Below are 230,686 nucleotides of genomic sequence, written 5' to 3'. Positions count from 1 at the left end.
AGAAACATGCATAACACCCCCGTTGCCGCCACACCAAAAACGTTTGATTTGACGTCTTCGGCATTCCTGCTCGTCGCATTTCTGACGGGTATCGCCGGTGCGTTACAGACGCCGACGCTCAGTCTTTTTCTGACGGATGAAGTACACGCTCGTCCGGGGATGGTTGGCTTCTTTTTTACCGGCAGCGCCGTTATCGGCATTCTGGTGAGCCAGTTTCTGGCCGGGCGCTCCGACAAAAAAGGCGATCGCAAAAGCCTGATCGTTTTTTGCTGTGTGCTGGGCATGTTGGCCTGCGTGCTGTTTGCCTGGAACCGCAACTATTTTATTTTGCTGTTCGTCGGCGTTTTCCTGAGTAGTTTTGGTTCGACCGCGAACCCGCAAATGTTCGCCCTTGCCCGCGAACATGCCGATCGCACCGGTCGCGAAGCCGTGATGTTCAGCTCGATATTGCGCGCCCAGGTTTCGCTGGCGTGGGTGATCGGGCCGCCGCTGGCCTATGCGCTGGCGATGGGGTTCAGCTTTACCGTGATGTACCTGAGCGCGGCGGCGGCGTTTGTCGTCTGTGGCGTAATGGTCTGGCTGTTTTTACCGTCAATGCGTAAAGATGCGCCGCTTGCTGCCGGAACCCTTGAAGCGCCGCGCCGTAATCGCCGCGATACGCTGCTGCTCTTTGTTATCTGCACATTAATGTGGGGAACCAACAGCCTCTATATCATTAATATGCCGCTGTTTATCATTAACGAACTGCATCTGCCGGAAAAACTTGCCGGCGTCATGATGGGGACTGCCGCCGGGCTGGAAATTCCCACCATGTTGATTGCAGGCTATTTTGCTAAACGGCTGGGGAAACGCCTGCTGATGCGGATCGCCATCGTGGCGGGGTTCTGCTTTTACGCGGGTATGCTGCTGGCGCACTCGCCTGTCGTTCTGCTCGGCTTGCAGTTGCTGAACGCAATTTACATCGGCATTCTCGGCGGCATCGGGATGCTCTATTTTCAGGATCTGATGCCCGGCCAGGCGGGTTCAGCAACCACGCTGTATACCAATACCATCCGCGTAGGCTGGATTATCGCCGGATCGCTGGCGGGGATTGCGGCGGAAATCTGGAATTACCACGCCGTATTCTGGTTTGCGCTGGTGATGGCCCTCGCGACGATGGTTTGTCTGGCACGCATTAAAGACGTTTAAGGCGCAGTAAGCGTTTCCAGTTCAATGAGGTAGATCATTGCCTGCGCCCTTGTCTGACCGCACATATCGGCGCTGGGTTGCAGGCCTGCGCAGACCTTTGGACGCAGCGGCGAACCGAAGATCTTACAGCGTTGATGTTCATCAAGCTGGACACACGGCGTGTTTGCGGGTTTACCGTCAGGCATACCCGGAATGGGGCTGGAGATTGAAGGCGCGGTGCAACATGCTCCGCAATCCGGGCGGCATTCCATACAGTATTCTCTATTCGTAAGCCACCGGACTGAAAGTGGGCGAACAGTATACACAAAATCATCCGGGATATGTGAATTCCACTTGCCTGAATCGCCCGGCGCGAGTAGTTTGACGCGATATTTTAGACATTCTCTACAACAGGATTTTTTCGATGCCAAGAGCGAACGAAATTAAAAAAGGTATGGTACTGAACTACAACGGCAAGCTGCTGATTGTAAAAGATATTGATATTCAGTCACCGACCGCCCGCGGTGCCGCGACGCTGTACAAAATGCGTTTTTCCGACGTCCGTACGGGTCTGAAAGTCGAAGAGCGTTTCAAAGGCGACGACATCGTTGATACCGTCACCCTGAGCCGCCGTGGCGTCGATTTCTCTTATATCGACGGCAACGAATATGTGTTCATGGATAAAGAAGACTATACCCCGTATACCTTCACCAAAGATCAGATTGAAGAAGAGCTGCTGTTTATTCCTGAAGGCGGAATGCCGGATATGCAGGTGCTGACCTGGGACGGTCAGTTGCTGGCGCTCGAACTGCCGCAGACGGTTGATCTGGAAATCGTGGAAACCGCACCGGGCATTAAAGGCGCGTCAGCCAGCGCCCGCAACAAACCCGCAACGCTGAGCACCGGTCTGGTGATTCAGGTGCCGGAATACCTGAGCGCCGGTGAAAAAATCCGTATTCACATTGAAGAACGTCGCTACATGGGCCGCGCGGACTAAGCGCCCGTTGCCGACGCACCAACAAAAAAGGACAGCCAGGGCTGTCCTTTTTTATGACCAACAGGTGTTACAGCAAATCGCGGAACTGGGTCTTTTTCAGCGCCAGTTCAACGCCACGAATTTCCGCCAGCCCTTTCAGACGACCAATAGCGGAGTAGCCGGGGTTGGTTTTCTTATGCAGATCGTCAAGCATCTGATGACCGTGATCCGGGCGCATTGGGATCGGACGCAGATCGCCTGCCAGCTTACGACGCTGTTCTTCCGTAAGAATTGCGGTAATCACCGCGACCATATCGACATCCCCTTGCAAATGCGCGCCTTCGTGGAAGGTTTTCGGGTTATCTTCACGGCAGGTTGAGCGTAAATGGGTAAAGTGAATGCGGTCGCCAAACGTCTCGATCATTTTCACCAGGTCGTTATCCGCGCGTACGCCGTACGAACCGGTACACATGGTGAACCCGTTGTTAATGCTGTCTACGGTTTCTTTCAGCCACTGCATATCTTCAATGGTAGAAACGATGCGCGGCAGGCCGAGGATGGGGCGCGGCGGATCGTCAGGATGCACCGCCAGGCGCACGCCGACTTCTTCTGCCACCGGCACAATCGCACGCAGGAATACCGCCATATTTTCGCGTAAATCCTCTTTGCTGATACCGTTATATTCCGCCAGACGCGCACGGAACTGATCCAGCGTATAACCCTCTTCAGCGCCAGGCAGCCCGGCGATAATATTCCGGGTCAGTTTTTCGATATCCGCAGCGCTCATGGCGTTGAAGTAGTCCAGCGCCTGGCGCTGTTCTTCTTCGCTGTAGTCCGCTTGCGCGCCGTCACGCTTCAGGATGTGCAGTTCGAAAGCCGCAAAGGCAATCTGATCGAAACGCAGCGCTCTGGAACCATCGGGCAACGGATATTCAAGGTCGGTACGCGTCCAGTCGAGAATCGGCATAAAGTTGTAGCACACGGTATCAATACCGCAGGCGGCCAGATTACGGATGCTTTGCTGATAGTTTGCAATCCAGGTCTGGTACTGCCCGGAGCGGGTTTTAATCTCTTCATGCACCGGAATACTTTCGACAACAGACCAGGTCAGCCCTTTCTCAGCCAGAATGGCCTGGCGCTTTTTAATCTCTTCAACCGGCCACACATCACCGTTCGGAATGTGGTGCAATGCCGTCACAACCCCCGTTGCGCCAGCCTGACGCACATCATCAAGCGATACCGGATCGTTAGGCCCGTACCAACGCCAGGTTTGTTCCATTGCTTCACCTCACAAGTTGTTATACCAAATTAGTTTACCTGAGTGATGACTACCATACAGGTATCGCGTAAATGGTCAACGCAGGGCGCATGATTGATTGATCCAGCTCACAATCCCCGGATAAATGCGGCATACCAATTCAATTTGGTGTCATATAACTTTACACTGCTATTGTTAATTAATGGTTAATCAGGTGTGTTCTTAATGAAGACTATTGCCTCTGCCCCACTCCCGGAAGGCGTACTGACGCCCCGCTACGATCGACAACAACTACAAACCCGGATTGTGCACTTCGGTTTTGGTGCGTTTCACCGCGCCCATCAGGCATTATTGACCGACAGAGTGCTGAATGCGCAAGGCGGAGACTGGGGGATCTGCGAGATCAGCCTGTTCAGCGGCGATCGCCTGATGAGCCAGCTTCGCGAGCAGAATCACTTGTACACCGTGCTGGAAAAAGGCGCGAACGGCAATCAGGCGATTATCGTCGGCGCGGTCAAGGAGTGTCTGAACGCAAAGCTGGATTCGCTTGCCGCTATTATCGAAAAGTTTTGCGAGCCGCAGGTGGCGATAGTGTCACTCACTATCACCGAAAAAGGATATTGCATCGATCCGGCAACCGGTTCGCTCGACGTGTCAAACCCGCGCATTATTCACGATATGCAACACCCCACGGAGCCGCACTCGGCGCCGGGGATTCTTGTGGAGGCCCTGCATCGTCGGCGTGAGCGCGGGTTGTCGCCTTTCACGGTTCTCTCCTGCGATAACATCCCGGATAACGGCCATGTGGTTAAAAACGCCGTTCTGGGCATGGCGGAAAAACGCGCGGCGGAGCTGGCGGCGTGGATTCAGCAGCACGTCAGCTTCCCGGGAACGATGGTAGACAGAATCGTGCCTGCCGCCACAGAGGAGTCGCTGGACGAAATTACCCGCGAGCTGGGCGTCGCCGATCCCTGCGCCATCAGTTGCGAACCGTTTATACAGTGGGTCATTGAAGATAACTTTGTGGCAGGCCGCCCGCAGTGGGAAGTCGCTGGCGTGCAGATGGTTGATGACGTGCTGCCCTGGGAGCAAATGAAACTACGCATGCTCAACGGCAGCCATTCGTTCCTTGCGTATCTCGGCTATCTGGCCGGGTTCCAGCACATCAGCGATTGTATGCAGGACAGCGCGTTTCGCGAGGCCGCTTACCACCTGATGATGAATGAACAGGCGCCGACATTGCGCATCACCAACGTCGATTTATCCCGCTATGCCGCCAGCCTGATTGAACGCTTCGCCAATCCGGCGCTGAAGCACCGGACCTGGCAAATCGCGATGGACGGCAGCCAGAAATTACCGCAGCGGATGCTGGAAGGCATTCGCGAACATCTGGCGCGTGGGAGTGACTGGCCGCTGCTGGCGCTGGGCGTCGCAGGCTGGATGCGCTACGTCAGCGGCGTGGACGACGCTGGTGCAACGATTGATATTCGGGACCCGCTCAGTGAAAAAATTCGCCTGCTTGTTGAAAGCAGCAGTGACGCGGAGCGGGTTAGCGCGCTGCTGTCGTTGCAGGAGGTTTTCGGCACGGATCTCGTGAAAAATCCCCTGTTTGTGCAGGCCATTGAGCAAGCCTGGCGGCGCATTGCGCAACATGGCGCGCATCAGGCGGTCATTGATACGTTAAAAAATTAACAATTTCTGTCTTTCCAGCGGACGAAAAAATTCTTCGTCCGCTCTGCCCTTCTCTTTTTCGTTTTTTTTCGCCAGGATTAGCATGAGCCGTTACGGCATATCATTATTCTGGAGCAGACGTGACCAAAACCAACCTCATTACCGGCTTTCTCGGCAGTGGAAAAACAACCTCTATTCTTCATCTGTTAGCCAACAAAGATCCTGCGGAAAAATGGGCCGTGCTGGTCAACGAATTTGGCGAAGTGGGCATTGACGGCGCACTGCTTGCGGACAGCGGCGCATTGCTGAAAGAGATCCCCGGTGGTTGCATGTGTTGCGTGAACGGACTACCAATGCAGGTGGGGCTAAATACCCTGCTGCGCCAGGGCAAGCCGGACCGCTTACTGATCGAACCGACAGGACTTGGCCATCCGAAACAGATCCTCGATTTGTTAACCGCGCCGGTTTACGAGCCGTGGATCGACCTGCGCGCCACGCTGTGCATCCTTGATCCGCGTTTACTGCTGGATGAAAAGAGCGTCGCCAACGAAAACTTCCGCGACCAGCTGGCTGCCGCCGATGTCATCGTCGCGAATAAAACCGATCGCGCTACGCCGGAAAGCGAAAGCGCCCTGCAAACCTGGTGGCAACAGTACGGCGACAATCGTCAACTGGTTCATGCCGACCACGGGCAAATCAACGAACAGCTGCTGGATTTACCGCGCCAGAATCTGGCGGAACTGCCCGCCAGCGCCGCCCACGCGCACCAGCATGCCGAAAGAAAAGGGCTCGCCGCGCTTAGCCTGCCGGCGCAACAGCGCTGGCGTCGCAGCCTGAACAGCGGCCAGGGACATCAGGCCTGCGGCTGGATTTTTGATGCAGATACCGTGTTCGACACCATCGGCCTGCTCGAATGGGCGCGCCTCGCGCCGGTTGGACGAGTGAAAGGCGTTATGCGCATTAAGGAGGGGCTGGTGCGTATTAATCGTCAGGGTGACGATCTTCATATTGAGACCCAAAACGTCGCGCCGCCGGACAGCCGCATCGAACTCATCTCAGACCGCGAAACAGACTGGAATACATTACAGACCGCATTGTTGAAGCTTCGTTTAGCCGAGGACGCGTAAGGTTGCCTCCGTTTTACTGAATGGCGAGATGATAATGAAAACCCGGTATCCCCTCATACTGCTGATTAACGCTGCGGGTCTGGCGTTGTTTTTGTCGTGGTATATTCCAGTCAATCACGGATTCTGGTCTCCTCTCGACGCGAACATTTTTCACTTCTTTAACCAGAAGCTGGTTGAAAGCCGCGCATTTCTCTGGCTGGTGGCGATCACCAATAACCGGGCGTTTGATGGTTGCGCGCTGCTGGCGATGGGCTGCCTGATGCTGAGCTTCTGGTTAAAAGAGACCCCGGCGGGCCGTCGACGTATTATCATCATCGGCCTGGTGATGCTTTTATCTGCGGTTGTGGTGAATCAGTTAGGTCAGGCGTTTATTCCGGTCAAACGCGCCAGCCCTACGCTGACGCTTGAAAATATTCACCGCGTCAGCGATCTCCTGCATATTCCCACCAAGGATGCGTCAAAAGACAGTTTCCCTGGCGATCACGGAATGATGCTGCTTATTTTTTCCGCATTTATGCTGCGTTATTTCGGAAAAGTCGCAGGTTTCATCGCCCTTATTATATTTGTGGTTTTTGCCTTTCCGCGCGTAATGATCGGCGCCCACTGGTTCACGGATATTGCGGTCGGTTCGCTGACAACGGTGCTGATTGGATTGCCCTGGCTGTTAATGACGTCGTTCAGCGATCGCGTGATACGGTTTTTCGATAATTATCTGCCCGGTAAAAACAAACAAAATTTAAACAAATAAATCACATCAATTAACATCGCCATCAGAGAGCGTTCTCACTCCTGATGGCGATCGTCGATTATTTCCCGCCCCGCCGTCATCTTCCTGTCATCTTCTTCCCGTTGAAAATGAACGCATTGCCTGTTATTCGCCTCATTTGCGTTTAATTTAGCCAATGCCACTAATTCACTTTCAGTATCATAATTTCTTATAAAAAATCCCGCCAAACTGCTCGCAATGGCAGCAACGATCGGGTAATCTTGAACTCGTTTTGCCTCGCTGGATAATTATTCTCTTTGCGAATAAATTTGTGCGTTCCGCCACAGATTTGACCTTAAAGAATTGTCTCATTGTGCGCAGGTAATTAGTCTCGTCACGTTTGGCATTTTTATAACGATATTTGTCGTTAAGGACTTCAAGGGAAAACAAACAACATGGTCAGGTCTCAACCGATTTTGAGATATATCCTGCGGGGAATTCCCGCGATTGCAGTGGCGGTTCTGCTTTCTGCATGTAGCACTACAAATACCGCAAAGAACGTGCATTCTGAGACGCATGCTGTGGGCAATGGAGATAACTCTTCACTGCAAGCCTCTCAGGATGAATTTGAAAATATGGTGCGTAACCTCGATGTTAAATCGCGGATTATGGATCAGTATGCTGACTGGAAAGGCGTGCGTTACCGCCTTGGCGGCAGCACCAAAAAAGGTGTCGATTGTTCCAGCTTTGTACAGCGTACATTCCGTGAACAATTTGGTTTAGAACTGCCTCGCTCAACCTATGAGCAGCAGGAAATGGGCAAATCCGTTTCGCGCAATAACCTGCGCACGGGCGATCTGGTTCTGTTCCGCGCCGGTTCGACGGGCCGTCATGTAGGCATCTACATCGGCAACAACCAGTTTGTTCATGCGTCTACCAGTAGCGGCGTTATTATTTCCAGCATGAACGAGCCTTACTGGAAAAAACGTTACAACGAAGGGCGCCGGGTTCTGAGCCGCAGTTAATTTTTCGTCTGACCGCTATCCCTTGGCAATCCTGACGAGACACATAAAAAGCACTGCTTCGGCGGTGCTTTTTTTGCGTTCTATCGCATCCCTGTAGAAAAGTATGACGATGCGGTTTAATCCAGGTTATAGTCTTTTAAATCAAGCATTTTAATCGCATTCGGTTACCTCAGGTAGAACCAGTAACTATGTTCACACGCGCCTCCTCGTCCTCGCGAAAAATCCTGCTCACCTGCATTCTCACAGGGGTCATCGTCGCGTTACTTATCAGTAGCCTGCAATTTTTAATGTCATGGCATAAACGTGAAGTCAAATACGACACGCTGATATCCGACGTACAACATTATCTGGTGAGCTACTTCGCCGACCTTAAAGCCACGACGGATGTGTTACAGCCCCTGACGCTTAATGACTGCCAGCAAGTCTCTTCCGAGCTGACCTCCCGCGCCGCTTTTAGCCTGAATGTGCGCGCCTTTTTGCTCGTCAAAGACAAAATCGCCTTCTGCTCGTCGGCAACCGGGCCGATGGACACGCCGCTTACCGACCTGGTATCCAATATCGACATCCGCAAAGAGATTGATATGGCGATACTTCCCGGCACGCCGATGATGCCGGATAAACCGGCGATGGCGATTTGGTATCGCAACCCGTTATTAAAAGAGAGCGGCGTATTTACCTCACTGAATATCAACCTGACGCCCTACCTTATTTACACCGCCCGACAGGAAGATTTTGATGGCATCGCATTAATTATTGGCGATACCGTGCTCTCGACGTTTTCTTCGCATTTAATGACCGTGAAAGAGCTGTCGGGCACGCCTTCGCGCCAGGCGACAATAAAAGGGCTGCCGCTGAAGATACAGTTATACGCCGACAGCTGGACCTATAACGACGTGGGCTATGCCCTGCTGCTGGGCAGTATGAGCGGTATCATCGCCGCCCTGCTCTGCTACTACATCAGCTCTATCCGCCTGAAGCCGGGACGAGAGATCCTGGTGGCTATCAAGCGCGAACAATTTTATGTGGTCTATCAACCGGTCGTTGATACCCAAACGCTCAGGGTCACGGGTCTGGAAGTGCTGTTACGCTGGCGTCACCCTACGGCAGGCGAAATCCCGCCTGACGCGTTTATTCATTACGCAGAAGCCCAGCAGCTTATTGTGCCGCTCACCCAGCATCTGTTTAAACTCGTGGCGCGCGACGCCCCCGCGTTGCAGAAGGTACTGCCTGTCGGGGCAAAGTTTGGCATCAATATCGCGCCTGACCACCTGCACAGCAACAGCTTTAAAGAGGACATCCGTCTCCTGGCGGAATCCTTACCGCCGCATCATTTTCAGATCGTACTGGAAATTACCGAACGCGATATGCTCAATCAACATGAAGCGGCTAAATTATTTGAGTGGCTGCACTGCGCTGGATTCGAAATCGCAATTGATGATTTTGGCACCGGCCATAGCGCCCTCATCTATCTGGAACGCTTTACGCTGGACTACCTGAAAATCGACCGGGGCTTTATTAATGCGATTGGTACGGAAACCGTGACCTCTCCAGTTCTGGATGCGGTTTTGATGCTCTCTAAGCGCCTGCATATGCTGACCGTTGCGGAAGGAGTGGAAACCCCGGAGCAGGCCCGATGGCTACGCGATCATGGCGTCAACTTCCTCCAGGGGTACTGGATTAGCCGCCCCTTAGCGCTTGAGGACTTCGTTCACTGGATGAATACCCGGCCCGCGCCGAAATGGTGACGGCACTCTTCTGCCCGAATGGATTCACAACAGAGGCTGCGTCACTTATTATTCAGGATTGACGCTTGCCTGACGGTGGCAGGTGATAAGAAAAGGAAACCATTTTCCGATGATTGCTCGCGTAATGCTTCTGTTTGTCGCCCTGGCCAGCTTTGGCGTACAGGCTCAGGCCATCAAAGAAAGTTACGCCTTTTCCGTGCTTGGCGAACCCAAATACGCCTTCAATTTTAATCATTTCGATTATGTCAATCCGGCGGCGCCAAAAGGGGGGCGGATAACGCTTTCCGCGACCGGGACATTCGATAATTTCAACCGCTATTCCATGCGCGGTAATCCTGGCGCACGTACCGAGCAGCTTTACGACACGCTTTTTACCACCTCTGACGATGAACCCGGCAGCTACTACCCGCTCATTGCCGACAACGCGCGATATGCGGAGGATTACTCCTGGGTGGAAGTGACCATCAACCCACGCGCCCGTTTTCATGATGGTTCGCCCATCACTGCCCGCGACGTCGCCTTCACCTTCCATAAATTTATGACTGAGGGCGTGCCGCAATTTCGTCTGGTGTACAAAGGCACGACCGTCAAAGCCATCGCTCCGCTTACCGTCCGCATTGAATTAGCCAAACCCGGTAAAGAGGATATGCTCAGCCTGTTTTCTTTACCGGTCATGCCGGAAAAATTCTGGAAGGATCATAAGCTCAGCGACCCACTCTCTAAGCCTCCTCTTGCCAGCGGCCCGTACCGCATAACCCAGTGGAAAATGGGCCAGTATATTGTCTATTCCCGGGTAAAAAACTATTGGGCTGCTAACCTGCCGGTAAACCGGGGGCGCTGGAACTTTGATACCATCCGCTACGACTATTACCTTGATGACAACGTTGCGTTTGAAGCCTTTAAGGCCGGGGCGTTTGACCTGCGTCTGGAGAATGACGCGAAAAACTGGGCAACGCGCTACACCGGTAAAAACTTTGATAACCATTACATCGTTAAAGACGAACAGAAAAATGAATCCGCACAGGATACGCGCTGGCTGGCCTTTAATATTCAGCGTCCGGTATTTAACGATCGTCGCGTGCGTGAAGCGATAACCCTGGCATTTGATTTCGAATGGATGAACAAGGCATTGTTTTATAATGCCTGGAGCCGGGCAAACAGCTATTTCCAGAATACCGAGTATGCCGCCAGAAACTACCCCAGTGCAGACGAACTGGTCTTACTCGCACCCATGAAAAAGGATCTGCCGCCGGAGGTCTTTACCCGGATTTATCAGCCGCCAGTCTCAAACGGCGATGGCTACGATCGGGAAAACCTGCTGAAGGCCGATAAATTACTCACAGAGGTGGGATGGGTACTGAAAGGCCAGCAACGCGTTAACAGCGCGACCGGCAAAACGCTGAGCTTTGAACTGCTGCTTCCGGCAGGCGGCAACAGCCAGTGGGTTCTTCCCTTCCAGCATAATTTGCAGCGTCTTGGCATCACGATGAACATCCGCCAGGTTGATAACTCGCAAATCACCAACCGTATGCGCAGTCGCGACTACGACATGATGCCGCGACTGTGGCGCGCCATGCCGTGGCCCAGCTCCGATCTACAAATATCCTGGGCGTCTGAATACATTGACTCCAGCTATAACGCGCCAGGCGTGCAAAGCCCGGTCATTGATAAACTGATTGCCCAAATCATTGCCGCCCAGGGCGATAAAACGAAGCTGATTCCCCTCGGGCGGGCGCTGGATCGGGTATTAACCTGGAATTACTACATGCTGCCAATGTGGTATATGGCGGAAGACAGGCTCGCCTGGTGGGATAAATTTTCCCATCCGGCCATTCGGCCGATCTACACCATTGGACTGGATACCTGGTGGTATGACGTCAACAAAGCGGCAAAACTTCCCGCCGCCAGACGACAGGGAGAATAAATGGGCGCCTACCTGATTCGACGTCTGTTACTGGTGATCCCGACGCTGTGGGCCATCATTACAATCAACTTTTTTATTGTCCAGATCGCACCGGGCGGCCCGGTTGACCAGGCGATCGCGGCCATTGAATTCGGCCAGTCTGGCGCCCTGCCCGGCGCCGGTAGCGAAGGCGTTCGCGCCAGCCACGCCCAGACCGGCGTAGGGAATATTAGCGACAGCCACTATCGCGGCGGACGTGGGTTAGATCCCGAGGTGATCGCGGAGATCACGCATCGCTACGGCTTTGATAAGCCTGTTCATGAGCGCTACTTTAAAATGCTCTGGGACTATGTTCGTTTTGATTTCGGCGACAGCCTGTTTCGCAGCGCATCCGTACTGACGTTAATCAAAGACAGTCTGCCCGTGTCCATTACGCTCGGATTGTGGAGTACGCTCATCATTTATCTGGTGTCGATCCCGCTGGGCATCCGCAAAGCGGTATATAACGGCAGCCGTTTCGACATCTGGAGCAGCGCTTTTATCATCGTTGGCTACGCTATCCCCGCCTTCCTGTTCGCCATCTTATTGATCGTTTTCTTTGCTGGCGGTAGCTATTACGACCTCTTCCCGCTGCGCGGCCTGGTATCCGCCAATTTTGATTCCCTGCCCTGGTATCAGAAAATTACCGACTACCTCTGGCATATCACGTTACCGGTACTGGCGACGGTGATCGGCGGGTTCGCCGCGCTGACCATGTTGACCAAAAACTCTTTTCTGGATGAAGTCCGCAAACAGTACGTTGTCACCGCGCGCGCAAAAGGGGTGAGCGAAAAAAACATTCTGTGGAAGCACGTTTTCCGCAACGCCATGCTGCTGGTGATCGCCGGTTTTCCGGCCACCTTTATCAGCATGTTTTTCACCGGTTCGCTGCTCATTGAAGTGATGTTTTCCTTAAACGGGCTGGGGTTGCTGGGCTACGAAGCGACCGTGTCACGCGACTACCCGGTAATGTTTGGCACGTTATACATTTTCACCCTGATCGGCTTACTGCTGAATATCCTGAGCGATATCAGCTATACGCTGGTTGATCCACGCATTGATTTTGAGGGACGCTGATGCCGCGATTAAGCCCTGCAAACCAGGCCCGCTGGGCGCGTTTTCGTCATAATCGCCGGGGCTACTGGTCACTGTGGATTTTCCTGGTGCTGTTTGGCCTGAGTCTGTGCGCCGAACTGGTCGCCAACGATAAACCGCTGCTGGTGCGCTATGAGGGAAGCTGGTACTTTCCGCTGGTCAAAAACTACAGCGAAAGCGAGTTCGGCGGGCCGTTCGCAACGCAGGCGGATTATCAGGACCCCTGGCTGCAAAAGCAGCTTGAAAACCACGGATGGGTGCTGTGGGCGCCCGTGCGTTTTGGCGCCACCAGCATCAACTTTGCCACTGATAAACCCTTCCCCTCTCCGCCATCCACACAAAACTGGCTGGGAACCGACGCGAATGGCGGCGACGTGCTGGCGCGCATCCTCTACGGCACGCGAATCTCTATCCTGTTTGGTTTGATGCTTACCCTCTGTTCCAGCGTAATGGGCGTGCTGGCAGGCGCGTTGCAGGGGTATTACGGCGGAAAAATCGACCTGTGGGGGCAACGGTTCATCGAAGTGTGGTCAGGAATGCCGACGCTGTTTCTGATTATTCTGCTCTCAAGCGTAGTGCAACCCAATTTCTGGTGGCTGCTGGCTATTACCGTCCTGTTTGGCTGGATGAGCCTGGTCGGGGTGGTTCGCGCGGAATTCCTGCGCACGCGCAATTTCGACTACATCCGCGCCGCACAGGCGCTGGGCGTCAGCGATCGCAGCATTATCCTGCGTCACATGCTGCCCAACGCGATGGTCGCCACGCTGACCTTTTTACCGTTCATTTTGTGCAGCTCGATTACCACATTGACGTCACTGGATTTTCTCGGATTTGGCCTGCCGCTCGGCTCCCCTTCCCTCGGCGAATTACTCCTGCAAGGTAAAAATAATTTGCAGGCGCCGTGGCTTGGGATCACCGCGTTCCTGTCCGTCGCGGTGTTATTGTCGCTGCTGATTTTTATTGGCGAAGCAGTACGCGACGCGTTTGATCCCAACAAGGCGGTATAAGATGACGCATCCTCTGTTAACTATTGAGAATTTATCGGTAGGTTTTCGCCATCAGGAGAACGTGCGCACGGTTGTTAACGACATCTCTCTACAGGTTGACGCAGGCGAAACGCTGGCGCTGGTGGGCGAATCCGGCTCCGGTAAAAGCGTCACCGCGCTGTCGATTCTGCGGTTACTGCCCTCTCCGCCTGCGGTGTATCTCGCGGGCGATATCCGTTTTCATGGCGAGTCATTGCTCCACGCCAGCGAGCAGACGCTGCGCGGCGTGCGGGGCAATAAAATCGCCATGATTTTTCAGGAACCGATGGTATCGCTAAACCCGTTGCATACGCTGGAAAAACAGCTCTACGAAGTGCTGTCCCTGCACCGGGGAATGCGCCGTGAGGCCGCCAGGGCCGAAATCCTGAGCTGCCTGGATCGCGTAGGGATTCGTCAGGCCGCGAAACGGCTGAGCGATTATCCCCATCAGCTCTCAGGCGGCGAACGCCAGCGCGTGATGATCGCAATGGCGTTGCTCACGCATCCTGAACTGTTAATCGCCGATGAACCCACGACCGCTCTGGATGTCTCCGTACAGGCGCAAATCCTGCAACTGCTGCGTGAACTGCAACGCGAACTGAATATGGGTATGCTGTTTATCACCCATAATCTCAGCATCGTGAAAAAACTGGCGGACGCCGTGGCGGTGATGCAAAACGGACGATGCGTGGAGCAAAACCGTGCGTTGCCGTTGCTTAGCGCGCCTGAGCATCCCTATACGCAGAAGTTGCTGAACAGCGAACCCACCGGCTCCCCGGTTCCATTGCCCGGTGAGTCGTCGCCGCTGCTGGAAGTGAGCCAGCTTCGCGTCGCATTCCCGATTCGAAAAGGGGTTCTGAAACGCGTGGTGGATCATAACGTCGTGGTTAACGAGGTGAGTTTCGCGCTTCGACCCGGTGAAACGCTGGGGTTGGTCGGTGAATCCGGGTCAGGGAAAAGCACCACCGGTCTGGCCTTGCTGCGGTTGATTCGCTCGCAGGGCAGCATCACTTTTGACGGCCAGCCGTTGCAAAATTTAACCCGCCGTCAGTTGCTGCCGGTTCGTCACCGTATTCAGGTGGTATTTCAGGACCCGAACTCATCGCTGAACCCCCGCCTCAACGTACTGCAAATTATTGAAGAAGGCTTACGCGTTCATCAACCGGCCCTTTCCGCCGGGCAGCGCGAAGAACAGGTTATCGCCGTCATGAAGGAAGTGGGTCTGGATGCTGAGACGCGCCATCGTTACCCGGCGGAATTTTCCGGCGGCCAGCGCCAGCGTATCGCTATCGCCAGGGCGCTAATACTGAAACCGTCGCTGATTATTCTGGATGAACCGACATCATCGCTGGACAGAACGGTTCAGGCACAAATCCTGGCGCTGTTGAAATCTTTACAACAAAAGCATCGCCTGGCTTACATTTTCATCAGCCACGATCTGCATGTTGTGCGCGCATTATGCCATCAGGTCATTGTACTGCGACAAGGAGAAGTGGTGGAACAGGGGCAATGTGAGCGTGTCTTTACCGCTCCGCAACAGGAGTATACGCGTCAGTTGCTCGCGCTAAGCTGACGCTCAAAAAGGATTGTTGTTCGAAAAGGGTTCCGCTATCGCTACGCCGAAATTTTTCAGGCGGCAGGTCGCGGCAAATTCGTCCTGACGATTAACAAACAGGCACGGCTCGCCTTCGCACTCCAGAACGGAGCAAGGCACTTCGATGTCGCTAAGCGCCTGGCTAAGTGTATGCATCACCGGCCATGCGCTGTCACCATCGGGGCTCAGGAGTTTGAGCGCCACCAGACTGTTTTCTGTGTTCTGCCCGTTTTGCGGAATCGGTTCAACTTTTGAACCTGCAAAACCCGTTGACCACCGATAGTTCTGCGGTAAACGATGAATGATTGAGAGTTGTAATGTAGTCACTTTCTTTCCCCGGAAGCACATTCACTTCACAATTTATTTACATCCATATTAACACATCATTGACAACCCGTCCTTAAACAGATCGAAAACGCTTACATCCCTGGTCTGAGCGGCCTGTACAGCCCGTTATTAAAATATTTTTTGCCAGTGCCGGACGTATTTGCGGGCTATATGTACCCGTTTCTGCGATCTAACTCAACCTTTTTAACTACAATGATGTGACTTTTTACATAAATTGATTTTACATAAAATAAACATAAATGGAAAAAATGATGGATTTGACGTTGATGTACGTCAACAAAGGAAGCCTTCCAGCTTCCATGTTGTGTATTAGATCACCGTTTTTTCGGGCGGCTGGCGTAGAGATAGAAGAGAATGGAGCAGGTTGCGCAGAAAGCAATCGACCAAATCATCGGCCAGGCGGAGGTAAAGGTTGCCAGCGACAGCAGCGCCCCAACAATCGCTCCAATGCCAAACCGGAACGTACCGGCCAGCGACGAGGCGGTGCCCGCCATATGCGGAAATTCATCCAGAATAACGGCCATCGCGTTTGAAGAGACCATAGAAACACATCCGACAAACGCCGCGACGCCAACCACCAGCGCCCAAAAGCCCACGCCAAACAGCGCGCTGAATACCATCCAGGCAGCCATCACAAACTGAATCCATAGCCCGGTACGGAACATATTCAACGCCCCAACCCGGCGCACGAAGCGGCTGTTGATAATGGTCATCACAAACAAGAACACAATGTTCAGCGCAAAGTAATAGCCAAAATGCTGCGGCGACACATGGTTAATCTCGATATACACAAACGGGCCGGCGCTGAGGAACGAGAACATTCCCGCAAAGCTAAATCCGCTGGCCAGCATATAGCTCAGTACGCGTTTGTGTCGGAACAGCGAGGCAAAGTTCCCTATCGTGGTACGAATATGGAACGGCTGACGGCGTTCAACGGGAAGCGTCTCGTTAATCAACAAGAAAATCATCACCGATGCCAGAATCGCCGCCACCGCCAGAATCCAGAAGATGTAATGCCAGCTCAACCACACCAGAACCCACCCACCAATAATCGGCGCCATCAGCGGCGCGATTGTCGTCACCAGCATGACGAATGACATCATGCGGGAGAACTCTTCTTTCGGGTAGATATCGCGCATCAGGGCATTGATCACCACGCTCGCCGCAGCGGCGGCAAGACCGTGGAAGAAACGCATGATGATCAACTGGTCGATAGTCTGCGCCAGCGCGCATGCCACCGCCGCCGCCGCAAACACCAGCGTCCCGCCGAGGATCACCGGCTTGCGCCCGAGACTATCCGCCATCGGGCCGTAAATAAGCTGCCCCACGGCGAACCCCAGAATATAGGTACTGAGGGTCATCTGCGCGCTGCCCGCCGGTACGCCAAACTGGGCAGAAATCACCGGCAGCGCCGGAAGATACATATCAATCGACAGCGGCATCAGCATGGCTAACAGGCCAAGGATAAAAACAATGGCAAAGGATGAGTGCTGCCGGGTGGTCACAAATGAACTCCTGAATTTAGCGGGACGTAAAGCGCCTGGCTCACCGGGTCTATAAACCGACGCTGGCGATTTCTTCTTCGGTCAACGGGCGATACTCGCCAGGTTCGAGGTCGTCATCCAGCACAATTGCGCCGATGCGTTCGCGGTGCAGTTCGACAACATGGTTCCCCACGGCGGCGAACATCCGCTTCACCTGGTGGTAGCGCCCTTCGCTAATGGTCAGACGCACCTGCGTCGGAGTGATCACCTCCAGCACGGCCGGTTTGGTGAGGTCTTTCTCATTATGCAGTTGCACGCCTTTGGCAAACTGTTCGGCGGTATCCGCAGCTACCGGCGATTCCAGTGTGACCAGATAGGTTTTCTCACAATGATGGCGCGGAGAGGTGATCCGGTGCGACCACTGGCCATCATCCGTCATCAACACCAGTCCCGTGGTGTCGATATCCAGCCGCCCGGCGGCATGCAGCTTGTACGCGACAGGTTCATCAAGGAAATAGAGTACCGTGGGATGATCCGGGTCGTCCGTTGAACAGACATAGCCCTGAGGCTTATTAAGCATAAAGTAGCGCGGACCATTTTGCTGAACCAGCGTGTTGCCATCGTACTCGACATTATGTTCTGGCAGGAGTTTAAACGCCGCGTTTCGGATGATTTCGCCATCGACGATAACACGGTTACTACGAATCTCACGCCCGGCAATAGCACGGCTGACGCCGAGTTGCTGAGCGATAAATTTATCAAGTCGCATGAGTTTGATTTTGCCTGTAATAATACGGAAATCGGGCATAACGCCCGAAAAATGAAGCCGTTGTCCATCCAGTATAACGGGCTCTAACCATCGCTCAAGGGAAATGATTCATGGCATACTATTCCCTGTACCGTTCATCGTAGTGAGACCATGATTTTTACACTTCGCCCTTACCAGCAAGAAGCCGTGGATGCCACGCTCAACCATTTTCGCCGCCACCGCACGCCTGCCGTGATTGTCCTGCCAACCGGCGCAGGCAAAAGTCTGGTGATTGCCGAGCTGGCGCGAGTGGCGCGTGGGCGCGTGCTGGTGCTGGCGCATGTAAAAGAGCTGGTCGCGCAAAACCATGCCAAATATTGCGCGCTGGGGCTGGAGGCCGACATTTTCTCCGCCGGTCTGAAGCGTAAAGAGAGCCACGGCAAGGTGGTGTTTGGCAGCGTGCAGTCGGTCGCCCGTAACCTTGACGCCTTCCAGGGCGAGTTTTCGCTGTTGATTGTCGATGAATGTCACCGCATCGGCGACGATGAAGAGAGTCAGTATCAGCAAATCCTGGCGCACCTGAGTAAAGTGAATCCCCACTTACGCCTGCTCGGCCTGACGGCCACCCCTTTCCGGCTAGGCAAAGGCTGGATTTATCATTTTCATTACCACGGCATGGTGCGCGGCGACGAAAAAGCGCTCTTTCGCGACTGCATTTATGAGTTACCGCTGCGCTACATGATTAAGCATGGTTATCTGACGCCGCCGGAGCGTCTGGATATGCCCGTGGTGCAGTATGATTTTAGCCGCCTGCAGGCACAGAGTAACGGCCTGTTCAGCGAAGCTGACCTCAATCGCGAGCTGAAAAAGCAGCAGCGCGTGACCCCGCACATCATCAGTCAGATTGTTGAATTTGCCCAAACCCGCAAAGGGGTGATGATTTTCGCCGCCACCGTCGAACATGCCAAAGAGATTGTGGGTTTGCTGCCCACCGATGATGCGGCGCTGATTACCGGGGACACGCCGGGCGCAGAGCGCGACGTGATGATTAACGATTTCAAAGCCCAGTGCTTTCGTTATCTGGTGAACGTCGCCGTGCTGACGACCGGGTTTGACGCGCCGCATGTCGATCTTATCGCTATCCTGCGCCCGACAGAGTCAGTCAGTCTTTACCAACAAATCGTGGGGCGTGGTCTGCGGCTTGCGCCTGGAAAAACCGACTGTCTGATCCTCGACTATGCCGGAAACCCGCACGATCTGTATGCGCCGGAAGTGGGCACGCCAAAAGGCAAAAGTGACAACGTTCCCGTGCAGGTGTTCTGCCCTGCCTGCGGGTTCGCCAATACCTTCTGGGGGAAAACCACCGCTGACGGCACGCTGATTGAGCATTTCGGTCGCCGCTGCCAGGGCTGGTTTGAAGATGATGACGGGCATCGCGAACAGTGCGATTTTCGCTTCCGCTTTAAAAACTGCCCGCAGTGCAACGCGGAAAACGATATCGCCGCCCGGCGCTGCCGGGAGTGCGACACGATTCTGGTCGACCCGGACGATATGCTGAAAGCGGCGCTAAAACTCAAAGATGCGCTGGTATTGCGCTGTAGCGGGATGGCGTTACAACACGGGCATGATGAGAAAGGCGAATGGCTGAAAATCACCTACTACGATGAGGACGGCGCCGATGTGAGTGAGCGCTTCCGATTGCAGACGCCCGCTCAACGCACCGCCTTTGAACAGTTGTTTATTCGCCCGCATACCCGCACGCCGGGTATTCCGTTACGCTGGATCGCTGCGGCGGATATCCTGGCGCAGCAGGCGCTGCTTCGCCACCCTGATTTTGTCGTCGCCCGCATGAAAGGTCAGTACTGGCAGGTGCGCGAAAAAGTCTTCGATTATGAAGGCCGCTTCCGGCGGGCACATGAATTGCGCGGTTAATCGTACTTTTGATTGATGTGATAGCCATTTGAGTATAGAATCTCGCCCGCTTTTGCATACGCAAAGCAGATCACTTACCTGTTGCTGGGTCGCCTGTAACAGGAATTATTTAAGAGAGATTTTAAATGTTTACTATCAACGCAGAAGTACGTAAAGAGCAGGGTAAGGGTGCGAGCCGCCGCCTGCGCGCCGCTAACAAGTTCCCGGCAATCATCTACGGTGGCGCTGAAGCCCCGATTGCTATCGAACTGGACCACGACCAGGTTATGAACATGCAAGCTAAAGCTGAGTTCTACAGCGAAGTTCTGACCATCGTTGTTGACGGTAAAGAAGTAAAAGTTAAAGCTCAGGCTGTACAGCGTCACGCGTTCAAGCCGAAGCTGACTCACATCGACTTCGTTCGCGCGTAATCGCCAACAAGTTGAAGAAAAACCCCGCCACGGCGGGGTTTTTTTATGGTGCGCGACAAGGCGATGAACCGTAAGCCGAATAAGGTGCCTGCACCGCTATCCGGCGTTACAACACATAACGTCAAAACCGTTAATTACCGCCGGACGTCCGACGCTGGAGCTGATCGCGCAGGTTTGGCGGCGTTCCCTTGATCGTCAGCGTATCGGTCGCCGGGTCCCAGAAAATCCGCTCACCTAACAGCATGGCGTCGAAGTTGATGGTTAACCCACCGCCGCTCCCGGCATATTTCGTCAGCTGACGCAGCGTGCTGCGGTCCGCCGGGAAACTCTCTTCCAGCTCATAGCCTTTGTCAGCGGTAAATTCTCTGAAGCTGACTTCGCTGACGCCGGATAACTCTTTCGACAGCGATTCAAGCTCAATCTCTTCACCAGACTGTAATTGCTCATTGCAGTAGCTGTACACCTGCTGACGGACATTCTGACGTTCAGCTTTGTCCAGCTGCGCTTCTGCGGTGAAATCGTCCACCGCCTGCAACAGCCCCCGGTTTTGCACTTTCGCGTTCAGCCCTTCGCTGGCGCCCAGGAAATCCATAAAGAAATCGGCCACTTTGCGCCCTACCCGGCCTTTCAGGAAGGTCAGATAACGGGTGGATTCCGGGTTCGTTTCCCATTCGGTCAAATCGATACGCGCCACAATATCCGCATGGTTAATATCCAGATAGTGCGTCGGGTTGATATCCAGGTTCTCATTCACGCGCATGCTGCTTAAGTTGTTCAGCACCGCCACCAGCAGATACTCCACCGCCAGATAACGGTAATGGCAGAACAGGACAATACCGCCGTCCGCAAACGGGTATTTCGCCAGTTCGTCGCGTAAACGGCCGGTCGCCGCACGGCTAAAGGCAAGAAAATCCTCCTCGCCCTGACGCTGCAACCGCAGCGTTTGCGCCAGTTCACTCTCTTCGCTGAACAGGCCGTACGCTTTGTTCTTGGCGCTATAGACCCGGTGCAGTTCAGCCACCATATCGACAACGGTGGTTGTCGGCTCCAGTAATGAATCGCGCAAGACCAGCTCAAGATTTTGCTCATCACGTTTGATAAGCTGGTGCAGGGCAATCTGGTTGATATCCAGACTCATGATAAACTCTCCTTTATGACCGGGCGGTATTCAATCACCTGACGGGCGGTGACGCAACAGGAGATAAAAAAGCAGAAAAAAAACTGTTGCTACGGTAATATGTTGCCCTTTCATGAACAAACTGATTGCGATTTATGCCACAACACTCCCGCTATAGTGACGAACACGTTGAACAATTACTGAGTGACCTGCTCAACGTACTGGAAAAACATAAGGCACCGACCGACCTTTCCCTGATGGTGCTGGGAAATATGGTCACCAACCTTATCAACACCAGCATCGCACCGGCTCAACGCCAGGCGATTGCGAACTCTTTTGCCCGCGCATTACAGTCTTCAATTAACGACGACAAAGCGCATTAAGGGAAACGAACGGCTATTTATGGTAACTCATCGTCAGCGCTACCGTGAAAAAGTCTCCCAGATGGTTAGCTGGGGGCACTGGTTTGCACTGTTCAACATTCTGCTGGCCATGGTGCTCGGTAGCCGTTACCTGTTTGTCGCAGACTGGCCGACAACGCTTGCAGGGCGTATTTACTCGTACCTGAGCATTGTCGGGCACTTCAGCTTTCTGGTGTTCGCCGCCTACCTGCTGATCCTGTTTCCTCTGACATTTATTGTCATGTCCCAGCGGCTGATGCGTTTTTTGTCAGCCATCCTGGCGACAGCGGGCATGACGCTGTTGCTGATCGACAGCGAAGTTTTTACCCGCTTCCACCTGCACCTGAATCCCATTGTCTGGGAACTGGTCATTAACCCCGATCAGAACGAGATGGCGCGCGACTGGCAGCTGATGTTTATTAGCGTGCCGGTCATCCTGTTAATCGAAATGCTGTTTGCGACCTGGAGCTGGCAAAAGCTGCGCAGCCTGACGCGACGTCGCCATTTCGCCAAACCGCTTGCCGCGTTCTTTTTCGTCTCATTTATCGCTTCGCATGTGGTGTATATCTGGGCAGACGCCAACTTCTATCGCCCGATCACCATGCAGCGCGCGAATTTACCGCTGTCATACCCGATGACGGCGCGCCGTTTTCTGGAAAAACACGGCCTGCTGGATGCGCAGGAGTATCAGCGCCGTCTGGTGGAACAAGGCAACCCGGAAGCCGTTTCCGTTCAGTATCCGCTGAGCGATTTGCAATATCGCGACATGGGTACCGGCCAGAACGTACTGTTAATTACGGTCGACGCGCTGAACTACTCCCGCTATGAAAAACAGATGCCCGCGTTGGCCGCATTCGCCGAACAGAATACGTCGTTCACGCGCCACATGAGTTCAGGCAACACATCTGACAATGGGATATTTGGTCTGTTCTATGGCGTATCGCCCAGCTATATGGACGGTATTCTGTCGACCAGAACGCCTGCCGCGCTGATCTCGGCGCTGAACCAGCAAGGCTATCAGTTAGGGCTATTCTCTTCTGACGGCTTCACCAGCCCGCTCTACCGCCAGGCGCTGCTGTCAGACTTCTCCATGCCAACCGTGCAAACGCAGTCCGACGAGCAGACGGCGAGCCAGTGGATTAACTGGTTAGGACGTTACGCCCAGGAAGATAACCGCTGGTTCTCATGGGTTTCCTTCAACGGCACAAACGTTGACGACAGCAACCAGAAAGACTTTGCGAAACGGTATGCCCGCGCCGCAGAGAACGTGGATGCCCAGATTAACCGGGTGCTCAGCGCACTGCGTGACGCAGGGAAACTCAACAACACCGTGGTGATCATTACGGGCGGTCGCGGCGTACCGTTAGCGCAGGAAGAGAGCCATTTCGCCTGGTCTCGCGGCCATCTGCAAGTACCGTTGATCATTCACTGGCCGGGCACGCCAGCGCAGCGAATCAACACTCTGACCGACCATACGGATTTGATGACGACGCTGATGCAGCGACTGTTGCACGTCAGTACGCCAGCCAATGAGTACTCGCAGGGACAGGATCTGTTCAACGCCACGCGCCGCCATTACTGGGTGACCGCGGCGGACGGCAGTACGCTGGCGATTACCACGCCGGAAATGACGCTGGTACTGAACAATAACGGCACCTATCAGACATACGATCTACACGGCGAGAAGATCAAAGACCAGAAGCCGCAGCTGAGCCTGTTGTTGCAGGTACTGACCGACGAGAAACGATTCATTGCTAACTGATTAATTATAAATCAGTTAGCAAGACATCCCCTTGCATTCGTGGTGGAAAGCGGTAGTATTGGCATCCACAAGTCGGCACGTAGCGCAGCCTGGTAGCGCACCGTCATGGGGTGTCGGGGGTCGGAGGTTCAAATCCTCTCGTGCCGACCAAAATCCCTTAGAAAAACCAACCTCTTACGGTTGGTTTTTTTATGCCTGCCGTTCTCTTCCAGTACCGTGCTAACACCGCATAATCAAAAGGTTTTACTACTTACCCATGCCCAAAATAGGGTAAAATTTATTCTCTCATCAACGCGATGAATCTGGACGATTTTCGCGCTAAAAACAATAATGATACGAGTATGTACTCAGGAGAATAGTATGCCTGAAGCAACGCCTTTTCAGGTGCTTATTGTGGACGATCATCCACTTATGCGACGAGGTATTCGTCAATTACTGGAACTGGATACCGCATTTAATGTCGTTGCCGAAGCTGGCGATGGGGCGAGTGCTATCGATCTGGCAAGCCGTCTCGATCTTGATCTGATCCTGCTTGACCTGAATATGAAAGGCCTGAGCGGGCTTGATACGTTGAATGCGCTGCGTCGGGATGGCGTCACCGCACAGATCATTATCCTGACGGTTTCCGACTCTGCCAGTGACGTGTACGCGCTGATTGATGCCGGGGCGGACGGCTATTTACTGAAAGACAGCGACCCGGAAGTGCTGCTGGAAGCGATTCGTGCTGGCGCCAACGGCGGCAAGGTATTCAGCGATCGCGTCAGCGAATACCTGCGCGAACGGGAACTGTTTGGCGCAGAGGAAGATCCCTTTAGCGTGCTCACTGAACGCGAACTGGACGTGCTGCACGAACTGGCTCAGGGGCTGTCGAACAAACAGATTGCCTCCGTGCTGAATATTTCTGAGCAGACGGTTAAGGTGCATATTCGTAATTTACTGCGAAAGCTGAACGTGCGCTCGCGCGTCGCGGCGACCATTCTCTTTTTACAAACACGCGGAATGCAGTAACAAGATATGCCCGATGGCGCTACGCTTATCGGGCCTACAAGCCGCGTGGCAAGTACCATCCGGCCTTGCCACACTTTATTTATTCCGCCTGCGGCGAAAGCTGCGCTAATGCCTGCTTAATACTGCGTTCAATCACTGCCCGGCGGGAATCATTGGCGGGCAGCAATTTCAGCATCATCTCCCAGGCTGCGACCGCCTCGCCGAAACGCTGCTGCTCGAAGGCATTAAACGCATACATACTCAACGTCCGAATATTGGCATGATCGCTTCTCACCAGCTGGCGCAACAGCTCCCCTCCCCGACGATTATCATCAGGATCGGAAGAACGGGTCAGCGCTTCCGCATACCCTAATGCAGCATCGCTATTTTTGGGGTCCAGTCTGTACGCATTGGCATACGCTTCCGTCGCCGTGCTGGCGTTCCCCAGCACCATGCCGATACGCCCAAGCATAATCCAGCCTTCCACATTGCCAGCATCGCTTTGCAGTCGGGTACGCAAACCAAGCGCCAGGCGTGTCATCTCTTCTTCATTCAGCGGCTGCGCGTCAGGGTTCAGCGCACGCTCCAGCAGCGCTGGCGTCTGCGCCGTAGCCTGTTGCCAGATTTTTACCTGCTGATAGTTACCGGTCTGGTAGTAACTTACCGCCCCGACAATCAGCGCGATCACAACCCCGGGAGCAAACAGCCATAATCCGGCCTGGCGTCCCTTCGGCGTCACCTCATCAGAAAAGGTTTCCTGTTTTACACGTACGCGCCGCCGCGAACGGGCGAAGATAATCCAGCCGCCAGCGCCAATAGCGGCGATCGGCAAGATCCACAACAGCACGGTAAGCGGCGTCAGCGGCGGATCGTAGGTGACGAAGTTACCATAGCGCGCCACCATGTAATCAACGATCTCCTGCTTGCTTTTACCTTCCTGCATCAGTTCATAAACCTTCTGACGCAGGTCGGTGGCAATCATCGAGTTAGAGTCCGCGATGCTGTTGTTCTGGCATTTCGGGCAGCGCAGCTGCTCGGTGAGCTGGCGGAACTGCTGCTCCTGCGCTTCATCTTTGAACTGCATAACATCAATGGCAGCCAGCGACGAGCCGGAGATCACCAGCATCAGCACGCCCAGTAAGAATCTCATTGCGCGGCCTCCTTGCTGTACTGCTCCCAGAGCGGTTTTATTTCACTTTCCCATACCCTGGCGTTCAGATCGCCTGCATGGCGATAACGAATGATCCCTTTACCGTCGATCAGGAAGGTTTCCGGCGCGCCGTAAACGCCCAGATCCAGCCCAAGCATACCGTCGCCATCAAACAGGCTTAACGCATAAGGATTCCCTAACTCTTTCAGCCAGGTAATCGCTTTCTGGCGATCGTCTTTGTAATTCAGGCCAACCACGCGAATTCCCTGCACAGACAGCTGATTCAGATACTGATGTTCAGCGCGGCAGGTCGGGCACCAGGTCGCCCACACGTTGAGCAGCACCGGTTTCCCCTGCGTTAGCACGTCTGCCTGATAATGCTGACCAGGATTTTCCAGCGATTCGAGACGGAAGGTCGGCACCGGTTTGCCAATCAGCGCCGATTCCAGATTCGTCGGATCGTCCCCTTCCGCATTACGCGCCAGCTGCCACAGCAACGCCGCCGCAATAACCAGAAAAATGACGAAAGGTATTAACAGTACGTTGCGCTTCATACAGCCTCCGGCGCGGTTTTTTGCGGGCATGAACGCTGGCGATAGCGCGGATCAAACAGGCAGAACAACCCGCCAAGCGCCATCAACAGCCCTCCCGCCCAGATCCAGCGGATAAACGGTTTGTAATACAGGCGCACCGCCCATGCGCCATTGTCCAGCTCTTCGCCAAGAGCGGCATACAGATCGCGGGTGATCCCGCCATCGATCGCCGCTTCCGTCATCATTGAGCTGGTGCTGTTATAAAAACGTTTTTCCGCATGCAGCGTCGCTTCTGCTTTACCTTCCCGCGTCACGCCAATAATCGCCACCCCGCCGCGATAGTTTGGGCCGGTAATCTCCTTCACTTCACGGAAGGTGAATTGATAGTCGTGGATGCTGACGCTGTCGCCCGCTTTCATGCGGACATCACGTTCCACGCTGTAGTTTTGGCTAAACGCGATGCCGACAATCGTCACCGCCAGCCCAACGTGCCCGGCGACCATTCCCCAGTAGCTGAGCGTCATTTTCGTACCGCGCGAAATGCGCTGCGCGACTTCCGCTACCGCCAGCACAAATACCCAGCACGCCATCGCCAGCCCGACCACCGTCATGGCGACAATCTTGTCTTCAAACAGCCACGGCAGCAGCATCGACAGCACTAACGTGCTCACCAGCGCGATAACCAACAACCGCTGCAACTTGCGCGGTCTGTCACGTCCCCAGCGAACCAGCGGCCCGATGCCCAGCAGCAGCGCGAACGGCGCCATCAGCCAGGTGAACATGGTATTAAAGAACGGTTCGCCGATTGAAATACTGCCCAGACCGAGCTGTTTATGCACCAGCGGCAGCAATGTTCCCAGCAACACCACCAGCATGGCGGCGATAAGCAGGACGTTATTGGCTAACAGCAGTGACTCACGCGACCAGAGCGCGTTATTCACCCGCGAGCGAACCTTGTGTCCGCGCGTCGCGAACAGCAGCAGCGAACCGCCGATCACCAGTACCATAAAGGCGAGAATAAACATCCCGCGCGATGGATCGGAGGCAAAAGCATGCACCGACACCAGCACGCCAGAACGCACCAGGAAAGTACCGAGCAGGCAGAGTGAGAAGGCGCATATTGAAAGCAGGAGCGTCCAGGCTTTGAAGCTGGCGCGCTGTTCAGTCACCGCCAGGGAGTGCATCAACGCGGTGCCCACCAGCCACGGCATAAATGAGGCGTTTTCCACCGGGTCCCAGAACCACCAGCCGCCCCAGCCCAGCTCGTAATAGGCCCAGGCAGAGCCAAGCACGATACCCAGCGTTAAGAATACCCATGCGGCCAGCGTCCAGGGACGGGAAAAGCGGGCAAAGGTGCTGTCCAGACGCCCACTCATCAGCGCGGCGATCGCGAACGCAAACGCCACCGAGAAACCGACATAGCCCATATAGAGCAGCGGCGGGTGGAAGATCAGCCCCGGGTCCTGCAACAGCGGATTCAGGTCGCGCCCTTCAATCGGAAAGTTGGGCAACGTACGGGAAAACGGGTTGGAGGTGAACAGAATAAACAGCAGAAAACCGACGCTGACCATTCCCATCACCGCCAGTACGCGGGCGACGATATCCAGCGGCATCCGCTGACTGAACACGGCCACGGCAAACGTCCAGCCGCTCATCAGCAATACCCATAGCAGAAGCGACCCTTCGTGCGCTCCCCAGGTCGCGGCGACGCGATACCAGACCGGCAGTTGCGTGTTGGAGTTGCTGGCGACATAGGTAACAGTAAAATCATTCACCACGAAGGCATTGATCAGCACCAGAAACGCGCCCATCACCAGGATAAACAGCAGCCAGGAGAATGGCCTCGCCGAGGCCATCATGCGCACATCGCCGCGCCCCACGCCCCACAGCGGATAAACGGACAGCAACAGCGCCACGCCGAGTGCGAGACACAGCAGCGCGTTGCCAATTTCAGGCATCATGATGCTTTATCCTTATAAACGCTTTCCGGGCGACGATGGTTTTCCTGCATCGCTTTTTCAACTTCCGGCGGGGTATAGTTTTCATCATGTTTGGCGAGCACCTCTTTCGCCTGCACATGGTTTTTCTCGCCCAGCTCCCCCTGCACCACCACGCCCTGCCCTTCGCGGAACAGGTCCGGCAGAATGCCTTCGTACGTCACATCCACCACGCCTTCGGCGTCGTAGATGCTGAAATTCACTTTCAGCGAATCCGGGTCGCGCTTCACGCTTCCGGGCATGACCATGCCGCCGACGCGCAGGCGTTGCCCCACTTCAGGCAGTTGGTGCGTTTCGCGTTTACCGTAGAGAATTTCGCCTGGCGTATAGAACAGGTCGATATTGGAACGCAGCGCATAAAGTACCAGCGTGATAGTCAGAGCCAAACCGGCCAGCACCGCGCAGGCTATCCACAAACGATTTTTTCGACGGATATTCATGCCGCCTCCCGCTGCGCCTGCGCCGCACGCATCCGCGCTTCACGCGCTCGCTGCTGCGCCACACCGCGCAAAATCACGCGGTGCTGCATGGCGGTATGCACCACCAGCGCCGCCAGCGGGATCACCGTCATCACAACCGCCAGCCAGACATAAAAGGCGTAACCGCCCATAGCAAAGAAATCACTCCAGGATGCAAATGCGCTGGTCATTGGCGGCCTCTTTTTAAAATCAGTTCACTCACCCACGGGCGACGTTTTTCCATTAACAAAATCAGGTTACGCATCCGCATCAGCGCCAGCGTGATAAACAGCAGCAGATAACCGATAATCGCCAGGCGCAGCGGCGCTCGCATCGCCGGGTCAATGCTCTGCTGCATACGAGTTGATCCCTGATGTAGCGTATTCCACCACTCCACCGAGTAGTGGATGATCGGCAGATTAACGACGCCAATCAGCACCAGAATGCCCGCCGCGCGCCCCGCCAGGCGGCGATCGTCAAAGGCGTGCCACAACGCTATCGCCCCGACGTACAGGAACAGCAGCACCAGTTCAGAGGTCAATCGCGCGTCCCATACCCACCAGGTTCCCCACATCGGTTTGCCCCAGGCGGAACCGGTAACCAGCGCGATAAAGGTAAACACCGCGCCAACAGGCGCCATCGCCGCCACCGCCAGGTTAGCCATTTTCATTTGCCAGACCAGACCGATGAATGCGGCGACCGCCATCGAGGCGTAAATCCCCATCGACCAGATCGCCGCCGGGACATGCAGGTAGATGATGCGGTAGCTTTGCCCCTGCTGATAATCCGCAGGCGCGAAGCCAAACCCCCAGACCCAGCCCGCCGCCAGCACCACCACGCTGGCTATCGCCAGCCACGGGATGAACCAGCCACAGATCTGATAAAGCCGTGGGGGAATCGCCAGTTGATGAAGTGTTTTCCACATAGTTCAGTCACCAGATTCAATCAAAACGAATGAAACTTCAGTTATGCCGGATGATGGCAAAGACGCCTTATCAGACCTACAGACTTTCCTGATAAGCGTAACGTCATCCGGCATCCTACAGTTTGTCGCCAGTCAAAGACCGCGCTACTGCATGCTGATACGTAACGCTGCCGCCGTAGCAAAAGGGCTTAACGTTGCGCTGCCCGCCAGCAACGCGCCCAAAATCGCCATGTATCCCTCAACGGGCAAATGCATGGAGGCCGCATCCATCGCCGCAGTGGCGAAAATCAGTAACGGAATGGTCAGCGGCAGCACCAGCACGCTCAGCAATACGCCGCCGCGCTTCAGGCCCACCGTCAACCCCACGCCCGGCGCGCCAAGAAAACTCAGGGTCGGCGTGCCAAGCAGCAGAGTCAGCGCCATGATTTGCCAGCCGTACATATCCATTCCCAGCAATAACGCCACCAGCGGAGAGAGGATCAGCAACGGCAGGCCGGTCACCACCCAGTGCGCCATCACTTTCGCCAGCACCACCGCCGGTAACGGCAGCGGCAGGAGCATCAGTTGCTCCAGGCTGCCGTCCTGTAAGTCATCGCGAAACAGACGTTCCAGCGCCAGCAGCGAAGAGAGCAACGCCGCCACCCAGATAATGCCGGGAACAATGCGCGCCAGCAGCTGCGGCTCCGGGCCAATGCTCAGCGGGAAAAGCGTGATAACAATCAGAAAGAACCACAGCGGGTTAGCGATTTCCGCGCTATGACGAAACGCCACGCGCAGCTCAAGACGAAAGATTTGCCACATCATCGCGCTACCCTCTCGCCGGTCAGCGCGATACGCCGTATTTTGTCAGTCGCGACATTCAGCGGCTGGTGCGTGGTGAGGATGACGATCCCGCCCTGCTGTGTATGTTCAGCCATGCGCTGCGTCAGACGCTCAACGCCATTGACATCAATGGCGGTAAACGGCTCGTCGAGGATCCAGAGCGTCGCGCGGGTCAGCCACAGACGCGCCAGTGCCACGCGCCGTTGCTGTCCAGCGGAAAGCTGGTTGACGGGGATGTCTTCGTATCCGGCCAGCCCCGCCTGCGCCAGCGCGGCCAGACACTGCGCCGTATCGCCGTCATGGTGGAAAAAGCGCAGGTTCTCCAACGCCGAAAGCCGGGTTTTAATCCCCGGCTGATGTCCAATCCACAACAGATTTTGATGGTAGCTGTCGCGCACGCGGTGCAACGCCTGCTCTTGCCAGCACACTTCCCCTGCGTCGGGGCGCGCCAGCCCGGTGAGCAACCGCAAAAGGGTGGTTTTCCCCGCGCCGTTGCCCCCGGTAATTTGTACCCATTCCCCTGCGTTCACGCGAAATGACAGCCCACTGAACAGTATTCTGTCATCCCGCTCGCAGAGCAGTTCTCTGGCTTCAAGCATACCCACTCATTATTAAAAGCCCGGTTTCACTTCGCGCATATCCGGGAGTTTATGCGCAATCCCTTTGTGGCAGTCGATACAGGTTTGCCCCTCTTTCACTGCCTGGTCGTGCATTTTGGCGGCAACGCCTTTCTGAGCGGTGAGATCCATAAATTCGAAGTTGTGGCAGTTACGGCACTCCCGCGAATTGGTGTCTTTCATCCGTCGCCACTCGCTCTGCGCCATTGTCAGGCGGTGATCTTCAAACTTCTGCGGAGTATCGATAATGCCGAACACCTTCCCGTACAGCTCTTTACTGGCCTTGATCTTACGGATCATTTTCGGGCCCCACTCGTGCGGAACGTGACAGTCAGGACAGGTGGCGCGAACACCGCTGCGGTTGTTGTAGTGCACGGTTTCCATGTATTCCTGATAGACGGTGTTGCGCATTTCGTGGCAGCTGATACAGAACTCTTCGGTGTTGGCCTTTTCCATCCCGGTGTTGAAACCGCCCCAGAAAATAATGCCGCCGACAAAACCGATTAACAGCAACGTGCCAATCGCCAGGCGGCTGGGGCGACGCCACCATTGCCAGACCCGCTTAATCACGCCAGGTTTACGGTTAGAATTTTCCATAATGACCTCTTATTTCCCGTAACCTTTCGACGGAGTAAAGGTATTACCCACGATCGGCGCGGCATCCGCCTGCGGCACATGGCACTGCAAACAGAAGTAACGACGCGGCGCGACTTCGCCTAAAACTTTGCCGTCGCTGTCCATAAAGTGCGTTGGGCTAATACGCGGCGCGCCGGTCGTACGGTAGCTTTCCACACCATGACATTGCAGGCAGCGGTTGGTATTGGTCGTTACCTGATAACCTTCAACGCTATGCGGGATCATCGGCGGCTGATTAACATAGTTCAGCGGCATACGTTCCTGCTCTTTCGGCATGCGAATCGCCCCTTCCTGCGTCCCCGAAACTTCCGGCGACTGGCTCAGATCCACTCCGTTTGCTGCCCAAACCGCACCACTCACCGCCAGGGCAAGCAGGGCCGTCCATTGACACAGCGCTTTCTTCAGGTCATGGCTTTTCATGATTTCGCTCCCGAACTCCATCGTGTTGTTATTGTAAATACGTCCTCAGAACAGACATCCACGCAGCGACCGCACGTCATGCAATCGCGGCTGGTGACCTGCACCGGACTTTGCTCATCCAGCACCGGCGCACGCAGGACGTGCGGTTCCGGGCAAACATGAAAACAATCCATACAGCGGTTACATTTCTCGCGATCTTTCGCCGCCACCGTTAGCGCGCCTTTACTTCCCAGCACGCCATACAACGCGCCCAAAGGGCAGATATGTCCGCACCAGCCGTGTTCAACGACCAGTAAATCAAATAAAAACAGAGCGATAATCAGCAGTGCACCGCTACCGAATCCAATCACCAGGCTACGCCCCAGCAGGGAAACCGGGTTTATCCATTCCCACAGTAGCGTTCCGGTTAGCGCCGATCCCACCAGCACGACAACCAGAAGGACGTACCGTATATGACGCGGAATCGTTGCGGACTGATTCAGGTCAAACCTTCTGCGTAGCCAGTTCGCAAAATCGGTAATTGGGTTCAGCGGACAGACCCAACTGCAAAATAATCGCTTTCCTGCCAGGGCATACAGCACCGTAATAATGGCGGCGCCGGTCAGCGCAACGGCGGCAGGTAAATGCCCGCTGGCAAGGCTTTGCAACGTTATCAGCGGGTCGGTTAAAGGAATGGTATCCAGCAACAAGCTACTGCTGTAGTTACCGTGCAGAATCCAGACGCCCGCCCACGGGCCACTGAGAAACATTCCCAGCACCAGAAACTGACTTATCCGCCGCAAAACCAGCCAGCGATGGCTGCGCCACCAGCCTTTTTTCGCTCGCGCTTCGCGCCCGGCATCGCGTTTACGATTTGCCATCTTTCCCCTCCAGCCAGCCGAAGCGGTAGTGGTGCCCCAACTCCCCTTTCGCCAGCGACAGCGGCAACACTTTTATCGCCGGTTGTTCCAGCACACAGACTTTTTCGCATTTACCGCAGCCGGTGCAGGCGTCGCTGTGAACGGTGGGAAGAAAGCGCGCATGTTTGCCGGTACGCATATTGCGATCCAGCTCCAGCGTGATCGCCTCATCGATTTTTGGGCACTCGCGATAACAAACGTCGCAGCGCAGTCCCTGAAAGTTAAGGCAGTTCTCCTGGTCCAGCAGTACCGCCAGCCCCATGCGCGCATCGTCAATAGATTCGATCTCTCGATCCAACGCCCCACTGGGGCAAACTTTGGCGCATGGAATGTCTTCACACATTTCGCAGGGAATATCGCGGGCGACAAAGTAAGGCGTACCGGCAGACAAACCCGAAGCCAGCGTCGCCAGCTTCAGGGTGTCATACGGACATGCCTGAACGCACTGCCCGCAGCGCACGCAGGCGCTGGCGAACGCGTCTTCACCCAATGCCCCCGGCGGGCGCAACCGCACGCCCGTTGCGCGAGCGGTTTGCTGCTGTAACCCCAGCGCTACGCCAACGGCAGCCAGCCCGCCTGCCGTGCGAACCATATCGCGCAAAAAGCGGCGGCGGCCATTTTGGGGTTTCGCTGACCGGGACATGGTGTGTTACACCTTCGCCAGTTTGACGGCGCACTTCTTGAAATCCGTCTCTTTAGAGAGCGGGTCCGTCGCATCCAGCGTCAGGTTGTTCACCAGCTGTGCGGCGTCGAAGAACGGCATGTACACCAGTCCCTGCGGCGGACGGTTACGCCCGCGCGTTTCAACAACCGAAATCACTTCCCCACGGCGGGAGATGACTTTGACCTTATCGCCACGGCGCAGGTCACGCATTTTCGCGTCCAGCGGATGAATAAAGAGCACCGCTTCCGGGAAGGCGCGATGCAGCTCAGGCACGCGGCGCGTCATGCTGCCGGTGTGCCAGTGCTCCAGTACGCGACCGGTAGAAAGCCACAGGTCATACTCTTTATCCGGCGCTTCCGCGGCGGGTTCAAACGGCAGGGCGAAAATCACCGCTTTGCCGTCCGGCTTACCGTAAAACTTGTAGCCTTCTCCCGCTTTGACATACGGGTCATGGCCTTCGCTGTAACGCCACTGGGTCTCTTTACCGTCAACCACCGGCCAGCGCAGACCGCGCGCTTTGTGATAATCATCGAACGGCGCGAGATCGTGGCCGTGTCCGCGACCAAACCAGGCGTACTCTTCAAACAGCCCTTTTTGCAGGTAGAAACCCAGCTCACGGGATTCATCGTTCAGCTGGTCTTCCGCCAGATCGGTCAGAGGGAATTTGCTGACCGCAGGCGTGGCAAACAGAACGTCGTAGAGGGTTTTACCGCGCAGTTCTGGTTTTTGCGCCAGCAGTTCTTCCGGCCAGACCTCTTCCGTTTTGAAACGACGAGCGAACTGCACCAGCTGCCACAGGTCTGATTTCGCTTCACCCGGCGCTTTAATTTGTTGACGCCAGAACTGGGTACGACGCTCAGCGTTACCGTAGGCCCCTTCTTTCTCCACCCACATCGCCGTTGGCAGAATCAGGTCAGCGGCCAGCGCGCTGACGGTCGGGTACGGATCGGAGACGATGACGAAGTTACGCGGATCGCGCCAGCCCGGCATACGCTCTTCATTGATGTTCGGCCCGGCCTGCATGTTGTTGTTGCACATCACCCAGTAGACGTTCAGCTTGCCGTCTTTCAGCGCACGATCCTGCGCTACGGCGTGCAGACCGATTTTCGCCGGGATGGTGCCCGTTGGGATCTGCCAGTGTTTTTCGCAGATATCACGGTGTTTTTCATTAGTGACCACCATGTCCGCAGGCAGGCGGTGGGAGAATGTCCCAACTTCACGCGCCGTACCGCAGGCGGAAGGCTGACCGGTCAGGGAGAACGGACCACAGCCTGGCTGGGAGATCTTGCCGGTCAACAGGTGCAGGTTATACACCAGGTTGTTGGCCCATACGCCACGCGTATGCTGGTTAAAGCCCATCGTCCAGTAGGAGATCACTTTTTTCTTCGGATCGGCATACAGCTGCGCCAGCTGCTCCAGCTGATCTTTCGGCACGCCGGTCATTTCTGCGGTTTTCTCCAGCGTGTACTCCGCGACAAACGCTTTGTACTCGTCGAAGCTCATCGGCTCAGAAGCGTCGGAGCCCGGATTCTTCGCCGCTTTTTCCAGCGGATGCGTTGGACGCAGGCCATAACCGATGTCGGTCGTCCCTTTACGCAGGTTGACGTATTTGCTGAAGAAATCCTGATTTATCGCATTGTTTTGAATGATGTAATTGGCGATATAGTTGAGGATTACCAGATCGCTTTGCGGCGTAAAGACGATGCCGTTATCCGCCAGCTCAAAGCTACGATGCTGGAAGGTTGAGAGAACCGCGACATTAACGTTCGGATCGGACAGACGGCGGTTGGTGATGCGCGACCACAGGATCGGGTGCATCTCCGCCATGTTAGAGCCCCATAGCACAAAGGCGTCGGCTTGTTCGATATCGTCGTAGCACCCCATCGGCTCATCCATACCGAAGGTACGCATGAAGCCCACCACCGCCGACGCCATGCAGTGGCGCGCGTTCGGGTCGATATTGTTGGAACGGAAACCGGCTTTGAACAGCTTCGCGGCGGCATAACCTTCCCAGACCGTCCACTGCCCGGAACCAAACATACCAATCGCTTCCGGCCCTTTTTCTTTCAGGGAGGCCTTAAATTTCTCTTCCATCACATCGAAGGCCTGATCCCAACTGATTGGGGTAAATTCGCCTTCTTTGTTGTACTGGCCGTCTTTCATGCGCAGCATCGGCTGCGTTAAACGATCTTTGCCATACATGATCTTGGGCAGGAAGTAGCCCTTAATGCAGTTAAGGCCACGGTTGACCGGCGCATCAGGATCGCCCTGACAGGCCACAATACGGCCCTGCTGAGTACCGACCAGCACGCCGCAACCCGTTCCGCAAAAACGGCACGGGGCTTTGTCCCATTTGATGGCTTCCTGCTGACCAACCACTGCGCGGGCGACGCCCGGCACGCTTAGCCCGGCAGCCGCCGCAGCGGCCGCAACGGCGTTAGCTTTCATAAAGCTACGACGACTGAGTTTCATGGTGTTTCCTCACCTTGCTCATCCTGCTGGTGATAAACCAGCGACACCGCCAGCACGCCCGCAACGTTGCGTACCGACTCAATTGTTTGCATCAGCGTTCCGCTGTGTTCTGCTTCCACCACCACGATCAACTGACCGCTGTCGACATCGCTCAGCGCGACTTCACAGCCCGGAAACTGGTGCAATTGCGTGCTGATGTCGGTGATGTGCTGACTTTTGGCCTGGACGACCAGGCTACAGACCTGCCAGTTACTGTGCTGCATGGTTGTACTCCGCATTGATCGCTGATGTCGGGCAAATGGCGACACACGCCCCGCATCCGCTGCATGCCTGATTGTCGAGTTGCGGCTGATAAATGCCTGACAGCGTGGGGCGAAACGTTATCGCCAGTGGTTCGCAGCTATCCTGGCAGCGATGACACTCAACGGACTGATACGCCAGACAATTCTGCCCAATCGTAAAGTTCAGATCCCAGGCCCTGGTGTGGCGCGGAAGGAAGAGTGATTCAGGACAGGCTTGCGCGCAGGCATAACAAAAGCTGCATTCACCCTGCTTAAAATTAACGCCCGGATAGCCGCCCTGCCCCCGCTGTAAAATGTCGGTTTCACATGCCTGAATGCAGGCGTCGCAACGGATGCAGTGCGTCAGGAAGTGTGATTCGTCCCCAGACCAGGGCGGACGGAGCCCGCTGTTGGCTTTGCGCCAACTGCCTGTCAGTATTCCTCGACGGGATAGATCAACCATGACATCGCCCTTCCATCACGACGCTCACACCGGAAGGTGAACGACTAAATAAACCGCACTACCACTAAGTCATTATTATGATCGGTAAGATATTTCAGGATGTGTTAGAGGTGCATACCCCGATTGGGGTAAATGCTGTCGCCGGATCAAAAGAGTGTGGGGTTAGCGTATCTGAATGTGCTTTTGTTCACATTTCAAAGGGTTATATCAATAAGTATATAACGAAAGGCTTAATTGGAGAATAATCCTATTTAACGCGTAAGAAATGGAATATATCGCTATCAAACAAGTAAACACTTAATTAACCATCTTAAAATATAAGTAAATTTAGATTAATAGCCAATATGAATGTGTTAACCTGCCGGGAATCGTTCAGAAGACAGAAGAAAGGAAACGCTGTGAACTCGAAAATGAAGACAATTGTACCTGCTGTACTGTTAGCAGCTTTCGCCAGTACCTCCGCATGGGCGGCGACCAGCGATGCCAATACGCAACCTCTGGAAAAAATCGCGCCGTATCCGAAAGCGGAAAAAGGGATGAAGCGCCAGGTTATCCAGCTTACTCCCCAGGAAGATGAGTCTACCCTGAAAGTGGAACTGCTGATCGGCCAGACGCTGGAAGTGGATTGCAACCATCACCGTCCTGGCGGCGAACTGGCGAGCAAAACGCTGGAAGGCTGGGGTTACGACTACTACGTTTTTGATAAAGTAACCTCCCCGGTTTCTACCATGATGGCCTGCCCGGATGGCAAGAAAGAGCAGAAGTTTGTGACGGCCTATCTGGGCGATGCCGGAATGGTGCGTTATAACAGCAAGCTGCCGATCGTGGTGTACACCCCGGCTAACGTAGAGGTGAAATACCGTATCTGGAAAGCGGAAGATAAAGTACAGGACGCAGTGGCGCGTTAAGGAACGTTTTGCCGGATGGCGGCGTACCGCCTATCTGGCCTACATATTGCTCGTTGTAGGCCGGATAAGTGCAGCGCCATCCGGCATGCCGCAATACGTTTTTACAGCGCGATATCCGCGACAGCTTTATGCGCCGGCTGCGGTTGAACCTGCGGCTTAAGCTGCGGTTTTGGCGCTTCGTCCACCACCTGCGGCTTGTCATATTTCAGCCCCAGAACGTCGCTGGTGTATTGCAGCTCTTGTTCCGTGGCCTCAATATTGCCGTTCAGCTTAGTCCCGTAAGACGGAACAATCGTTTTCAGCTTCGCCTGCCATTCCGGGCTGGCCACTTTCTCTTTAAACACTTTTTCCATCAGATGCAGCATGATCGGCGCAGCAGTGGATGCCCCCGGAGACGCGCCCAGCAGCGCGGCAATCGTACCGTCTTTGTCGCTGACCACTTCAGTGCCCAGACGCAGTACGCCGCCCTTGTCTTCATCACGCTTGATGATCTGCACGCGCTGGCCCGCCTGCCACAAACGCCAGTCTTCTTTCTTCGCCTGCGGATAGTACTCTTTCAGCGCTTCAAAGCGTTCATCATCGCTCAGCATCACCTGGCTAATCAGGTATTTCACCAGATCGAAGTTATCCATCCCTACGTTAACCATCGGCATAAAGTTAGAGGTCGTGGTCGAACTCAGCAGATCCCACAGCGAACCGTTTTTCAGGAACTTCGTGGAGAACGTCGCGAACGGCCCAAACAGCACGACGCGTTTGCCATCCAGGATACGGGTATCGATGTGCGGTACGGACATCGGCGGCGCGCCGACCGACGCCTGGCCGTATACCTTCGCCAGGTGGTTGTTAACCACATCCGGGTTCTCTGAAACCAGGAACTGGCCGCCAACCGGGAATCCCGCGTAATCTTTCGCTTCAGGAATGCCCGTCTCCTGCAACAACTTCAGCGCCGCGCCGCCCGCACCGATAAAGACAAATTTCGCCTTAATCGCATGTTCTGCTTCACCGTTTTTCAGATCGGCGACGGTCACGGTCCAGGAGTTATCCGCGTTACGTTTAAATCCACGGACTTCGGTATTCAGTTGCAGCGCAAAGTTCGGTTTTTTCTGCAACGATGCCACCAGCTGACGCGTAATTTCCCCGTAGTTCACGTCAGTACCGATTTCAGTGCGGGTCGCGGCAACCTTCTGTTTCGGGTCGCGACCTTCCATGACCAGCGGCGCCCACTCTTTAATTTGCGCATGATCTTCGGAGTAACGCATACCGCGGAACAGCGTGCTCTGCTGCAACGCGGTATAGCGGGCGCGCAGGAAATTGACGTTATCATCGCCCCAGACAAAGCTCATGTGCGGAACGGTATTAATAAACGAGTGTGGTTCGTGCAGAACGCCGCTCTGTACCTGATGCGCCCAGAACTGGCGGGAAACCTGGAAGGCTTCGTTAATGTCGACTGCCTTTTCGATGCTGACGGAACCATCGGCTTTTTTCGGCGTGTAGTTCAGTTCCATCAGCGCGGAGTGGCCTGTTCCGGCGTTGTTCCAGCCGTTGGAACTCTCCTGTGCAACCCCATCCAGTCGCTCAACCATGGTCATTGACCACTCCGGTTCCAGCTCCTGCAAATAGGTTCCCAACGTGGCGCTCATGATGCCGCCGCCAATCAACAGTACATCCGTTTCCTGCTCTTCGGTCGCTTTCGCTTTTGCCGCCATCGAGACAGCATTCAGCCCCACAGCCATGGTGAAGAGCATGGCAGTCACTTTTTTCATAATGTTAATGCCTTACTTTTAGTATCGTTTTTTTGCTTTTTGCAGGTGAAAATCGAGCGGCATCAACGTTAACACTTCAGGTAAAAGATTTAAATATTGTTTATAAATTATATTAAGATTTTAAAAACGTTAGTAATACGTTGAATACTTATAAGGTTATTGACAATTAACGAGACAACAGCATTCCCGCATCGCTAATCGCCATGCTTTTGCTGCTACGGATGATCAGGCGTAATCAGGCGGTTAAAGCAGAAATACCGTCGCCAGCCCCAGAAAAATAAAGAAACCGCCGGTATCAGTAATGGCGGTAATCATCACGCTTGAGCCGACCGCCGGGTCGCGCCCGAGCTTTACCATCGTCATCGGGATGATCACGCCCATCAGCGCCGCCACCAGTAAATTCAGCACCATCGCCAGCGTCATAACGCCGCCAAGGGCGATATCGTCGTAGAGCCACCAGGTCACGCCGCCCATGATGCCGCCCCAGACAAGGCCGTTGACCAGCGCCACGCCCATTTCACGCAAAATGAGAAAGGTCAGGTTGCCGGGCTGAATATTTTGCAGCGCCAGCGCGCGAACAATCATGGTAATGGTTTGATTCCCGGTATTGCCGCCAATCCCGGCGACAATCGGCATGAGAGAAGCCAGCGCCACCAGTTGCGAGATCGTGTGTTCAAAGCCGTCGATCACCCGGGAGGCGATAAACGCCGTGCACAGGTTTATCGCCAGCCATGCCCAACGGGTTTTTACCGCTTTGGCGACGGGCGCAAAGACATCTTCTTCGGCGCTCAGACCCCCCATGCGACGCAGATCGGTGTCAGTTTCTTCGTAGACCACATCAACGATCTCATCGATGGTCAGGCGTCCCATCAGTTTGCCGGAAGGATCGATCACGGCGGCGCTGACCAGGTTGTCACGTTCAAAGGTGCGCGCCGCATTCTCAGAGATATCTTCCGGGGCAAAGGTCAGCGGATCGTCATCCATCACGTCGCTGACTTTACGCTGCGCGTCACTGAGCAGAATACGCGTCAGAGACAGCTCGCCGACCAGTATTTTATTCCGGTTCGTTACAAAGAGTTTGTCGGTGTTTTCCGGCATTTTTCCCAGACGGCGTAAATAGCGCTGCACCACCTCCAGCGTCACGTCCGGCCGCACGGTGATGACCTCAAACTCCATGATCGCCCCGACGCGATTCTTCTCGTAGTGCATAACCTGACGGACGCGGGCGCGCTCCTCCGGCGGCAGCGTCGCCAGCAGTCGCCCGGTGAGGTTACGCGGCAGGTGCTGAACGAGATAAATCTGTTCGTCAATGTCGAGGTATTGCAGCGCGTCCAACAGCGCGCGGTCGGTCATTTCATCAATCAGGTCATCCCAGACGTTTTCGGACGCTTCCAGCAGCACTTTGCCTCGTTTTTCATTCTCGACCAGCCGCCATAAGGCATGACGTTCTTCGGAAGGCAGCGCTTCAAGGGTATCCGCCAGGTCCGGCGGCGGCAGGTGAGCCACCAGCGCCCCTACCTCAGCAATATCGTCGGCCAGCGTACCGACATCATATTGCTCAGCCAGGGTGAGCTTGCCTGACAGGGCGGAAATAATCGCTTTATCGGTGGTGAGCAGCCAGATAAGACGCGCACGCTCTTCATCGCGCAGTCTGGCGCTGTTTTTGGTCATTGCGGACATTAATCATAAATCCATGAAATGAGATGCCATTAAGCATGGCGCGAGGTTATGTAAATAACAATAAACGGCGCCGCGAGTGGATAAAAAATCAGCATCATGCAGGGAATGGCAGGCCCGATAAGCGTCGCGCCATCGGGCAACCAGGCCGGATGCGGCTACGCCTTATCCGGCCTACAGGATCAGGCAGTACGCGCAACCGCATCGCGGGAGGCGGCGTCGCGTTCATCGCCGACCAGTTCACTCAACTGTCCGTTACGCATCTCCAGCAGGCGATCGGCGTGAATAAAGTAATGATCGTCATGACTGATCGCAAAGATGGTTTTGCCCATCTCCTGCATCAGCGGCAGCAGCACCTGATAAAATTCACGGCGGAAATGCGGGTCCTGATCGGCGGCCCATTCATCCAGCAGAATGATGTCACGCTCCTCCGCCAGCGCCAGCAGCAACGCCACGCGCTTTTTCTGCCCTTTCGACAGCTTCAGGTTCAGAATCCGGCCATCGCGCAGCTCCAGCTTGTGCGCCATTTTCAGTTGCTCAAGCCACTTTTCCACCAGTTCCGCTCTGGCCGGTTTGCCTTCCGGCCCCAGCAGTTGATCAAACAGCCAGACATCGGTAAACACGGCAGAAAAGAGTTTCCGGTAGTCCTCAGGACGCTCTGCGGAAAGCGTTTTGCCATCCAGTAAAATTTCGCCTGACTGAGGCTGGTACAGCCCCGTCAGCAGCATCGCCAGCGTCGATTTCCCGCTGCCATTGCCGCCAATCAGAAACAGCAGTTCCCCGCGCTGGATGGTCAGGTTGATCGGCCCTACTGAAAACGCATTATCCTGATAATGGAAAACGACATTGCGTAACTCCAGCGTTTTCCAGTCAGGAAAGGCGTCAGGACGAGGAAATTCCGCTTTAAACGGCGCCAGCGAAAATTTATTCAGCTTGTTGAAAGCCACCTGCGCGGTGAGCAGCGTCGGCAACGCGCCAACCGCAGAGAGCAGCGGCGTGCGCAGGAACAGCAGCGTCAGCGAATAGATCGCCGCCACGTTGGTATCCGCCCAGCCCAGGCTGTTCGCCATCCAGAACACCAGACCAATCGCGCCCAGCATCATAATGTTTGACCAGTTAACGGCGCTCAGGTGGAACGTATCGGCGCGAATAATATGGTGGCGATACTCTTTCGCATCCGGGATATACGAATGGTTAAAGATATGTTCCGCGCGCTCACGGTTCAGGGTCAGCTCTTTGCGCCCTTCCAGCACCGTCTGAAAATCCTGATACAGCTTATCTTCCGTTTCGCGCAGCGTCGCCATGTGCTTATACACGCGCGCCACCAGCACAAACCCGCCCCAGATGGTGATTGCCATCCAGATTGCCGTCACCAGCAGCATTTTGGTGGATAACATCGCCAGATACGCGGCGGAACCCACCGTCAGGATGATCCCCTGTACCAGCTCCGGCAGGCGCACGAACGCGATCGTGATGTTGCGGATATCACTGGTTAACCCTGCCAGCAGCGAGGCGCTGCCCAGTTGTTCGATGCGCTCAACCTGCGTGTCCAGAATACGTTTGATAAATTCGCTGCGCAGGCGATAGACAAAATGGTGCCCTAACGCGGTTAAGGCCAGCTGGGAGCCCAGCGTCACCGCCATCAGTAAAAGCAGCAGCGCGAGAAATTCCGGCAGCACCATCAGCGTGGTATCCACCGTTTCGATGAGGCGCTGATTGATAAAGGCAATCAGACCAATCCCCAGCGCAGCGCTGGCGAGGCTGAGCGCCATCACGCTGATAAATGGCCAGCGATACTGCCGCCAGACAAGAAGAAGTAGTTCCATTCATACAACCCGGGCAAAGAATAACAGCCCGCAGTTTAAACATCTCAACGCCGACAGCAATAATAATTCTTATTTTTATTCTTTTTTACCCGCCTGGCGAAACGTCAGGTTGTAACGACAGTCCGCCGTCAGCGGATGAAAGCCCGCTTTAAGCGGTTGTATACCGTGGTAAAACAGTCGCGATTCACCGCCCCAGACCACCACATCGCCGTGCTCCAGCAAAAGGCGTTTTAACGGATCGTTACGACGCAGGCCGCCAAACTGAAAAATGGCCGGAAGGCCCAAAGAAACCGACACAATCGGCGCGCGCAGATCCGGTTCGTCTTTATCCTGATGCAACGACAACTTTGAGCCGGGCGCATAGCGATTGATAAGACAGGCATCCGGCTGAAAATCAGCATAGCCCGCCGCGATCGCCGCGCGATGGCACAGGCTGGTAAAGACCTCAGGCAGCAGCGGCCAACGCCGCCCGGTTAACGGATCGACGGGAGAATAGAGATATCCATGTTGATCCGTCGTCCAGCCGAGCTGACCGCAATTTGTCATCGCCACCGACATGGTATAGCCGCCGGGCGTCACCATCTGGCGAAATGGCGACTGCGCGGCGACCACCGCGATGGCCTCAATCAGCGATGGCGCCTCGCGAAAAGCGAAACGGCGCAAGATAACCGCGCCGGACGCCAGCGGCTCTTGCCAGGGTTCAGCATCCGCAAATAAGTCCAGCATCATTTATCCTCATGTCGCGCCTCACGTTGCAGAAGCTGCGCCTTGCGCGCTACGCCCCAACGATAACCCGATAGCGCGCCGTCGCCGCGCACCACCCGATGGCACGGGATCACAATCGCCAGTTTATTTGCCCCGCAGGCGCTGGCAACGGCACGAACCGCCTTCGGCTTGCCGATTGCGCTGGCGATCTGCTGATAGCTGACGGTTTCCCCACAGGGAATCGTGCGTAACGCCTGCCAGACCTGCTGCTGGAACGCGGTGCCCTGAATATCTAACGGCAGTGACAGCGGTATATCGCGTGCATTAATACTGGCGATAACCTGGCGCACGCGCTGCTGGAAAGGGCGATCAGCGGGTTCATCCTGCGCGGCGGGAAACAGTTCATGCAAGCTGGCGATAAGCCCGGCATCATCATCGCCCAGCAAAATCGCGCAGATTCCCCGCTCGCTCTCCGCAACCAGACAGCGTCCCAGCGCACAATCCGCGAGGGCATAGCGAACGGGGAGATTATCGCCGCCCTTACGAAACTGCTTCGCCGTCATGCCGAGCGTCTCATCCGCTTTGCGATAGTAACTGCCGCTGTCGGGAAAACCGGCGTTCAGGATCGCCTGCGTCACCGTCTCTCCTTTCGCCAGCGCATCGCGCAGACGGCGGGCGCGCCAGGATTGCTGCCAGGCTTTTGGCGTCATTCCCGTCGTGGCTTTGAACAACCGATGCAGATGAAATGGGCTCATTGCCACCTGCTGCGCCAGGGCGTCCAGCGTGATGGGGGCATCCTGTTCCAGTAAACGGCAGGCGTGCGTGATTTTATCCAGCTGATGCTGTCGGGCGTTGTCTTTGTCTGGCTGGCAGCGTTTGCAGGGGCGGAATCCTGCGGCCAGCGCCTGCTCCGCACTGGCAAAGAAACGAACGTTTTGCCGCAACGCGTGTTTTGCCCGACAGGACGGTCGGCAAAAGATGCCGGTGGTCTGTACCGCAAAAACAAACTGACCATCGGCGTCAGGATCGCGATCCAGCACCGACTGCCAGCGCGCATCGTCATTTATGCGTGAGAGATTTTTCATCATGGACTCCTTCATTAAGCATAGTGCTTAGTCTCAGTGTGTCCGTAAGTCAGCGCACGAAAACCCGAAATCTTGCTTTTTAATTTTTATCACTCACGAGGAAGCTTTTGAACTGCGGCGACATCCAGGTTTTAAAACCCTCGCCCTCTTTCATGATCATGTACACCGCCAGCCCTTCCCGGCGCACCACCTCTTTGGCCTTTTCCGTGCCGAGCACCATCAACCCGGTATCCCAGCCGTCCGCTTCCAGCGCCGTCGGGGCGATAACCGTCACGGAGACCAGATTGTGTTCTATGGGACGCCCGGTCTGCGGATCAATAACGTGAGACAGGCGCTTCCCGTCCAGTTCGTAATAGTTACGGTAGCTGCCGGAGGTACTGATGCCATGCCCGTTAATATCGACAATTGCCTGTACCGCGTTTTCTTGATCGGTCGGTTTTTGGATCGCCACACGCCAGGGTTGCCCCTGCGCATTCATGCCGCGACTGTTCAGGGCGCCGCCGACGGAGACCAGATAGCGGGCAATGCCTTCCTGTTCCATCAAGCGCGCCAGATGATCGGCCGCATACCCTTCCCCCACGGTTGAGAGATCGACGAACAGATCCGGCAGATCTTTTTGCAGATATTGCTGTCGCGCCTGATTGATGACCCGCAGATGTTGCAGCCCGGTCTTTGCTTTTGCGCTGTCAATCTGCGGCTGTGTGGGAACATGTAGCGGCTGTTGCTCCGGGCCGAACCCCCACAGATTCACCAGCGGCCCCACGGTAATATCCATCGCGCCATCGGTTTTCGCGCCAATGCGCAGCGCCGAGGTAATGATATCGGCCATTGCTTCGCTAACTGGCCAGGGAGAAAGACTTTGCGAATGGTTGAAGCGCATCAGCGCCGAGTCATTTTTGTACGTGGACAACAGCTGATCGTCGGCATCAAGCTGCGTCTGAATTCTGTTACGTAATTCCTCAGCACGGCTGGCGTCCACATCCACCACGCTGACCCGCCAGAAAGTGCCCATCGTTTTCCCTTCCAGTACGGTTGCAGCGGGTGACGCTGTATCAGCCGGTTTTGGGGCATCATCGCACCCCACAAAAAAGATCGTCGCGGCCAGCAGCGCTGCCCGACAAAAGGTCATTTCCATACGTGATTATCCTCATGCGAACGCGCGCAAGAGTACACCAAAAATCGCTATTTGTACGCCGTAAAAAACGCATTAAAAAAGGGCCCGCAGGCCCTTTAGTTGACATTGTCCGCAATCAGAACTGGTAAACCAGGCCCAGAGCAACGATGTCGTCAGTGCTGATACCCGCGTTACGGGTAAAGGTGTTGTCATCCAGCAGGTTGATTTTGTAATCAACGTAGGTAGACATGTTTTTGTTGAAGTAGTAGGTCGCGCCAACATCAACATATTTCAGGATATCCTGATCGCCGTAGTTGGTGGTGCCGTTGGAGATATCCTTACCTTTAGATTGCAGGTAAGCCACGGACGGACGCAGACCGAAGTCGAACTGGTACTGTGCAACCACTTCGAAGTTTTGTGCTTTATCAGCAAAGCCATAAGAGTCGCTACGGCTGTTCTGGGAAGAACCAAAGCGGGTTGCGTTGTAAGTCTGAGAGTACTGCGCTGCCAGGTAAACGTTGTTAGCGTCGTATTTCAGACCACCGGTATAAACGGTCGCACGATCGCCGCTGCCGTATACGCCAGCCGAATTCTGGTCAGCAGTACGTTTGGAAGAGGTGATTGCACCACCAACGCTGAAGCCTTCGCCGATATCATAGGTCAGAGATCCGCCGAAGCCGTCGCCGTTCTGTTTCAGCAGGCTACGACCATCCGCAACGTCGTTTTCACCGCTGGCGCTGCCGTTTTTACCCTGATACTGCAACGCAAAATTCAGACCTTCAACCAGACCGAAGAAGTCAGTATTACGGTAGGTTGCCAGGCCGTTAGCACGCTGCTGCATGAAGTTATCCGCGCCGTAGGTGTCGCCGCCGAATTCCGGCAGAACGTCGGTCCAGGCCGTTACATCGTAGATTACGCCGTAGTTACGACCGTAGTCGAAGGAACCTGCATCGCCAAATTTCACACCAGCAAACGCCACACGGGTCCAGGAGTTGTTAGTGGTTTCAGCGTCGTTACCCTGAATCTGATATTCCCACTGACCGTAGCCGGTGATCTGATCGTTAACCTGGGTTTCGCCTTTGAAGCCGAGACGCATATAGGTCTGATCGCCGTCGTTGCCATCGTCATCAGAGAAATAGTGCAGACCGTCGACTTTACCGAACAGGTCCAATTTGTTGCCGTCTTTGTTATAAACTTCAGCCGCATTTGCTGCGCCTGCTACCAGCAGAGCCGGTACCAGGAGGGACAGTACTTTAACTTTCATGTTATTAACCCTCTGTTATATGCCTTTATTTGCTTTTTTATTGCCACTGCATACTGATTAACCCTCTTAACCAGTCGGCAATTTCATTCTCCGCAAAAATGCAGAATAATCCAACACGGATATGATACTAAAATCTTTAAAATGTTTCATTTATCGCCATAGGTGTTTCAAATTATTAATGGCATGGAACTTTTTTAAAAGCAAAAAATGGGACAAATAAGCACGAATCATCAAAACATATTTATTTTTCATTATAATTCAATGCATTATATTCATGAAAATCATAGCACTGAATGATAAAACAAAATCTTCACTCGCAACTAAAATAGTCAGCGCTATCATCATTAACTTTATTTATTACCGTCATTCATTTCTGAATGTCTGTTTACCCCTATTTCAACCGGATGCCTCGCATTCGGTTTTTTTTTACCCTTCTTTACACAAATTTTATCTTCTTGTGCTACCGGATTTAAATAATCACAACGGTTTACTACCCCCCTCGTGATAATCACCAGTCATGCCAACAAATAATTTCTTGTTATTTAGTGCTAAATTTTATTTCATTGTGTTTATATTTATACATCTGCGCCAACGCTGTACACGTTTTGCTTAGGGAAACGCCTTCGCGGCGCGGGCGGAAAAATGCAGCGTGTCTGATGAGCGAGAGTATGGAAATTCACACAGTACCCTTTATACTGCCCTTTCCTCTTTAGCGTTGTTTTAACAGGTCATAAACACGAATGAGTCAGTCTGATACAACGGTTTCTACCCGATTCTCCCTTCTGCCGGGAAGCATTACCCGTTTCTTCTTATTACTGATCATTGTGTTACTTGTAACGATGGGCGTGATGGTGCAAAGCGCGGTCAACGCCTGGCTGAAAGACAAGAGCTATCAGATTGTCGATATCACCCATGCTATTCATAAGCGCGTAGACACCTGGCGCTACGTGACCTGGCAAATCTATGACAACATTGCCGCGACGGCTAACCCATCCACGAGCGAGGGTTTGCAGGAAACGCGTCTGAAACAAGACGTCTACTACCTTGAAAAACCGCGCCGTAAGACCGAAGCGCTTATTTTTGGCTCGCATGACAGCTCAACGCTGGAAATGACCCAGCGGATTTCCACCTATCTCGATACGCTGTGGGGCGCGGAGAACGTGCCCTGGTCGATGTATTATCTGAACGGGCAGGACAACAGCCTGATTCTCATCTCCACCCTGCCGCTCAAGGATCTCTCCTCCGGCTTTAAAGAGTCTGCGATTGGCAATATTGTCGATTCCCGTCGGGCGGAGATGCTGCAACAGGCGAATGCGCTGGATGAACGCGAAAGCTTCTCTTCGTTACGTCGTCTGGCGTGGCAAAACGGCCATTACTTTACGCTGCGCACCACTTTTAATCAGCCGGGGCATCTGGCAACGGTTGTGGCGTTCGATTTGCCGATCAACGACCTGATCCCGCCGGGAATGCCGCTGGACAGCTTCCGCCTGGAACCCGACTCCTCAACCACGACGGTACGTAATACGGAGAAAGAGTCTCCAGACAGCGTCAGCATCAGCTTCAACAGCGCCAAAATTGAGATTTCTTCCGCGCTGAACTCAACCGATATGCGGCTGGTCTGGCAGGTTCCTTTCGGCACGCTATTGCTTGATACGCTGCAAAATATCCTGCTGCCGTTACTGTTGAATATCGGCCTGCTTGCGCTGGCGCTGTTTGGCTACACCACCTTCCGCCACCAGCCTGGCCGTTCAACGGAAGTGGCGACAAGCAATACCGCAAATAATGAACTGCGTATTCTGCGCGCGATTAATGAAGAGATCGTCTCCCTGCTGCCGCTGGGGCTGCTGGTGCATGACCAGGAGGCCAATCGCACCGTCATCAGCAATAAAATCGCCGACCATTTGCTGCCGCATTTAAATCTGCAAAACATCACCAGCATGGCGGAGCAGCATCAGGGCATCATTCAGGCGACGATCAATAACGAGCTGTATGAAATTCGCCTGTTCCGCAGCCAGGTCGCCCCTCGCACGCAGATCTTTATTATTCGCGATCAGGACCGGGAAGTGCTGGTGAACAAGAAGCTCAGGCAGGCGCAGCGTCTGTATGAGAAAAACCAGCAGAGCCGCGCCGCGTTTATGCAAAATATTGGCAATGCCTTGAAAGAACCCGTGCGGATACTGGCGATCAACGCCGCTGCCGCAGACACGCCGGAAAGCCAGAAGCTGGCGAACCAGGCGGATGTTCTGGTGCGTATGATAGATGAAATTCAGTTGGCGAATATTCTGGAGAATGATACCTGGAAAAGTGAGCCGACGCTGTTCTCCATTCAGGATCTGATTGACGAAGTGGTGCCGGACGTTCTGCCTGCGATTAAGCGCAAGGGTCTGCAACTGCTGATCAAAAACCACCTTAGCGCCAACGATGAACGCCGTGGCGACCGTGACGCCCTGCGCCGCATTCTGCTGTTGCTGATCCAGTACGCGGTCACGACCACGCAGATTGGGAAAATCACGCTGGAAGTCGATCAGGATGAGTCGGCTGAAGAACGCCTGACCTTCCGCATTCTGGATACCGGTGAAGGCGTGACGCTCAATGAGATCGACAATCTCCATTTCCCGTATATCAATGAAACGCAAAGCGATCGCTACGGGAAAGCGAATCCGTTAACCTTCTGGTTGTGCGATCAGCTGGCGCGTAAGCTCGGCGGGCATCTGAATATTAAAGCACGCGATGCGCTGGGGACGCGCTATACCGTACATGTTAAAATGACCCCGCATGACCAACATGTAAATGATGAAGAGCGCTTGCTGGATGACGTTTGCGTAATGGTTGACGTCACCTCTAATGACGTGCGCAATATTGTGTTGCGTCAGCTGGAAAACTGGGGAGCCACCTGCATCACGCCGGATGATCGGCAAATAAGTCAAGAATATGATCTCTTTTTAACTGATAATCCGTCTAATCTTACTGCCTCCGGCTTGCTTTTAAGCGATGATGAGTCAGGCGTGCGGAAAATGGGTCCTGGCCAACTGCGCGTCAACTTTAATATGAGCAACGCTATGCAGGAAGCTGTACTACAACTGATAGAAGAGCAACTGGCGCAGGAAGAGATTCCAGAGTCGCCCCTCGGCGGAGATGAAAACGCCGAACTTCATGCCAGCGGTTATTACGCGCTCTTTGTAGACACAGTACCGGATGATGTTAAGAGGTTGTATACTGAGGCAGCGACCAGTGATTTCGCTGCGCTGGCGCAGACAGCCCACCGCCTGAAAGGCGTGTTTGCTATGCTTAATCTGGTACCCGGCAAGCAGTTATGTGAAACGCTGGAACATCTTATTCGTGAGAAAGATGCTCCAGGTATAGAAAAATACATCAGCGACATTGACAGCTACGTCAAGAGCTTGCTGTAGCAAGGTAGCCCAATACATGAACAATATGAACGTAATTATTGCCGATGACCATCCGATTGTACTGTTCGGTATTCGCAAATCACTTGAACAAATCGAGTGGGTGAATGTTGTCGGCGAGTTTGAAGATTCCACAGCACTGATCAACAACCTGCCTAAATTAGATGCGCATGTGTTGATTACCGACCTCTCCATGCCGGGAGATAAATACGGTGACGGGATTACCCTCATCAAATACATTAAACGTCATTTCCCGAGCCTGTCGATCATCGTTCTGACGATGAACAACAACCCGGCAATTCTGAGCGCGGTGCTGGATCTCGACATTGAGGGGATTGTGCTGAAACAAGGCGCGCCGACTGACTTGCCTAAAGCGCTGGCCGCGCTGCAAAAGGGCAAGAAGTTTACCCCGGAAAGCGTCTCCCGCCTGCTGGAGAAAATCAGCGCGGGCGGTTATGGCGACAAACGTCTGTCCCCGAAAGAGAGTGAAGTCCTGCGTCTGTTCGCAGAAGGTTTCCTGGTGACGGAAATCGCCAAGAAACTGAACCGCAGCATTAAGACCATCAGTAGCCAGAAAAAATCGGCGATGATGAAGCTGGGCGTCGAAAACGATATCGCGCTGCTGAATTACCTCTCTTCCGTCACGCTGAGCCCGGCGGACAAAGACTGATCAAACGTCAGGTGCCTGATGGCGTTGCGCTTATCAGGCCGACGTTGATGACCGCAGTAGGCCGGAGAAGGCGAAACCGCCATCCGGCCTTTTTTATGCCCGCGTCTTTCTCACCCGCTCCGCATACACCGCCAGCGTCTGCTTAAGCACATCTAACGTCACCGGCTTGGACAGGCAGCTATCCATACCGGACTCCAGACAACGCTGTTTCTCTTCCGCCAGCGCGTTAGCCGTGACGCCAACCACCGGCAACGTCAACCCTAGCTGGCGAATGCGCTGCGTCAGGCGGTAGCCGTCCATATTCGGCATGTTGACGTCGCTCAGCACGATATCAATATGGTTTTTACTCAGCACGTTCAACGCATCGACGCCGTCATTCGCGGTCTTGCATTGATACCCCAGCGATCCCAACTGATCGGCCAGCAAACGACGGTTGATCGGATGATCGTCCACCACGAGGATCATCATGTCGTCATTCGTCGCGTCGGTTTTATCCGGCGCAGGCAGCGCCGTTGCAAGCGCGTCGTTATCAAGCTCAATACTGTAAATCCGCGCCAGCAGCGCAGGCAATTCATGCGGCGACGCCACGCTGTGTACCCACTCGCCCGGCGCTCTTTCCTGCGGAATACCAATATGGCGGCGGCTGAAAACAACCGCCGCACGCCCCTGCCATGCCAGCTCCAGCACATCATCCGTAATCAGAATATCCTCCGGCGCCGGTTTTTGCCCTTCGTAACGAAGCACATCGACACCGCTTCGCGCCAGGCTGGACTCAATAAAATGACACAGCGACGCGTTGCGTACCGCCAGCCAGCAACGCGTTTGAGCCAGCCCTTCGACGCCTTTTTTCTGCGGGTACTGCGCGCCATAAAGTGGAATGCGTAACGTAAACTGGCTGCCCATCCCGGGTTCTGAATCGACGGAGATATCCCCATCCATCATGCTGATCAGTTTTTCACAAATCGCCAGCCCCAGGCCGGTTCCCTGGAAATTACGCTGCACGCCGGTTCCCACCTGGAAGAAAGGATCGAACAAACGCACAACCTCTTTCGCCGGAATCCCCACGCCGGTATCGCGTACCTGAATACTGAGATAATCGCCATCACACTGCACATGCAGCACAATACAACCGGTATCGGTAAATTTGATGGCGTTACTCAGCAGGTTAGAAATCACCTGTTGCAGACGCATCGGGTCGCCGTTCAGCGCAACCGGTACATCCGGTTCAATAAAGCAGTACAGGCCAAGCTGTTTTCTCACCACCAGCGGTAAATAGTTTGCCGTAATGTGGTTCATCACCTCACGCGGCGAGAACTCACGCGGTTCAATCTTCAACTGCTCGGATTCGATTTTTGAGAAGTCGAGAATATCGCTGATGATTTTCAGCAGCAGGCTGGAGGAGTTGTTCATCGCCGTAACCAGCCTGTCGACCCCCTTCGGCAGCGCTTTGGTTTGCAGCAGATCGAGGTTACCGATAATCCCGTACAGCGGCGTGCGCAGCTCGTGGCTCACGGTCGCAAGGAACATTGATTTGGACTGGCTCGCCTGCTCCGCCGCCTGCGCCATCTCCTGCAACGACTCTTCCATTTTGACGCGCGCGCTCACATCCACCAGCACGCAAATCGCCACGTTTTCATTACGATAGCGCGAATGGACAAAGCTGATTTGCAGATTGGTATTGTTGCTGGTCAACACATCGACGAAGTTAACCTGCTGACCACAGATAATTTGCGTCAGCCTTTGCCGGTCCTCATGGGTGAGCATATTGAGGTAGGTATGCGCCAGTTCATTACTGAGAATATTGACCCCGTCAATGGTACGCAGGATGCAAATCCCCACCGGCGCGGAAGCGACGATTTTCCGGTTAAACTGCTCATGCTCTTCCAGCCGCTGAGCATCGCTTTCCGCCGGAATAAAGATACGCCGTTCATACATGCGCGCCAGCGTGAACAAGGCGGCGCCCACCAGCACATTCAGCAGAATAGCATTCAGAATCAGCATTCGAATATGCTCCAGCACCAGATCGACCGGTACGGAGTAGACAATGCTGAGCGACGATGGCGGCAGGCTTTTCTTCAGAACCAGCTCACGGAACCCTGGCGTGTAGCCAAACCAGGAGCGCTCCTGCATCCAGCGGGGTTCCGGCCTGATGTTGCTTTCCGGCCCGGTTAGCGAAATCAGCGGATGACCATTTTCATCGAGGATCGTCACCCCCATAGGCAAACTTCCCGGCGTGAAAAAGTTCTCCATCCGAATGGACTGCTCGACGCCCAGCAGCGCCTGCAAGCGGTTGGCCAGATAAACCGGCGTCAGGGCATAAAAATAGCCGATGCCGGGGCGCGGCCCCTGGCTAATCCAGAAAAGGTTATTCCCGCTCTCTTCCTGCGGGGCATTGCGGTACTTAACAATGCGCTCATGCAGCGTTTTCAGCGCATTATCACGTTCGACCGGCATATCGCGCAGGCCGAAATTCGCCATACAGAGATTGTCGCTGCCAATCAGGAAAACACGATTCAGATCGTAGGCCGCAGAAAAATTGTCGCGCCAGTAGCGCATAAACCAGGCCAGCGACTCCAGCGACCCGCGCCAGGCATTCCCCATTGCCGCACAGTCGGAGTCGGCAAACAGCGGCTCAAAATTGGGCACCACGGTTTTATCGTCGCGCGCCCGGCTGGACATCACGCCGTTTTCCGCCGTTAAGCGATTCTCGGCAATGTATTTGAGTTCTTTCATTACGTCAGACGTGCGCTGAATATAGCGCTGCGCCTGGTCGGAACTGAGATTGAATTCCTGACGGATTTCAGACTCTCTCTGATGCAGCGCATTAACGATGTAAAACACCGAAGCAAAAGCGATCAGCAGCCAGATCAGTAACGCCAACGCTCTGAACAGGTAGCGCGAAACTTTCAGGGTTGTACGAAAGGAAGCAAGGTATTTCAAAGGGGCGAAGCTCCGCCTCAGGCGATAAATAGAGTGTGGTTAAGGTAGCGGTAAATGCCCGACGTCGCAATGCCCTCTCTTTGCGGGAATATGATATACCGCTGAGAAACCTGCGCCTCAACCCCCGATAATCGGCGTTTGCCTGATAAAGACCACACGGATGTCAGCATGCGCTACCTGAGACGGCTTTACCCGCGACGCTTACGCAATCAAATGATACTGATGGCTATCCTGATGGTCATCGTGCCGACGCTCTCTATTGGTTATATCGTAGAAACCGAAGGCCGATCAGCGGTCTTATCTGAAAAAGAGAAAAAATTATCGGCTGTCGTGCATCTGCTTGATGAAGCGCTGGGCGACAGCTTCAACCAGCATGAAAATCTGCCGCGCGATGAGCGTATCCGCGCGCTGAATGCGCAGTTATCACCGGTCACTGAGCGTATCACCCGCGCGTTTCCGGGAATTGGCGCGGGCTATTACAATAAGGCGCTGGACGCCATTATCACCTACGCTCCTTCGGCACTGTATCAGAACAACGTCGGGGTCACTATCGCTCCCGATCATCCTGGCCGGGAGGTCATGAGTACCAACGCCCCGGTGGTATTTTCAGGCCGGCAGGTGCGCGGCGATATCCTCAACTCAATGATTCCGATAGCGCGGCATGGCGAGGTCATTGGTTATATCTGGGCGAATGAGTTGACCGAAGATATTCGCCGACAGGCCTGGAAAATGGATGTTCGTATTATTGCCGTTCTGGCGGCGGGGCTTATCAGCAGCCTGTTACTGATCATTCTCTTCTCACGCCGTCTGAGCGCCAATATCGATATCATCACTGAAGGCTTGCCTACTCTTGCGCAGAAAACGCCGGCCCAGTTACCCGATCTCCCCGGTGAACTGGGGCAAATCAGCCGCAGCGTCAACGCTCTGGCGCAGACACTGCGGGAAACCAAGACGCTGAACGATCTGATTATTGAGAACGCCGCCGATGGGGTTATCGCGATCGACAGACAAGGTAATGTCACCACGATGAACCCTGCCGCAGAGACCATCACGGGTTATACGCTGCATGAACTGGCCGGGCGCCCCTACTCAACGCTGTTCGCCGATCCTCATTTCTCCAGCCCTGTGCTTGACACTCTGGAGAACGGCACCGAACATCTGGCTCAGGAAGTCAGCTTCCCCGCGCGTGACCGGACAATTGAACTCAGCGTCACCACCAGTCGTATTCATAACGCTGACGGTGAGTTGATTGGCGCGCTGGTGATGTTTTCCGATTTAACCGCCCGTAAAGAGGCGCAGCGCCGTCTGGCGCAAACGGAGAGACTCGCCACGCTGGGTGAACTGATGGCAGGCGTGGCGCATGAAGTGCGCAACCCGCTCACCGCCATCCGGGGTTATGTGCAGATTATTCGCCAGCAAATCAATCTGCCTGTACATCAGGAGTACCTGTCCGTCGTACTGAAAGAAATTGATTCTATTAATAAAGTCATCCAGCAACTATTGGACTTCTCCCGACCACGACAAAGTCAGTGGCAGCAGGTATCCATTAATACGCTGATCGAGGAGGCGTTGATCCTGGTGCAGACTTCCGGGGTGCAGGCGCGAATCAACTTCAACACGGAATTCAACGCCGCATTGCCCACGATCGTCGCCGATCGCGAACTGCTCAAACAGGTGCTCCTGAACATGCTTATCAACGCGGTGCAGGCGATAGGCGCGCGCGGCGAAATTCGTATCCGAACCTGGCGCTACACGACCACGCATCTGGCGATCGCCATTGAAGATAATGGCTGCGGTATTGACGTCGCTTTGCAGAAAAAAATCTTTGATCCGTTCTTCACCACCAAAGCGTCAGGAACCGGCCTCGGGCTGGCGTTAAGTCAGCGCATTATCAATGCGCATCAGGGCGACATATACGTTACCAGTATGCCCGGATGCGGCGCGACCTTTACCCTTATTTTACCGATTAACCCGCAGGAAACCTCGTCAGAATGAAAACTCGCTACCGTATTCTCATCGTTGATGACGAAGATAATGTTCGCCGTATGCTCGCCACCGCGTTTTCGCTGCAAGGGCATGAAACCCAGTGCGCCAGTAACGGTCAGACAGCACTGCAACATTTTGCCGACGCGCCGCCCGACGTGGTGCTGATGGACATCCGCATGCCGGAGATGAACGGCATTGAAGCGCTGAAAGTGATGCGCGCACAGCATCCACGGGTCCCCATTATTCTGATGACAGCCTACGCTGAAGTGGAAACCGCCGTAGAAGCACTGCGCAGCGGCGCATTTGATTATGTGATTAAACCGTTCGACCTCGATGAACTGAACTTATTGATTCAGCGGGCCTTGCAGCTCCAGGCCATGAAACAGGAGATCCGCAGCCTGCATCAGGCGCTGAGCACCAGCTGGCAATGGGGACATATCCTGACCAACAGTCCGGGGATGATGGATATCTGCAAAGATACCGCGAAAATCGCGCTTTCCCAGGCCAACGTGCTCATTAGCGGCGAAAGCGGCACTGGAAAAGAGTTGATCGCCCGCGCCATTCACTATAACTCACGCCGGGCAAACGGCCCCTTCATCAAGATTAACTGTGCGGCGCTGCCGGAATCACTGCTGGAAAGCGAACTGTTCGGCCACGAAAAAGGGGCGTTTACCGGCGCACAAACGCGACGCCAGGGACTGTTTGAGCGCGCTCATCAGGGAACGCTGCTGCTGGACGAAATAGGCGAAATGCCGCTGGTGTTACAGGCTAAGCTGCTGCGAATCCTCCAGGAGAGGGAGTTTGAACGCATTGGCGGGCATCAAACCATTCAGGTTGATATCCGCATTGTCGCCGCCACCAACCGGAATTTGCAGGAAATGGTGAAAGAAGGCACCTTCCGTGAAGATCTGTTTTATCGGCTAAATGTGATTCATCTGACGCTTCCTCCTTTGCGTGAGCGGCGGGAAGATATCCCCCTGTTGGCCAACCACTTTTTGCAGAAATTCAGCTCAGAAAACCAGCGGGATATTATTGAAATTGACCCTTCCGCTATGTCACTTCTCACCGCCTGGCCGTGGCCCGGTAATATCCGCGAATTATCCAATGTGATTGAGCGCGCGGTGGTGATGAACACCGGGGCGGTGATTTTTGCCGAAGACCTCCCTACCCAGTTCCGCCAGTCGGTGAGTCACGCCAGCGGAATAAAGCCAGCCCAACCCGGTGAACGGAACCTGAAAGAAGAGATTAAACGCGAAGAACGCCGAATCATTATGGAAGTTCTGGAGCAGCAGGAGGGAAACCGCACGCGCACCGCGTTAATGCTGGGCATCAGCCGACGCGCGTTGATGTACAAATTGCAGGAATACGGCATCGATCCGGCAGGCCTCTGATACCAGAAGTTGCTATGCAGAATTTTGCACAGTGCGCAAAATTCTGCATAGCGCCTCACGCCCTCTCATCCCCCTTCCGTGAAAATTAATTTTTATATTCATCAGGTTAAGCCTTCTCTTTTCGGTTTATTAATCCTGGCATCCCGCTTGCTATTCCCTTTGCGTACCCAAAATGGAGTATGCAAAAGGGAAACATAATGAAAACAAAACTGATTACCTTACAGAACGCCTCAGGCTTCTTTCGTGACGGCATGACCATCATGGTTGGCGGTTTTATGGGGGTAGGCACCCCGCCCCGCCTTGTTGAAGCCTTACTTGAATCCGGTGTCAGGGACCTGACGTTGATCGCCAACGATACCGCATTTGTCGATACCGGCATCGGCCCGCTCATCGTGAATGGCCGGGTGCGCAAGGTCATCGCCTCCCATATCGGCACCAACCCGGAAACGGGTCGGCGGATGATTGCCAAAGAGATGGAGGTTCAGCTGGTTCCGCAAGGCACCCTGATTGAACAAATCCGCTGCGGCGGCGCCGGGCTGGGCGGTTTTCTGACCCCGACTGGCGTCGGCACCGTGGTTGAAGAGGGAAAGCAAACGCTTCAGCTCGATGGCAAAACCTGGTTGCTGGAGCGTCCACTGCGTGCAGATCTGGCGCTTATTCGCGCCCACTGCGCCGACCCGCTTGGCAACCTGACCTACCAGCTCAGTGCCCGTAATTTTAACCCCCTCATTGCTCTCGCCGCAGACATCACCCTGGTTGAGCCTGACGAAATGGTTGAAACAGGCGAGCTACTGCCTGACCAGATTGTCACCCCTGGCGCCGTTATCGACCACATCGTTATTCCACAGGAGAGCAAATAATGGATGCTAAACAACGTATTGCGCGCCGCGTGGCGCAAGAGCTGCATGATGGCGACGTGGTTAACCTGGGAATTGGTTTGCCGACGATGGTCGCAAACTACCTGCCGGATGACATTCACATCACCCTGCAATCTGAGAACGGCTTTCTGGGACTGGGGCCGGTCACGACGGCCCACCCGGATCTGGTGAACGCTGGCGGTCAACCCTGCGGCATTTTGCCCGGCGCGGCAATGTTCGACAGCGCCATGTCGTTCGCATTGATTCGCGGGGGCCATGTTGACGCCTGCGTACTCGGCGGGCTACAGGTGGATGAGCAGGCAAACCTCGCCAACTGGGTGGTTCCCGGCAAAATGGTTCCCGGCATGGGGGGCGCAATGGATCTGGTCACCGGCGCGCGCAAAGTGATCATTGCAATGGAACATTGCGCGAAAGACGGCTCGGCGAAAATTCTGCGCCAGTGCACTATGCCGCTCACCGCCCAGCACGCGGTGCATATGCTGGTTACCGAACTGGCTGTATTCCGCTTTATCGACGGCAAGATGTGGCTGACAGAAATCGCCGAAGGGTGTGATTTGGAAACCCTGCGGGCAAAAACTGAAGCGCACTTTGAGGTTGCGGCCGATCTGGTCATTCAGAGAGGTGACGCATGATTGGGCGTATTTCACGCTTTATGACGCGGGTCGTCAGCCGCTGGCTTCCTGATCCGCTGATCTTCGCAATGCTGTTAACCCTGCTGACGTTCGGGATCGCTCTCTGGCTGACGCCGCAAACGCCGGTCAGTATGGTGAGGTTCTGGGGCGACGGCTTCTGGAACCTGCTGGCTTTCGGTATGCAAATGGCGCTGATTATCGTGACGGGCCACGCTCTGGCCAGTTCCGGCCCGGTTAAAAGTCTGCTGCGTACCGCCGCTTCAGCCGCTAAGACGCCCGCCCAGGGCGTCATGCTGGTGACCTTCTTTGGCTCGGTCGCCTGCGTGATCAACTGGGGCTTTGGTCTGGTGGTCGGCGCAATGTTTGCCCGTGAAGTGGCCCGTCGCGTGCCGGGTTCCGATTATCCGCTGCTTATCGCCTGCGCCTATATCGGTTTTCTCACCTGGGGCGGCGGCTTCTCTGGATCTATGCCCCTGCTGGCCGCAACGCCAGGCAACCCGGTAGAACACGTCGCGGGGTTGATTCCGGTTAGCGATACCCTGTTCACCGGGTTCAATATTTTCATCACGCTCGGCCTCATCGTGGTGATGCCGTTTATTACCCGAATGATGACGCCAAAACCCTCCGACGTGGTCAGCATCGATCCGAAACTGCTGCTGGAAGAAGCCGATTTTCAGAAGAAATTGCCGGCTGACGCGCCACCGTCGGAAAAACTGGAAGAGAGCCGCATTCTCGCGCTGATCATTGGCGCATTAGGGATTGCCTATCTGGGGCTCTACTTCGCCGAGAAGGGATTCAACATCACCATCAATACCGTCAATCTGATGTTTATGATCGCCGGTCTGCTGCTGCACAAAACGCCAATGGCCTACATGCGCGCCATCAGCGCCGCAGCGCGCAGTACCGCCGGTATTCTGGTGCAGTTCCCCTTCTACGCCGGGATCCAACTGATGATGGAACACTCCGGCCTCGGTGGCCTTATCACTGAATTCTTCATCAACGTCGCCAACAAAGACACCTTCCCGGTGATGACCTTTTTCAGCTCTGCGCTGATTAACTTTGCCGTGCCATCAGGCGGCGGCCACTGGGTTATCCAGGGACCATTCGTCATGCCTGCGGCTCAGGCGCTGGGGGCGGACCTCGGCAAGTCAGTCATGGCAATCGCCTACGGTGAGCAGTGGATGAATATGGCGCAGCCATTCTGGGCGCTGCCCGCCCTGGCAATCGCCGGACTCGGGGTACGCGACATTATGGGCTACTGCATCACCGCCCTGCTCTTCTCCGGGATCATTTTTGTCATCGGTTTGACCTTTTTCTGACGGCAACCACGCACTTTTAAGGAACAGAAGATGAAAAACTGTGTCATCGTCAGCGCGGCGCGTACCGCAATCGGCAGTTTTAACGGCGCACTGGCAACCACCAGCGCCATCGACCTTGGCGCCACCGTAATTAAGGCGGCGCTTGAACGCGCGCAGCTCGACCCGCAACGGGTGGATGAAGTGATTATGGGCAATGTGCTACAGGCTGGTCTTGGGCAAAACCCGGCGCGTCAGGCACTGCTCAAAAGCGGCCTCGCAGAGACGGTCTGCGGCTTTACCGTTAACAAAGTATGCGGCTCCGGCCTCAAAAGCGTGGCGCTTGCCGCGCAGGCGATTCAGGCCGGACAGGCACAGGCGATTGTCGCAGGCGGTATGGAAAATATGAGCCAGGCGCCGTATCTGCTGGATGCCAAAGCCCGCTGGGGCTATCGCCTTGGCGACGGACAGCTCTCCGATGTGATCCTGCGCGACGGTCTGATCTGCGCCACTCACGGCTACCATATGGGGATCACGGCAGAAAACGTCGCCCGGGAATACGGCATCAGCCGGGAGATGCAGGATGAGCTGGCGCTGCTCTCACAGCGCAAAGCCGTTGCCGCTATTGATTCCGGCGCATTCCAGGCCGAAATTGTGCCGGTTAGCGTCACATCCCGTAAGAAAACCGTGGTGTTTGAGCGCGACGAGTTTCCGAAAGCCGATTCAACGGCGGAAGGTCTTGCTGCATTACGCCCGGCCTTCGACAAGGCGGGTACGGTAACGGCAGGAAACGCCTCTGGGATCAATGACGGCGCGGCAGCGCTGGTAGTGATGGAAGAATCCGCAGCGCTGGCGGCGGGCCTGACCCCACTGGCTCGTATCAAAGCCTACGCCAGCGGCGGCGTCGCCCCGGCGTTAATGGGGATGGGGCCGGTTCCCGCCACGCAGAAGGCGCTGCAACTGAGCGGTTTAACGCTTTCGGATATCGATCTGATCGAAGCCAACGAGGCGTTTGCCGCACAGTTCCTTGCCGTGGGTAAGACGCTCGGTTTTGATCCGCATAAGGTGAACGTCAACGGTGGGGCTATCGCCCTGGGACACCCCATTGGCGCCAGCGGCGCGCGTATTCTGGTGACGCTGCTACACGCCCTCTCTGCGCACGATAAAACGCTCGGGCTGGCCACGCTCTGCATCGGCGGCGGTCAGGGTATTGCGATGATAGTAGAAAGGATGAATTAAGGATTTGCGCCTTTGCCGGGTGGCGGCCTGATAAGGCGTTTACGCCGCCATCCGGCAAAAAAAAAGGAGGCGCAATGGCCTCCTTTCACACACGATTTACAACGCCGAATTACTCGTCAGCGTCATCCGCTGCATCGTCATCGGTTTCCGCTTCCGGGGCGATATCCTCGTCCCCTTCCGCTACGCTGCCGTCGATGGAGTCGAGTTCCTCATCATCCACCGGCTCAGCAACACGTTGCAGACCCACCACGTTTTCATCTTCCGCCGTGCGGATGAGGATTACGCCCTGGGTGTTACGGCCAACGACGCTGATTTCCGATACGCGGGTACGAACCAGCGTACCGGCATCGGTGATCATCATGATCTGGTCGGCATCATCCACCTGTACCGCGCCAACAACGGAACCGTTACGCTCGGTGACTTTAATGGAGATAACGCCCTGCGTGCCACGAGACTTGGTTGGGTATTCGCCTTCCGCCGTACGTTTACCGTAACCATTCTGCGTCACGGTCAGGATAGCGCCTTCACCACGCGGAATAATCAGGGAAACGACGCTGTCTTCGCCCGCCAGTTTGATGCCACGTACGCCGGTCGCGGTACGACCCATCGCACGAACGGCATCTTCTTTAAAGCGCACCACTTTACCGGCAGCGGAGAACAGCATGACTTCGTCGGAACCGGAGGTCAGATCCACGCCGATCAGCTCGTCGCCTTCGTTCAGGTTCACCGCGATAATACCGGCGGAACGCGGACGGCTGAACTCGGTCAGCGCCGTTTTCTTCACCGTACCGCTGGCGGTCGCCATAAAGACGTTAACGCCCTCTTCGTACTCGCGTACCGGCAGAATGGCGGTGATACGTTCGTCGGCTTCCAGCGGCAGCAGGTTGACGATCGGACGGCCACGCGCGCCACGGCTCGCTTCCGGCAGCTGATAGACCTTCATCCAGTACAGACGGCCACGGCTGGAGAAGCAGAGAATCGTGTCGTGGGTGTTAGCCACCAGCAGACGGTCGATAAAGTCTTCTTCTTTTATACGCGCGGCAGATTTACCTTTCCCGCCACGACGTTGCGCTTCGTAATCGGTCAGCGGCTGATATTTGACGTAACCCTGGTGAGACAGCGTTACAACCACATCTTCCTGGCTGATCAGATCTTCGATATTAATATCGGCGCTGTTAGCGGTGATTTCAGTGCGACGCTCATCGCCAAACTGATCGCGGATCAGTTCCATCTCTTCGCGAATCACTTCCATCAGACGATCGGCGCTGCCCAGAATGTGCAGCAGTTCTGCGATCTGTTCCAGCAGCTCTTTGTACTCGTCGAGCAGTTTTTCATGCTCAAGGCCGGTCAGTTTCTGCAAGCGCAGATCCAGAATCGCCTGTGCCTGTTGTTCAGTCAGGTAATACTGACCATCACGCACGCCAAACTCCGGCTCCAGCCACTCAGGACGGGCAGCATCATCACCGGCGCGTTCCAGCATAGACGCCACGTTGCCCAGATCCCATGAACGGGAGATTAACGCCGCTTTTGCCTCTGCCGGCGTTGGCGCACGGCGGATCATCTCGATGATCGGATCGATGTTCGCCAGCGCAATCGCCAGCGCTTCAAGGATATGCGCGCGATCGCGGGCTTTACGCAGTTCGAAAATAGTACGACGCGTCACCACTTCGCGGCGGTGACGCACGAACGCGGAAATGATCTCTTTCAGGTTCATGATCTTCGGCTGGCCGTGGTGCAGCGCAACCATGTTGATACCGAAAGAAACCTGCAACTGGGTCTGGGAATAAAGGTTGTTAAGCACCACTTCCCCGACGGCATCGCGTTTCACTTCAATCACGATGCGCATTCCGTCTTTATCAGACTCGTCGCGCAGCGCGCTGATGCCTTCAACGCGTTTGTCTTTCACCAGTTCAGCGATTTTCTCGATCAGGCGCGCTTTGTTCACCTGGTACGGAATTTCATGAACGATGATGGTTTCGCGGCCGGTTTTCGCGTCAGCTTCCACTTCCGCGCGAGCGCGAATGTACACTTTTCCGCGACCGGTACGATAGGCTTCTTCAATACCGCGACGACCGTTGATGATCGCGGCGGTCGGGAAGTCCGGGCCAGGAATGTATTCCATCAGCCCTTCAATGCTGATGTCTTCATCATCGATATACGCCAGGCAACCGTTGATCACTTCCTTCAGGTTGTGCGGCGGGATGTTGGTGGCCATACCTACCGCGATACCGGACGAGCCGTTTACCAGCAGGTTAGGAATTTTGGTCGGCATGACGTCAGGAATTTTTTCCGTGCCGTCATAGTTGTCAACGAAATCCACCGTCTCTTTTTCGAGATCGGCCATCAGTTCATGGGCAATCTTCGCCAGACGGATTTCCGTATAACGCATTGCCGCGGCAGAGTCGCCGTCGATAGAACCAAAGTTGCCCTGACCATCCACCAGCATGTAACGCAGCGAGAAAGGCTGCGCCATACGGACGATAGTGTCGTACACCGCGGAATCACCATGAGGATGGTATTTACCGATTACGTCACCAACAACACGGGCAGATTTTTTATAGGCTTTATTCCAGTCATTGCCCAATACGTTCATGGCGTATAGTACGCGACGGTGTACCGGCTTCAGGCCATCTCGGACATCCGGCAGCGCACGGCCAACAATGACCGACATCGCATAATCCAGATAAGAGCTCTTCAACTCTTCCTCAATGTTGACCGGTGTAATTTCTCTCGCAAGGTCGCTCATCTAACCGCTATCCCTCTACTGTATCCCGGATTCAAAGGTCGCAAATTATAACACAATCGCAATGAGACAGGTAAATGGAATGGTCTTCTACGGAGGCTTTATTCATCCCGTCGTGCTGATATACTCAGGCGACTTGCCAAATAAGGAGTAAAAGCGCCAATGAATGCCGAAAAACCCCCGGTGACGCATAACGTTGATCACGAAGAAATCGCCAAATTTGAAGCTGTCGCGTCACGCTGGTGGGATCTTGAGGGTGAATTTAAGCCTCTGCACCGCATTAACCCGCTGCGCCTGGGCTACATTGCCGAGCGTTCCGGCGGCCTGTTCGGCAAAAAGGTGCTCGACGTTGGCTGCGGCGGCGGCATTCTGGCTGAGAGCATGGTGCGTGAAGGTGCGACGGTAACGGGCCTGGATATGGGCTTTGAGCCTTTGCAGGTCGCGAAACTGCACGCGCTGGAAAGCGGTATTCAGGTTGATTACGTGCAGGAGACGGTTGAAGAGCATGCGGCGAAACATGCGCACCAGTACGACGTCGTGACCTGTATGGAGATGCTGGAGCACGTACCGGACCCGCAATCGGTCGTCAGGGCCTGTGCGCAATTAGTTAAACCGGGCGGTGAAGTCTTTTTCTCGACCCTTAATCGCAACGGCAAGTCGTGGCTGATGGCCGTGGTGGGGGCGGAGTATATTTTACGCATGGTGCCGAAAGGCACGCACGATGTGAAAAAATTTATTAAGCCTGCGGAGTTGCTGAACTGGGTCGATCAGACCGTGTTGAAAGAGCGTCACATGACCGGGCTGCACTACAATCCGATTACCAACACCTTCAAACTCGGGCCGGGCGTTGATGTTAACTATATGGTTCACACTACCGCACAAGTTGACTAACTGCGTCTGTAGGCCGGGTAAGGCGTTTATGCCGCTATCCGGCAATTTTGCCCGGGGCGCTGCGCTTGCCGGGCCTACGCATCGCCTACCAATCCTGAGTAGGATCGTCAGGGCAATTTTTGCGCCAGATCATAGGAACTTTTCCTGCCTTAGATGAAGAAATCAGCACTCGATCAAATTTTCATTTTTTTTTATGAATTATTGACATGCCCTCCAGGCCTTATAAGACGCGCACTTAGCGATTATCACCCTTTTGCAACCTCAATTTAACCTCAAAATCAACTCTTGTACTGAAAAGAATCCCTACTAGAATACTCACCATATAGCGTTTCATTTATCAGTTACCCCCTATATATAGTATTTATCCACAGACTTAGTCACAACGTGGCATTGTGGATAAACGGGGGATATTTTTTCTTTCACGGACAGGTAAAACCCACATGAATCAGAGTCTGCTGGTGACAAAGCGTGATGGTCGTACTGAACGCATCAATCTCGACAAAATCCATCGAGTTCTGGATTGGGCGGCAGAAGGACTGAATAACGTATCCATCTCCCAGGTTGAACTGCGTTCTCATATCCAGTTCTACGACGGTATCAAGACGTCCGATATCCATGAGACCATCATTAAGGCCGCTGCCGACCTGATCTCCCGCGATGCGCCGGATTATCAGTACCTGGCCGCGCGCCTGGCGATTTTCCACCTGCGTAAAAAGGCTTACGGCGAGTTCGAACCGCCAGCGCTTTACGATCATGTGGTGAAAATGGTTGAGCTGGGTAAATACGACAATCATCTGCTGGAAGACTACACGGAAGAAGAGTTCAAGCAGATGGATTCGTTCATCGTACACGACCGTGATATGACCTTCTCCTACGCTGCCGTTAAGCAGCTGGAAGGTAAATACCTGGTACAGAACCGTGTAACCGGCGAGATTTATGAAAGCGCGCAGTTCCTTTATATTCTGGTTGCCGCTTGCCTGTTCTCTAACTATCCGCGTGAAACCCGTCTCGACTACGTGAAACGTTTCTACGATGCGGTTTCTACATTCAAAATTTCTCTGCCGACGCCAATCATGTCCGGCGTGCGCACCCCGACTCGTCAGTTCAGCTCCTGCGTGCTGATCGAGTGCGGCGACAGCCTGGACTCCATTAACGCCACCTCCAGCGCGATCGTGAAATATGTTTCTCAGCGTGCCGGTATCGGCATCAACGCCGGTCGTATTCGCGCGCTGGGTAGCCCGATTCGCGGCGGCGAAGCGTTCCACACCGGCTGTATTCCGTTCTACAAACACTTCCAGACGGCGGTGAAATCCTGCTCTCAGGGCGGCGTGCGCGGCGGTGCGGCGACGCTGTTCTACCCGATGTGGCATCTGGAAGTGGAAAGCCTGCTGGTACTGAAGAACAACCGCGGCGTGGAAGGCAACCGCGTGCGTCACATGGACTACGGCGTACAGATCAACAAGCTGATGTACACCCGCCTGCTGAAAGGTGAAGACATCACCCTGTTCAGCCCGTCCGACGTTCCGGGTCTGTACGACGCTTTCTTCGCCGATCAGGACGAGTTCGAGCGTCTGTACACCAAATACGAAAAAGACGACAGCATTCGTAAGCAGCGCGTGAAAGCCGTGGATCTGTTCTCGCTGATGATGCAGGAACGCGCATCAACTGGCCGTATCTACATTCAGAACGTGGATCACTGCAACACCCACAGCCCGTTTGATGCGCAGGTTGCGCCGGTACGCCAGTCCAACCTGTGCCTGGAAATCGCCCTGCCGACCAAACCGCTGATGGACGTTAACGACGAAAACGGTGAAATCGCACTGTGTACGCTTTCCGCCTTCAACCTGGGCGCAATTAACAGCCTGGATGAGCTGGAAGAGCTGGCGGTGCTGGCGGTACGCGCGCTGGATGCGCTGCTGGATTACCAGGATTACCCTATTCCGGCGGCTAAACGCGGCGCAATGGGCCGCCGTACGCTGGGTATCGGCGTGATTAACTACGCTTACTATCTGGCGAAACACGGCGTGCGTTACTCTGACGGCAGCGCGAACAACCTGACGCACAAAACGTTTGAAGCCATTCAGTACTATCTGCTGAAAGCCTCTAACGAGCTGGCGAAAGAGCAAGGCGCATGCCCGTGGTTTAATGAAACCACTTACGCTCAGGGCATTCTGCCGATCGACACCTACAAAAAAGATCTGGATGCGATCGCCAACGAAGCGCTGCACTACAACTGGGAAGCGCTTCGTGAGTCCATCAAAACGCACGGTCTGCGTAACTCCACGCTTTCCGCCCTGATGCCGTCTGAGACCTCTTCGCAGATCTCCAACGCCACTAACGGTATTGAACCGCCGCGCGGCCATGTCAGCATCAAAGCGTCGAAAGATGGCGTACTGCGCCAGGTGGTGCCGGATTACGAAGGGCTGAAAGACCGCTATGAGCTGCTGTGGGAAATGCCGAGCAACGACGGCTACCTGCAACTGGTCGGTATCATGCAGAAATTCATCGACCAGGCGATTTCAGCCAACACCAACTACGATCCGACGCGCTTCCCGTCTGGTAAAGTACCGATGCAGCAATTGCTGAAAGATCTGCTCACCGCCTATAAATTTGGCGTGAAAACCCTGTACTATCACAACACCCGTGACGGTGCGGAAGATGCGCAGGACGATCTGGTGCCGTCTATTCAGGACGATGGCTGCGAAAGCGGCGCATGTAAGATCTAAGTTATTTTTGCCGGGTAGCGCTACGCTTACCCGGCCTACGGTTTTGTAGGCCCGGCAAACGAAGTGCCGCCGGGCGATACAATCTCAACAGGACTCACTTCAATGGCATACACCACTTTTTCACAGACGAAAAACGACCAACTCAAAGAGCCGATGTTCTTTGGCCAGCCGGTCAACGTGGCACGCTACGACCAGCAAAAATATGACATCTTCGAAAAACTGATCGAAAAACAACTCTCCTTCTTCTGGCGCCCGGAAGAAGTTGACGTTTCACGCGATCGTATCGATTTCCAGTCATTGCCGGAACACGAAAAGCATATTTTCATCAGCAACCTGAAGTACCAGACGCTGCTGGACTCCATTCAGGGACGTAGCCCGAACGTGGCATTACTGCCGCTGATCTCCATCCCGGAGCTGGAAACCTGGGTAGAAACCTGGGCGTTTTCTGAGACGATCCACTCGCGCTCGTATACCCATATCATCCGCAACATCGTTAACGATCCGGCGGTGGTATTTGACGACATCGTCACCAACGAACAAATTCAGAAGCGCGCGGAAGGCATTTCTCACTACTACGATGAGCTGATTGAAATGACCAGCTACTGGCATCTGCTGGGGGAAGGTACGCACAACGTGAACGGCAAAACCGTCACCGTAAACCTGCGTGCGCTGAAAAAACAGCTCTACCTGTGCCTGATGAGCGTTAACGCGCTGGAAGCGATTCGTTTCTACGTCAGCTTCGCCTGCTCCTTCGCTTTCGCGGAACGTAAGCTGATGGAAGGTAACGCCAAAATCATCCGTCTGATTGCCCGCGACGAAGCGCTGCACCTGACCGGCACGCAGCATATGCTGAACCTGCTGCGTAGCGGCATAGACGATCCAGAAATGGCGGAAATTGCCGAAGAGAGCAAGCAGGCGTGCTATGACCTGTTTGTACAGGCCGCGCAGCAAGAAAAAGAGTGGGCGGATTACCTGTTCCGCGACGGTTCCATGATCGGCCTGAACAAAGATATTCTGTGCCAGTACGTCGAGTACATCACCAATATCCGTATGCAGGCGGTCGGCCTGGAGCTGCCGTTCCAGACGCGCTCCAACCCGATCCCGTGGATCAACACCTGGCTGGTTTCCGATAACGTCCAGGTGGCGCCGCAGGAAGTGGAGGTCAGTTCTTACCTGGTCGGCCAGATTGACTCGGAAGTTGATACCGACGATCTGAGTAATTTCCAGCTCTGATGGGACGCGTGACGCTACGTCTTTCCGGCACCGAAGTGCTGTGTCGGGAAGAACACCCTTCTCTGCTGGTGGCGCTTGAGGCGCATCAGGTTGAAGTGGAGTACCAGTGTCGTGCGGGCTATTGCGGCTCCTGCCGCTGCCGTCTGGTCGCAGGCCAGGTTGACTGGCTGACCGAACCGCTGGCTTTTATCAGCGAAGGGGAAATTTTGCCCTGCTGTTGCAGGGCAAAAGGCGATATTGAGATAGAGATGTAGCCTTGTCGGGTGGCGCTTACGCTTACCCGACCAGTTCACAGGCCGGGTAAGGCGAAGCCGCCACCCGGCTTTTTAGTGCTTATCCTTCAAAAACACCACCGCTTTATCCGGGAAATCGGTGAACAATCCATCCACTCCCGCCTTATTATACAGGATGTCATAAAGCTGATTAACATCCGTGGCGTAGTCAGGAAGCTGATCGGCGCGTACGGTGTAAGGGTGTACCACCATCTTGTTCTGCTGCGCCTCTTTCACCATGCCGGTCAGCGTGATATGCCCGACCTTCGATTTTTCATCAATCAGCATATGGTAGTCCGGGCCGATCCCGTCAGCATAGCTGGCGATTTCTTTCATCGCGCCAGGCTTGAACATCCAGTCGTAGTTATAGTTAACCCAACTGCCGTCCGGCTGTTTTTGCTGAGTTTCATTCCAGTCGGTGTACGCAATCAACTGCACCAGATTGAGATCCATCCCCCTCTTCGGTTCCAGCTCATTCTTAATGCGCTTCAGCTCCGCGGCATCGAAACACTGCAAATAAACGTTATCTTTTTTACCGGTATAACCATACTTTTTCAGCACATCCAGCGTCTTAGCCGCAATATCCTTCCCTTCCTGATGATGGAACCACGGCGCTTTGATTTCTGGATAAATACCGATATTTTTTCCGGTCGAATGATTCAGCCCCTGAACAAACTCAATCTCTTCCTCAAAGGTATGCACGCGGAAATCTGATTTTCCCATCGGGAAACGGCCAGGGTAAGTCTGTACTTTCTTGCCGTTATCAATATCAAAACCTTCGGTGAACTTCAGGGATTTAATTTCATCCAGTGTGAAATCAATGGCGTAGTAACGCCCGTCCTTGCGGGCGCGATTCGGAAAACGTTCGGCAACGTCGGTAACCCGGTCAAGGTAGTGGTCATGCAGGACGACCAGATGGTCGTCCTTCGTCATCACCAAATCCTGCTCCAGATAATCGGCGCCCTGCGCATACGCCATCGCTTTCGCTGGCAGTGTGTGCTCCGGCAGATAGCCGCTGGCGCCACGGTGCGCAATCACGATTTTATCCGCAGCGATTGCCGCGCTGCTCACGACCATACCCGCCAGCATCAATGCCACGCTGAGATTTTTCAGTGTCGTCTTCATTCACTTAAGCTCCGTTGCGTTTCAACATCAGCTCTTCATGGTGGCGTTTTTCGCCAATCATCACGATAATCAGCAGGATAACCGCCAGAACGCTGCCGCCGATCATCACCATGAAGCCGCCGTCCCAGCCGAAGAAGTCAACGGTATAGCCAACAATGGCGCTCGCCGCGACGGAACCGCCGAGATAACCAAACAGGCCGGTGAAGCCCGCCGCCGTACCTGCCGCTTTTTTCGGCGCCAGTTCCAGCGCGTGCAGGCCAATCAGCATGACCGGGCCATAAATCAGGAAGCCGATAACGATCATACAGGCCATATCCACGGTCGGATTTCCTGGAGGGTTCAGCCAGTAAACAACTGTGGCAATGGTCACCAGCGTCATAAAGAACACGCCCGTTGCGCCACGGTTGCCACGGAACACTTTATCCGACATCCAGCCGCACAGCAGCGTACCCGGGATACCGGCATATTCGTACAAGAAATACGCCCAGGACGATTTATCCAGCGCAAAGTGTTTCACTTCTCTCAGGTAGGTCGGCGACCAGTCGAGGATGCCGTAACGCAGCAGGTAAACGAATACGTTCGCAATCGCGATGTACCACAACAGTTTGTTCGGCAGCACGTACTGCATAAAGATCTGTTTTGCAGTCAGCTCTTCTTCCGCTTTTTCGTTGTAATCATCCGGGTAGTCGTTTTTGTACTCTTCAATCGGCGGCAGACCGCAGGACTGCGGCGTATCGCGCATCAGCGCGAAAGCGAAAATCGCCACCAGGATCGCACCAAACGCCGGCATGTAGAGCGCGGCTTTCCAGTCATTAAACCAGGCCATCCCCAGCAGGAACAGCAGCGGAGGAATACCGCCGCCAACGTTATGCGCACAGTTCCAGACGGAGACGATACCGCCACGTTCTTTCTGTGACCACCAGTGCACCATTGTACGACCGCACGGCGGCCACCCCATTCCCTGGAACCAGCCGCAAAGGAACAGCAGCACGAACATCACGGCAATACTGGACGTGGCCCACGGCACAAAGCCCATAAACAACATCACGGCCGCCGCCAGAATCAACCCTGCGGGCAGGAAAACGCGCGGATTCGAGCGGTCAGAGACCGACCCCATGATAAATTTCGAAAAACCATAGGCGATGGAGATCCCGGACAGCGCAAAACCCAGATCGCCGCGCGAAAATCCCTGCTCTACCAGGTAAGGCATCGCCAGCGCAAAGTTCTTACGCACCAGATAGTAAGCGGCATAACCAAAGAAAATCCCCAGGAAAATCTGCCAGCGCAGCCGACGATATGTCGGATCAATCTCCGCTGCTGGCAAGCGCGTTTTATGTTGCGCAGGTTTAAAAATACTTAACATATGTAGCCTCCGTGGCCGTGTCTTATTAGAGGTAAACACCGCAGTTCGTTTAACTAACCAACCTCGCTGCTCCCAGTGTGGGCGCGATGTTAAGTAAAGATACCTGTCGTTAATGTGAATTACAGCACAGATTGTTACACATTTATGACAAATGTTCAGAAAAGCGCATGAAATCACGTTTCATTTTCGAATCATGAGCGATTATGCGCGAAATCAAACAAACCATGCTTTTTATGTGGCTAAATGATAAAAAACGAACTGTGAGGGATAACCATGAAAACTCGCGACTCGCAAACAAGTGACGTGATTATCATTGGTGGGGGAGCCACAGGCGCAGGGATCGCCCGGGACTGTGCGCTACGCGGATTGCGCGTTATCTTAGTTGAGCGCCACGATATCGCGACCGGCGCAACCGGCCGTAACCACGGCCTGCTGCATAGCGGCGCCCGCTATGCCGTTACCGACGCGGAGTCTGCCCGCGAATGCATCAGCGAAAACCAGATTCTGAAACGGATCGCCCGCCACTGCATTGAGCCAACGGACGGTCTGTTCATTACCTTGCCGGAAGACGAATTATCCTTCCAGGCCACCTTTATTCGCGCCTGCGAAGAGGCGGGTATTCGCGCCGAAGCGATTGATCCGCAACAGGCGCGGCTGATCGAACCGGCCGTCAATCCGCAGCTGATTGGCGCGGTGAAAGTGCCTGACGGCACTGTCGATCCCTTCCGGCTGACCGCCGCGAATATGCTGGATGCCAGAGAACATGGCGCAATCATTTTAACGGCGCATGAAGTCACCGGACTTATTCGCGAAGGCGCGACCATTTGCGGTGTGAACGTGCATAACCATCTCACAGGGGAAAGCCAATCGCTGCATGCGCCGGTCGTGGTGAATGCCGCAGGTATCTGGGGTCAGCGCATTGCGGAATACGCCGATCTGAGCATCCGCATGTTCCCGGCGAAAGGGTCGCTGCTGATTATGGATCATCGCATTAACCAGCATGTGATTAACCGCTGCCGCAAGCCGTCCGACGCCGATATTCTGGTGCCCGGCGATACCATCTCGCTCATCGGCACTACGTCGACCCACATTGATTACAACGAGATCGACAGCAACCGCGTCACTGCGGAAGAGGTTGATATTCTGCTGCGTGAAGGGGAAAAACTGGCGCCGGTGATGGCGAAAACGCGCATTTTGCGCGCCTACTCGGGCGTGCGTCCGCTGGTCGCCAGCGATGACGATCCGAGCGGTCGTAATGTCAGCCGCGGCATTGTGCTGTTTGACCATGCTGCACGCGACGGGCTGGACGGGTTTATCACCATTACGGGCGGTAAGCTGATGACCTACCGCCTGATGGCGGAATGGGCAACCGACGCGGTATGCCGAAAACTGGGCAACACTCGCCCCTGCGTCACCGCGCAAACCGCCCTTCCCGGCTCGCAGGAACCCACGGAAAACACGCTTAAACGCGTGATCTCGCTGCCCGCCCCGCTACGCGGTTCCGCCGTCTATCGTCACGGCGATCGTACTCCGGCCTGGCTCAGCGAAGGTCGCCAGCACCGCAGCCTGGTCTGTGAATGCGAAGCGGTCACCGCAGGCGAAGTGCAGTACGCCGTCGAAAATTTAACCGTCAACAGCCTGCTGGATCTGCGCCGCCGTACCCGCGTAGGCATGGGCACATGTCAGGGAGAACTGTGCGCCTGCCGCGCCGCCGGGCTGCTGCAACGTTTTAATGTCACTACCGCCGCTCAGTCCATCACTCAGCTTTCTGCGTTCCTCAATGAACGCTGGAAAGGCGTACAGCCTGTCGCCTGGGGAGACGCGCTGCGCGAAAGCGAGTTCACGCGCTGGGTTTATCAGGGATTGTGCGGTCTGGAGAAGGAGCACCAGGATGAAATTTGATACGGTCATTATGGGTGGCGGTCTCGCCGGATTACTGTGTGGCCTGGAATTGCAAAAACACGGCTTGCGCTGTGCGATCGTCACTCGCGGCCAAAGCGCGCTGCACTTCTCCTCCGGCTCGCTGGATCTACTCAGCACCCTGCCGGACGGTCAGCCCGTCACAAATATCACTGAAGGTCTGAATGCGTTACGCGAACAAGCGCCGACGCACCCTTACACTACAATTGGCGCGTCAACCGTTCTGGAACTGGCGCAGCAGGCGCAAGCGTTGCTGGAAGCGTCTGGCGCGCATTTACAGGGCGATGTACAACAGTCGCATCTGCGCGTCACGCCGTTGGGAACATTGCGCGCCACCTGGCTAAGCTCACCGGAAGTGCCCGTCTGGCCGCTGGCCGCGCAACGCATTTGCGTCGTCGGCATCAGCGGTTTACTGGACTTTCAGGCGCACCTCGCGGCGGCGTCGTTGCGTCAGCACCATCTCACGGTAGAAACGGCAGAGATCGACCTGCCTGAGCTGGACGTATTACGCGATAACCCGACGGAGTTTCGTGCGGTGAATATTGCGCGTTTGCTCGATAACGAAGAAAAATGGCCGTTGCTCCACGACGCGCTCTTACCGATAGCAAAAACCTGCGACATGATCATCATGCCCGCCTGTTTCGGCCTGGCGGATGACAGCCTCTGGCGCTGGCTCAATGAACGCCTGCCCTGCTCGCTGAATTTGCTGCCGACGCTGCCGCCTTCCGTGCCGGGCATTCGCCTGCATAATCGCTTGCAGCGCCAGTTTGTTCGTCAGGGCGGGATCTGGATGCCGGGCGACGAGGTGAAAAAAGTGACCTGCCGTAACGGCGTCGTGAGCGAAGTCTGGACCCGCAACCATGCCGACATTCCTCTGCGCCCGCGCTTTGCGGTACTCGCCAGCGGCAGCTTCTTCAGCAGCGGCCTGGTCGCCGAACGCGACGGTATTCGCGAACCCATTATGGGACTGGACGTTCAGCAAACGGCCACCCGCGCCGAATGGTATCAGCGTGATTTCTTTGATGCGCAACCCTGGCAGCAGTTTGGCGTCACGACCGATGATGCGCTGCGCCCCTCACTGGCGGGGCAGACCGTAGAAAATCTGTTTGCCATCGGCTCGGTGCTCGGCGGATTCGATCCGATAGCCCAGGGATGCGGAGGCGGCGTATGCGCAGTCAGCGCCTTACACGCCGCACGTCGCATTGCAGAACGTGCAGGAGGTCAGCAATGAGCGATACGAGTTTCGAGAGTTGTATCAAATGCACGGTGTGCACCACCGCCTGCCCGGTCAGCCGGGTGAATCCTGGCTATCCGGGCCCCAAACAGGCAGGGCCGGACGGCGAGCGCCTGCGCCTGAAAGACGGCGCGCTGTACGACGATGCGCTGAAATACTGCATTAACTGCAAACGCTGCGAAGTGGCCTGCCCGTCAGACGTTAAAATTGGCGATATCATCCAGCGTGCGCGCGCCAGGTATGACACTTCGCGCCCGTCGCTGCGCAACTTTATCTTAAGCCACACCGATTTAATGGGCAGCGTCTCTACGCCGTTCGCCCCGGTCGTCAATACCGCGACGTCGCTGAAACCGGTTCGTCAGTTGCTCGATTATGCGTTGAAGATCGACCATCGCCGTACGCTGCCGAAATACTCCTTCGGCACCTTCCGCCGCTGGTATCGCAGCGTTGCGGCACAGCAGGCGCAATACAAAGATCAGGTCGCCTTCTTCCACGGCTGCTTCGTCAATTACAACCATCCGCAGCTCGGTAAGGATTTAATTAACGTCCTGAACGCAATGGGCACCGGCGTGCAGTTGTTAAGTAAAGAGAAGTGTTGCGGCGTGCCGCTGATCGCCAACGGTTTTACCGATAAAGCGCGCAAGCAGGCGGTGAGCAATGTGGCGTCGCTCAGAGAAGCGATTGGCGTAAAAGGCATTCCGGTTATCGCAACCTCATCAACCTGCACCTTTGCCCTGCGTGATGAATACCCGGAAGTGCTGGACGTGGATAACAGCGGGCTGCGTGAGCATATCGAACTCGCGACCCGCTGGCTGTGGCGTAAGATCGATGCAGGCCAGACGCTGCCGCTGAAAAAATTACCGCTGAAGGTGGTTTACCATACGCCGTGTCATATGGAGAAGATGGGCTGGACGCTCTATACGCTGGAGTTGCTGCGCCAGATCCCAGGTCTGGAACTGACCGTGCTGGACTCCCAGTGCTGTGGGATTGCCGGAACCTACGGTTTTAAAAAGGAAAACTACCCCACCTCACAATCCATCGGCGCCCCGCTGTTCCGCCAGATTGAAGAGAGCGGCGCGGATATTGTGGTGACCGACTGTGAAACCTGTAAGTGGCAAATTGAGATGTCGACAAGCAAACGCTGCGAACATCCGATTACCCTGCTTGCCCAGGCATTAGGTTAAGCGCGTTAACGTCTTATCGGGCCTGCAAACCACGGCAGGCCCGATAAGCGCAGCGCCATCAGGCTACACAGGCTACACAGGCTACAGGGTTAACGACTCCACCACCTCAATCCAGCCATGTTCACTGGCAATATCCTGACCGTTTAACCACCGACGCACCATATTCAGCGCCATCATGGCGCAAACTTCCTGCCGCACCGCCAGACTGTAGCGGCTGGCGCTGAAATGCACGCGCAGGGCAAATGTCCCATCCGGCGTCGCCAGCGCGAAATTAAGATGATCGTTTTCCAGCCCGGATACCGCCAGCGCCAGTCCGGCGTAGTGGTTGCTCCGTCGCTCTGTCGTCCAGTGCGCGGTCTGAGCCAGCGTCTCTTCCTGGGAAGGCACCACTTCGCTGGCAAGAATCGGCGCATTCGCACGGGAAAGCTGCAAAGCCAGCAGCCCGCTGGTGAACTGTTCGCTGAGCGTCAGGCTGAGCTGGCGCGTCTGCAAACAACGGGCGATTTGCGCAGGCAGTCCTTCCGTCCCTTCAAAAATCAGGTTCTGCCCTGCCACCCGCTTCACCTCCGGCCATAGCGCCAGCATCGCGTCCCGCTGCGCATCCGGGCCGGTGAGTTTCAGTTCAATAATCGGCATTGAAGAGCGATATCCCATCGTCACGCCCGCCGGTAGCGGCAGCGAATCGAGGCTCTGCGCCAGATCGCTTTCCGAACGACCAAACGTGGTGAGTCGCAGACAAACCGGCGGTTCAGGAAGCGCAAAACGCGCACGCAGACGCGGCATAATTTCATGCTCGACCATCACCTTAAATTCAGACGGGACGCCCGGGGTAAAGAACATCAGGCAGCGATTTAGCTTCACCGCAAACCCACAGGCGGTGCCAACCGGGTTATTAATAAACTCGGCGCTGGCGGGCAGTTCTGCCTGCTTGCGGTTACTCGGCGCCATAACCCGCCCGCGCTCATGGAAAAAACGCTCCATCTCAGCCAGCCACGCATCATGAAGCACCAGACCTTCACCTTTCGCCGTGGCGGCGGCCAGCGCGCTTAAATCATCGCTGGTCGGCCCCAGGCCGCCATTCACAATCAGCACGTCAGCATGTTCGCTACGTTCGCGTAAAATGGCGACCAGCGCATCCAGATTATCTCCCACCGTATTTCGGCGTGATAACGGCAACCCCTGATTAAAGAAAAAATCGGCCAGCCAGGCGGCATTCGTGTCGACGATTTGCCCGTGCAACACTTCATCCCCGGTGGATAACATCTCCACGTTTAACATCGTGTTCTCCTGCTTCTATGATGAAAACACTATAACGCAAAGCCCGCTGGGGCGGAGTAAGAAACTCAGAGGAAACAAACCGGGAAAGAAGGCTATAGCATACAGGAAACGGCGCGACGGATGCCGCGCCCGAAAATCAGAAGCTGGCGTTAACGCCGACGTACGGGCCATCGGCAATCGCGTTGTCACGGTTGCCGTCTTTACCCGCCAGGTTCAGATAGCGATAGCCCGCTTCAATGCTCAGCGGGCGCATAATGGTAAAGCGCGCTCCGGCATTGGCTTCTTCATAGCTGTCGATGCCGCTGGACAGTGAATCTGGAGAGTAGTAATACTCGCCAAACAGACGGAAGCTGTCGCCGATTTTCCACTGTAACCCGCCGCCTACCGCCGCCGCATAGCCTTCATCGCCGTCGTTCGGATTGGTATAAACGCCTTTCCCACCGACCGTTGCCAGCAACGGCCCAAGCGGAATATTCAGGCCGAGCCCCACGCCGGCAGCGTCGCCATCGTCGTCGTTATGCATCCAGTTGCCGCTCAACGCCAGCCCGGTGGATTCAGTACCGAAACCTACGCCAACGTTGGTGTAATCTTTACCCGCCTGGCCGCTAATGCTCATCGCATTCGCCGATGCAGAAGCGAACAACAGTCCGGCAACGCCTAATAAAATGCTTTTTTTCATTTTTACCCTTTCCAGCAAAGAAATAAACAAAAGACCCCAAAACCGCAGGATTGTACTGCCAGGCGCAACAGAATCAATGAGCTAAAAAAGCGATCTAATAACATATTGTAACTAAACACTACCTTTCAGGTTTATTAAACGTTACAAGAAGAGGCGTTTAGCGCAGCAGTCATTGCCCGAGATCAATATTTCATTCACAAATATTTTCTACATTAGTTTCCGAAATTAAACGGAAATTAAACATTTTTTCTAACGATCGTCGGGAGATAAAGATGAGCAAAAAAGGACTCACCACCGCAGCAGGCGTGCCTGTCGCCCATAATAACAGCGTTGCAACCGCAGGCCCACGCGGCCCCATGCTGCTACAGGACATCTGGTTCCTGGAAAAACTGGCCCACTTCGATCGTGAAGTGATCCCTGAGCGCCGTATGCATGCCAAAGGCTCAGGCGCGTACGGCACCTTCACCGTCACGCACGATATTTCACGTTACACTCGCGCAAAAATCTTTTCGGAGCCCGGTAAAAAAACGGATCTGTTCCTGCGTTTTTCCACCGTGGCGGGAGAGCGCGGCGCGGCGGATGCCGAGCGCGATATTCGCGGGTTTGCGATCAAGTTTTACACTGAAGAGGGCAACTGGGATCTGGTGGGTAACAACACGCCCGTTTTCTATCTGCGCGATCCGCTGAAATTCCCGGATCTGAACCATGTCGTGAAGCGCGACCCACGCACCAACCTGCGCAATCCGACCTACAAATGGGACTTTTTCTCCCATCTGCCGGAATCGCTGCACCAGTTGACTATCGACTTTAGCGACCGGGGTTTGCCTTTCTCTTACCGTACGATGCACGGTTTCGGTAGCCACACATTCAGCTTTATCAACAGCGACAACGAACGTTTCTGGGTGAAATTCCACCTGAAATCGCAGCAGGGCATCGCCAACCTGATGGATGACGAAGCGAAACGCCTGGTGGCGGACGATCGCGAAAGTTCTCAGCGCGACCTGTACAACGCCATTGAACAGGGCAACTTCCCCCGCTGGAAATTCTACGTGCAGATCATGCCGGAAGCCGAAGCCTCACAGGTGCCGTACAACCCGTTTGATCTGACCAAAGTCTGGCCGCACGGCGATTACCCGCTGATTGAAGTCGGCGTGCTGGAACTGAACCGCAACCCGGAAAACTATTTCTCCGAAGTGGAACAGGTGGCGATGAACCCGGCGAACGTCGTGCCGGGGATTAGCTTCTCCCCTGACCGTATGTTGCAGGGGCGTCTCTTTTCCTATGGCGATGCGCACCGCTATCGTCTGGGCGTTAACCATCAGCAGATCCCGGTCAACGCCCCGCGCTGCCCGTTCCATAACTACCATCGTGACGGCGCGATGCGGGTGGACGGCAACAGCGGCAACGGCCCAACCTATGAGCCAAACAGCTTTGGCGTCTTCCAGGAACAGCCTGATTTCAGCGAACCGCCGCTCTCTGTCGAAGGCGCTGCCGCGCACTGGGATCATCGGGAAGATATGGACTACTTCAGCCAGCCGCGTAAGCTGTATGAGTTGCTGAGTGATGAAGAACATCAGCGTATGTTCGCGCGCATCGCCGGCGACATGAAAGATGTGCCAGAATTTATTCAGCAGCGTCAGATTGGCTTGTTTAGCGAAGTTCATCCTGACTATGGCGCGGGCGTCGCCGCTGCCCTGCGGGCGTTAAAAGAAGCGAAATAACCGTTTCCACGGGAGCTGCGGCTCCCGTGTTGTTTACATTACGGACGGTTAGCGCGCACCCACTCCTGCAATGCCCGGCGCGAAACTTTGATCCCGCCGTTTTTCAGCGCTGATGGCAACGTCAACCAGCGTACCGGTTGCTGAAAACGCGCCAGCTTGTCTTTCACCCATTCCGCGAGATCGACATCTCCGGCCTGCGCGTCATATTCCACCACCGCCACCGGACGATGGCCGAACTCCCTGTCCTCTACCGGCACCACGAACGCCTGTAGAACATATGGATGCGCCGAGATAACGCGTTCCACCTCTTCCGGCTGAATGCCTTCCCCGCCGCTGAAGAACAGATTATCCAGCCGACCGGCAATCGTCAGCTTACCGTCGTTCAGTTCGCCGCGATCGCGGGTGGCGAACCAGCCTTCGCCGTTCACCAGCGGGATCAGCTTACCGTCGCGCCAGTAGCCTTCCGCCATGCTGGCAGCGCGCAGCCAGACTTCGCCATTCACGATTCGGACTTCCCGCCCCGGTAACGCCGCGCCGACATCGCCCAGGCCGTCGGCCTCTTTCGCGCACACCGTCGAGGCAAATTCCGTCAGGCCATAACCGCACCAGCAGCGAATACCCTGCGCGCGAGCCTGCTCCGTCAGTTCAACCGGGATAGCCGCGCCGCCCAGCAGTACCGCTTTCAACGTTACCGATGCCGGATTCTCCAGCAGCCGCCACAGCTGAGTGGGAACCAGAGACGCATGCGTACACCCTTGCAGCATCGCTTCCAGCGGCTGCTTCTCACGCACGGTCATTCGGGCGCCCGCAAACAACCAGCGCCACATAATGCCCTGGCCGGAAACGTGAAACAGCGGCAGCGATAATAGCCAGTCATCCCCATCGGCAAACGGCATCAGGGACAGCACCCCCTCCGCGCTGGCCAGATGCGCCTGGCAGGTATGCACTGCGGCCTTGGGTAATCCGGTTGAGCCAGAGGTCAGCGTCATTGAACTCAGCCGCGTCGGCTGCCAGTCTGCGGCGTGTTCGCCTGACTCTTGCTGCATTTGCAGCGGTTGTAACGCCGGGAAGGTATTCTCCCCCTCCAGCAGCAAAGCAAACCGGAGCGTTAAGTCCGGCAGCAGCGCGTCGAGCAGCGGTTGCGGAAGCTGCGGGTTAACCGGCAGGACTCTTGCCCCGCATTGCAGTAAAGCCAGCCAGGCCAGCAGCGTTTGCGGGTGATTCCAGGCGCGCAGCATCACGCCGCAGCCTTCAGAGACACCCTGAGCGGCAAAACCGCTCGCCAGCGCGTCAATACGGGTACAGAGTGTGTGCCAGCTTAGTACTTCATCATTAAGGCGTAAGGCGGGCGCATCTCCCCGCACCTGCCGCCAGTGACGCCACGGCCAGTCATTAAAAGATGACGGCTGGAGGCCCGATACGCTTGCGCTATCGGGCATTTCCCGGAGGCTCATAGCAGCCGTTCCAGCGCATCGTCGCTAACACACGGCAAAGCGCTGCCCGGCCAGCGGCGCACCTGCTGGGTTTGCATCAGGCTTAGCGTATCCAGACCCGGAATGGTCTGCGGCGTCAGCCACGCGGCAATACGCGCCAGTTGCGTTAAGCCGAGGCTCGACTCGATGGAAGAGCTGATCACCGCCGTCAGTCCCAGCGTATGCGCGGCCTGTACCTGCTCGCGAACCTTTTCCAGGCTTCCGGTGAGCGTCGGTTTGATGACCACCGCGCTGACGCCCGCTTCCGCCGCAAAGACAAAATCGTCTTCACGCAGACTTTCATCCCAGGCAATCGCAATCCCGGTTTCACGCGCAAAAGCGCGGGAGTCGTCGCGGGTTTTACACGGTTCTTCGAGGAAGGCGATGCGGGCACGGTAGTCCGGGTTGACGTATTTCGCGAACTGCTGCGCTTTCAGCGGCGTCCAGGCGCGATTGGCATCCAGACGCAGATGCAGATCGGGAACCGCCTCCAGCAGCAGGTTGACCACCATTCCGTCGCGTACCGCTTCGTACAGACCGACTTTGATCTTGGCGACTTTCTCGCCAGGCATATCAGCCAGTTGTAGCACCAGATCGTCTGGATCGCCCGTACACAGCGGCGCGGCGCGGTAATCCGCCGCCTCTGGCAACGTCCCCGCCGCCTCCGCCAGCGCGCAGCTAACGCCAAACGCCACGGAGGGCACTTCAGGCAACGTTGACTGGCCTTGCAGCCAGCCGTTAACCCAGTCCAGCAGCGCGGCCTGCGCCTCCTCCAGGGTTTCCTGGCTGAAACCCGGAAGCGGGGAGATCTCCCCCCACCCTTCGCGCTCGCCGTCGCACAGACGGACATACAGCCCGTCGCGAGTTTTTAACCGCCTGTCGCGCAGAACCACCCCCGCGTCCATGGGGATCTGCCAGCGGTACACCTGCGCGCTACGCATTACGGATTCCGTTTGAATTTGCTGAAATCAGGCTGACGTTTCTGGTTGAAAGCGTTACGGCCTTCCTGACCTTCTTCCGTCATGTAGAACAGCATCGTGGCGTTGCCCGCCAGCTCCTGTAGACCCGCCTGACCGTCGCAGTCGGCGTTCAGCGCGGCTTTCAGGCAGCGCAGCGCCATCGGGCTGTTCTGCAACATTTCGCGGCACCAACGCACGGTCTCTTTTTCGAGGGAGTCCAGCGGTACGACGGTGTTGACCAGCCCCATATCCAACGCCTGTTTAGCGTCGTACTGACGGCACAGGAACCAGATTTCACGCGCTTTTTTCTGCCCGACGATACGCGCCATATAGGAAGCGCCCCAGCCGCCGTCGAAGGAGCCGACTTTCGGGCCCGTCTGGCCGAAGATGGCGTTTTCCGCCGCGATGGTCAGGTCACACATCATGTGCAGTACGTGACCACCGCCGATAGAGTACCCTGCGACCATCGCCACGACCGGTTTCGGGCAGGTACGGATCTGGCGCTGGAAATCCAGTACGTTCAGGTGATGCACGCCGGAATCATCCTGGTATCCGCCGTAGTCGCCGCGTACCTTCTGGTCGCCGCCCGCACAGAAGGCTTTCTCGCCTTCGCCGGTCAGAATAATGACGCCCACGTTGTCGTCATACCGGGCATCCGCCAGCGCCTGGATCATCTCTTTGACGGTCAAAGGACGGAATGCGTTGCGCACCTGTGGACGGTTAATGGTGATTTTTGCAATACCATCGGTGGATTTTTCATAACGAATGTCCGTGTAACCTTCGGAGCAGTCGTGCCATTCAACCGGTGCGTAAAGCATTGTTTCATCAGGATAGATCATAGTGTGTCCTTTAGTCAGAGACGCAGAATCTGAGCCAGACTGTCCACCACGCCTGCGGGGTTTTCCCGATGCGCGTTGTGTCCGGCGTTACGAATCATATGGCAAGGTACAGACAACTCCGCCGCCAGCGCGCGGAATTTGCTGTCGCGTTCACCACATAAATAATAAAACGGAAATGTGCGCGCATTTAGCCGCGCGCGTAAATCAGGCTGTACGGCAAGCGAGGTTGCCTCCAGCATCGCCGCCAGCGTTTCGCCATTGTTCTGGCTGCGCAGCGTGACTAATGCCTCTCTTTGCGAAGCATCCAGCGAAGCGAAAACCGGCTGCTGATACCAGTCAGTAAACACGTCGCGCAGCGGTTCACGGCGAAAGCGCGCCGCCCAACGACCGTCAGACAGTCGGCGCGCGTCACGCTCGGCCTCGCGTTGCAGTCCCGGGTGGCCGCCTTCAACCACCAGCCCGCAAAGACCCGGCAGAGTCTGGCACGCCGCCATCATCGCCACTCTGCCGCCGAGCGAGTAGCCGACCAGCCAGTATTTAAGTATGTTGTAACTAAATAATGTGTTACGCAATAAGTCGCACACATCAGCAAAGCCGCTGACACGAATATCGGCAGAATCGCCGTGACCAGGCAAGTCGATATACAGGCGCGAAAAGTCGGGAAACTGCTCACCGATCTGCTGCCATTCCCGGCAATCACCGGAAAATCCATGCAGAAAAACCAGCCAGGGAGACCCCGGCTGACCACCGTTCGCCTGCGCGCGCAGGATCATAGATGGCTCACCTGCGCCAGCAACTGTTGCAGGGTTTGCGCCCCGTCGGTATCGTTCACGACCAGCTCAATCACCGTGGTTGTCGGCGTTCGCCAGGCGCCAGCCAGCGCCGCATCCAGCTCATCCCAGCTTTGCGGGCGGTGATATTTGAGGTTAAACATGGCCGCCGCGTGTTCAAAGTGGACGTTTTGCGGCATCAGGTAAAACCGCTCGCGCTCGCTCTGCGGCGTCGGCAACAAAGAGAAAATTTGCCCGCCGTTGTTATTCACCACAATCAGCACAAACGGCGCGGACACCTGGCGCAATAGCGCCAGCGCGTTGAGATCGTAGAGCGCAGACAGATCGCCGACGATAGCCAGCGTCGATTTCGCGCTGGCGCGCTGAACACCCGCCGCCGTCGAGATCAGACCATCAATACCGCTGGCTCCCCGGTTACTGTACACCGGATAGCCCGCCGGTAGCTGCGACAGCGCGTCAATCAGGCGCACCACCAGGCTGTTGCCGACAAACAGTTGCCCTTGTTCCGGCAGATAGTCGCGAATGCGGTGCGCCAGTTGCGCTTCGCCGAACATATCGCGACGCGCGACAACCGCCTGCCACGCCTGCTCTGCCAGGCGCGGGATATCGACGCACCAGGGATGGCGTTTCTCCGCCGGATGCAGCTCCAGCCAGTCGGCGATTTTCGCCACCAGCCTGCGTCCGCGATGATGCGCCGGGTCCAGGCGACCTTCGATATTATCAATAATCCAGTACTCTTCCGGCTCGCAGGCGGCCTGCCATTGCAGCAGGCGCTTTCCGGTCAGGCTGCTGCCGAGTTGCACCACAATTTGCGCCTGCTGAAGCTCAGTGACGGCCTTCGCATTGCCCAGCCAGAGATCGGCGCACGGCAGCGGCTGCCCGGTTTGCGACAGCACGTCGCCAATCAGCGGCCAGCCCAGCGTCTGCGCCCAAAGCGCGACTTTCTTGCCCTCTTCCGCGCTCATGCGCCCGGCCACCACTACGCCGCGTTTTTGCCGCCAGAAGAACCAGTCGCGCTGTTTGTCGCTTTCCAGCCGACGCGCTTCGCGCAGCCAGGGTTTGTCATCCTGCCACCAGTCGCCAAGGCTCTGCTGCCAGGCAAGCCCCGTGTCGTCCATATCGCCATACAGCGGTTCCGCAAACGGACAGTTGATGTGTACCGCGCCGGCATGCAGCGTCGCCAGGACGTTATCAAGGGTGGAGACCAGCCAGCGCGCGGAAATATCCTGCGTCGGGCGCGGCAAAGAGAGCGTTTGAGAAGGATGAGAAGCGAACATCCCGGCCTGACGAATCGCCTGATTCGCGCCGCAGTCAATCAGTTCCGGCGGACGGTCCGCAGTCAATAAAATCAGTTTTTCACCGGTAAGCCCCGCTTCAATCAGCGCCGGATAGAGATTTGCCACCGCCGTACCGGAAGTAACAATAACGGCAACGGGCTGCTTACTGACTTTCGCCAGCCCTAACGCCAGATGACCAAGACCACGCTCATCAAAGTGCGTGTGATGAATAAAGGCTGAATTTTCCGCTGCCGCCAGGGTTAAAGGCGTGGAGCGGGAGCCAGGGGCAATGCAAACATGCCTGACGCCGTGGCGAGTGAGTGCTTCCAGAATGACCGCCGCCCAGCGTCGGTTAAATGCGCTTACTGACATGAGATTGTCCGGTATCAATATTGCGACTCAGTATAAGGATCAGAAAAAATGGATTATTGATATGAGTCGGGAATATACACAAAATCATTCAGCAGACCGCCTGAAGGATGAGGTGTATGTGCGACTCATTAGCTTTCCATCTGTAATAACGTGCGTAGCCCGGCTGCTTTGTTGTCGATCTCTTGCCATTCCTGTTCCGGGTCAGACCCGCGCACAATGCCTGCCCCGGCATACAGACGAACAACGTTCGCCGCGACTTTCGCCGAGCGCAGCGTCACGCAGAATTCGCTTTGCTGTAAAGACAGATAACCCGCCGACCCGGCATACCACTCACGTTCAAACGGTTCATGTTGCTGAATAAACGCGCGCGCCCGTTCACGCGGAATCCCCGCGACGGCGGCCGTGGGCTGTAGCTGTAGCAAACAGAGCGTGTCGTCAGCCTGATTGAGCGCCGTCCAGATACAGCGGCGCAGATGCTGTACTTTGCGTAATCTGAGCACCTGCGGCGGCAAAACATCGAGCGAGTGGGTGCAGCTTTGCAGGCGTTGACAAATATCTTCCACCACCAGCATGTTTTCACGCTGGTTTTTATCATCCTTCATCAACCATTCGCCCAGTTGCCAGGCCTGATGGTCGTCGGGATGATTCGCCACCGTGCCAGCCAGCGCCTCGGTGCGCAATGCCGTTTCACGTCGCCGCCAAAGGCGTTCCGGCGACGAGCCAAGAAAGGCGCTTCCGGCGGAGAACGCCATAAAAAAATGGTAGCAGTTAAGGTTTAAACGGCGACTGGACGCCATCACGGCGGCGGCATTCACCGGATGGGAAAACTGCAAATCCGTCGCCCGCGCCAGCACCACTTTGTCGAGTTCGTCTTCGGCGATAGTCTGCGTGGCAAGCTGAATCAGGCTGGTCCAGCCCGCTTTATCCGGCCAGTGCTGCTCACCCGTCAGGTGCAGGCGCAGCGCCGGGATCGGCTTTACGCCCCTTAATGAAGAGAGAAACGCGATCGCCCGCCCGGCGTCTTCACGCAGTGAAACCGGGCTGTAGAGATACAGCCGCAGCGTTGCCATAGCGCCAGCGCGTCGCCATTCAAGACGCGGCAGCAGCAAATGCCCCTGCTGCGGTTCAAACGCATTCAGTCCCCAGATACGCAAATCGGATTGTGATTCATGTTGGCGGATAAAGTGTTGCGCCTGTTCGAGAGAGGGGAACGTTTCAACGGCGCCAAGCACCGCGGCTTCTTCATCGCCGTTACGCTGTTGCCAGTAAAATTGCGGCCAGATGGCCTGACTGGCCAGCCAGCTTAATGCGTCAAACGCATCATTCAGAGGGAAAGGCACATCAACAATACGCATTCCTGGCGCCGCCGGTATCTCCTGCGATAACTGGCGCCGCAGATTTTCCAGCGCAGTAGTGATTGAATGCACGCGGACCTCTCCCTGTTAAAAACCTCACATTATACGGGGTACAGCGGAGAAAAAGCAGTACCCCCGTTTAGGGAGGAAATGCGATCCCGGTTACATTACCGCCGCGCCAGCAGTAATCCCAGCACCAGGCCGACCGCCGCACCTGCGCCAATCCCTTGCCAGGGTTTTTCATGCACGTAATCATCCGCTTTATAAACCGCCTGTTTTGCACGGTAATAGTAGCTGTCAGACGCATGGCTGACGCGATTTTTTACCTCTTCAAGCGCCCGTTCTGCGCGTGCTTTTAACTCAACATATTTTTGATCGGCAGGATCGCCGGAGGAACGCAGCACCTCTTCCAGCGTTTCGCTCAGAAGTTCCAGGTCGTCATCAATACGTGAACCATAAGAATGAAAAGACATTATATTCTCCCTTTCGATTAACGTTCCCACTAACTATAGACAAAACCGGAACATCACACCTGGCTAACCTCGCGCGCCATACCCATGTGCGGGATACCGTCTTCGTCATAAACGTCCGTCACCGGAACAAAGCCGAATCGCGCATAGAAGGATTGCAGATGCGCCTGTGCGCCGAGATAAAGCGCCTTCTCCGGCCAGTGTTGCTCGCAGGATGCCAGGGTCTGCGCCATAAGCTGTTGCCCCAGTTTTTCGCCGCGCAGCGCTTCGCTGACGATCACGCGCCCAATCACCACCGGCTCCAGTTCGTCGTCGCTTTTCAGAATCCTCGCATACGCTACCAGCTCATCGTTATGCCAGCCCAGGATATGACGGTTCTCCCCCACCAGGTCATCGCCGTCCACATCCAGATACGGACACCGTTGTTCAACCACAAATACCGCGCAGCGCAATTTCAGTAACGCATAGAGTTGCGGGACGGATAATTCAGAATGATGCAGGTCTTGCCAGTGAATCATGGTGCGCTCCTTTTACGTATTCGCTTTATACTAGCCAGAATATTTTTTAAACGTGTAATGAAATAATGGAATTAATTTTTTTAGGTACTTCTGCCGGCGTTCCTACCCGCACGCGTAATGTCACGGCCATATTACTGAATTTACAGCACCCGACGCAGGCGGGGCTATGGTTATTCGACTGCGGTGAAGGCACCCAGCACCAGATGCTCAACACCGCGTTTAACCCAGGTAAGCTCGATCGCATTTTCATCAGCCATCTGCATGGCGATCACCTTTTCGGTTTGCCCGGTCTGCTGTGCAGCCGTTCGATGGCGGGAAACGCACAGCCGCTGACGATTTACGGCCCCAAAGGCATTCGCGAGTTCACCGAAACCGCATTGCGCCTTAGCGGCTCCTGGACTGATTATCCGCTGGAGATCGTTGAAATTACCGCCGGCGAAATTCTGGACGACGGTCTGCGCAAAGTGACCGCCTTTGCGCTTGAGCATCCGCTTGAATGCTATGGCTATCGGATTGAAGAGCATGACAAGCCCGGCGCACTGGATGCCAGTGCGCTAAAAGCGGCAGACGTGAAGCCCGGCCCGCTGTTTCAGGATCTGAAAGCGGGTAAAACCGTCACCCTGAACGATGGTCGCGTTATTAACGGCGCCGATTTTCTCGCGCCAGCCACACCCGGGAAATCGGTGGCGATATTTGGCGACACCGCGCCATGCGCGTCGGCCATCACGCTGGCAAAAGGCGTGGACGTAATGGTGCACGAAGCAACGCTGGATACCTCAATGGAAGAAAAAGCCAACAGCCGTGGGCACAGCTCCACCAGGCAGGCCGCGCAGCTGGCGCACGATGCTGACGTGGGCCAGCTCATCATTACTCACGTCAGCTCGCGTTACGATGACAGAGGCAGCCAACGCCTGCTGGCAGAATGCCAGGCGATCTTCCCCGCAACTGCGTTGGCTCACGATTTCGCCGTTTTCACGGTTTAACGCTCCATTTTTCTTCCTCAGTGCCGATAACAGAGAAAAGGCTGGCTTTCATATTGAGGATGCGATGGATAATTTCCAGAAAGATATTGATGACAGGGCTAACTTAACCCTGTCTAACCGCTTTGAACTGCTGTTATTCCGTCTCGGCACATCGCTGCATGAGCAGAAGTCGGAGCTATTTGGCATCAACGTATTCAAACTGCGCGAAATTGTGCCAATGCCCACATTTACGCGCCCTGCCGGAATGAAAGCCCCGCTTTTAGGTATGGTCAACATCCGCGATCAGGTGATCCCGGTCATCGACCTGCCCGCCGTGGCCGGGTGTAAACCGGAGAACGGGCTTAACATCCTGCTGATCACCGAATATGCGCGCAGCGTACAGGCATTTGCGGTGGAGTCCGTCGAGAATATTATGCGTCTGGACTGGCAGCAGGTGCATACCGCCGAGAAAGCGGTTAACGGCCGCTATATCACCAGCATTGCCTGTCTGGATGAAGACAAAGAGACCAACAACCTGGCGCTGGTACTCGACGTAGAGCAAATTCTCTATGATATCGTGCCGTCAAATCACGACTTGCGCGCCACCAATTTGAAAACCAGCAAGTTCAACATCACGCCGGGTGCGGTGGCGATTGTGGCAGAAGATTCTAAAGTTGCCCGTGCCATGCTGGAGAAAGGGCTGAATGCGATGGAGATCCCGCATCAGATGCACGTTACCGGTCAGGATGCCTGGGAGAAAATCCAGCAGCTGGCGAAAGAAGCGGAGGCGGAAGGCAAACCGATTAGCGAGAAAATCGCTCTGGTGCTAACCGACCTCGAAATGCCGGAGATGGACGGTTTCACCCTGACGCGTAAGATCAAAACCGACGAGCGCCTGAAGAAAATTCCGGTAGTGATCCACTCTTCCCTTTCCGGCAGCGCCAACGAAGATCATGTGCGTAAAGTCAAAGCGGATGGTTATGTCGCGAAGTTTGAAGTCAACGAACTGTCGTCGGTGATTCAGGAAGTAATGGAACGCGCCGCGCAAAACGTCAGCGGGCCGCTGGTCAGCCGTCAGTTACTGAGTTAACGTCCTGACGTTCAGGGCATAAAAAAACCCGCCACGGCGGGTTTTTTCGTTTCTGCTTTCGCTTACATCAGCGGCGTAGCTAACTGCACGATGCTAATCAGCGGTTGCGGGTAGATACCCAGCACCAGAACCAGCAGCGCGGAGATCAGAACCACAATACCGCCCGCGCTGTACTGCCAGTTAGACGGCGCATCACGGTTAAGCTGCTGCGGCGCACTCAGATAGAGGCTTACCGCAACACGCAGGTAGTAGTAGAGACCAATCGCGGAACCAACCACCACTGCGGCAACCAGCCACCACAGGCTGGCCTGCACACCGACCGCCAGGACGTAGAACTTACCGATAAAGCCCAGCGTCATCGGGATACCCGCCAGAGAGAGCATCATCACGGTCATCACCGCCGCGAGGATCGGACGATGCCAGAACAGACCACGGTAGGAGAACAGTGAATCGGCATCCGGGCCACGGAACGGGCTGGACATCAGGCTGACCACGCCGAACGCGCCGAGGCTGCTGAACAGATAACCGGCCAGATAAACGCCAACGGCTTCCATCGACATCTCGCCGCTTTGCAGGGCGATCAACGCCACCAGCAGATAGCCGAGGTGAGAAATAGAGGAGTAACCGAGCAGACGCTTAATGTTGGTCTGGCTCAGCGCCATCAGGTTACCGAAGATGATGGAGGCAAAGGCAATCACGCCCAGCACGATACGTACCGCTTCGCTGTCACCTACCGGCGCGTACAGGAACAGACGCATCACCACGCCGAAGATAGCGATTTTGCTCGCCGTCGCCAGGAAAGTGGAAACCGGCGCAGGCGCGCCCTGGTATACGTCTGGCGTCCACAGGTGGAACGGCACCAGCGAGAGTTTAAAGCCGAGACCAACAATCATCAGACCGAAGCCCGCCAGCAGCAGCGGTTCGTGCAACATGCCGTCGCCGAGGCTCTTACCAAGCGCGACAAACGACAGGTTGCCAGACTGCGCGTACACCAGCGCCATACCGAACAGCAGGAAGGAAGACGCTGCGGCAGACAGAATAGTGTATTTGATACTGGCTTCCAGCGAGCGTTTCTGACGGAAGGCGTAACCAATCAGGCCAAACAGCGGCAGAGAGATCAGCTCAATACCGAGGAACAGCGCCGCCAGGTGGTTGGCGTTAGCCAGCAGAATACCGCCCAATGCGGCAATCAGCACCAGCAGGTAGAACTCTTCCTGGTTGTCGTTATAGCCTTCAAGCCACGGATAGGCAAAGGTACAGGTGGCAAGACTCGCCAGCAGAACCAGCCCGGTGTAAAGCATGGCGAAACCGTCAACGCGCATCAGCGGGGTGACGTCCATCGCGCCCGCCTGGCCAACAAACCAGAGCGAAACCAGCGCGGCGTTAAGCCCAATGACCGACAGCGTGGCATTGAGGAAGTGATTGCGTCGCCACGCAATGGAGAGCATCACAACCACCACCGTCAAGCCGACGATCAGCAGCGGTAGCAGCGCAATCAGGTGTTGTGGAGTTATTGTCATGGCGATTTACGGCCTTGTAGTAGTAACGGAATTAACAAACCACTGCTGGATGTTGCTCATCGCAGAATGCGAGGTATCCAGAATCGGCTGCGGATAGAAGCCAAGCAGTACCAGAAGCACGACCAGCAACAGGATGATAAACAGCTCTCGCAGCGACATCCCTGGCATGTCCTGGCTGGCAATCTGGCTCTTCGCTTTACCGAAGTAAGCGCGATGCAGCATCGCCAGCGAGTAAACGGAAGCAAACACCAGACCAAAGGTTGAGATCACGGTAATGACCGGAACCACCTGGTAGCTACCGAACAGAATCATAAATTCGCCAACGAAGTTACCGGTGCCCGGCATACCGAGCGTCGCCACCGCGAAGAACATCGACAGCGCAGGCAACCATTTAATTTTGCTCCACAGACCGCCCATCATACGCATATCACGCGTATGCAGACGTTCGTACAGCTGACCACACAGGATGAACAGACCCGCTGCCGACAGACCGTGCGCAATCATCTGGATTACAGCGCCCTGGTACGCCAACTGGCTGCCGGTGTAGATAGCAATCAGTACGAAGCCCATGTGCGAAACGGAAGTGTACGCAATCAGACGTTTAATGTCGTACTGGGTGAAAGCCATCCACGCGCCGTAGAAGATGCCAATCACACCCAGCCACATCGCAATCGGCGCAAACTCGGCAGAGGCGTTCGGGAACAGCGGCAGCGAGAAGCGCAGCAGACCGTAAGCCGCCGTTTTCAGCAAAATACCGGCGAGGTCAACGGAACCTGCGGTCGGCGCCTGGGAGTGCGCGTCCGGCAGCCAGCCGTGCAGCGGAACCACCGGCATTTTCACCGCAAACGCGATGAAGAAGCCCAGCATCAGCAGGTATTCCACCCCGTGCGACATCGGCGTTTTCAGCAGGTCTTCGTAGTTGAAGGTCCAGACGCCGGTCGCATTGTGGTGTACAAACACCAGCGCCAGGATGGCAATCAGCATCACCAGACCGCTCGCCTGGGTATAGATGAAGAACTTGGTAGCCGCCGTGATACGCGTTTTACCGTCAGAGGCTTTGTGCCCCCACAGCGCGATCAGGAAGTACATCGGCACCAGCATCATTTCCCAGAAGAAGAAGAACAGGAACATGTCGATGGCAAGGAACACGCCGATAACGCCGCCCAGAATCCACATCAGGTTCAGGTGGAAGAAGCCCTGATATTTTTCGATTTCATTCCAGGAGCAGAGTACCGCCAGAACGCCCAGCAGACCGGTCAGCACCACCATCAGCAGCGACAAACCGTCGATAGCCAGATGGATAGAGATGCCGAAGCGCGGGATCCACGGCAGAATGAACTCAGACTGCCACTGCGGAATGCCAGCGGCTTGCGTCAGTGAATAGCCGCCCTGCAACCACAGTTGCAGGCCAAGCGCCAGCGTCAGTCCCATGGTGATCAGCGCAATCCAGCGCGGCACCTTCACGCCGAAGCGTTCGGTCTGCCAGCACAGAAAGCCACCGATAAAGGGAATTAATATTAGCCAGGGTAGTAACATGGCGATCTTTATTCCTTGTTAAAGTCCCATCAGGACCTGATTTTCAACGAATTCTCACAACAGAAAATTCACTTCGGATTGCGGCCTTTTTTGCCCGGTGGCGCTAACGCTTACCGGGCCTACAGATTCCCGTAGGTCGGATAAGCGCCAGCGCCATCCGACATCAACCCCACAATCCTCAAACTCAACGCAGTACCATCAACAGCGCCAGCACAACGACCGCACCGATGCTCATGGATGCCACATACCAGCGCAGATATCCGTTCTCGCTGAGCAGCAGGCCTTTACCTGCAAAGCGGGAAAGGATAGCCGGAACGTTCATCAGCGCATTGAGCGGGTCGCGTTTCAGCAGCCAGGCAACGCCGAGGAACGGCTTCACGAACACTTTGTCGTACAGCCAGTCGAAGCCCCAGGCGTTATACCACCAGGTGCCCAGCAGACGGCCCGGCGCACTGTTGGCGACAGAAGTCACCAGAGTACGTTTACCCAGCCACAGCCATGCGGCAATCAGGATGCCGACAATCGCAACCACGCCGGAGGCAATTTCCAGGGTCATCACGCGGCTATGCTCAAGCTCGGTCGTCTGCGGCAGCACACCCTGCAACGGCGGCACAATCAGCGCGCCAACAAAGGTGGACAGTACCATCAGCACAATCAGCGGCAGGTGATGCGTAATCCCCTTCCCTGCATGAGCGTGAATTTGTTCTTTACCGTGAAACACGATGAAAATCATACGGAAGGTGTACAAGGAGGTCATGAACGCACCGACCAGACCTGCAACCATCAGATTGATATGACCATTCGCCATCGCGCCGGCCAGAATCTCATCCTTACTGAAGAAGCCGGCGGTAATCAGCGGCAGAGCCGACAGCGCCGCGCCACCCACCAGGAAGCAGAGATACACCAGCGGAATAGACTTACGCAAGCCGCCCATCTTGAAGATGTTCTGTTCGTGGTGGCAGGCCAGAATCACCGAGCCGGACGCCAGGAACAACAGCGCTTTAAAGAAGGCGTGCGTCATCAGGTGGAAAATCGCCGCATCCCACGCCTGGACGCCCAGCGCCAGGAACATGTAGCCAATCTGGCTCATGGTGGAGTAAGCGAGAACACGTTTGATGTCGGTCTGCACCAGCGCGGCGAAACCGGCCAGCACCAGCGTAATCGCCCCAACGATCCCCACCAGATGCAGCACTTCCGGCGTCATCAGGAACAGGCCGTGGGTACGGGCAATCAGGTAAACACCAGCGGTAACCATCGTCGCGGCGTGGATCAGCGCGGAGACAGGCGTCGGGCCCGCCATCGCGTCTGCAAGCCAGGTCTGCAACGGCAGCTGCGCAGATTTACCTACCGCGCCGCCCAGCAGCATCAGCGTCGCCCACATCAGCATGTTGTTGCCGTCGGCGAAGTGCGCTGGCGCCAGTTCCACCATTTCGCGGAAGTTCAGGGTGCCCAGTTCGTTGTACAGAATGAACAGCGCAAACGCGAGGAACACGTCGCCCACACGGGTCACAACAAACGCTTTCATTGCCGCAGCGCCATTCTTCGGATCGGTGTAGTAGAAACCGATCAGCAGATAGGAGCACAGACCCACGCCTTCCCAGCCGAGGTACATCAGCAGCAGGTTATCGGACAGCACCAGAATAACCATGCTGGCGATAAACAGGTTGGTGTAGGCGAAGAAGCGGGAGTATCCCTCTTCACCGCGCATATACCAGGAGGCGAACATGTGGATCAGGAAACCCACGCCGGTCACTACCGAGAGCATGGTCAGCGACAGGCCGTCCAGCACCAGGTTGAAACCGATGTTGAAATCACCCACCGACATCCACGTCCACAGCGGCTGGCTGAACGCCTGCTTGCCGTTAGCGAAGAAGTCAACGCCGACAAACGCCGTCACCAGCGCCGCCAGGCCAATGGAGCCGACGCCCACAGTCGCGGAGAGGTTTTCCGACCAGCGACCGCGAGAGAACGCCAGTAATACAAAGCCAATCAATGGCAGAATAATGGTTAAGGCAAGCATGTTCATCCACGCATCTCACTTACTGAATCGATGTTCAGGTTCTGGCGACGGCGATGAAGTTGCAGTAACAGCGCCAGGCCAATACTCGCCTCCGCAGCCGCAAGGCTGATGGCGAGAATGTACATCACCTGACCATCCGTCTGGCCCCAGTAGCTCCCGGCGACCACGAAGGCCAGCGCGGAGGCGTTAATCATGATTTCCAGCCCAATCAGCATAAACAGCAGATTGCGGCGGATAACCAGACCGGTTAAGCCCAGCACGAATAAAATCGCCGCGAGGATCAGTCCATGTTGTAAGGGGATCATGCGTGCTCCTCCGTTTTTCTTTTCGCGCTGTCACCAGGACGGTTGCTCAGCACTTCGCCCACACGCTCTTCGCGACCGACGTGGAAGGCGACAACCAGACCGGCCAGCAGCAGCATAGAGGCCAGTTCGACCGCCAGAACGTAAGGCCCAAACAGCGAGATACCGACCGCTTTGGCGCTAATTGGCGTACCGTCGATACCCTGGTCGTTGACGCCCAGAATGGCGTACACGATCACCACCAGCATGATGGCCGACAAAATCGCCGGGCCAATCCACACCTGCGGTTTCAGCCACTGGCGTTCCTGTTCGATTTCCGAACCGCCGAGGTTGAGCATCATGACCACGAACACGAACAGCACCATGATGGCGCCCGCATAAACGATAATTTCCAGCGCACCGGCAAAGTAAGCGCCCAGCGAGAAAAACACCCCGGAAATCGCCAGCAGCGAAATAATCAGATACAGCAACGCGTGTACCGGATTGGTATGGGTGATGACTCGCAAGGTTGCGAGAATGGCGATCAGGCCACAGATATAAAAAGCGAACTCCATTGCCCCTCTCCTTACGGTAACAGGCTCTTGACGTCGATAGGCTTGGCTTCGTTCTCTGCTTCGCCCTTATCTTTGCCGTCGATTGCCATACCTGCCATCCGGTAGAAGTTATATTCCGGGTATTTGCCCGGACCGGAGATCAGCAGATCCTCTTTCTCATAAACCAGGTCCTGGCGCTTGTACTCACCCATTTCAAAATCGGGGGTGAGCTGAATGGCCGTCGTCGGACAGGCTTCTTCGCACAGGCCGCAGAAAATGCAACGTGAGAAGTTGATACGGAAAAACTCAGGATACCAGCGACCATCTTTCATCTCTGCTTTTTGCAGCGAGATACAGCCTACCGGGCAGGCTACCGCACACAGGTTACAGGCAACGCAACGCTCCTCGCCGTCCGGGTCGCGCGTCAGCACGATACGGCCACGGTAACGAGGCGGTAGATAGACCGGCTCTTCCGGGTACATCTGCGTTTCGCGTTTCGCGAACGCATGCAGGCCGATCATCCAGATACTGCGTACCTGGGTGCCGAAGCCTACTAACAATTCTTTTAAGGTCATGGTCTTTGTGCCCCTTATTGCGCCTGCCAGAGAATGACAGCCGCCGTTACCAGCAAGTTGATGAGCGTCAACGGCAGGCAGACTTTCCAGCCGAAGGACATTACCTGGTCATAACGAGGACGCGGTAACGACGCACGAATCAAAATGAACATCATCATAAAGAACGCGGTTTTCAGCGCGAACCAGATGAATGGCGGTAAGAACGGGCCATGCCAGCCACCGAAGAACAGCGTCACCATCAGCGCGGAGATAGTAACGATACCGATGTATTCCCCCACGAAGAACAGACCGAATTTCATACCGGAATATTCAATGTGGTAACCATCGGCCAGTTCCTGTTCGGCTTCCGGCTGGTCAAACGGATGACGGTGACACACCGCCACGCCCGCGATGGCAAAGGTGACAAAACCAAAGAACTGCGGAATAACGTTCCAGATATCAGCCTGGTTGTTGACGATGTCGGTCATATTAAATGAACCGGCCTGCGCCACCACGCCCATCAGGGAAAGCCCGAGGAACACTTCGTAGCTGAGCGTCTGTGCTGATGCACGCATCGCCCCCAGCAGCGAGTATTTGTTGTTGCTCGACCAACCGGCGAACAGCACCGCATACACCGCCAGGCCCGCCATCATCAGGAAGAACAAAATCCCGATGTTCAGGTCAGCGACAACCCAGGTCGGGCTAACCGGAACGATAGCGAACGCCAGCAGCAGCGAGGTAAAAGCGATCATCGGCGCCAGGGTAAAGATGACGCGATCCGAGAATTTCGGGATCCAGTCCTCTTTAAAGAACATTTTGATCATGTCCGCGACCAGCTGGAGCGAACCGCCCCAGCCAACGCGGTTTGGCCCATAACGGTTCTGGAACAGACCCAGCAGACGACGTTCGCCAAAGCTCATGAATGCCCCGCAGGTGACCACCACCAGCAGGATCACCACCGCTTTGAGAATGCTCAGCAGGATCTCGATCAGATCCGGTGTAATCCAACTCATTGTTGCGCCTCCTGCAGATTCTCAAGACGACCGCCCGCCAGAACCGGCGCGATGCCAGGCATACCCATCGGCAATCCGACCTGCCCTGCCGTTAAGCCTTCAGCGATTTCAACCGGCAGCGTTACCGTATTGCCGTCGTAGCTGAAAGAAACGCGCGTTCCCGCATTCACGCCCAACTTCGCGGCATCAGCCGGGTTGAGTTTGATGTACGGTTGCGGCATACGGCTCTGGAAGACCGGAGAACGCTGCGACATTTCGTCACTGCCAAACAGGTGATAGTACGGCGCGATACGCCACTGACCATCCTGCGCCTGGAAGCTGGCCGGAACGGTAGTGAAGTAATCAAGACCGTTTTCAGATGCTTCAATCAAACGCACGCCCGGATCGCCATGACGCAGTTTGCCGCCCACTTCATCCTGGAACTTGTTCCACGCCTGTGGGGAGTTCCAGCCTGGCGCCCAGGCAAACGGAATCTGCGAACGCGGCGCGCCCGGCTGGTTGTTCCCTTCCATTGAGAAGGCGAACATGGTGTCTTTATCCTGCGGCTGACGCGGCTCGTGAACGCTGATGTTAGCGCGCATCGCGGTACGACCGCTGTAACGGTGCGGCTCACGCGCCAGTTTCTGCCCGCGAATGCGGAAGGTCGCGTCCGGCGCGGCATCTTTAATGCCCGCCAGTTGCGGCATCGCGGCGATCGCGGCGTCAATAACGTGGTCCAGTTGCGTCCAGTCCACCTCGCGGTTCTGCACGGTGCTGTGCAGCGAGTGCAGCCAGCGCCAGCTTTCCAGCATCACGGTGTTGCTGTCGTAATAGGCCGGGTCATAAACCTGGAAGAAACGCTGCGCGCGGCCTTCGTTGTTGATGACCGTACCGTCGCTTTCCGCAAAACTTGCGGCGGAGAGCACCAGATGCGCATTCTCCATAATCGCCGTGCGCTGATGGTCAACCACCATCACCAGCGGCGCTTTTGCCAGCGCGGCATTTACGCGAACGGCGCTTGCATGACGGTGCAGATCGTTTTCCAGCACCACGACAGCGTCGGCACGACCGGTTTCCAGTTCGGTCAACGCGTCATCCAGCGAACCGCCGCCCATCATGCCCAGCCCCATGCTGTTGACCGAGCGGGCAATCATGGTGATGCCGACATCCGAACCACGGCCTTTCAGCGCTTTCGCCACGTTGGCGGCCGCCTGAATCACTTCCGCGCTACCGGCGTTGGTGCCGGAGATAATCAGTGGTTTCTTCGCACCCGCCAGCGCCTGAACGATGACGTCGATTTTGTTCTGCAAATCGCTGCTGATGCCGTCGACCACCGGTGCGCTGTCGTCCAGCGCATGAGCGATGGCAAAGCCTAAACGCGCCTGATCTTCCACCGGCGCACGGTAAGTCCATGCCGCGATGTCGTCCAGACGGGTGTTGTCAACATTGGTCACAAACAGCGGATGCTTAGCGCGCTGGCCGATGTTGAGGATGGCCGCAATCTGCCAGTCGGCCACTTTCTGGGCCGCCGCCATTTCACGCGCTTTGCCTTTCACCGCCTGGCGAACCGCCAGCGCAACGCGCGCGCCGGTCTGGGTAATATCTTCGCCCAGCACCAGTACCGCATCGTAAGATTCGATGTCACGCAGCGCCGGAGTATGAATGCCGCCTTCGCGCAGCACTTTCAGCGCCAGTTGCAGACGTTCCTGCTCGCCCTGAGCGATACCGGTATAGAAGTTATCCGCGCCCACCAGTTCACGCAGCGCGAAGTTGCTCTCAACGCTGGCGCGCGGAGAACCGATGCCGATCACCTTCTTCGACTGACGCAGAATATCCGCCGCGCCCTGCATCGCCTGCTCGGCGTTGAGGGTGATCAGGTCATCGCCACGACGCTGAATCGGCTGACGAGGCCTGTCTTTCAGGTTCACATAACCATAACCGAAACGACCACGGTCGCAGAGGAAGTAGTGGTTAACGGTCCCGTTGTAACGGTTCTCGATGCGACGCAGTTCGCCGTAGCGCTCGCCCGGGCTGGTGTTACAACCGATGGAGCACTGCTGGCAGATGCTTGGCGCAAACTGCATGTCCCACTTACGGTTATAACGCTCGGAGTGCGTTTTGTCGGTGAATACGCCGGTCGGGCAGATTTCCACCAGGTTGCCGGAGAATTCGCTTTCAAGCGTACCGTCTTCAGGACGACCGAAGTAGACGTTGTCATGCGCGCCATATACGCCCAGATCCGCGCCGTCTGCGTAGTCTTTGTAGTAACGCACACAGCGGTAGCAGGCGATGCAGCGGTTCATTTCGTGAGAGATGAACGGCCCCAAATCCTGGTTGCGGTGAGTACGCTTAGTGAAACGGTAACGACGGAAGTTGTGGCCCGTCATCACGGTCATATCCTGAAGGTGGCAGTTACCGCCCTCTTCACAGACCGGACAATCGTGCGGGTGGTTGGTCATTAACCATTCCACCACGCTTTCGCGGAACTGTTTCGCTTCTTCGTCATCAATAGAAATAAAGGTGCCGTCGGTGGCAGGCGTCATACAAGACATCACCAGGCGACCACGCGTATCTTCCGCGTTTTGATATTGCTTCACCGCACACTGGCGGCAAGCACCGACGCTACCCAGCGCCGGGTGCCAGCAAAAGTACGGAATATCAAGGCCGAGGGACAGACATGCCTGTAGCAGGTTGTCTGCGCCGTTGACCTCATATTCTTTGCCGTCTACATGAATCGTAGCCATAGTCAGCATGCTTCCAGTTGGCTTAGTCAGGGACTAAGCGTTAATCGAATGACTTATCGCGATGCAGGGGTAAGCCTGCAATTACCAGCGCTCTTTCAGCAGGTTCGGCTGTATACCACCAATCACATGGGTATTGCTGAACGGCTGCTTGATGCCAGCTTCGAATTCTTCGCGGAAATATTTAATGGCACTCTGCAACGGTTCGACCGCGCCTGGCGCATGCGCACAGAAGGTTTTACCCGGCCCGAGGAAACGACACAGTTGCTCAAGTGTCTCGATATCCCCAGGCTGGCCTTCGCCACGTTCCAGCGCACGCAGAATTTTTACACTCCACGGCAGGCCGTCGCGGCACGGCGTACACCAGCCGCACGATTCGCGCGCAAAAAACTCTTCCAGGTTACGCACCAGCGACACCATGCCAATTTCGTGGTCAACGGCCATCGCCAGCGCCGTACCCAGACGGCTGCCCGCTTTACCGATGCTTTCAAATTCCATCGGCAGGTCGAGGTGCGCTTCGGTCAGGAAGTCGGTTCCCGCGCCGCCTGGCTGCCAGGCTTTGAATTTCAGGCCATCGCGCATGCCACCGGCGTAATCTTCGAGGATCTCACGCGCGGTAGTGCCGAACGGCAGTTCCCACAGTCCCGGATTTTTCACGCGACCGGAGAAGCCCATCAGCTTGGTGCCCGCATCTTTGCTCTTCGAAATGTTCTGATACCACTCCACGCCGTTCGCGAGGATCGCCGGGACGTTACACAGCGTTTCCACGTTGTTGACGCAGGTCGGCTTGCCCCATACGCCGGAGCTTGCCGGGAACGGCGGCTTAGAGCGCGGGTTGGCGCGACGACCTTCGAGGGAGTTAATCAGCGCGGTTTCTTCACCGCAGATGTAACGCCCTGCCCCGGTGTGAACAAACAGTTCGAAGTCGAAACCGGTGCCCATGATGTTTTTGCCGAGCAGACCGGCGTCGGTCGCTTCCGCGATTGCGCGGCGCAGATGCACAGCCGCTTCGATGTATTCGCCACGCAGGAAGATGTAGCCACGGTACGCTTTCAGGGCAAAGGCGGAGATCAACATACCTTCCACCAGCAGGTGCGGCAGTTGCTCCATCAGCAGACGGTCTTTATAGGTGCCCGGCTCCATTTCATCGGCGTTACACAGCAGGTAACGGATGTTCATGGATTCATCTTTCGGCATCAGGCTCCACTTCAGACCGGTGGAGAAGCCCGCGCCGCCGCGCCCTTTCAGGCCAGCGTCTTTCACCTGATTGACGATCTCGTCAGGAGACAGCCCGGTCAGCGCTTTACGCGCGCCTTCGTAGCCGTTTTTACTACGGTATTCGTCCAGCCATACCGGCTGCTTGTCATCACGCAGACGCCAGGTCAGCGGATGCGTTTCGGGAGTACGGATAACGTTTTTCATTTATACCGCTCCAGTAGTTCGGGAATGGCTTCCGGGGTCAGATGGCTGTGAGTATCCTCATCAATCATCATGTTCGGCCCTTTGTCGCAGTTCCCCAGGCAACAGGTCGGCAGCAGCGTAAAGCGACCGTCAAAGGTCGTCTGCCCCGGCTTGATATTGAGTTTTTTCTCCAGCGCGGCCTGGATCCCCTGATAACCGGTGATATGGCACACCACGCTGTCACAGTAACGGATCACATGGCGACCGACCGGCTGGCGGAAGATCTGGCTGTAGAATGTGGCGACGCCTTCGACATCGCTCGCCGGAATACCCAGCACGTCGGCGATCGCGTAGATCGCGCCATCCGGCACCCAGCCACGCTGCTTCTGTACGATTTTCAGCGCTTCAATGGACGCCGCACGCGGGTCTTCGTAGTGGTGCTTCTCGTGCTCAATGGCTTCACGCTCTGCCGCACTCAGCTCAAAAGCCTCGGTTTGTGGTTGTTGATTCTCGTGCATAATTAGCGGTCCACATCTGACATAACAAAATCGATACTACCTAAATGAACGATCAGGTCAGACACCAGGCTGCCGCGCACCGCCACCGGAATCTGCTGCAAATGCGCATAGCTCGGGGTACGGATACGAGTACGGTAACTCATGGTGCTGCCATCGCTGGTCAGGTAGTAACTGTTAATACCCTTGGTCGCCTCTACCATCTGGAAGGATTCATTCGCAGGCATGACCGGGCCCCACGACACTTGCAGGAAGTGGGTGATCAGGGTTTCGATATGTTGCAGCGTGCGCTCTTTCGGCGGCGGCGTCGTCAGCGGGTGATCCGCTTTGAACGGGCCTTCCGGCATGTTATTGAGGCACTGCTCAAGGATGCGCAAACTCTGACGCAGCTCTTCGACTTTCAGCATCACGCGGGTATAGCAGTCGGACACGCCGCCGCCAACCGGGATTTCAAAGTCAAAGTTCTCGTAGCCAGAGTACGGACGTGATTTACGCACGTCGAAATCAATACCGGTCGCACGCAGCGCGGCGCCTGTACAGCCCCAGTCCAGCGCTTCTTTCTTGCCGTAAGCGGCAACGCCCTGGGAACGCCCTTTCAGGATGGTGTTGCGCAGCGCCGCTTTCTCGTAGGAGTCCAGACGCTTCGGCATCCAGTCCAGGAAATCGCGCAGCAGGCGATCCCAGCCACGCGGCAGGTCGTGCGCGACGCCGCCGATACGGAACCAGGCCGGGTGCATACGGAAACCGGTGATCGCTTCCACCACATCGTAAATTTTCTGACGATCGGTAAAGGCGAAGAAGACCGGGGTCATCGCGCCGACGTCCTGAATAAACGTCGAGATGTACAGCAGGTGGCTGTTAATGCGGAACAGTTCGGAGAGCATAACGCGAATCACGTTTACACGATCCGGTACGGTGATGCCCGCCAGTTTCTCTACCGCCAGTACGTACGGCATTTCGTTGACGCAGCCGCCGAGGTATTCGATACGGTCGGTATACGGAATGTAGCTGTGCCAGGACTGGCGTTCGCCCATTTTCTCAGCGCCACGGTGGTGGTAGCCGATGTCAGGCACGCAGTCGACAATTTCTTCGCCGTCAAGCTGAAGTACGATACGGAATGCGCCGTGTGAGGACGGGTGGTTTGGACCGAGGTTGAGGAACATAAAGTCCTCGTTTTCGGTGCCGCGTTGCATCCCCCAGTCTTCCGGTTTGAAGGTCAGCGCTTCCATCTCCAGATCCTGCTTGGCTTTGGTCAGCTCAAACGGATCGAATTCGGTAGCGCGCGCCGGGTAGTCTTTACGCAGCGGATGCCCTTCCCAGGTCGGCGGCATCAGCAGACGCGTCAGGTGCGGGTGGCCGTCAAACGTGATGCCAAACATCTCCCAGGTTTCACGCTCGTACCAGTTGGCGTTCGGGAAGAGTTTGGTAAACGTCGGCACATGCAGGTCGTTTTCAGACAATGCCACCTTGAGCATGATGTCGCGATTGCGGTCTATTGAGATCAGGTGGTAGAAAACGGAAAAATCCGCAGCGGGTAACCCGTCGCGATGCGTGCGCAGACGCTCGTCCATGCCGTGTAAGTCAAACAGCATGACGTAAGGTTTCGGCAGTTTCTTTAAGAAATCGCCAACTTCCAGTAATTGTTCACGCTTGACCCAAACAACGGGTACCCCGGTGCGGGTCGCCTGAACGGTAAAGGCATCCGGCCCAAAACGGTTGCGCAGTTCGCCAATGACCGGGTCATCCAGATGATCCCGGGTTTGCCATACAGCGTCTTGCGCGGTTAAGTCGGTCATATTGTTCACCATTGCAAATGGTCCGTGGTAGTCGGCAGTGCTTCGCGTTATTTATGTAGTGATAAGCGAAGTGAAGTCTGCTGCCGACAGGCGCAAATTAAATCTCGTCTGGTGTACGTAGATTCGTTACTGCAATGCGTTCGCCGCGTTTACGTTCGCGCTCTGACTGCATATTGGCGCGATAAACGCCCTGATCGCCAACCACCCAGGAGAGCGGACGACGTTCTTTGCCAATTGATTCCTGCAACAACATCAGCGCCTGCATGTACGCTTCGGGGCGCGGCGGGCAGCCCGGGATATACACATCTACCGGGATAAATTTATCAACGCCCTGCACAACCGAATAAATATCGTACATACCGCCAGAGTTAGCGCATGCCCCCATGGAAATCACCCACTTCGGCTCCAGCATCTGGTCATACAAACGCTGAATAACAGGCGCCATCTTGGTAAAGCATGTTCCCGCTACCACCATCAGGTCGGCCTGACGCGGCGAAGCACGCAGTACTTCCGCGCCGAAGCGCGCCACGTCATGCACGGCGGTAAAAGAGGTCACCATCTCGACATAGCAGCAGGAAAGGCCGAAGTTATACGGCCAAATTGAATTCTTACGACCCCAGTTAACCATGTCATGCAGCGCGTGTTCGAGCTTGCCCATATACACGCTTTTGTTGATTTCTTGCTCCAGGGGGTCGGTTACGATCTCCTGTTTTTGCAGGGGGTAACGGTCATTCTCACCGTTGGGATCTATGCGGGTGAGCGTATAATCCATCTTAATGCCTCGCGGTTAGCGTTGACGATTAGCGATACTGTTCGTTTCCGGGTTCATACGCTCGCGGCGTGAACGCGCGGGCGTCCAGTCCAGCGCGCCAATACGCACCAGATAAACCAGACCAGCCAGTAACACAAAAATAAAAATTGCAGCTTCCACAAAGCCTACCCAACCGCTTTCACGGATAGAAGTCGACCATGCGAACAGATACAGCGCTTCAACGTCGAAGATAACGAAGAACATGGCTACCAGGTAAAACTTGGCAGACAGGCGTAAGCGGGCGGAGCCGACCGAGTCGATACCTGATTCAAACGGGGTGTTTTTCGACCTCGCGCGTGCGCGACCGCCTAAAAACCAACCGCCGACGAGCATCAGGCAGCACAGGCCAATGGCAATAATAAGAAAGATAGCGAATGCCCAGTGATGAGCGATGATTTCAGTGGATGTTGACATACTCATTGCTTACTCATCAAAAGTAGCGCCAAATTCTCTGCTCTTTTCGGCAGATGAACGCCACATCGATTCATGGGGAGGAATAAAAAAAACCTTACAATCACTGTAGAAAATGATTAAACAGCTAATTGATGTGGTTTTTTACTCCTTTCTATAACCTTTTGTCAACTTTAACAAAAGTTCCCTCACATTAATTTACATCGACCCAACACCATTAACATTTAATGCCATTTTGACTGATTTCGATCGCATCACCAGCCCGAATTTAATGTTGTTGAATCGTGTCCGTTGTGAAGTAAATGAGATAATACACTCCTATTTTGACAGGATTTTACGCAGATGCCTCCCCCTAAATGGGAGTATTTTCTTGATCTGTGACACGCTTTTGTTAATCCGCCATAAAAAACAGCAACAATTTCTCTAGTTTTTTAACATGGAAACAAAACCAGACCGTCAGTGCCTATTTTTCATCCAAATTAACAGGTTAATGACTACTTACTGATTTTTTAGGCTTTTTCCCGCATTTACGTTCGAAACGCCGGTAAATTGTATAAAAAAAGAACCGCTGGATGTTTTTTCAGCATCAGCGGCCCTTTTTTACACTTACATTTTATAACGTTTTTTTTGTGACTGGCTACTCAAAGTCACCTTCAACCATCAGCGAATCGTCTCCTCCTTCGGGAGTAAACTGACTGTATTGCCAGGGGTTTTGGTAACTGTCCATCGCCTGATAGATAACCTGCGCCAGTTCGTTCTGGCCTGATGGATCGCGACACAGTAAGTATTCCGTATCTGGCAACGGCGGTAATCCATCCGCAGCGCCGAGTACGCGTAAATCCGGGCTCATCATCTCAACCGGTCGCGCGGTGATCCCCAGTCCGGCTTTTACGGCCGCGCGTACCGCCGCTAACGTTGAGGCCACATAGGCAAGGCGCCAGGGAATATTCGCCGCATTCAACGTCGCTAATACGATATCGCGGAACGGGCTGGGATCGTCTAACAACACCAGCGGGATCGGTTCCCCCTTCTGTAGCACATATTCCGCCGCGCAGTACCAGTGTGTCGGCGATGTGCGCAGGTTCAGGAACTCGAAAGATCCCGGACGGTGCGTAGTGACAATCAAATCCACTTCCTGCGATTTCAGCATATCCACCATAAAGGCGTTACGTTTCACCCTCACATCCAGAGCAAGCTTCGGGTAAACCGAACTGATCCGATTGAGCAGGAAAGGCAATATCGTATCGGCGGATTCATCAGAAGCGCCAATTGTTAATACGCCCTGAAGATTGCTAAACATCAATGATGAGCACGCCTCATCATTAAAGCGCAGGATTTTTCTGGCGTAACCCAGAAGCTGAATACCGTGTTCAGTCAACAGCTTGTTACGACCATGACGGGCGAACAACTCCTTGCCCACAAGCTGCTCAAGACGCTGCATTTGCTGACTCACCGCAGACTGAGTACGACACACCGCCGCCGCCGCAGCGGCGAACGTGTTCAGATCGGCAACAGCAACAAACGTTCTCAGCAGATCGAGGTCGAGGTTAATTATCGGACGATTTGCATTTATCATAATTTTTCACTTACTGGCGGGTCATACCATGTTGACCTGGTTAATGCTGTGTGTTCATAAACAAACAATTCCATTTGTAATGTGCTTCCCTCGCCGTTTCACTTGCGTAACCAAGTGAAAGTAAAAATGTATTTGGTGCTGCTAACAACCTCTTCTCCTTTCTTTTCGAATAATCCCAGAGGTCATTACCAGGGATATATCGAGGAGAAGACGCATACCTTTTTAGGTAACAACGGAATTCTGCTAAGGATAAACGTGTAATTTTGTAAATGTAAAAGAAGTTAACGGACATTTACCGACACAAAAAAAGCCTACTGAGCAACAAGTTAGTTATAGATGCTCGTCATAAAAATTAGCAGACAACGCAGACTGCGCACCATTTCCTGGGGCTTATCTTAACCCAAAACCACTATATTTATAAGCCTTAATACGAATAATCTGAAGCGTGATTATGTTATCTTAACTAAGAAAATTATGTATTATTAATCTCACCAGCAAGTGCTTTTTAAATATTAAATAATAATTAATTAAGATCGCCACTACTCATTAATTCTACTTAACAATAGATTTACACCCTAACGTTTACAGATCATGGCGATAACAGTAGTTTCGTAAAAGCATTCAGTATTTTCCTGATAATTGAGTTATGCTGATGCCGCTAACACTTTCCTCCCTGAGTTTAGACTATTTTTTAACAAAACATACAACCACACAAAAGCCTGATACTAAAAACAAAAAACCAATAAAATAAATAAAAGCAGTAATAAAAACTGTAATAATGGCATTAAAGCAGGACTTAACAGCACAATCCCACACTAAGCCTGAGCAAAATCTTCTACTGCTGACCCTTCAAAACTCACCGCTGTGGGAGTACATTGTTCCGTGCTGACTTCCACGGCAGGGAGTGGCGATAACAGCTAAAAAGGTCAAGATTCATGTCCCCCATTGAAAAATCCAGCAAACTAGAAAATGTCTGTTATGACATCCGCGGCCCTGTTCTGAAAGAAGCGAAACGCCTGGAAGAAGAAGGCAATAAAGTTCTGAAACTGAACATCGGCAACCCCGCCCCTTTTGGTTTTGAAGCGCCTGATGAGATCCTGGTCGATGTCATCCGCAATTTACCAACGGCGCAGGGGTATTGCGATTCAAAGGGTCTGTATTCCGCACGCAAAGCGATCATGCAGCATTACCAGGCGCGCGGCATGCGCGACGTCACCGTAGAAGATATCTATATTGGTAACGGCGTATCCGAATTGATCGTGCAGGCAATGCAGGCGTTGCTGAACAGCGGGGACGAAATGCTGGTTCCCGCGCCGGATTACCCGCTGTGGACAGCGGCAGTCTCGCTCTCCAGCGGCAAAGCGGTACACTATCTTTGCGATGAATCTTCTGACTGGTTCCCGGATCTCGACGACATCCGCGCCAAAATCACGCCGCGTACCCGTGGCATTGTGATAATCAACCCGAATAACCCAACCGGCGCGGTTTACTCCAAAGAGCTGCTGATGGAGATCGTTGAGATTGCCCGTCAACATAATCTGATCATTTTCGCCGATGAGATTTACGACAAGATCCTCTACGACGACGCTGAGCATCATTCTATCGCCGCGCTGGCGCCGGATCTGCTGACCATTACGTTCAACGGGCTGTCCAAAACCTATCGCGTCGCCGGATTCCGCCAGGGCTGGATGGTGCTGAATGGGCCGAAAAAACACGCCAAAGGCTACATTGAAGGGCTGGAGATGCTGGCGTCAATGCGTCTGTGCGCCAACGTTCCGGCGCAGCACGCGATCCAGACGGCGCTGGGCGGCTACCAGAGTATTAGCGAATTCATCATGCCGGGCGGGCGTTTGTATGAACAACGTAACCGTGCGTGGGAGCTGATTAACGATATTCCGGGCGTTTCCTGCGTGAAACCGCGCGGCGCACTGTATATGTTCCCGAAAATAGATGCGAAGCGCTTTAACATCCACGATGACCAGAAGATGGTGCTCGACTTCCTGTTGCAGGAAAAAGTGCTGCTGGTGCAGGGAACCGCGTTCAACTGGCCCTGGCCAGATCACTTCCGCATTGTAACGCTGCCTCGTATTGACGACATTGAAATGTCGCTGAGTAAATTCGGGCGCTTCCTGTCAGGGTATCATCAGCTGTAACCGTAAACTGGCCGTCGGATGCAACGTGAGCAAGACGAGTATTTGCATCCGATGGCCTTCTCTGCGCACAATGACCCTCAGGTTGTCATCATGAAAAGGTCACTATGAAGCAGAGCCATTTTTTTGCCCACCTCTCCCGCCTGAAACTGATTAACCGCTGGCCATTGATGCGCAACGTGCGCACCGAAAACGTCTCCGAACACAGTTTGCAGGTGGCGATGGTCGCCCACGCGCTTGCCGCTATCAAAAATCGCAAATTCGGCGGCCAGGTCAATGCCGAGCGTATTGCGCTACTGGCGATGTACCACGATGCCTCTGAAGTGTTGACCGGCGATCTCCCGACTCCGGTGAAATACTTCAACTCGCAAATCGCGCAGGAATACAAAGCGATTGAGAAAATTGCCCAACAAAAACTGGTGGATATGGTTCCTGACGAACTGCGCGATATTTTTGCACCGCTGATCGACGAACATGCTTACAGCGAAGAAGAGAAATCTGTTGTGAAGCAAGCCGACGCGCTTTGCGCCTATCTGAAGTGTCTGGAAGAGTTATCGGCGGGCAATAATGAATTCCTGCTGGCAAAAACGCGACTGGAAAAAACCCTGGCGTCGCGCCGCAGCGAAGAGATGGACTATTTTATGGCGGTGTTTGTACCCAGTTTTCACCTCTCGCTGGATGAAATCAGCCAGGATTCGCCGCTATAAATCGTTTTGCCGGATGGCGACGTAAACGTCTTATCCGACCTACTGCTACATTTGTAGGCCGGATAAGCGAATAGCGCCATCCGGCAAAAAATCAAAACGGAAACAGCACCGGGATCATCACCACGCATACCGCCATAACGATTATCGTAAACGGCACCCCGATCTTAACAAAGTCGCTAAAACTGTAATTCCCCGGCCCCAGAACCAGCGTGTTTACCGGCGAGGAGACCGGCGTCATGAACGCCGCCGACGCCGCCATTGCCACCACCATCGCGAAAGGATACGGTGACACCCCCATCGACTTCGCTGCCGCAAGGGCTATCGGCGCCATCAGCACGGCGGTCGCGGTATTGGAAATAAACAGCCCGATGGTGGCGCACAGCACAAACAGACATGCCAGCATCATATAGGGGCCATAGCCGCCGCCGACATCCATCAATCCTTTAACGACCAGATCAACGCCGCCGGTCTTTTGCAACGCCAGCGCAAAAGGCATCATCCCGACAATCAGGATAATGCTCGGCCAGTGAATCGCTTTGTAGGAGCTTTCTGCATCAATACAGCGGAATTTCCCCATCAGCAGGCAAGCAATGATTGCCGCGATCGGGTTAGGGATCTCATCGGTCAGCATCAGCGCAACCATCAGCACCAGACAGAAGATCGCATGCGGCGCCTGGCTGTGCGCCGGGGAGGCGTCGCTCACTTCCACAGGCATATTCAGCACCACGAAGTCACGGCCCTGCTTCGCCAGTTGACCAATCAACTTCCAGTTTCCCACCACCAGAATAATGTCGCCCATTAACAGCGCTTCATCAGCAAGCGACCCTTCGATTGCTACGCCGTCACGCTTCAGACCGACGACATTCAGGCCATAACGCGTACGAAAACCGATCTCGCGCACCGATTTGCCAATCAGTTCCGATTCGGGAATCAGGGAGATTTCCGCCATCCCCACATCCAGCGCCTGATCGGAAAAATACTCGCCGCGTAAAACCATCGGCTCCAGCAGTTGCTCGCTGCAAAATTCCCGGAGATCCACCTCGGCGGCAGACATATCGATCAGTAACACATCGCGGGCGCGAAATTCCGACACCCCATTGACGTTAACAATAACGCGCCGAAAGCGCCGCCAGCGTTCAACGCCGATCACGTTCGCGCCATAGCGCTCACGCAGCTTAAGGTCATCCAGACGCTGGCCGACCATCGGCGAACCTGGGCGAATGGCAAGCCGACGAGCGCGACCGGTCAGACGGTACTCTTTGATTAAATCGCGAAAGGCGCGACGCTTCCAGCCATCACGCTGCTGCGACGCATCATCCCCTTTCAACATAAAGCGCATCACCAGCATGTAGATAATGCCGAGGAACAGCACCACCAGCCCAATCGGCGTGACGCTAAAGAAGCTAAAACCGTGCAGCCCTTCGCGCAGCAGTTCACTGTTCACCACCAGGTTGGGCGGCGTCGCCACCAGCGTCATCATGCCGCTGATAAGACCGGCAAAACTGAGCGGCATCATCAGGCGTGAAGGCGAGGTCTGCATACGCATAGAAACGCTTAACACCACCGGGATGAAAATCGCGACCACACCGGTTGAACTCATAAACGCGCCAAGCCCGGCAACGGTGATCATCAGCAGCACCAGCATTTTGACTTCGCTGCTACCGGCCATTTTCACCAGCCAGGCGCCCATGACCGTCGCGACGCCGGTACGCACCAGTCCGTCGCCGATAATGAACAAGGCGGCAATCAGAACAACGTTAGGATCGCTGAAGCCGGAAAAGGCCTCTGAGATGCTCAATGTTCCACTCAGAACAAAGGCGACAATGACCAGCAAAGCAATCGCGTCCATGCGCACTTTGCCCGTCGCAAACAAGATAACGGCAATCGCCAGTAAGGAGAGAACCCATATCAATTCACCGTTCACAACATATCCTTGTTAAATGAGAGGGATGGACTGATTCTGCCATAAAAAAGCCCCAACAATGCGGGGCTAAATCATGTTCAGGTATTTCTAAGAACGACCACGTTTCCGTTGGGCTGTTTGGTCACGGAAATGTGCTCAAGGCTGCTCAGGGCAAAATCGACGTCCGCAATGCGGGGCGTGTCCTCAGGCGCATTGACCGCAATGACATGACACCCGGCGGCCAGCCCGGAGAGAATCCCGGCAGGCGCGTCTTCCACCACCGCGCATTCCTGCGGCGAGAGGCCGAGCAGTTGGGCGCCCAGCAGATAGGCATCCGGTTCCGGTTTGCCGCGCTTCACGCGCTCGGCGGTAACAAACACCTCTGGCGCAGGAAGGCCGGCCGCCTGATGGCGCGCCCGCGCAACCGGCATCGAGCCTGAGGTAACGATAGCCCAGGGGATACCGGCTTTATTGAGATGGTTCAGCAATTCGACCGCGCCCGGCAACGCCACAATCCCTGCCGTATCCGTCGCTTCTATCTGTTCCAGACGGGTAAACTCTGCGGCGATCTCCTCTTCCGGCTTTCCCGCCATGAAGTGTCGCAGAGAAGTGATAGCCTGCTTGCCATGAATAAAGCTCAGCACTTCATCATGCGTGAGGCCAAAACGATCGGCCCAGTTGCACCATGTCCGCTCTACAACGGGTAAGGAGTCAACCAACGTTCCATCCAGATCAAACAGAAAGCCTTTGCACTGCACGCTCACCCCCTCAGGCATTGATAATCTGATTAATTTCGTTCGAGCTCAGGTGATACTGGCGCGGGCAGGAGTGCCAGACATTCAGCATACGCTGGTATTTTTCCCACATCGGCGTCTGGGCATTAAAGCCATGCGTACCGGCATCAAAGTGGGTATAGCGCCCTTCCACGTTCACCATAAAGCGAACGTAGCCCAGATAACGCGCTTCGGTTGCGGCATCAAACCCGAGGAACGTCACACGACGCTCGTCAATAGTTTGCGCGTCTTTCAGGTTAGTCCAGGACACATGTAAGGCGTGATACATCTCCATGATATCGATAATCGTGCGGCAGGTTTCTTCCTTCAGTTCGCCAAACTCACGATCCAGCTCACGCATCTGCAAGCCGTAGCCGCGTTCAATGATCGTTTGCAGACGGCGATAACGCTCGGCGTTGGTCGGGTCGAGCATGGTCATCATTTTGTACTGGTTAGACAAAATCAGACGTTGAGCGTTGGTCATTTCCATTTTGGGACTCCTGTATCACTCTACTGCGGTCAAAAAAAGAAGGCATTGGTATGCCTTCTTTTATATGCGTAATCAGGGGTCAATTACAAATCATCAAGGAAAGTTTTATCCAGTTGTTTGAAGGCGCGCTTAAGCGTGTCAGCTAATGCCTGGTAATCCGGCTTGCCTTCTACTGGCGACAACGCCTGCCCGGCTTCCTGCAATTTTCCCCGAACCTCATAGAACCAGTTCAGGATGGAAGGCGGGAGTGGCGTAACGGAGCGTTTTCCCAGCCACCACATGCCTTGCATCGGTAAACTGAGCGCAAACAGGGCTGTGGCAACCGCCGGGCCTAACTGACCGCCCAGCGCGATTTGCCAGCACAGCGTAAACACCGCGATCGGCGGCATAAAGCGAATGGCGTAACGCGTCATACGAATCACGCGGTTCTCAACAAAGACCGGCGCAAGGCGCTTTTCCATCGGCCACGTCTTTGCGTAGTGCTGCCCCCGGCGAAACAAACTAAAAAAATTCACGGAGCGATTATCCGGTGTCGACATGGCTTTACCTCAACTTCACATATAAAAATTCAAAAATTTATGCAAAACAACAACTGCAAGGGACATCGTTCAAAACATTTTGTCATTGATACCCACTATCAGGTATCCTGTGTCGGCCTCTAAGGCCAGTAGTCCAAAATCATTGAGTCGTCAAATTTACATATAGTATGCCATTGGCTGAAAAATACGCAAAATGGCATAGACTCAAAGGTATTTCTTCCATCATGCCGAAAAAGATTATTGCGCATGATGTTAATCATAAACGTCAGCGTCATCATGCGTTACGCTCTATGGCTCACTGACGTTTTTTTAGCCACGTATCATAAATAGGTACTTCCATGTCGAGTAAGTTAGTACTGGTTCTGAACTGCGGTAGCTCCTCACTGAAATTTGCAATCATCGATGCAGCGAACGGTGAAGAATACCTTTCTGGTTTAGCCGAATGTTTCCATCTTCCTGAAGCACGTATCAAATGGAAAATGGACGGCAATAAACAAGAAGCGGCTTTAGGTGCAGGCGCCGCTCACAGTGAAGCGCTGAACTTTATTGTTAATACTATTCTGGCACAAAAACCAGAACTGTCTGCGCAGTTGACCGCAATTGGTCACCGTATCGTACACGGCGGCGAGAAGTATACCAGCTCCGTGGTCATTGATGACTCCGTTATCCAGGGCATCAAAGACGCTGCGCCGTTCGCTCCGCTGCACAACCCGGCTCACCTGATCGGGATTACTGAAGCGCTGAAATCCTTCCCGGAACTGAAAGAAAAGAACGTTGCCGTGTTCGACACCGCGTTCCATCAGACCATGCCGGAAGAGTCTTACCTGTATGCCCTGCCGTACAGCCTGTACAAAGAACACGGCGTACGTCGTTACGGTTTCCACGGCACCAGCCACTACTATGTGACTCAGGAAGCCGCAAAAATGCTGAACAAGCCGGTTGAAGAACTGAACATCATCACCTGCCATCTGGGCAACGGTGGTTCCGTTTCTGCAATCCGCAACGGCCAGTGCGTTGACACCTCTATGGGTCTGACCCCGCTGGAAGGTCTGGTGATGGGCACCCGTACCGGTGACATCGACCCGGCAATCATCTTCTTCCTGCATGACAACCTGGGCATGAACATCGATCAGATCAACAAAATGCTGACCAAAGAATCAGGTCTGTTGGGTCTGACCGAAGTCACCAGCGACTGCCGTTATGTTGAAGACAACTACACCGCTAAAGAAGATGCGAAACGTGCGATGGACGTATACTGCCACCGTCTGGCGAAATACATCGGCTCTTACACCGCGCTGATGGAAGGTCGTCTGGACGCAGTGGTCTTCACTGGCGGTATCGGTGAAAACGCGGCGATGGTGCGTGAGCTGTCTCTGGGCAAACTGGGCGTGCTGGGCTTTGAAGTCGATCACGAACGTAACCTGGCTGCCCGTTTCGGCAAATCTGGTTTCATCAACAAAGAAGGTACCCGTCCTGCGGTGGTTATCCCAACCAACGAAGAACTGGTTATCGCGCAAGACGCGAGCCGTCTGACTGCCTGATTTTACACCGCCAGCCTAGCTGGCGGTGCTGTTTTGTAACCCGCCTGAAACCGGCGGTAACGAAAGAGGATAAACCGTGTCCCGTATTATTATGCTGATCCCTACCGGAACCAGCGTCGGCCTGACCAGCGTCAGCCTTGGCGTCATCCGTGCTATGGAACGCAAAGGCGTTCGTCTGAGCGTCTTTAAGCCAATCGCTCAACCGCGCGCGGGTGGCAATGCGCCAGACCAGACTACCGCTATCGTTCGTGCAAACTCGTCTGTCCCGGCGGCTGAACCGCTGAAGATGAGCCACGTTGAATCTCTGCTGTCCAGCAATCAGAAAGATGTGCTGATGGAAGAGATCATCGCGAACTATCACGCGAACACCAAAGATGCGGAAGTGGTGCTGGTTGAAGGCCTGGTTCCGACGCGTAAACACCAGTTCGCTCAGTCTCTGAACTACGAAATCGCGAAAACGCTGAATGCGGAAATCGTCTTCGTGATGTCTCAGGGCACCGACACCCCGGAACAGCTGAATGAGCGTATCGAACTGACTCGCAGCAGCTTCGGCGGCGCGAAAAATACCAACATCACCGGCGTTATTGTTAACAAACTGAACGCACCGGTTGATGAGCAGGGCCGTACCCGCCCGGATCTGTCTGAGATTTTCGACGACTCTTCCAAAGCGAAAGTGGTGAAAGTCGATCCGGCTAAACTCCAGGAATCCAGCCCGCTGCCGGTTCTGGGCGCGGTGCCGTGGAGCTTCGATCTGATTGCAACCCGTGCAATTGACATGGCGCGTCACCTGAACGCTACCGTTGTGAACGAAGGCGATATCAACACCCGTCGCGTGAAGTCTGTCACGTTCTGCGCGCGCAGCATTCCGCACATGCTGGAGCACTTCCGTGCGGGTTCTCTGCTGGTGACTTCTGCTGACCGTCCTGACGTACTGGTTGCGGCTTGCCTGGCGGCAATGAACGGCGTGGAAATCGGCGCTCTGCTGCTGACCGGCGGCTACGAAATGGACGCGCGCATCTCTAAACTGTGCGAACGTGCTTTCGCAACCGGCCTGCCGGTATTCATGGTGAACACCAACACCTGGCAGACCTCTCTGAGCCTACAGAGCTTCAACCTGGAAGTTCCGGTTGATGACCATGAGCGTATCGAAAAAGTTCAGGAATACGTTGCTAACTACATCAACGCTGACTGGATTGAATCCCTGACCGCGACCTCTGAGCGCAGCCGTCGTCTGTCTCCGCCTGCATTCCGCTACCAGCTGACCGAGCTGGCGCGTAAAGCCGGTAAACGCGTCGTTCTGCCGGAAGGCGACGAACCGCGTACCGTTAAAGCGGCAGCCATCTGTGCTGAACGTGGCATCGCGACTTGCGTCCTGCTGGGTAACCCGGAAGAGATCAACCGCGTTGCCGCCTCTCAGGGCGTAGAACTGGGCGCAGGCATTGAAATCGTCGACCCGGAAGTGGTTCGCGAAAGCTATGTTGCTCGTCTGGTTGAGCTGCGTAAGAGCAAAGGCATGACCGAAACCGTCGCCCGCGAACAGCTGGAAGACAACGTGGTTCTCGGTACGCTGATGCTGGAACAGGATGAAGTTGACGGTCTGGTTTCCGGTGCGGTTCACACCACGGCAAACACCATTCGTCCGCCGCTACAGCTGATCAAAACAGCGCCAGGCAGTTCTCTGGTCTCTTCCGTGTTCTTCATGCTGCTGCCGGAACAGGTTTATGTTTACGGCGACTGCGCGATCAACCCGGACCCGACGGCAGAACAGCTGGCTGAAATCGCCATCCAGTCTGCGGAATCCGCAATTGCCTTCGGCATCGAACCGCGCGTTGCAATGCTCTCCTACTCCACCGGCACCTCTGGCGCAGGCAGCGACGTAGAGAAAGTGCGTGAAGCGACCCGTCTGGCGCAGGAAAAACGTCCTGACCTGATGATCGACGGCCCGCTGCAATACGACGCCGCAGTCATGGCTGATGTTGCGAAATCCAAAGCGCCGAACTCTCCGGTTGCAGGTCGCGCGACCGTGTTCATCTTCCCGGATCTGAACACCGGTAACACCACCTACAAAGCGGTACAGCGTTCTGCCGACCTGATCTCCATCGGGCCGATGCTACAGGGTATGCGCAAGCCGGTGAACGACCTGTCCCGTGGCGCGCTGGTAGATGATATCGTCTACACCATCGCCCTGACCGCGATTCAGTCTTCACAGCAACAGCAATAATCTGCTTTGTGTGCCGGATAGCGACGCTAAGGCGTCCTTATCCGGCCAGCACTTCATATCTAAGGTCTGGAAATAGCGATTATTTCCAGATTTTTTATGCCCGCCGAACCGGCATGAACGAAATCCGATTTTCCCGCTTAGCTGCGCTGTATCAATGAATAACTATTCCTCTGTTCGCATAATTATCTCTTTGCCTTGCAACAGGGATAGTGTGTTATGTCCGCAGTAACAGAATCGCAATCGCGGCCTGCCAAAAAATGGGCGATGCCCGATACGCTGGTGATTATTTTTTTCGTCGCCATTCTGACCAGTCTTGCCACCTGGGTTGTTCCCGTCGGAATGTTCGACAGCCAGGAGGTGCAGTATCAGGTTGACGGGCAGACGAAAACCCGAAAAGTGGTCGATCCCCACTCTTTTCGTATTCTCACCAACGAAGCCGGTGAAGCGCAGTATCACCGCGTCCAGCTCTTTACAACCGGCGATGAAAGACCCGGCTTAATGAATTTCCCGTTCGAAGGATTAACCTCCGGTTCTAAATTCGGCACGGCTGTCGGCATCATCATGTTTATGCTGGTGATCGGCGGCGCGTTCGGCATCGTCATGCGCACAGGCACCATTGATAATGGTATTCTGGCGCTGATACGCCATACGCGCGGCAATGAGGTGCTGTTTATCCCGGTGCTGTTCATCCTCTTCTCACTGGGCGGCGCGGTTTTTGGTATGGGGGAAGAGGCCGTCGCCTTTGCGATTATTATCGCGCCGCTGATGGTACGCCTGGGCTATGACAGCATTACCACCGTACTGGTCACCTATATCGCCACCCAGATTGGTTTTGCCAGTTCATGGATGAACCCGTTTTGCGTCGTGGTCGCGCAGGGGATTGCGGGCGTACCGGTCCTTTCCGGCTCTGGCTTGCGCATTGTTGTGTGGTTCGTTTCCACGCTGATTGGTCTTCTTTTTACCCTGACCTATGCCGCGCGGGTGAAAAAGAACCCCCATCTGTCGCGCGTCCATGAATCCGATCGCTATTTCCGTGAGAAGCAGGACGAAATCGCCCAACGTCCTTTCACCGCTGGCGACTGGCTGGTGCTGATTGTGCTGACCGGAGTGATGATTTGGGTTATCTGGGGAGTGATTGTTCACGCGTGGTTTATTCCTGAGATTGCCAGCCAGTTCTTCACGATGGGCGTGGTCATTGGCATCATTGGGGTTATTTTCCGTCTCAACGGTATGACGGTGAACATCATGGCCTCCTCGTTCACCGAAGGCGCCAGAATGATGATTGCCCCGGCCCTGCTGGTCGGCTTCGCCAAAGGTATTTTATTGCTCGTGGGCAACGGCGAGGCGGGCGACGCCAGCGTGTTAAATACCCTGTTGAACAGTATTGCTCACGGTATTAGCGGTCTGAACAACGCTGTCGCCGCATGGTTTATGCTGCTGTTTCAGGCCGTATTCAATTTCTTTGTCACCTCTGGTTCCGGTCAGGCGGCGTTAACGATGCCGCTTCTGGCTCCGTTAGGCGATCTGGTAGGCGTAAACCGTCAGGTTACGGTACTGGCCTTCCAGTTTGGCGATGGCTTCAGTCACATCATCTATCCAACGTCCGCATCGTTAATGGCGACATTAGGCGTGTGCCGGGTCGATTTTCGCAACTGGCTGAAGGTTGGCGCGACGCTGCTGGGGTTGCTGTTTATCATGTCCAGCGTGGTGGTTATCGGCGCGCAGTTGATGGGATACCATTGATCAAAAATGCCGGATGGCGACGCTGGCGCGTCTTATCCGGCCTACGAGTCAGGTTATTGTAGGCCGGATAAGCGGTAGCGCCATCCGGCAACAATACATCGTTATTACAGCAGCGTTTTCGCCGCTTCCACAATGGCCTCTGCGGTCAAACCATACTCCTTCTGCAAGAAATCCTGCGTCCCGACCTGACCATAACGCTCTTTAACGCCGACGCGGCGCATGGGCACCGGGCACGTTTCAACCAGCACTTCAGCCACGGCCGACCCAAGTCCATTATGAATGCTGTGGTTCTCACAGGTGACGATTCGCCCGGTTTTCTCCGCGTAATTTTTCACCAGCATGCGGTCGATAGGCTTGAGGGTAAACATATCGATAACCGCCGCGTTCACGCCATCCTGCTCCAGCTGGCGCGCCGCCTCCAGCGCCTCGGCAACCATAATGCCGTTGGCAATCAGCGTGATATCACTGCCTTCACGCAGAACATTCCCTTTACCGATGGTGAACGTCGATCCCGGCGCATAAATGCTCGGGGCCTGTTTGCGGATGGTTCGAACCCAGTAAAAACCCTCAAGCTCGATAAGCTGGCGCAAAATATCCTTAAACATGACGGCATCAGTCACTTCCAGCACGACCGAATGCGCCAGCCCGCGCACAATGCCCATATCTTCAAAAGACATATGGGTGCCGCCGTTATGGCAGGCAGTCACGCCGGCATCCGACGCAATCACCTTGACGTTGTTGCGCTGGTAATCGAGCGACATAAACAGCTGATCAAAACAGCGACGGCTGGCAAAGGCGGTGAAGGTATGGACAAACGGTTTGCGTCCGGTGAGCGATAGCCCTGCCGCAGTGCCGATCACATTGGCTTCCATAATGCCGCAGTTGATCACATGCTGAGGATAATCCCTCGCAACGCCGTCCATCGCCATAGAACTCATGAGATCCGCTTCAAGTGCGATAATCTGGCTTCCGGCCTCTATCTGCTCCGCCACAAATCCGGCGTACACTTTACGCATTTCCATGCTCTCTTTTTGTCCCGCGGGTGCAACCTTAATCATGCGCGGCCTCCAGTTGGCGAATCGTCTCGTTAAGCGCCTTTTTCATCTCATCGGTCAGACGCAGGTGGTGGGAGTTGCTTAATTGCTCCAGGTAGGGCACGCCCTGTCCTTTAATACTGTCGAGGATCACCACGCGCGGACGGGCATCCGCCGCCGGAACCGGCTGAACGACCTCCAGCAGCCGGGCAATGTCATCGCCTTTCACGGTGACAACATCAAAACCGAAAGCGCGGAATTTCCCTTCCAGATCGAACGGGCAAATAATCTCATCCAGTTCGCCGTCCAGTTGCTGCTTGTTCCAGTCGATAAACACCGTCAGGTTGTTCAGGCGATGATGAGCGATAAACTGAAACGCTTCCCAGCACTGCCCTTCATTCAGCTCGCCGTCGCCGACGATACAAAATACCCGATTCGGGCGCCCGGCAAGTTTGTGCGACAGCGCCATCCCCCCGGCAATCGAGATCCCCTGCCCCAGTGAACCGGTCGTCGCATCCACGCCGCGCGTTTTTAACCTGTCTGGATGGCTCGGCAAACGGGTGCCGTTCTGGTTAAGCGTGTTCAGTTCTTCTGTCGGAAAGTAACCTTTAATCGCCAGCGTGCTGTAGAGCGCCGGGCCAGCATGACCTTTAGACAGCACAAAGTAATCGCGCTCCGGCCAGTCGGGGTCGGCCGGGTCAATCTTCATCACCGCGCCGTACAGCACCGCCAGCGTCTCCACTACCGACATGCTGCCACCGTAGTGGCCAAAGCCAAGCTGCGTCAATGACTTAAGAGTGGCAACGCGAATATCGCGCGCCAGTTGAGTAACTTCATTCACATTCATAATTTGGCTCCGGTATTCTCCTGCGTGTTACCCCCCGCAGATTTGTTTTTCGCAAACACGTTGTACGCCACCAGCAGCACGAACAACGCCACAACAAGCCCTGTGATGGCAAGCGGCGACAGGTAGCGCGCCAGATTGCCCAGCACAATCCCCACTGCGCCGAAATCAGCGTCTGAGAAGGTCGTATTCGCAAAGCCGATCGCCCCCAGCACGGGCAGCAGCAGAACGGGCAGGAAAGTGATCAACAGACCGTTGGCAAATGCGCCGATCATCGCGCCGCGCCGCCCGCCAGTGGCATTACCAAATACGCCAGCCGTCGCACCGGTAAAGAAGTGCGGCACCACGCCCGGCAGGATCAGCACCAGCTTCATCTGTCCGAGCAGGAACAGACCGACCAGGCCGCCGAGGAAGCTAAACAGGAAGCCAATCAGCACCGCGTTAGGCGCATACGGATAGACGACCGGGCAGTCCAGCGCCGGGCGGGCGTTCGGCACCAGTTTTTCTGAGAATCCGGTAAAGGCCGGTACGATTTCCGCCAGAATCAGACGTACGCCCTGTAGGATGATGAACACGCCCGCCGCAAAGGTGATCGCCATAATGATGGCGTAGACCAGGTAGTTCTGACCGCCGCTGAAGGTGCTCTCGACATATTCACGCCCTGCGCTCACCGCCATGATCAGATAGATAATCATCATGGTCAGAGAGATAGAGATCGAACTGTCGCGCAGGAAGCTTAAGTTTTTAGGCAGGTTCATCTCTTCGGTAGAGCGGGAACCTTTACCACAAAGGCTGCCGATCCAGCCGGACAGCACATAACCCAGCGTGCCGAAGTGACCAAACGCGATATCATCAGTGCCGGTGATACGCTTCATATAGCGCTGCGCCAGCGCCGGGAAAAAGGCCATCACCAGCCCCAGAATCAGCGATCCGGTAAAGACGAGACCAACGCCGTCAAAACCGGCAACCGTCAGGATTACACCGATCATACAGGCCATATAAAACGTATGGTGTCCTGTCAGAAAGATGTATTTCAGACGGGTAAAACGGGCGACCACAATATTTGCCACCATGCCAAAGGCCATGATCAGCGCCGTAGACGCCCCGTATTTTTCCAGAGCGATGGAAACAATCGCTTCGTTATTTGGAATAATCCCCTGGATATTAAACGCATGTTCAAACATTCCGCCGAGTGGATTTAAAGACCCGACCAGTACCGTTGCGCCGCCGCCCAGTACAATAAAACCTAAAATAGTTTTAATCGTGCCTTTCACCACATCGGAAAACGCTTTTTTCTGCGCGACAAGGCCAATTAAGGCAATTAACCCCACCAGCACCGAGGGCACTTTTAAGATATCAACAACAAAATTCAGCGTTTCAAGGATAAACATATCCGCCTCGCTTGCAATAAGGTTATTGTTTGGCGAACCAGGCGCGCAGCTGCGCTTCAAGTTCATTAATATCGATAATGTTATTAATCACCACCAGTTGACTTTCCGGCACGCTGGCGCTGGCGGCAATATCTTTCGCCATGACAAACAGATCCGCAGCGCCAGGCGTCGCCGAGGAGAGATCGGAATGCTCAACATCGGCATCAATTTCAAGCTTCCTGAGCACTTTTTTAATATTCATTTCGACCATAAAACTACTGCCCAGGCCAGAACCGCAAATAGCCATAATTTTCATTATCATCACCTTCTTTTAAGTAGAGTACGCCCGCATCACGCAGGCGCGTAATGTGTCAGGTAATTCGGAATGCGTAATTAAATTAGAAACGTGCGATTATTGTTTTTATTTCCTCCAGCGACTTCGCCTGATGTAATTTATCCATATCGTCATCGCTGGAAAATAACTCTGCCAGCGCCGAAATCATTTCAATATGGCTGTGTTTGTCGGGTGCCGCGAGCATCACGATGATATCCACCGGATCGAACTCGCCCGCCCCAAATGAGACCCCCTGCTCCAGCTTTAACAACGACAAGCCTAATCCCTTTGCTCCCTCTTCCGGTCGCGCATGCGGCATCGCCAGACCCGGCGCCAGAACGTAATACGCGCCCAGCTTATGATGCTGCTCAACAATCGCCGTCACATATTCAGGTGTGATAACACCAGCATCCAGCAGCGGTCTGGCGCATATTTCCAGCGCCTGCGGCCAGTTTTCCACTCTCGCCTGCCGCATGATGGTTGCATCAGTTAGCCAGTGATTGAGCACATATCCTCCTCGCGTGATTGCCAGATATGAGCAAACTTTATTCAAGCGCTGAAACCTTATCTGTGATCATATTCACAAAGATAGCGCTATCAAAAGTTATCAGTCAGATATGTGATAGCGCTATCAAAATACAATCAACGCGTGAAATCACAGCCTTAAACCGGATTTAAGGCGTATACTGCTATTCCCGTGAAGCGATGAATGACAATAAAAAAACATCTCAATACGTTGTAATTGCGCAGGAATCTGTATGTCTATAACTCGAAAACGGCGTAGTACTGGTAAGGTGACCATCGCCGATGTTGCTCAGCTTGCCGGTGTCGGCACCATGACCGTGTCCCGTGCGTTACGCACGCCTGAGCAAGTTTCCGATAAACTCCGGGAAAAAATCGAAGCCGCAGTGAATGAACTCGGTTACATGCCCAATCTTGCCGCAAGCGCGCTGGCTTCCGCCTCGTCACGGACCATCGCGATGGTCGTCCCGAACCTCACGGAAGCCGGTTGTTCAGAAATGTTTGCCGGACTTCAGCAAGTTTTACAGCCTGCGGGATACCAGATTATGCTGGCGGAGTCCCTTCACCATCTCGAACAGGAAGAGAAACTGCTGGAGACGCTGCTGGCCTCCAACATCGCCGCCGCCATCTTACTCAGCGTCGAGCACAGCGACACGGTGCGTCACTGGTTAAAAAACGCGTCGATTCCGGTGATGGAAATTGGCGCCATTCGTACCGATCCGATCGATATGAATATCGGTATCGATAACGTCGCGGCAATGTACGAACTGACCGAAATGCTCATCCAGCGCGGTTATCAGAATATTGGCCTGCTTTGCGCCAATCAGGAGCAGTGGATCTTTCAACAGCATTTGCAGGGCTGGTACAAGGCGATGTTGCGCCACCATATGTCGCCCAATCGCGTGATTAACGCCGCCCTACCGCCAAACTTTTCCACCGGCGCTTCGCAGCTTCCCGAATTTATTCTGGCGTGGCCCGAGCTGGACGCGCTGGTGTGCGTATCCGATGAGCTGGCTTGCGGTGCGTTATATGAGTGCCAGCGCAGACGGATCAAAGTCCCTGACGATCTGGCGGTGGTAGGATTCGGCGACAGCGATGTGAGCCGGGTTTGTCAGCCGCCGTTAACGACAATGGCCGTACCGCATCGTAAGATAGGCCTTGAAGCCGGACGCGCGCTGCTGGAACGTCTGAAGGATGGCAACTGGAGCGATCGGAAACAGATCGCCTCCAGTTTATGCTTGCGGGATAGCTGTTAGAGACCTTATTCCGTCTCTTCTTGCTTCTCTTGCTTTGCCGATTCATTGTTGGCATTGCGGGTCATCCACAACGCCAGCGCTTTCAATGAGTCCGGGGTGAACTCATCACAACGCGCCGTAATTTCTTCCGGCGTCAGCCAGCAGACTTCGCTGATTTCTTCTTCCTGAAGCGCGAATGGCCCATGAGAAACGCAGCTAAATAATCCGCCCCAGACACGGCAATTATCATCTTCAAAATAGAACTGACCGTGCTCAGCAAACGGCACGCCTGCGATACCCAGTTCTTCTTCCGCTTCACGTCGTGCAGACTCCAGCAGTTGCTCATCGGCCTGCACCACCCCACCTGCGGTGGCATCTAACATGCCGGGCAAAAAGTCTTTTGTCTCAGTACGGCGTTGAACCAGAATTTTGCCCATACCATCATGCACGACGATATACGTTGCACGATGACGTAAGCGCTGCGCTCGCATTTGCTCCCGGCTGGATTGCGCAATGACTTCGTTCTCTTCATTCACAATATCCACCCATTCAGTACTTGCCAAACGACGCTGTTCCACCATCAGGAAACCTTCTTTTTCTGGCGCTCTTACGGCGCATTTACAATTGTGGGGTAAATTACGGATTAATCGCGACCTGCGCAATGATACTTTGATCATTGAGTGCGATTACGCTCAAAACATTATCATCCAGAATGCCGTAGCTTGCTGCAAACCCACCTTTCGGGATGCTGACTGAGCCTGGATTAAAGTGATACAGCTCGCCGCGTTTTTCAGCGACCGGCAGATGAGTATGCCCATAAGCAAGAACGTCGCCCGCATTTAACGCGGGGACATTATCCGCCCCGAACAGGTGTCCGTGGGTCAGGAAGATGCGCCGGTTTTCCAGCAGCACTTGCTGCCACGGCGCGGTTATCGGGAAGTGGAGCAGCATCTGATCCACTTCGCTGTCACAGTTTCCCCGTACCGCAATAATACGCGCCGCCTGCTCGTTCAGGCGTTCTGCCACCTGCGCCGGTGCGTAGCCTTCCGGCAGCGCGTTACGCGGCCCGTGATAAAGCACATCACCCAGTATCACCAGCCATTGCGCGCCACTTTGCGCAAACCGTTCAAGTACGCGCTCTGTCGCAGGTAACGAACCATGAATGTCCGATGCAAACATCAGTTTCATCACTCACTCCTCGTCATAAAAAACCGCTCTATGATACTGGATTATACGCGGATTATCAGCCGGAACGCTTTGCGGAAAGCGCAATAAAACGTTGAACGGAGGCGCGCTGCCACTGGAATGCTGCATATTCCGCCAGTGCCTCAGGAATCTCGTCGCCGTTCAGTACGAGGCGGTTAAGCATGAGCGCCAAATCGGTATCCGCAATACACCATTCGCCAAATAAATTCGGCTTACCGTGAGCGAGCAAACCACTGGCCGTCGCCACCAGTTTTGCCGCGCTCTCTTTCCCCGCTTCGCTCAACGGGCCTTTCCTGGCCGCCGCAAAGACCACATCCGTCGAACGTTCCTCGCGAATGGGCATTAAATCACTGCGTAACCACGCCTGAATCTGGCGCGCGCGGGCGCGTTTTTGCAGATCGTGCGGGTAGATGCGCTCCCACTGCGGCGGCGCAAAGCGATCTTCCAGATACTCGGTAATCGCCGACGACTCGCTAAGCTCAAAGCCATCGATTTCCAGCACCGGGACGCGGCGCGTTAACGCGTAGCCCTGCCATGAGGGCTGCAAATGCTCGCCGCTGCTCAGGTCAACGGTTTTGAGGGTAAAAGGCAGTCCTTTCTCCTGCAAGGCAACATAAACGGATAAGACGTAAGGAGAGAAAAAGTTAGCGTCTGACCAAAGCGTAATCTCGGGTTTGCTCATAATGTCCTCTTCGTTCTTTGGGCTTTCTCTCAAAATATAGAGTCTTTCGCATACTGTCACCTGATGAAAACTCATACTGAGCCCGGCAACAGAACGCGCAAGACTGCGGCCTTAGCAGAAGCCTGAGAGTCAGAGCGAATAACGCGGTCGGGTTCTCGTGTATCATGCAAAGGTTCAACCATGGAGGACGCCTGCAATGTCACAACCTGACGCTATTATTCGTATAAAAAACCTTCGTCTGCGCACGTTTATCGGTATCAAAGAGGAAGAGATCCTCAACCGCCAGGATATCGTTATTAACGTTGCCATTCACTATCCGGCGGAAAAAGCCCGCGTAAGCGAGGACATCAACGACGCGCTGAATTACCGCACCATCACAAAAAACATTATTCAGCATGTGGAGAGCAACCGATTCTCGCTGTTAGAAAAATTAACTCAGGATGTGCTCGACATCGCACGCGAACATCACTGGGTCACTTATGCTGAAGTAGAGATCGACAAACTTCATGCGCTGCGTTATGCCGATTCCGTCTCCATGACGCTCAGCTGGCGACGTTAAGCGCTATCCGGGAGGAAACATGCAGATTCTGATTACCGGCGGTACTGGCCTGATAGGACGTCACCTGATTCCCCGTTTGCTGGAGCTGGGGCATCAGGTGACGGTCGTCACACGGAGTCCCGATAAGGCGCGTCAGCTTCTCGACTCCCGGGTTGCGCTGTGGAAAGGGCTGGAGGACAGGCAGAACCTCAACGACATAGACGCCGTGGTCAACCTTGCTGGCGAGCCTATCGCCGACAAACGCTGGACCGCGCAGCAAAAAGAGCGTTTGTGTCAAAGCCGCTGGTCCATCACGCAAAAGCTGGCGGATTTGATCAACGCCAGCGAGACGCCCCCGTCCACGTTAATTTCCGGGTCTGCCGCAGGCTATTACGGCGATCTGGGCGAAGTTGTCGTAACGGAAGAAGAGCCGCCGCATAACGAATTTACCCATAAGTTATGCGCGCGTTGGGAGCAGATTGCCTGTAGCGCGCAAAGTGATAAAACGCGCGTTTGTCTGCTACGCACCGGCGTCGTCCTGGCGCCGGAAGGCGGCATTCTGGCCAAAATGATCCCGCCGTTTCGCCTGGGGCTGGGAGGGCCAATTGGCAATGGGCGTCAGTATCTGGCCTGGATCCATATCGATGATATGGTAAACGGTATTCTCTGGCTGCTGGATAACGACCTGCGCGGCCCGTTCAATATGGTCTCGCCTTATCCGGTTCGTAATGAACAGTTCGCCCATGCGCTGGGTCATGCGCTGAACCGCCCCGCAATCCTGCGCGTTCCCGCGACCGTCATCCGCCTGTTAATGGGGGAATCATCGGTACTGGTGCTGGGCGGACAGCGCGCATTGCCAAAAAGACTGGAGGCGGCGGGGTTTTCATTTCGCTGGTACGATTTAGAAGAAGCGCTGGCCGATGTGATCCGTTAAACCATTCACCTGGTCACTGTAGCCATTCCGGTGGTAAGGTAGTATGCCTGACTTCTGGAATGGCGATTTTATGGCGATAATAACCACCTCCCGATTGACCCTCTCCCTTTTTCAACCTACTGACTGGTCCTTTTTTCTCGCACTGCGTGAAAACCCTGAAATCATGCGTTATATGGCTGATATCACGCCGGAAAAAGACACTCGCCTGCTGTTCGCCCGTCGCCTCGTCTCAAAGCATACCTTCGTCATCCGCCTGCATAACAGCGATAAGCCTTTGGGCGACATTGGCTTACAAATTAGCCACCATTATCCGCAGGAAGCCGATATCGGCTATACGGTGCTCCCGGAAGCGCAAGGGAGAGGGATCGCCACAGAAGCCTTATATGCCGTCTGCGATTACGCCTTTACGCATACCAGCGTGAAAGCGATAAACGCCTATGTGCTGGCAGAGAATCACGCGTCTGTGCGCGTGCTGGAAAAGCGTGGTTTTACGCGGACTCAGGTGCTGGAAAACGCCTATGAGGTGAACGGCATCCGGTATGACGAATGGGTATACCGTCTGGAAAGCGAGATGGGGCGATAATCGCCGGATGGCGGCGATGCCTTATCCGGCCTACGTGTCGGCCCGGTAAGCACAGAGTCACCGGGCAAAATTGTTTCTCTGAGCGACGGATAAACCGCTACTTCAGCGAGCCTTTCAGGAACTGTTGCAAACGCGGGCTTTGCGGGTTGCCGAATACCTGCTCTGGATCGCCTTCTTCTTCGATTTTCCCCTGATGCAGGAAAATCACATGGGTGGAAACATGGCGGGCAAACCCCATTTCATGCGTCACCACCACCATCGTTTTCCCCTCTTCCGCTAACTGCTGCATGATACGCAAGACTTCGCCTACCAGTTCGGGGTCAAGCGCCGATGTCGGCTCATCAAACAGCAGCACCTCAGGTTCCATCGCCAACGCGCGGGCAATTGAGACGCGCTGCTGCTGACCACCAGAGAGGTGTACCGGGTATTTTCCCTGCGCACGTTCATCAATACCAACTTTCGCCAGGTATTTCACCGCACGCTCGCGCGCTTCATGTTTGCTTAATCCCAGCACCTGAATCGGCGCTTCCATAACGTTCTCCAGTACCGTCATGTGGCTCCAGAGATTGAAGTGCTGAAATACCATCGTCAGGCGCGTACGCAGCAGCCGCAGTTGGTTTTTATCGGCGACCTTGAGCTGGCCGTCTTTATCACGCACCAGGGAAATATTCTGGCCGCTCACCACAATCGACCCCTCGCTCGGTTTTTCGAGGAAGTTAATACAGCGCAGAAAGGTACTCTTACCGGAGCCAGACGATCCGATAATACTGATCACATCTCCGGCGTTAGCCTGTAGCGATACCCCTTTCAGCACCTCGTGTTCGCCGTAGCGCTTGTGCAAATCGATAACGTTTAATTTATTCTCAGACATCGTATTCTCAGTGCGTTGAAGAAGGTTTCACGTGCTGGAGCCAGCGCTTTTCCGCTTTACGGAACAGGCTAATCAGGACATACGAAATAATCAAATACAGCACAGCGGCAATGCCGAATGCGGTAAACGGTTGATAGGTTGCCGAGTTAATATCACGGGCGATTTTCAGCAAATCCGGCACCGTCGCGGTAAACGCCAGCGCGGTTGAGTGCAGCATCAGGATCACTTCGTTACTGTATGCTGGCAGCGCGATACGCAGCGCGGAAGGTAAAATAATACAGCGATACATTTTGAACGATGAGAAGCCATACGCCCGCGCCGCTTCAATTTCTCCGTGCGGTACTGAACGGATGGCGCCAGCGAAAATCTCCGTGGTATAGGCGCAGGTATTCAGCGTCAACGCCAGAACGGTACAGTTAAGACCGCTACGGAAAAACGCGTTGAGGAGATCGGTTCCTTTCACGATCTCCAGCGTGTACATCCCGGAATAGAACACCAGCAGTTGCACATACAGCGGCGTACCGCGAAAAACATAGGTAAACAACCAGATGGGGAACTGGATAAATTTGTTGCTGGAAACGCGGCCAATCGCCAAAAACAGCGCCAGAATGCCGCCCATCACCACCGAGGAGATCAGCAACCACAGCGTAATGGCCACGCCGGTAAAGCGATAACCATCGCTCCAGAGCAGGGATTTCCAGTACTCCTGAATAATCTCGATCACAGGTCAGCCCTCTTCACACCCACGGAGTAGCGGCGCTCGAGGAACAGCAGCACACCATTGGAAACCGTTGTAAATACCAGATAAATCAGCCCGCACACTACGGCGAAATAGAATGGCTCCCAGGTGCTCTTGCCGGCCAGTTGCGTGGCTTTGACCACATCTTCCAGCCCGAGCAGCGAAACCAGCGCCGTCGCTTTGAGGATAACCTGCCAGTTATTACCAATCCCCGGTAAGGCGTAGCGCATCATCGCCGGGAACATAATCCGCCGGAATATTTGCGAACCGGTGAAACCGAATGCCGTCGCCGCTTCAATATGCCCTTTGGGCACCGCCATAAACGCGCCACGGAAGGTTTCCGTAAAGTACGCGCCATAGATAAAGCCCAGGGTGATAATACCGGCGACCATCGGATCAATATCAATCTGCCCTATTCCCATCGCGTCGGTCACCGCATTGAGCGCGATTTGCAACCCGTAGAAAATCAGCAGCATTAAAACCAGATCCGGCACCCCGCGAATCAGGGTGGTATAGCCTTCAAAAATAAGTCCCGTCACCCGGTTTTGCGAAAGTTTCGCGCCCGCGCCGACAAGACCGATCAGCACGGCCAGCACAACTGAGCTGAGGGCCAGCTCAAGCGTGACAAGCGCGCCCTGAAAAATAACACCTGAAAACCCGTACAACATGCTGCCTGTCCTGTCGTGTGTGGTGAGTAAGACGCCTCTTTTGATCTCAGTCGAACCGTTAAATGCCGGATGGCGGCTTTGCCTTATCCGACCTACAAAATCTCTGTAGGCCTGATAAGCGCAGCGCCATCAGGCATAAAATCAGCGCGTCAAAAATCTGCGGGCGTTATCTGCACCAGCGGCGATTAACCGCCGTAAACATCAAAATCGAAGTACTTTTTCGCCAGCTTCTCGTAAGTACCGTCAGCACGCATTTCCGCAAATGCTTTGTTCAGGGCTTCGCGCAGTTCGTTATCCTCTTTGCGCAGCCCCATACCCGTACCCACACCGAACAGTTTCTCGTCTTTCACCGACGGGCCGCCGAATTTGTAATCTTTGCCTACAGGCTGCTTCAGGAAGCCTTCGCTGGCTGCGACTTCATCCTGGAAAGCGGCATCGATACGCCCTGCCGTCAGGTCGGAATAGATATTGTCCTGACCCTGGTAAGAGACGATTTCAATGCCTTTCGGCGCCCAGTGCTCATTACCAAACGTTTCCTGCGTGGTGCCCTGCAATACGCCAACACGCTTGCCTTTCAGGGACTCAACGGTCGGCTGAATATCAGAATCTTTGGCGACAACCAGGCGAGAGTCTGCTGCATAGAATTTGTCGGTAAACGCGATTTCCTGCTGACGCTTTTCGGTGATGGAAAGCGAGGACATGATGGCATCGATTTTCTTCGCTTTTAACGACGGGATCAGCGCATCCAGCGGGTTTTCCACGAAGGTACATTGTGTATTAATGCGTTTGCACAGCTCTTTGGCCAGATCGATATCAAAACCGACCAATTCACCCTGTGCATTTTTCGATTCAAAAGGGGCATAAGTCGGATCGGTACCGATACGAACTTTTTGCGGAATGGCTGCAAATGCTGCGGTAGCACTGGAGAAAGCCAGGACCAGAGAAAGAGACAACACCAGTTTTTTCATAACTATCCTCAACAGACTGTCTTTTATAGGGGATCTTTACAGGACCAGGTGCAGTTATCGTGCCATTAATCGGGCCGACAAGGCAAAGCATTCTACCCTGTCAGCCGGTTTATTTTGCATGAAAAGCGCTTAAGTATGCATTCATGCTCATTTTGACAGCGACAAACGCACCATGATGGTGCAAATCTCTCATCACGCACCGTGATGGTTAACCAAAACGGTGCGCAACACTCCCCCGCAGCGACCTGTCAGTCGCCGTAGACGTTAAAGTCAAAGTACTTTTTCGCCATCTTGTCGTAGGTGCCGTCAGCACGCAGATCGCTCAGCGCTTTATCAAACGCCGCTTTCAGCTCGGTATCGTCTTTACGCAAGCCAACCCCGGTGCCGTCGCCAAAGTACTTTTTATCTTTCACGGAAGGACCGGCAAACGCATAGTCCTTGCCCGCAGGCTGTTTGAGGAACCCTTCGCTGGCCGCAACTTCATCCTGCAATGCAGCATCAAGACGGCCCGCCGTCAGGTCGGAATAGATGAGATCCTGGTTCGCGTAGGCCACAACATCCACGCCTTTGCTGCGCCAGTTATCATTCGCATAGGCTTCCTGAGTGGAGCCTTGCAGTACGCCAACGTGCTTGCCCTTCAGCGAGTCAATCGTCGGCTGGACAGATGAGCCTTTCGCGGCAATCAGGCGCGAGTCGGCGGCATACAGTTTGTCGGAGAAGGCAATCTCCTGCTGGCGTTTCTCGGTAATGGAAAGCGATGAAATGATGGCATCGATTTTCTTCGCTTTCAGGGAAGGAATCAACGCATCAAAATCGCTGCCGACCCAGGTGCATTTGATCTGCATACGCTTGCACATCTCATTGCCCAGATCGATATCAAAACCGACAAAATCCCCTTTGGCATCTTTCGATGAGAAAGGCGCATATGTCGCGTCTGTACCAATACGAACCGTCTGCGGTAGCGCTGCGTAGCTGGCCGCCGTTGCGGAAAGTCCTACCAGCAAAGACAAAGCGAGAACTGTCTTCTTCATACATAACCCTCAAGTGGCGTAATTTTATTATGTTTTGCATTGTGTTGTGTGTTTGCAGACTTTTTCATGCAGGTCTTATGCCATTTTCACGTCGGCGTCCCTATTTGACGTTAAATATGTTAATAAAACGTTGCAATATTGTCCTGATGTTGAAGATAGCAGGTATGACGGTTGAACCGCAGCGTTTCGGTCGCTTTTAGCGAATTAAATGTTGAGGATATGATCGCGGTTACAAAATTGCCCTGAAACAGGGCAATTTGTGCAAAAACGCACTGTGAACGGGCAGCGTTATGCGCCCTGCCAACGGGTGAAAAGATCGTGCGGCAACGTGATATCAAACTGATCCAGAACTCGATTAACCGTCTGATTAATCACATCATCCAGCGTTTGCGGGCAATGATAAAACGCGGGAACCGGTGGCATAATAACGGCGCCAATTTCAGCCGCCTGAGTCATGAGGCGCAGGTGTCCTAAATGCAGCGGCGTTTCCCGCACGCACAACACCAGCGGGCGGCGCTCTTTCAGGACAACATCCGCCGCACGGGTGAGAAGTCCGTCAGTATAGCTGTGTACAATACCGGAGAGCGTTTTGATCGAGCACGGTAAAATCACCATCCCCGCCGTCTGAAAGGAACCAGAAGAGATACTGGCGGCAATATCGCGCGCATCATGGGTGACATCGGCCAGAGCCTGCACCTCCCGCAAGGAAAATTCGGTTTCCAGCGCAAGCGTCTGACGCGCAGCCGGACTCATCACCAGGTGGGTCTCCACATCCGCCACGTCACGCAGAACCTGCAACAAGCGCACGCCATAAATCGCGCCGCTGGCGCCGCTAATCCCTACAATGAGTCGTTTCATGATTTTTGCCCTTTCTTGCGTCTGGGCTGACTTTGCAGGATTTTACGGGGCGTTGCAAGCAAGGGCACGGATTGCGCGCCCTTGCCGGGAGGAGAGATTAACCTTCGTTATGCATTTCCAGGTTTTCCACTTCGTTCTGACGCTGCATCGCTTTGACGTCGTCATTACGCAGGGAATCCAGATAATCGAGATACTGCTGGTCAACGTCTTTCGTGACATACACGCCGTTAAAGACCGAACATTCAAACTGCTGAATATCCGGGTTCTCAGCGCGAACAGCTTCAATCAGATCGTCCAGATCCTGGAAGATAAGCCCATCAGCGCCGATGATCTGGCGAATTTCATCCACTTCACGACCGTGAGCAATCAGCTCATTTGCCGTTGGCATATCGATACCGTAAACGTTCGGGAAGCGAATTTCCGGCGCCGCAGAAGCCAGATAGACCTTCTTCGCGCCGGCTTCACGGGCCATCTCAATAATCTGTTCAGAGGTGGTGCCGCGCACGATGGAGTCATCCACCAGCAGGACGTTCTTATCGCGGAATTCAGCGCGGTTGGCGTTCAGCTTGCGACGCACGGACTTACGGCGCAACTGCTGGCCCGGCATGATAAACGTCCGGCCAACGTAGCGGTTTTTCACAAAGCCCTGGCGGTACGGTTTACCCAGAATGCGGGCGATTTCCAGCGCGATATCGCAGGAGGTTTCTGGAATCGGGATCACCACGTCGATATCCAGATCTTCCCATTCACGGGCAATTTTTTCGCCCAACTTCGTCCCCATATTCACGCGGGCGCTGTAGACGGAAATTTTATCGATGAACGAGTCCGGGCGCGCAAAGTAGACGTATTCGAACAGGCACGGATTGCTGACCGGGTTATCCGCGCACTGGCGGGTAAACAACTGGCCTTTTTCGGTGATGTACACCGCTTCGCCCGGCGCCACATCGCGCAAGAATTCGAAGCCCAGCGTATCAAGCGCCACGCTTTCGGACGCAACCATATATTCAGTGCGGCCATCGCCAATGTCGCGCTTGCCCAGCACCAGCGGGCGGATGCCGTTCGGATCGCGGAAAGCCACCATACCGTGCCCGATAATCATCGCCACACAGGCATACGCGCCGCGAATCTGGCGGTTGGTCGCGGCAATGGCGGCAAAGATGTTATCGGCTTCCAGCGGGTAATGACGGAAGTTATCCAGCTCGCTGGCAAAAATATTGAGCAGGATTTCAGAATCTGACGTGGTGTTGATGTGACGACGTTTTTCTTCAAACAGCTTTTTACGCAGCTCATGCGCGTTGGTCAGGTTGCCGTTATGAGCAAGCGTGATGCCATACGGCGAGTTGACGTAAAAAGGTTGAGCTTCGGAGGCGCTGGAGCTGCCAGCCGTTGGGTAACGCACATGCCCGATGCCCATATTGCCCTGCATACGCTGCATATGGCGAGCTTCAAAAACATCGCTCACCAGTCCGTTTGCCTTACGCAAGCGGAAGCAGTTGTTGGCATCAATGGTGATGATGCCAGCGGCATCCTGACCACGATGCTGGAGCACCGTTAACGCGTCATAAATCGACTGGTTTACCGGCATAACACCGGCGATACCGACAATACCGCACATACGTCTTTTCCTCGTTAAGCCACATCTCAGAACCGTTACGTTCTGGGCAAGAAACTTGACGAGCTTTGCAGATAGTCAAAGAACCATCTGATGATGAAACTGAACTGCGGGATAAGCTGCGACTTGCTCCAGTCTTCGCTTTTCGACAGGCCGGTAAACGTATCGAGAAAGAACAGAATGGCGGCGACGATTAACGCTCCTCGCAGCGCGCCAAAACAGATCCCCAACACCCTGTCAGTACCCGACAGGCCGGTTTTCTCCACCAGCTGACCTATCACAAAGTTCACGATAGCGCCGACGATAAGCGTCGCGATAAACAGTATCGCGATAGCAATCCCATTTCGAACCAGTTCGTCTTCAAAGCCCGTAAACCAGACAGACAGGTAAGTGTAGTAATGGCTGGCGACAAAGAAAGCACAACCCCATGTCACCAACGATAACGCTTCACGAACAAAGCCACGGATCAGGCTAACCAGACAGGAAAAACCAATCACCGCGATAATGGCGTAATCAATCCAGACCATATGTGTCCCACGATTTTACGCCCTGTCGTCCTGTTCGGGGCGCATTCTAACAGAAAAAGAAAACGTTTGCGTAGGGATTTCCTTCCCGTGCGTAAATAAAAATGGCGCTGAAAAAATATTCAACGCCATCAAACTTTTTGCCTCTTCGGGCATTGCCGGATGGCGGTGCAAGCACCTTATCCGGCCTGGAAAACAGTACACCGTAGGCCTGATAAGACGCGCAGCGTCGCCATCAGGCAGCGGTGGCTTAGTTCGGGCTGTAACCCATCACCACACCACTCAAACCGGAGATCTGCTGTAACTCGCCAAGAGAATTTTTCAGCTTGTCTCTTGAGGCGTCAGGCCCGACGAGGATACGGGTTATTTTACCCTGTACCGGCGTTGACGGAGAAGTATATACCCGGAAGCCCGCGCCACGAAGTTTACCCACTATCTCATTGACCTTATCGGCATTTTTCAACGCCCCCAACTGCACAACGTACGCTTTACCCGTTGGCGCGGGTTTTTCTTCAGCAGCAGGTTTCGGCTCAGGCGCCGGTGTCGGCGTTGCCGCTACCGGTTGCTGCGGCTTCGGCTGTGGTTTCGGCTTTTCAACCGGTTTCGGTTTCGGCGGCTCAACAGGTGCGGGGACAGGATCGAAACTGGCGTTGTTTTCCGCAGCAAAACGGGAAGGGTCCAGAGACGGCGCTGCCGCATCTCCGGCACGCACCTCCTCAGCAGCGCCTTCAGGCGGCTGGGTCGGCAACGCCTGTGTTGCGGCTGGCATCATATCAGGCTCATCGCGATCGCCAGGCTTTGGCACCAGCGGGATCGCCGCAAACTCATCCTGATAGTGTTTTTTCTGCCCGTCGAGCAGCCCGGGAAGCACAATCACCCCGAGAGCGACCAGCACGATTGTGCCAACTAAACGATTCTGAAACTTACTCGCCACCGCTTCTCCCCGCGTCCATCACTTCCATGACATGTGCAACCGTGTGAAATGATCCACACACCAGCACGGTATCTTCTGGTTTCGCCTCTGCCAGCGCTGCATGCCACGCCAGCGCGACACTGTCATAGACAGTACCTTTGCCCAGATGTTCCAGCAATTGCTCCGCCGTCGCGCCGCGCGGCCCTTCCAGCGGCGCGCAATACCAGTCGTCGACCACGCTTTTCAGCCAGGCTAACGTCCCTGCGATATCTTTATCATGTAGCATACCGATAACGGCAAGTATACGCCCGTTTTTCGGCAACATTTTCAGGCGTTCTGTCAGATATTCCGCAGCATGGGGATTATGTGCGACATCCAGAATCACCCGTGGCGATTCGCTCACTATCTGGAAACGACCGGGCAAAATCGCCCGGGCAATACCGTCACGAATCGCCTGCTCGCTGATGTTCAGCCCGCTGGCGCGCAGTGCCGCCAGCGCGGTGGCGGCGTTAGGCTGAGGCACCTGCGGCAGCGGAAGATTCGCCAGCGTACCTTCGCCGTCCGTAAACGACCAGCCGTCGCCCGTCACATCATAATGCCAGTCCACGCCGCGACGCTGTAACTGCGCCCCGGTTTCCTGCGCCACATCGGCGATGGTATACGGCATTTCCGGCTCGCCGACGATAGCCGGTTTTTCCGCCCGGAAGATCCCCGCCTTCTCACGCCCGATACTTTCGCGATCCGGCCCCAGCCAGTCGGTATGATCCAACGCAATGCTGGTCACTACCGCAACATCCGCATCAACAATATTGGTCGCGTCCAGACGTCCGCCCAGCCCGACTTCCAGAATCACCACGTCAAGCTGAGCCTGCTTAAACAGCCACAGCGCCGACAGCGTGCCGTATTCAAAGTAGGTCAGAGAAATGTCTTCGCGCGCGGCCTCAATCTCGGCGAACGAGGCGGTATGAGCAGACTCCGGCAACTCGTTCCCCTGCACGCGAACGCGTTCGGTATAGCGCACCAGATGCGGAGAACTGTAGACGCCCACTTTATAGCCCGCCGCCGTCAGCACAGACTCCAGCGTGCGGCAGGTCGTTCCTTTACCGTTAGTGCCCGCCACCGTAAAGACAAACGGCGCGGGTTTCAGCACGCCCAGACGCGCCGCAACCCGGCTTACGCGTTCCAGACCCAAATCGATAGTTTTACTGTGCAGGTTTTCCAGATAAGAAAGCCACGCTGCCAGGGGCGACGCGGCTTGGGGAATGCGTTTATTGTCCATGTTGCCTGTAAATTTATTACGTTGAGAAAAGCAAAAGGCAGCGCCAGCTGGCCCTGCCCTTTTGTACTCGTCGTCTTTCAAGCTGCAGGTGTGTTGGCTGCTCTCGCTCACCCGAATCACTTGCCTGTGCAAGCTCATCGGGATTCGCTCTCTTGCCGCCTTCCTGCAACTCGAAATCCATAGAGTAAATTATCAGGCCTCGGGTTCCTGATCGGGTACCGGCGGCACCACCTCGCCTTCGCGCGGCGCATCCGGGTTCGGCGCCGGAAGATTCATCAGCTTCGCCAGAACGCTTGCCAGTTTCAGGCGCATTTCCGGGCGGCGGACGATCATATCGATAGCGCCTTTTTCAATCAGAAACTCACTGCGCTGGAATCCCGGCGGCAGTTTCTCACGTACGGTTTGTTCAATAACACGCGGGCCCGCAAAACCAATTAACGCTTTCGGTTCTGCAATGTTGAGATCGCCGAGCATCGCAAAACTTGCGGAAACGCCGCCCATTGTCGGATCGGTCAACACGGAGATATACGGCAGACCACGCTCTTGCATTTTCGCCAGCGCAGCGGAGGTTTTCGCCATCTGCATCAGCGACATCAGCGCTTCCTGCATACGCGCGCCGCCGGAAGCGGAGAAGCAGATCAGCGGGCAGTTATCTTCCAGCGCCTGCTCAACGGCACGGACAAAACGCGCGCCGACCACAGACCCCATAGAACCGCCCATAAAGGAGAACTCAAACGCCGCCGCGACAATCGGCATATCGTGGAGCGTACCTTTCATCACCACCAGCGCGTCTTTCTCACCGGTTTCCTTCTGCGCGGAAGCCAGACGATCTTTATACTTCTTGGAGTCGCGGAACTTCAGCACATCTTTCGGCTCAAGTTCGCTGCCCAGTTCCACAAGGCTTCCTTCATCTAACAGGCTATGCAGGCGATTGCGCGCCGACATGCGCATATGATGGTCACACTTCGGACAGACCTCAAGATTACGTTCCAGCTCAGCACGGTATAAAACCTGACCGCAGCTATCACACTTGGTCCACACCCCTTCAGGAATGCTTGCCTTGCGGGTGGGAGTAATGTTGCTTTTAATTCGTTCAATCCAGCTCATTAGTGACCTTTCTGCCTGAACCTTAGTCGTCAGCTTTGTTATCAGGAGCGCATAATGCCATTTTTGCCCCCAACAGACTATGAATGTTGCACATTAAAACATAACAGCCCGAAACTTTGGATAAAAAAGTGGTCGAACCGCTGAGTTACTTTCTATTTTGCGGCACGCGACGCAGCGCGCTTATGGCGAATGATTTCAACCACGCCTGGCAATATCGACACCACAATAATCCCTACGATCAGTAACTTAAGGTTATCCTGAATCATAGGGATCGTACCGAAGAAATACCCCGCATATGTGAAGAGCAGCACCCATAAAAGCGCGCCAATGACGTTATACGCGGCAAAATGGCGATAAGACATATGTCCCATACCCGCAACAAACGGCGCAAAGGTTCTGACAATCGGGACAAAACGGGCCAGAATAATGGTTTTCCCGCCATGCTTCTCATAAAACTGGTGCGTCTTATCAAGGTAACTGCGACGGAAAATTTTTGAATTCGGGTTACTGAATAACCGTTCGCCAAACAATCTGCCGATCGTGTAGTTCACCGCGTCGCCGACAATCGCGGCGATCAGCATTAACATCACCATAATATGTACGTTGAGATCGTTGGTTTCCAGCGACGCCAACGCGCCCGCCACAAACAGCAACGAATCCCCCGGCAGAAACGGCGTCACCACCAGTCCGGTTTCACAAAACAGGATCAGGAACAGAATGGCATATACCCAGACGCCGTATTCCGCGACCAGCTCCGCCAGGTGCACGTCAATGTGCAGGATAAAATCAATCAGAAAATAAATCAGGTCCATATTGATGCCTTATACGACTCAAATTAGTCCGCCAGAAACAGCGGGCCCAGTGGCGTTTTGGGAAGGTCAAACCGTTCCGGGTAATCAACCGCAACCAGATACAACCCTTCCGCTTTCGCCGTTGCTGCTGAAAGCCGCCTGTCCTTAGCCGCCAGCAACTCTGCTATCCAGCTCTCCGGCTGGTTGTGGGCGCCTACTTCCATCAGGCTACCGACAATATTCCTGACCATATGATGTACAAAGGCATTGGCTTTGATATCGACCACCACATATGCACCGTGACGCGTCACGTTAATGTGCATCACGTTTCGCCACGGCGTACGCGACTGGCACTGTACCGCGCGAAACGAGGTAAAATCATTTTCACCAATCAGACACTGCGCCGCCCGGTGCATACGTTCCGCGTCCAGCGGCTCATAAAAGTGCGTAACCCCATGACCTAAAATCGCCGGGCGCAACCGATGATTGTAGATGATGTAGCGATAACGGCGAGCCGTTGCGCTAAACCGGGCGTGAAAATCCTCAGGTACAGCTTTAACCCAACGAACCGCGATGTCACCAGGTAAATTCGCATTTACACCCAGCGTCCATGCCGCGTCTTTACGCAACGCGGTGGTTTCAAAATGCACCACCTGCCCCGTTCCGTGTACGCCAGCATCTGTCCGCCCGGCGCAAAACACGTTAACAGGTTCGTTGGCAACCTGAGAAAGCGCCTTTTCCAGCTTTTCCTGAACGCTGCGCACTTCGTTCTGGCGTTGCCAGCCATAATATTTGCTGCCGTCGTACTCAATGCCCAGCGCAATTTTATAAACTGGCGGTTGTTCCACTGCTGACATCAGTACAGGTACTCCTGCACCAGTTTTTCCGCGGTTTTGACCGCCATCAGCGCGCCGCCAAAGCGAACGTTATCGGCCACCGACCAGAACTGAACCTGCTCCGGCATGCCATAGTCGTTACGCACACAGCCGACAGAAAGCTGCGGATTGCCAGACGCATCGCCCACCTGAGTCGGGAAGTCAGTCTCTTCAGACAGCACAATATCTTCGCCGCGAGAAAAGGCATCGCGCGCCTCTTCCGCCGCCAGCGGGCGCAGCGCTTCAAAACTGACCATTTGCGCATGGCCATAAAATACTGGCGACTGAATGCAACTGGCGGAAATCATCAGCCCGTCGTCCTGCAAAATCTTACGCACTTCATCAACGATACGGCGCTCTTCGCGCACGCTGCCTTCACTGTCCGGCAGGAGCGGCAGCATGTTAAACGCCAGTTGGCGACCAAAGAAATCATCTTCGTCGATAGGGATACCGTTGAGCAGTTTCGCGCTCTGACCGGCCAGCGCATCCACCGCTTTTTTCCCGTGTGCCGAAGCGGAAAGCAGGCTGGTGACGCTAATGCGCGACAGACCGCCTTCATCAATCAGCGGCTTCAGCGAGGCCAGCAACTGGCTGGTCAGGCTGTTGGCTACGGCGATCACATTGCGGTTGCGGTAATCGGCCAGCACAGACGGGTTCACTTCCGGCACCACTAATGGCACATCCGGTTCCAGGGCAAACAGGCCGCTGCTGTCGATCACCAGACAGCCCGCATTGGTGGCTTCCTCAACCCATGCGGCAGAGGCTTCAGCGCCAGCGACAAAAAACGCCAGCTGCGCCTGCGTCCAGTCAAAATCAGCGACATCCTGCACAATGACCGACTTGCCGCTATAGCGCAGATGTTCGCCCGCACTTTCATTACGCGCCAGCGCATAAATCTCACCGACCGGGAACTGACGTTCAGCCAGCGTTTCGAGCAGGGCTTCGCCTACGGCGCCTGTTGCGCCCAGGATGGCAATGTTCCAGCCTTCAGACATGGTGGTTTACTCCAGAAATAGCAAAGCTCCCCGCGCTATGCAGGGAGCGACAAAAAGAATGTTAATGGGCCGGATGATGAACGGCGTTGAAACCGAGCTTATGCAGCAGCGTGGCGGCACTGGCATCGTCGCACATCACGTACAAGGAAGACCATTCACGGCGCTCAAGGTAATTCTTACGCAGCTTATCAAACTCGCCCGGAATTCCGGCGACTTTACGCAGTGGCGCATCATCGCGGCGCACATCATACACCAAATGCGCCAGCCTTTTCAGTGTCGGCTGATCCAGCGGGCCATGCAGCGTAATACGCCCAAACTCCGGCGCGGGTAGCAGCGTATCCAGCGCCACTTTTTGCGCCCGTCCGATAAACGTACTATAGGCTTCAAAGACCTGCGTGGTGCCGCGCGCCTTCCCTTCCAGGGTATAACCGGCAATGTGCGATGTGCCGATATCAATTTTTTCCAGCAGCGCCACGTTGAGATCGGGCTCCCCTTCCCAGACATCAAGCACCACGCTCAGCGACTGCCCGGCATTCAGGCGCGCCAGCAGCGCGGTGTTATCCACCACCGGGCCGCGACAGGCGTTAATCAGAATCGTCCCCGGCTTCAGCCGCCCGATCAGCGCCTCATCCGCCAGGTGCAGCGTCTTGTAAGGCCCCTCTTTATACAACGGCGTGTGGAACGTCAGAATATCCGCTTCCTGGACCAGCTCATCCAGCGAGCGGAAATCACCTTCATCGCCCCGGTCCGCACGCGGCGGATCGCACAGCAAAGTGCGAATGCCCAACGCTTCCAGCCTCGCCTGCAAGCGAGCGCCAACATTACCTACGCCGACAATCCCCACGGTGCGGTCGCTTAAAGCAAAACCGTCACGCTCCGCCAGCATCAGTAAAGCGGAAAAAACATATTCAACAACAGCGATAGCATTGCAGCCAGGCGCCGCTGAAAACCCCACGCCAGACTGCTTAAGCCACGCCTCATCCACATGATCGGTCCCGGCGGTTGCGGTACCGACAAATTTGATGGATTTCCCCCCAAGCAGCGCTTCATTCACTTTGGTGACTGAACGCACCATTAACGCATCCGCATCATCAAGTTCTGCAACGGGAATGGGGCGACCGGGAACCGCTTTGACCTCGCCCAGACGGCTAAATAATTCGCGGGCATAAGGCATATTTTCATCAACGAGGATTTTCACGTCTGCGTACCTGTTTGAGAACGAGAGTTAACCGGGCAAGTGTGCCATAATCTGGCCGCCAGGCATACTTTGCTAAGATTTATGGTTTAAGGATAAGTGATGATGCAACCCATTTCCGGTACTCCCGCACGCCCTCCCGGTGAAGGTCAGACTGCGCCTTCCGTTGCCGGAGAACAGCCGCTATCCACCCAGCAGCGCACGGTGCTGGAACGCCTGATTACGCGTCTGATTTCACTGACGCAACAGCAAAGCGCGGAAGTCTGGGCCGGAATGAAACACGATCTGGGCGTAAAAAGCGACACGCCGTTGCTGTCGCGTCACTTCCCCGCCGCAGAACAAAATCTCACGCAACGCCTGAGCGTCGCTCAGCAGAACCACGCGAATCGTCAGGTGCTCTCGCAGTTGACGGAATTATTGAGCCAGGGGAACAATCGCCAGGCCGTCAGTGATTTTATTCGCCAACAGTATGGTCAGACGGCGCTCAGCCAGTTAACGCCCGAGCAGTTAAAGAATGTGCTGACGCTACTGCAACAGGGGCAACTTTCCATTCCTCAGCCTCAACAACGTCCGGCAACCGACAGACCGTTATTGCCTGCCGAGCATAATACGCTCAACCAACTGGTGACGAAGCTGGCCGCCGCGACGGGCGAATCGGGCAAACTTATCTGGCAGTCCATGCTGGAACTTTCCGGTGTGAAAAGCGGCGAGCTGATCCCTGCAAAACAGTTCACGCACCTGGTCACCTGGCTGCAAGCGCGCCAGACCCTCAGCAACCAGAGCGCGCCTACCCTACAGACGCTACAGGCGGCGCTAAAACTGCCGCTGGAGCCGAATGAATTCACGGCGTTAAGAGATTACGCCCAGCAGACATATCAGGCGTTGCCGCATACAATTCTGACAACCGCTCAGGTTCAGGATCTGCTGAACCAGGTCTTCCTGCGCCGCGTTGCGCGCGAAAGAGAGTTAACCGAGCCGCATCACATTCAGCCGATATACAGCCCGTTCGCCCCGATGATTGAAACCATCAAATCCGTAACGGCGCGACCGGGGCTGATCTTTATCGCACTGGCGGTTGCCTTCATTCTGTTCTGGCTGGTGTCTTAACCCCGGCGAAACGACAGCAGCGCCACCACAATCCCCACGACGGCAGAGATCGCCCCGGCGAGGAACACGGAAGAGTAGCCGCACGAGGTGGCTAACAGCCCGGCCAGCGGACCGGTAATGCCGTAGGAGATGTCCTGAAACGCGGCATAGCCGCCAAGTGCCGTACCGCGTACCTGAGAAGGTACGCGCTTCACCACTTCAACACCCAGCGCCGGGAAGATGAGCGAGCACCCTGCCCCGGTTAACGCCGCGCCCAATAGCGCAATCCAGGCCACAGGCGCCAGCCAAAGCAGCACCAGCCCTGCCGTTTCGACCAACAGGGACGCAACCGCCACCTTCACACCGCCAAAGCGATCCGGCATCCAGCCAAACAGCACGCGCATCAGCACGAAAGCGCCGCCAAACGCGGTCAACGTAAAACCGGCCATCGCCCAGCCTTTACTGGCGAAATAGAGTGAAATAAAGGTGCCGATAACGGCGAAACCAACCCCCTGTAGCGCCAGCCCCAGGCCCGGCTTCCAGATGAGGCCGACGACGCTCCACAGCGACGGACGTTCGCCCGCGTGCGCAGGTACTTTACGCACGGTGCCATTAAATGCCCAGGCCAGCAGCGGCAGCGCCATTGTCGTTCCTGCCAGCGCCGCAAAACCGTAATGGCTGTGAATCAGTAAACCAAGCGGCGCACCGGCAGCCAGCGCGCCGTAAATCGCCATGCCATTCCACGACATCACTTTACCGGAGCGCGAAGGCCCTACCAGCCCCATCCCCCAGGTCAGGGTTCCGGTCAGTAGCTGGCTTTCGCCAAAACCCAGGATCAGTCGCCCGACGATCAGCAACGCGAATTTTACAGGTACAGAAACAGGTAACAACGCCGCCAACAGCCACGCGCCCCCCGCCAGCGCGCAGGCCAACATCCCCTGTAGCGCGGAACGTTTAGCGCCATATTGATCGGCCAGTCGCCCGGCGTAACCACGGGTCAATACCGTTGCAAGGAATTGAATGCCCACCGCGATGCCGACCATCGTGTTGCCATAGCCCAGCTCATGATGAACAAAAAGAGGGATTACAGGTAACGGTAAACCGACCGTCATATAGGTCAGAAAAACCGCAAAAGCGATACGAAAAAGCGAAAAATTCGCAGAAGGTGTTTTTTCTTTTTGGGATACAGCTGTCATGCGTTACTCCAGAATGCAGAGTAAGGCGAGGAAATGCCACGCCCCCTCCACCTGACCATCAGGATTAAGGTGCGTTGGATAACGTTAAACGCTTACGCATTATCATGGGGATAATGTTGAGCGTGAAGTCTGCCTGTGAGCCGCTAAACTTGTCAACCTTGAAATCTCAGGAAGTTGTATCAAAACGAAGACTTGTCATCGAACAGAAAGGGAAAGACGGCATCGATTCCCTTTGTCCTGAACAGCCCGGTCACCTGTACACGTTGCCCCGGCGTCAGTAGCCTGAATATCATATCCCAGATCTCTTTGGGTTCCACTTCCTGGTCGAAGGCATTCTCCAGCGTTAGCACTGCCTCATTTTCGTTCAAATAAGGACGGAGGTAGAGAGGAAAAACAGAAATATGGTACTCCTCAGCTTTCGATTTAGCACGCTTACGTTTGACACTCTCTTTCCCCTCACTGTACTTATTCAAACGTTCACGAACCGCAGGCACACTTCCTGGAAACCCCGGTAATGCAAGACACTCCTTAACCGTGAACCACTCTTTTGCCATCAGTCTCTTTCCTTTTCCCTGATGAAATAAAAATATTTTTTCTTTTGCGCGAAATTTCAGGTTTATTCTGGCAATATTCTTATAATGAAAAAGAAAGTAACGTTCTTTTTGTCGCGCTAATTTATAACCTGAAAAATATCGGCGCCGATAACACATCTTCTTAGGATTACAGAATGGAACACAAAAGCCAAGACTGGCATCGTGCAGATATTAAAAGTGCACTGGAAAAAAGAGGAATTACGCTCAGAGATCTTTCACGAGCAGCTGGATTATCTCCCGACTCGTTACGCAATGTATTTACCCGCCATTGGCCCAGAGCAGAGCTGATCATTGCGGTGGCGCTGGAGACCACACCAGATGTGATTTGGCCTTCGCGCTACATTTCTGGTCATGAGGAACCACATCAGCGTTCAGAAGAATAAAACACTATAAATCCAGAAATATTTTTCAGGTCAATATTATTTGGCATATTAAATACAATCAAATTATTTATAATTCTTTTTTATAGCACATATTACCTATATACCCCATTATTACAGTGATAATTAATTAACGGATCACGTAATAACATCCAAAGGATATAATATGGTCTGGGATATAAGAACAGCAACAAACTATGCAAAGCATCACGCTCATACACACTCAATCAAAAAATGTGCTGAATATACACGAAAGGCAATCCGTGCTGGAGGCATAGATATAGGGAACACTGGGCACGCCAAAGATTATGGTTCTCTTTTAATGAACTCGGGTTTCAGACCCGTCTCTCCTTATGAGTCCCCGCGAGCAGGTGATGTTGTCATTTTGCAACCGTATGAGGGAGGAAACCCAAGCGGTCATATGGCTATATTTGATGGACAAGACTGGTATTCCGATTTCAAACAACGTGATATGTGGGCAGGTCCTGGTTACAGAGCAGCAAAACCACAATATACGATATACAGGAGGAACTAATGCGATTTATTCTCCCATTAATCCTTTTACTGTTATCCGCATGTAATGTTCACAATGATACAAGTAGTCGTAACATGGTGAGTCAATTCTACCCCCAGTACATGGCAATATACGCCAGCGATAACGATAAGAGCCTTATCAATTACACCAATCCTATTTATGAAAAATATGTTTCAACTGAAATTATTCGCAGATTAAAGAAAATTGACGATTATTATGAGCAGGAAATCGTGGCGTCAGACTACTTTATGTACGTGCAGGACTACGCGCCGGAATGGATCGCTAAATTCCACGCAGGAACAGCCAGTGCTTTTTTGGGAGGTGAAAAAGTGGATGTATGGCTTGGCGATTCCGATACCCGCCTTATCCATTTAATGGTGTACACTCGCCGGGAAAATGGCCAATGGAAAATTTATCGGGTACGCGATCTTACCCACCAGTTTGAACACCCGATCTACGATGCAGGCGCTATTGCCCGCGCCAGGGCGTGGTCGGCAAAAGTCGCGCAGGAATACGAAAACAAGCAATAAAAAAGGGAGCCATTATCGGCTCCCCTGTAGGCCTGATAAGCGAAGCGCCATCAGGCAAACGTTGATGTCGGATAGCGGCGTAAACGCCTTATTCGCCCAACGCCTTCAGATTTACGCTTTCAGCTTACGCATAACCAGCGTCGCGTTGGTGCCGCCAAAGCCGAAGCTGTTGGACATAACGGTCGTCAGTTCGCGATCGGTGGCTTCGGTTACGATGTTCAGACCTGCCGCTTGCTCGTCCATCTCTTCAATGTTGATGCTCGGCGCGATAAAGCCGTGTTCCAGCATCAGCAGCGAATAGATAGCTTCCTGCACGCCAGCCGCACCCAGAGAGTGACCGGTCATCGCTTTGGTCGCGGAGATAGCCGGGCTCTTATCGCCAAAGACTTCACGAATTGCGCCCAGTTCTTTCACGTCGCCTACCGGCGTAGACGTACCGTGGGAGTTCAGGTAGTCAATCGGAGAGTCAACGCCGTGCATCGCCATCTGCATGCAGCGCACTGCGCCTTCGCCTGACGGTGCAACCATGTCAGCGCCATCGGACGTTGCGCCGTAACCGACGATTTCCGCATAGATGTGCGCGCCGCGCGCCAGAGCATGTTCCAGTTCTTCAACCACAACCATACCGCCGCCGCCCGCGATAACGAAACCATCACGGTTCGCATCATAGGTACGGGAAGCTTTAGACGGATCGTCGTTGTATTTGGTGGACAGTGCGCCCATCGCGTCGAATTCACACGCCATTTCCCAGCACAGCTCTTCGCCGCCGCCGGCAAAGACGATGTCCTGTTTGCCCAGTTGAATCTGTTCAACCGCGTTGCCGATGCAGTGCGCAGAGGTCGCGCAAGCAGAGCTGATGGAGTAGTTCACGCCGTGGATTTTAAACGGCGTAGCGAGGCAGGCAGAAACGCCGGAGGCCATCGCTTTGGTCACTACATACGGGCCAACGGCTTTCAGACCACGCGGGCTACGCATGGCATCTGCGCCAAAGACCTGGAATTTCGGGGAGCCGCCGCCGGAACCTGCAATCAGGCCAACGCGCGGGTTATTCTGGTAAGTTTCTACAGAGAGACCCGCATCAGCAATCGCCTGCTCCATAGAAAGGTAAGCATAGATGGATGCGTCGCTCATAAAGCGCACTACTTTGCGGTCAATGAGGCCAGTGGTATCCAGTTTGACGTTACCCCAAACATGGCTACGCATGCCGGAGTCCTTCAGCTCCTGAGAGAAAGTGATCCCTGAACGTCCTTCACGCAGAGATGCCAGGACTTCCTGCTGGTTATTACCGATGCTGGAAACGATGCCCAGGCCAGTAATCACTGCACGTTTCATTCAATACCTCTGTAAGTCGCACTATTTTAAGATTCGACTCGCACAATAGCGTACACTTGTACGCCGAACAAGTCCGATCAGCCAATTAATATGGAAATTTGCGCCTCCGGGCGCACATCGCTAAGATCGTGACACTGCCTGTCAGACGAGTAACTTACGTGAAACAATACGCTATACAACCTGCCAACCTTGAATTCAACGCTGAGGGTACACCTGTTTCCCGAGATTTCGATGACGTCTACTTTTCCAATGATAATGGGCTGGAAGAGACGCGTTATGTTTTTCTCGGCGGCAATCAGCTTGAGGAGCGTTTTCCTCTGCACCCTCGCCCATTATTCGTGGTGGCAGAGAGCGGTTTCGGCACTGGCCTTAACTTCCTGACGCTCTGGCAGGCGTTCTCGCAGTTTCGCGACGCTCACCCTGAGGCTACGCTACAAAGATTACATTTTATCAGTTTTGAAAAATTTCCCCTGACGCAGGCCGACCTCGCTTTAGCCCATCAACACTGGCCAGAGCTTGCCCCCTGGGCACAGCAGCTACACGCGCAGTGGCCGCTGCCGCTGGCCGGGTGCCATCGTCTGATTCTTGATGACGGTCGTGTGACGCTGGATCTCTGGTTCGGCGATATTAATGAGCTGACGGGGAAACTGGATGAATCTCTGAACCAGAAAGTGGACGCCTGGTTTCTGGATGGTTTTGCCCCCGCGAAAAACCCTGACATGTGGACGCAGAATCTGTTTTCCACCATGGCGCGACTGGCTCGCCCTGGCGGAACGCTGGCGACGTTTACCTCTGCGGGATTCGTGCGCCGAGGGTTGCAGGAGGCAGGGTTCACGATGCAAAAACGCAAAGGTTTTGGCCGCAAGCGTGAAATGCTTTGCGGCGTCATGGCGCACGCGCTGACGTTCCCCTCTCCGACGCCGTGGTTCACCCGCAGCGGCAGCGCCAAACGAGACGTCGCAATCATCGGCGGCGGCATCGCCAGCGCGCTGCTGTCGCTGGCGCTTCTGCGCCGCGGCTGGCAGGTAACGCTCTATTGTTCAGATGAGCAGCCCGCGCAAGGCGCATCCGGCAATCGCCAGGGGGCGCTTTATCCCCTGCTCAGCAAACACGATGCGGCGATTAACCTCTTTTTCCCGAGCGCGTTTACGTTCGCGCGGCGTCTGTATGACGCGCTGCCGGTGACTTTCGACCATGACTGGTGCGGCGTCACGCAACTGGGCTGGGACGAAAAGAGCCAGCATAAAATCGATCAGATGCTGTCGCTGGCGTTGCCCGATGCGCTCGCAGTGGCTGTAGATCCAGACCAGGCGCAGCAGGAAACAGGCGTGGCGACACACTGTCGCGGAATAACGTATCCGGCTGGCGGCTGGCTGTGCCCCGCACAATTAACCGCTGCGCTGCTGGCGCTGGCTGCCACACAAGGGCTGCGGAGGCATTATACACACACGCTCACCGCCCTTTCGCGCCAGGCCACAGGCTGGCAGTTGCAATTTGCAGAGGGTAAGGCAGTTGAACATGAGGTGGTCGTGCTGGCAAACGGGCATCAGATTAACCACGTTGACCAGACGCGTCCGTTACCGGTCTATTCGGTGGCTGGTCAGGTGAGTCATATCCCGACAACGCCTGCGCTTTCCGCATTACGCCAGGTGCTGTGCTACGACGGATACCTCACGCCGCAAAACCCTGCCACTCATCAGCACTGCATTGGCGCCAGTTACCATCGTGACAGTGAGGAAACTGCCTATCGTGAAGACGATCAGCAGCAGAATCGCCAGCGCTTGATCGATTGCTTCCCGGATGCCGCATGGGCAAAAGAGGTTGATATCAGCGAAAAAGCGGCGCGCTGTGGCGTACGCTGCGCCACGCGCGATCATCTGCCGATGGTCGGAAATGTGCCGGACTATGATGCAACGCTCGCACAATACGCCGCCCTTGCCAGACAGAAAGACACCGCCGAACGCGCGCCGGTTTATCCTGATTTGTTTATGCTGGGAGCGCTCGGATCGCGCGGGTTGTGTTCAGCCCCGCTCTGCGCGGAAATTCTCGCGGCGCAAATGAGTGAAGAGCCCATTCCGATGGATGCTGACACGCTGGCGGCGTTAAACCCGAATCGTCTGTGGGTACGGAAGTTATTGAAGGGAAAAGCGGTGAAATAAGTCCATCCGTTGGATGAACGTTAACGCCACCCGGCAAGGTGAAAATGCCGGATGGCGACGCGTCCGGCCTACGCGTTAATGGCCTTCTGGAACAGGTTATCCCACATCTCTTTCACTAACGCCTGGTCACGCGGCGACAACTCGCCTGCGCCAATCGCTTTTTCCAGGCTGCTGGTGACGTTGGCATACACCGCTTCTGCGGAATGGTCATCACCGCCTTCCAGTTCTGCAACTGCTAACGTCAGGTGGCCACGCAGATATCCGCTGGCAAACAGCTCGTCATCGCTTGCGTGCTCTACCATATCGTCAATTAATGCCAGAATGCGTGATTCAAACTCCGCGATCATCTTCTTTCCTCATTGTAAACGTGGCGTCGGCCTCAGTTGAGCGCTTCCGGCCACGGGAACTGTTCCGCCGTAATGTCAGGCGTGTGATAATAATTCTGTAACGCTTTAATAAACCGGGCCGGGCGTTCAGGAATGCCTTTTTCCAGGTACTCCATCACCTGGGCATGAACCCGGCGCTGAAATACCACGCGATCCGGTTCGAAGTCCCCTTCCAGGTTGTCGCAACTGACGTTAAACGGATAACCCGCCGCCACGCAAAACAACCAGTCAAAGGCCTGCGGTTTCACTTCCACGTCTTCAAACTGGCTTTGGGTTTGCGCATCACGCCCATCCGGGCAATACCAGTAACCAAAATCCACCAGCTCGCGACGCGCCTTTCCGGCAATACACCAGTGCGAAATCTCATGCAGCGCGCTGGCGTAAAAGCCGTGCGCAAAAACAATCCGGTGGTACGGCACGTCCGCATCAGCAGGAAGATAGACCGGTTCGTCATCGCCTTTAATCAGACGTGTATTAAAATCGTCGGCAAAGCAGCCGTTAAAAATATCAATTAGCTGTTGGTAATGATGCGTACTGTTCATTAGTTCATCCCCAGCAAGTGGAGAATCTCCTGTCCGTGGTTATCATAAAGTAGTTTGGCGCTCATCACCGCAGAGACGATGACAATCATCGGGCGAATGAGCTTCTGTCCTTTGCTTAACACCAGTCGCGAGCCCATACGAGCGCCCAGAAACTGGCCAATCAGCATCACGAAACCTGTCGCCCAAATGACTTTACCGCCAATGGCAAACAGCAACAGGCCGCCAATATTCGAGGTGGCATTCAACACTTTGGCATGGGCGGTGGATTTCGCCAGGTTGTACCCGCACAGCGTCACAAACGCCAGCGCGTAAAACGATCCGGCAGCCGGGCCGAAGAAGCCATCGTAGAATCCGACGCAGCCCCCGGCGACCAGCGCGAAAGGCAGGCCATAAAGCCGACGCTGACGATCCTCTTCGCCGAGTTTCGGCATCAACAGGAAGTAAAGGCCAATACAAATAACCAGCACCGGTAAAATCTGCCGCAAAATGCTCGCCTGGACATATTGCACCAGTAACGCGCCGCTCATTGAGCCAATGAACGTCATCAGAATATTGAGTTTCTGATCGGCAAGATTGACCACTTTGCGACGAATGAAATAGATTGACGCGGAGAGTGAGCCGCCGCAGGCCTGCAATTTATTGGTCGCCAGCGCCTGTGCTGGCGACATGCCTGCCGCCATTAATGCAGGGATCGTTAATAAGCCGCCTCCCCCCGCCAGCGAATCAATAAATCCAGCCAGCATTGCCACGAAAAAAAGAACAATCAATAACAGCGGGGACACCATAAACAGATTTAAAAAATTGTCCATTAGAGTACATGCTCATCCAGTAGCGCCTGGCAGGAAGGCGGCAACGGTGGCGGTGTCTTCTTCTCAGGCTTTGTTGTTCCAGGTTCAGGAGGTTCAAACCAACTTTGTAGTTCTGCGCCGCATCCATCGCCAGGCGGAGGCAAAGGCTGATCTTCGCACTCCAGGCTGTCGGCAGGGCAACGTAATCGTACATGCATATGCGCACGATGCTGGAACCAGGGTCGCACTTTACGCAACCAGTCACGGTCGGTTCCGGCATCCAGGCATAACTGCTGTTTAATGGCAGGATTAACAAAAATACGCGTGACGTCGTTATCTTCCGCCGCCAGTTTGATCAGGCTGGAAATTTCCGGCTTCCACAGCGAAGGCACCACATGTTTGCCGTCGCGGGAGACCAGGTCAATTGCCTGAGGTCGCAGTAGCTGCGCCTGCGTCCAGCGTGTTTTCGGCAGTTGCAGAAAAATATCGACATCGAGCCCGGTCTGGTGGCTGGCATGTCCGCCGTTGAACCGCCCTCCCGCAGGCATCCCCATATCGCCGATCAACACCGTTCCAAATCCAAGGTTGCTGACCTGAGTGCTCAGTCGTTGAATAAACATCACGAGATCGGGATGACCAAAATAGCGGCGCTGATCGGTACGCATCACCTGATAGTGTTCGGACTGCACGGGAAGCGTGTCTGCCCCAACAATGCAGCCATTCGAAAAGCCGCCGATGGATTGCGCACTTCCGGGAACAGGATGCGTAATTTTCTGCCAGGGCGTCGCCGCCAGGCTGGCGCTGCTGACCAGAAGAGCCAGCAACGCGAGTGCCGTTTTTTTCATTGATTACCAGCGTGGAATATCAGTCTTTACATCCGCATTTTGCGCGCGCTGACGCAGAAGGTGATCCATCAGCACGATCGCCAGCATGGCCTCAGCGATCGGCACGGCGCGGATCCCAACGCACGGATCGTGACGCCCTTTGGTGATCATCTCGACTTCTTCACCAAAGCGGTTAATCGTACGTCCCGGCACCGTAATACTGGAAGTGGGTTTCAGCGCCATATGTGCAACAATTTGTTGCCCGCTACTGATACCGCCGAGAATACCGCCCGCATGGTTGCTCAGGAAGCCCTCTTTGGTAATTTCATCGCGATTCTGGCTGCCTCGCAACGCGACCACATCAAACCCATCGCCAATCTCCACGCCTTTTACCGCGTTGATGCTCATCAGCGCATGAGCGATGTCCGCATCCAGACGGTCAAAGACCGGTTCGCCAAGCCCTGCCGGAACGCCGTTTGCCACGACGGTCACTTTTGCCCCAATCGAATCGCCCTCTTTCTTCAGGGCGCGCATCAGTTCATCCAGCGCGTCAATTTTATCTGGATCAGGACAGAAAAACGGGTTTTGTTCGACCTGCTGCCAGTCTTTGATTTCAAGCGGAATATCGCCCATCTGGGTCAGACACCCCTGAATGACGATGCCGTGTTTCTCCGCCAGATATTTTTTAGCAATCGCGCCAGCCGCGACGCGCATCGCCGTTTCACGGGCTGAAGAACGACCACCGCCACGGTAATCGCGCAGACCGTATTTCTGCTCGTAGGTATAGTCGGCATGGCCCGGACGGAAAACGTCCTTAATGGCGCTGTAATCCTGTGAACGCTGATCGGTATTTTCAATCAACAGGCCAATGCTGGTGCCCGTCGTCACGCCTTCAAAGACGCCGGAGAGAATTTTCACCTGGTCCGGTTCACGACGCTGGGTCGTGTAACGCGAGGTTCCCGGACGGCGTCTGTCGAGATCGTGTTGCAGGTCGGCTTCCGTTAGCGGAATGCCCGGCGGAACGCCATCAACGATACAACCGAGCGCCAGCCCGTGTGATTCACCAAAAGTCGTTACGCGAAAGAGTTGTCCAAGTGTATTTCCTGCCATCACGGCTCCGTTATCGTTGTTGTGTTGTTGACCGTTGATTAATCTTTATAGATGCTGAAATGCTCGCGAGCCGCAATGAGCTGCGCTTTCGTCAGCATAAAGACGCCGTCGCCGCCGTTATCGAACTCCAGCCAGGTAAACGGTACATCGGGATATTGTTCTATCAGATGTACCATGCTGTTTCCGACTTCACAAATCAGAATACCGTCATCGGACAAGTAGTCCGGCGCGTTGCCCAGAATACGGCGGGTCAGTTTTAAACCGTCAGTGCCGGACGCCAGGCCCAGTTCAGGTTCATGACGATATTCATTCGGCAGATCGGACATATCTTCCGCATCAACGTACGGCGGGTTCGTCACAATCAGGTCATACTGCACTTTCGGCAGATCGCGGAACAGATCGGAGCGAATCGGCGTGACATGGTTGAGCAGACCGTGCTCTTCAATGTTGTGTTCGGTTACGGCTAACGCGTCGCTGGAGATATCAACGGCATCCACTTCCGCCTCCGGGAAAGCATAAGCACAGGCGATAGCGATACATCCGCTGCCAGTACACATATCCAGAATGTGGTGCGGCTGCTCGCTGATAAGCCCCGCGAAGCGGTTATTGATCAGCTCGCCAATCGGCGAACGCGGCACTAATACGCGTTCATCAACATAGAATTCATGGCCGCAGAACCAGGCTTTATTGGTCAGGTAGGCCACCGGAATACGCTCGTTGACACGGCGAATGACCCGTTCAACAATGCGGTGACGTTCGCTGGACGTCAGGCGCGCGGTGCGCATGTCTTCTGGAATATCCAGCGGCAGATAAAGTGACGGCAGTACCAGCTGTACGGCCTCATCCCACGGGTTGTCCGTGCCGTGACCATACCAGATATTCGCCGCGCTAAACCGGCTTACCGCCCAGCGCAACATGTCCTGAATGGTATGCAGCTCACTCACTGCTTCATCGACGAAAATTTTATCCACGTATTCCTCCAGGGCATGCTCGCATTAAATTCGGCGGCTAGTTTGCCACGAAGACGGCGATAAATCAGCACTCACGCGGCGCCAGAGCGTGAAAATTGCGTTTTGGCTGAACGAATGTCCCCTGAGTCGGGTAAACTAACGCAAAATAAAAGATGAGACGTTCGAATGAAAAAGAAAACATCGCTCAGCGAGGAGGACCAGGCGTTGTTCCGGCAGTTAATGACCGGCACCCGCCAGATTAAGCAGGACACCATTGTCCACCGGCCGCAACGTAAAAAAATCACAGAAGTCCCGGTCAAGCGTCTGATACAGGAGCAGGCTGATGCCAGCCACTATTTCTCCGATGAATTTCAACCGTTATTGAATACCGACGGCCCGGTGAAATATGTACGTGCCGACGTCAGCCATTTCGAGCTGAAGAAAATGCGTCGAGGCGACTATTCGCCGGAGTTGTTCCTGGATTTGCACGGTCTGACGCAACAGCAGGCCAAACAAGAGCTGGGGGCGCTGATTGCCGCCTGTCGCCGCGAGCATGTCTTTTGCGCCTGTGTGATGCACGGCCACGGAAAGCATATTCTTAAGCAACAAACGCCGTTATGGCTGGCGCAACATCCGCACGTTATGGCCTTCCATCAGGCGCCAAAAGAGTACGGCGGGGACGCTGCGCTGTTGGTATTGATTGAAGTAGAAGAGTGGTTGCCGCCGGAGCTTCCCTGACAATGCCGATTGCCGGATGGCGGCGCAAGCGCCTTATCCGGCCTACGGGATCAGTGCAGGCTGTAGGCCTGATAAGCGAAGCGCTATCAGGCGCCTTATCCGGCCTGCGGGTTCAGTGCAGACTGTAGGCCTGATAAGCGAAGCGCCATCAGGCGCCTTATCCGGCCTGCGGAGTCAGTGCAGGATGTAGGCCTGATAAGCGAAGCGCCATCAGGCACGGTATCCAACCGACGATAATAACGTTAAATCGCTTTTGCCATTTTCAGATTACACGGGCTCATCTGCCAGTTGAAAATCCCTTTGCCGCTTTCATCAAGCGTTACGCTGGCAATCGCAGATGTGGTGAACATTGGCGGCGTCTCGCCAGGACAGAGTTCAGACACCAGATATCCCACCAAAGGCAGGTGAGAGATCACTAACACCGATGCGACGCCTTCATTCGCCAGCGTCTGTAACCAGGCGCTGACCATACCGACATCGCCGCAAGGAGTAAGCTCCGGCAAAACGTCCACATTGCCAGGCAGGTTCATACACTCCCCTACCACATCCAACGTTTGTTCGGCTCGTAGAAACGGGCTCACCAGAACACGTTCGATATCCACTTTTTGACCTTTCAGCCAGTTCGCCATAAGGCGGGATTCGTCACAACCACACGAGGTTAAGGGACGAACCGAATCACTGGCGGCATCGAGGGCCGCGTCGCCGTGACGCATGATAAAAACTTGCATATTGCACCGCTTTTGTTAACCAGAATCACCCACATTCTTAGCAAAAACCCTGACGGGTATGATAAAAATGCGGTGGCCGGCATTGTGCCTTATCCATTCACCGAATGAAACGCTGTTTTTTACCTCAATGGCGTAAGTATAGTCAATCTTTGTTTACAAATTGACCACCACACAGTCATTCGGTGCGGTCTCGTCCTGATATGACCTTATTCCTTCAGGTCTGTTTCCCCACTGTTCCAGAAACGTTCACCGCGTTCAGCCATCCGCAATAAGCGCTCACACGGGGTAAACCGGTCGCCATACTGCGTAGCCAGTCGTTGCAGAACCGCAACCACTTCACCCGCGCCGAGAGTGTCCATATAACGGAACGGGCCGCCAAGAAACGGCGGAAAACCAATACCAAATACCGCGCCGATGTCGCCATCACGCGCGCTGCGGATCACCTTCTCATCAAAGCAGCGCACCGCTTCATTGAGCATTAACATCACGCACCGCTCAGCCATTTGCTGCGCAGAAAGTCGGCTCTGCCCTTGCGTACCAATAAGCCTATAAATTGCAGGGTCGACCTGTTTTTTGCTTTTACGCCCTTTCACGCCATAAAGATAGAAACCGCGGCCATTTTTTCTGCCTTTGCGATCGTCATTCAAAATTGAGGCAACAACGTTTGCAGGCGCGCTAAAACGTTCGCCGTAAGCGGCCTCCAGTACAGGTATAATTTTAGTGCCTGTATCGATGCCAACCTCATCCAAAAGTTGGATTGGCCCGACCGGAAAACCAAACTTGACCAGTGCGGCGTCGATCGCTTCAACGCGTTCGCCTTCGGTCAGCAACCGTATTGCTTCGTTGATATACGGGGCAAGAATACGATTAACGTAGAACCCGGCTTTATCGCTGACCACAATCGGCGTTTTGCCCTGTTTTTTCGCCAGCTTAACGGTCGTGGCGATCGTCTGCGCGGAGGTTGTCGCATGAGGAATGACCTCCACCAACGGCATTTTTTCTACCGGGCTAAAGAAGTGCAAACCAATCACCTGCTCAGGCCTGGCCGCGTTAGCCGCGATGTCGCCGATGGGTAAAGATGAGGTGTTGGAGGCAAAAATGGTGTGAGGAGCGCAGTTTTGCTCGACTTCCGCCACCATCTGCTGTTTTAACGCCAGATCTTCAAACACCGCTTCAATAACCAGATCCCGATGCGAGAAGCCACGGTAATCCGTTGAGCCGGAGATTAGCGCCAGCTGTTTGTCGCGTTCGCCCGCTTTGATATGGCGGCGGCGAACTTTGGTTTCAAGCTGATCCCAGCTGTACTTCAGCGCGTGGTTGATGCCTTTGGCATTAATATCTTTGATGCGAACCGGCAAGCCGCCTTTACAGGCCGTCACGTAAGCAATACCGCCGCCCATCAGACCTCCGCCCAGCACGCCTACGCTGGCTAACGGGCCAGGCTGCGCATCGCTCCCCGGATCTTTTTTCACTTCGGTGCTGGCAAAAAAGATATTCCGCAACGCCTGCGACTGCGGCGTCATCGCCAGGTCGCCAAACGCCCGCGCTTCCGCGTCGTATCCGCTGCTGCTTCCCTGCGCCAGCCCGGTTTCAATCACCTCAAGGATTCGCTCTGTCGCCGGGTAATTACCCTGCGTTTTCTGCCCGGTTTTTTTACTGACCATGCGAAACAGCAGCGTGCGCCCAAGCGGCCCGGCCAGAATACGTTCACGCACCGGTAAATTCCGCTGAGCGGAACGCCCTTTAATCGCCAGTTCCACGGCAGCCTCAAGCAAGATGGCATGCGGCACGACTTCGTCCACCAGACCAACCCTGAGCGCTTGTTTTGGCCGTAACTGCTTACCGGTCAGGATCATGTCCAGCGCCGTACTCACCCCAACCAGGCGCGGTAATCGCTGCGTACCGCCAGACCCTGGCAGCAGCCCCAGTTGCACTTCCGGCAGACCCAGCACGGTTTTCGCATCATCAGTACAAATGCGCCGATGGCAAGCCAGCGCCATCTCCAGCCCACCGCCGAGACACGCGCCGTGAATGGCGGCGATAACCGGAACAGACAGCGCCTGAATTTCAGCCATTATCTGCTGGCCCTGACGCGCCAGCGTTTCAGCTTCCTGCGCGCTTTTGCAGTTGCCGATCATGTTGATATCCGCCCCCGCGATAAAGTTATCCGGCTTCGCAGAAATAAAAACCACACCGCGCAGCGCCTTGTTTTCCCGAATCTGTTTCAGGATGGCGCGAACCTGCGTCGCGAACTCCGCCTTCAGGGTATTCATTTTCTCACCGGGGACATCAATAGAGACGACCGCGACGTTATCCAGACGCACGTTAAGCGTGAAAGCCGATGTCATGTCCATTATTCCGCCTCCAGAACCATTGCCGCCCCTAAACCCCCCGCAGCACACGCGGTCACCAGGCCAAAACCGCCTCCCCGACGGCGTAGCTCATGCAGGGTTTGCGTGATCATCCGCGCCCCCGTTGCGGCAAACGGATGTCCATAGGCAATCGACCCGCCGAGGACGTTAAACTTACTGTCATCCACTTCCCCGGTCGCATGCGCCCTGCCCAGCACGTCGCGGGCAAAACGCTCGCTGCCAAGCAGCTGAATGTTAGCCAGCGTCTGGGCGGCAAAGGCTTCATGCATATCAATTAACGAGAGATCGGCCAGCGTTAATCCGGCCCGCTCCAGCGCCAGCGGCGTCGACCAGGCCGGGCCCAGCAGCATGTCCTGCCAGACGTCAATTGCGGTAAACGCATAGCTACGCAGATAGCCCAACGGCGCCAGGCCAAGTTCTTTAGCGCGAGACTCCGTCATCAGGATGACGGCTGCCGCGCCATCCGTCAGCGGTGTACTGTTCGCCGCCGTGACCGTCCCGTGTTGTCGATCAAACGCGGGGCGCAGCTTCGCATAATCAGCCAGAGTAGAGTTGCCACGAATATTATTGTCTTCAGAGAAAGGCTCTTTATACGGCGGCGCATATGTCGTCATCACCTCATCCGCCAGTTTACCTTCGGCCCAGGCCTGCGCGGCTCGTTGATGAGAACGATGCGCCAGCGCATCCTGCTGCTCACGCGTAATGCCATAGGTTTTCGCCATTTGCTCGGCCGTATCGCCCATCCGCAGCCCGGTGGAATATTCAGCGACCGCGGGCGGAACAGGCATCAGGTCTCGCAGACGCAGGCGGGAAAAGAGTTTGAGTTTTTGCCCGGTCGTGCGGGCTTTATTGACGTCCACCAGTATACGCGCCAGCTTTTTGCTGACGCCAATGGGTAACACGGAAGAGGAGTCCGCGCCGCCAGCAATCCCCGCGCGAATCGTCCCTGCCATCAGGCTTTCCACAACATTCGCTACCGCCTGAAAACTGGTCGCGCACGCCCGGCTTACGCTGTAGGCATCGGTGTGAACATTCATCCCCGTACCCAGCACAATTTCCCGGGCGATGTTGGGAGCTTCAGGCATTTGCACCACCTGGCCAAAAACCAGTTGCTCAATAACCTCGGCAGGTATTTCACTGCGCGCCAGCAATTCCCCAACCACCATTTTTCCCAGCTCAACAGCAGGAATGCCATGAAAAGCGGTGGCCTGACGAGCAAACGGCGTACGTAATCCGCTTACAATGGCGATACGATCGCCCTGGCGGGTAACCAGTGGTAAAGCCTGACTCATAACATTCCCCTGTAAAAAAATAAAATAAGTGGTCTGACCTGATCACAGTCTTAACCAATTTTTTACATTTCGCCAAGCGGAGACGCCAGAAAGTGAGAGCTAAGACACAGAGGATAGTAACAGAGGGTTACGAAAATGCCCCTGCCAGAATTTGACAGGGGCATTCAAAGAAGGGGATTAACGCAGACCCAGCTGGAAGATCAGCGTTTCAGCTTCGCAGGCGAAGACAAAGTCGATGTCCAGACGCACGCCTTCAGCTTCTTCGGTAAAGGTGGATGTAATCTGGCAAGGTTCAGACTCCACGCCACGCGCTTTTTCTGTCAGAGCCGCCAGCGTTTCTTCGGCCTGCGCGCGGTTTTCAAACACACGGCTGTAGGACGCGGTGCAATCGGAGTTGTCCATAATGGTGCCAACATCCATACAGCAGCAAACCGGGGTTTCATCAGCACTGCATTTACTCATTGTAGATTTCCTCTGTATTTGCACTCAAGGTGCCAGATAAATATTGAGGATATTTTACGCTCGTGGAAAAAGGCTCTCCAGTCGTTAATGACGCAAAATGGGATAAGTGACCGAAATCACACTTAAAAATGATCTAAAACAAAAATCGCCCAATCGAGTGAGTGCGCCAGGCCTCAAATTTGCCAGCTGGATCGCGTTTCTACGATCACAATTGAAAAATATTATAAACATACTTGCAACATTCCAGCTGGTCAGACCTATACTCACGCCACTGGTCTGATTTCTCTGTCGTACCTCAGACCCTACACTTCGCGCTCCTGTTACGGCATGTAACATAGTTTGTATAAAAATAAATCGATGAGGTTATGGTCATGAGCCAGAAAACCCTGTTTACAAAGTCTGCTCTCGCAGTCGCAGTGGCAATCGTCTCCACACAGGCCTGGTCTGCAGGCTTTCAGTTAAACGAATTTTCTTCCTCTGGCCTTGGCCGGGCTTATTCGGGTGAAGGCGCTATCGCAGATGATGCCGGTAACGTTAGCCGCAACCCGGCGTTAATTATGATGTTCGATCGCCCCACCTTCTCTGCGGGTGCAGTGTATATCGATCCAGATGTCAATGTGACCGGCCGCTCTAACTTAACCGGGCAAAATGCCAACGCGAATAATATTGCGCCAACAGCGTGGGTTCCTAACCTGCACTTCGTTGCGCCGATCAACGATCAGTTCGGTTGGGGGGCATCCATTACCTCCAACTATGGCCTCGCCACCGAATTCAATAAAGACTATTCAGCCGGTATCTATGGCGGTAAAACAGACCTGCAAACGGTGAACCTGAACCTCAGCGGTGCCTATCGCCTGAATAATAGCTGGAGCTTCGGGGTTGGTTTTGATGCGGTTTACGCGAAGGCTAAAATTGAGCGCTACGCGGGTTCCCTCGGTCCGGTGCTTTCACAACAGCTGGTTGGACAAGGCGTACCCTCTCAGTGGACGGATGGCATTAACTCCCCTGACTCCCAGATCGCCCACCTGAAGGGTGATGAGTGGGGATTCGGCTGGAACGCAGGCATCCTGTATGAACTCGACAAAGATAACCGTTGGGGCCTGACCTACCGCTCTGAAGTAAAAATCGACTTCGAAGGCGATTACAAAAGCTCCATTAACCCAAATCTGAACAATATTTTCGCCAGCATGGGGCTTTCAAGCCTGCCATACGGCACTGGCGGCGCAACACAGAATGGTTCCTTAACCCTGAACCTGCCTGAAATGTGGGAAATCTCCGGTTATAACCGCGTCGCGCCGCAATGGGCTATCCACTATAGCCTGACTTATACCAGCTGGAGCCAGTTCCAGGAGTTAAAAGCCAAAGGCGACGACGGCCAGACGCTCTTCTATAAAGATGAAAGCTTTAAGGATGCGTACCGTATCGCGTTGGGTACGACCTACTACTACGATAAGAACTGGACTTTCCGTACCGGTATCGCGTATGACGATAGCCCGGTTCCGGCAAACAAACGCTCCATTTCTATTCCCGATCAGGACCGTCTGTGGCTGAGCGCGGGTGCAACTTACGCCTTCAATGAAGATGCTTCTATTGACGTTGGCGCATCCTATATGCACGGCCAGAACGTGAAATTCACCGAAGGGGAAGGCCCGGCTGCTTACTCCTTCAAGTCTGACGGTAAAGCCTGGCTGTTCGGTACGAACTTTAACTACGCGTTCTGATTTTCATCAGACGTAAAAAAAGGTGAGTCTTTTGACTCACCTTTTTTATTGGCCTCGTGTGGTTATTCAGAATCAATCTCTTTGAGATCGTCCTGAATCGCCTGGGCATTCGGGTTTTCCTGCGGTTTAAGCTTCCCGCCGTTAGCGATGAAGTCATGACGCTGGAAGTATGCTTCACGCACCAGAATATACGGGTCGGAAGACTGACGCAGCAGACCATCGGAATCCAGCAGTTGCGCGCGGGTTTCAATTCCTTCAATGGTCCATTTACCAATAGACATCGGCCAGGTGAGCCAGGAAAGTACCGGATAAAGGGTATCGGCCATATCACCGCCATCTTCACGCAGCGTGAAGCTGCCATAGAACGGAAGTTGCACGTAGGGGCCATACCCCACGCCGTAATGGCCTAACGTACTGCCGAAACGGTGCGGTTCAACACGCTGTAGTTTTGGATTCGCCATCCCCGCAACATCAATAAAGCCCCCCATCCCCAAAATACTATTCAGGAAGAAGCGGGTGAAGTGCACCATGCCCTGATAGGGATCGCCCTGTAGGAAATAGTTCACCATAATCGCAGGCTCTTCGAGGTTGCTGGTAAAATTACTCAAACCATTTCTGGCAGGCTGCGGAACATAATCACGCCAGGCGACAGCGACCGGTCGAACGACATACGGGTCCAACACGTTAAAGTTGAAGTTGTACATGGTGCGGTTAAATCCTTCGAGCGGATCTGAACGCCCCTGCTGTTCTGTACCGGAGCTTGCACATCCCACCAGCAGTGTGCTCCCCAGCGCAAGCGCCGACAGGCGAAGCTTCATAAATGTCTCCCTGTTGATTATGGCTATCGCTGATTGCCATCCATGACGGAACGAGACCGTATCCGCCTGTTTAGGTGTGAGCGATTGTAACAGCACGTCAAATGATGTCTATATACTGATTCTTGTTGATTTGATCATAGCCTGTAACTCTGGCTCATGGCGGGTTTCATTCTAACCGGGCGGGTAAAAACGCGCGTCGCCTTTTTTGCGATTTCAGAGTTTGCCCTGCCTTCAGTCGGATAAAAGCCACTACGCTTTAGACAGATGTGTTCATCACGAGGTCTCACAATGGATAAATTCAGCGAAGAGAAAATTGATCAACACAGTGACGAACTCGAAGTCGAAAGCGAAGAAAAACAACGCGGGAAAAAGATAGAGGTCGACGAGGATCGCCTCCCCTCACGCGCGATGGCGATTCACGAACATATCCGCCAGGACGGCGAAAAAGAGCTGGAGCGTGACGCTATGGCGCTGCTGTGGTCAGCCATTGCCGCAGGGCTCTCAATGGGCGCCTCGCTACTGGCGAAAGGTATTTTTCACGTACAGCTGGACGGCGTCCCCGGCAGTTTTTTACTTGAGAATCTGGGTTATACCTTTGGTTTTATCATCGTCATCATGGCGCGCCAGCAGTTGTTTACTGAAAATACCGTCACCGCCGTTCTGCCGGTGATGCAAAACCCGACGATGGGCAACGCAGGTCTGCTGATGCGGCTCTGGAGCGTGGTGTTGCTGGGCAACGTGGTCGGTACTGGCATCGCCGCATGGGCTTTTGAATATATGCCTATATTTGACGAAGAAACGCGCGATGCGTTTGTCAAAATCGGCATGGATGTGATGAAAAACAGCCCTGGCGAGATGTTTGCCAATGCCATTATTTCCGGCTGGATCATTGCCACAATGGTATGGATGTTTCCTGCTGCCGGCGCCGCAAAAATCGTGGTGATCATTCTGATGACCTGGCTTATCGCCCTCGCTGACACGACTCATATCGTCGTGGGTTCGGTTGAAATCCTCTATCTGGTGTTTAACGGCACGCTGCACTGGAGCGACTTTTTCTGGCCCTTTGCTTTGCCCACGCTGGCGGGGAATATCTGCGGCGGTACATTCATCTTCGCGCTTATGAGCCATGCGCAGATCCGTAATGATATGAGCGCCAGAAGCAAAGAAGAGGCCAGGCTGCATGCCGGAAAGAAGGCGGAAAAGCAGAAAAAACAGTCCTGAATGGCGACTGTTTGAGCAGTCAGGCGGCGATATACTTACTGTGCAGGGTAAAAAACGCTATACTCGTGCCGCCTCGTCTCCTTAGTTAAATGGATATAACGAGCCCCTCCTAAGGGCTAGTTGCAGGTTCGATTCCTGCAGGGGACACCATACATACCTCTCCTGACGTCTGCCGGGTTCAGTAAAACCACCACAATCAGCCATCGTCTTGTGATTTTGCATTTCTACATTGCCACGCGGCAGACAGGATGATGCGTGATTCAGTCCTGCCGCCCCACAACGTTCTATTATTCACCAGACGGTATAAGCTGAACGCTTATTTTTATTCCTCTTGTATGACAAAGGATTCCGCTACACTCGCAGAAAAATAGTGTGTTGCTTTTTTATTCAGAATGACGTCATCCAGCTGCTGCTGTATTTGTCTGTCATCGACAGTCGCTCTGTCGTGCTGGCGCAGATGTTCAGCCAATGACGACACCATGAATGTTTCAATAAATTCATTGGATTTCTCAGGAACCACAAACAGTCCCCAGGCGTAACCGCCATCCCTTAACCGGATATTTTTTAACTTTTTCATCAAACTGATAAATTGGCCATTCTTTTCAGCATCGACATGATAATAAACAGACACCAGCATCGGGCCGGTATGGCCGGTAATATCATTAAGACCGTCCTCAGCAAGGCTAAAGTGGTCTGAATGCTGCAAGTTAATATTGTCATGGTCAATTTTTACCTTTAATACGCATAACCAGACAACGACAATACCGATTGCGGCAGAAAGTAATGCTGTGGTTACTGACGTATGCGAGGCAATTTGTCCCCAGACCAGAGAACCGAATGCCATTGACCCGGAAAATACGGTCAGGTACAAGGCCAGCCCTCTTGCACGAACCCAGTCCGGGAGCGCTGTCTGGGCTGATATCATGAGCGTTGACAAGGTAATAATCCAGCTGAAACCAGCCACAATACTGGCGAAAATGGCGGCATATTGAGATGCTGCTCCGGCGAATATCAGCAATACGGCAGCAGTACCGAATGTTCCTGAGGTAATAAGAGCGCCGGCACTGAGTCGCTTACGCAGCGCGGGCAAACTGAATGCGCCACAGACAGCGCCGATCCCGATACTGGTTGTTAACACGCCATATAATGTTGCATCTCCCTGAAGTGAGAGTCTCACCACCAACGGGAGCATTGCCCAATACGCGCTGGCAAAAACAAAGAAGCTGGCAGCCTTTATTATTGTTCTCATTAATTCAGGGCTGTAACGGGCATAACGCAAACCTGAAACCATTGCGGCAACAACAGATTCAGCCGGAAGACTCCCGTTCGTTTTTTCTTCTCCTTTCCACCACCATACCGCAGCAATAATCGCAATAAAACTCAACGCATTCAGAAGAAAAGGAAGATAAAGACCGACCTGTGAAATCAAAATACCGGCCAGCGCGGGCCCGATCGCCCGGCTGATGTTAATACCCATACTGTTTAACGCAATCCCGGATTTTAATTCATGAGGTTCAACAATAGCAGGTACAATGGCCTGCCATGCCGGGCCTAAAAACGCGGCGCCGGATCCGAGAATAAACGTGATGAATAATAACCATCCGATACTGACAACATTAAAATAGACGATAATTGCGAGCAGAGACGCGGCACACAGCATCATAATATTAACAAGAATAAGTAACTTTCTCTTGTCGAAAATATCCGCAATGGCCCCCGCCGGTAACGCCAGCAAGAATACGGGCAGCGTGGTCATTGCCTGAATAGCGGCAATCATGACAGGGTCCGGGCTTAAATTGGTCATCAACCAACCGGCGCCAACATCATTCATCCAGGTCCCGATATTGGAAAAGAGTGTGGCTATCCATAACATGAAAAAAACACGGTTACGTAAAGGTGACCATGCTGATGAATGTTGTTCTGCCATATAAATATGCCCTCCAGCTTAAGATGACCGGTAATCATTTACTTGTCACAGGTATCAACAATATCGTAATCAAAATACAAAACAGGAAAAGAAGATTTATGGGGAATATTTAGATACAGTCCCTTATCTCATGACATTACCTTTTATAAAAATAAATAACAAGAATTAAAATCCGCGTTCAGACAATACCATCTCCGGTAGAAATGTGCCTGATAATCCTTAAATAAAGTGTTATCACTGAAAAATAGAGACTATTCATGGACATCACTCTCATTATAGAACACAACCACATAAGCCAGTGGGTGAAAATCAACATTAACAACACATGTCGGACAGTGAATTTCAAAAAATGAGACAATAAATTCATATCGCGATATTGTGAGAAGCCAACAAATGAACCTCTAACAACTGCCAGAGAAAAACATTCAGCACAAACAACACGTTAAACAACACTCCAATGCCAACACACACAAATCGACTTATTCCACCTTATCGCAACAGATTCATTTTTAATAAATTATCGGCTTCTGGCGCAACTTGACAAATTACCTCTCAAGGACAATAGTTGTTACATCTTTGAAAATTTCGACATCCGTCGAAATTATTTATCATATACAGGAACACAATGATGAATAATAAAATAAAGCGCATCAGTCAGGCTGTTACGTTAGCCCTTGCCATATCTGGCGTTAGTTATGCCGCAACCTCATCACAGGCCGCAAATTCAAAACAAACCGAGATACAAGCCTCAGAACCTTTTTCCGCGCATGTCCTCATTAGCGGGCTTGATGCCCCGTGGGATATGGTGTGGGGGCCGGATGATTATTTATGGGTAACCGAACGTAAAGCCGCTTCTATCGATCGTATCAACCCGAAAACCGGTGAGAAAAAAGTCGCCATTACGCTGAGCGGGGTTCATACCGGGCCGCAGCATGAAGGCGTTCTGGGCCTGGCGTTGTCACCGAGCTTCATGAAACCGGGTGGCGATAATTATGTTTATACGGCCTATACCTATATGAACGGCGACAAGGAACACGCCAAAATCGTTCGCCTGGAATATGACGAAAAAACCCAGAAGCTGGGTAATGAAAAAGAGATCCTGGCTGGATTCCCGGCGGGCAATGACCATAACGGTGGACGCCTGCGCTTTGGCCCGGACGGGAAGTTGTATTATACCATCGGTGAACAAGGGCATAACCAGGGCGCGAATTTCTGTAAACCTATCGAAGCTCAGCGTATTCCCACTGAGGATGAACTGAAGAATAAAGACTATGCCGCCTATGCCGGTAAAGTGCTGCGTCTGAATACCGATGGCTCCATTCCAGATGATAACCCCGTTATTAAAGGGATCAAAAGCCACCTGTTTACTTACGGACACCGTAACCCTCAGGGACTGGTATTTATTGGCGATACCCTTTACGCATCCGAACAAGGGCCATCCTCCGATGACGAGCTGAATATCCTCGAACCCGGCGGCAACTATGGCTGGCCACACGTTGCCGGTTTCCAGGACGATCAGGCTTACGTTTATGCCAACTACTCTGAAGCGGCGAATTGCCCGTCTCTGACCTGGGACCCTAACCATATTCCGGCAGGCGTTCCTGTCCAGAAAGAAACAGAGTGGAAAGCCGCAGACTTTAAAGCGCCGATTAAAACGTTCTTTACGGTCAAAGAAGGCTTTACCTATAACGACGCCAGCTGCGGCCCGGATTCTTCATATATCTGCTGGCCGACAATTGCGCCATCCAGCGTGGCATACTACCCGGAAAACGGCGTAATTAAAGGCTGGCGAAACTCGGTGATTATCAGCTCCATGAAAAATGGCGCGCTGTACCGTGTTCTGCTGAATGCCGATAAGAAAGATGTCCAGGGTGACGTCGCGAAATATTTCCACACGGCAAACCGTTACCGCATGGTGCTGGTGAGCCCGGACACCCGTAAAATCTACGTGGCGACGGATAACTTTGGTAATGTGATGGATGAATCCAACCATCCAACGCATAATCTGAGTAACCCAGGTTCTATTATCGTCTTTGAATACACGGGCAAATAATTCAATAACAGGCGAATACGAATAAGGTATTCGCCTGCTTTTTTATCCTGCGACCACCTGGTTTCTGCCCGCCTGTTTCGCCTGGTACATCAATTCATCAGCCCGTTTCAGCGCCTGAGAGACAGAGTCAACGCCCGACGGCCACACCGTCACGCCAAGAGAAATGGTGATATGCCCTACCGTCTCTATCTTTGCGGCGGCGACCTCTTTTCTCAGCCGCTCCGCAATATCCGCCGCAGCCTCTACCGACGTCTCCGGGAAAAACATCATAAACTCCTCTCCTCCCATACGGCAGGCGGTATCATTTTTACGACAGCTTCGCTTCAGCAGCTGCGCCAGCGCTTTTAACGTAACATCACCAATGTCATGACCAAACGTGTCGTTGACGGCTTTGAAGCGATCGATATCCAGAGAAATCACCGCAAACTGTCGCTGCTGATGTTCGTATTCAGCCAGCTGTTTCTCTGCCGCCCGTCGGTTGACCAGGCCGGTAAGCGGGTCAGTGCTGGCCTGATCGTTCAGCCATTTCATTTTCTCCCGGATTAATTCCATTCCCTGAAGCAACGCGCGCCTGAGTCGGGAGGCTTCGATATACCATGATCGAACGTTTCGTACTTTTTCTGCGGACTCATCGCTGTCCATCGAAATGGCGTGATCCGCCAGTTGACGCAATGGTCTGACGATTTCATTCCCCAGCCACCAGAGAATAAACAACCCCACAATACCCAGCGGTACAACGCCGCGTATCATTTGCCACATGAGCCCATCAAGCGCAGTAAGGGTTTTATCTTTTGGTTTTTGCGCCACAACGCCCCAGCCCGAGGTATTTATACTGGCATACCCCGCCAGCATTTCCACGCCACGGGAGTTCGTCACCTCCATCGCACCGCTCAGCCCTTGCTCCACGGCTTTCACTGCTGCATTGCCTTCCTCTTTTTCCCCTCTGCGGGCCGGATCGGGGTGATATAAGAGCTGGTCATTTTTATCAACGACATAAATATAGCTGTCATCATTGCGGAAATGATTAGAAATGAGCGCAGAAAGAACGTTGCTTCTTTGCAGATAAATCGCGCCGCCAATAAAACCGAGGTATTTCCCCTGCGCATTCCTGACGGGATGTGAAATATACACCACCAGATTACCGGACAGAGAATTGTAGGCGCTGCTGACCGTCGGCTGCATTTCTTTGAGAGCCTCGACGCCGCCTGGCGTGGTCAGCATTTTCCCCTTCAGGTTCAGGGATTCAGGCAGCACGCCAATAATTTTGCCTTTTTCATCCACCAGCGTAACGGAATCAAAACCAAAATCTCGCCGCTGCATCCTCATCATTTCTCCAGCGATGATGCTCTCATCATCGAAATGCTGACCGATGACGCTCGCACTGTATTCCAGACGCTCCATGAAAACCGCCAGATACAAATCAATAGTGGAAGCAATCCTCTCCGCATATGCCTGGTTTTCACTGAGTTCATTCTCAATGAGTACCTGCTTCTGGACACGCCAGGCTGAATAGAAACTATTGAAAAGAGTAAGGAGGGTCATCAGAAACGCAAAAGCAATAATAAGCAGACGCAAATTCAGCATCTGTAACAGTTTTTTCTTCATGATTGTGCATCCTGCAAGGGTGAACGGTAAGCCTCTAGCCATACCGGTAACGTATTCGCCGACAATGGTCGGGAAAAAAGAAATCCCTGAAGTACGGAACAGCCCATTTTTCTCAGTTGCTGATGCTGATGGGTATTTTCCACACCTTCCGCCACAACCATCAGGTCGAGGTTATGCCCAATACTGACAACCGCTTCGACCAGCGCATTGACGCGACGATCGCGGGCGAACCGATCAATGAAGCTTTTATCAATTTTGACCTCCGTCACCGGCAGATACGCCAGGCTGGCCAGACTGGAAAAGCCGGTGCCGAAATCATCCATTGAGACCCCCGCGCCCATCGCACGAATCTCCCTGACCCGCGCAAGCATCTCGTCCGTCAGTTCCATCATGGCGCTTTCCGTAATTTCAATGGTCAGGATATTGCCGGGCAGCTGATATTCATTCAGCAGGTCGGCGATATAACGGGGTAAATCAGGCTTACGGAAGTTATGGGCAGACAGGTTTACAGATACTGCCGACACATTCGTGCCCTTTTCCCGCCATTCAAAAAGCTGTCGGCAGACTTCACGCAGCGCCCAGAGGCCGATATGCTCTATCTCTCCCGTCTCTTCAGCCAGAGGAATAAACGTCCCTGGAGAGATGTCGCCAGCGTGCGGATCGTGCCATCGGGTCAGCGCTTCAAAACCGTATACCTGCCCGTCCGCAGCCCTGATCTGAGGCTGATATTCCAGCCGCAAATGCCCCTCCGTAATCGCATTTCGCAGCGCCATGCCCAGTTTCAGACGTTGCATGACGGCCTGATTCAGTTCCGGGTTAAAAAACTGATAGCTTCCACCGCTTTCACGTACCCGCTCCATCGCGCTCTCGGCGTGGGCCAGCAGCGTTTCCCTGTCGCCGCCAATGGAATGGCTGATCCCAATACAGGCTTTAAGCTCGAAGGTCTGCCCGGCGGCGCTCATTTCAGCGCCAACGATATGCTGCATAAGCTCAGCCAGGTGTGAGGCCTCATCAACACGACAGGCGCTCGCCACCACGACAAACTGCGCGCCACCCACCCGGCTGATAAAGTGATGCGGCCCGAACCGTTCCTGCAAGCGGTTAGCCAGCGTGATAATAACCTGGTCGCCAGCGGAATACCCCAGTGACTCATTCACCTTACGAAAACGGTTAATATCGAGGAAAAACACGGCGAGTTCCGGCTCGTTACCCGACAGCAGTTTATCCAGATGGTGATAGAGATACTGACGATTGGGCAGCCCCGTAAGGGCATCGAACCGAACCAGTCGATCGATTTGCTGGCGACCTTCCTCCCGCTCAATCGCCAGAGCGCAAAGATGAACGCTGGCATCGGCAATGCGAACCAGAAACGTATCCGGCTCATTCTGTGTCCTGAAATAAAAAGCAAACGTCCCTGCCACGGAACCATCTCGACGTTTTACAGGGTATGCCCAGCATGCCCGAAAACCATGAGGCAACATCTGATGTTTATAGGGAGCCCATAGAGGATCGGTGCTGATATCCTGGACCATGACGGGCTCGCCACGCGCAGCACAAGTACCGCAGCTTGCCACGCCTTCACCGACGGCCACGCCATCCCAGTATTCACCATATTCTTTTGGAAAACCGGGAGCTGCCCACGGGCGCATCCGGTTATCGACGATCCGGCATACCGAGACCAGTACGCCTGGCGCAATATTTCCAATTCGCTGGCAGATGTAATCACCCGTTTCCTGGAAAGTCATCCGGCTGGTCAGCGCGGCCAGTACATCCCGCTCCAGATTACGAATATTACGTTCTTCTGTAATATCAACGAAGGTTACGACAAGGTTACGGGTCTGGCGGTGGTCACGCTCATTGAGGACAGGGTTTACCGAAACCCGGCTCCAGACTTCCCTGCCGTTTCTGGTCGCGGTGAGGAGTTCTTCCTGAAACCAGCGACTTCCCCGCAGATGTTCTTCCACACGCTTTAGCGCGTCATCGCTGTTTCCTGAAGACAGCAGGAAATCAGGGAACACCTGGTTCATGGCTTCATCTGCGCCATATCCAAACATGCTGGTGAACGCACGGTTGGTCTGGACAATACGGCGTTGTTCATCCAGAACAACCACGGCTCTGTCCGTGTTATTGACAGCAAGCAACAACAGACGGTTTTGCTCGCGCCTGGCTACCTCTTTGCTGACGTCTCTGGCGGCGGCCATGTAGTGGATGCGGCCATCCACGTCTATTTTGGAGAGCGAAAAGCTGGTCCAGACCTGCGTGCCGTCTTTTCGTTCCAGTTGAAGTTCACGATTCATCCCGACAACCCGGGAATTTCCCCCGTCGCGGTGATGGTGGACATAATCCCCATGAACATGCTTCAGAGGCCCGGGAATTAATATATTCATATCCCGGCCAAGCACTTCATCCCTGGAATAGCCCCACAATTTCTCTGCGGCTTCGTTAAAGAACAGAACCCGGTTACACTCGTCGACGAGGACAACCGCCATGAACGTCTGCTCAAGAGCAGGAAACAGAATATTGTCAGCCGCAGCTTTCATTTTCAGATAACTCCTCAACAGATAATGCCTGACTGACGGAAAGTCACATTATCCTGAACAATTGTCCCTGCAAACCACAGCCTCAGGCAGGCCGATACATGGTGATGACGTCACCTGCCGCGTTTCGCTATTCAAACCCTGTAGGAAAAGTCTACTGAAGCAAACGGATTACTTCCACTCAGCGGTATAAAATATGTCACGCTTATCATGCCTGCTATTCCTTTCCTGCCCGGTTCCTTTTCTTACGCAGTACGAAGCCATGTTTGCCGTTTTCATTACCTGAACGACAGCGCACATCAACAATAAAAATCCGACATAACCTAAATTTATATCACCATTTAAAAACCCCCGCATTTTTGTGCAGGGGCTTCTTTTCAACAAAAATCAGAGGGAAATATACTTCTTCAATACTCTGACCAACTGGGTCACAAACCCGTATTCATTATCATACCAGGCGACCGTCTTGACCAGTTGCACGCCGTCAAATTCTGTTACTTCCGTTTGGGTCGCATCAAAAACGGAACCAAAATGGATGCCAATAATATCAGACGATACAATTGGCTCATCCGTATAGCCAAATGACTCATTATCAACTGTTGCATTTCTCAGCGCGTTATTGACCTCTTCAACGGTGACGGTCTTATTCAGGACGGTCACTAACTCCGTCACTGAACCCGTTTTTACCGGAATACGCTGGGCATGACCTTTCAGTTTCCCGTTAAGTTCAGGAATAACAAGACCAATCGCTTTGGCCGCCCCTGTCGTATGCGGGATAATATTTTCCGCCGCAGCACGAGAAGCCCTGAAGTCTTTACCTCGGGGACCATCCACCAGAGCCTGGGTGCCGGTATAAGCATGTACCGTCGTCATCGTGCCGACGTTAATACCAAAGGCGTCATTCAGGGCTTTTGCCACCGGCGCCAGACAGTTTGTCGTACAGGACGCAACGGAAATAATGTTATCAGCAGAAGTGAGCGTTTCATCATTCACATGATAAACGATGGTCTTCATATCGCCAGCAGGCGCGGAGATAAGCACTTTTTTCGCTCCGGCTTCAATATGGGCATTCGCTTTTTCTGCTGAGGTATAAAAACCGGTACATTCCACAACAACATCAATACCCAGGCTACCCCAGGGGATATCACCCGCATTTTTCTCAGCAAATACTTTGATGACTTTACCATTGACGATAATTGAACCGTCAGCATGGGAAACCGTGCCGTTAAAGGGACCATAGTTTGAATCATATTTCAGCAAATAAGCCAAAACATCCGGCGAGGTGAGATCGTTTATAGCGACAATTTCCACATTCAGTTCGGTTTCCAGAATCCGGCGTAATACCAGTCTACCAATACGACCGAAACCATTGATGCCAATTCTTTTCATATTCAATCCTCAAAATAAAAGCGCTCATAAGACACTACCAACATACACAACAAGGTTGCCGATGCTGCATAATTTTATTGCTGGTTATCATCAAAAAAACTGCACAATAAAGTTCGATATAAGCATTATGATTATGATACGTTGATACATAATCAATAACCGAAAATGGCAGATGTATTATCATGTACAAAAGTGTGCTCGACGTTCTACTTGAATGGCTCCACAACAATACAGACAAACCATTACGAATTACTGACATAGCCGCGAGATCAGGATATTCTCCCTGGCACCTCCAGAGAATATTCAAGTCGCATACCGGCGTAACCCTTGGTCAGTATGTGACAGTGTTAAAATTAAATAAGGCCTTTGAACTTTTATCGACAACCAGGACACCGATAATGGATGTGTCCTTTATCGTAGGCTTTTCCAGTCAGCAAGCCTTTTCAAGACGATTCCATCAATACTTTGGGAAAACGCCAGGACAAGTCAGACGCGATATGACAGAAAAAAGAGAACGCGTTTAATTTCAACTGAACATCAGGCAAGCATAATTTTAAAGAGCAACGAACATCTTATCCCTTCTGGAATACCAGGGATTACATCGCTTTGATGATCATATGATAGTTATCAGCGTCGGCTTGACACGGCCATTTTATGTCACTGCCTGAGCCCATCAATACTCAAATAACATATTCACTATCCTGATTTAGTTGACAACATCAGCCCCTACATCACTCATGTTTTTTTAATCGGGTCGACGATGCCGGCAATTCTTTCGGCCAGAAATGGCAATAAGATCCGGGTCACTGCGCTGCGCTGGCGATGTTTTGGATACAGCGCGCTGATCGTCAGCGGAGGCGGCGAGTAATCAGACAATATCTGCACTAAAGCGCCTTGTTGCAGCGAGTCTTCAACGATAAAAAGCGGCAAAAGCGCAATACCGGCCCCCGCTTCTGCGGCCTCGCGGATCACGTCCCCGTTATTACTGCTCAGATTGCCTCTGACGGCATACGTATTCGGTGAATTTTCCTCCGTCAATTTCCAGCCGAATTGCCCCTCCCGACCATACAAAAGGCAGCTATGCTGCGCCAGTTCAGAAGGCGCCAGAGGCGTACCGTGCAAACGGAGATAATCCGGGCTGGCGCAAATCACCATCGGTAATTTACCCAGACAGCGAGCAATTAAGGTAGAGTCCATCAGGTTCCCGATGCGCAAAACCATATCGTAGCCTTCGCCCACCACATCAACATATCTGTCATTCATATCAATATGAACGGTAAGTTCTGGATGCGCCGCCTGAAATTCAACAATCAGGGGGGCAAGTCGCCTGATGCCGTATGTCATCGGCAGGCTAATCCTGAATGACCCGGCCAGTTTTTGCTGCCGGGCGGAGATAACCTGCTCGGCTTCATGAACCTCTTCCAGAATGCGCCGGGCATGATGAAAAAAAGCCTGGCCGGTATCCGTAACGGACAACTTTCGGGTATTTCGCACCAGTAATCGAGCTGAAACTTTTTTCTCCAGCGCGGCCATTCTTCTGCTGACAAATTGTTTGGATAGACTCAGGTGTTCGGCTGCTGCTGTAAAACTTCCCATATTTACGATGGTTACAAAAATTCGAATATCTTCTAAATGCATTACTGTCACCAGATACGGGACGTATGATTGTCCTGTTATGAATACAGTCCCTATAATAGTTTACCGGTGGTGAAATCGTAAACCCCATGAGTCATGACAAGGAACAATATTTAATAAATAATAAGTTTCCAAAAGTTTTCTTAAACATGTTGTATAAAATTCTTAAACAAGACATGAGAAAAATATGATTGTCACATTTTAAAAGACAGTGAGTAATGTTTTTGAACATTGATGTTAGCCATAAAACTTCTAAACTGAGTCTGTCGTCACATTCTGACCGACAGATCAAAATGATGGTAAAGATATTCCCCTGTCATTAATCAGATGACGGATGGATAACAAATAAAAAGGAAGAGTACGCGGATAAGGAACGAACATTGCTGACAGCACGTATACCGTAACATGAAATAAGTGCGACGGGAAAATGTTGAACGTCAGGAAGGAATAACACGGCATTATTCTCTTCGGGAATGCGCATTTCTAATCATGTTGTGCTTACACTATATTAGTTCAGGAGAAAGTGATATGTCTCATTACCTTGATGTCCTCACCCCGCAGAACAGTCAACTGATTTTTATCGACCAGCAACCCCAGATGGCCTTCGGGGTACAATCTATTGACCGTCAGGTACTGAAAAACAACGTTGTTGGCCTGGCCAAAGCGGCAAAACTGTTTAATATCCCCACCACCATCACGACCGTAGAAACCGAAAGTTTTTCCGGTAACACCTATCCCGAACTCCTGGCCGTTTTCCCGGAAAACAACATCCTGGAACGTACTTCAATGAACTCATGGGACGATCAGAACGTGCGTGATGCGCTGGCGGCGAATGGTCGTAAGAAAGTGATTGTTTCCGGTCTGTGGACGGAAGTCTGTAACACCACGTTTGCCCTGTGTGCAGTCAAAGACGCGGATTATCAAATCTATATGGTGGTTGATGCTTCCGGCGGCACCTCCGTTGATGCGCACAAATACGCTATCGATCGTATGGTTCAGGCAGGCATCGTACCGGTAACCTGGCAGCAGGTCATTCTTGAGTGGCAGCGCGACTGGGCCCGTAAAGAGACCTACAACGGCATTATGGATATCGTGCGTGAACACTCCGGCGCCTACGGCATGGGCGTCGATTATGCCTATACTATGGTTCATAAAGCGCCTGAGCGCGTACAACACGGCGAACGTATCGGCCCAAACCCGGCTAAATAACACCTCCAACTGATTTACGGCAGGCGTAATGCACCACGCATTGCGCCTGTCCTGATGAGGTCCGCATGAAAATGTATATCCTTTCTCTGGGTGCCGGACTTCTTGTCGGCATTATTTACAGTTTGCTGAATGTCCGCTCCCCCGCCCCACCGCTGATAGCCCTCCTTGGCTTGCTGGGAATGCTGGTCGGCGAACAAGTTATTCCGGTAGGCAAACAACTTCTGTCCGGCACAGCCTTTTCTTCGGCCTGTACCAAAACACATGCCATCAGCCATATCTTCGGGCAGCTCCCCGGCCGCCAGGCAGCTGAAGACAGTCATTCCTCAGAGGAGAAACGCTCATGACACAACATGTTGTCGCAGACGTTATTCTGCATCATGGTCTGTTTACCACTCTCGATAAAAGCAACCCAACCGCCAGCGCCGTCGCAGTCAAAGACGGGAAGTTTCTCGCGGTTGGCGGCGACGCTGAAATTATGGCCTTCGCGGGTCCGGCAACCAAAGTCGTCGACCTGAAAGGCAAACGGGTATTACCCGGGCTGATTGATAACCACACGCACGTAGTACGCGGCGGGCTTAATTACAATATGGAGCTTCGCTGGGATGGCGTACGTTCGCTGGCTGACGCGATGGATATGTTGCGTCGGCAGGTGGCCATCACCCCGGCACCGCAGTGGGTTCGCGTGGTTGGCGGTTTTACTGAACATCAGTTTGTGGAAAAGCGTCTGCCAACCATCGAAGAGATCAACGCCATTGCGCCGGACACCCCGGTGTTTCTGCTGCATCTCTATGACCGCGCGCTCCTGAACGCCGCGGCTTTGCGTGCCGTCGGGTATACAAAAGAGACGCCGGAACCACCCGGAGGCGAGATAACCCGCGATGCGAAAGGCAATCCTACCGGATTATTACTGGCACGCCCCAACGCGGGCATCCTTTATGCCACGCTGGCCAAAGGCCCCAAACTGCCGTTTGACTACCAGGTTAACTCCACCCGCCATTTCATGCGTGAGCTGAATCGTCTGGGCGTAACCGGTGTCATCGACGCCGGTGGCGGATTCCAGAATTACCCCGATGACTACGCCGTTATTCAGAAACTTGCAGATGAAAATCTGATGACCGTGCGCCTGGCCTATAACCTCTTCACGCAAAAACCCCAGGAAGAGAAAGAGGATTTTCTCAACTGGACCCGCTCCGTCACCTACAAACAGGGTAACGACTACTTCCGCCATAACGGCGCCGGTGAAATGCTGGTATTTTCAGCGGCGGATTTCGAAGACTTCCGCCAGCCGCGACCGGATATGCCGCCGGAAATGGAAGGCGAGCTGGAAGAAGTGGTTCGCATTCTGGCGGAAAACCGCTGGCCCTGGCGTCTGCATGCCACCTATGACGAGACCATTTCTCGCGCCCTCGATGTTTTTGAGAAGGTCAATCAGGATATCCCGCTTGAAGGGATTAACTGGTTCTTCGACCACGCCGAAACAATTTCTGAGCGTTCAATCGATCGTATCGCGGCGTTAGGCGGTGGTATTGCGGTTCAGCACCGTATGGCATATCAGGGTGAATATTTCGTTGAGCGTTACGGTGCCGGCGCTGCGGAAGCCACGCCGCCCATTGCCCGTATGCTGGAAAAAGGGGTGAAAGTATCCGCCGGTACGGATGCCACCCGCGTAGCATCCTATAACCCGTGGGTTTCTCTCGCCTGGATGATCACCGGGAAAACCGTGGGAGGCATGCAGCTTTATCCGCGTCGTAACTGCCTGGATCGGGAAACAGCGCTCCGAATGTGGACGGAGAACGTCACCTGGTTCTCCAATGAAGAAGGTAAAAAAGGCCGTATTCAGGCCGGTCAGTTCGCTGACCTCATTGTGCCGGACAAAGACTTTTTTGCCTGCGCCGAGGATGAGATCTCCTTCCTGTCTTCAGAATTAACGATGGTGGGCGGAAAAATCGTCTGGGGGGCGGGTCCTTTCGAATCCCTGGATGACAATCCTGTCCCACCCGCGATGCCGGACTGGTCGCCAACGCGCACCTTCAAAGGCTACGCCGCATGGGGAGAGCCAGAAGGTGCGGGGAAAAACTCGCTTGCCGTACGACAAATGGCGATGGCCTCCTGCGGTTGCTCTCACGGCTGTGGCCTGCACGGGCACGATCATGCTGGCGCATGGACATCCAGCCTGCCGGTATCGGATCTGAAAGGGTTCTTTGGCGCGCTTGGCTGCTCCTGCTGGGCTGTCTGACCGTGGAACCTGACATGACATCTTCACAACGTCTGACGCATGCCGTTCGCCCCCTTATCGGGGCGGCGGTATGCCGTTGGCTGGCATATCTCGGGCTATGCGCGGCCTACTTGCAGGGCGGGATCAATAAGCTGCTGGATTTTCAGGGCGCTATCGGCGAGATGAACCATTTCGGCCTGTCTCCTGCGCCGTTGTTTGCCGCGCTGGTTATTGCGCTGGAACTGGGCGCGTCAATCATGATCCTGACGGGTTGCCTGCGCTGGCTTGCTTCGCTGGCACTGGCGGGGTTCACCCTTGTCGCGACGTTCCTGGCGCTGCGCTTTTGGGAACTTCCGGCAGGCATGGAGAGATTCAGCACCGCCAACGCATTTTTTGAGCATCTGGGTCTTGTTGGCGGCTTTCTGCTCGTGGCCTGGCTGGACGTGCAGAAAAAGACGGCTGACGAATAAAAAACATTCAGCAATGGCGGTAATCCGTGGTGGGTCATTCGTGACAGTCGTGAACTGGATATCGCTCGCCACCAGGGTAAATATGTGGTTGAGATCGCGCTACAACTTAAGTCCTGATATATACATGCGCATATTACTCCATGTAATATGCGCATGATATATCGATAAATTTCGCATTATTATCAGAAATTAACACAGTAATACTTTATCGCTCTGAATAATATACTGCATTAAATGAAAACTGGACAATGGCATTGACCAGTAATTCCCCTGTTGTAAAACAACACCGCGCAGTGATAAATAGTGGTACTGCTGATCATTTTCAATACCATCCGCGATAATCGTATAATTTTTATTTACCGCCGAACGAATAATATCATCAACACTCGCGACAGGTTCTTTGGAGTCCGAAATTAATCCGGTAACTGACTTTTCAATTCTGACAGCATCAACCGGAAGATATAAATTACGGTCAGCATTTAAACGTTCTAAAAATAAGGAGCTCATTTTAATTTTAATGCCTTCGACACGTAACCTCCTGAGAACTGAATCAAACTCAAGCGTTGTATCACGATAAACAACCTCAGGAAATTCCAGCGTCAGTTTTACATCGCTGGGCAAGCGTTTTTGAAACTCAACAAACGAATCAATAAGTTCTGGCATAGCGATCATCGATTCACTAAGTCGGAAATTAATGTAGAATGTTCTCGGCAGTCTGAGGCGTAAAGAGAGTATATCTTTTTCCACCTGTCGTAAAATGAAGTTAACTAATGGAGATATCATCCCGGTTTTATTTGCCAGAGAGATAATCTCTTCATTAATAACGGATGTATCATTCCCCTTCTTCCATCGCATGACCACTTCTGCGCCATATAACGCCCCGGAAGCACAATTCATGACGGGTTCGTAATAAGGAACGAACTGCTGTTTGCGCAGCCCCCGGCGAAGTTGTATATACCGGGACATCGCGATTCGTTGTAGCGTATAGTTAAACAGGAAAGCGGCAGGGACGGCAATCGCTGCGGATAAAAAGAGAATAAAAATAAAGTTAAGAACAGAAGCAATGCCCGTATGTTCCGGGTATTCCATTACCTGATAATCAAACATATTAGATTGTTGCCAGGCGGAGTTTTGAAAATCAATACTGTTTGTACTGATTAACTTATCATCGGAGAGAATATTTCCATTCACGTTAACAAGTAAACGACTGTCTGCAAGCAGCGACTTAAACCAGTAGGTACTGATCGTCACCACTATTGCGTTATTTCCTCTCACAGTAACGTAGGCTAATACAGGCTCCCCGCGAAATGCCGGCGTTTCATCAACTAAAAATAGCCGATTACCGTTCTCCCCTGCGGTTAAATTGCTGAGTTCAGGTTTTGCCATCCCGGATGAGCAATATACCCGCGAATCCTGCAACAGGAAAATGCCCCCAATATGCGGATAACGGTGTATCTGTTTCGTCAGCATACGCACCGTTTCATCTGAGCAGCGTTCTGTTAAATGCGCGGTCAACGAATCTGATATCTGTTTTGCTTCAAACAGCAGCGAATCTACGCGCTGGATTAATGCTCTTTTGTCATTATCTACCCGGCTGGACGCACCCAGCCAAAAAGTCACCATGCCGGTTATAGTGATGGTTAAGAATACGATCACAAAAACTAGCTTGTTTCCCACCAATCCCCCAGCATGTTGTTTCATTGAGTTCTGTAAAAGTCCCTTTAAATATAAGCAAGACTCATTGTCATCCTGGCTTACGTAGATTAAACCTCTATTAAAACCTCACTCCGCCTTTTTGTAAAGGTTTCAGGCGTGATGACAGAGAGTTTAACCGGTTTTCGCATTTGATTGTTTTTATACTCAACATACTCATGCCACAATCTCAGCCAGGCCAGATACTCAACGAAAAACTTTGTTGTTTTATTGATGCTCAGCTTTCGCAAGGCGTTCATTTTTTGATTACTGATCGTCTTTTCGCTGACCTTGAACTGTTCTGCAATTCGTCGTTGACTGATCCCCTGACAAACTTTTTTTATGACCCGTAACTCACTTACGGTTAATACTTCTCGCTTCCGTCTGACAGCGGGATGAGATTTCGTTTTTGATAGCAGCGTTTCGATTTTGAATTTTCTGTTTTTCTCGGTGAGATAAATACGCCGACAATGTGAAAAAATCAAAATCGGTTCATGGAAAAAAGGCATCTTTGCCTCTTCAGTATCAAGCATATAGAGACAATCGCGCCCCGTATCAAACACAATCAAATTACGGGTGGTATTCAATGCCATTCTTTCTACTAATGCGCTAACCCCAAGATGGAAAAAACTATTTTCTGAGATTACAATCATTCATCCCTCACTCTATTCTTCCTGAAGAAAATTGTTTTTTAATGTTATAAAGATGAGAACTCACGACAGAAAAAGGGGGCACGACGCCCCCTTTCTGCTATTTAAAGTTATATTTAATCCCTATCATTGCTGAGGTGTCATTGTATCCTTTATCGCCCAGCTGGACGCCGACATTCCCCCAGACATTGAGTTGTGGATTAATTTGTCCCTCAACGCCCGTTTTTATTTCACCCAGATTACGCGCGCCTTCCTGCCGGATGCTGACACCATCCATTTTTGTGCCGAAATCGCGCGTATTGTGGAGCCAGTTCACTTCCACGAACGGCTGGAACTCGCGTGCTTTGCCTTCATCAATCGCGCTGTGGCCTTTCAGGAAAGTACGGACGCCCAGTCGGGTCTGAACGTTGCCGTCCCCTTCACCGCTGATACGTGTGCCATTCGATTCACGATGATCGTCAGCTTCGACGCCCATCCAAATGGCCTGCGCCTGCGGCTGGATAAACCATTCATTTTTAGAGCCCTTACTTCCTGCAAATTCACCCAGCTTGTGGGTGTACCCCAGCTCCAGCGACCCGGTGATCCCTTTGGATTTGTACGATTCGCTCTGAATATCCTGGCCTTTGACGCTGTTATTAAACCAGCTGTACTGTGCCCATGAATCCAGATAAGCGCCCTGATGCGTTTCATCATTGGCATACCACGTTGCATACACCCCGGCGCTGTAGCCGTTCACGGAACCGTCAGAGCGATACCCTGTCGATGAGGAGCGCGTGTTGCTGCTGTTGTGTCCATATCCGGCCATGACGCCAAGGTGCCAGCGATCCAGTCCGTCGCCGCTCCAGCGGGCAACATCACCCCCTACCTGCATCACATAGCGGTTACTCTGGGTTTTAAGCTGACCGGAGCTGTCCCGCCAGGCATTATGCCCGCCCGCCTGACGCATCCACATGCTGGTGACTTTCTTCTCGCCCGTCAGCGCGTCAATGTACTGCGTTTCGCCAAGACGATCGTGAAGCCGCGTGACAAACAGCGTATTGGCTGCCGCCAGGTTAGCTGTCCAGGAGCCCGGTTCAGGACGGATATCAGGTTCAGGTTTCGGGCCCGGCCCCGGATTTGGATCTGTCTTATGACTGGTTAAATACCAGTTACCGTTGTTGTCGCCCTGACCACGAGCCAGTGAATAATCATACGCCCCGGCCACAATCCTGCCGTCCTGCGTAAACTCACCGTCGGACTGACCATCAACATGAATCACTTCAATGCCATCGATCGTCTGCGCGCCAGAACCGCCAGCATTCGTCACGCTGACGCCGGTTGTGCCAGAGGTGTTTCCTTTAACAATCAGTTTATCCGTGACGGAATTATCATCATTCAACGCGGTATTCAGATGAAGATGACCGCCATCTCCCTGATAGTTCCCGTTTACCACAAGCTGATTACCGGCATCTTTACCTTTGCTTCCGGTCCAGATATCGCCGCTGTTCGTCAGATTGCCGCCTACGGTAAAGCTGACAGGTGAAGAAGCCGCTCTGCGAGCCGCGCTGAGGTCATCGCCAATCAATAACGTGCCCTGGTTAGCCATATTTCCGGCTACGCCGCCAAACCCGGATAAGCGCCCGTCTTTCCCGATATTGACCTGATGACTGGCCAGCGTGAACGCGTTATCCGCGCTGCCCAGAGTCAGACCACCGGCATTGATATCCGTCGCGCCGGTCCACTGGGCGCTGTCGCTAAGCGTGACGTTGCCGCTGCCATTCTTCACCACGCTCCCGCTGCCTGTAACACCGTTCTCCAGCGACCAGTTTTCGTGAGTGTTCAGCACAAACTTACCGGCATTCTGAATCGCGGAGGTGCCTAACTGCTGCGCGGAAGAGGCCGTCAGCGTGGAGTCGTTGTCGATGTCGAAGGTCCCGGCAAAATGGCTATTGTTGCCAGCAAGCACCACATCACTGGCATCCAGTGCGACTTTCCCGGCATCGCTGATGCTGTTGTACAGCACGCCCGTGGCGTTGCTCAGATTAAGCAGCCCGGCGGCAACAATATCTCCGGTTCCCAGCCCCAGCGTATTATCCAGCACCGCCGTCGCGCCCTGAGCAATCGTGGTCGTCGCCTTCAGCCCCGTATTCGCCCCGGAGACATTCAGGGTTCCGCCTGCAACGGTGAGCTCCCCGTCGCCCGTCAGTACGCCAGATGCTTCACCGCCGTTTGTCAGCGTCAGATGACCGCCGTTCAGATCGGTCAGAGAGCCGCTTTCAGCCGTGAGCTTGCCGATGGTTTGTGAATGACCGCGCATATCAAACCCGGTATCGCCAGCCAGTTTCAGCTCGCGGGTATTTCCCAGCACGTTATCGTTCAGCATCGCCAGATTACCGCTGCGCACATCGGTGACGCCGCTGTAATCATTGTCCATATTCGACAGCGTCACCGTCTGGCCTTTCTGGCTGTCAAACGCCAGATCGCCGCTGCCGGTCACTCTGGCGCTCAGGTCAGCCGCGTTGCCACTTTTCCCGTTCGCATCAAGGATAAGCGCATCGACGTCTTTACCCAGCAAATCGACCTGGGTCAGGCCATAGCTGACATAAAGTCCGTCATCGCTGTCACCGCCGGTCAGACGATAGTCATACGTTCCTTTCGCCACCACCACGCCATTCTGGGCGATATCGGCTTCAACAGCATCACTGATAGCATTACTGCTCTGGTCAGTTAGCGTTAAATTACCACCGTTACCGACAACGCCTCCGTCACTGGACACAAGTTGAACAAGAATATTGTTGTTATCCTGTTCCAGAAGAGGGATATGAGTATCCGGCGTTGGTCTGTCGTTACTGAAGGCCGCTCCCGTTGTAACCTGTACGGTTCCCTGACCTGAAATATCCAGTATTCCTGTGGTATGTACGGTATTTTCTGTCGTCGTCTGGCCCGGAATAATATCGCCAAAAACCAGCGTACCGCCGTCAAAGGCAAGTCCATCAATAACCTGCTGTCCTGGCCCCACTTTAACTGTCGCTCCCTGGCCCACCTTTAGCCACATAGTTTTCAGCGCAGCTGTATTCGTATCTGCAAGGTGAAATAAGGTCTCTTTAAGCGCCAGAATGCCGCTGAAATTATCGGTCAATGAAGAGGAGTTAAAATCAAAAATATTCCCCCCGGTATTCACTGCAAGCGTACCCTGCCCCGTCAGCAGGTTAATAAACTGCCAGTCATGATCGGTATTAATCGCCAGTGTGCCGCCAGTAACCGCAATATCACTGGAGCCGATATTTTTTTGTTCTGAAATAACCAGCGTGGCAGGAGCACCAATATTAAAGTCCCCCTGATAAGCTGAGTTATCACCAGACAGCGCAGAAACTCCGCTTAACGCATTTATTGCCCCATTACCGCTGATATCTGCCCCAAGGGAAAAATCACTGCTGGTATGATTCAGAGTCAGTACGCCATTTCCGGAACCAAAAATAATTTTTTGAGCGTCGATCATTCCCGCAGCGACAGCATTCTCGCCCGCTCTGGCACCGGTTGCTAATTCCCCTAAAGAACCTGCACTGTTCGCAATACGGATTTCCGGAGCGCTCAACGTTCCGTTATCGGAAGCAACCGCGGTTCCTCTTCCAGCAAGTCCAACGGTTAATATGCCCCCCGCAGAGACTATTGAATCCGTTCCATCAACTTTAAGCAGGTTATCGTAGACCTTCGTTTCCGCCTGGTTTCCTACCTGAATAGTAGCTTCGGCGCGAGTAACCCCGCCATTCGATGTGATGAGGCTTCCAGAGCCATATGTTCCAACAATAATTCGACTGGCAGTCCTGAGCTCACTTCCTTTACCGTCAACATTAACGATGCCAAAAGTCTCCGCAGATGTTGCTCTTCGTCCACCAATCCATATTCCACCGAATGATATGCTCGGATCTTCATGATAAAATTTACCGCCATCAGTGATATTCAGTACACCGCTTCCGGCGCCAGCGCCAACCTGCATGGCACTGGTTCCCACAGATACAGTAACGATACTCCCCTCACCAGAAACATTGAGCGTACCAGTCCCCCCCTTGCTTTGAGTACTGGAAACATCTGTTGTACCGCCAATATCCAAAGGATAAGAATAACTGGAAGCCCTGATTGTCAATTTTCCACCATCGACAACATTTACGATTCCATTGGAACCGGCTCTGCCAATCTTTAATAGATCAGTTTGTACTTCACCACCGCGAATAATATTCAGGATACCGTTAGTTTCATATCCTACATTCGTGGAGGAGGTATCACTCCATAAATAATCAATTGTGCTTTCCTGATTATTGTTGATATTTGTCGCCACCGCGTTTGTTGCGCATAACGCAGAAACAACAGCAAGAAACACTTTACTCAGTTGCATAAGAGACCAACTTTAAGCTCACGGTTAATCATGAATACTTAAACTCTGCTATAGCAGGATACGAGCTACGCTGACGGGAGCTCATCCACCCCAGGTAATACCTGGGCTATGACGCAGATGTAAAAGCCGTAACCAGAATAAAAGTCAGTTAAGCTGCGAAGCAGAAACAAACCCCTACTCAGAGGAGTTCTATTATTATACAAAATATCAATTAGATCGACAAAAACGATCAATATCATAACTTCAATAGGAAATAACAATCAAAAATACATAGATCGATCGTCACCGGCGATCGGAAATTTAAAAAATACCAATAAAAAAACCTTATATTTCAGTATGAAAAACAGAAAAATGAATAAAATAAGAGGAAGAGTGGAAATGCAGTGTCAGTACCTGATATTTCAGACTGTGTGATGTGGGTAATGCCATGGCAAGCAGCACATTCGCGTCATCCTTCACCCCCATCAAAAAATATTTACGCATCTTAATTAATAATTTCTGGCTGATATTAATCCCCCGGTGGTACATTAGTTGTCCAAGCATTCATGCCCCTCGTGGTTTTGTCCTGACTAAGCTTTACACTCTTTACAGGAACCATTGTCGTACATGATGGCCTAACTATCGTGAGTGTACCGCTGCGGACAATGAATCTTCTGCGATACATATTGTTCGTATCAACAGAGGGTATTTATGTTCCCACAATGCAAATTTTCTCGTGCGTTACTGCACCCGCGCTACTGGCTTACCTGGTTTGGTCTTACTGTACTCTGGTTACTGGTGCTGCTTCCCTACCCCGTTTTACGCTTCCTGGGTACGCGAACCGGCAGACTTGCCCGTCCCTTTCTGAAACGTCGCGAATCCATCGCCCGTAAGAATCTTGAGCTTTGCTTCCCCAATCTGACGCCGGAAGAAAGGGAAAAGATGATAGTGGAGAACTTCCACTCCCTCGGAATGGCACTTATTGAAACGGGTATGGCGTGGTTCTGGCCTGATAAGCGGGTACGTAAATGGTTTGATGTGGACGGTCTGGATAACCTCACACAGGCGCAAGCGCAAAAACGCGGTGTGATGGTCGTAGGCGTCCACTTTATGTCGCTGGAATTAGGCGGTCGGGTCATGGGGCTGTGCCAGCCGATGATGGCGACATACCGCCCGCACAATAACTCGCTGATGGAGTGGGTTCAGACGCGGGGTCGCATGCGTTCAAATAAAGCGATGATTGGGCGCAACAATCTGCGCGGCATCGTCGGCGCGCTGAAAAAAGGTGAAGCCGTATGGTTCGCCCCGGATCAGGATTACGGCCGTAAAGGCAGTTCATTTGCCCCCTTCTTCGCGGTCAAAGACGTCGCAACGACTAACGGCACCTATGTGTTATCCCGCCTTTCCGGCGCAGCGATGCTGACCGTCACCATGATCAGAAAAGGTGATAACTCAGGTTATCGTCTGTACATCACGCCAGAAATGGAAGGCTACCCGGAAGAAGAGAACCAAGCGGCAGCCTATATGAACAAGATTATTGAGAAAGAGATTATGCGCGCACCTGAGCAATATCTCTGGATCCATCGTCGTTTCAAAACGCGCCCTTTAGGGGAAGCATCGTTGTATGTTTAAAAAAGGCCGCAAGGCCTTTTTTATTGCCCGGCGCTATCTTTCCTTCCAATATCCCTGTTAACCATCTGGTTTTTATGTGACTTTTTCTGAACAGCAATAGCGTCGCTGAATAGCAATTTATTACCGTCAGAAATTAAACTGTCGCCGAATCACGACAGTTGTAAGTTACTAAAAGTAAATAAAAAAATGCCTCTTGTCTCGCCTCATTTTTAGGCGTACATTAGCGCCGTCTGGAGCAATAACGCACAGAATTCTGAGGTGATGCCACAAGAAAGACGGAGAACATTCTCAATCTCATTCTGGCGGGCACCAGCTCTCTATACACAGGTAAATTTAAGTTCATTTAGGCGTGCTTAAAGCGACGCGGAGAGATGAAACGTGAAATATTTCTTTATGGGCATTTCATTTATGGTCATCGTTTGGGCCGGTACTTTTGCCCTGATGATCTAAATTGAGAAGATGCAGCAAAAAACAGGAGCCAGATGGCTCCTGTTTGCTTTTCTACTCGGTACCTTCTGTTACCGATTTCGCCCCCACAGGCAGCAGACCGTCTGCGCGGAACATGGTCTTAATACCTCTGATCGCCTGACGTATACGATCCCGGTTTTCTATCAGCGCGAAACGCACATGGGTGTCGCCGTAGTCGCCGAAACCGATCCCCGGCGACACGCACACTTTGGCGTCGTTAAGCAGCTTTTTCGCAAATTCCAGCGACCCCATTGCCGCGTACTGCTCCGGTATTTTTGCCCAGACATACATCGAGGCTTTTGGCATTTCGACCATCCATCCGGCTTCATGCAAGCCTTTCACCAGTACGTCACGGCGACGTTTATACTGCTCAGCGATATCACGCACGCACTGTTGATCGCCTTCCAGCGCGGCAATCGCCGCCACCTGTAACGGCGTGAAGGTTCCGTAATCGTGGTAGCTCTTAATCCGCGACAGCGCGCTGACTAACGTCTGGTTGCCCACCATAAAGCCAATGCGCCAGCCCGCCATGTTGTAACTTTTCGACAGGGTGAAAAACTCCACCGCCACGTCGCGCGCGCCCGGCACCTGCATAATTGACGGCGCTTTCCAGCCGTCATATACGATATCGGCATAGGCCAGATCGTGGACCACCAGCACGTCGTAGCGTTTGGCCAGCGCAACCACTTTTTCGAAGAATTCTAACTCAACGCACTGTGCCGTCGGGTTGGAGGGGAAACCAAGAATCATCATCTTCGGTTTCGGGTAGCTTTCACGGATCGCGCGTTCCAGCTCGTTGAAGAAATCCACGCCTTCCACCAGCGGAACCGAACGTACCTGCGCGCCAGCGATGACGGCGCCATAAATATGGATGGGATAACTGGGGTTCGGCACCAGCACGGTATCGCCATGATCGAGGGTTGCCAGCATCAGGTGCGCTAACCCTTCTTTCGAACCAATAGTGACGATCGCTTCCGTTTCTGGATCGATATCCACGTCGTAACGTTCCTGATACCAGCGGGAGATCGCCCGGCGTAAACGCGGGATACCGCGTGAGGTCGAGTAACCATGCGTATCCGGGCGTTGAGCCACCGTACAGAGTTTCTCGACGATATGAGGAGGCGTTGCCCCATCCGGGTTCCCCATGCTGAAGTCGATAATATCTTCGCCACGCCGACGCGCAGCCATCTTCAGCTCAGCGGTAATGTTAAAAACGTAGGGAGGGAGACGATCAATACGCGTAAAGCGACGTTCAGGGCGGGTATCAGCCATAGTATCCTCAGATTCACGTTAGCGCCCGGACCGTCCGAGCGACGCTGCCACGACCGTGGCATGCTTAGAAAATAGCCTGAAAAAAATCCTCCTGTCGAGAGGCAAACGAAAATATTTTTCATCGGCTTAAAAGGGGAATACTAAAAAGAAAACGGGAATACTCAGCAAAATACCGCCCATAACAACCATCAATTAATTAACATTTTGATATCAATAAAATTACCTTAAGGCGTTCCTCATCCTGGTGAGGTCTTGTCATTTCTCTAACAAAAGATCAATCCCCTTTTAATGTTATGGTTTTTCCTCATTAACAGCGCCACATCAGCGGGCTGGTCATATGGGTGCGGGTTACCTATCATAGTGGTTTAACCCAGTCACAAGAGTCACCCGTGCACGAAATATTCAACATGCTGCTGGCGGTATTTGACCGGGCAGCGCTAATGCTGTTCTGTCTGTTTTTCCTCATCCGTATCCGCCTGTTTCGCGAACTGTTGCATAAGTCAGCGCACTCCCCGAAAGAGCTGCTCGCCGTTACCGCGATTTTCTCGATGTTCGCCCTGTTCAGCACCTGGTCCGGCGTGCCGGTCGAAGGCTCGCTGGTGAATGTTCGCATCATCGCCGTGATGTCCGGGGGCATTTTGTTTGGCCCGTGGGTCGGGATCATTACGGGTGTGATCGCCGGTATTCACCGCTACCTTATCGATATTGGCGGGGTCACTGCCGTACCGTGCTTTGTCACCAGTATTCTGGCGGGATGTATCGCGGGCTGGATAAACCGGAAAATCCCAAAAGCACAGCACTGGCGCGTAGGTATTTTGGGCGGGATGCTTTGTGAAACCTTGACCATGATTCTGGTCATTGTCTGGGCGCCGACCATCGCGCTGGGCGTAGATATCGTGTCCAAAATCGGTATCCCGATGATCCTCGGCAGCGTATGTATCGGTTTTATCGTGCTGCTGGTTCAAAGCGTGGAGGGCGAGAAAGAGGCCAGCGCCGCGCGGCAGGCCAAGCTGGCGCTGGATATCGCCAACAAAACGTTGCCGCTCTTTCGCCAGGTCAACAGCGAATCACTCCGCCAGGTGTGCGAAATCATCCGTCATGATATCCATGCCGACGCGGTAGCAATCACTAATACCGAACACGTTCTGGCCTATGTCGGCGTGGGGGAAACCAACTACCGCAATAACGATGATTTTGTCAGCCCGACCACGCAACAGGCCATCAATTACGGAAAAATCATCATTAAAAACAATGATGAAGCACACCGCACGCCGGAAATACACTCAATGCTGGTCATCCCATTATGGGAAAAGGGCATAGTGACCGGGACGCTAAAAATCTACTACTGCCACGCGCATCAGATCACCTCTTCCCTGCAAGAGATGGCGATCGGCCTGTCGCAGATTATCTCCACCCAACTGGAAGTGTCCCGCGCGGAGCAACTGCGGGAAATGGCAAATAAGGCAGAGCTGCGAGCGCTGCAAAGTAAAATTAATCCCCATTTCCTGTTTAATGCGCTGAACGCCATTTCGTCATCCATTCGGCTCAACCCGGACACCGCACGCCAGCTCATTTTTAATCTGTCACGCTATCTGCGCTATAACATTGAATTAAAAGATGATGAGCAAATTGATATCAAAAAGGAGCTGTATCAAATCAAGGACTACATCGCCATTGAGCAGGCTCGTTTTGGCGACAAGCTGACCGTCATTTATGATATTGATGAAGAGGTGAACTGCTACATTCCCAGCCTGCTTATTCAGCCGCTGGTAGAGAATGCAATCGTCCACGGTATTCAACCCTGCAAAGGAAAAGGCGTAGTGACCATCAGCGTCGCCGAATGCGGCAACCGTGTGCGAATCGCCGTCAGGGATACCGGCCACGGTATTGATCCTAAAGTAATTGAGCGGGTGGAAGCGAATGAAATGCCGGGAAATAAAATCGGCCTGCTGAATGTCCATCATCGCGTTAAGCTGTTATACGGTGAAGGGCTGCACATCCGCCGTCTGGAACCGGGCACCGAAATCGCCTTTTATGTTCCCAATCAGCGCTCCCCTGCCGCCGCACCGGCAACGTTATTGCTTTAACCCGGAGATGAGTAGTGAAAGTCATCATCGTTGAAGATGAATTCCTGGCCCAGCAAGAATTAAGCTGGCTGATAAAAGAGCATAGCCAGATGGAGATTGTCGGTACGTTTGACGACGGTCTGGACGTGCTCAAATTTCTACAGCATAACCGCGTTGACGCCATTTTTCTGGACATCAATATTCCCTCGCTGGATGGCGTACTGCTGGCGCAAAACATCAGCCAGTTCGCCCATAAGCCGTTTATTGTGTTTATTACCGCATGGAAAGAGCACGCGGTAGAGGCGTTTGAACTGGAAGCATTTGACTACATACTGAAGCCGTACCAGGAATCACGCATCGTAGGGATGCTGCAAAAACTGGAGGCCGCCTGGCAACAGCAGCAGGTCGTCGCCGTTCCCGGCAGCCCTGTCGCCCGTGAAAACGACACCATCAATCTGATCAAAGATGAGCGCATTATCGTCACGCCGATCAACGATATCTATTACGCCGAAGCGCATGAAAAGATGACGTTTGTCTACACGCGGCGGGAATCGTATGTCATGCCGATGAATATCACCGAGTTTTGCAGCAAACTGCCAGCGTCGCATTTCTTTCGCTGCCACCGCTCGTTTTGTGTGAATTTGAACAAGATCCGCGAAATCGAACCCTGGTTTAACAACACGTACATCCTGCGGCTCAAAGATCTGGAATTTGAAATCCCGGTCAGTCGGAGTAAAGTGAAAGAGTTCAGGCAGTTAATGCATTTATGACGCAGGATTAGGTGATGAAAGAGCCAGGCTTGCCCGCAGACCAACAGTTTTTTGCCGATCTGTTCAGCGGCCTGGTGTTAAACCCGCAGCGGCTGGGACGCGTCTGGTTTGCCACGCAACATACCGCTCTCCCCACAGGCAGCCTGTGTATTGATTTACCGCGTCTCGACATCGTATTGCGCGGAGAATACGGTAACCTGCTCGAAAAAAAACAGCACGCCCTGACGGAGGGGGAGATGCTGTTCATCCCCGCCAGGGCGGCAAACCTGCCCGGTAGCGATAAACCGGTGATGCTGTTAAGTCTGGTGTTTGCCCCGGCCTGGTTAGGATTATCGTTTTACGATAACCGTACCGCTTCCCTGTTACGCCCGGTGCGACGCATTGAGTTAGCGCACCAGCAGCGCGGCGAAGGGGAAGCCATGCTCACGGCTCTGACCCATCTGAGCCGCTCGCCTCAGGCGCAGGATATTATTCAGCCTCTGGTTCTCAGCCTGCTGCATCTGTGCCGTAGCGTGGTCAATACTCGCCCGGACTCACGCCGCCCGCGCTCGGAATTTCTCTATCACAGTATGTGCAACTGGGTGCAGGACAACTACGCCCGGCCACTGACGCGAGAAAGCGTGGCGCAATTTTTCAATATCACGCCGAATCACTTATCAAAACTGTTCACCCAGCACGGCACCATGAGTTTTGTCGAGTATGTTCGCTGGGTGCGAATGGCGAAGGCGCGCATCATTTTGCAGAAGTACCATCTGTCGATTAGCGAGGTGGCGGAACGTTGTGGATATCACGACAGCGACTATTTTTGCCGCCTGTTTCGCCGGCAGTTTGGCCTGACGCCGGGAGAGTACAGCGCGCGTTTTCAGGGGTAACCGCCGGATGGCGGCGTAAACGCCTTATCCGGCCTACGCGTAAAACGGATAACCGGGCGTAACCGCCGGATGCGGCGTACACGTAAAACGAATAATTGGCGTACACGTAGGCCCGGTAAGCGAAGCGCCACCGGGCATTCACTCAGACACTCAGATTCAAAACGTCAGTTCCGCCTCCAGCAGCGCCAGAAGGCTTTCGGCATCCTGAGCGGCGAACAGCGACTGACGGAAGTTTTTATTCACCAGCTTACGCGCCAGCTGCGAAAAGACTTTCACATGGTTAATCCCTTCATCAGCGCCCAGCGTCAACATAATCACCAGCTCAACCTCGCCCATCTCCGACTGCCAGTCAACAGGGCGCGCCAGCCGCGCAATGCTGATGCTGGAATGGCGTATCCACTGTGATTTGGTATGCGGGATCGCCACGCCAAAACCGACGGCAGTCGTGACAATCTCCTCACGTTGCCAGACATCCTCTTCCAGCTCAAACGGATGCTCAGTACGCCCGTTTACGCCGAGATTGCCGCAAAGAAACTGAATCACCTGCTCTTTGTTGCTCAATGACTCGCCCACAAAGATATTTTCCAGCGCCAGCAGCGGACGCACGTCTTTTTGCGGCGCAAACTGATTCAACAGCGTTTCAATCTCCTCTGCGCTACGACACTCACAGGCCTGCGCCGCAAGCGCCCGGCACGCCTGGCTGTCCATCTGCCGCAGCTGGCTTTTCACGCCAGGGATTCGCGGGCTGCTCATGCTTAATTCATCCAGTTCCAGCCCCAGCAGTAACGGTAAATATCGGCTTTCACCGCCCAGCTCGCCGCAAATCCCCACCCATTTTCCGTGCTGATGCGCCGTGCGGACGATCTGCTGCAACATGCGCAGAAATGACGGCGTAATCGGGTTATACAGCGGCGAGACGCGCGGATTATTACGATCGACGGCATACAGATACTGGGTCATATCGTTCGAGCCGATGCTAAAGAAATCCACCTCATCGCAGAAGTGATCGATGATGTAACAGACCGACGGAACTTCCACCATAATCCCCAGCGGGATCGTTGCAGCATGGCGCAGCCCGTCTCTTTTGAGTTCCACGATCGCTTTTTGCAGCTCGCTTTTAACCCACAGGATCTGATCGAGACTGTGCACCATCGGGATCATCAGTTGCGCCTGACCAAAGGTTGCCGCACGCAAAATAGCGCGAAGCTGCGTGCGAAACAGCCCGGCAAACTCAGGATAAATACGCACGGCGCGATAGCCGAGGAAAGGGTTCTCTTCCTGCGGGATATTGAGATAGCGAATATTTTTATCGCCGCCAATGTCCATCGTGCGAAAAATAACCGGCTTCTCTCCCGCCGCCAGCAGTACCTGCTGGTAGGCCTCAAACTGTTCCTGTTCGTCAGGGGCGCTGTCGCGATCCATGAACAACATTTCGGTGCGGAACAGACCGATGCCTTCCGCGCCATTGGCAAACGCGCCCGGCGCTTCCAGCGCCGTACCAATATTAGCGGCGATATCAAGACGCTGATTATCCCGGGAGAAAGCAGGCAAAGACGCTTCTCTCGCCTGTTGCTGTTGACGCTTATCCGCCAGTTGCTGCGCAATGGCGTAATAGCCGCAGACGGCGGCGTTCGGGTTAATCGCCAGCACGCCGCATTGGGCATCCAGCACCGCAGGTTGCCCGGCATAGCGACTGAGCGCGTCCAGGGGCAGCCCGCTGAGCACCGGAATCGCGGATGCGCGCGCCAGAATCAGCGTGTGCGACGTTCTGCCGGTTTTCTCCAGAATCATGCCGGACAGGTGCTGCAAATCGAGGCTCAGGAACTGGCTTGGCGTCAGATCTTCCGCCACCAGAATGGTCGGCTGTTCAAGAATCAACGTATTACGCGGGCGTCGTTCCGGCCAGGTGATATGCAGCAACTGTTCGCTAATATCACGAATATCGCTTACCCGCTCGCGTAAGTAGTCGCTTGCGGAGGACGACAGCTTGTCGCACACCTGCTCCATATTGGCGATAATCGCCGCGCCCAGCCCCTTGTGCTGCTCGTCCATCAGGCGGCGAATGTTTCCCGCAAACTCGTCATCCTGGATCAGCGACAGATGGGCGCTAAGGATCGTTTTACTTTCACCGTCACGTTCGCGAAGCTGTTGATTAAGCTGCTCCGCCAGCGTCGCCAGGCTATGTTCAAGCCGGGTGCTGTCTTCCGCGCTGGCCGGAATTGCGCGATACGCCTCCAGATTATCGTTTTGCCACAACGTGAGTACGCCAGCGCCGACGCCGTTAGCCAATACCGCGCCATACAGTAAATCGGGATTCAGTCGAACCAGCGAGCGCGGCAGCGGATGCGCCGCCAGTTCCGCAGAGGTCGGCTGAACGCTGTCACTGTCGATAAACCGGTGCTGGAGATAGGTCTCCAGAGAACGCCTGGCCTGCTCTTCATCACTGCCGCTAATGTTCAGACTGCAACTGTCGTTAAACAGCGTTCCGGTGCCGATCAGCGCCAGCGAGCTTTTCGCGTCCGCGCGCGCATTCTGGCGATGGTTAATAAACGTCACCTCGCTTTGCCACTGGCTGCACTGCTCTTTCAGTTCCCACGCCGGACGCGCATGCAGGCCATTTGGCAACGGGCAGAGAAATTGAATCGTTAACATAACAACTCCTGATTAACGCAAGACGCTCATCTGAAATCCGTAAGATGAACGACGGTCTCACGCGTAAGACGGGTAATAAGTGCCGATAAAAGTTGCTGCGTGTGGATAATGTCGCGGCAATCCGCAATGGACGCGGCGCAATGCCCGTGACGCGTGGCGGGCCCAATAACCACCGTCGGGGTTCCCGTCCCGCTCAAATGCACCGCTCCGCCATCCGTCCCTCCATTACTGAACATATCCAGTTGCAGCGGCAGACCGGAGTCGCTGGCGACGCTTTCAACCCAGGCGGTCAGTTTGGGCGGCGCGATGAGTGACTTATCGGCAAGCACCAGCATCGGCCCTTTACCGATCTGCCGATGATTCGCCGCGCCATAATCAAAGTTTTTCGCCCAGCAGGCGGTGTCCAGCACGATAGCGATATCGGGAGCAACCGCGCGAGCGGCCGTTTGCCCGCCGCGCAACCCGACCTCTTCGCTGGAGCTGGCTACCAGCCAGACCTCGGCGGGCAGCGCTGCGTCATGCCATTCACGCAGCAGCATGATCAACAAGTAGCACCCCAGTCGGTCATCAAATGCTTTCCCCATTACCCGCTGGTGTGGCAGCACCTGAAACGCAGAGTCAAAAGTAACGCGATCGCCAGGTCGAACGCCCGCCTGGATCACCTCATCATATGAGCGTGCGCCAATATCGACCCGCAAGGCGCCAACCTCATTTCCATTACGCTCGCCATCCAGCAAACCGGGAATTTTACTGTCTTCCCGCGTGGTAATACGCACGGGCTGGAGCTGGCGGGCCGCCATACGCACGTTGCCGACCGGCAACACATCGATCGCCCCTTCCGACGAGATACTGCGCACAATAAACCCCACCTCATCCATGTGCGCGCAGATCATCACTTTCGGCCCATCGGACTCATTAAGACGGATCAGCACCGATCCCAGCCCGTCAAAGCACACCTCTTTGTGCAGACGATCCGCTTCCTCCAGTAAGATCTGGCGCACTTCCTGCTCTGAGGAGGCAATGGCATCTGCCTCGCTCAGGGCTTTTAACAGCGATAAATCCATTATGCTTCTCCCGTGAGCAATACTGTTTTCGGCATCGTGTAGAGCACTTCCGCGCCGTCTTCCGTGACCAGTACGACATCTTCAATACGCACGCCGCCCTGCCCCGGCAGATAAATGCCCGGCTCTACGGTCAGCAACATACCTGCGGCAAGTCGGGTGGTATCCGTTGGTGAAAAGCGCGGCGCTTCATGCACCTCAATGCCGATAGCATGCCCGGTGTTGTGGCCGAAATAATCGCCATAGCCCGCCGCCTCAATCACCCGACGAGCCGCAGCATCCACCGCCTGGCAGCACACGCCCGGACGAATGGCGGCAATCGCCGCCTGCTGCGCCTCAAGAACCGTCAGGTAAACGGCGAACAGCGGATGAGATGCGACGGGCGCATCCTGCCCGCTCACGAGGAATGTTCGCGTCATATCCGAACAATACCCCTGATATTGCGCCCCAAAATCCAGGGTAATAAATTCACCCGCCGCGACGATTTTTTCGCTGGCTTTACCGTGGGGTAACGCCCCACGCCAGCCGCTGGCGACGATGGTGTCAAAAGAGGCTTTTTCCGCCCCCTGCTGGCGCATAAACCACTCCAGCTCCGCGGCAATTTCTCGTTCGCGAAGACCGGGGCGAATAAAACGGCGGATATGCTCCGCGCTGCAATCGGCAATCCGGCAGGCCTCGCGTATCAACGCTATTTCCTGTGCCGTTTTGATCTGTCGCAGCGCGTCCGGCGACGCGCTCACCAGCTTCGCCCGCAGCCTTTCCTGCCAGCGTTGCGCGCAATCCCAACTCACCTGCGCGCCTTCAAAACCAATGACCTGCAATTGCTCGTCGTCGATTATCTGGTTCACAATGGAAGTCAGCGTCTGCGACCCGGCCAACAGATGCAGTTGATCGCCATGCGCTCGCGCTTCAACGTCAGCGTAATAGCGGCCATCCACCAGCAGATGCGCGCTTTTATGCGTGATAAAAACAAACCCGGCGCTGCTGGAAATCCCCAAATGCGGTTGCTTGTTCTGCCGGGATGAAATCAATACCGCATCCAGGCGTTGTTCCACCAGCCACTGGCGAAGCGATGAACGTAACGTCATGATGTCATTCCTTTTTTCAGAGGCTTTCAATCAGCAGTTTGCCTCTGCGATACATCATGTGACGCAGGAAAACGACCATCAGCGCCGTGATCACCGCCCCTAACACGATCCCCGCCATATAGACGCCAAGATTGCTCACCAGCGGCCATGCCCAAATCGCAGACTCAGGGAACCACTGCACGGCGCCCAGCCAGACGGCGGTTGTCGAGCCGACAATCGCGCCCACCATATACGAAGGGATTGCCGTGATCGGGCTTTCCAGCGCGAAAGGAATCGCTCCCTCGCTGATCCCCATAAACGCCAGGAACATCGCGGTTTTGCCTTGCGGATACAGTTGCGCGTTAAACAGGCGTTTACCGGTTAAACGACGATCGAGAATCGTTGCCAGCCCCAGACCAATCGGCGGGATCACAATCGCGATAGAACGCGCAGTGACGGGTAAAACGTGATCGGTAGTGAAACTAAAAGCGACAAATCCTGCGGCCTTGTTAATCGGGCCGCCGAGGTCGATCGCCGTTGCCGCCGAGATCCCCATCGCATACATCAGCGTTCCTTTTTCACCCGCCGCCGTCAGCAGCGTGCGGATACCGCCGTTGATCCATCCGCCAAACGGCGTGATCACGTAGTACATCGCCAGCATCACAAAAATGGCGGACAAAATGGGCAGCAAAAAGGTGGTTTTGAAGGCCAGTAAGAAATCAGGCAACTGGATTTTTTGATTCATCCACTTCACCAGATAGCCCGCGACAATCGAGATAATCAGCGCCCCGATGAACGTTGACGGTACGGGCGCGGTCGTTACCCATTGCAGGCTGGCCGGGTCAAAATTCAGTATCTGGGTTGGCTGGGTGGACATTAAGCCGCCGATGAATCCTGCGGGAAAGGCCAGCTTACCGCCGATAGAGTTAGCGACAAACGCCGCGAACATTGGAATCGCAAAGCCAAACAACACGCCGCCAAAGGATTGCGATAGCCAGGCGAATTTCAGTAATGAGAGGTTAAAACCGTCGAATTTTCCGCTATTCAGCGCATCCATAATGCCGGTATCTGCGGGAATTTTCAGCCAGCTATAGGCAATCAGCTGGCTGAAAGCGAGAATCACCCCACCCATGATTAACGTGGGCACCATGCGCGAAATACCCGACATGACGTGCTGCGGAAGTTCGCCCCAGAAGCTGTTACGGGAGGCCGGAGGGGTTTTTATTGCCGCTGCCGCACCGGATGCGCCAGGCACAACGGTTGCACTGCGTTTTTTAATGGCCATATGTGTATCCCTGTCGAAAATTATTGTTGCTCTGCCGCAATCATCTCTTCGATTTCTTTAATGATACCGGCGGCGTTTTTTATCGCGTCCTGGAGCGTAATTTCATACACATCGCGCGACTCAAACCGTTCATTGTCTTCGGGGGTAACGGCAACGGAATGGATAATTAGCGTCGCCTCAGCGATATCCTGCGCCGTCAGGCGATTCTGGATGCCGTCCGCCCCCTGGGTTTCAATTTTCACCTCGTATCCCGCTTCAACCGCCGCCTCTTCCAGCGCCTGAGCCGCCATAAATGTGTGGGCCAGCCCCATCGGGCATGCGCAAACAGCAATAAGTTTTTTCGCCATAACAGACTCCTCCAGATAGTTAACGAGAGAAATTATGGCGGTGAGAGCCTGCGCATTGTTATCAGACAAATAATGCTTTTACTGGACAAATAATCCCGTTAAACAGAAATGTGACGGGCGTCGGAAAGGTCGGCGACGGGCACAAAAAAACCGCGTCAGTGACGCGGTTTAAGGCCGGATAATGCAGGCAACGACTGTCATGCCCTGCCTGATGGCGCTAACGCGTATCAGGCCTGCCGATCTTCAATTACAGAATTTGCCCTAACGTCTGGCGCAGATGCGCGCCGGAGCCGAGCAGACCGGGATTATCATGCACAATCAGGTAAACCGGAATATCCTGAACGTAGGCTTTGAAACGGCCTTTGTCTTCAAACCCGCCACGAAAGCCGGAGGCTTTAAAGAACTCCAGGAAGCGCGGCACGATGCCGCCCGCAATATAGACGCCGCCAAACGTGCCCAGCGTCAATGCCAGATTACCGCCAAAACGGCCCATAATGACGCAAAACAGCGACAGCGCACGACGAGAGTCAATGCAGGTATCCGCCAGCGCGCGTTCGGTAATATCTTTCGGTTGCAGATTTTCCGGCAGACGGCCATCAGATTTGACGATAGCACGATACAGATTCACCAGCCCTGGCCCCGACAACACGCGCTCGGCGGAGACGTGACCAATTTCCGCACGCAGTTCTTCGAGAATAATGCCTTCCTCTTCGCTGTTCGGCGCGAAGTCAACGTGACCGCCCTCGCCCGGCAGGCTGATCCAGCGTTTATCGACATGGACCAAGTGCGCCACCCCTAATCCGGTTCCGGCGCCGTAAACGGCAATCGGTTTGCCGGCAACCGGTTCCGCGCCGCCGAACTGGATCAGATGCTCTTTGCGCAGCATCGGGATCGCCATCGACACGGCGGTAAAATCGTTGATGATTTCCAGATGGCTAAAGCCAAGGTTCTTTTTCATCTCCGCAATAGAAAATGCCCAGGTGTGGTTGGTCATCGCCACCCAGTCACCGGTGATCGGGCAGGCGATAGCGATACAGCCGTCTTCCACCCTGGCGTTATGCTCGTCCAGATACACGCACACCACGGCTTCGAGGCTCGGATAATCCAGCCCGGAATAGGTTTTCGCCTGCGAAATCTCCCCGCTGGTCATATCGCACAGAGCAAGACGCGCGTTGGTGCCGCCTACATCACCTACTAAAGCATATTTTGTCATTCTTCTACTGCTCCGCTAAAGTCAGAATAAATCTTTGCCACACTGTAAATTCATGGGGGCATAACAACAACGGTCGAGAGACGAGCTCCCCAAAAATATCGATCTGCATCACATAATTACTTTATCGTTTCAGCACCATTTGCAGCGATGCCATCGGGCAGGCTGTGCAAACTAAGCATATGACTCAGTATTAAGGAATAGATCATGCTCCATCCGCGAGCCAGAACGATGCTGTTATTATCGCTTCCCGCACTCATTATTGGCATTGCCTCCAGTCTGGTATTGATCGCCGTGATGAAAGTCGCCTCCGTTTTACAGCGCCTGCTGTGGGAGCAAATCCCCGTCAGCTTAGGCATTGCTCATGATTCCCCCGTCTGGATTATCGGCATGCTCACGTTTACCGGGATCATGGTCGGGCTTGTCATCCGCTACAGCCCTGGGCATGCGGGCCCGGACCCGGCGACCGAACCGCTGATCGGCGCGCCGATCAGCCCTGTTGCGCTTCCGGGCCTGCTGATCGCGCTCATCCTCGGCCTGGCAGGCGGAGTAAGCCTGGGGCCGGAGCATCCCATTATGGCGGTGAATATCGCGCTGGCCGTCGCTATCGGCGCTCGCCTTTTCCCACGCATAGGGGCGCTGGACTGGACGATCCTGGCTTCCGCAGGCACTATCGGCGCGCTGTTCGGCACCCCTGTCGCCGCCGCGCTGATTTTCTCGCAAACCCTGAACAGCTCTGACGATACGCCCTTGTGGGATCGTCTGTTCGCTCCGCTGATGGCGGCAGCCGCAGGATCGTTAACCACCAGCCTGTTCTTCCATCCACACTTCTCTTTGCCGATTGCGCACTACACGCAAATGCGGCTGAGCGATATTTTCAGCGGCGCAGTGGTGGCGGCCATTGCGATTGCGGCGGGTATGGTGGCGGTATGGTGTTTACCACGTCTGCATTCGTTGGTGCATCGTCTGAAAAATCCGGTACTTATTCTCGGTATCGGTGGTTTTATGCTGGGGATTCTGGGCGTATTGGGCGGGCCGCTGACTCTCTTTAAAGGACTGGACGAGATGCAGCAGCTGGCGTTCAGCCAAACGCTGGGCGCCACGGACTACTTTATGCTGGCGATCGTTAAGCTGGGCGCGCTGGTTATCGCCGCCGCCTGCGGTTTCCGGGGCGGGCGTATCTTCCCGGCGGTCTTTGTGGGCGTGGCGCTGGGTCTGATGCTGCACGCGCATGTTGAAGCGGTTCCGGCGGCAATTACCGTCTCATGCGCGATTCTGGGGCTGATGCTGGTCGTAACCCGTGACGGCTGGCTGAGTCTGTTTATGGCCGCAGTCGTCGTACCGGACACCACCCTGCTTCCGCTGTTGTGCATCGTTATGCTTCCCGCCTGGCTCCTGCTGGCAGGCAAGCCGATGATGGCCGCCAACCGCCACGACAGATAACCAGCCACCGCGTTTACTCCCCGTTGCGCGATTCCAGCGCGCGGGTGACGGTACGCAGCAATTCCGGCAAATCGGCTTTCGGCAGCACGACCTCAATCAGCGAAAGCCGCTGCGGGGATTTCAGGCGCGCCAGCACTTCCTCCAGCTGGATAGCCTGCGTTACCCGCCAGCACTCCGCCTGACAGTTCGCACTGAGCGCCTGCGGAACCTGCGTCCAGTTCCATCCGGCGATATCGTTATAACGCTGGTTCGCCCCATGAATGGCGCGCTCCACGGTATAGCCATCGTTATTGAGCAGCAGAATGACCGGCGACTGTCCATCCCGCATCATCGACCCCAGTTCCTGAATCGTCAGCTGCGCCGCGCCGTCTCCGGTAATCAGAATCACTCGCCGTTCCGGGCAGGCGGTTTGCGCGCCAAAGGCGGCGGGCAAAGCATAGCCGATTGATCCCCAAAGCGGTTGCACCAGCACGTCCGCGCCAGCAGGCAGTGAAAGATCCGCCGCGCCAAACGCGGCGGTTCCCTGATCGGCAAGGATAATATCGCCCGGCAGCAGGTACGCCTGTACCGTATGCCAGAAGTTTTCTTGCGTCAGCGCCCCTTTCTCAATATGGCCGCCGGGCGCATGCGCCGGGGTCGAAGGAGGCGAAAATGAAAGTTCCAGACATAACTCGCGCAACGTAGTGACCGCCTGCTCCATCGACAGACCGCTGAACCAGCTATTCCCGACGCGCGAAGCATGCGGCTGGATTTCAATCGTGCGTTCCTGCGGCAGTTGCTGTGTGAAGCCCGCCGTCAGCGTATCGACAAACCGGGTGCCAACGCAGATAACGGTATCAGCCTCTTCAATCGCCTGACGCACCGATTCACTGCTGGCTCCGGCGCTGTATGTACCGACAAAATTCGGGTGCTGCTCATCAAACAGCCCTTTGCCCATGAGCAGCGTCGCGTGCGCTATTGGCGTTTCCGCCATCCAGCGTTGTAAAACTGGCTGCAAGCCAAAACGCAAGGCGAGAAAGTCTGCCAGCAGCGCCACGCGCGGGCTGTTCATCAGCCGCTGGCGCGCGCGATAGCGAAACGCCGCCACCGTGTCATTTTCCCCTTCAGCACGGTCAGGTGTGAGAACGTTTACAGGAGGGACAGCAGGTCGTTTTGCCACATCCGCCGGTAACATCAGATAGCCGGGTCTGCGCATCGTCAGCATTTCGCGTAATACGCGGTCGATTTCATAACAGGCGTTCTGTTCATTCAACACGGCGCTGGCGGCCGTTACAGCCTGGCTTATACGGTAAAAATGCTGAAAGTCGCCATCGCCGAGAGTGTGATGCATCAGTTCGCCCCGCCGCTGTGCGCCGCTGCATGGCGCGCCGACAATATGCAGCACGGGAACGTACTCTGCGTAGCTTCCCGCCAGGCCATTAAGCGCGCTTAACTCCCCTACGCCGAAAGTGGTCAACAACGCCCCTGCCCCGGCTAACCGGGCGTAGCCATCAGCCGCATAGGCGGCATTCAGCTCATTCGCGCACCCTACCCAGCATACGTCACGATGCGCAATCACATGGTCAAGAAACTGCAAATTATAATCGCCCGGCACACCAAAAAGATGCCCGATACCGCAGCCTGCCAGTCTGTCCAGCAGGTAATCCGCAACGGAATATGGGGTTTGCATGACAGCTATCCTTCTGACGGTAACCTCATGTTGAGTATTAAAGAACTGTGATAGCTGTCCAGAAAAGCTGCTGCAAAAGGGGTGGAAAGCAGGATTTACAGTTTTTCACGGTGTAATCTCATTGAATAACAATCCGTGTAAACGTATACACTGGAAACTCACGTCATTCAGAGGGCAACAACATGGTTTATCGGGCCGATGAAAATCGCTACCAGACAATGGAGTATCGCCGCTGCGGTCAGAGCGGTTTAAAGCTCCCCGCCATTTCACTTGGGCTATGGCACAATTTCGGTGATACCACTCAGGTAGAGAACAGCCGGGCGCTGCTACAGCGTGCTTTTGATCTGGGAATTACCCATTTTGATCTCGCGAATAATTACGGCCCGCCGCCAGGCTCAGCAGAGCGCCATTTTGGCCGTATCCTACAGGAAGATTTTTTACCGTGGCGCGATGAACTGATCATTTCCACTAAAGCGGGTTATACCATGTGGGATGGCCCTTACGGTGACTGGGGTTCGCGCAAGTATTTGATAGCCAGCCTCGATCAAAGCCTGAAACGTCTGGGGCTGGAGTATGTCGATATCTTCTATCACCACCGCCCTGACCCAGAAACGCCGCTCAAAGAGACGATGAAAGCGCTGGATCATATTGTTCGTCAGGGAAAAGCGCTGTACGTCGGGATTTCCAACTATCCGGCGGATCTGGCCAGACAGGCCATTGAGATCCTGGACGACCTGGGCACGCCGTGCCTGATTCACCAGCCCAAATACTCGATGTTCGAGCGCTGGGTCGAAGACGGCTTGCTGGCCTTATTGCAGGAGAAAGGCGTTGGCAGTATCGCCTTTTCACCGCTGGCGGGCGGGCAATTAACCGATCGTTATCTCAACGGCATTCCGGCTGATTCCCGGGCCGCCAGCGGAAGCCGCTTCCTTAACCCGGATCAGATTACCCCGGAGAAACTGGAAAAAGTGCGCCAGTTAAATGCGCTGGCCGGACGTCGGGGGCAAAAACTGTCCCAGATGGCGCTGGCCTGGGTGCTGCGCGACGACAAAGTGACGTCAGTGCTGATTGGCGCCAGCAAGACCGCGCAAATTGAAGATGCCGTGGGGATGCTGGCGAATCGTCATTTTTCTCCCGCCGAATGCGCAGAAATCAACGCAATCCTGAACGGCGGCCAATAATCACTTTTTAGCAAAAAGTGCTCTCACTCATGATTTAAGAGTTAAGGCGATGAAACGGGGCTTTACCGCCCCGTAATATTGCGTTAACAGGCCGATTACGGCTCGATCGTGAAGGAGAAAAAGAATGTTCAGGTCACTGATTCTGGCGGCAGCCTTATTGGCTTTTACACCGCTTGCCGCGAACGCTGGCGAAATCACCCTGTTGCCATCGATAAAATTACAAATTGGCGATCGCGATAATTACGGTAACTACTGGGACGGCAGATACTGGCGCGACCGGGATTACTGGCACCACCATTATGAATGGCGTAAAAATCGCTGGTGGCGACACGATAATGGCTATCATCGCGGCTGGGATAAGCGCAAAGCCTATGAACGCGGCTACCGCGAAGGCTGGCGCGATCGCGACCACCACCCTGGCCGGGGTCACGGACACCGTCATTAAAAATAGCCCCGTTCAAACGGGGCTATTTTCGAATTGTGTTTTTATCAGCAATACCGATTCAACCATTTCTCTTAACTTCCCTGGCTATACGGTCTTCAAATCACAACCCCAGCGCGGTTCCTACCAGCAACCAGATATTCAGCGCCACCACCAGCACCACAATCATCCAGCCGATGTACTTGACCCATTGGGTATTCACCAGATCGCCCATCAATGTGCGATCGCTGGTAAAAATCAATAACGGCACCAACGCCAGCGCAATGCCGAAACTCAGCAGGACCTGGCTCATCACCAGGATTCGGGTTGGATCAAGCCCCATAAGAATAACGATAAACGACGGCATCATCGTGATGGTGCGGCGTACCCACAGCGGAATGTGGAAGCGAACAAATCCCTGCATCACAACCTGCCCCGCCAGCGTACCGACCACGGTGGAAGAGAGCCCCGCCGCAACCAGGCTCAGGCCGAACACCGTCGCCGCAGCATGGCTAAGCAGCGGTTCCAGCGTCAGATACGCCTGATCAAGATCGGCAATACCGGTATGCCCGCTAAAATGGAACGCGGCGGCAGCGGTCGCCATCATCGCCAGGTTCACGAACCCTGCAATCGTCATCGCTATCGCCACATCCCATTTAGTGGCAGCATAGCGCTGCTGCCGGGAGCCGCCGTGCAGATGCTGCGTTAAAGAAGAGTGCAGATAGATAACGTGGGGCATGATGGTCGCGCCCAGCACCCCGGCGGCCAGAAATACCGCCTCAGAGTTCGGCAGGCTGGGGATTATCATCCCTTTGCTCAGCTGCGCCAGGCTTGGCTGCGAAAAAATCAGTTCCACAATATAGGCTGCGGCCACAAACAGCAGTAATCCGCCAATCACTTTTTCCAGCGGTTTTTGCCCACGACGCTGCAACATCAGAATCAGGAATGTGGCGATACCCGTCAGCACCGCCCCCTGCAACAGGGAGATACCGAGAATGAGCTTAAAGCCGATCGCTGCCCCGATAAATTCCGCTAAGTCGGTGGCCATCGCGATGATTTCCGCCTGAACCCAATAGAACCAGACGACAGGGCGCGGGTAATGATCGCGAATTTGCTCCGCCAGGTTTTTGCTTGTCGCAATCCCCAGTTTGGCCGACAGAACCTGGATGAGCATCGCCATCAGGTTCGCCCAGACAACCACCCACAGCAATTTATAGCCAAAGCTGGCTCCGGCCTGAATATTGGTCGCAAAGTTACCGGGATCGATGTATCCGATCGCGGCGATGAACGCCGGGCCCATCAATGCGAGCCTTAACTTGCGCGCCGCTCGTCCACTACTGCTTTCAACGCGATCGTTTGTCATCTTTTGCCTCAGAAACATAGCCTTTGCTATGTTTTATGCTATGTTTATTGAGAATGATTATCAAGTGCATTTTAATGGGTAACGTTGATATCTCTGATAGCGCCAGGCTATGGGCCAGCAAGGGAGGGTCGAAAAACAAAACCAGGTTGTTTGTTAATTGTATGAGATTAGCACAATGACATAACTTTTCACTTCCATACTAAACATAACAGAAACGTATTCCAGATCACTAATTTTGAATCTCATCACAGCTCCTTATTATAGTGTGTGTTTGATCTCGTTTTCTTTATTGTTGTTGCATAGAATGTGCACGGAAATTAAACCTGCCTCATATTTGGAGCAAATATGGACCGCGTCCTTCATTTTGTCCTGGCCCTCGCTGTTGTTGCGGTACTCGCACTGCTGGTAAGCCATGACCGTAAAAAAATTCGCATTCGTTACGTCATTCAGCTGCTTGTTATCGAAGTTTTACTGGCCTGGTTCTTCCTGAACTCAAACGTTGGCCTGGGCTTCGTGAAAGGTTTCTCCGAGATGTTTGAAAAACTGCTCGGTTTTGCCAACGAAGGGACCAACTTCGTTTTCGGCAGCATGAACGATCAGGGCCTGGCCTTCTTCTTCCTGAAAGTCCTTTGCCCCATCGTCTTTATTTCCGCGCTGATCGGTATTCTTCAGCACATCCGCGTTCTGCCGGTTGTGATTCGCGCGATTGGTTTCCTCTTATCCAAAGTCAACGGGATGGGTAAACTGGAATCATTTAACGCCGTCAGCTCCCTGATTCTGGGCCAGTCTGAGAACTTTATCGCGTATAAAGATATCCTCGGCAAAATGTCCCGCAATCGTATGTACACGATGGCGGCAACGGCAATGTCTACCGTATCCATGTCTATCGTGGGCGCGTACATGACCATGCTGGAGCCGAAATATGTCGTTGCGGCGCTGGTTCTGAACATGTTCAGCACCTTTATCGTTCTGTCAGTGATCAACCCGTATCGCGTCGAAGCCAGCGAAGAAAATATTCAGATGTCTAACCTGCACGAAGGTCAGAGCTTCTTCGAAATGCTGGGCGAATACATTCTGGCGGGCTTTAAGGTCGCGATTATCGTTGCGGCGATGCTGATTGGCTTTATTGCCCTGATCGCGGCGCTGAACGCCCTGTTCGCGGCCGTTCTGGGCATCTCCTTCCAGGGCATTCTGGGTTACATCTTCTACCCGGTGGCCTGGGTCATGGGGGTTCCGGCGAATGAAGCGCTTCAGGTAGGCAGTATCATGGCGACCAAACTGGTATCTAACGAATTCGTCGCCATGATGGATCTACAGAAAATCGCCTCTACGCTCTCTCCGCGCGCGGAAGGCATCATCTCTGTATTCCTGGTCTCCTTCGCTAACTTCTCTTCCATCGGGATTATCGCAGGCGCGATTAAAGGTCTGAACGAAGAGCAAGGCAACGTGGTTTCACGTTTTGGTCTGAAACTGGTGTACGGCTCAACGCTGGTGAGCGTACTGTCTGCGTCTATCGCAGCGCTGGTGCTGTAATTACGGTATCGCCAGGCGGCGCAAACGCCTTCATCTGGCCTTACGACGCGCAACCGGGGACATGTTCCCCGGTTTTTTTATAGCTGTGGCGCTTCCAGCGGGCGCGGTCGCCCAATCAGATAACCTTGCAGATAGTTCACGCCCAGGCTTAAGAGTAATTCCCGCTGCTCCGGCGTCTCGACAAATTCGGCAACCACGCATAAGGATTTCGCTTTCGCGAGATCGGTAATTGATTTCACGATCATCGCATCCAGAGAGTCCGTCATAATGTCTTTTATGAAGCAACCATCAATCTTGATGATGTCTGCCCGCAGGCGTTTAAGACGTTCATAGTTCGCGTATCCCGTACCAAAATCATCAATGGCTATCCTGAAACCGAAATTCCGCAGTTGCGCAATATTCTGCGTGCTGATTTCAGAATTGGAAAACGCCTGCTCCTCGGTGATTTCGATGATCACGCTTTCAGGCGTAATACCATAACGCCTGAACAGGCCGATAATGCGTGATGCGCTCTCTTTATTCAGTAACGTCAACGGCATTAAATTGACCGAGAAACGGGCGCCCGGCGCTGTCGTCGGGTGGGTGGCTATCCATCGCAGCAGGGCTTCCACAACCTGTAAATCAAAGCGGGCGCTGAGGTTAAATTGGGCAATCAGTGGAATAAACTGGTCCGGCGTCATGATGCCGTCATCACTTTTCAGTCGCGCCAGAACCTCCGCATACCCTTTCCCCTGCGCGTTGAGAATCGGTTGCGCGTACAAAACCAGATCGCCGTTCTCCAGCGCTTTGCGAACCTTTTGCAGCAGTAATACCCGTTCCGTCGTCTGATCGGAGACCGCCTCAAGACTTTGGGTCAGCGCCATAACCCGGTGGTTCGCGCAGGATTGCTCCGACAGCCAGCTAAGTTGCCCCAGCAGGGGTTGCAGCGTCTCCTGCCTGCCGTCGTAAGCGCCCCACGCGGCGCCGTATTCCATGTCCAGCCCGGTATTGTTCCAGTAAATTTTGCGGCTATTGAGGAGATTAACCATATGTTGCAGGCGGGCTTCCGTCTCAGGGCCGCGAAGCACTAACAACAATTCGCTGCCTGGCACCTGAAATACGCTCTCGTTTTCTTGCAGGAACGGTTGCAGCATTCGACACACCGAGCGTTTGCAATGAACGCGCATCAGCATGCCGTAATGTCGACTCAAAAATTCCAGGTTTTCCATCCGCAGGCAGCACACCGTTTGTCCTGTTCCCTGCAACAAAAATTGCTCCAGCGCGCGAATGTTAGGAAGGCGCGTCAACGGGTCGGTTAACGCCTGACCATGCCACTGTCGGTTCAACCATTCGCTGCGTTGATAAATACACACCATATACAGCAAGCAAATACTAAAGGAGATGAGAACAGAGAGGATAAAGGCCAGTGAATATTCGGAGCCGACGCCCTGCAAGAAATTCCGGTTATACACCAGCAGGCACAGCGCAGAGATGGCCCAGCTGAGGTTCAGCAGCGGATAACTCAGCTTGCCCACGCCGAGCGTAAAAACAATAAAAAAGACGGGCACCAGATAACCGGCAATATAGTCGGCATCAAAAGGCGCGCACATCAGAACGATCAGCGCCACGACGACGGAGATCCAGGTCAGGGTAAACAGACGCTTCTCTTTGACCAGATACGGCGCAATGTCCCTGCGCCAGAAAATGCGGCAATAGCGCGGGTTGATTATCATCCGCAGAGGATAATAAAAGAGCATCGTGAAAATCAGGACCGCTGAAATCAGGCTCAGAATATCCACGATGGTATAAATAATGGTTGCTGTACCAAAGAATGTTGATATCGCAACAGGGTAGTCCAGACAATGCCCCGCGAGATACATGCTGGCTTTGATGCCCGCCGGCGCGACAAACCCGAGCCAGAAGATACGCAACCAGATATTCCTGTCAGGCAATCCATGACGCCAGCGCGCCCCCACTTGCCAGCGGACGATCCCGCAAATGCCCAATACGGAAAAGGTCTGACAAAATAACAGCACCGCTGCCTGCATTAACGGGAGATGAAGGTTCCAGTGATTGGTCGCCATCATCGCTAAAATGATGGGGACAATACCGCGTCGGCCAAATAAGAAAAGCACGGAAAACATGACGCATAGCGGCAGCCAGGCCAGGAAAATAGAGCTGTCATCGACAACGGCGAGCGGAGAAATAGAGCGGGAGAACTGTATGCCGACAATGGATAGCGTCAAAGAAACGATAAATATTCTTATATTTTTTAGTAAGTTATGCTTATCCTGCATAGATTCCCTGTTCTCATCAGTCACGCTATAAGGCACACAAATAATAAGTTTATTCGTGACGCGAAGCAAACCTGCACAGGCCTGATATCAGGCGCTCTTACACGTTCTTTCATTTGATACAAAGGTATTGACGCTTACTGAAACTGTATTACAAAAATGGCGGGAACGCAGATACAAAAAACCCCCGCTTTTCAGCGAGGGTTCAAATTTTGGTGGAGCTAAGCGGGATCGAACCGCTGACCTCTTGCATGCCATGCAAGCGCTCTCCCAGCTGAGCTATAGCCCCACGATGCTTTTACGTACCAGATTTGTTGGGATTCAAATTTGGTGGAGCTAAGCGGGATCGAACCGCTGACCTCTTGCATGCCATGCAAGCGCTCTCCCAGCTGAGCTATAGCCCCGTCACGTAAAGCTTGTCGAGTTGACGGGCGGCATCATATGAATTCCCTTCGCATGTGTCAACGGCAAAATGCCACCGGCAAATTCAATCGCTGAAAAAGCAGGCAAATGAAGAACATTGCGTAACAACTCGCATTTAGTAGTTAAACGCGTCACGGTTTCAACTAAAATGATGCTATAAAGTGAACCGCTAATTAACCATACGACTATTCAGGGAATCGTTATGTTCAAGGAACGGATGACGCCAGAAGAACTCGCTAATCTGACCGGTTACAGCCGACAAACCATCAATAAATGGGTACGCAAGGAAGGCTGGACGACGTCGCCCAAACCAGGCGTACAGGGAGGAAAAGCCCGGCTGGTACACGTTAATGAGCAGGTTCGCGAATATATCCGCAGCGCCGAGCGTTCTGCGGAGGGAGCATCGGAATCCTTTTCGTTAACCAGCGATACCTCTCTTGAATCGCTGCTGGTCACGCTGGCCAAAGAGATGACGCCATCTGAACAGAAGCACTTTACGTCTTTGCTTTTGCGTGAAGGGATTACCGGTTTGTTACAACGCTTAGGGATTCGCGATAGCAAATAATATGAAAAAATTACGCAGCAAAATGACGACCGAAGAGTTGGCGGAGTGCCTTGGCGTCGCCAGACAAACCGTTAATCGGTGGATCAGAGAACAAGGATGGGAAACTGAAAAGTTTCCGGGCGTAAAAGGCGGTCGGGCAAGGCTCATTCACATTGATGCTCGCGTACAGGAATTTATTCTTAACATCCCTGCCTTCCGCAACCATTCTGCGTTTTATCAGGCGGAGGAGCCGCTTGCCGAATACAGCCACGTTGTGCGCAGCCACGCCTATCGCCAGATTATTGATGCCGTGGAAAACATGTCGTCCAAAGAGCAGGAAAAGCTGGCGCAGTTTCTGTCGCGAGAAGGCATACGCGGTTTTCTCGCCCGTTTGGGCCTTGATGAATCGTAGACCCAATAAGCGCAACGCCATCGGGCAACAGGCCGGATGGCGGCGCAACCCCCATCCGGCCTACGGTTAATACACCTTACTGCTGATTTTCACGTTCCGCGATAAAAGCCAGCGCTTTATTGATGCGCTCGATGCTGCGGGATTTACCAATCGCATGCACCGTGACGTCCAGCGCCGGAGACTGGCCAGCGCCGGTGACGGCAACGCGCAGCGGCATACCGACTTTACCCATCCCCACTTCCAGCTCATCGGCTGTCGCCTGAATTGCATGGTGTACGTTTTCTGCGCTCCACTCTGTGATGGCCGCCAGCTTATCACGCACCACTTCCAGCGGCTGACGCGCGACCGGGCGCAGGTGTTTTTTCGCCGCATCCGCGTCGAACTCAGCAAAGTCCTCATAGAAATAGCGGCAGCTTTGCGCCATCTCTTTCAGTGTTTTGCAGCGTTCGCCCAGCAGTTTCACCAGTTCAGCCAGCTGCGGGCCGTTACGGGTATCGATATTCTCCTGCTCAATGTGCCATTGCAGGTGCGTTGCCACATATTCCGGCGCCAGAGAATTGATGTAGTGATGGTTCAGCCACAGCAGTTTGTCAGTGTTGAACGCACTGGCGGATTTGCTCACGGCATTCAACGAGAACAGCTTGATCATCTCTTCACGGGTGAAGATCTCCTGATCGCCGCTGGACCAGCCCAGACGCACCAGGTAGTTCAGCAGCGCTTCCGGCAGGTAGCCGTCGTCACGATACTGCATCACGCTGACCGCGCCATGACGCTTGGACAGTTTTTTACCGTCGTCGCCGTTGATCATGGAAACGTGCGCGTACACCGGAACCGGCGCGTTCAGCGCTTTCAGGATGTTAATCTGGCGCGGCGTGTTGTTGATATGGTCTTCGCCACGAATCACATGGGTGATTTCCATATCCCAGTCATCCACAACCACGCAGAAGTTATAGGTCGGGGAACCGTCGGTACGACGAATGATCAGATCGTCCAGCTCCTGGTTGCTGAATTCGATCGGCCCACGGATCTGGTCGTCAAAAATAACGGAGCCGTCCTGCGGGTTGGCAAAACGCACAACGCAAGGCTCATCGTCAGAATGATGTTCGTGACCATGACGGCAGCGGCCGTCGTAACGCGGCTTCTCGCCTTTCGCCATTTGTTCTTCGCGCAGTGCTTCCAGACGCTCTTTGGAGCAGTAGCATTTATATGCCGTACCCGCTTCCAGCATCTCATCAATCACCGCGTTGTAACGATCAAAACGTTTGGTCTGGAAATACGGGCCTTCATCCCATTCCAGGCTCAGCCAGTTCATACCATCCATAATGGCTTCAATAGCTTCCGGCGTGGAGCGTTCGAGATCGGTGTCTTCAATACGCAGCACAAACTCACCGCCGTGGTTACGTGCAAAAAGCCAGGAGTAAAGAGCAGTACGCGCGCCGCCGACGTGCAGATAGCCTGTCGGGCTTGGCGCGAAGCGAGTTTTGATTTTCATGAAATGGCCTTACGTTTATTAAAGATGCCGACAACCGGCAAATCCGGGAAAGATTATCAGGCTGGTATTCTATCACCGTGGTCTGATTCCTCAATGTTGTTCGGGTTGGAACATCACGCTTTGCGATTTTCGTATACAAATCATGCTGAACGGAGTAATTCGCGATCGTTTTGTTTAAATTTACGACGAACGGACAATTTCTTTAGAAAATGCGTTGACTCATTTTCAACTCTCCCTATAATGCGACTCCACACAGCGGGGGTGATTAGCTCAGCTGGGAGAGCACCTCCCTTACAAGGAGGGGGTCGGCGGTTCGATCCCGTCATCACCCACCAACTACTTTATGTAGTCTCCGCCGTGTAGCAAGAAATTGAGAAGTGGGTGATTAGCTCAGCTGGGAGAGCACCTCCCTTACAAGGAGGGGGTCGGCGGTTCGATCCCGTCATCACCCACCACTTTCTCGCCAGCTGAATTTCTTGCAGTAAAATGAAGTACCGAAGTGGGTGATTAGCTCAGCTGGGAGAGCACCTCCCTTACAAGGAGGGGGTCGGCGGTTCGATCCCGTCATCACCCACCACTTCGGGTCGTTAGCTCAGTTGGTAGAGCAGTTGACTTTTAATCAATTGGTCGCAGGTTCGAATCCTGCACGACCCACCAATGTAAAAAGGCACCCTAAAGGTGCCTTTTTGCTATGCGCAATATTTATGATTCGAACCTGTAGCAGGTTCGGGTCGAACGTAGTGAGACAACGGAGCCGCTAGCGGCGACGGCCCGAAGGGCGAGCGAAGCGAGTCATCCTGCACGACCCACCAATGTAAAAAGGCACCCTAAAGGTGCCTTTTTGCTATGCGCGATATTTATGATTCGAACCTGTAGCAGGTTCGGGTCGAACGTAGTGAGACAACGGAGCCGCTAGCGGCGACGGCCCGAAGGGCGAGTGAAGCGAGTCATCCTGCACGACCCACCAATGTAAAAAGGCACCCTAAAGGTGCCTTTTTGCTATGCGCAATATTTATGATTCGAACCTGTAGCAGGTTCGGGTCGAACGTAGTGAGACAACGGAGCCGCTAGCGGCGACGGCCCGAAGGGCGAGCGAAGCGAGTCATCCTGCACGACCCACCAATGTAAAAAGGCGCCCTAAAGGCGCCTTTTTGCTATGCGCGATATTTATATGCCTGATGACGCTTCGCTTATCAGGCCTACGGGTCTTGTAGGCCGGATAAGGCGCTTGCGCCGCCATCCGGCAATGTTCAACGAATCAGCGCATCAATCAACTTCGTTAATGCCGGTGTTGCCTGCTGCGGCTCGTAAACAATATACAAATCTGCCGGAATACGTTCTTCCAGAGGGCGGAACACCACGCCCGGCCAGTTCATCTGCGCATAACTGTCCGCGATTAACGTAATGCCAATCCCCATGCTGATCATCGCCAGCACCGTTTGCGGCTCCATAACTTCACGCACTATCATCGGCGTAAATCCGGCCTTCTGACAAACACGTTGCAAAAATGCCCAGTCGGTATGAATCGAAGGCATGGTAACGAAATATTCGTTGCGTAACGCATCAAGAGGGATCGCCGGGCAGCAAGCCAGAGGGTGATCTTCCGGCATCGCCACCAGAAATGCGGATTCATGTAAGCGCAGGCTGGTAAATCCCTCCGTCGGTTCGATCGCCATCCGCCAGATGCCAGCATCCAGCTCACGTCGCTCCAGTAACGCCATCTGCATCGCAGGCATTTTTTCGCGAAATAACACCTCGACATTGGGGTTCTCTTTCAAAAAACGGCGCATCACAGGACGCATTTTCCCCCACATCGCCGTGCCCACAACGCCCAGTTCAATGCGCCCTGCCTCACCGCGTCCGATCTGTTCCACGCGCGCAAATGCCTGATTCGCGCTGAACAACAAACGCCGCGACTCTTCCATGAGAATTTTCCCCGCATGCGTTAACGCCACGCTGCGGGAATGGCGAACAAACAACGGCGTGCCGAGCTGATTTTCCAGCTCTTTGACATGAAGACTCAGAGGAGGCTGAGACATATTCAGACGCGCCGCCGCCCGGCCAAAATGCAGCTCCTCAGCAACAGCGAGAAAATAGCGCAATAATTTAAGATCTATACGATGTACGCGTTCCATGATTATTGCGCTCCACAGATAAGGAATAATGCGCAACGTTAGCACATTTGTCTCAGGGACGTTGAAACGGCGGCAGGCACTCCGCCGTTTCAGCCGTTAGTGCGCCAGTGGTTTCGCCAGCCATTTTTCTGGCTCATGTTTATATTTGAAAAACAGCGCAAAAATCACTGCCAGCGCCAGCGCATAAGCGGCGAATACCAGCCAGATGGTCTGCCAGTCTTTCACGCCGTCCACCGAGAAGTAGTCCACGGCGATACCACTCAAAATTGACCCGACCCAGGCGCCTACGCCATTGACCATAGTCATAAACAGCCCCTGCGCACTGGCGCGGATCGTCGAACTGACTTCCTGCTCAACAAATACCGATCCTGAAATATTGAAAAAGTCGAAAGCGCAACCGTAAACAATCATCGACATCAGCAGCAGCACAACGCCAAACGGGGATGGATCGCCAAACGCAAAAAAGCCAAAGCGCAGCGTCCATGCCAGCATACTCATCAGCATCACGGTTTTAATGCCAAAGCGTTTCAGAAAGAACGGGATAGTCAGAATGAAACCCACCTCAGCCATTTGGGAAACAGACAGCAGGATGGAGGGATATTTCACCACAACGCTGTCAGCAAACGCCGGATTGCGGGCAAAATCGTGCAGGAAGGGATTACCGAAAACATTCGTAATTTGCAGCACAGCCCCTAACATCATCGCAAACAAAAAGAAAATCGCCATTCGCGGATTTTTGAATAAGACAAACGCATCCAGCCCCAGTTTGCTGGCAAGCGTGGCGGACGTATTCTTCTTCGCCACCGGAATTTTCGGTAGCGTAAAGGCATACAGCGCCAGTAACAGCGAAGCGCCAGCGGCAATGTACAGCTGCGCGCTGCTTAGCTCCAGCCCCATCAGGCTGACCGTCCACATAGCGATAATAAAGCCCACGGTGCCAAAGACGCGAACGGGCGGGAATGCAGTAACCGGGTCCTGGCCGGACTGCGCCAGGCAGGCGTAAGAAACGCTGTTGGATAAGGCAATAGTCGGCATATAGGCCATTGCATTAATTAACATTATCCAGAACATCGCATCCGGGTCGGTCACGGTCGTGGCATACAACAACGCGCCGGCGCACACCAGATGGCAGAGCATATATGCACGCTCGGCACGCAGCCATTTATCGGCGACGATCCCCATAATGCCCGGCATAATAATCGCCGCCAGCCCTTTTGAGCTGTAAATCATTCCAACGTTAGCGCCAGTAAAATGTAAGGTGTTAATCATGTAAGAACCCAGGGTCACCAGCCAGCTTCCCCAGATAAAATATTGTAAAAACGACATGACTTTTAAGCGGGACGTAATACCCATTTTTTTTCGTTCCTTGCCGTAAAGTACGGCCCTGCAAGCAGGGCCATTATTATTTTGTGTTTTAAGCCAGTTGGCGTAAGAAGCCGCAAATCAGATTGATGAAGTTCTGCCGGGAAAGCTCAGCTGCCGCCAGCGTTTGCGCATGGGACAGTTTCACATCACCCAGCCCTTCCGCCAGATTGGTGATCGCGGATACGGCCACCACCTTTAGTCCGCAATGACGCGCGCTAATCACCTCCGGGACGACCGACATTCCCACCACGTCGCCACCGATGATCTGCATCATGCGAATTTCCGCCGCCGTCTCAAAGTTCGGCCCCGGATAAGAGACAAACACCCCTTCGTGAAGCGTGAAACCCTCTTCCCCTGCAACGCGCTGGAGAATGGCGCGGTAATCCGCATCGTAGGCATTGGCCAGCGAGAAGAAGCGATCGCCAAAACGTTCGTCGTTCATTCCCACCATCGGCGTGCCCGGCATCGTATTGATATGATCGCTCAACGCGACCAGACTGCCTGGCCCGACTTCCGGGCGTAGGGAGCCAGCGGCGTTAGTGCAAAACAGCAGTTCACAGCCCAGCAGTTTCAGGGTACGGATCGCGTCAGTCATGATCGTCATGCCGCGACCTTCGTAAAAGTGCCCACGGCCTTTCATACATGCCACCGGGACTCCAGCCAGATTCCCCAGCACCAGTTCCCCCGCATGCCCGTGAACGGTACTGACCGGAAAACCAGGCAAACGCGCATAAGAAATCGCCACCGCGTCTTCAATTTGCTCCGCCAGCGCTCCCAGACCGGAGCCAAGAATGAAAGCAACACGCGGGGTAAAATCAGGCTTGTGCGCGCGAATGATGTCAGCGCTGTACCAGGGATTCTGCGAAAAAAGGGTGTGGGTCATAAGAGGTCCTTAAAAACGGAATAATCGATAAATACGTTGGGTACGTCGTTGTTATAACGAGAGTAACCAACCGATTACCAATACCGTTTTCCCGGACGATCGATATAAAATGTATATTGATACGTAAAATAAAATGGTCAGACTTTGCCTGATTTGCCCACCAGAAATGGCAGGGACTGCTGAAGGTCTGTTCACCTCTGCCGATATTAATGTTTTAAGGCAAGAGGAAAGGGTAATGACGACGATCAACACTTCAGTCTCCGCCGTTCAGAGCGGCAGCACGGGCAGCAAAGCCGCTACCGGTAACGATCTGTCTGCGCAAATCTCACGCATCACGCAGCAAATTACAAAGCTTACACAGCAGCTCAAAGAGGTTGCTGACGGCAGTGGCAGCACAGAAGAGAAACAAAAGCAGCAGGAACTGATACAGACGCAAATTAAAATGTTGCAGGCGCAGCTGGCGCAATTACAGCGCCAGCAGGCAGAAGAAACGCAGCAGAAGCAGGAGCAGAAACAACTCAGGGCCGAAGGTGTCAACGCGCCTTCCGACGATCACCAAATTGATGTTTATATCTGATACAACGGATCGCGTGCACGGCCAGCGGTAAGTTCACTGGCCTGCATGCGCACGACGTCCCACAGCGCCTGAGCCGCCGTAGAGAGCGACCGGTTCTTGCGTCTCGCCAGCATCAACTGCCTTTCGACGACGGGCGTCAGCCGTTTCACCTGCAAATGACTTCCCTGAGGCAGCGGCAACGCCAGCGCGGGCAACACGCTGATGCCAATCCCCGCCTCCACCATCGGAAACAGCGTTGCGGGATGCCCAATCTCCTGCACGATCGTGGCATCAATGGCAAAATGCGCGAAAGCCGCGTCAATCAACGGGCGGCTGCCGGAGGCGTAATCCTGCAATACCAACCGCTCATGTTTAAGATCCTGCCAGTTAACCCACTCCCGCTGCGCTAACGGACTATCCTGGCGACACAACAGCAAAAAGGGTTCCGACAGCACGGCTTCACATTGCAAATCCGAAACAGCCCCGGGATCGATGACAATGCCAAAATCCACATCACCCTGACGAATGCTCTCCAGCACCCACTGCTGGGGACGATCGTGCAGTACAAAATCAATTTCCGGGTACAGCTGGTTACTCTGCGCGATGCACTGCGGGATAAGATGCGCGGAAATCGTCTGGCTGGCCGCCACACGCACGGTGCCGGTTAACTGCGTCCCCACTCTTCCGGCTTCCCGCAGAGTACTGTGCAGTTCATCGAGAACACGCTCTAGGCGCCCCGCCAGCTGCTGACCCGCTTCCGTCAGCGTCACTTCTCGCGTGGTGCGATCCAACAGCTTAACTCCCGTCTGCCGTTCCAGCTCTTTTACGCTGTGGCTCACCGCAGACTGACTCAGACCAATGGCGTCCCCTGCCCGACTAAAGCTTTTAGCCTGAGCGACGGTGACAAAGATACGAAGTTGACGCAGAGAATAATTCATCTGTTAAATTCATATATAGATGCAATAAATCAATTTTATTTCTCAAACGGAAAAAAGCAAAATACCTGCATCGACTTTCAGGAGTTTTTATGAAACTTTTTCGTATTCTTGATCCGTTCACGCTGACGCTTATCACCGTCGTTTTGCTGGCCTCCTTTTTTCCGGCCAAAGGGGATTTCGTTCCGTTTTTTGAAGGCTTAACCACCGCCGCGATTGCGCTGCTGTTTTTTATGCATGGCGCAAAACTCTCACGCGAAGCCATTATCGCGGGCGGCAGCCACTGGCGGCTGCACCTGTGGGTAATGTGCAGCACCTTCATCCTGTTTCCGGTTCTCGGGGTGTTATTTGCCTGGTGGGCGCCCGTCAATGTCGATCCCATGCTGTATACCGGTTTCCTGTACCTGTGTATTTTGCCCGCGACCGTACAGTCTGCCATCGCCTTTACCTCTCTGGCGGGAGGAAACGTCGCTGCGGCCGTCTGTTCGGCATCGGCCTCCAGCCTACTGGGGATTTTTCTTTCGCCGCTGCTCGTCGGCCTGGTGATGAATATCCACGGAGCGGAAGGCAGCCTGGAACAGGTCGGCAAGATCATGCTGCAACTGTTACTTCCGTTTGTACTGGGGCACCTGTCGCGTCCGTGGATTGGCAACTGGGTCGCGCGTCATAAAAAGTGGATTGCGAAAACGGACCAGACCTCCATTCTGCTGGTCGTCTATTCCGCATTCAGCGAAGCCGTCGTTAACGGTATCTGGCACAAAGTGGGATGGGGCTCGTTGTTGTTTATTGTCGTCGTCAGCCTTGTGCTGCTGGCGATTGTCATTGGCGTTAACGTGTTTGCCGCCCGCAGGTTCGGATTCAACAAAGCGGATGAGATAACCATTGTCTTCTGCGGGTCGAAAAAGAGTCTGGCGAACGGCATCCCGATGGCCAATATCCTGTTTCCCACCTCAGTGATTGGGATGATGGTGCTGCCGTTGATGATCTTCCATCAGATCCAGTTGATGGTCTGCGCGATGCTGGCGCGTCGCTACAAACGCCAGACCGATAAGTTGCAGGCGCAGCAAGAAGGCCGCGCCGCGAAGGCTTAAAGAGGTCGTTTCAGGGGCTGCACCAGCTGCGTCAGCCCCTCGGTTTTAATCAGCAGCGTGATTTGCATCAGCTCGCCCAGTCTTCCCGCCGGAAATTCATCCTTACGGGCAAACCACAGCAAATACTCCTCCGGCACATCAATGAGCCGACGCCCTTTGTACTTGCCGAACGGCATCACCGTGTTGGCTATCTCAATCAGCTGCTCTTTTTCCATGTCAGACACCCAGTAAGCGGAGCATCTCTGCTTCGTCGATCACGTCAATCCCCAGTTCCTGCGCTTTCGCCAGCTTAGATCCCGCCGCTTCGCCCGCAATCACCAGATCGGTTTTTTTCGATACGCTGCCCGCCACTTTCGCCCCCAGCGCCACGAGGCGCGCTTTCGCATCATCTCGCGACATCAGGCTGAGGCTGCCCGTCAGGACGATCGTTTTACCGGCAAACGGGCTGTCGATTTCGTCGGCGTTAACCACGATCGGCGCAGGCCAGTGAATGCCTTCCGCCAGTAACTGCCCGATCACGTCCCGGTTACTCTCTTCAGCAAAGAAGTTAAAGACGTGCGTAGCGACCACAATGCCGACATCCGGCACTTTTTGCAGTTCGTCGATAGAGGCCGCTTCCAGCGCCTCTAACGTACCGAAGTACGCCGCCAGCCCTGCCGCCGTGGCTTCGCCCACTTCGCGGATACCGAGCGCATAGAGGAATCGCGCGAAGGTGGTCTCTTTCGCTTTCTCCAGCGCATTCACCACATTCTGCGCCGATTTCGGCCCCATACGATCCAGACCCGTCAGTTTGCCTGCCGTCAGACGGAACAGATCTGCCGGGGTGTGGACATATTCTTTCTCGACAAGCTGGTCGATAATTTTATCGCCCATGCCGTCAACGTCCATTGCCCGGCGGGAAACAAAGTGCTTGAGCGACTCTTTGCGCTGCGCGCCGCAGATCAGGCCGCCGGTACAGCGAGCGACCGCTTCGCCTTCCACGCGCTCGACATCAGAACCGCACACCGGGCAATGCGTCGGGAACTCGACCGGGCGCGTCTCTTCCGGGCGTTCGGAAAGCACCACGTTCACCACCTGCGGGATCACATCCCCCGCGCGGCGAATCACCACTTTGTCGCCAATGCGCAGGCCAAGACGCTCAATTTCATCCGCGTTGTGCAAGGTGGCGTTGCTGACCAGCACACCCGCAACATGCACCGGTTCGAGACGGGCGACGGGCGTGATCGCGCCAGTCCGCCCCACCTGGAACTCTACATCGCGTACAAACGTCATTTGCTCCTGCGCCGGGAACTTAAAGGCCACCGCCCAGCGCGGCGCGCGGGCGACGAATCCAAGCTGTTCCTGCAACGCCATCGAGTTGACTTTAATCACCACGCCGTCAATGTCAAAACCCAGCGTCGGGCGGTCTTCTTCCACTTTGTGATAGAAGTCCAGCACCGCTTCGGGAGAGTCGCACAACGTCACCCGATCGCTTACCGGAAGCCCCCAGGCTTTGAATTGCAGCAAGCGCCCCAGATGCGTATCGGGCAGTTCGCCACCTTCCAGAATGCCGACGCCGTAGCAAAAGAAAGTGAGCGGTCGCTTCGCTGTAATACGCGGATCAAGCTGGCGCAACGACCCCGCCGCAGCGTTACGCGGATTGGCAAATACTTTATTACCGGTGCGGCGCGCCTCTTCATTAATTTTTTCAAACCCGGCCTGCGGCAGGAAAACTTCGCCACGAACCTCCAGACGCGCCGGAATGTTATCGCCACGCAACTTCAGCGGAATAGCGCGAATGGTACGCACATTGGAGGTGATGTCCTCGCCGGTCGTTCCATCGCCACGCGTTGCCGCGCTGATCAGCACGCCGTTTTCATACAGGATGCTGACGGCCAGACCGTCCAGCTTCAGCTCGCAGCACCAGGTCAGTTTATCGCTGTTTTTTAGCCGATCCTGCACGCGCTTGTTAAACGCCAGAAAACTCTCTTCATCAAACACGTTGTCCAGCGACAACATGGGCACTTCGTGGCGAATCTGGCTGAACGCCGCCAGCGGCGCCGCTCCGACGCGTTGGCTCGGGGAGTCCGGCGTAATTAAATCTGGATGCTGCGCTTCCAGCTCACGAAGTTCGCGCATCAGACGGTCATACTCAGCGTCCGGGATCTCCGGCGCATCCATCACATGGTAAAGATACTCATGATGGCGAAGCGTGGTTCGCAGTTCTGTCAGTTGTTGTTCGATTGATTCCATATCGCACCATCAATGATAAAAAACCCCCGACAGGCGGGGGTTCAGAAAGGGGGGATCACGCCTGGGTTTCTCAGGCGTTGGATTCTTTCACTTCGCGAATGCGATCCTGATATTCACGCAGTTTCTGCGGCGTCATCATCCGGCGCTGGTCATCAAGCACCACGCCGCCGACTTCATCAGCGATATGCTGCGCAGACTGGAGCATCAGCTTAAAGTTTTGCAGTTCGTCGCCGTAAGAAGGCACCTGCATAAAGATAGTGACCCCCGGCGTGGAGAAATCACCGGTCATTTCAGGATCAAACGTTCCTGGGTTCACCATGTTGGCCAGGCTAAACAGCGCAGGGCCGCTGCCATCCGGGCTCAGGTGGCGATGGAAAATATTCATATCGCCAAATTTGAAGCCCGCTTGCTGGATGCTGTTCAGCAGCACTTCGCCGCTAAGCTCGCTGCCATGATGAGCGGCGACGTTCATAATAATGACCGCTTCTTTACGCTGCGGTTTTTCCGCGACGGGCGCTTCTTCCACTACTGGTTCAGGCGCTGGCGCAGGCTCTGCGACAGGTTCCGCTGGCTGGAAAGTCTGCGGAGCAGGCTGAGGCGCAGGTTGCTGTGGCGCTGGCTGGACAGGCTGTTGCGGCGCAGACTGAACCTGCGGCGCTACCGGCTGTTGCTGTACTGGCTGCTGCACAGGCTGTGCCGGTTGTTGTGCCGGTTGCGGTTGCGACGGCTGCCCATACTGCGGCCGTTGCTGCGGCTGCGCTGGCGCTTCAGGCGGCTGCTGAGCCGGTTGACGAGGCTGCGCAGACGCATAAGGCGGCTGGTATTGGTGTTGCGGCGACTGACGAGGCGCATCATGCTCCTGAACGTTGCCGGGGGCATGATTCACGCGGTGAACACGAACTTCACCCACGCCTTCCTCTTCTTCGACGTCACCGTCGTAAGAATCGTCGTCACGTTTTGACTTCATGCGTTTCAGTGGACGATCGCGGAACATAGAAGATCGTTCTTTACGGCTGGTCCAGAAACCATGTACCAGTAAAGCGATTATGGCGATCGCGCCAACAATGATTAATATCAGACGCAAATCCTGCATCATTATATTCTCTGTTGTTCTAACACCTTGCCACCACGGCAAACATTTACTCACTAAGAGTATTTGCCGATTACGTCAAGTGCAAGTGCGCTCTTGGCTTTCACAGCATAAAGATGAACGAAATCGTGCTTTTTGCTGTTTTTTCGAACATTTCTTAACTGGCGAACGCGTCACAACCCGGTAAGATACGCAAAGTTTACCCGGGGCTTTATTAAAGGAGCATGTCCTGATTATGGTGTCATCATCCGCAACAGCACCTCGCAGCGGCTTTTACTATTTCTCACAGGGGTGGAAACTGGTCACACAACCGGGGATCCGTCGCTTTGTTATTTTGCCGTTACTGGTAAACATTTTGCTGATGGGCGGCGCATTCTGGTGGCTGTTTACGCAACTGGACGTCTGGATCCCTTCGCTGATGAGCCACGTTCCCGACTGGTTGCAGTGGTTAAGCTATCTGCTGTGGCCCATTGCGGTCATCTCGGTTTTACTGGTCTTCGGCTATTTCTTTTCAACCATTGCCAACTGGATCGCCGCCCCTTTCAATGGGCTGCTGGCGGAACAGCTTGAGGCGCGCCTGACCGGCGCAACGCCGCCAGATACCGGCGTACTGGGTATTATGAAAGATGTGCCGCGCATTATGAAACGCGAATGGCAAAAGTTCATCTGGTATCTGCCGCGCGCCATTGTGCTGTTAATTCTCTATTTTATTCCAGGAGTCGGGCAAACCGTCGCCCCGGTGCTGTGGTTCCTGTTCAGCGCGTGGATGCTGGCGATTCAGTATTGCGACTATCCCTTCGACAACCACAAAGTCCCGTTCAAAGAGATGCGCACCGCCCTGCGCACGCAGAAAGTCGCCAATATGCAGTTCGGCGCGTTAACCAGTTTGTTCACCATGATCCCGGTGCTTAACCTGGTGATCATGCCCGTCGCCGTGTGTGGCGCAACGGCGATGTGGGTTGATTGCTACCGTTCCAGACATGCATTATGGAAATGAATCACGGCACGCTCATAAACCTGTAAAATAGTTGTATAAAAAAGGAGGGGCTTATGCCGCTCCTTATTCCATCCAGGTAACCATTATTTCCCTTCCGAATATAGATATGCTAAATCCTTACTTCCGCATATTCTCTGAGCAGGTATGCTAGCCCATGTATCCCAATTTCATACAGTTAAGGACAGGCCATGAGTAAGATTTTTGAAGATAACTCGCTGACTATCGGTCATACGCCGCTGGTTCGACTGAACCGTATCGGTAACGGACGCATTCTGGCGAAGGTGGAATCACGTAACCCGAGCTTCAGCGTTAAATGCCGTATCGGTGCCAATATGATTTGGGATGCCGAAAAACGCGGCGTGCTGAAACCGGGCGTCGAACTGGTGGAACCGACCAGCGGCAACACCGGTATCGCGCTGGCTTATGTTGCTGCCGCGCGTGGCTACAAGCTGACGCTGACCATGCCGGACACCATGAGCGTTGAGCGTCGCAAACTGCTCAAAGCGCTGGGGGCGAACCTCGTACTGACCGAAGGCGCGAAAGGCATGAAAGGCGCTATCCAGAAAGCGGAAGAGATTGTCGCCAGCGATCCAGAAAAATACCTGCTGCTTCAGCAGTTCAGCAACCCGGCTAACCCGGAAATTCACGAAAAAACCACCGGCCCGGAAATCTGGGAAGATACCGATGGTCAGGTCGATGTCTTTATCTCCGGCGTTGGCACCGGCGGTACGCTGACAGGCGTCACCCGCTACATCAAAGGCACCAAAGGCAAAACGGACCTCATTACCGTAGCAGTAGAACCGACCGACTCTCCGGTTATCGCACAGGCGCTGGCTGGTGAAGAACTGAAGCCCGGCCCGCACAAAATTCAGGGCATTGGCGCGGGCTTCATTCCGGGCAACCTCGATCTGAAACTGATTGATAAAGTTGTCGGCATCACAAATGAAGAAGCCATTTCCACCGCTCGTCGCCTGATGGAAGAAGAAGGTATTCTGGCGGGGATCTCTTCCGGCGCGGCCGTTGCGGCAGCACTTAAGCTCCAGGAAGATGAAACCTTTACCAATAAGAATATTGTGGTTATCCTACCGTCATCGGGTGAGCGTTATCTGAGCACTGCTTTGTTTGCCGATCTCTTTACTGAAAAAGAACTGCAACAGTAATGCCAGCATGTTAAAAACGCGTAAAAAAGCACCCTTTTGGGTGCTTTTTTGTGGCCTGCTTCAAATTTTCAACCCTCCTGGCATTGATTCACCCTGCCGGGTCTGGTATTTAACCAGACTAATTATTTTGATGCCCGAAATTAATCGTTACAGGAAAAGCGCTAGCTGAATCGATTTAATGATTTGGTTCAAGTCTTCCTTTCACGGCATAATGTTTAATGACGAGCGAAACGTCAGCGGCCAGCAGTTGCCAGCAACGGATTGCGCATAACACCTGGTGTGTCGCGTCCCGTTTACGCCGACGCTAACAATACAGGCTAAAGTCAAACCGCCAGGCTAGACTTTAGTTCCACAACACTAAACCTATAAGTTGGGGAAATACAATGTTCCAGCAAGAAGTTACCATTACCGCTCCGAACGGTCTGCACACCCGCCCTGCTGCTCAGTTTGTTAAAGAAGCGAAAGGCTTCACTTCTGAGATTACTGTGACTTCCAACGGCAAAAGCGCCAGCGCAAAAAGCCTGTTCAAACTACAGACTCTGGGCCTGACTCAGGGCACCGTTGTCACCATCGCTGCTGAAGGCGAAGACGAGCAAAAAGCGGTAGAGCATCTGGTCAAACTGATGGCGGAACTCGAGTAAGTTCCCGGGTTCTTTTAAAAATCAGTCACAAGTAAGGTAGGGTTATGATTTCAGGCATTTTAGCATCCCCGGGTATCGCTTTCGGCAAAGCACTGCTGCTGAAAGAAGACGAAATCGTCATTGACCGGAAAAAAATTTCTGCCGACAAGGTTGATCAGGAAGTTGAACGTTTTCTGAGCGGTCGTGCCAAGGCATCTGCGCAACTGGAAGCGATCAAAACGAAAGCTGGTGAAACGTTCGGTGAAGAAAAAGAAGCCATCTTTGAAGGGCATATCATGCTGCTCGAAGATGAGGAGCTGGAGCAGGAAATCATAGCCCTGATTAAAGATAAGAACATGACGGCTGACGCAGCTGCGCATGAAGTTATCGAAGGTCAGGCCACTGCCCTGGAAGAACTGGATGATGAATACCTGAAAGAACGCGCGGCTGACGTGCGTGACATTGGTAAGCGCCTGCTGCGCAACATCCTGGGTCTGGCAATCATCGACCTGAGCGCAATCAAGGACGAAGTCATCCTGGTTGCCGCTGACCTGACCCCATCAGAAACCGCACAGCTGAACCTGCAAAAGGTGCTGGGTTTCATCACTGACGCAGGTGGACGTACCTCCCACACCTCTATCATGGCGCGTTCTCTGGAACTGCCGGCCATCGTGGGCACCGGTAACGTCACCTCTCAGGTGAAAAACGACGACTATCTGATTCTGGATGCCGTAAACAATCAGGTTTACGTCAATCCAACCAACGAAGAAATTGAAAAACTGCGCGCCGTTCAGGAGCAGGTTGCAACCGAGAAAGCGGAACTCGCTAAGCTGAAAGATCTGCCGGCTATCACGCTGGACGGTCATCAGGTAGAAGTTTGCGCCAACATCGGTACCGTTCGTGACGTTGAAGGCGCAGAGCGCAATGGCGCGGAAGGCGTTGGTCTGTATCGTACTGAATTCCTGTTCATGGACCGTGACGCGCTGCCGACTGAAGAAGAACAGTTTGCGGCGTACAAAGCCGTCGCTGAAGCCTGCGGCTCTCAGGCGGTTATCGTCCGTACTATGGATATCGGCGGCGACAAAGAACTGCCGTACATGAACTTCCCGAAAGAAGAGAACCCGTTCCTGGGCTGGCGTGCGGTACGTATCGCTATGGATCGCAAAGAGATCCTGCGTGACCAGGTTCGCGCCATTCTGCGCGCTTCTGCGTTCGGTAAACTGCGCATCATGTTCCCGATGATCATCTCTGTTGAAGAAGTTCGCGCGCTGCGCAAAGAGATTGAAATCTACAAACAGGAACTGCGCGACGAAGGTAAAGCATTTGATGAAAGCATTGAGATTGGCGTGATGGTGGAAACACCGGCAGCGGCAACCATTGCTCGTCATTTAGCCAAAGAAGTTGATTTCTTTAGTATCGGCACCAATGATTTAACGCAGTACACCCTGGCAGTTGACCGTGGTAATGATATGATTTCACATCTTTACCAGCCAATGTCACCGTCCGTGCTGAACTTGATCAAGCAAGTTATTGATGCTTCTCATGCTGAAGGTAAATGGACTGGCATGTGTGGTGAGCTTGCAGGCGACGAACGTGCTACACTTCTGTTGCTGGGGATGGGTCTGGACGAATTCTCTATGAGCGCCATTTCTATCCCGCGCATTAAGAAGATTATCCGTAACACGAACTTCGAAGATGCGAAGGTGTTAGCAGAGCAGGCTCTTGCTCAACCGACAACGGACGAGTTAATGACGCTGGTTAACAAGTTCATTGAAGAAAAAACAATCTGCTAATCCACGAGATGCGGCCCAATTTACTGCTTAGGAGAAGATCATGGGTTTGTTCGATAAACTAAAATCTCTGGTTTCTGATGATAAGAAAGACACCGGAACTATTGAGATTGTTGCTCCGCTCTCTGGCGAGATCGTCAACATCGAAGACGTGCCGGATGTAGTTTTTGCCGAGAAAATCGTTGGCGATGGCATTGCTATCAAACCAACCGGTAACAAAATGGTCGCGCCAGTAGACGGCACCATCGGCAAAATCTTTGAAACCAACCATGCGTTCTCTATCGAATCGGATAGCGGCATTGAGCTGTTCGTTCACTTCGGTATCGACACCGTTGAACTGAAAGGCGAAGGCTTCAAGCGTATTGCTGAAGAAGGTCAACGCGTTAAAGTTGGCGATCCGGTAATTGAGTTCGATCTGCCGCTGCTGGAAGAAAAAGCCAAGTCTACCCTGACTCCGGTTGTTATCTCCAACATGGACGAAATCAAAGAACTGATCAAACTGTCCGGTAGCGTGACTGTGGGTGAAACCCCGGTTATCCGCATCAAGAAGTAATTCTTGCCGCAGGGAAAAATGGCGCCGACTGGCGCCATTTTTTTATCCTGGTTACGGTAAAACCGCGCCTGATGGCGCTTCGCTTATCAGGCCTACAATAAAAGATCGTAGGCCGGATAAGGCGTTTTTCGCCGCCATCCGGCATAGTTACGCACTCACAACAGCGAGGTGACCGGACGATAGCACTTCTCGCGCATCAGGATCTTCATCCCTTCCGGCCCGCTTTCCAGCATCCGCTTCTCCGAGTCCGACACCAGCAATTCGCACTGATAGCCGCCCGCAATGCCGAACATCGCGCGCGCCACGCAGATATCCTCCAGCGCATCAAGCCCGCTCGTTTCAAAGTGACCAACCACACGCCCCTGCTGGCGAACCACCAGCCGATAGCTCTTCATCGCGCCTCCCCTGCCGGTGGCAGAATCAACTCATCACACCCGCAGCGCTGCGTCCAGGTCATCACCTCCAGCACACGCTCTGCGGCATGTCGCGTCGCCGCCGTCAGCGCTTTCCCCTGCACAATACCGCTCACCAGTTCGGCGCAGAACAGATCGCCCGTCCCTTTTAAATCGGTTTCCACACGCGGGTGTTCAATCACATCCACGCCGCCGTTCGTCACCACCGCCACATTGATGGTATCCGCCGTCTGGCCTGGCGCACTGGTGATCACAATCCACTTCAGCGTGTCGGAGAGCAGCGATTTCGCCGCCGCAACCGCTTCATCCAGCGTGCCGCACGGTTTGCCGCTGAGCATCTCCAGCTCAAACACATTCGGCGTCAGCCCCTGCGCCAACGGCAGCAGATAATGACGATACGCCTGCGGGATTTCCGCTTTCACATACATTCCGCTGTCCGTGTCACCAATCACCGGATCGACCAGAATACATACTTCAGGATGCGCGATCCGCACCGTTTCCAGCCATTTCGCCAGCAGAACGATTTGTTCCGCACTGCCCATATAGCCTGTCGTGACCGCTTTAAGCTCACGCAGCGCATCCCGTTCATTTAAGGCCTGGAGATAACCGCTGAACCAGTCGGCAGGAATAATGCCGCCGTAAAACGTTTCATAATGCGGCGTATTGCTGAACAGCACCGTGGGCACCGCCGTCACCCGCAAGCCCTGCGCTTTAATCGCCGGTACGGCAATACTGTTGCCTACGCTGCCGTACACCACCTGTGACTGAACGGCGACAATGTCGGTCTGTAAAGCCCGATGCTTATCGTCGAAGAGCACTGACTGTATTTCACTATCCTGCCCCATTTACCTCTCCTCTCACTGGACAGCGGGCTAACGCCTCACTATTATCGTCATATGCTAAAATTAATTTTGTCATAGGTCAATAATGATCGACGGAAAAACCGCCAGCGAAATCTTTGACAGTATTCGTCAGCATGTCACCACCGGCGCACTGGCGCCAGGGGAAACGCTGCCACCGGTGCGGGAACTGGCATCGGAATTAAGCGTGAACCGCAATACTGTCGCGGCGGCTTACAAACGGCTGGTGACATCCGGCCTGGCCCTGAGCCAGGGACGTAACGGTACGGTCATTAAAGGTGCGCCTTCTCCGCTCGCGCTGGAAGGAAGCAGTCCCGATACGCCGCTGACCGATCTTTCCGGCGGCAATCCCGATCCCCAACGGCTGCCCGATCTCAGCAGTTATTTTTCGACAATAAATAAGTCACCGCGTCTTTACGGCGATGCGGCCGTTTCTCCCGCCCTTCAAGCGTGGGCGAAG

At 54.1% G+C, this 230,686-nt stretch carries 203 protein-coding genes, 8 tRNA genes, 3 other RNA genes and 1 pseudogene (1 of these 215 cut by a window edge); 86 read left to right on the top strand and 129 right to left on the bottom strand.

What is annotated here, in order from left to right; all coding sequences use genetic code 11:
* The first annotated feature begins 6 nt into the window (after positions 1 to 6).
* Complete coding sequence (setB, locus tag FD428_RS07495) at positions 7 to 1,188, top strand: sugar efflux transporter SetB (protein ID WP_047462472.1); 1,182 nt, start codon at positions 7 to 9, stop codon at positions 1,186 to 1,188.
* On the opposite strand, the gene FD428_RS07490 is transcribed toward setB, so the two are convergent.
* A complete protein-coding gene (locus FD428_RS07490) occupies positions 1,185 to 1,439 on the bottom strand; it encodes a YkgJ family cysteine cluster protein (protein ID WP_024130170.1) in 255 nt (84 codons plus the stop codon). The two genes, setB and FD428_RS07490, sit on opposite strands and share 4 nt — an antisense overlap.
* A gap of 152 nt (positions 1,440 to 1,591) precedes the next feature.
* Between FD428_RS07490 and yeiP the strand changes: the two genes are divergently transcribed.
* Positions 1,592 to 2,164, top strand: coding sequence for an elongation factor P-like protein YeiP (yeiP, locus tag FD428_RS07485; protein ID WP_012131588.1), 573 nt, complete (start codon positions 1,592 to 1,594; stop codon positions 2,162 to 2,164).
* Between the two features lie 67 nt (positions 2,165 to 2,231).
* Here the strand turns inward: yeiP and uxuA are convergent, their stop codons facing one another.
* On the bottom strand, positions 2,232 to 3,422 hold the full coding sequence (gene uxuA, locus FD428_RS07480; RefSeq protein WP_012131587.1) for a mannonate dehydratase: 1,191 nt from the start codon (positions 3,420 to 3,422) through the stop codon (positions 2,232 to 2,234).
* A 204-nt stretch (positions 3,423 to 3,626) separates the two neighbouring features.
* Between uxuA and FD428_RS07475 the strand changes: the two genes are divergently transcribed.
* The 9 genes from FD428_RS07475 to yejF all read left to right on the top strand — a co-directional run bounded on the left by FD428_RS07475 (position 3,627) and on the right by yejF (position 15,310).
* Positions 3,627 to 5,093 carry a mannitol dehydrogenase family protein gene (locus FD428_RS07475; RefSeq protein WP_114848225.1) on the top strand — a complete coding sequence of 489 codons (1,467 nt, stop codon included), beginning with the start codon at positions 3,627 to 3,629 and terminating at the stop codon, positions 5,091 to 5,093.
* A gap of 119 nt (positions 5,094 to 5,212) precedes the next feature.
* Positions 5,213 to 6,199 carry a GTP-binding protein gene (locus FD428_RS07470; RefSeq protein WP_047462464.1) on the top strand — a complete coding sequence of 329 codons (987 nt, stop codon included), beginning with the start codon at positions 5,213 to 5,215 and terminating at the stop codon, positions 6,197 to 6,199.
* Between the two features lie 28 nt (positions 6,200 to 6,227).
* Positions 6,228 to 6,947: a phosphatase PAP2 family protein gene (locus FD428_RS07465; protein ID WP_047462461.1), complete on the top strand. Its 720-nt coding sequence runs from the start codon at positions 6,228 to 6,230 to the stop codon at positions 6,945 to 6,947.
* A 413-nt stretch (positions 6,948 to 7,360) separates the two neighbouring features.
* Positions 7,361 to 7,930 carry a bifunctional murein DD-endopeptidase/murein LD-carboxypeptidase gene (mepS, locus tag FD428_RS07460; RefSeq protein ID WP_012131581.1) on the top strand — a complete coding sequence of 190 codons (570 nt, stop codon included), beginning with the start codon at positions 7,361 to 7,363 and terminating at the stop codon, positions 7,928 to 7,930.
* Positions 7,931 to 8,118: 188 nt separating this feature from the next.
* Entirely contained in the window at positions 8,119 to 9,675 is a 1,557-nt protein-coding gene (locus FD428_RS07455) for a cyclic di-GMP phosphodiesterase (RefSeq protein ID WP_012131580.1), read from the top strand.
* Between the two features lie 109 nt (positions 9,676 to 9,784).
* Positions 9,785 to 11,599, top strand: coding sequence for an extracellular solute-binding protein (locus FD428_RS07450; RefSeq protein ID WP_114848226.1), 1,815 nt, complete (start codon positions 9,785 to 9,787; stop codon positions 11,597 to 11,599).
* Positions 11,600 to 12,694, top strand: coding sequence for a microcin C ABC transporter permease YejB (locus FD428_RS07445; protein ID WP_012131578.1), 1,095 nt, complete (start codon positions 11,600 to 11,602; stop codon positions 12,692 to 12,694).
* Positions 12,694 to 13,719 (top strand): ABC transporter permease, encoded by a 1,026-nt coding sequence (locus tag FD428_RS07440; RefSeq protein ID WP_114848227.1) that lies wholly within the window; start codon positions 12,694 to 12,696, stop codon positions 13,717 to 13,719. The genes FD428_RS07445 and FD428_RS07440 overlap by 1 nt, the downstream gene beginning before the upstream one ends.
* A gap of 1 nt (position 13,720) precedes the next feature.
* Positions 13,721 to 15,310: a microcin C ABC transporter ATP-binding protein YejF gene (gene yejF, locus FD428_RS07435; protein WP_112001901.1), complete on the top strand. Its 1,590-nt coding sequence runs from the start codon at positions 13,721 to 13,723 to the stop codon at positions 15,308 to 15,310.
* Between the two features lie 3 nt (positions 15,311 to 15,313).
* Here yejF and FD428_RS07430 read toward each other — a convergent pair whose 3' ends face one another.
* The 3 genes from FD428_RS07430 to rsuA all read right to left on the bottom strand — a co-directional run bounded on the left by FD428_RS07430 (position 15,314) and on the right by rsuA (position 17,932).
* Positions 15,314 to 15,658 (bottom strand): YejG family protein, encoded by a 345-nt coding sequence (locus FD428_RS07430; protein ID WP_024130169.1) that lies wholly within the window; start codon positions 15,656 to 15,658, stop codon positions 15,314 to 15,316.
* 335 nt (positions 15,659 to 15,993) lie between these two features.
* Complete coding sequence (locus FD428_RS07420) at positions 15,994 to 17,184, bottom strand: Bcr/CflA family multidrug efflux MFS transporter (protein WP_024130168.1); 1,191 nt, start codon at positions 17,182 to 17,184, stop codon at positions 15,994 to 15,996.
* A 49-nt stretch (positions 17,185 to 17,233) separates the two neighbouring features.
* Complete coding sequence (gene rsuA / locus FD428_RS07415) at positions 17,234 to 17,932, bottom strand: 16S rRNA pseudouridine(516) synthase RsuA (RefSeq protein WP_047463976.1); 699 nt, start codon at positions 17,930 to 17,932, stop codon at positions 17,234 to 17,236.
* A 150-nt stretch (positions 17,933 to 18,082) separates the two neighbouring features.
* Between rsuA and FD428_RS07410 the strand changes: the two genes are divergently transcribed.
* Both FD428_RS07410 and rplY read left to right on the top strand, forming a co-directional pair.
* Positions 18,083 to 19,843, top strand: a complete 1,761-nt coding sequence (locus FD428_RS07410; RefSeq protein ID WP_114848228.1) for a DEAD/DEAH box helicase — start codon at positions 18,083 to 18,085, stop codon at positions 19,841 to 19,843.
* Positions 19,844 to 19,968: 125 nt separating this feature from the next.
* Positions 19,969 to 20,253 (top strand): 50S ribosomal protein L25, encoded by a 285-nt coding sequence (gene rplY, locus FD428_RS07405; RefSeq protein ID WP_012131568.1) that lies wholly within the window; start codon positions 19,969 to 19,971, stop codon positions 20,251 to 20,253.
* A 130-nt stretch (positions 20,254 to 20,383) separates the two neighbouring features.
* Here the strand turns inward: rplY and yejK are convergent, their stop codons facing one another.
* A complete protein-coding gene (gene yejK, locus FD428_RS07400; protein WP_114848229.1) occupies positions 20,384 to 21,391 on the bottom strand; it encodes a nucleoid-associated protein YejK in 1,008 nt (335 codons plus the stop codon).
* Positions 21,392 to 21,525: 134 nt separating this feature from the next.
* Between yejK and FD428_RS07395 the strand changes: the two genes are divergently transcribed.
* From FD428_RS07395 to narP, 4 genes are all read left to right on the top strand, one after another.
* The gene (locus tag FD428_RS07395) at positions 21,526 to 21,753 is read left to right on the top strand and encodes a YejL family protein (protein WP_012131565.1); all 228 of its coding nucleotides are present in this window, start codon (positions 21,526 to 21,528) and stop codon (positions 21,751 to 21,753) included.
* A gap of 19 nt (positions 21,754 to 21,772) precedes the next feature.
* A complete protein-coding gene (gene yejM / locus FD428_RS07390) occupies positions 21,773 to 23,533 on the top strand; it encodes an LPS biosynthesis-modulating metalloenzyme YejM (RefSeq protein ID WP_012131564.1) in 1,761 nt (586 codons plus the stop codon).
* A 73-nt stretch (positions 23,534 to 23,606) separates the two neighbouring features.
* A tRNA-Pro gene (locus FD428_RS07385) sits at positions 23,607 to 23,683 on the top strand.
* A 210-nt stretch (positions 23,684 to 23,893) separates the two neighbouring features.
* Positions 23,894 to 24,541 (top strand): nitrate/nitrite response regulator protein NarP, encoded by a 648-nt coding sequence (gene narP, locus FD428_RS07380; protein ID WP_012131563.1) that lies wholly within the window; start codon positions 23,894 to 23,896, stop codon positions 24,539 to 24,541.
* A gap of 79 nt (positions 24,542 to 24,620) precedes the next feature.
* On the opposite strand, the gene FD428_RS07375 is transcribed toward narP, so the two are convergent.
* From FD428_RS07375 to napF, 15 genes are all read right to left on the bottom strand, one after another.
* Positions 24,621 to 25,670: a cytochrome c-type biogenesis protein CcmH gene (locus tag FD428_RS07375; RefSeq protein WP_114848230.1), complete on the bottom strand. Its 1,050-nt coding sequence runs from the start codon at positions 25,668 to 25,670 to the stop codon at positions 24,621 to 24,623.
* Positions 25,667 to 26,224 (bottom strand): thiol:disulfide interchange protein DsbE, encoded by a 558-nt coding sequence (gene dsbE / locus FD428_RS07370; RefSeq protein ID WP_114848231.1) that lies wholly within the window; start codon positions 26,222 to 26,224, stop codon positions 25,667 to 25,669. Before dsbE ends, FD428_RS07375 begins: the two co-directional genes overlap by 4 nt.
* On the bottom strand, positions 26,221 to 28,164 hold the full coding sequence (locus FD428_RS07365) for a heme lyase CcmF/NrfE family subunit (RefSeq protein ID WP_114848232.1): 1,944 nt from the start codon (positions 28,162 to 28,164) through the stop codon (positions 26,221 to 26,223). The genes dsbE and FD428_RS07365 overlap by 4 nt, the downstream gene beginning before the upstream one ends.
* Positions 28,161 to 28,640 carry a cytochrome c maturation protein CcmE gene (gene ccmE / locus FD428_RS07360; protein ID WP_012131559.1) on the bottom strand — a complete coding sequence of 160 codons (480 nt, stop codon included), beginning with the start codon at positions 28,638 to 28,640 and terminating at the stop codon, positions 28,161 to 28,163. The genes FD428_RS07365 and ccmE overlap by 4 nt, the downstream gene beginning before the upstream one ends.
* On the bottom strand, positions 28,637 to 28,849 hold the full coding sequence (gene ccmD, locus FD428_RS07355) for a heme exporter protein CcmD (RefSeq protein ID WP_012131557.1): 213 nt from the start codon (positions 28,847 to 28,849) through the stop codon (positions 28,637 to 28,639). Before ccmD ends, ccmE begins: the two co-directional genes overlap by 4 nt.
* Complete coding sequence (locus FD428_RS07350; protein ID WP_012131556.1) at positions 28,846 to 29,583, bottom strand: heme ABC transporter permease; 738 nt, start codon at positions 29,581 to 29,583, stop codon at positions 28,846 to 28,848. The genes ccmD and FD428_RS07350 overlap by 4 nt, the downstream gene beginning before the upstream one ends.
* A gap of 144 nt (positions 29,584 to 29,727) precedes the next feature.
* The gene (ccmB, locus tag FD428_RS07345; protein WP_012131555.1) at positions 29,728 to 30,387 is read right to left on the bottom strand and encodes a heme exporter protein CcmB; all 660 of its coding nucleotides are present in this window, start codon (positions 30,385 to 30,387) and stop codon (positions 29,728 to 29,730) included.
* Entirely contained in the window at positions 30,384 to 31,010 is a 627-nt protein-coding gene (ccmA, locus tag FD428_RS07340) for a cytochrome c biogenesis heme-transporting ATPase CcmA (RefSeq protein WP_114848233.1), read from the bottom strand. The genes ccmB and ccmA overlap by 4 nt, the downstream gene beginning before the upstream one ends.
* A gap of 6 nt (positions 31,011 to 31,016) precedes the next feature.
* Positions 31,017 to 31,619, bottom strand: a complete 603-nt coding sequence (napC, locus tag FD428_RS07335; RefSeq protein WP_012131552.1) for a cytochrome c-type protein NapC — start codon at positions 31,617 to 31,619, stop codon at positions 31,017 to 31,019.
* A 9-nt stretch (positions 31,620 to 31,628) separates the two neighbouring features.
* Positions 31,629 to 32,078: a nitrate reductase cytochrome c-type subunit gene (gene napB / locus FD428_RS07330; RefSeq protein ID WP_047462429.1), complete on the bottom strand. Its 450-nt coding sequence runs from the start codon at positions 32,076 to 32,078 to the stop codon at positions 31,629 to 31,631.
* Positions 32,075 to 32,938 carry a quinol dehydrogenase ferredoxin subunit NapH gene (gene napH, locus FD428_RS07325; RefSeq protein WP_114848234.1) on the bottom strand — a complete coding sequence of 288 codons (864 nt, stop codon included), beginning with the start codon at positions 32,936 to 32,938 and terminating at the stop codon, positions 32,075 to 32,077. Before napH ends, napB begins: the two co-directional genes overlap by 4 nt.
* Positions 32,925 to 33,620 (bottom strand): ferredoxin-type protein NapG, encoded by a 696-nt coding sequence (gene napG, locus FD428_RS07320; protein WP_058667724.1) that lies wholly within the window; start codon positions 33,618 to 33,620, stop codon positions 32,925 to 32,927. Before napG ends, napH begins: the two co-directional genes overlap by 14 nt.
* A gap of 6 nt (positions 33,621 to 33,626) precedes the next feature.
* On the bottom strand, positions 33,627 to 36,113 hold the full coding sequence (gene napA / locus FD428_RS07315; RefSeq protein ID WP_114848235.1) for a nitrate reductase catalytic subunit NapA: 2,487 nt from the start codon (positions 36,111 to 36,113) through the stop codon (positions 33,627 to 33,629).
* Positions 36,110 to 36,376: a chaperone NapD gene (gene napD / locus FD428_RS07310; protein ID WP_012131547.1), complete on the bottom strand. Its 267-nt coding sequence runs from the start codon at positions 36,374 to 36,376 to the stop codon at positions 36,110 to 36,112. The genes napA and napD overlap by 4 nt, the downstream gene beginning before the upstream one ends.
* Complete coding sequence (napF, locus tag FD428_RS07305) at positions 36,363 to 36,857, bottom strand: ferredoxin-type protein NapF (RefSeq protein ID WP_024130164.1); 495 nt, start codon at positions 36,855 to 36,857, stop codon at positions 36,363 to 36,365. Before napF ends, napD begins: the two co-directional genes overlap by 14 nt.
* Before the next feature lie 410 nt (positions 36,858 to 37,267).
* Here napF and eco point away from each other — a divergent pair, with 410 nt between their 5' ends.
* Complete coding sequence (eco, locus tag FD428_RS07300) at positions 37,268 to 37,765, top strand: serine protease inhibitor ecotin (RefSeq protein WP_110494895.1); 498 nt, start codon at positions 37,268 to 37,270, stop codon at positions 37,763 to 37,765.
* A 101-nt stretch (positions 37,766 to 37,866) separates the two neighbouring features.
* Here the strand turns inward: eco and mqo are convergent, their stop codons facing one another.
* The 7 genes from mqo to FD428_RS07260 form a co-directional block, all read right to left on the bottom strand.
* Positions 37,867 to 39,528: a malate dehydrogenase (quinone) gene (gene mqo, locus FD428_RS07295; protein WP_012131544.1), complete on the bottom strand. Its 1,662-nt coding sequence runs from the start codon at positions 39,526 to 39,528 to the stop codon at positions 37,867 to 37,869.
* A 243-nt stretch (positions 39,529 to 39,771) separates the two neighbouring features.
* Positions 39,772 to 41,208: a magnesium transporter gene (gene mgtE, locus FD428_RS07290; RefSeq protein ID WP_049009135.1), complete on the bottom strand. Its 1,437-nt coding sequence runs from the start codon at positions 41,206 to 41,208 to the stop codon at positions 39,772 to 39,774.
* A 179-nt stretch (positions 41,209 to 41,387) separates the two neighbouring features.
* Positions 41,388 to 43,031 carry a multidrug ABC transporter permease/ATP-binding protein gene (locus FD428_RS07285; protein WP_114848236.1) on the bottom strand — a complete coding sequence of 548 codons (1,644 nt, stop codon included), beginning with the start codon at positions 43,029 to 43,031 and terminating at the stop codon, positions 41,388 to 41,390.
* Between the two features lie 75 nt (positions 43,032 to 43,106).
* The gene (gene alkB, locus FD428_RS07280) at positions 43,107 to 43,757 is read right to left on the bottom strand and encodes a DNA oxidative demethylase AlkB (RefSeq protein WP_114848237.1); all 651 of its coding nucleotides are present in this window, start codon (positions 43,755 to 43,757) and stop codon (positions 43,107 to 43,109) included.
* Complete coding sequence (gene ada, locus FD428_RS07275) at positions 43,757 to 44,821, bottom strand: bifunctional DNA-binding transcriptional regulator/O6-methylguanine-DNA methyltransferase Ada (protein WP_114848238.1); 1,065 nt, start codon at positions 44,819 to 44,821, stop codon at positions 43,757 to 43,759. Before ada ends, alkB begins: the two co-directional genes overlap by 1 nt.
* A gap of 79 nt (positions 44,822 to 44,900) precedes the next feature.
* Complete coding sequence (gene apbE / locus FD428_RS07270) at positions 44,901 to 45,956, bottom strand: FAD:protein FMN transferase ApbE (RefSeq protein ID WP_114848239.1); 1,056 nt, start codon at positions 45,954 to 45,956, stop codon at positions 44,901 to 44,903.
* A gap of 115 nt (positions 45,957 to 46,071) precedes the next feature.
* A complete protein-coding gene (locus tag FD428_RS07260; protein ID WP_012131537.1) occupies positions 46,072 to 47,199 on the bottom strand; it encodes a porin OmpC in 1,128 nt (375 codons plus the stop codon).
* A gap of 740 nt (positions 47,200 to 47,939) precedes the next feature.
* On the opposite strand from FD428_RS07260, the gene rcsD reads away from it, so the two are divergent.
* Together rcsD and rcsB are read left to right on the top strand one after the other, a co-directional pair.
* Positions 47,940 to 50,609: a phosphotransferase RcsD gene (gene rcsD, locus FD428_RS07255; protein ID WP_114848240.1), complete on the top strand. Its 2,670-nt coding sequence runs from the start codon at positions 47,940 to 47,942 to the stop codon at positions 50,607 to 50,609.
* Between the two features lie 16 nt (positions 50,610 to 50,625).
* Positions 50,626 to 51,276, top strand: a complete 651-nt coding sequence (rcsB, locus tag FD428_RS07250; protein ID WP_001061917.1) for a response regulator transcription factor RcsB — start codon at positions 50,626 to 50,628, stop codon at positions 51,274 to 51,276.
* Positions 51,277 to 51,369: 93 nt separating this feature from the next.
* Here the strand turns inward: rcsB and rcsC are convergent, their stop codons facing one another.
* On the bottom strand, positions 51,370 to 54,216 hold the full coding sequence (gene rcsC / locus FD428_RS07245) for a two-component system sensor histidine kinase RcsC (RefSeq protein WP_047462396.1): 2,847 nt from the start codon (positions 54,214 to 54,216) through the stop codon (positions 51,370 to 51,372).
* A 168-nt stretch (positions 54,217 to 54,384) separates the two neighbouring features.
* Between rcsC and atoS the strand changes: the two genes are divergently transcribed.
* The 6 genes from atoS to FD428_RS07215 all read left to right on the top strand — a co-directional run bounded on the left by atoS (position 54,385) and on the right by FD428_RS07215 (position 61,637).
* Positions 54,385 to 56,211, top strand: a complete 1,827-nt coding sequence (atoS, locus tag FD428_RS07240; RefSeq protein ID WP_114848241.1) for a two-component system sensor histidine kinase AtoS — start codon at positions 54,385 to 54,387, stop codon at positions 56,209 to 56,211.
* The gene (atoC, locus tag FD428_RS07235) at positions 56,208 to 57,593 is read left to right on the top strand and encodes an acetoacetate metabolism transcriptional regulator AtoC (protein ID WP_012131530.1); all 1,386 of its coding nucleotides are present in this window, start codon (positions 56,208 to 56,210) and stop codon (positions 57,591 to 57,593) included. The genes atoS and atoC overlap by 4 nt, the downstream gene beginning before the upstream one ends.
* A gap of 197 nt (positions 57,594 to 57,790) precedes the next feature.
* Positions 57,791 to 58,453: an acetate CoA-transferase subunit alpha gene (gene atoD / locus FD428_RS07230; RefSeq protein WP_114848242.1), complete on the top strand. Its 663-nt coding sequence runs from the start codon at positions 57,791 to 57,793 to the stop codon at positions 58,451 to 58,453.
* Complete coding sequence (locus FD428_RS07225; protein WP_012131528.1) at positions 58,453 to 59,103, top strand: 3-oxoacid CoA-transferase subunit B; 651 nt, start codon at positions 58,453 to 58,455, stop codon at positions 59,101 to 59,103. The genes atoD and FD428_RS07225 overlap by 1 nt, the downstream gene beginning before the upstream one ends.
* Positions 59,100 to 60,422: a TIGR00366 family protein gene (locus tag FD428_RS07220; RefSeq protein WP_012131527.1), complete on the top strand. Its 1,323-nt coding sequence runs from the start codon at positions 59,100 to 59,102 to the stop codon at positions 60,420 to 60,422. The genes FD428_RS07225 and FD428_RS07220 overlap by 4 nt, the downstream gene beginning before the upstream one ends.
* A gap of 30 nt (positions 60,423 to 60,452) precedes the next feature.
* Positions 60,453 to 61,637 carry an acetyl-CoA C-acetyltransferase gene (locus tag FD428_RS07215; protein WP_114848243.1) on the top strand — a complete coding sequence of 395 codons (1,185 nt, stop codon included), beginning with the start codon at positions 60,453 to 60,455 and terminating at the stop codon, positions 61,635 to 61,637.
* Positions 61,638 to 61,746: 109 nt separating this feature from the next.
* Here FD428_RS07215 and gyrA read toward each other — a convergent pair whose 3' ends face one another.
* Positions 61,747 to 64,383 (bottom strand): DNA topoisomerase (ATP-hydrolyzing) subunit A, encoded by a 2,637-nt coding sequence (gene gyrA / locus FD428_RS07210; protein WP_012131524.1) that lies wholly within the window; start codon positions 64,381 to 64,383, stop codon positions 61,747 to 61,749.
* 159 nt (positions 64,384 to 64,542) lie between these two features.
* Here gyrA and ubiG point away from each other — a divergent pair, with 159 nt between their 5' ends.
* The 4 genes from ubiG to yfaE all read left to right on the top strand — a co-directional run bounded on the left by ubiG (position 64,543) and on the right by yfaE (position 69,484).
* Positions 64,543 to 65,271 carry a bifunctional 2-polyprenyl-6-hydroxyphenol methylase/3-demethylubiquinol 3-O-methyltransferase UbiG gene (gene ubiG, locus FD428_RS07205; RefSeq protein ID WP_114848244.1) on the top strand — a complete coding sequence of 243 codons (729 nt, stop codon included), beginning with the start codon at positions 64,543 to 64,545 and terminating at the stop codon, positions 65,269 to 65,271.
* A 440-nt stretch (positions 65,272 to 65,711) separates the two neighbouring features.
* The gene (nrdA, locus tag FD428_RS07200) at positions 65,712 to 67,997 is read left to right on the top strand and encodes a class 1a ribonucleoside-diphosphate reductase subunit alpha (RefSeq protein WP_012131522.1); all 2,286 of its coding nucleotides are present in this window, start codon (positions 65,712 to 65,714) and stop codon (positions 67,995 to 67,997) included.
* Positions 67,998 to 68,099: 102 nt separating this feature from the next.
* On the top strand, positions 68,100 to 69,230 hold the full coding sequence (gene nrdB / locus FD428_RS07195) for a class Ia ribonucleoside-diphosphate reductase subunit beta (RefSeq protein WP_012131521.1): 1,131 nt from the start codon (positions 68,100 to 68,102) through the stop codon (positions 69,228 to 69,230).
* Positions 69,230 to 69,484 (top strand): class I ribonucleotide reductase maintenance protein YfaE, encoded by a 255-nt coding sequence (gene yfaE, locus FD428_RS07190; protein WP_012131520.1) that lies wholly within the window; start codon positions 69,230 to 69,232, stop codon positions 69,482 to 69,484. The genes nrdB and yfaE overlap by 1 nt, the downstream gene beginning before the upstream one ends.
* A gap of 72 nt (positions 69,485 to 69,556) precedes the next feature.
* On the opposite strand, the gene glpQ is transcribed toward yfaE, so the two are convergent.
* Both glpQ and glpT read right to left on the bottom strand, forming a co-directional pair.
* The gene (gene glpQ, locus FD428_RS07185) at positions 69,557 to 70,627 is read right to left on the bottom strand and encodes a glycerophosphodiester phosphodiesterase (RefSeq protein WP_114848245.1); all 1,071 of its coding nucleotides are present in this window, start codon (positions 70,625 to 70,627) and stop codon (positions 69,557 to 69,559) included.
* A gap of 4 nt (positions 70,628 to 70,631) precedes the next feature.
* Positions 70,632 to 71,990, bottom strand: a complete 1,359-nt coding sequence (glpT, locus tag FD428_RS07180) for a glycerol-3-phosphate transporter (protein WP_047462375.1) — start codon at positions 71,988 to 71,990, stop codon at positions 70,632 to 70,634.
* A gap of 273 nt (positions 71,991 to 72,263) precedes the next feature.
* Between glpT and glpA the strand changes: the two genes are divergently transcribed.
* From glpA to glpC, 3 genes are read left to right on the top strand one after another with little or no spacing between them, the layout of a single operon-like run.
* A complete protein-coding gene (glpA, locus tag FD428_RS07175) occupies positions 72,264 to 73,892 on the top strand; it encodes an anaerobic glycerol-3-phosphate dehydrogenase subunit A (protein ID WP_114848246.1) in 1,629 nt (542 codons plus the stop codon).
* Positions 73,882 to 75,141 (top strand): glycerol-3-phosphate dehydrogenase subunit GlpB, encoded by a 1,260-nt coding sequence (gene glpB, locus FD428_RS07170; RefSeq protein ID WP_114848247.1) that lies wholly within the window; start codon positions 73,882 to 73,884, stop codon positions 75,139 to 75,141. Before glpA ends, glpB begins: the two co-directional genes overlap by 11 nt.
* The gene (gene glpC / locus FD428_RS07165) at positions 75,138 to 76,328 is read left to right on the top strand and encodes an anaerobic glycerol-3-phosphate dehydrogenase subunit GlpC (RefSeq protein ID WP_058667751.1); all 1,191 of its coding nucleotides are present in this window, start codon (positions 75,138 to 75,140) and stop codon (positions 76,326 to 76,328) included. Before glpB ends, glpC begins: the two co-directional genes overlap by 4 nt.
* A gap of 81 nt (positions 76,329 to 76,409) precedes the next feature.
* On the opposite strand, the gene FD428_RS07160 is transcribed toward glpC, so the two are convergent.
* Together FD428_RS07160 and FD428_RS07155 are read right to left on the bottom strand one after the other, a co-directional pair.
* Positions 76,410 to 77,606 carry a nicotinamide mononucleotide deamidase-related protein YfaY gene (locus tag FD428_RS07160; protein ID WP_012131514.1) on the bottom strand — a complete coding sequence of 399 codons (1,197 nt, stop codon included), beginning with the start codon at positions 77,604 to 77,606 and terminating at the stop codon, positions 76,410 to 76,412.
* Positions 77,607 to 77,742: 136 nt separating this feature from the next.
* Positions 77,743 to 78,285, bottom strand: coding sequence for a YfaZ family protein (locus tag FD428_RS07155; protein WP_012131513.1), 543 nt, complete (start codon positions 78,283 to 78,285; stop codon positions 77,743 to 77,745).
* Between the two features lie 272 nt (positions 78,286 to 78,557).
* On the opposite strand from FD428_RS07155, the gene FD428_RS07150 reads away from it, so the two are divergent.
* Positions 78,558 to 80,006, top strand: a complete 1,449-nt coding sequence (locus FD428_RS07150; protein WP_114848248.1) for a catalase — start codon at positions 78,558 to 78,560, stop codon at positions 80,004 to 80,006.
* 38 nt (positions 80,007 to 80,044) lie between these two features.
* Here the strand turns inward: FD428_RS07150 and menE are convergent, their stop codons facing one another.
* From menE to FD428_RS07110, 8 genes are all read right to left on the bottom strand, one after another.
* Entirely contained in the window at positions 80,045 to 81,460 is a 1,416-nt protein-coding gene (menE, locus tag FD428_RS07145; RefSeq protein WP_071260234.1) for an o-succinylbenzoate--CoA ligase, read from the bottom strand.
* The gene (gene menC / locus FD428_RS07140; protein WP_012131510.1) at positions 81,457 to 82,419 is read right to left on the bottom strand and encodes an o-succinylbenzoate synthase; all 963 of its coding nucleotides are present in this window, start codon (positions 82,417 to 82,419) and stop codon (positions 81,457 to 81,459) included. The genes menE and menC overlap by 4 nt, the downstream gene beginning before the upstream one ends.
* Positions 82,419 to 83,276: a 1,4-dihydroxy-2-naphthoyl-CoA synthase gene (menB, locus tag FD428_RS07135; RefSeq protein WP_012131509.1), complete on the bottom strand. Its 858-nt coding sequence runs from the start codon at positions 83,274 to 83,276 to the stop codon at positions 82,419 to 82,421. Before menB ends, menC begins: the two co-directional genes overlap by 1 nt.
* 14 nt (positions 83,277 to 83,290) lie before the next feature.
* On the bottom strand, positions 83,291 to 84,049 hold the full coding sequence (menH, locus tag FD428_RS07130) for a 2-succinyl-6-hydroxy-2,4-cyclohexadiene-1-carboxylate synthase (protein WP_114848249.1): 759 nt from the start codon (positions 84,047 to 84,049) through the stop codon (positions 83,291 to 83,293).
* The gene (gene menD / locus FD428_RS07125) at positions 84,046 to 85,716 is read right to left on the bottom strand and encodes a 2-succinyl-5-enolpyruvyl-6-hydroxy-3-cyclohexene-1-carboxylic-acid synthase (RefSeq protein ID WP_071260232.1); all 1,671 of its coding nucleotides are present in this window, start codon (positions 85,714 to 85,716) and stop codon (positions 84,046 to 84,048) included. The genes menH and menD overlap by 4 nt, the downstream gene beginning before the upstream one ends.
* Before the next feature lie 128 nt (positions 85,717 to 85,844).
* Complete coding sequence (gene menF, locus FD428_RS07120) at positions 85,845 to 87,143, bottom strand: isochorismate synthase MenF (RefSeq protein WP_114848250.1); 1,299 nt, start codon at positions 87,141 to 87,143, stop codon at positions 85,845 to 85,847.
* Between the two features lie 95 nt (positions 87,144 to 87,238).
* Positions 87,239 to 87,544, bottom strand: coding sequence for a stress response protein ElaB (gene elaB, locus FD428_RS07115; protein ID WP_012131505.1), 306 nt, complete (start codon positions 87,542 to 87,544; stop codon positions 87,239 to 87,241).
* 53 nt (positions 87,545 to 87,597) lie between these two features.
* The gene (locus FD428_RS07110) at positions 87,598 to 88,059 is read right to left on the bottom strand and encodes a GNAT family N-acetyltransferase (RefSeq protein WP_012131504.1); all 462 of its coding nucleotides are present in this window, start codon (positions 88,057 to 88,059) and stop codon (positions 87,598 to 87,600) included.
* Positions 88,060 to 88,124: 65 nt separating this feature from the next.
* On the opposite strand from FD428_RS07110, the gene rbn reads away from it, so the two are divergent.
* Together rbn and FD428_RS07100 are read left to right on the top strand one after the other, a co-directional pair.
* Positions 88,125 to 89,042, top strand: coding sequence for a ribonuclease BN (gene rbn, locus FD428_RS07105; protein WP_114848251.1), 918 nt, complete (start codon positions 88,125 to 88,127; stop codon positions 89,040 to 89,042).
* Positions 89,043 to 89,106: 64 nt separating this feature from the next.
* Positions 89,107 to 90,111: a chemotaxis protein gene (locus FD428_RS07100; protein WP_012131502.1), complete on the top strand. Its 1,005-nt coding sequence runs from the start codon at positions 89,107 to 89,109 to the stop codon at positions 90,109 to 90,111.
* 62 nt (positions 90,112 to 90,173) lie between these two features.
* On the opposite strand, the gene nuoN is transcribed toward FD428_RS07100, so the two are convergent.
* From nuoN to lrhA, 14 genes are all read right to left on the bottom strand, one after another.
* Positions 90,174 to 91,631, bottom strand: a complete 1,458-nt coding sequence (nuoN, locus tag FD428_RS07095; protein WP_012131501.1) for an NADH-quinone oxidoreductase subunit NuoN — start codon at positions 91,629 to 91,631, stop codon at positions 90,174 to 90,176.
* A 6-nt stretch (positions 91,632 to 91,637) separates the two neighbouring features.
* Complete coding sequence (gene nuoM / locus FD428_RS07090; protein ID WP_012131500.1) at positions 91,638 to 93,167, bottom strand: NADH-quinone oxidoreductase subunit M; 1,530 nt, start codon at positions 93,165 to 93,167, stop codon at positions 91,638 to 91,640.
* 184 nt (positions 93,168 to 93,351) lie between these two features.
* The gene (nuoL, locus tag FD428_RS07085; RefSeq protein ID WP_012131499.1) at positions 93,352 to 95,193 is read right to left on the bottom strand and encodes an NADH-quinone oxidoreductase subunit L; all 1,842 of its coding nucleotides are present in this window, start codon (positions 95,191 to 95,193) and stop codon (positions 93,352 to 93,354) included.
* Positions 95,190 to 95,492, bottom strand: a complete 303-nt coding sequence (gene nuoK, locus FD428_RS07080) for an NADH-quinone oxidoreductase subunit NuoK (RefSeq protein WP_000612644.1) — start codon at positions 95,490 to 95,492, stop codon at positions 95,190 to 95,192. The genes nuoL and nuoK overlap by 4 nt, the downstream gene beginning before the upstream one ends.
* Positions 95,489 to 96,043, bottom strand: coding sequence for an NADH-quinone oxidoreductase subunit J (gene nuoJ, locus FD428_RS07075; protein WP_012131498.1), 555 nt, complete (start codon positions 96,041 to 96,043; stop codon positions 95,489 to 95,491). Before nuoJ ends, nuoK begins: the two co-directional genes overlap by 4 nt.
* 11 nt (positions 96,044 to 96,054) lie before the next feature.
* On the bottom strand, positions 96,055 to 96,597 hold the full coding sequence (gene nuoI / locus FD428_RS07070; protein WP_012131497.1) for an NADH-quinone oxidoreductase subunit NuoI: 543 nt from the start codon (positions 96,595 to 96,597) through the stop codon (positions 96,055 to 96,057).
* A 14-nt stretch (positions 96,598 to 96,611) separates the two neighbouring features.
* The gene (nuoH, locus tag FD428_RS07065) at positions 96,612 to 97,589 is read right to left on the bottom strand and encodes an NADH-quinone oxidoreductase subunit NuoH (protein ID WP_012131496.1); all 978 of its coding nucleotides are present in this window, start codon (positions 97,587 to 97,589) and stop codon (positions 96,612 to 96,614) included.
* Complete coding sequence (gene nuoG, locus FD428_RS07060) at positions 97,586 to 100,312, bottom strand: NADH-quinone oxidoreductase subunit NuoG (protein WP_047463972.1); 2,727 nt, start codon at positions 100,310 to 100,312, stop codon at positions 97,586 to 97,588. The genes nuoH and nuoG overlap by 4 nt, the downstream gene beginning before the upstream one ends.
* A gap of 81 nt (positions 100,313 to 100,393) precedes the next feature.
* Entirely contained in the window at positions 100,394 to 101,731 is a 1,338-nt protein-coding gene (gene nuoF / locus FD428_RS07055; protein ID WP_114848252.1) for an NADH-quinone oxidoreductase subunit NuoF, read from the bottom strand.
* The gene (gene nuoE, locus FD428_RS07050) at positions 101,728 to 102,228 is read right to left on the bottom strand and encodes an NADH-quinone oxidoreductase subunit NuoE (RefSeq protein ID WP_012131493.1); all 501 of its coding nucleotides are present in this window, start codon (positions 102,226 to 102,228) and stop codon (positions 101,728 to 101,730) included. Before nuoE ends, nuoF begins: the two co-directional genes overlap by 4 nt.
* Before the next feature lie 2 nt (positions 102,229 to 102,230).
* Positions 102,231 to 104,033, bottom strand: a complete 1,803-nt coding sequence (gene nuoC, locus FD428_RS07045) for an NADH-quinone oxidoreductase subunit C/D (protein WP_012131492.1) — start codon at positions 104,031 to 104,033, stop codon at positions 102,231 to 102,233.
* 85 nt (positions 104,034 to 104,118) lie between these two features.
* Positions 104,119 to 104,793, bottom strand: coding sequence for an NADH-quinone oxidoreductase subunit NuoB (gene nuoB, locus FD428_RS07040; RefSeq protein WP_012131491.1), 675 nt, complete (start codon positions 104,791 to 104,793; stop codon positions 104,119 to 104,121).
* Positions 104,794 to 104,808: 15 nt separating this feature from the next.
* The gene (nuoA, locus tag FD428_RS07035) at positions 104,809 to 105,252 is read right to left on the bottom strand and encodes an NADH-quinone oxidoreductase subunit NuoA (protein WP_012131490.1); all 444 of its coding nucleotides are present in this window, start codon (positions 105,250 to 105,252) and stop codon (positions 104,809 to 104,811) included.
* Positions 105,253 to 105,880: 628 nt separating this feature from the next.
* Positions 105,881 to 106,819, bottom strand: a complete 939-nt coding sequence (gene lrhA, locus FD428_RS07030) for a transcriptional regulator LrhA (RefSeq protein ID WP_012131489.1) — start codon at positions 106,817 to 106,819, stop codon at positions 105,881 to 105,883.
* 935 nt (positions 106,820 to 107,754) lie between these two features.
* On the opposite strand from lrhA, the gene alaA reads away from it, so the two are divergent.
* Both alaA and yfbR read left to right on the top strand, forming a co-directional pair.
* Positions 107,755 to 108,972 carry an alanine transaminase AlaA gene (alaA, locus tag FD428_RS07025; protein ID WP_012131487.1) on the top strand — a complete coding sequence of 406 codons (1,218 nt, stop codon included), beginning with the start codon at positions 107,755 to 107,757 and terminating at the stop codon, positions 108,970 to 108,972.
* Between the two features lie 104 nt (positions 108,973 to 109,076).
* Complete coding sequence (yfbR, locus tag FD428_RS07020; protein WP_012131486.1) at positions 109,077 to 109,676, top strand: 5'-deoxynucleotidase; 600 nt, start codon at positions 109,077 to 109,079, stop codon at positions 109,674 to 109,676.
* Positions 109,677 to 109,767: 91 nt separating this feature from the next.
* On the opposite strand, the gene FD428_RS07015 is transcribed toward yfbR, so the two are convergent.
* The 4 genes from FD428_RS07015 to yfbV form a co-directional block, all read right to left on the bottom strand.
* On the bottom strand, positions 109,768 to 111,600 hold the full coding sequence (locus tag FD428_RS07015; protein ID WP_012131485.1) for an SLC13 family permease: 1,833 nt from the start codon (positions 111,598 to 111,600) through the stop codon (positions 109,768 to 109,770).
* A gap of 77 nt (positions 111,601 to 111,677) precedes the next feature.
* Positions 111,678 to 112,355 (bottom strand): sugar phosphatase, encoded by a 678-nt coding sequence (locus FD428_RS07010; protein WP_012131484.1) that lies wholly within the window; start codon positions 112,353 to 112,355, stop codon positions 111,678 to 111,680.
* Complete coding sequence (locus FD428_RS07005; protein ID WP_012131483.1) at positions 112,348 to 112,842, bottom strand: YfbU family protein; 495 nt, start codon at positions 112,840 to 112,842, stop codon at positions 112,348 to 112,350. The genes FD428_RS07010 and FD428_RS07005 overlap by 8 nt, the downstream gene beginning before the upstream one ends.
* A gap of 83 nt (positions 112,843 to 112,925) precedes the next feature.
* Complete coding sequence (yfbV, locus tag FD428_RS07000; RefSeq protein ID WP_003028087.1) at positions 112,926 to 113,381, bottom strand: terminus macrodomain insulation protein YfbV; 456 nt, start codon at positions 113,379 to 113,381, stop codon at positions 112,926 to 112,928.
* Positions 113,382 to 113,719: 338 nt separating this feature from the next.
* Here yfbV and ackA point away from each other — a divergent pair, with 338 nt between their 5' ends.
* From ackA to yfcC, 3 genes are all read left to right on the top strand, one after another.
* Positions 113,720 to 114,922 (top strand): acetate kinase, encoded by a 1,203-nt coding sequence (gene ackA / locus FD428_RS06995; RefSeq protein WP_012131481.1) that lies wholly within the window; start codon positions 113,720 to 113,722, stop codon positions 114,920 to 114,922.
* A 76-nt stretch (positions 114,923 to 114,998) separates the two neighbouring features.
* A complete protein-coding gene (gene pta, locus FD428_RS06990; RefSeq protein WP_024130156.1) occupies positions 114,999 to 117,143 on the top strand; it encodes a phosphate acetyltransferase in 2,145 nt (714 codons plus the stop codon).
* A gap of 216 nt (positions 117,144 to 117,359) precedes the next feature.
* Positions 117,360 to 118,886: a putative basic amino acid antiporter YfcC gene (gene yfcC / locus FD428_RS06985; RefSeq protein ID WP_047462338.1), complete on the top strand. Its 1,527-nt coding sequence runs from the start codon at positions 117,360 to 117,362 to the stop codon at positions 118,884 to 118,886.
* Positions 118,887 to 118,990: 104 nt separating this feature from the next.
* Here the strand turns inward: yfcC and FD428_RS06980 are convergent, their stop codons facing one another.
* From FD428_RS06980 to FD428_RS06960, 5 genes are all read right to left on the bottom strand, one after another.
* Positions 118,991 to 119,944, bottom strand: a complete 954-nt coding sequence (locus FD428_RS06980) for a transketolase family protein (RefSeq protein WP_110493999.1) — start codon at positions 119,942 to 119,944, stop codon at positions 118,991 to 118,993.
* The gene (locus FD428_RS06975; RefSeq protein ID WP_049008599.1) at positions 119,937 to 120,767 is read right to left on the bottom strand and encodes a transketolase; all 831 of its coding nucleotides are present in this window, start codon (positions 120,765 to 120,767) and stop codon (positions 119,937 to 119,939) included. Before FD428_RS06975 ends, FD428_RS06980 begins: the two co-directional genes overlap by 8 nt.
* A complete protein-coding gene (locus FD428_RS06970) occupies positions 120,764 to 122,155 on the bottom strand; it encodes a PTS ascorbate transporter subunit IIC (protein WP_012131474.1) in 1,392 nt (463 codons plus the stop codon). Before FD428_RS06970 ends, FD428_RS06975 begins: the two co-directional genes overlap by 4 nt.
* 22 nt (positions 122,156 to 122,177) lie before the next feature.
* A complete protein-coding gene (locus FD428_RS06965) occupies positions 122,178 to 122,450 on the bottom strand; it encodes a PTS sugar transporter subunit IIB (RefSeq protein WP_024130155.1) in 273 nt (90 codons plus the stop codon).
* An 82-nt stretch (positions 122,451 to 122,532) separates the two neighbouring features.
* The gene (locus tag FD428_RS06960) at positions 122,533 to 122,976 is read right to left on the bottom strand and encodes a PTS sugar transporter subunit IIA (RefSeq protein ID WP_024130154.1); all 444 of its coding nucleotides are present in this window, start codon (positions 122,974 to 122,976) and stop codon (positions 122,533 to 122,535) included.
* A gap of 250 nt (positions 122,977 to 123,226) precedes the next feature.
* Between FD428_RS06960 and FD428_RS06955 the strand changes: the two genes are divergently transcribed.
* Positions 123,227 to 124,246: a LacI family DNA-binding transcriptional regulator gene (locus tag FD428_RS06955; protein ID WP_012131471.1), complete on the top strand. Its 1,020-nt coding sequence runs from the start codon at positions 123,227 to 123,229 to the stop codon at positions 124,244 to 124,246.
* A gap of 5 nt (positions 124,247 to 124,251) precedes the next feature.
* On the opposite strand, the gene yfcD is transcribed toward FD428_RS06955, so the two are convergent.
* From yfcD to yfcF, 3 genes are read right to left on the bottom strand one after another with little or no spacing between them, the layout of a single operon-like run.
* Positions 124,252 to 124,806, bottom strand: a complete 555-nt coding sequence (yfcD, locus tag FD428_RS06950; protein ID WP_012131470.1) for an NUDIX hydrolase YfcD — start codon at positions 124,804 to 124,806, stop codon at positions 124,252 to 124,254.
* 55 nt (positions 124,807 to 124,861) lie between these two features.
* Positions 124,862 to 125,413 (bottom strand): phosphodiesterase, encoded by a 552-nt coding sequence (gene yfcE / locus FD428_RS06945; RefSeq protein WP_047462326.1) that lies wholly within the window; start codon positions 125,411 to 125,413, stop codon positions 124,862 to 124,864.
* Between the two features lie 55 nt (positions 125,414 to 125,468).
* Positions 125,469 to 126,113, bottom strand: coding sequence for a glutathione transferase (gene yfcF / locus FD428_RS06940; RefSeq protein WP_024130152.1), 645 nt, complete (start codon positions 126,111 to 126,113; stop codon positions 125,469 to 125,471).
* A gap of 196 nt (positions 126,114 to 126,309) precedes the next feature.
* Here yfcF and folX point away from each other — a divergent pair, with 196 nt between their 5' ends.
* The 3 genes from folX to FD428_RS06925 all read left to right on the top strand — a co-directional run bounded on the left by folX (position 126,310) and on the right by FD428_RS06925 (position 128,168).
* A complete protein-coding gene (gene folX / locus FD428_RS06935) occupies positions 126,310 to 126,672 on the top strand; it encodes a dihydroneopterin triphosphate 2'-epimerase (RefSeq protein ID WP_012131467.1) in 363 nt (120 codons plus the stop codon).
* A gap of 19 nt (positions 126,673 to 126,691) precedes the next feature.
* Positions 126,692 to 127,585: a TIGR01777 family oxidoreductase gene (locus FD428_RS06930; RefSeq protein ID WP_110493998.1), complete on the top strand. Its 894-nt coding sequence runs from the start codon at positions 126,692 to 126,694 to the stop codon at positions 127,583 to 127,585.
* A 70-nt stretch (positions 127,586 to 127,655) separates the two neighbouring features.
* On the top strand, positions 127,656 to 128,168 hold the full coding sequence (locus tag FD428_RS06925; protein ID WP_049008706.1) for a GNAT family N-acetyltransferase: 513 nt from the start codon (positions 127,656 to 127,658) through the stop codon (positions 128,166 to 128,168).
* Positions 128,169 to 128,265: 97 nt separating this feature from the next.
* Here FD428_RS06925 and hisP read toward each other — a convergent pair whose 3' ends face one another.
* From hisP to pdxB, 15 genes are all read right to left on the bottom strand, one after another.
* Positions 128,266 to 129,039, bottom strand: coding sequence for a histidine ABC transporter ATP-binding protein HisP (gene hisP / locus FD428_RS06920; protein ID WP_049008687.1), 774 nt, complete (start codon positions 129,037 to 129,039; stop codon positions 128,266 to 128,268).
* Between the two features lie 7 nt (positions 129,040 to 129,046).
* Complete coding sequence (gene hisM, locus FD428_RS06915) at positions 129,047 to 129,763, bottom strand: histidine ABC transporter permease HisM (RefSeq protein ID WP_012131463.1); 717 nt, start codon at positions 129,761 to 129,763, stop codon at positions 129,047 to 129,049.
* A complete protein-coding gene (locus FD428_RS06910; RefSeq protein WP_012131462.1) occupies positions 129,760 to 130,446 on the bottom strand; it encodes a histidine ABC transporter permease HisQ in 687 nt (228 codons plus the stop codon). The genes hisM and FD428_RS06910 overlap by 4 nt, the downstream gene beginning before the upstream one ends.
* Positions 130,447 to 130,631: 185 nt before the next feature.
* Positions 130,632 to 131,414, bottom strand: coding sequence for a histidine ABC transporter substrate-binding protein HisJ (gene hisJ / locus FD428_RS06905; protein WP_012131461.1), 783 nt, complete (start codon positions 131,412 to 131,414; stop codon positions 130,632 to 130,634).
* A 248-nt stretch (positions 131,415 to 131,662) separates the two neighbouring features.
* The gene (gene argT, locus FD428_RS06900) at positions 131,663 to 132,445 is read right to left on the bottom strand and encodes a lysine/arginine/ornithine ABC transporter substrate-binding protein ArgT (protein WP_012131460.1); all 783 of its coding nucleotides are present in this window, start codon (positions 132,443 to 132,445) and stop codon (positions 131,663 to 131,665) included.
* Between the two features lie 288 nt (positions 132,446 to 132,733).
* Entirely contained in the window at positions 132,734 to 133,303 is a 570-nt protein-coding gene (ubiX, locus tag FD428_RS06895) for a flavin prenyltransferase UbiX (RefSeq protein ID WP_012131458.1), read from the bottom strand.
* A 97-nt stretch (positions 133,304 to 133,400) separates the two neighbouring features.
* Positions 133,401 to 134,918: an amidophosphoribosyltransferase gene (gene purF / locus FD428_RS06890; RefSeq protein ID WP_012131457.1), complete on the bottom strand. Its 1,518-nt coding sequence runs from the start codon at positions 134,916 to 134,918 to the stop codon at positions 133,401 to 133,403.
* A gap of 35 nt (positions 134,919 to 134,953) precedes the next feature.
* Complete coding sequence (cvpA, locus tag FD428_RS06885; RefSeq protein WP_012131456.1) at positions 134,954 to 135,442, bottom strand: colicin V production protein; 489 nt, start codon at positions 135,440 to 135,442, stop codon at positions 134,954 to 134,956.
* A gap of 247 nt (positions 135,443 to 135,689) precedes the next feature.
* The gene (gene dedD, locus FD428_RS06880) at positions 135,690 to 136,373 is read right to left on the bottom strand and encodes a cell division protein DedD (RefSeq protein ID WP_012131455.1); all 684 of its coding nucleotides are present in this window, start codon (positions 136,371 to 136,373) and stop codon (positions 135,690 to 135,692) included.
* Positions 136,363 to 137,631 (bottom strand): bifunctional tetrahydrofolate synthase/dihydrofolate synthase, encoded by a 1,269-nt coding sequence (folC, locus tag FD428_RS06875; protein WP_012131454.1) that lies wholly within the window; start codon positions 137,629 to 137,631, stop codon positions 136,363 to 136,365. The genes dedD and folC overlap by 11 nt, the downstream gene beginning before the upstream one ends.
* 192 nt (positions 137,632 to 137,823) lie before the next feature.
* A complete protein-coding gene (accD, locus tag FD428_RS06870; protein ID WP_012131453.1) occupies positions 137,824 to 138,738 on the bottom strand; it encodes an acetyl-CoA carboxylase, carboxyltransferase subunit beta in 915 nt (304 codons plus the stop codon).
* Between the two features lie 152 nt (positions 138,739 to 138,890).
* Positions 138,891 to 139,550: a DedA family protein gene (locus tag FD428_RS06865; RefSeq protein WP_012131452.1), complete on the bottom strand. Its 660-nt coding sequence runs from the start codon at positions 139,548 to 139,550 to the stop codon at positions 138,891 to 138,893.
* 23 nt (positions 139,551 to 139,573) lie between these two features.
* A complete protein-coding gene (gene truA / locus FD428_RS06860; RefSeq protein WP_012131451.1) occupies positions 139,574 to 140,386 on the bottom strand; it encodes a tRNA pseudouridine(38-40) synthase TruA in 813 nt (270 codons plus the stop codon).
* Complete coding sequence (locus FD428_RS06855) at positions 140,386 to 141,399, bottom strand: aspartate-semialdehyde dehydrogenase (RefSeq protein ID WP_012131450.1); 1,014 nt, start codon at positions 141,397 to 141,399, stop codon at positions 140,386 to 140,388. Before FD428_RS06855 ends, truA begins: the two co-directional genes overlap by 1 nt.
* Before the next feature lie 61 nt (positions 141,400 to 141,460).
* Entirely contained in the window at positions 141,461 to 142,597 is a 1,137-nt protein-coding gene (pdxB, locus tag FD428_RS06850; protein WP_114848253.1) for a 4-phosphoerythronate dehydrogenase PdxB, read from the bottom strand.
* A 102-nt stretch (positions 142,598 to 142,699) separates the two neighbouring features.
* Between pdxB and flk the strand changes: the two genes are divergently transcribed.
* The gene (gene flk / locus FD428_RS06845; protein ID WP_058669110.1) at positions 142,700 to 143,701 is read left to right on the top strand and encodes a flagella biosynthesis regulator Flk; all 1,002 of its coding nucleotides are present in this window, start codon (positions 142,700 to 142,702) and stop codon (positions 143,699 to 143,701) included.
* Here the strand turns inward: flk and FD428_RS06840 are convergent.
* Together FD428_RS06840 and FD428_RS06835 are read right to left on the bottom strand one after the other, a co-directional pair.
* Positions 143,698 to 144,876: an MFS transporter gene (locus FD428_RS06840; protein WP_114848254.1), complete on the bottom strand. Its 1,179-nt coding sequence runs from the start codon at positions 144,874 to 144,876 to the stop codon at positions 143,698 to 143,700. The two genes, flk and FD428_RS06840, sit on opposite strands and share 4 nt — an antisense overlap.
* Before the next feature lie 179 nt (positions 144,877 to 145,055).
* On the bottom strand, positions 145,056 to 145,430 hold the full coding sequence (locus FD428_RS06835; RefSeq protein WP_114848255.1) for a hypothetical protein: 375 nt from the start codon (positions 145,428 to 145,430) through the stop codon (positions 145,056 to 145,058).
* Between the two features lie 173 nt (positions 145,431 to 145,603).
* Here FD428_RS06835 and FD428_RS06830 point away from each other — a divergent pair, with 173 nt between their 5' ends.
* The 3 genes from FD428_RS06830 to FD428_RS06820 all read left to right on the top strand — a co-directional run bounded on the left by FD428_RS06830 (position 145,604) and on the right by FD428_RS06820 (position 146,914).
* Positions 145,604 to 145,852 (top strand): helix-turn-helix domain-containing protein, encoded by a 249-nt coding sequence (locus tag FD428_RS06830; protein WP_047462299.1) that lies wholly within the window; start codon positions 145,604 to 145,606, stop codon positions 145,850 to 145,852.
* Between the two features lie 163 nt (positions 145,853 to 146,015).
* Positions 146,016 to 146,384, top strand: a complete 369-nt coding sequence (locus FD428_RS21820; protein ID WP_114848256.1) for a hypothetical protein — start codon at positions 146,016 to 146,018, stop codon at positions 146,382 to 146,384.
* Positions 146,384 to 146,914: a YbjP/YqhG family protein gene (locus tag FD428_RS06820; RefSeq protein WP_047462296.1), complete on the top strand. Its 531-nt coding sequence runs from the start codon at positions 146,384 to 146,386 to the stop codon at positions 146,912 to 146,914. Before FD428_RS21820 ends, FD428_RS06820 begins: the two co-directional genes overlap by 1 nt.
* 111 nt (positions 146,915 to 147,025) lie before the next feature.
* Here the strand turns inward: FD428_RS06820 and fabB are convergent, their stop codons facing one another.
* The gene (gene fabB, locus FD428_RS06815) at positions 147,026 to 148,246 is read right to left on the bottom strand and encodes a beta-ketoacyl-ACP synthase I (RefSeq protein WP_058667781.1); all 1,221 of its coding nucleotides are present in this window, start codon (positions 148,244 to 148,246) and stop codon (positions 147,026 to 147,028) included.
* Positions 148,247 to 148,404: 158 nt separating this feature from the next.
* Here fabB and mnmC point away from each other — a divergent pair, with 158 nt between their 5' ends.
* Entirely contained in the window at positions 148,405 to 150,405 is a 2,001-nt protein-coding gene (gene mnmC / locus FD428_RS06810; protein WP_114848257.1) for a bifunctional tRNA (5-methylaminomethyl-2-thiouridine)(34)-methyltransferase MnmD/FAD-dependent 5-carboxymethylaminomethyl-2-thiouridine(34) oxidoreductase MnmC, read from the top strand.
* A 68-nt stretch (positions 150,406 to 150,473) separates the two neighbouring features.
* Here the strand turns inward: mnmC and FD428_RS06805 are convergent, their stop codons facing one another.
* From FD428_RS06805 to prmB, 6 genes are read right to left on the bottom strand one after another with little or no spacing between them, the layout of a single operon-like run.
* Positions 150,474 to 150,752, bottom strand: a complete 279-nt coding sequence (locus FD428_RS06805) for a YfcL family protein (protein WP_012131443.1) — start codon at positions 150,750 to 150,752, stop codon at positions 150,474 to 150,476.
* 32 nt (positions 150,753 to 150,784) lie between these two features.
* Positions 150,785 to 151,333, bottom strand: a complete 549-nt coding sequence (locus tag FD428_RS06800) for an elongation factor P hydroxylase (protein WP_012131442.1) — start codon at positions 151,331 to 151,333, stop codon at positions 150,785 to 150,787.
* Entirely contained in the window at positions 151,333 to 152,142 is an 810-nt protein-coding gene (locus tag FD428_RS06795; RefSeq protein ID WP_012131441.1) for a sulfite exporter TauE/SafE family protein, read from the bottom strand. The genes FD428_RS06800 and FD428_RS06795 overlap by 1 nt, the downstream gene beginning before the upstream one ends.
* Entirely contained in the window at positions 152,142 to 152,966 is an 825-nt protein-coding gene (gene mepA / locus FD428_RS06790; RefSeq protein ID WP_012131440.1) for a penicillin-insensitive murein endopeptidase, read from the bottom strand. Before mepA ends, FD428_RS06795 begins: the two co-directional genes overlap by 1 nt.
* A 3-nt stretch (positions 152,967 to 152,969) precedes the next feature.
* Entirely contained in the window at positions 152,970 to 154,055 is a 1,086-nt protein-coding gene (gene aroC, locus FD428_RS06785; RefSeq protein WP_012131439.1) for a chorismate synthase, read from the bottom strand.
* A gap of 38 nt (positions 154,056 to 154,093) precedes the next feature.
* On the bottom strand, positions 154,094 to 155,026 hold the full coding sequence (prmB, locus tag FD428_RS06780) for a 50S ribosomal protein L3 N(5)-glutamine methyltransferase (RefSeq protein ID WP_012131438.1): 933 nt from the start codon (positions 155,024 to 155,026) through the stop codon (positions 154,094 to 154,096).
* Positions 155,027 to 155,191: 165 nt separating this feature from the next.
* On the opposite strand from prmB, the gene smrB reads away from it, so the two are divergent.
* Positions 155,192 to 155,743, top strand: coding sequence for an endonuclease SmrB (gene smrB / locus FD428_RS06775; RefSeq protein ID WP_012131437.1), 552 nt, complete (start codon positions 155,192 to 155,194; stop codon positions 155,741 to 155,743).
* A gap of 242 nt (positions 155,744 to 155,985) precedes the next feature.
* Here the strand turns inward: smrB and sixA are convergent, their stop codons facing one another.
* The 4 genes from sixA to FD428_RS06755 form a co-directional block, all read right to left on the bottom strand.
* The gene (gene sixA / locus FD428_RS06770; protein WP_047462281.1) at positions 155,986 to 156,471 is read right to left on the bottom strand and encodes a phosphohistidine phosphatase SixA; all 486 of its coding nucleotides are present in this window, start codon (positions 156,469 to 156,471) and stop codon (positions 155,986 to 155,988) included.
* A 206-nt stretch (positions 156,472 to 156,677) separates the two neighbouring features.
* A complete protein-coding gene (gene fadJ / locus FD428_RS06765; protein ID WP_114848258.1) occupies positions 156,678 to 158,825 on the bottom strand; it encodes a fatty acid oxidation complex subunit alpha FadJ in 2,148 nt (715 codons plus the stop codon).
* Positions 158,825 to 160,135, bottom strand: coding sequence for an acetyl-CoA C-acyltransferase FadI (fadI, locus tag FD428_RS06760; RefSeq protein WP_114848259.1), 1,311 nt, complete (start codon positions 160,133 to 160,135; stop codon positions 158,825 to 158,827). Before fadI ends, fadJ begins: the two co-directional genes overlap by 1 nt.
* 177 nt (positions 160,136 to 160,312) lie before the next feature.
* Positions 160,313 to 160,597 (bottom strand): YfcZ/YiiS family protein, encoded by a 285-nt coding sequence (locus FD428_RS06755; RefSeq protein ID WP_024130148.1) that lies wholly within the window; start codon positions 160,595 to 160,597, stop codon positions 160,313 to 160,315.
* 371 nt (positions 160,598 to 160,968) lie between these two features.
* On the opposite strand from FD428_RS06755, the gene fadL reads away from it, so the two are divergent.
* The gene (gene fadL, locus FD428_RS06750) at positions 160,969 to 162,318 is read left to right on the top strand and encodes a long-chain fatty acid transporter FadL (RefSeq protein ID WP_024130146.1); all 1,350 of its coding nucleotides are present in this window, start codon (positions 160,969 to 160,971) and stop codon (positions 162,316 to 162,318) included.
* Between the two features lie 62 nt (positions 162,319 to 162,380).
* On the opposite strand, the gene mlaA is transcribed toward fadL, so the two are convergent.
* On the bottom strand, positions 162,381 to 163,136 hold the full coding sequence (gene mlaA, locus FD428_RS06745; RefSeq protein WP_024130145.1) for a phospholipid-binding lipoprotein MlaA: 756 nt from the start codon (positions 163,134 to 163,136) through the stop codon (positions 162,381 to 162,383).
* Between the two features lie 288 nt (positions 163,137 to 163,424).
* Here mlaA and FD428_RS06740 point away from each other — a divergent pair, with 288 nt between their 5' ends.
* Positions 163,425 to 164,357, top strand: coding sequence for a formate/nitrite transporter family protein (locus tag FD428_RS06740; protein WP_114848260.1), 933 nt, complete (start codon positions 163,425 to 163,427; stop codon positions 164,355 to 164,357).
* Positions 164,358 to 164,432: 75 nt separating this feature from the next.
* Positions 164,433 to 164,507 (top strand) — tRNA-Arg (locus FD428_RS06735).
* A gap of 172 nt (positions 164,508 to 164,679) precedes the next feature.
* Here the strand turns inward: FD428_RS06735 and FD428_RS06730 are convergent.
* Positions 164,680 to 166,284 carry an MFS transporter gene (locus FD428_RS06730; RefSeq protein WP_052194464.1) on the bottom strand — a complete coding sequence of 535 codons (1,605 nt, stop codon included), beginning with the start codon at positions 166,282 to 166,284 and terminating at the stop codon, positions 164,680 to 164,682.
* A 625-nt stretch (positions 166,285 to 166,909) separates the two neighbouring features.
* Here FD428_RS06730 and FD428_RS06725 point away from each other — a divergent pair.
* A complete protein-coding gene (locus FD428_RS06725) occupies positions 166,910 to 168,337 on the top strand; it encodes a glucose/sorbosone family PQQ-dependent dehydrogenase (protein ID WP_110493986.1) in 1,428 nt (475 codons plus the stop codon).
* Between the two features lie 42 nt (positions 168,338 to 168,379).
* Here the strand turns inward: FD428_RS06725 and FD428_RS06720 are convergent, their stop codons facing one another.
* From FD428_RS06720 to gap, 3 genes are all read right to left on the bottom strand, one after another.
* Complete coding sequence (locus FD428_RS06720) at positions 168,380 to 169,942, bottom strand: sensor domain-containing diguanylate cyclase (protein WP_114848261.1); 1,563 nt, start codon at positions 169,940 to 169,942, stop codon at positions 168,380 to 168,382.
* A complete protein-coding gene (gene dosP, locus FD428_RS06715; protein ID WP_114848262.1) occupies positions 169,939 to 172,482 on the bottom strand; it encodes an oxygen-sensing cyclic-di-GMP phosphodiesterase DosP in 2,544 nt (847 codons plus the stop codon). The genes FD428_RS06720 and dosP overlap by 4 nt, the downstream gene beginning before the upstream one ends.
* Before the next feature lie 384 nt (positions 172,483 to 172,866).
* A complete protein-coding gene (gene gap / locus FD428_RS06710; protein WP_012131419.1) occupies positions 172,867 to 173,868 on the bottom strand; it encodes a type I glyceraldehyde-3-phosphate dehydrogenase in 1,002 nt (333 codons plus the stop codon).
* Between the two features lie 182 nt (positions 173,869 to 174,050).
* Between gap and FD428_RS06705 the strand changes: the two genes are divergently transcribed.
* On the top strand, positions 174,051 to 174,392 hold the full coding sequence (locus tag FD428_RS06705; RefSeq protein ID WP_223849105.1) for a helix-turn-helix transcriptional regulator: 342 nt from the start codon (positions 174,051 to 174,053) through the stop codon (positions 174,390 to 174,392).
* A 211-nt stretch (positions 174,393 to 174,603) separates the two neighbouring features.
* On the opposite strand, the gene FD428_RS06700 is transcribed toward FD428_RS06705, so the two are convergent.
* Positions 174,604 to 175,506 (bottom strand): LysR family transcriptional regulator, encoded by a 903-nt coding sequence (locus tag FD428_RS06700; protein WP_012131418.1) that lies wholly within the window; start codon positions 175,504 to 175,506, stop codon positions 174,604 to 174,606.
* A 525-nt stretch (positions 175,507 to 176,031) separates the two neighbouring features.
* Between FD428_RS06700 and FD428_RS06695 the strand changes: the two genes are divergently transcribed.
* The 4 genes from FD428_RS06695 to FD428_RS06680 all read left to right on the top strand — a co-directional run bounded on the left by FD428_RS06695 (position 176,032) and on the right by FD428_RS06680 (position 179,397).
* Positions 176,032 to 176,712, top strand: coding sequence for a hydrolase (locus FD428_RS06695; protein WP_012131416.1), 681 nt, complete (start codon positions 176,032 to 176,034; stop codon positions 176,710 to 176,712).
* Positions 176,713 to 176,777: 65 nt separating this feature from the next.
* A complete protein-coding gene (locus FD428_RS06690; protein ID WP_012131415.1) occupies positions 176,778 to 177,056 on the top strand; it encodes a XapX domain-containing protein in 279 nt (92 codons plus the stop codon).
* Positions 177,053 to 178,948, top strand: coding sequence for an amidohydrolase (locus FD428_RS06685; RefSeq protein WP_012131414.1), 1,896 nt, complete (start codon positions 177,053 to 177,055; stop codon positions 178,946 to 178,948). The genes FD428_RS06690 and FD428_RS06685 overlap by 4 nt, the downstream gene beginning before the upstream one ends.
* Positions 178,949 to 178,962: 14 nt before the next feature.
* Positions 178,963 to 179,397: a DoxX family protein gene (locus FD428_RS06680; protein ID WP_114848264.1), complete on the top strand. Its 435-nt coding sequence runs from the start codon at positions 178,963 to 178,965 to the stop codon at positions 179,395 to 179,397.
* 189 nt (positions 179,398 to 179,586) lie between these two features.
* Here the strand turns inward: FD428_RS06680 and FD428_RS06670 are convergent, their stop codons facing one another.
* The 5 genes and pseudogenes from FD428_RS06670 to FD428_RS06655 all read right to left on the bottom strand — a co-directional run bounded on the left by FD428_RS06670 (position 179,587) and on the right by FD428_RS06655 (position 186,654).
* Positions 179,587 to 181,098, bottom strand: coding sequence for an EAL domain-containing protein (locus FD428_RS06670; RefSeq protein ID WP_114848265.1), 1,512 nt, complete (start codon positions 181,096 to 181,098; stop codon positions 179,587 to 179,589).
* A 62-nt stretch (positions 181,099 to 181,160) separates the two neighbouring features.
* Positions 181,161 to 181,742, bottom strand: coding sequence for a LuxR C-terminal-related transcriptional regulator (locus FD428_RS06665; RefSeq protein WP_047462248.1), 582 nt, complete (start codon positions 181,740 to 181,742; stop codon positions 181,161 to 181,163).
* Positions 181,743 to 181,839: 97 nt separating this feature from the next.
* Entirely contained in the window at positions 181,840 to 185,313 is a 3,474-nt protein-coding gene (locus FD428_RS06660; protein ID WP_223849125.1) for an autotransporter outer membrane beta-barrel domain-containing protein, read from the bottom strand.
* 174 nt (positions 185,314 to 185,487) lie between these two features.
* Positions 185,488 to 185,715 (bottom strand): annotated as a pseudogene (locus FD428_RS21945) (hypothetical protein); the annotation flags it as partial.
* A 720-nt stretch (positions 185,716 to 186,435) separates the two neighbouring features.
* Complete coding sequence (locus FD428_RS06655; protein ID WP_123907460.1) at positions 186,436 to 186,654, bottom strand: hypothetical protein; 219 nt, start codon at positions 186,652 to 186,654, stop codon at positions 186,436 to 186,438.
* A 147-nt stretch (positions 186,655 to 186,801) separates the two neighbouring features.
* Between FD428_RS06655 and lpxP the strand changes: the two genes are divergently transcribed.
* Together lpxP and ypdK are read left to right on the top strand one after the other, a co-directional pair.
* Positions 186,802 to 187,722, top strand: coding sequence for a kdo(2)-lipid IV(A) palmitoleoyltransferase (lpxP, locus tag FD428_RS06650; protein ID WP_012131406.1), 921 nt, complete (start codon positions 186,802 to 186,804; stop codon positions 187,720 to 187,722).
* 378 nt (positions 187,723 to 188,100) lie between these two features.
* Positions 188,101 to 188,172 (top strand): membrane protein YpdK, encoded by a 72-nt coding sequence (ypdK, locus tag FD428_RS06645; RefSeq protein ID WP_010723117.1) that lies wholly within the window; start codon positions 188,101 to 188,103, stop codon positions 188,170 to 188,172.
* A gap of 51 nt (positions 188,173 to 188,223) precedes the next feature.
* Here the strand turns inward: ypdK and alaC are convergent, their stop codons facing one another.
* Positions 188,224 to 189,462, bottom strand: coding sequence for an alanine transaminase (alaC, locus tag FD428_RS06640; RefSeq protein ID WP_114848267.1), 1,239 nt, complete (start codon positions 189,460 to 189,462; stop codon positions 188,224 to 188,226).
* Positions 189,463 to 189,851: 389 nt separating this feature from the next.
* Between alaC and ypdA the strand changes: the two genes are divergently transcribed.
* From ypdA to FD428_RS06625, 3 genes are read left to right on the top strand one after another with little or no spacing between them, the layout of a single operon-like run.
* Positions 189,852 to 191,549 carry a two-component system sensor histidine kinase YpdA gene (ypdA, locus tag FD428_RS06635; protein WP_114848268.1) on the top strand — a complete coding sequence of 566 codons (1,698 nt, stop codon included), beginning with the start codon at positions 189,852 to 189,854 and terminating at the stop codon, positions 191,547 to 191,549.
* Positions 191,550 to 191,563: 14 nt separating this feature from the next.
* Entirely contained in the window at positions 191,564 to 192,298 is a 735-nt protein-coding gene (gene ypdB / locus FD428_RS06630; RefSeq protein ID WP_012131403.1) for a two-component system response regulator YpdB, read from the top strand.
* A gap of 14 nt (positions 192,299 to 192,312) precedes the next feature.
* On the top strand, positions 192,313 to 193,170 hold the full coding sequence (locus tag FD428_RS06625) for an AraC family transcriptional regulator (RefSeq protein WP_012131402.1): 858 nt from the start codon (positions 192,313 to 192,315) through the stop codon (positions 193,168 to 193,170).
* 156 nt (positions 193,171 to 193,326) lie between these two features.
* Here FD428_RS06625 and ptsP read toward each other — a convergent pair whose 3' ends face one another.
* The 6 genes from ptsP to glk all read right to left on the bottom strand — a co-directional run bounded on the left by ptsP (position 193,327) and on the right by glk (position 200,795).
* Positions 193,327 to 195,822 carry a phosphoenolpyruvate--protein phosphotransferase gene (gene ptsP, locus FD428_RS06620; protein WP_114848269.1) on the bottom strand — a complete coding sequence of 832 codons (2,496 nt, stop codon included), beginning with the start codon at positions 195,820 to 195,822 and terminating at the stop codon, positions 193,327 to 193,329.
* A 26-nt stretch (positions 195,823 to 195,848) separates the two neighbouring features.
* Entirely contained in the window at positions 195,849 to 196,886 is a 1,038-nt protein-coding gene (ypdE, locus tag FD428_RS06615; RefSeq protein ID WP_114848270.1) for an aminopeptidase, read from the bottom strand.
* Complete coding sequence (gene ypdF, locus FD428_RS06610) at positions 196,886 to 197,971, bottom strand: aminopeptidase (RefSeq protein ID WP_114848271.1); 1,086 nt, start codon at positions 197,969 to 197,971, stop codon at positions 196,886 to 196,888. Before ypdF ends, ypdE begins: the two co-directional genes overlap by 1 nt.
* Before the next feature lie 16 nt (positions 197,972 to 197,987).
* The gene (locus FD428_RS06605; protein ID WP_047462213.1) at positions 197,988 to 199,235 is read right to left on the bottom strand and encodes a PTS fructose transporter subunit IIC; all 1,248 of its coding nucleotides are present in this window, start codon (positions 199,233 to 199,235) and stop codon (positions 197,988 to 197,990) included.
* A gap of 20 nt (positions 199,236 to 199,255) precedes the next feature.
* Positions 199,256 to 199,582, bottom strand: coding sequence for a PTS fructose transporter subunit IIB (locus tag FD428_RS06600; RefSeq protein ID WP_047462211.1), 327 nt, complete (start codon positions 199,580 to 199,582; stop codon positions 199,256 to 199,258).
* Between the two features lie 247 nt (positions 199,583 to 199,829).
* The gene (glk, locus tag FD428_RS06595) at positions 199,830 to 200,795 is read right to left on the bottom strand and encodes a glucokinase (protein WP_114848272.1); all 966 of its coding nucleotides are present in this window, start codon (positions 200,793 to 200,795) and stop codon (positions 199,830 to 199,832) included.
* A 204-nt stretch (positions 200,796 to 200,999) separates the two neighbouring features.
* On the opposite strand from glk, the gene FD428_RS06590 reads away from it, so the two are divergent.
* Complete coding sequence (locus FD428_RS06590) at positions 201,000 to 202,235, top strand: ion channel protein (protein WP_114848273.1); 1,236 nt, start codon at positions 201,000 to 201,002, stop codon at positions 202,233 to 202,235.
* 13 nt (positions 202,236 to 202,248) lie between these two features.
* On the opposite strand, the gene FD428_RS06585 is transcribed toward FD428_RS06590, so the two are convergent.
* On the bottom strand, positions 202,249 to 203,904 hold the full coding sequence (locus FD428_RS06585) for an alpha-keto acid decarboxylase family protein (RefSeq protein WP_114848274.1): 1,656 nt from the start codon (positions 203,902 to 203,904) through the stop codon (positions 202,249 to 202,251).
* 182 nt (positions 203,905 to 204,086) lie between these two features.
* Here FD428_RS06585 and mgrA point away from each other — a divergent pair, with 182 nt between their 5' ends.
* Together mgrA and ypeC are read left to right on the top strand one after the other, a co-directional pair.
* A complete protein-coding gene (gene mgrA, locus FD428_RS06580) occupies positions 204,087 to 205,085 on the top strand; it encodes an L-glyceraldehyde 3-phosphate reductase (protein WP_114848275.1) in 999 nt (332 codons plus the stop codon).
* Between the two features lie 124 nt (positions 205,086 to 205,209).
* Positions 205,210 to 205,530 (top strand): DUF2502 domain-containing protein YpeC, encoded by a 321-nt coding sequence (gene ypeC, locus FD428_RS06575; protein ID WP_024130138.1) that lies wholly within the window; start codon positions 205,210 to 205,212, stop codon positions 205,528 to 205,530.
* 100 nt (positions 205,531 to 205,630) lie between these two features.
* Here ypeC and FD428_RS06570 read toward each other — a convergent pair whose 3' ends face one another.
* The gene (locus FD428_RS06570; RefSeq protein WP_024130137.1) at positions 205,631 to 206,869 is read right to left on the bottom strand and encodes an Nramp family divalent metal transporter; all 1,239 of its coding nucleotides are present in this window, start codon (positions 206,867 to 206,869) and stop codon (positions 205,631 to 205,633) included.
* A gap of 345 nt (positions 206,870 to 207,214) precedes the next feature.
* Here FD428_RS06570 and nupC point away from each other — a divergent pair, with 345 nt between their 5' ends.
* The gene (gene nupC, locus FD428_RS06565) at positions 207,215 to 208,402 is read left to right on the top strand and encodes a nucleoside permease NupC (protein WP_012131386.1); all 1,188 of its coding nucleotides are present in this window, start codon (positions 207,215 to 207,217) and stop codon (positions 208,400 to 208,402) included.
* A 77-nt stretch (positions 208,403 to 208,479) separates the two neighbouring features.
* Here the strand turns inward: nupC and FD428_RS06560 are convergent, their stop codons facing one another.
* The 3 genes from FD428_RS06560 to FD428_RS06550 all read right to left on the bottom strand — a co-directional run bounded on the left by FD428_RS06560 (position 208,480) and on the right by FD428_RS06550 (position 211,079).
* The gene (locus FD428_RS06560) at positions 208,480 to 210,678 is read right to left on the bottom strand and encodes a sensor domain-containing phosphodiesterase (RefSeq protein WP_112001790.1); all 2,199 of its coding nucleotides are present in this window, start codon (positions 210,676 to 210,678) and stop codon (positions 208,480 to 208,482) included.
* A 210-nt stretch (positions 210,679 to 210,888) separates the two neighbouring features.
* Positions 210,889 to 210,964 (bottom strand) — tRNA-Ala (locus FD428_RS06555).
* Positions 210,965 to 211,003: 39 nt separating this feature from the next.
* Positions 211,004 to 211,079 (bottom strand) — tRNA-Ala (locus tag FD428_RS06550).
* A 221-nt stretch (positions 211,080 to 211,300) separates the two neighbouring features.
* Between FD428_RS06550 and FD428_RS06545 the strand changes: the two genes are divergently transcribed.
* Positions 211,301 to 211,663, top strand: a complete 363-nt coding sequence (locus tag FD428_RS06545; RefSeq protein WP_012131384.1) for a YfeC-like transcriptional regulator — start codon at positions 211,301 to 211,303, stop codon at positions 211,661 to 211,663.
* Position 211,664: 1 nt separating this feature from the next.
* The gene (locus tag FD428_RS06540; RefSeq protein ID WP_012131383.1) at positions 211,665 to 212,054 is read left to right on the top strand and encodes a YfeC-like transcriptional regulator; all 390 of its coding nucleotides are present in this window, start codon (positions 211,665 to 211,667) and stop codon (positions 212,052 to 212,054) included.
* A gap of 76 nt (positions 212,055 to 212,130) precedes the next feature.
* Here the strand turns inward: FD428_RS06540 and gltX are convergent, their stop codons facing one another.
* The gene (gene gltX / locus FD428_RS06535; RefSeq protein ID WP_047462188.1) at positions 212,131 to 213,546 is read right to left on the bottom strand and encodes a glutamate--tRNA ligase; all 1,416 of its coding nucleotides are present in this window, start codon (positions 213,544 to 213,546) and stop codon (positions 212,131 to 212,133) included.
* A gap of 259 nt (positions 213,547 to 213,805) precedes the next feature.
* Between gltX and FD428_RS06530 the strand changes: the two genes are divergently transcribed.
* From FD428_RS06530 to FD428_RS06500, 7 genes are all read left to right on the top strand, one after another.
* Positions 213,806 to 213,881: transfer RNA gene (locus FD428_RS06530), tRNA-Val, on the top strand.
* Between the two features lie 44 nt (positions 213,882 to 213,925).
* Positions 213,926 to 214,001: transfer RNA gene (locus FD428_RS06525), tRNA-Val, on the top strand.
* 46 nt (positions 214,002 to 214,047) lie between these two features.
* Positions 214,048 to 214,123, top strand: a tRNA-Val gene (locus FD428_RS06520).
* 4 nt (positions 214,124 to 214,127) lie between these two features.
* Positions 214,128 to 214,203, top strand: a tRNA-Lys gene (locus FD428_RS06515).
* Positions 214,204 to 214,225: 22 nt separating this feature from the next.
* Positions 214,226 to 214,358: non-coding RNA, RtT sRNA (locus FD428_RS06510), on the top strand.
* A gap of 29 nt (positions 214,359 to 214,387) precedes the next feature.
* Positions 214,388 to 214,513: non-coding RNA, RtT sRNA (locus FD428_RS06505), on the top strand.
* 22 nt (positions 214,514 to 214,535) lie between these two features.
* Positions 214,536 to 214,668: non-coding RNA, RtT sRNA (locus FD428_RS06500), on the top strand.
* 128 nt (positions 214,669 to 214,796) lie between these two features.
* Here FD428_RS06500 and FD428_RS06495 read toward each other — a convergent pair.
* The 3 genes from FD428_RS06495 to xapA form a co-directional block, all read right to left on the bottom strand.
* Positions 214,797 to 215,681 carry a LysR family transcriptional regulator gene (locus FD428_RS06495; protein ID WP_047462185.1) on the bottom strand — a complete coding sequence of 295 codons (885 nt, stop codon included), beginning with the start codon at positions 215,679 to 215,681 and terminating at the stop codon, positions 214,797 to 214,799.
* Positions 215,682 to 215,777: 96 nt separating this feature from the next.
* Positions 215,778 to 217,034 carry a nucleoside permease gene (locus tag FD428_RS06490; protein ID WP_058667830.1) on the bottom strand — a complete coding sequence of 419 codons (1,257 nt, stop codon included), beginning with the start codon at positions 217,032 to 217,034 and terminating at the stop codon, positions 215,778 to 215,780.
* Between the two features lie 61 nt (positions 217,035 to 217,095).
* Entirely contained in the window at positions 217,096 to 217,929 is an 834-nt protein-coding gene (xapA, locus tag FD428_RS06485) for a xanthosine phosphorylase (protein WP_047462182.1), read from the bottom strand.
* Positions 217,930 to 218,164: 235 nt separating this feature from the next.
* Here xapA and FD428_RS06480 point away from each other — a divergent pair, with 235 nt between their 5' ends.
* Positions 218,165 to 218,506, top strand: a complete 342-nt coding sequence (locus tag FD428_RS06480; RefSeq protein WP_024130136.1) for a FlxA-like family protein — start codon at positions 218,165 to 218,167, stop codon at positions 218,504 to 218,506.
* Here the strand turns inward: FD428_RS06480 and FD428_RS06475 are convergent.
* The gene (locus tag FD428_RS06475) at positions 218,497 to 219,423 is read right to left on the bottom strand and encodes a LysR family transcriptional regulator (RefSeq protein WP_071258007.1); all 927 of its coding nucleotides are present in this window, start codon (positions 219,421 to 219,423) and stop codon (positions 218,497 to 218,499) included. The genes FD428_RS06480 and FD428_RS06475 overlap by 10 nt on opposite strands.
* Positions 219,424 to 219,512: 89 nt before the next feature.
* On the opposite strand from FD428_RS06475, the gene FD428_RS06470 reads away from it, so the two are divergent.
* Entirely contained in the window at positions 219,513 to 220,511 is a 999-nt protein-coding gene (locus FD428_RS06470; RefSeq protein WP_012131374.1) for a bile acid:sodium symporter family protein, read from the top strand.
* Here the strand turns inward: FD428_RS06470 and FD428_RS06465 are convergent.
* The 3 genes from FD428_RS06465 to zipA all read right to left on the bottom strand — a co-directional run bounded on the left by FD428_RS06465 (position 220,508) and on the right by zipA (position 223,839).
* Positions 220,508 to 220,726, bottom strand: a complete 219-nt coding sequence (locus FD428_RS06465) for a DUF3820 family protein (protein WP_012131373.1) — start codon at positions 220,724 to 220,726, stop codon at positions 220,508 to 220,510. The two genes, FD428_RS06470 and FD428_RS06465, sit on opposite strands and share 4 nt — an antisense overlap.
* A 1-nt stretch (position 220,727) precedes the next feature.
* A complete protein-coding gene (gene ligA, locus FD428_RS06460; protein WP_058667836.1) occupies positions 220,728 to 222,743 on the bottom strand; it encodes an NAD-dependent DNA ligase LigA in 2,016 nt (671 codons plus the stop codon).
* Between the two features lie 70 nt (positions 222,744 to 222,813).
* Entirely contained in the window at positions 222,814 to 223,839 is a 1,026-nt protein-coding gene (zipA, locus tag FD428_RS06455; RefSeq protein ID WP_114848624.1) for a cell division protein ZipA, read from the bottom strand.
* A 229-nt stretch (positions 223,840 to 224,068) separates the two neighbouring features.
* On the opposite strand from zipA, the gene cysZ reads away from it, so the two are divergent.
* From cysZ to crr, 5 genes are all read left to right on the top strand, one after another.
* Positions 224,069 to 224,830 (top strand): sulfate transporter CysZ, encoded by a 762-nt coding sequence (cysZ, locus tag FD428_RS06450; protein ID WP_114848623.1) that lies wholly within the window; start codon positions 224,069 to 224,071, stop codon positions 224,828 to 224,830.
* 188 nt (positions 224,831 to 225,018) lie between these two features.
* Positions 225,019 to 225,990: a cysteine synthase A gene (cysK, locus tag FD428_RS06445; RefSeq protein ID WP_047462171.1), complete on the top strand. Its 972-nt coding sequence runs from the start codon at positions 225,019 to 225,021 to the stop codon at positions 225,988 to 225,990.
* Positions 225,991 to 226,373: 383 nt separating this feature from the next.
* Positions 226,374 to 226,631 carry a phosphocarrier protein Hpr gene (ptsH, locus tag FD428_RS06440; protein ID WP_005971891.1) on the top strand — a complete coding sequence of 86 codons (258 nt, stop codon included), beginning with the start codon at positions 226,374 to 226,376 and terminating at the stop codon, positions 226,629 to 226,631.
* Between the two features lie 44 nt (positions 226,632 to 226,675).
* Positions 226,676 to 228,403, top strand: coding sequence for a phosphoenolpyruvate-protein phosphotransferase PtsI (gene ptsI, locus FD428_RS06435; protein WP_047462162.1), 1,728 nt, complete (start codon positions 226,676 to 226,678; stop codon positions 228,401 to 228,403).
* Positions 228,404 to 228,443: 40 nt separating this feature from the next.
* Positions 228,444 to 228,953, top strand: a complete 510-nt coding sequence (gene crr / locus FD428_RS06430) for a PTS glucose transporter subunit IIA (protein ID WP_000522253.1) — start codon at positions 228,444 to 228,446, stop codon at positions 228,951 to 228,953.
* Positions 228,954 to 229,108: 155 nt separating this feature from the next.
* Here the strand turns inward: crr and FD428_RS06425 are convergent, their stop codons facing one another.
* Both FD428_RS06425 and pdxK read right to left on the bottom strand, forming a co-directional pair.
* Positions 229,109 to 229,348, bottom strand: a complete 240-nt coding sequence (locus FD428_RS06425; RefSeq protein ID WP_012131365.1) for a hypothetical protein — start codon at positions 229,346 to 229,348, stop codon at positions 229,109 to 229,111.
* Positions 229,345 to 230,211 carry a pyridoxine/pyridoxal/pyridoxamine kinase gene (gene pdxK / locus FD428_RS06420; protein WP_012131364.1) on the bottom strand — a complete coding sequence of 289 codons (867 nt, stop codon included), beginning with the start codon at positions 230,209 to 230,211 and terminating at the stop codon, positions 229,345 to 229,347. Before pdxK ends, FD428_RS06425 begins: the two co-directional genes overlap by 4 nt.
* Positions 230,212 to 230,293: 82 nt before the next feature.
* On the opposite strand from pdxK, the gene ptsJ reads away from it, so the two are divergent.
* Positions 230,294 to 230,686: the 5' portion of a transcriptional regulator PtsJ gene (ptsJ, locus tag FD428_RS06415; RefSeq protein ID WP_114848622.1), read on the top strand. It continues 900 nt past the right edge of the window; the window shows 393 of its 1,293 coding nt (coding positions 1-393); it begins with the start codon at positions 230,294 to 230,296; its stop codon lies beyond the right edge, outside the window.

The organism is Citrobacter sp. TBCP-5362 (assembly GCF_005406305.1).
Taxonomy (GTDB): Bacteria; Pseudomonadota; Gammaproteobacteria; order Enterobacterales; family Enterobacteriaceae; genus Citrobacter_B; species Citrobacter_B koseri.
Note: the sequence above shows the minus strand (reverse complement) of the source record. Positions and strands in the feature narration are given on the sequence as shown.

Coding starts and splice junctions, on each gene's coding strand:
- setB (WP_047462472.1), top strand. CDS start 7: ATGCATAACACCCCCGTTGCCGCCACACCAAAAACGTTTGATTTGACG.
- FD428_RS07490 (WP_024130170.1), bottom strand. CDS start 1,439: ATGGAATGCCGCCCGGATTGCGGAGCATGTTGCACCGCGCCTTCAATC.
- yeiP (WP_012131588.1), top strand. CDS start 1,592: ATGCCAAGAGCGAACGAAATTAAAAAAGGTATGGTACTGAACTACAAC.
- uxuA (WP_012131587.1), bottom strand. CDS start 3,422: ATGGAACAAACCTGGCGTTGGTACGGGCCTAACGATCCGGTATCGCTT.
- FD428_RS07475 (WP_114848225.1), top strand. CDS start 3,627: ATGAAGACTATTGCCTCTGCCCCACTCCCGGAAGGCGTACTGACGCCC.
- FD428_RS07465 (WP_047462461.1), top strand. CDS start 6,228: ATGATAATGAAAACCCGGTATCCCCTCATACTGCTGATTAACGCTGCG.
- mepS (WP_012131581.1), top strand. CDS start 7,361: ATGGTCAGGTCTCAACCGATTTTGAGATATATCCTGCGGGGAATTCCC.
- FD428_RS07455 (WP_012131580.1), top strand. CDS start 8,119: ATGTTCACACGCGCCTCCTCGTCCTCGCGAAAAATCCTGCTCACCTGC.
- FD428_RS07450 (WP_114848226.1), top strand. CDS start 9,785: ATGATTGCTCGCGTAATGCTTCTGTTTGTCGCCCTGGCCAGCTTTGGC.
- FD428_RS07445 (WP_012131578.1), top strand. CDS start 11,600: ATGGGCGCCTACCTGATTCGACGTCTGTTACTGGTGATCCCGACGCTG.
- FD428_RS07440 (WP_114848227.1), top strand. CDS start 12,694: ATGCCGCGATTAAGCCCTGCAAACCAGGCCCGCTGGGCGCGTTTTCGT.
- yejF (WP_112001901.1), top strand. CDS start 13,721: ATGACGCATCCTCTGTTAACTATTGAGAATTTATCGGTAGGTTTTCGC.
- rsuA (WP_047463976.1), bottom strand. CDS start 17,932: ATGCGACTTGATAAATTTATCGCTCAGCAACTCGGCGTCAGCCGTGCT.
- FD428_RS07410 (WP_114848228.1), top strand. CDS start 18,083: ATGATTTTTACACTTCGCCCTTACCAGCAAGAAGCCGTGGATGCCACG.
- rplY (WP_012131568.1), top strand. CDS start 19,969: ATGTTTACTATCAACGCAGAAGTACGTAAAGAGCAGGGTAAGGGTGCG.
- yejK (WP_114848229.1), bottom strand. CDS start 21,391: ATGAGTCTGGATATCAACCAGATTGCCCTGCACCAGCTTATCAAACGT.
- FD428_RS07395 (WP_012131565.1), top strand. CDS start 21,526: ATGCCACAACACTCCCGCTATAGTGACGAACACGTTGAACAATTACTG.
- yejM (WP_012131564.1), top strand. CDS start 21,773: ATGGTAACTCATCGTCAGCGCTACCGTGAAAAAGTCTCCCAGATGGTT.
- narP (WP_012131563.1), top strand. CDS start 23,894: ATGCCTGAAGCAACGCCTTTTCAGGTGCTTATTGTGGACGATCATCCA.
- FD428_RS07375 (WP_114848230.1), bottom strand. CDS start 25,670: ATGAGATTCTTACTGGGCGTGCTGATGCTGGTGATCTCCGGCTCGTCG.
- dsbE (WP_114848231.1), bottom strand. CDS start 26,224: ATGAAGCGCAACGTACTGTTAATACCTTTCGTCATTTTTCTGGTTATT.
- FD428_RS07365 (WP_114848232.1), bottom strand. CDS start 28,164: ATGATGCCTGAAATTGGCAACGCGCTGCTGTGTCTCGCACTCGGCGTG.
- ccmE (WP_012131559.1), bottom strand. CDS start 28,640: ATGAATATCCGTCGAAAAAATCGTTTGTGGATAGCCTGCGCGGTGCTG.
- ccmD (WP_012131557.1), bottom strand. CDS start 28,849: ATGACCAGCGCATTTGCATCCTGGAGTGATTTCTTTGCTATGGGCGGT.
- FD428_RS07350 (WP_012131556.1), bottom strand. CDS start 29,583: ATGTGGAAAACACTTCATCAACTGGCGATTCCCCCACGGCTTTATCAG.
- ccmB (WP_012131555.1), bottom strand. CDS start 30,387: ATGATGTGGCAAATCTTTCGTCTTGAGCTGCGCGTGGCGTTTCGTCAT.
- napC (WP_012131552.1), bottom strand. CDS start 31,619: ATGGAAAATTCTAACCGTAAACCTGGCGTGATTAAGCGGGTCTGGCAA.
- napB (WP_047462429.1), bottom strand. CDS start 32,078: ATGAAAAGCCATGACCTGAAGAAAGCGCTGTGTCAATGGACGGCCCTG.
- napH (WP_114848234.1), bottom strand. CDS start 32,938: ATGGCAAATCGTAAACGCGATGCCGGGCGCGAAGCGCGAGCGAAAAAA.
- napG (WP_058667724.1), bottom strand. CDS start 33,620: ATGTCCCGGTCAGCGAAACCCCAAAATGGCCGCCGCCGCTTTTTGCGC.
- napA (WP_114848235.1), bottom strand. CDS start 36,113: ATGAAACTCAGTCGTCGTAGCTTTATGAAAGCTAACGCCGTTGCGGCC.
- napD (WP_012131547.1), bottom strand. CDS start 36,376: ATGCAGCACAGTAACTGGCAGGTCTGTAGCCTGGTCGTCCAGGCCAAA.
- napF (WP_024130164.1), bottom strand. CDS start 36,857: ATGGTTGATCTATCCCGTCGAGGAATACTGACAGGCAGTTGGCGCAAA.
- eco (WP_110494895.1), top strand. CDS start 37,268: ATGAAGACAATTGTACCTGCTGTACTGTTAGCAGCTTTCGCCAGTACC.
- mqo (WP_012131544.1), bottom strand. CDS start 39,528: ATGAAAAAAGTGACTGCCATGCTCTTCACCATGGCTGTGGGGCTGAAT.
- mgtE (WP_049009135.1), bottom strand. CDS start 41,208: ATGTCCGCAATGACCAAAAACAGCGCCAGACTGCGCGATGAAGAGCGT.
- FD428_RS07285 (WP_114848236.1), bottom strand. CDS start 43,031: ATGGAACTACTTCTTCTTGTCTGGCGGCAGTATCGCTGGCCATTTATC.
- alkB (WP_114848237.1), bottom strand. CDS start 43,757: ATGCTGGACTTATTTGCGGATGCTGAACCCTGGCAAGAGCCGCTGGCG.
- ada (WP_114848238.1), bottom strand. CDS start 44,821: ATGAAAAATCTCTCACGCATAAATGACGATGCGCGCTGGCAGTCGGTG.
- apbE (WP_114848239.1), bottom strand. CDS start 45,956: ATGGAAATGACCTTTTGTCGGGCAGCGCTGCTGGCCGCGACGATCTTT.
- FD428_RS07260 (WP_012131537.1), bottom strand. CDS start 47,199: ATGAAAGTTAAAGTACTGTCCCTCCTGGTACCGGCTCTGCTGGTAGCA.
- rcsD (WP_114848240.1), top strand. CDS start 47,940: ATGAGTCAGTCTGATACAACGGTTTCTACCCGATTCTCCCTTCTGCCG.
- rcsB (WP_001061917.1), top strand. CDS start 50,626: ATGAACAATATGAACGTAATTATTGCCGATGACCATCCGATTGTACTG.
- atoS (WP_114848241.1), top strand. CDS start 54,385: ATGCGCTACCTGAGACGGCTTTACCCGCGACGCTTACGCAATCAAATG.
- atoC (WP_012131530.1), top strand. CDS start 56,208: ATGAAAACTCGCTACCGTATTCTCATCGTTGATGACGAAGATAATGTT.
- atoD (WP_114848242.1), top strand. CDS start 57,791: ATGAAAACAAAACTGATTACCTTACAGAACGCCTCAGGCTTCTTTCGT.
- FD428_RS07225 (WP_012131528.1), top strand. CDS start 58,453: ATGGATGCTAAACAACGTATTGCGCGCCGCGTGGCGCAAGAGCTGCAT.
- FD428_RS07220 (WP_012131527.1), top strand. CDS start 59,100: ATGATTGGGCGTATTTCACGCTTTATGACGCGGGTCGTCAGCCGCTGG.
- FD428_RS07215 (WP_114848243.1), top strand. CDS start 60,453: ATGAAAAACTGTGTCATCGTCAGCGCGGCGCGTACCGCAATCGGCAGT.
- gyrA (WP_012131524.1), bottom strand. CDS start 64,383: ATGAGCGACCTTGCGAGAGAAATTACACCGGTCAACATTGAGGAAGAG.
- ubiG (WP_114848244.1), top strand. CDS start 64,543: ATGAATGCCGAAAAACCCCCGGTGACGCATAACGTTGATCACGAAGAA.
- nrdA (WP_012131522.1), top strand. CDS start 65,712: ATGAATCAGAGTCTGCTGGTGACAAAGCGTGATGGTCGTACTGAACGC.
- nrdB (WP_012131521.1), top strand. CDS start 68,100: ATGGCATACACCACTTTTTCACAGACGAAAAACGACCAACTCAAAGAG.
- yfaE (WP_012131520.1), top strand. CDS start 69,230: ATGGGACGCGTGACGCTACGTCTTTCCGGCACCGAAGTGCTGTGTCGG.
- glpQ (WP_114848245.1), bottom strand. CDS start 70,627: ATGAAGACGACACTGAAAAATCTCAGCGTGGCATTGATGCTGGCGGGT.
- glpT (WP_047462375.1), bottom strand. CDS start 71,990: ATGTTAAGTATTTTTAAACCTGCGCAACATAAAACGCGCTTGCCAGCA.
- glpA (WP_114848246.1), top strand. CDS start 72,264: ATGAAAACTCGCGACTCGCAAACAAGTGACGTGATTATCATTGGTGGG.
- glpB (WP_114848247.1), top strand. CDS start 73,882: ATGAAATTTGATACGGTCATTATGGGTGGCGGTCTCGCCGGATTACTG.
- glpC (WP_058667751.1), top strand. CDS start 75,138: ATGAGCGATACGAGTTTCGAGAGTTGTATCAAATGCACGGTGTGCACC.
- FD428_RS07160 (WP_012131514.1), bottom strand. CDS start 77,606: ATGTTAAACGTGGAGATGTTATCCACCGGGGATGAAGTGTTGCACGGG.
- FD428_RS07155 (WP_012131513.1), bottom strand. CDS start 78,285: ATGAAAAAAAGCATTTTATTAGGCGTTGCCGGACTGTTGTTCGCTTCT.
- FD428_RS07150 (WP_114848248.1), top strand. CDS start 78,558: ATGAGCAAAAAAGGACTCACCACCGCAGCAGGCGTGCCTGTCGCCCAT.
- menE (WP_071260234.1), bottom strand. CDS start 81,460: ATGAGCCTCCGGGAAATGCCCGATAGCGCAAGCGTATCGGGCCTCCAG.
- menC (WP_012131510.1), bottom strand. CDS start 82,419: ATGCGTAGCGCGCAGGTGTACCGCTGGCAGATCCCCATGGACGCGGGG.
- menB (WP_012131509.1), bottom strand. CDS start 83,276: ATGATCTATCCTGATGAAACAATGCTTTACGCACCGGTTGAATGGCAC.
- menH (WP_114848249.1), bottom strand. CDS start 84,049: ATGATCCTGCGCGCGCAGGCGAACGGTGGTCAGCCGGGGTCTCCCTGG.
- menD (WP_071260232.1), bottom strand. CDS start 85,716: ATGTCAGTAAGCGCATTTAACCGACGCTGGGCGGCGGTCATTCTGGAA.
- elaB (WP_012131505.1), bottom strand. CDS start 87,544: ATGTCTTTTCATTCTTATGGTTCACGTATTGATGACGACCTGGAACTT.
- FD428_RS07110 (WP_012131504.1), bottom strand. CDS start 88,059: ATGATTCACTGGCAAGACCTGCATCATTCTGAATTATCCGTCCCGCAA.
- rbn (WP_114848251.1), top strand. CDS start 88,125: ATGGAATTAATTTTTTTAGGTACTTCTGCCGGCGTTCCTACCCGCACG.
- FD428_RS07100 (WP_012131502.1), top strand. CDS start 89,107: ATGGATAATTTCCAGAAAGATATTGATGACAGGGCTAACTTAACCCTG.
- nuoN (WP_012131501.1), bottom strand. CDS start 91,631: ATGACAATAACTCCACAACACCTGATTGCGCTGCTACCGCTGCTGATC.
- nuoM (WP_012131500.1), bottom strand. CDS start 93,167: ATGTTACTACCCTGGCTAATATTAATTCCCTTTATCGGTGGCTTTCTG.
- nuoL (WP_012131499.1), bottom strand. CDS start 95,193: ATGAACATGCTTGCCTTAACCATTATTCTGCCATTGATTGGCTTTGTA.
- nuoK (WP_000612644.1), bottom strand. CDS start 95,492: ATGATCCCCTTACAACATGGACTGATCCTCGCGGCGATTTTATTCGTG.
- nuoJ (WP_012131498.1), bottom strand. CDS start 96,043: ATGGAGTTCGCTTTTTATATCTGTGGCCTGATCGCCATTCTCGCAACC.
- nuoI (WP_012131497.1), bottom strand. CDS start 96,597: ATGACCTTAAAAGAATTGTTAGTAGGCTTCGGCACCCAGGTACGCAGT.
- nuoH (WP_012131496.1), bottom strand. CDS start 97,589: ATGAGTTGGATTACACCGGATCTGATCGAGATCCTGCTGAGCATTCTC.
- nuoG (WP_047463972.1), bottom strand. CDS start 100,312: ATGGCTACGATTCATGTAGACGGCAAAGAATATGAGGTCAACGGCGCA.
- nuoF (WP_114848252.1), bottom strand. CDS start 101,731: ATGAAAAACGTTATCCGTACTCCCGAAACGCATCCGCTGACCTGGCGT.
- nuoE (WP_012131493.1), bottom strand. CDS start 102,228: ATGCACGAGAATCAACAACCACAAACCGAGGCTTTTGAGCTGAGTGCG.
- nuoC (WP_012131492.1), bottom strand. CDS start 104,033: ATGGTGAACAATATGACCGACTTAACCGCGCAAGACGCTGTATGGCAA.
- nuoB (WP_012131491.1), bottom strand. CDS start 104,793: ATGGATTATACGCTCACCCGCATAGATCCCAACGGTGAGAATGACCGT.
- nuoA (WP_012131490.1), bottom strand. CDS start 105,252: ATGAGTATGTCAACATCCACTGAAATCATCGCTCATCACTGGGCATTC.
- lrhA (WP_012131489.1), bottom strand. CDS start 106,819: ATGATAAATGCAAATCGTCCGATAATTAACCTCGACCTCGATCTGCTG.
- alaA (WP_012131487.1), top strand. CDS start 107,755: ATGTCCCCCATTGAAAAATCCAGCAAACTAGAAAATGTCTGTTATGAC.
- yfbR (WP_012131486.1), top strand. CDS start 109,077: ATGAAGCAGAGCCATTTTTTTGCCCACCTCTCCCGCCTGAAACTGATT.
- FD428_RS07010 (WP_012131484.1), bottom strand. CDS start 112,355: ATGCCTGAGGGGGTGAGCGTGCAGTGCAAAGGCTTTCTGTTTGATCTG.
- FD428_RS07005 (WP_012131483.1), bottom strand. CDS start 112,842: ATGGAAATGACCAACGCTCAACGTCTGATTTTGTCTAACCAGTACAAA.
- yfbV (WP_003028087.1), bottom strand. CDS start 113,381: ATGTCGACACCGGATAATCGCTCCGTGAATTTTTTTAGTTTGTTTCGC.
- ackA (WP_012131481.1), top strand. CDS start 113,720: ATGTCGAGTAAGTTAGTACTGGTTCTGAACTGCGGTAGCTCCTCACTG.
- yfcC (WP_047462338.1), top strand. CDS start 117,360: ATGTCCGCAGTAACAGAATCGCAATCGCGGCCTGCCAAAAAATGGGCG.
- FD428_RS06980 (WP_110493999.1), bottom strand. CDS start 119,944: ATGATTAAGGTTGCACCCGCGGGACAAAAAGAGAGCATGGAAATGCGT.
- FD428_RS06975 (WP_049008599.1), bottom strand. CDS start 120,767: ATGAATGTGAATGAAGTTACTCAACTGGCGCGCGATATTCGCGTTGCC.
- FD428_RS06970 (WP_012131474.1), bottom strand. CDS start 122,155: ATGTTTATCCTTGAAACGCTGAATTTTGTTGTTGATATCTTAAAAGTG.
- FD428_RS06965 (WP_024130155.1), bottom strand. CDS start 122,450: ATGAAAATTATGGCTATTTGCGGTTCTGGCCTGGGCAGTAGTTTTATG.
- FD428_RS06955 (WP_012131471.1), top strand. CDS start 123,227: ATGTCTATAACTCGAAAACGGCGTAGTACTGGTAAGGTGACCATCGCC.
- yfcD (WP_012131470.1), bottom strand. CDS start 124,806: ATGGTGGAACAGCGTCGTTTGGCAAGTACTGAATGGGTGGATATTGTG.
- yfcE (WP_047462326.1), bottom strand. CDS start 125,413: ATGAAACTGATGTTTGCATCGGACATTCATGGTTCGTTACCTGCGACA.
- yfcF (WP_024130152.1), bottom strand. CDS start 126,113: ATGAGCAAACCCGAGATTACGCTTTGGTCAGACGCTAACTTTTTCTCT.
- folX (WP_012131467.1), top strand. CDS start 126,310: ATGTCACAACCTGACGCTATTATTCGTATAAAAAACCTTCGTCTGCGC.
- FD428_RS06930 (WP_110493998.1), top strand. CDS start 126,692: ATGCAGATTCTGATTACCGGCGGTACTGGCCTGATAGGACGTCACCTG.
- FD428_RS06925 (WP_049008706.1), top strand. CDS start 127,656: ATGGCGATAATAACCACCTCCCGATTGACCCTCTCCCTTTTTCAACCT.
- hisP (WP_049008687.1), bottom strand. CDS start 129,039: ATGTCTGAGAATAAATTAAACGTTATCGATTTGCACAAGCGCTACGGC.
- FD428_RS06910 (WP_012131462.1), bottom strand. CDS start 130,446: ATGTTGTACGGGTTTTCAGGTGTTATTTTTCAGGGCGCGCTTGTCACG.
- hisJ (WP_012131461.1), bottom strand. CDS start 131,414: ATGAAAAAACTGGTGTTGTCTCTTTCTCTGGTCCTGGCTTTCTCCAGT.
- argT (WP_012131460.1), bottom strand. CDS start 132,445: ATGAAGAAGACAGTTCTCGCTTTGTCTTTGCTGGTAGGACTTTCCGCA.
- ubiX (WP_012131458.1), bottom strand. CDS start 133,303: ATGAAACGACTCATTGTAGGGATTAGCGGCGCCAGCGGCGCGATTTAT.
- purF (WP_012131457.1), bottom strand. CDS start 134,918: ATGTGCGGTATTGTCGGTATCGCCGGTGTTATGCCGGTAAACCAGTCG.
- cvpA (WP_012131456.1), bottom strand. CDS start 135,442: ATGGTCTGGATTGATTACGCCATTATCGCGGTGATTGGTTTTTCCTGT.
- folC (WP_012131454.1), bottom strand. CDS start 137,631: ATGGACAATAAACGCATTCCCCAAGCCGCGTCGCCCCTGGCAGCGTGG.
- accD (WP_012131453.1), bottom strand. CDS start 138,738: ATGAGCTGGATTGAACGAATTAAAAGCAACATTACTCCCACCCGCAAG.
- FD428_RS06865 (WP_012131452.1), bottom strand. CDS start 139,550: ATGGACCTGATTTATTTTCTGATTGATTTTATCCTGCACATTGACGTG.
- truA (WP_012131451.1), bottom strand. CDS start 140,386: ATGTCAGCAGTGGAACAACCGCCAGTTTATAAAATTGCGCTGGGCATT.
- FD428_RS06855 (WP_012131450.1), bottom strand. CDS start 141,399: ATGTCTGAAGGCTGGAACATTGCCATCCTGGGCGCAACAGGCGCCGTA.
- flk (WP_058669110.1), top strand. CDS start 142,700: ATGCAACCCATTTCCGGTACTCCCGCACGCCCTCCCGGTGAAGGTCAG.
- FD428_RS06840 (WP_114848254.1), bottom strand. CDS start 144,876: ATGACAGCTGTATCCCAAAAAGAAAAAACACCTTCTGCGAATTTTTCG.
- FD428_RS06835 (WP_114848255.1), bottom strand. CDS start 145,430: ATGGCAAAAGAGTGGTTCACGGTTAAGGAGTGTCTTGCATTACCGGGG.
- FD428_RS06830 (WP_047462299.1), top strand. CDS start 145,604: ATGGAACACAAAAGCCAAGACTGGCATCGTGCAGATATTAAAAGTGCA.
- FD428_RS21820 (WP_114848256.1), top strand. CDS start 146,016: ATGGTCTGGGATATAAGAACAGCAACAAACTATGCAAAGCATCACGCT.
- FD428_RS06820 (WP_047462296.1), top strand. CDS start 146,384: ATGCGATTTATTCTCCCATTAATCCTTTTACTGTTATCCGCATGTAAT.
- fabB (WP_058667781.1), bottom strand. CDS start 148,246: ATGAAACGTGCAGTGATTACTGGCCTGGGCATCGTTTCCAGCATCGGT.
- FD428_RS06805 (WP_012131443.1), bottom strand. CDS start 150,752: ATGATCGCGGAGTTTGAATCACGCATTCTGGCATTAATTGACGATATG.
- FD428_RS06800 (WP_012131442.1), bottom strand. CDS start 151,333: ATGAACAGTACGCATCATTACCAACAGCTAATTGATATTTTTAACGGC.
- FD428_RS06795 (WP_012131441.1), bottom strand. CDS start 152,142: ATGGACAATTTTTTAAATCTGTTTATGGTGTCCCCGCTGTTATTGATT.
- mepA (WP_012131440.1), bottom strand. CDS start 152,966: ATGAAAAAAACGGCACTCGCGTTGCTGGCTCTTCTGGTCAGCAGCGCC.
- aroC (WP_012131439.1), bottom strand. CDS start 154,055: ATGGCAGGAAATACACTTGGACAACTCTTTCGCGTAACGACTTTTGGT.
- smrB (WP_012131437.1), top strand. CDS start 155,192: ATGAAAAAGAAAACATCGCTCAGCGAGGAGGACCAGGCGTTGTTCCGG.
- sixA (WP_047462281.1), bottom strand. CDS start 156,471: ATGCAAGTTTTTATCATGCGTCACGGCGACGCGGCCCTCGATGCCGCC.
- fadJ (WP_114848258.1), bottom strand. CDS start 158,825: ATGGACATGACATCGGCTTTCACGCTTAACGTGCGTCTGGATAACGTC.
- fadI (WP_114848259.1), bottom strand. CDS start 160,135: ATGAGTCAGGCTTTACCACTGGTTACCCGCCAGGGCGATCGTATCGCC.
- FD428_RS06755 (WP_024130148.1), bottom strand. CDS start 160,597: ATGAGTAAATGCAGTGCTGATGAAACCCCGGTTTGCTGCTGTATGGAT.
- fadL (WP_024130146.1), top strand. CDS start 160,969: ATGAGCCAGAAAACCCTGTTTACAAAGTCTGCTCTCGCAGTCGCAGTG.
- mlaA (WP_024130145.1), bottom strand. CDS start 163,136: ATGAAGCTTCGCCTGTCGGCGCTTGCGCTGGGGAGCACACTGCTGGTG.
- FD428_RS06740 (WP_114848260.1), top strand. CDS start 163,425: ATGGATAAATTCAGCGAAGAGAAAATTGATCAACACAGTGACGAACTC.
- FD428_RS06730 (WP_052194464.1), bottom strand. CDS start 166,284: ATGGCAGAACAACATTCATCAGCATGGTCACCTTTACGTAACCGTGTT.
- FD428_RS06725 (WP_110493986.1), top strand. CDS start 166,910: ATGATGAATAATAAAATAAAGCGCATCAGTCAGGCTGTTACGTTAGCC.
- FD428_RS06720 (WP_114848261.1), bottom strand. CDS start 169,942: ATGAAGAAAAAACTGTTACAGATGCTGAATTTGCGTCTGCTTATTATT.
- dosP (WP_114848262.1), bottom strand. CDS start 172,482: ATGAAAGCTGCGGCTGACAATATTCTGTTTCCTGCTCTTGAGCAGACG.
- gap (WP_012131419.1), bottom strand. CDS start 173,868: ATGAAAAGAATTGGCATCAATGGTTTCGGTCGTATTGGTAGACTGGTA.
- FD428_RS06705 (WP_223849105.1), top strand. CDS start 174,051: ATGTACAAAAGTGTGCTCGACGTTCTACTTGAATGGCTCCACAACAAT.
- FD428_RS06700 (WP_012131418.1), bottom strand. CDS start 175,506: ATGCATTTAGAAGATATTCGAATTTTTGTAACCATCGTAAATATGGGA.
- FD428_RS06695 (WP_012131416.1), top strand. CDS start 176,032: ATGTCTCATTACCTTGATGTCCTCACCCCGCAGAACAGTCAACTGATT.
- FD428_RS06690 (WP_012131415.1), top strand. CDS start 176,778: ATGAAAATGTATATCCTTTCTCTGGGTGCCGGACTTCTTGTCGGCATT.
- FD428_RS06685 (WP_012131414.1), top strand. CDS start 177,053: ATGACACAACATGTTGTCGCAGACGTTATTCTGCATCATGGTCTGTTT.
- FD428_RS06680 (WP_114848264.1), top strand. CDS start 178,963: ATGACATCTTCACAACGTCTGACGCATGCCGTTCGCCCCCTTATCGGG.
- FD428_RS06670 (WP_114848265.1), bottom strand. CDS start 181,098: ATGAAACAACATGCTGGGGGATTGGTGGGAAACAAGCTAGTTTTTGTG.
- FD428_RS06665 (WP_047462248.1), bottom strand. CDS start 181,742: ATGATTGTAATCTCAGAAAATAGTTTTTTCCATCTTGGGGTTAGCGCA.
- FD428_RS06655 (WP_123907460.1), bottom strand. CDS start 186,654: ATGCTTGGACAACTAATGTACCACCGGGGGATTAATATCAGCCAGAAA.
- lpxP (WP_012131406.1), top strand. CDS start 186,802: ATGTTCCCACAATGCAAATTTTCTCGTGCGTTACTGCACCCGCGCTAC.
- alaC (WP_114848267.1), bottom strand. CDS start 189,462: ATGGCTGATACCCGCCCTGAACGTCGCTTTACGCGTATTGATCGTCTC.
- FD428_RS06625 (WP_012131402.1), top strand. CDS start 192,313: ATGAAAGAGCCAGGCTTGCCCGCAGACCAACAGTTTTTTGCCGATCTG.
- ptsP (WP_114848269.1), bottom strand. CDS start 195,822: ATGTTAACGATTCAATTTCTCTGCCCGTTGCCAAATGGCCTGCATGCG.
- ypdE (WP_114848270.1), bottom strand. CDS start 196,886: ATGGATTTATCGCTGTTAAAAGCCCTGAGCGAGGCAGATGCCATTGCC.
- ypdF (WP_114848271.1), bottom strand. CDS start 197,971: ATGACGTTACGTTCATCGCTTCGCCAGTGGCTGGTGGAACAACGCCTG.
- FD428_RS06605 (WP_047462213.1), bottom strand. CDS start 199,235: ATGGCCATTAAAAAACGCAGTGCAACCGTTGTGCCTGGCGCATCCGGT.
- FD428_RS06600 (WP_047462211.1), bottom strand. CDS start 199,582: ATGGCGAAAAAACTTATTGCTGTTTGCGCATGCCCGATGGGGCTGGCC.
- glk (WP_114848272.1), bottom strand. CDS start 200,795: ATGACAAAATATGCTTTAGTAGGTGATGTAGGCGGCACCAACGCGCGT.
- FD428_RS06590 (WP_114848273.1), top strand. CDS start 201,000: ATGCTCCATCCGCGAGCCAGAACGATGCTGTTATTATCGCTTCCCGCA.
- FD428_RS06585 (WP_114848274.1), bottom strand. CDS start 203,904: ATGCAAACCCCATATTCCGTTGCGGATTACCTGCTGGACAGACTGGCA.
- mgrA (WP_114848275.1), top strand. CDS start 204,087: ATGGTTTATCGGGCCGATGAAAATCGCTACCAGACAATGGAGTATCGC.
- ypeC (WP_024130138.1), top strand. CDS start 205,210: ATGTTCAGGTCACTGATTCTGGCGGCAGCCTTATTGGCTTTTACACCG.
- FD428_RS06570 (WP_024130137.1), bottom strand. CDS start 206,869: ATGACAAACGATCGCGTTGAAAGCAGTAGTGGACGAGCGGCGCGCAAG.
- nupC (WP_012131386.1), top strand. CDS start 207,215: ATGGACCGCGTCCTTCATTTTGTCCTGGCCCTCGCTGTTGTTGCGGTA.
- FD428_RS06560 (WP_112001790.1), bottom strand. CDS start 210,678: ATGCAGGATAAGCATAACTTACTAAAAAATATAAGAATATTTATCGTT.
- FD428_RS06545 (WP_012131384.1), top strand. CDS start 211,301: ATGTTCAAGGAACGGATGACGCCAGAAGAACTCGCTAATCTGACCGGT.
- FD428_RS06540 (WP_012131383.1), top strand. CDS start 211,665: ATGAAAAAATTACGCAGCAAAATGACGACCGAAGAGTTGGCGGAGTGC.
- gltX (WP_047462188.1), bottom strand. CDS start 213,546: ATGAAAATCAAAACTCGCTTCGCGCCAAGCCCGACAGGCTATCTGCAC.
- FD428_RS06495 (WP_047462185.1), bottom strand. CDS start 215,681: ATGGAACGCGTACATCGTATAGATCTTAAATTATTGCGCTATTTTCTC.
- FD428_RS06490 (WP_058667830.1), bottom strand. CDS start 217,034: ATGGGTATTACGTCCCGCTTAAAAGTCATGTCGTTTTTACAATATTTT.
- xapA (WP_047462182.1), bottom strand. CDS start 217,929: ATGACCCACACCCTTTTTTCGCAGAATCCCTGGTACAGCGCTGACATC.
- FD428_RS06480 (WP_024130136.1), top strand. CDS start 218,165: ATGACGACGATCAACACTTCAGTCTCCGCCGTTCAGAGCGGCAGCACG.
- FD428_RS06475 (WP_071258007.1), bottom strand. CDS start 219,423: ATGAATTATTCTCTGCGTCAACTTCGTATCTTTGTCACCGTCGCTCAG.
- FD428_RS06470 (WP_012131374.1), top strand. CDS start 219,513: ATGAAACTTTTTCGTATTCTTGATCCGTTCACGCTGACGCTTATCACC.
- FD428_RS06465 (WP_012131373.1), bottom strand. CDS start 220,726: ATGGAAAAAGAGCAGCTGATTGAGATAGCCAACACGGTGATGCCGTTC.
- ligA (WP_058667836.1), bottom strand. CDS start 222,743: ATGGAATCAATCGAACAACAACTGACAGAACTGCGAACCACGCTTCGC.
- zipA (WP_114848624.1), bottom strand. CDS start 223,839: ATGATGCAGGATTTGCGTCTGATATTAATCATTGTTGGCGCGATCGCC.
- cysZ (WP_114848623.1), top strand. CDS start 224,069: ATGGTGTCATCATCCGCAACAGCACCTCGCAGCGGCTTTTACTATTTC.
- cysK (WP_047462171.1), top strand. CDS start 225,019: ATGAGTAAGATTTTTGAAGATAACTCGCTGACTATCGGTCATACGCCG.
- ptsH (WP_005971891.1), top strand. CDS start 226,374: ATGTTCCAGCAAGAAGTTACCATTACCGCTCCGAACGGTCTGCACACC.
- ptsI (WP_047462162.1), top strand. CDS start 226,676: ATGATTTCAGGCATTTTAGCATCCCCGGGTATCGCTTTCGGCAAAGCA.
- crr (WP_000522253.1), top strand. CDS start 228,444: ATGGGTTTGTTCGATAAACTAAAATCTCTGGTTTCTGATGATAAGAAA.
- FD428_RS06425 (WP_012131365.1), bottom strand. CDS start 229,348: ATGAAGAGCTATCGGCTGGTGGTTCGCCAGCAGGGGCGTGTGGTTGGT.
- pdxK (WP_012131364.1), bottom strand. CDS start 230,211: ATGGGGCAGGATAGTGAAATACAGTCAGTGCTCTTCGACGATAAGCAT.